Origin of the sequence: Williamsia sp. Leaf354, assembly GCF_001424365.1 — a bacterium.
Taxonomy (GTDB): domain Bacteria; phylum Actinomycetota; class Actinomycetes; order Mycobacteriales; family Mycobacteriaceae; genus Williamsia_A.
On the sequence record NZ_LMPL01000003.1, the window covers coordinates 57672 to 288357 of the forward strand.

The 230686-nt window shown below is 69.7% G+C and carries 208 protein-coding genes, 1 tRNA gene, 1 other RNA gene, 2 pseudogenes and 1 riboswitch (2 of these 213 only partly in view); of the genes and pseudogenes, 80 read left to right on the forward strand and 132 right to left on the reverse strand.

All coding sequences use genetic code 11. The annotated features are described in order from the left end of the window. On the reverse strand, positions 1–546 hold the 5' portion of the coding sequence (zwf, locus tag ASG12_RS11810) for a glucose-6-phosphate dehydrogenase (protein ID WP_055790734.1). 921 nt of this gene lie to the left of the window's left edge; the window shows 546 of its 1467 coding nt (coding positions 1–546); its start codon is at positions 544–546; its stop codon lies off the left edge, out of view. A 99-nt stretch (positions 547–645) separates the two neighbouring features. Further along, positions 646–1227 carry a TetR/AcrR family transcriptional regulator gene (locus tag ASG12_RS11815; protein ID WP_055789717.1) on the reverse strand — a complete coding sequence of 194 codons (582 nt, stop codon included), beginning with the start codon at positions 1225–1227 and terminating at the stop codon, positions 646–648. A 290-nt stretch (positions 1228–1517) separates the two neighbouring features. On the opposite strand from ASG12_RS11815, the gene ASG12_RS11820 reads away from it, so the two are divergent. The 8 genes from ASG12_RS11820 to ASG12_RS22095 all read left to right on the forward strand — a co-directional run bounded on the left by ASG12_RS11820 (position 1518) and on the right by ASG12_RS22095 (position 8628). Then, positions 1518–2189 (forward strand): HAD family hydrolase, encoded by a 672-nt coding sequence (locus ASG12_RS11820; protein WP_055789722.1) that lies wholly within the window; start codon positions 1518–1520, stop codon positions 2187–2189. Positions 2190–2268: 79 nt separating this feature from the next. Continuing rightward, positions 2269–3480, forward strand: coding sequence for a sedoheptulose 7-phosphate cyclase (locus tag ASG12_RS11825; protein ID WP_055789724.1), 1212 nt, complete (start codon positions 2269–2271; stop codon positions 3478–3480). After that, positions 3473–4348 carry an O-methyltransferase gene (locus ASG12_RS11830; protein WP_082501999.1) on the forward strand — a complete coding sequence of 292 codons (876 nt, stop codon included), beginning with the start codon at positions 3473–3475 and terminating at the stop codon, positions 4346–4348. Before ASG12_RS11825 ends, ASG12_RS11830 begins: the two co-directional genes overlap by 8 nt. Beyond that, a complete protein-coding gene (locus ASG12_RS11835; RefSeq protein WP_235456689.1) occupies positions 4345–5667 on the forward strand; it encodes an ATP-grasp enzyme in 1323 nt (440 codons plus the stop codon). Before ASG12_RS11830 ends, ASG12_RS11835 begins: the two co-directional genes overlap by 4 nt. Then, positions 5657–6730, forward strand: a complete 1074-nt coding sequence (locus ASG12_RS11840; RefSeq protein ID WP_235456691.1) for a D-alanine--D-alanine ligase family protein — start codon at positions 5657–5659, stop codon at positions 6728–6730. The genes ASG12_RS11835 and ASG12_RS11840 overlap by 11 nt, the downstream gene beginning before the upstream one ends. Then, positions 6727–7491 carry a TauD/TfdA dioxygenase family protein gene (locus tag ASG12_RS11845; protein WP_055789726.1) on the forward strand — a complete coding sequence of 255 codons (765 nt, stop codon included), beginning with the start codon at positions 6727–6729 and terminating at the stop codon, positions 7489–7491. The genes ASG12_RS11840 and ASG12_RS11845 overlap by 4 nt, the downstream gene beginning before the upstream one ends. Before the next feature lie 271 nt (positions 7492–7762). Beyond that, positions 7763–8437, forward strand: coding sequence for a HemK2/MTQ2 family protein methyltransferase (locus ASG12_RS11850; protein ID WP_055790746.1), 675 nt, complete (start codon positions 7763–7765; stop codon positions 8435–8437). A gap of 20 nt (positions 8438–8457) precedes the next feature. Then, on the forward strand, positions 8458–8628 hold the full coding sequence (locus ASG12_RS22095; protein ID WP_055790749.1) for a CDGSH iron-sulfur domain-containing protein: 171 nt from the start codon (positions 8458–8460) through the stop codon (positions 8626–8628). 37 nt (positions 8629–8665) lie between these two features. On the opposite strand, the gene ASG12_RS11860 is transcribed toward ASG12_RS22095, so the two are convergent. The 26 genes and pseudogenes from ASG12_RS11860 to nadA form a co-directional block, all read right to left on the reverse strand. Further along, positions 8666–9697 carry an iron-containing redox enzyme family protein gene (locus ASG12_RS11860; RefSeq protein WP_235456693.1) on the reverse strand — a complete coding sequence of 344 codons (1032 nt, stop codon included), beginning with the start codon at positions 9695–9697 and terminating at the stop codon, positions 8666–8668. A gap of 71 nt (positions 9698–9768) precedes the next feature. Beyond that, a complete protein-coding gene (locus ASG12_RS11865; protein WP_055789728.1) occupies positions 9769–10215 on the reverse strand; it encodes an ATP-binding protein in 447 nt (148 codons plus the stop codon). Positions 10216–10317: 102 nt separating this feature from the next. Beyond that, a complete protein-coding gene (locus tag ASG12_RS11870) occupies positions 10318–11139 on the reverse strand; it encodes a SigB/SigF/SigG family RNA polymerase sigma factor (RefSeq protein ID WP_055789731.1) in 822 nt (273 codons plus the stop codon). Positions 11140–11421: 282 nt separating this feature from the next. Continuing rightward, on the reverse strand, positions 11422–12288 hold the full coding sequence (locus ASG12_RS11875; RefSeq protein ID WP_055790755.1) for an acyl-CoA thioesterase: 867 nt from the start codon (positions 12286–12288) through the stop codon (positions 11422–11424). 114 nt (positions 12289–12402) lie between these two features. Further along, positions 12403–13821 (reverse strand): pyruvate kinase, encoded by a 1419-nt coding sequence (gene pyk, locus ASG12_RS11880; protein WP_045823030.1) that lies wholly within the window; start codon positions 13819–13821, stop codon positions 12403–12405. Positions 13822–13873: 52 nt separating this feature from the next. Then, a complete protein-coding gene (locus ASG12_RS11885; protein ID WP_055789733.1) occupies positions 13874–15391 on the reverse strand; it encodes a glutamate synthase subunit beta in 1518 nt (505 codons plus the stop codon). Beyond that, entirely contained in the window at positions 15384–19970 is a 4587-nt protein-coding gene (gltB, locus tag ASG12_RS11890) for a glutamate synthase large subunit (RefSeq protein WP_055789736.1), read from the reverse strand. The genes ASG12_RS11885 and gltB overlap by 8 nt, the downstream gene beginning before the upstream one ends. A 303-nt stretch (positions 19971–20273) precedes the next feature. Beyond that, positions 20274–21137: pseudogene (lgt, locus tag ASG12_RS11895) on the reverse strand (prolipoprotein diacylglyceryl transferase); the annotation flags it as partial. Further along, positions 21134–21931 carry a tryptophan synthase subunit alpha gene (gene trpA / locus ASG12_RS11900; protein WP_055789739.1) on the reverse strand — a complete coding sequence of 266 codons (798 nt, stop codon included), beginning with the start codon at positions 21929–21931 and terminating at the stop codon, positions 21134–21136. The pseudogene lgt and the gene trpA, both read right to left, overlap by 4 nt. After that, positions 21928–23307 carry a tryptophan synthase subunit beta gene (gene trpB, locus ASG12_RS11905; protein WP_055789742.1) on the reverse strand — a complete coding sequence of 460 codons (1380 nt, stop codon included), beginning with the start codon at positions 23305–23307 and terminating at the stop codon, positions 21928–21930. Before trpB ends, trpA begins: the two co-directional genes overlap by 4 nt. Positions 23308–23310: 3 nt before the next feature. Then, the gene (trpC, locus tag ASG12_RS11910) at positions 23311–24129 is read right to left on the reverse strand and encodes an indole-3-glycerol phosphate synthase TrpC (protein ID WP_055789744.1); all 819 of its coding nucleotides are present in this window, start codon (positions 24127–24129) and stop codon (positions 23311–23313) included. 129 nt (positions 24130–24258) lie between these two features. Beyond that, a complete protein-coding gene (locus ASG12_RS11915; protein ID WP_055789748.1) occupies positions 24259–25095 on the reverse strand; it encodes a TIGR02234 family membrane protein in 837 nt (278 codons plus the stop codon). Further along, positions 25092–26726, reverse strand: coding sequence for an anthranilate synthase component I (locus tag ASG12_RS11920; RefSeq protein WP_082501930.1), 1635 nt, complete (start codon positions 26724–26726; stop codon positions 25092–25094). The genes ASG12_RS11915 and ASG12_RS11920 overlap by 4 nt, the downstream gene beginning before the upstream one ends. Positions 26727–26729: 3 nt before the next feature. After that, positions 26730–26912, reverse strand: a complete 183-nt coding sequence (locus tag ASG12_RS11925; protein WP_045823037.1) for a tautomerase family protein — start codon at positions 26910–26912, stop codon at positions 26730–26732. Further along, positions 26912–27265 carry a phosphoribosyl-AMP cyclohydrolase gene (gene hisI, locus ASG12_RS11930; protein WP_055789751.1) on the reverse strand — a complete coding sequence of 118 codons (354 nt, stop codon included), beginning with the start codon at positions 27263–27265 and terminating at the stop codon, positions 26912–26914. The genes ASG12_RS11925 and hisI overlap by 1 nt, the downstream gene beginning before the upstream one ends. After that, on the reverse strand, positions 27262–28035 hold the full coding sequence (gene hisF, locus ASG12_RS11935) for an imidazole glycerol phosphate synthase subunit HisF (protein ID WP_055789754.1): 774 nt from the start codon (positions 28033–28035) through the stop codon (positions 27262–27264). The genes hisI and hisF overlap by 4 nt, the downstream gene beginning before the upstream one ends. Next, the gene (locus tag ASG12_RS11940) at positions 28032–28871 is read right to left on the reverse strand and encodes an inositol monophosphatase family protein (RefSeq protein WP_055789758.1); all 840 of its coding nucleotides are present in this window, start codon (positions 28869–28871) and stop codon (positions 28032–28034) included. The genes hisF and ASG12_RS11940 overlap by 4 nt, the downstream gene beginning before the upstream one ends. Continuing rightward, positions 28871–29614 carry a bifunctional 1-(5-phosphoribosyl)-5-((5-phosphoribosylamino)methylideneamino)imidazole-4-carboxamide isomerase/phosphoribosylanthranilate isomerase PriA gene (gene priA / locus ASG12_RS11945; RefSeq protein WP_055789761.1) on the reverse strand — a complete coding sequence of 248 codons (744 nt, stop codon included), beginning with the start codon at positions 29612–29614 and terminating at the stop codon, positions 28871–28873. The genes ASG12_RS11940 and priA overlap by 1 nt, the downstream gene beginning before the upstream one ends. A 43-nt stretch (positions 29615–29657) precedes the next feature. Then, complete coding sequence (locus tag ASG12_RS11950) at positions 29658–29963, reverse strand: hypothetical protein (RefSeq protein ID WP_200932774.1); 306 nt, start codon at positions 29961–29963, stop codon at positions 29658–29660. Beyond that, complete coding sequence (gene hisH, locus ASG12_RS11955) at positions 29960–30595, reverse strand: imidazole glycerol phosphate synthase subunit HisH (protein ID WP_055789763.1); 636 nt, start codon at positions 30593–30595, stop codon at positions 29960–29962. Before hisH ends, ASG12_RS11950 begins: the two co-directional genes overlap by 4 nt. Positions 30596–30609: 14 nt before the next feature. After that, positions 30610–31251 (reverse strand): imidazoleglycerol-phosphate dehydratase HisB, encoded by a 642-nt coding sequence (gene hisB / locus ASG12_RS11960; protein ID WP_055789766.1) that lies wholly within the window; start codon positions 31249–31251, stop codon positions 30610–30612. After that, a complete protein-coding gene (locus ASG12_RS11965) occupies positions 31248–32411 on the reverse strand; it encodes a histidinol-phosphate transaminase (RefSeq protein WP_055789771.1) in 1164 nt (387 codons plus the stop codon). The genes hisB and ASG12_RS11965 overlap by 4 nt, the downstream gene beginning before the upstream one ends. Continuing rightward, the gene (gene hisD, locus ASG12_RS11970) at positions 32408–33766 is read right to left on the reverse strand and encodes a histidinol dehydrogenase (protein ID WP_055789774.1); all 1359 of its coding nucleotides are present in this window, start codon (positions 33764–33766) and stop codon (positions 32408–32410) included. The genes ASG12_RS11965 and hisD overlap by 4 nt, the downstream gene beginning before the upstream one ends. Before the next feature lie 224 nt (positions 33767–33990). Continuing rightward, entirely contained in the window at positions 33991–35043 is a 1053-nt protein-coding gene (locus ASG12_RS11975; RefSeq protein WP_055790760.1) for an NAD(P)-dependent alcohol dehydrogenase, read from the reverse strand. Positions 35044–35184: 141 nt separating this feature from the next. Then, positions 35185–36069 carry a carboxylating nicotinate-nucleotide diphosphorylase gene (nadC, locus tag ASG12_RS11980; RefSeq protein WP_055789777.1) on the reverse strand — a complete coding sequence of 295 codons (885 nt, stop codon included), beginning with the start codon at positions 36067–36069 and terminating at the stop codon, positions 35185–35187. Continuing rightward, a complete protein-coding gene (gene nadA, locus ASG12_RS11985) occupies positions 36066–37079 on the reverse strand; it encodes a quinolinate synthase NadA (RefSeq protein WP_055789780.1) in 1014 nt (337 codons plus the stop codon). The genes nadC and nadA overlap by 4 nt, the downstream gene beginning before the upstream one ends. A 146-nt stretch (positions 37080–37225) precedes the next feature. On the opposite strand from nadA, the gene ASG12_RS11990 reads away from it, so the two are divergent. Next, positions 37226–37921, forward strand: a complete 696-nt coding sequence (locus ASG12_RS11990; RefSeq protein WP_055789783.1) for an NUDIX hydrolase — start codon at positions 37226–37228, stop codon at positions 37919–37921. On the opposite strand, the gene ASG12_RS11995 is transcribed toward ASG12_RS11990, so the two are convergent. The 6 genes from ASG12_RS11995 to ASG12_RS12020 are packed head-to-tail and all read right to left on the reverse strand — an operon-like array spanning position 37877 to position 43161. Continuing rightward, positions 37877–38533 (reverse strand): DUF2567 domain-containing protein, encoded by a 657-nt coding sequence (locus ASG12_RS11995; protein WP_055789786.1) that lies wholly within the window; start codon positions 38531–38533, stop codon positions 37877–37879. The genes ASG12_RS11990 and ASG12_RS11995 overlap by 45 nt on opposite strands. Beyond that, complete coding sequence (gene bsaP, locus ASG12_RS12000; protein ID WP_235456698.1) at positions 38530–38781, reverse strand: biotin synthase auxiliary protein BsaP; 252 nt, start codon at positions 38779–38781, stop codon at positions 38530–38532. The genes ASG12_RS11995 and bsaP overlap by 4 nt, the downstream gene beginning before the upstream one ends. Before the next feature lie 24 nt (positions 38782–38805). After that, entirely contained in the window at positions 38806–39873 is a 1068-nt protein-coding gene (gene bioB, locus ASG12_RS12005; RefSeq protein ID WP_082501932.1) for a biotin synthase BioB, read from the reverse strand. Positions 39874–39924: 51 nt separating this feature from the next. Then, positions 39925–40614, reverse strand: coding sequence for a dethiobiotin synthase (bioD, locus tag ASG12_RS12010; RefSeq protein WP_055789793.1), 690 nt, complete (start codon positions 40612–40614; stop codon positions 39925–39927). Continuing rightward, complete coding sequence (locus ASG12_RS12015) at positions 40611–41801, reverse strand: 8-amino-7-oxononanoate synthase (protein ID WP_055789796.1); 1191 nt, start codon at positions 41799–41801, stop codon at positions 40611–40613. The genes bioD and ASG12_RS12015 overlap by 4 nt, the downstream gene beginning before the upstream one ends. Before the next feature lie 19 nt (positions 41802–41820). Further along, the gene (locus tag ASG12_RS12020) at positions 41821–43161 is read right to left on the reverse strand and encodes an adenosylmethionine--8-amino-7-oxononanoate transaminase (protein WP_055789799.1); all 1341 of its coding nucleotides are present in this window, start codon (positions 43159–43161) and stop codon (positions 41821–41823) included. A 141-nt stretch (positions 43162–43302) separates the two neighbouring features. Here ASG12_RS12020 and ASG12_RS12025 point away from each other — a divergent pair, with 141 nt between their 5' ends. The 4 genes from ASG12_RS12025 (at position 43303) to ASG12_RS12040 (ending at position 51858) form a co-directional block, all read left to right on the forward strand. Then, entirely contained in the window at positions 43303–45543 is a 2241-nt protein-coding gene (locus tag ASG12_RS12025; RefSeq protein WP_082501933.1) for an acyltransferase family protein, read from the forward strand. A 214-nt stretch (positions 45544–45757) separates the two neighbouring features. After that, positions 45758–48079 (forward strand): glycogen debranching protein GlgX, encoded by a 2322-nt coding sequence (gene glgX / locus ASG12_RS12030; RefSeq protein ID WP_055790764.1) that lies wholly within the window; start codon positions 45758–45760, stop codon positions 48077–48079. A gap of 3 nt (positions 48080–48082) precedes the next feature. Further along, entirely contained in the window at positions 48083–50452 is a 2370-nt protein-coding gene (treY, locus tag ASG12_RS12035; protein ID WP_082501935.1) for a malto-oligosyltrehalose synthase, read from the forward strand. An 11-nt stretch (positions 50453–50463) separates the two neighbouring features. Continuing rightward, positions 50464–51858, forward strand: coding sequence for a xylulokinase (locus ASG12_RS12040; protein ID WP_055789807.1), 1395 nt, complete (start codon positions 50464–50466; stop codon positions 51856–51858). 22 nt (positions 51859–51880) lie between these two features. Here the strand turns inward: ASG12_RS12040 and ASG12_RS12045 are convergent, their stop codons facing one another. Continuing rightward, positions 51881–53308, reverse strand: a complete 1428-nt coding sequence (locus ASG12_RS12045; protein ID WP_443089091.1) for a mannitol dehydrogenase family protein — start codon at positions 53306–53308, stop codon at positions 51881–51883. Here ASG12_RS12045 and ASG12_RS22335 point away from each other — a divergent pair. After that, positions 53271–53438, forward strand: a pseudogene (locus ASG12_RS22335) (hypothetical protein); the annotation flags it as partial. The gene ASG12_RS12045 and the pseudogene ASG12_RS22335 overlap by 38 nt on opposite strands. Here the strand turns inward: ASG12_RS22335 and ASG12_RS12050 are convergent. Next, a complete protein-coding gene (locus ASG12_RS12050; RefSeq protein WP_082501936.1) occupies positions 53389–54492 on the reverse strand; it encodes an NAD(P)-dependent alcohol dehydrogenase in 1104 nt (367 codons plus the stop codon). The pseudogene ASG12_RS22335 and the gene ASG12_RS12050 sit on opposite strands and share 50 nt — an antisense overlap. A 124-nt stretch (positions 54493–54616) precedes the next feature. On the opposite strand from ASG12_RS12050, the gene ASG12_RS12055 reads away from it, so the two are divergent. The 7 genes from ASG12_RS12055 to ASG12_RS12085 all read left to right on the forward strand — a co-directional run bounded on the left by ASG12_RS12055 (position 54617) and on the right by ASG12_RS12085 (position 62933). Further along, positions 54617–55636: a sugar-binding transcriptional regulator gene (locus ASG12_RS12055; RefSeq protein WP_055789815.1), complete on the forward strand. Its 1020-nt coding sequence runs from the start codon at positions 54617–54619 to the stop codon at positions 55634–55636. 68 nt (positions 55637–55704) lie between these two features. Continuing rightward, a complete protein-coding gene (locus ASG12_RS12060) occupies positions 55705–57021 on the forward strand; it encodes an ABC transporter substrate-binding protein (protein WP_235456707.1) in 1317 nt (438 codons plus the stop codon). 3 nt (positions 57022–57024) lie between these two features. Then, positions 57025–57978 (forward strand): carbohydrate ABC transporter permease, encoded by a 954-nt coding sequence (locus tag ASG12_RS12065; protein ID WP_045823059.1) that lies wholly within the window; start codon positions 57025–57027, stop codon positions 57976–57978. Beyond that, the gene (locus ASG12_RS12070) at positions 57978–58856 is read left to right on the forward strand and encodes a carbohydrate ABC transporter permease (protein WP_055789821.1); all 879 of its coding nucleotides are present in this window, start codon (positions 57978–57980) and stop codon (positions 58854–58856) included. The genes ASG12_RS12065 and ASG12_RS12070 overlap by 1 nt, the downstream gene beginning before the upstream one ends. A gap of 75 nt (positions 58857–58931) precedes the next feature. After that, a complete protein-coding gene (locus ASG12_RS12075; protein WP_055789824.1) occupies positions 58932–60041 on the forward strand; it encodes an ABC transporter ATP-binding protein in 1110 nt (369 codons plus the stop codon). 38 nt (positions 60042–60079) lie between these two features. Beyond that, entirely contained in the window at positions 60080–61855 is a 1776-nt protein-coding gene (treZ, locus tag ASG12_RS12080; protein ID WP_156378074.1) for a malto-oligosyltrehalose trehalohydrolase, read from the forward strand. 58 nt (positions 61856–61913) lie between these two features. Then, positions 61914–62933 (forward strand): LLM class flavin-dependent oxidoreductase, encoded by a 1020-nt coding sequence (locus ASG12_RS12085; RefSeq protein ID WP_055790772.1) that lies wholly within the window; start codon positions 61914–61916, stop codon positions 62931–62933. Positions 62934–63069: 136 nt separating this feature from the next. On the opposite strand, the gene ilvA is transcribed toward ASG12_RS12085, so the two are convergent. After that, positions 63070–64425: a threonine ammonia-lyase IlvA gene (ilvA, locus tag ASG12_RS12090; protein WP_055789827.1), complete on the reverse strand. Its 1356-nt coding sequence runs from the start codon at positions 64423–64425 to the stop codon at positions 63070–63072. 37 nt (positions 64426–64462) lie between these two features. After that, positions 64463–64906 (reverse strand): nitroreductase family deazaflavin-dependent oxidoreductase, encoded by a 444-nt coding sequence (locus tag ASG12_RS12095; protein ID WP_055789831.1) that lies wholly within the window; start codon positions 64904–64906, stop codon positions 64463–64465. Positions 64907–65134: 228 nt separating this feature from the next. Here ASG12_RS12095 and ASG12_RS12100 point away from each other — a divergent pair, with 228 nt between their 5' ends. Next, positions 65135–65383 carry a hypothetical protein gene (locus ASG12_RS12100; protein ID WP_055789833.1) on the forward strand — a complete coding sequence of 83 codons (249 nt, stop codon included), beginning with the start codon at positions 65135–65137 and terminating at the stop codon, positions 65381–65383. Here ASG12_RS12100 and dnaE read toward each other — a convergent pair. The 4 genes from dnaE to lspA form a co-directional block, all read right to left on the reverse strand. Next, positions 65373–68927, reverse strand: a complete 3555-nt coding sequence (dnaE, locus tag ASG12_RS12105; protein WP_055789837.1) for a DNA polymerase III subunit alpha — start codon at positions 68925–68927, stop codon at positions 65373–65375. The genes ASG12_RS12100 and dnaE overlap by 11 nt on opposite strands. 211 nt (positions 68928–69138) lie before the next feature. Then, positions 69139–69816: a hypothetical protein gene (locus tag ASG12_RS12110; protein WP_055789841.1), complete on the reverse strand. Its 678-nt coding sequence runs from the start codon at positions 69814–69816 to the stop codon at positions 69139–69141. Continuing rightward, on the reverse strand, positions 69806–70732 hold the full coding sequence (locus ASG12_RS12115) for an RluA family pseudouridine synthase (RefSeq protein WP_055789844.1): 927 nt from the start codon (positions 70730–70732) through the stop codon (positions 69806–69808). Before ASG12_RS12115 ends, ASG12_RS12110 begins: the two co-directional genes overlap by 11 nt. Further along, positions 70725–71351, reverse strand: a complete 627-nt coding sequence (gene lspA / locus ASG12_RS12120; RefSeq protein ID WP_235456710.1) for a signal peptidase II — start codon at positions 71349–71351, stop codon at positions 70725–70727. Before lspA ends, ASG12_RS12115 begins: the two co-directional genes overlap by 8 nt. A gap of 42 nt (positions 71352–71393) precedes the next feature. On the opposite strand from lspA, the gene ASG12_RS12125 reads away from it, so the two are divergent. Then, on the forward strand, positions 71394–72371 hold the full coding sequence (locus tag ASG12_RS12125; RefSeq protein ID WP_235456712.1) for a hypothetical protein: 978 nt from the start codon (positions 71394–71396) through the stop codon (positions 72369–72371). Positions 72372–72435: 64 nt separating this feature from the next. Here ASG12_RS12125 and ASG12_RS12130 read toward each other — a convergent pair whose 3' ends face one another. Then, a complete protein-coding gene (locus ASG12_RS12130; RefSeq protein WP_235456721.1) occupies positions 72436–72966 on the reverse strand; it encodes a hypothetical protein in 531 nt (176 codons plus the stop codon). Positions 72967–73229: 263 nt separating this feature from the next. Here ASG12_RS12130 and ASG12_RS12135 point away from each other — a divergent pair, with 263 nt between their 5' ends. Then, the gene (locus ASG12_RS12135; RefSeq protein ID WP_055789850.1) at positions 73230–74198 is read left to right on the forward strand and encodes an asparaginase; all 969 of its coding nucleotides are present in this window, start codon (positions 73230–73232) and stop codon (positions 74196–74198) included. 8 nt (positions 74199–74206) lie between these two features. Here the strand turns inward: ASG12_RS12135 and ASG12_RS12140 are convergent, their stop codons facing one another. The 3 genes from ASG12_RS12140 to ASG12_RS12150 all read right to left on the reverse strand — a co-directional run bounded on the left by ASG12_RS12140 (position 74207) and on the right by ASG12_RS12150 (position 77173). Beyond that, positions 74207–75592 (reverse strand): DNA polymerase IV, encoded by a 1386-nt coding sequence (locus tag ASG12_RS12140; RefSeq protein WP_055790779.1) that lies wholly within the window; start codon positions 75590–75592, stop codon positions 74207–74209. Between the two features lie 742 nt (positions 75593–76334). Further along, on the reverse strand, positions 76335–76709 hold the full coding sequence (locus ASG12_RS12145; protein ID WP_055789853.1) for a hypothetical protein: 375 nt from the start codon (positions 76707–76709) through the stop codon (positions 76335–76337). Then, the gene (locus ASG12_RS12150; protein ID WP_055789856.1) at positions 76706–77173 is read right to left on the reverse strand and encodes a nitroreductase/quinone reductase family protein; all 468 of its coding nucleotides are present in this window, start codon (positions 77171–77173) and stop codon (positions 76706–76708) included. The genes ASG12_RS12145 and ASG12_RS12150 overlap by 4 nt, the downstream gene beginning before the upstream one ends. Before the next feature lie 110 nt (positions 77174–77283). On the opposite strand from ASG12_RS12150, the gene ASG12_RS12155 reads away from it, so the two are divergent. After that, positions 77284–77973, forward strand: coding sequence for a TetR/AcrR family transcriptional regulator (locus ASG12_RS12155; protein WP_055789858.1), 690 nt, complete (start codon positions 77284–77286; stop codon positions 77971–77973). On the opposite strand, the gene ileS is transcribed toward ASG12_RS12155, so the two are convergent. From ileS to ASG12_RS12265, 22 genes are all read right to left on the reverse strand, one after another. Further along, the gene (gene ileS / locus ASG12_RS12160; RefSeq protein ID WP_055789861.1) at positions 77962–81177 is read right to left on the reverse strand and encodes an isoleucine--tRNA ligase; all 3216 of its coding nucleotides are present in this window, start codon (positions 81175–81177) and stop codon (positions 77962–77964) included. The genes ASG12_RS12155 and ileS overlap by 12 nt on opposite strands. Before the next feature lie 275 nt (positions 81178–81452). Further along, positions 81453–82073 carry a hypothetical protein gene (locus tag ASG12_RS21705; protein WP_055789864.1) on the reverse strand — a complete coding sequence of 207 codons (621 nt, stop codon included), beginning with the start codon at positions 82071–82073 and terminating at the stop codon, positions 81453–81455. 81 nt (positions 82074–82154) lie between these two features. After that, a complete protein-coding gene (gene wag31 / locus ASG12_RS12170; protein ID WP_055789869.1) occupies positions 82155–83003 on the reverse strand; it encodes a DivIVA-like cell division protein Wag31 in 849 nt (282 codons plus the stop codon). A 316-nt stretch (positions 83004–83319) separates the two neighbouring features. Continuing rightward, a complete protein-coding gene (locus ASG12_RS12175; protein WP_055789872.1) occupies positions 83320–83607 on the reverse strand; it encodes a YggT family protein in 288 nt (95 codons plus the stop codon). Between the two features lie 56 nt (positions 83608–83663). Next, on the reverse strand, positions 83664–84404 hold the full coding sequence (locus tag ASG12_RS12180; protein ID WP_055789875.1) for a cell division protein SepF: 741 nt from the start codon (positions 84402–84404) through the stop codon (positions 83664–83666). 88 nt (positions 84405–84492) lie between these two features. Then, complete coding sequence (locus ASG12_RS12185) at positions 84493–85257, reverse strand: YggS family pyridoxal phosphate-dependent enzyme (protein WP_055789878.1); 765 nt, start codon at positions 85255–85257, stop codon at positions 84493–84495. Further along, positions 85254–85997: a peptidoglycan editing factor PgeF gene (gene pgeF / locus ASG12_RS12190; protein WP_055789880.1), complete on the reverse strand. Its 744-nt coding sequence runs from the start codon at positions 85995–85997 to the stop codon at positions 85254–85256. The genes ASG12_RS12185 and pgeF overlap by 4 nt, the downstream gene beginning before the upstream one ends. Before the next feature lies 1 nt (position 85998). Beyond that, entirely contained in the window at positions 85999–87162 is a 1164-nt protein-coding gene (ftsZ, locus tag ASG12_RS12195) for a cell division protein FtsZ (RefSeq protein WP_055789883.1), read from the reverse strand. Between the two features lie 234 nt (positions 87163–87396). Next, positions 87397–88209 (reverse strand): cell division protein FtsQ/DivIB, encoded by an 813-nt coding sequence (locus ASG12_RS12200; protein WP_055789886.1) that lies wholly within the window; start codon positions 88207–88209, stop codon positions 87397–87399. After that, complete coding sequence (locus tag ASG12_RS12205) at positions 88206–89729, reverse strand: UDP-N-acetylmuramate--L-alanine ligase (protein WP_235456962.1); 1524 nt, start codon at positions 89727–89729, stop codon at positions 88206–88208. The genes ASG12_RS12200 and ASG12_RS12205 overlap by 4 nt, the downstream gene beginning before the upstream one ends. Before the next feature lie 53 nt (positions 89730–89782). Then, the gene (gene murG / locus ASG12_RS12210) at positions 89783–90916 is read right to left on the reverse strand and encodes an undecaprenyldiphospho-muramoylpentapeptide beta-N-acetylglucosaminyltransferase (protein WP_055789892.1); all 1134 of its coding nucleotides are present in this window, start codon (positions 90914–90916) and stop codon (positions 89783–89785) included. Next, complete coding sequence (gene ftsW / locus ASG12_RS12215) at positions 90913–92577, reverse strand: putative lipid II flippase FtsW (protein ID WP_200932775.1); 1665 nt, start codon at positions 92575–92577, stop codon at positions 90913–90915. The genes murG and ftsW overlap by 4 nt, the downstream gene beginning before the upstream one ends. After that, complete coding sequence (gene murD / locus ASG12_RS12220) at positions 92574–94193, reverse strand: UDP-N-acetylmuramoyl-L-alanine--D-glutamate ligase (protein WP_055790782.1); 1620 nt, start codon at positions 94191–94193, stop codon at positions 92574–92576. The genes ftsW and murD overlap by 4 nt, the downstream gene beginning before the upstream one ends. A gap of 1 nt (position 94194) precedes the next feature. Then, positions 94195–95292: a phospho-N-acetylmuramoyl-pentapeptide-transferase gene (gene mraY / locus ASG12_RS12225; RefSeq protein WP_055789894.1), complete on the reverse strand. Its 1098-nt coding sequence runs from the start codon at positions 95290–95292 to the stop codon at positions 94195–94197. A 52-nt stretch (positions 95293–95344) separates the two neighbouring features. Beyond that, on the reverse strand, positions 95345–95857 hold the full coding sequence (locus ASG12_RS12230; RefSeq protein ID WP_156378075.1) for a glutamate ligase domain-containing protein: 513 nt from the start codon (positions 95855–95857) through the stop codon (positions 95345–95347). Further along, positions 95854–97479: a UDP-N-acetylmuramoyl-L-alanyl-D-glutamate--2,6-diaminopimelate ligase gene (locus tag ASG12_RS12235; protein ID WP_055789897.1), complete on the reverse strand. Its 1626-nt coding sequence runs from the start codon at positions 97477–97479 to the stop codon at positions 95854–95856. The genes ASG12_RS12230 and ASG12_RS12235 overlap by 4 nt, the downstream gene beginning before the upstream one ends. Positions 97480–97616: 137 nt before the next feature. Next, complete coding sequence (locus ASG12_RS12240; protein ID WP_082501939.1) at positions 97617–99551, reverse strand: peptidoglycan D,D-transpeptidase FtsI family protein; 1935 nt, start codon at positions 99549–99551, stop codon at positions 97617–97619. Between the two features lie 138 nt (positions 99552–99689). Continuing rightward, positions 99690–100664, reverse strand: coding sequence for a hypothetical protein (locus tag ASG12_RS12245; protein WP_055789902.1), 975 nt, complete (start codon positions 100662–100664; stop codon positions 99690–99692). Between the two features lie 85 nt (positions 100665–100749). Then, a complete protein-coding gene (gene rsmH / locus ASG12_RS12250) occupies positions 100750–101727 on the reverse strand; it encodes a 16S rRNA (cytosine(1402)-N(4))-methyltransferase RsmH (protein WP_327197949.1) in 978 nt (325 codons plus the stop codon). Between the two features lie 245 nt (positions 101728–101972). After that, complete coding sequence (mraZ, locus tag ASG12_RS12255) at positions 101973–102404, reverse strand: division/cell wall cluster transcriptional repressor MraZ (protein WP_045823082.1); 432 nt, start codon at positions 102402–102404, stop codon at positions 101973–101975. A gap of 392 nt (positions 102405–102796) precedes the next feature. Then, positions 102797–103204 carry a DUF3040 domain-containing protein gene (locus tag ASG12_RS12260; RefSeq protein WP_055789905.1) on the reverse strand — a complete coding sequence of 136 codons (408 nt, stop codon included), beginning with the start codon at positions 103202–103204 and terminating at the stop codon, positions 102797–102799. A 137-nt stretch (positions 103205–103341) separates the two neighbouring features. Continuing rightward, positions 103342–103827 carry an SAV_6107 family HEPN domain-containing protein gene (locus tag ASG12_RS12265; RefSeq protein WP_156378076.1) on the reverse strand — a complete coding sequence of 162 codons (486 nt, stop codon included), beginning with the start codon at positions 103825–103827 and terminating at the stop codon, positions 103342–103344. A 302-nt stretch (positions 103828–104129) separates the two neighbouring features. Here ASG12_RS12265 and ASG12_RS12270 point away from each other — a divergent pair, with 302 nt between their 5' ends. From ASG12_RS12270 to ASG12_RS12290, 5 genes are all read left to right on the forward strand, one after another. Then, positions 104130–104735: a GNAT family N-acetyltransferase gene (locus ASG12_RS12270; RefSeq protein ID WP_055789911.1), complete on the forward strand. Its 606-nt coding sequence runs from the start codon at positions 104130–104132 to the stop codon at positions 104733–104735. After that, positions 104719–106398: a phytoene desaturase family protein gene (locus tag ASG12_RS12275; protein ID WP_082501940.1), complete on the forward strand. Its 1680-nt coding sequence runs from the start codon at positions 104719–104721 to the stop codon at positions 106396–106398. Before ASG12_RS12270 ends, ASG12_RS12275 begins: the two co-directional genes overlap by 17 nt. Next, positions 106395–107255 (forward strand): carotenoid biosynthesis protein, encoded by an 861-nt coding sequence (locus tag ASG12_RS12280; protein ID WP_055790789.1) that lies wholly within the window; start codon positions 106395–106397, stop codon positions 107253–107255. Before ASG12_RS12275 ends, ASG12_RS12280 begins: the two co-directional genes overlap by 4 nt. Then, complete coding sequence (locus ASG12_RS12285; RefSeq protein ID WP_055789914.1) at positions 107252–107998, forward strand: LppM family (lipo)protein; 747 nt, start codon at positions 107252–107254, stop codon at positions 107996–107998. The genes ASG12_RS12280 and ASG12_RS12285 overlap by 4 nt, the downstream gene beginning before the upstream one ends. Before the next feature lie 65 nt (positions 107999–108063). After that, positions 108064–109215, forward strand: a complete 1152-nt coding sequence (locus ASG12_RS12290) for a glycosyltransferase (protein WP_082501941.1) — start codon at positions 108064–108066, stop codon at positions 109213–109215. 15 nt (positions 109216–109230) lie between these two features. On the opposite strand, the gene metF is transcribed toward ASG12_RS12290, so the two are convergent. Next, on the reverse strand, positions 109231–110166 hold the full coding sequence (gene metF / locus ASG12_RS12295; protein ID WP_045823087.1) for a methylenetetrahydrofolate reductase [NAD(P)H]: 936 nt from the start codon (positions 110164–110166) through the stop codon (positions 109231–109233). A 104-nt stretch (positions 110167–110270) separates the two neighbouring features. Between metF and ASG12_RS12300 the strand changes: the two genes are divergently transcribed. The 4 genes from ASG12_RS12300 to ASG12_RS12315 are packed head-to-tail and all read left to right on the forward strand — an operon-like array spanning position 110271 to position 115433. After that, entirely contained in the window at positions 110271–111404 is a 1134-nt protein-coding gene (locus ASG12_RS12300; protein WP_235456722.1) for a polyprenyl synthetase family protein, read from the forward strand. A gap of 14 nt (positions 111405–111418) precedes the next feature. Beyond that, a complete protein-coding gene (gene crtI / locus ASG12_RS12305; RefSeq protein ID WP_235456724.1) occupies positions 111419–112939 on the forward strand; it encodes a phytoene desaturase family protein in 1521 nt (506 codons plus the stop codon). Then, complete coding sequence (locus ASG12_RS12310) at positions 112936–114534, forward strand: alpha-(1->6)-mannopyranosyltransferase A (RefSeq protein WP_443089092.1); 1599 nt, start codon at positions 112936–112938, stop codon at positions 114532–114534. Before crtI ends, ASG12_RS12310 begins: the two co-directional genes overlap by 4 nt. Then, complete coding sequence (locus tag ASG12_RS12315; RefSeq protein ID WP_055789920.1) at positions 114531–115433, forward strand: phytoene/squalene synthase family protein; 903 nt, start codon at positions 114531–114533, stop codon at positions 115431–115433. Before ASG12_RS12310 ends, ASG12_RS12315 begins: the two co-directional genes overlap by 4 nt. 6 nt (positions 115434–115439) lie before the next feature. Here the strand turns inward: ASG12_RS12315 and ASG12_RS12320 are convergent, their stop codons facing one another. Then, on the reverse strand, positions 115440–116321 hold the full coding sequence (locus ASG12_RS12320; protein WP_082501942.1) for a cutinase family protein: 882 nt from the start codon (positions 116319–116321) through the stop codon (positions 115440–115442). Between the two features lie 43 nt (positions 116322–116364). Then, positions 116365–116730 carry an Rv2175c family DNA-binding protein gene (locus ASG12_RS12325; protein WP_055789926.1) on the reverse strand — a complete coding sequence of 122 codons (366 nt, stop codon included), beginning with the start codon at positions 116728–116730 and terminating at the stop codon, positions 116365–116367. A 110-nt stretch (positions 116731–116840) separates the two neighbouring features. On the opposite strand from ASG12_RS12325, the gene ASG12_RS12330 reads away from it, so the two are divergent. Next, entirely contained in the window at positions 116841–118079 is a 1239-nt protein-coding gene (locus ASG12_RS12330; protein ID WP_055789929.1) for a protein kinase domain-containing protein, read from the forward strand. A gap of 99 nt (positions 118080–118178) precedes the next feature. Here the strand turns inward: ASG12_RS12330 and ASG12_RS12335 are convergent, their stop codons facing one another. After that, positions 118179–119579 carry a class II 3-deoxy-7-phosphoheptulonate synthase gene (locus ASG12_RS12335; protein ID WP_055789933.1) on the reverse strand — a complete coding sequence of 467 codons (1401 nt, stop codon included), beginning with the start codon at positions 119577–119579 and terminating at the stop codon, positions 118179–118181. 52 nt (positions 119580–119631) lie between these two features. Further along, on the reverse strand, positions 119632–120114 hold the full coding sequence (locus ASG12_RS12340) for a polyadenylate-specific 3'-exoribonuclease AS (protein ID WP_055789936.1): 483 nt from the start codon (positions 120112–120114) through the stop codon (positions 119632–119634). 33 nt (positions 120115–120147) lie between these two features. On the opposite strand from ASG12_RS12340, the gene ASG12_RS12345 reads away from it, so the two are divergent. Then, entirely contained in the window at positions 120148–121389 is a 1242-nt protein-coding gene (locus ASG12_RS12345) for a glycosyltransferase 87 family protein (protein ID WP_055789939.1), read from the forward strand. On the opposite strand, the gene ASG12_RS12350 is transcribed toward ASG12_RS12345, so the two are convergent. The 11 genes from ASG12_RS12350 to ASG12_RS12400 all read right to left on the reverse strand — a co-directional run bounded on the left by ASG12_RS12350 (position 121311) and on the right by ASG12_RS12400 (position 130545). Beyond that, positions 121311–122033, reverse strand: a complete 723-nt coding sequence (locus ASG12_RS12350) for a lysophospholipid acyltransferase family protein (RefSeq protein ID WP_045823095.1) — start codon at positions 122031–122033, stop codon at positions 121311–121313. The two genes, ASG12_RS12345 and ASG12_RS12350, sit on opposite strands and share 79 nt — an antisense overlap. A 69-nt stretch (positions 122034–122102) precedes the next feature. Further along, a complete protein-coding gene (locus tag ASG12_RS12355; protein WP_055789943.1) occupies positions 122103–123080 on the reverse strand; it encodes an ROK family protein in 978 nt (325 codons plus the stop codon). Continuing rightward, entirely contained in the window at positions 123077–123457 is a 381-nt protein-coding gene (locus tag ASG12_RS12360; protein ID WP_055789946.1) for a hypothetical protein, read from the reverse strand. Before ASG12_RS12360 ends, ASG12_RS12355 begins: the two co-directional genes overlap by 4 nt. Before the next feature lie 101 nt (positions 123458–123558). Beyond that, positions 123559–124704: an ArsA family ATPase gene (locus tag ASG12_RS12365; protein ID WP_055789949.1), complete on the reverse strand. Its 1146-nt coding sequence runs from the start codon at positions 124702–124704 to the stop codon at positions 123559–123561. A gap of 23 nt (positions 124705–124727) precedes the next feature. Further along, positions 124728–125165 (reverse strand): SRPBCC family protein, encoded by a 438-nt coding sequence (locus ASG12_RS12370; protein ID WP_055789952.1) that lies wholly within the window; start codon positions 125163–125165, stop codon positions 124728–124730. A gap of 4 nt (positions 125166–125169) precedes the next feature. Beyond that, the gene (locus tag ASG12_RS12375) at positions 125170–125583 is read right to left on the reverse strand and encodes a hypothetical protein (protein ID WP_055789955.1); all 414 of its coding nucleotides are present in this window, start codon (positions 125581–125583) and stop codon (positions 125170–125172) included. A 111-nt stretch (positions 125584–125694) separates the two neighbouring features. Then, positions 125695–126813 (reverse strand): glycosyltransferase family 4 protein, encoded by a 1119-nt coding sequence (locus ASG12_RS12380; protein ID WP_055790800.1) that lies wholly within the window; start codon positions 126811–126813, stop codon positions 125695–125697. Positions 126814–126827: 14 nt separating this feature from the next. Beyond that, positions 126828–128162 (reverse strand): hypothetical protein, encoded by a 1335-nt coding sequence (locus ASG12_RS12385; RefSeq protein ID WP_055789958.1) that lies wholly within the window; start codon positions 128160–128162, stop codon positions 126828–126830. 2 nt (positions 128163–128164) lie between these two features. Then, entirely contained in the window at positions 128165–129223 is a 1059-nt protein-coding gene (locus ASG12_RS12390; RefSeq protein WP_156378078.1) for a C40 family peptidase, read from the reverse strand. A 175-nt stretch (positions 129224–129398) separates the two neighbouring features. Continuing rightward, positions 129399–129992, reverse strand: coding sequence for a C40 family peptidase (locus ASG12_RS12395; RefSeq protein WP_055789961.1), 594 nt, complete (start codon positions 129990–129992; stop codon positions 129399–129401). Positions 129993–130007: 15 nt separating this feature from the next. Next, positions 130008–130207: riboswitch (cyclic di-AMP (ydaO/yuaA leader) on the reverse strand. Positions 130208–130317: 110 nt separating this feature from the next. Then, positions 130318–130545 carry a hypothetical protein gene (locus ASG12_RS12400; RefSeq protein ID WP_156378079.1) on the reverse strand — a complete coding sequence of 76 codons (228 nt, stop codon included), beginning with the start codon at positions 130543–130545 and terminating at the stop codon, positions 130318–130320. A gap of 284 nt (positions 130546–130829) precedes the next feature. Between ASG12_RS12400 and ASG12_RS12405 the strand changes: the two genes are divergently transcribed. Both ASG12_RS12405 and ASG12_RS12410 read left to right on the forward strand, forming a co-directional pair. Continuing rightward, complete coding sequence (locus tag ASG12_RS12405; RefSeq protein ID WP_082501945.1) at positions 130830–132590, forward strand: DEDD exonuclease domain-containing protein; 1761 nt, start codon at positions 130830–130832, stop codon at positions 132588–132590. A gap of 48 nt (positions 132591–132638) precedes the next feature. Next, positions 132639–132914: an Lrp/AsnC family transcriptional regulator gene (locus ASG12_RS12410; RefSeq protein WP_045823103.1), complete on the forward strand. Its 276-nt coding sequence runs from the start codon at positions 132639–132641 to the stop codon at positions 132912–132914. A gap of 21 nt (positions 132915–132935) precedes the next feature. On the opposite strand, the gene trpD is transcribed toward ASG12_RS12410, so the two are convergent. Both trpD and ASG12_RS12420 read right to left on the reverse strand, forming a co-directional pair. After that, a complete protein-coding gene (trpD, locus tag ASG12_RS12415; protein WP_082501946.1) occupies positions 132936–134045 on the reverse strand; it encodes an anthranilate phosphoribosyltransferase in 1110 nt (369 codons plus the stop codon). 56 nt (positions 134046–134101) lie between these two features. Continuing rightward, complete coding sequence (locus ASG12_RS12420) at positions 134102–134566, reverse strand: hypothetical protein (RefSeq protein ID WP_156378081.1); 465 nt, start codon at positions 134564–134566, stop codon at positions 134102–134104. 81 nt (positions 134567–134647) lie between these two features. Here ASG12_RS12420 and ctaE point away from each other — a divergent pair, with 81 nt between their 5' ends. The 4 genes from ctaE to qcrB all read left to right on the forward strand — a co-directional run bounded on the left by ctaE (position 134648) and on the right by qcrB (position 139107). After that, a complete protein-coding gene (gene ctaE / locus ASG12_RS12425; protein WP_082501947.1) occupies positions 134648–135259 on the forward strand; it encodes an aa3-type cytochrome oxidase subunit III in 612 nt (203 codons plus the stop codon). Between the two features lie 67 nt (positions 135260–135326). Continuing rightward, positions 135327–136256 carry a cytochrome bc1 complex diheme cytochrome c subunit gene (gene qcrC, locus ASG12_RS12430; protein WP_045823106.1) on the forward strand — a complete coding sequence of 310 codons (930 nt, stop codon included), beginning with the start codon at positions 135327–135329 and terminating at the stop codon, positions 136254–136256. Positions 136257–136291: 35 nt separating this feature from the next. Beyond that, positions 136292–137482, forward strand: coding sequence for a cytochrome bc1 complex Rieske iron-sulfur subunit (gene qcrA / locus ASG12_RS12435; protein WP_055790810.1), 1191 nt, complete (start codon positions 136292–136294; stop codon positions 137480–137482). Further along, on the forward strand, positions 137479–139107 hold the full coding sequence (gene qcrB / locus ASG12_RS12440; protein ID WP_045823107.1) for a cytochrome bc1 complex cytochrome b subunit: 1629 nt from the start codon (positions 137479–137481) through the stop codon (positions 139105–139107). Before qcrA ends, qcrB begins: the two co-directional genes overlap by 4 nt. Before the next feature lie 291 nt (positions 139108–139398). On the opposite strand, the gene ASG12_RS12445 is transcribed toward qcrB, so the two are convergent. The 3 genes from ASG12_RS12445 to ctaC are packed head-to-tail and all read right to left on the reverse strand — an operon-like array spanning position 139399 to position 141563. After that, positions 139399–139992, reverse strand: coding sequence for a GNAT family N-acetyltransferase (locus tag ASG12_RS12445; protein WP_235456728.1), 594 nt, complete (start codon positions 139990–139992; stop codon positions 139399–139401). Positions 139993–140007: 15 nt separating this feature from the next. Next, on the reverse strand, positions 140008–140424 hold the full coding sequence (locus tag ASG12_RS12450) for a cytochrome c oxidase subunit 4 (protein ID WP_055789976.1): 417 nt from the start codon (positions 140422–140424) through the stop codon (positions 140008–140010). Further along, a complete protein-coding gene (gene ctaC, locus ASG12_RS12455) occupies positions 140421–141563 on the reverse strand; it encodes an aa3-type cytochrome oxidase subunit II (protein ID WP_408068748.1) in 1143 nt (380 codons plus the stop codon). The genes ASG12_RS12450 and ctaC overlap by 4 nt, the downstream gene beginning before the upstream one ends. A 270-nt stretch (positions 141564–141833) precedes the next feature. Between ctaC and asnB the strand changes: the two genes are divergently transcribed. Next, complete coding sequence (asnB, locus tag ASG12_RS12460; protein WP_055789980.1) at positions 141834–143762, forward strand: asparagine synthase (glutamine-hydrolyzing); 1929 nt, start codon at positions 141834–141836, stop codon at positions 143760–143762. Positions 143763–143839: 77 nt separating this feature from the next. Here the strand turns inward: asnB and ASG12_RS12465 are convergent, their stop codons facing one another. From ASG12_RS12465 to ASG12_RS12475, 3 genes are all read right to left on the reverse strand, one after another. Beyond that, on the reverse strand, positions 143840–144814 hold the full coding sequence (locus tag ASG12_RS12465; RefSeq protein ID WP_200932777.1) for a carbohydrate kinase family protein: 975 nt from the start codon (positions 144812–144814) through the stop codon (positions 143840–143842). A gap of 188 nt (positions 144815–145002) precedes the next feature. After that, positions 145003–145371, reverse strand: coding sequence for a HesB/IscA family protein (locus tag ASG12_RS12470; protein WP_045823110.1), 369 nt, complete (start codon positions 145369–145371; stop codon positions 145003–145005). 140 nt (positions 145372–145511) lie between these two features. After that, positions 145512–146624, reverse strand: a complete 1113-nt coding sequence (locus tag ASG12_RS12475) for a glycerate kinase family protein (protein WP_055789984.1) — start codon at positions 146622–146624, stop codon at positions 145512–145514. Positions 146625–146739: 115 nt separating this feature from the next. Here ASG12_RS12475 and ASG12_RS12480 point away from each other — a divergent pair, with 115 nt between their 5' ends. The 3 genes from ASG12_RS12480 to ASG12_RS12490 are packed head-to-tail and all read left to right on the forward strand — an operon-like array spanning position 146740 to position 149959. Continuing rightward, on the forward strand, positions 146740–147441 hold the full coding sequence (locus tag ASG12_RS12480; RefSeq protein WP_055790818.1) for a DUF3043 domain-containing protein: 702 nt from the start codon (positions 146740–146742) through the stop codon (positions 147439–147441). A 5-nt stretch (positions 147442–147446) separates the two neighbouring features. Further along, positions 147447–149204, forward strand: a complete 1758-nt coding sequence (gene cobT / locus ASG12_RS12485; protein WP_443089093.1) for a nicotinate-nucleotide--dimethylbenzimidazole phosphoribosyltransferase — start codon at positions 147447–147449, stop codon at positions 149202–149204. Continuing rightward, positions 149201–149959: an adenosylcobinamide-GDP ribazoletransferase gene (locus ASG12_RS12490; protein ID WP_055789987.1), complete on the forward strand. Its 759-nt coding sequence runs from the start codon at positions 149201–149203 to the stop codon at positions 149957–149959. Before cobT ends, ASG12_RS12490 begins: the two co-directional genes overlap by 4 nt. A gap of 20 nt (positions 149960–149979) precedes the next feature. Here ASG12_RS12490 and ASG12_RS12495 read toward each other — a convergent pair whose 3' ends face one another. Then, positions 149980–151083, reverse strand: a complete 1104-nt coding sequence (locus ASG12_RS12495; RefSeq protein ID WP_055789989.1) for a branched-chain amino acid aminotransferase — start codon at positions 151081–151083, stop codon at positions 149980–149982. Positions 151084–151148: 65 nt separating this feature from the next. Then, entirely contained in the window at positions 151149–152261 is a 1113-nt protein-coding gene (gene gcvT, locus ASG12_RS12500; protein WP_055789992.1) for a glycine cleavage system aminomethyltransferase GcvT, read from the reverse strand. A gap of 113 nt (positions 152262–152374) precedes the next feature. Here gcvT and ASG12_RS12505 point away from each other — a divergent pair, with 113 nt between their 5' ends. The 6 genes from ASG12_RS12505 to ASG12_RS12530 all read left to right on the forward strand — a co-directional run bounded on the left by ASG12_RS12505 (position 152375) and on the right by ASG12_RS12530 (position 159541). Further along, positions 152375–153904: a leucyl aminopeptidase gene (locus ASG12_RS12505; protein WP_055789995.1), complete on the forward strand. Its 1530-nt coding sequence runs from the start codon at positions 152375–152377 to the stop codon at positions 153902–153904. Positions 153905–154117: 213 nt separating this feature from the next. Beyond that, positions 154118–155971, forward strand: coding sequence for a 2-oxoglutarate dehydrogenase, E2 component, dihydrolipoamide succinyltransferase (gene sucB / locus ASG12_RS12510; RefSeq protein WP_055790825.1), 1854 nt, complete (start codon positions 154118–154120; stop codon positions 155969–155971). Continuing rightward, on the forward strand, positions 155971–156888 hold the full coding sequence (locus ASG12_RS12515; RefSeq protein WP_055789998.1) for a TIGR01777 family oxidoreductase: 918 nt from the start codon (positions 155971–155973) through the stop codon (positions 156886–156888). Before sucB ends, ASG12_RS12515 begins: the two co-directional genes overlap by 1 nt. Continuing rightward, positions 156881–157666, forward strand: a complete 786-nt coding sequence (lipB, locus tag ASG12_RS12520) for a lipoyl(octanoyl) transferase LipB (protein WP_082501948.1) — start codon at positions 156881–156883, stop codon at positions 157664–157666. The genes ASG12_RS12515 and lipB overlap by 8 nt, the downstream gene beginning before the upstream one ends. Beyond that, the gene (gene lipA / locus ASG12_RS12525) at positions 157663–158730 is read left to right on the forward strand and encodes a lipoyl synthase (RefSeq protein ID WP_082080205.1); all 1068 of its coding nucleotides are present in this window, start codon (positions 157663–157665) and stop codon (positions 158728–158730) included. Before lipB ends, lipA begins: the two co-directional genes overlap by 4 nt. A 73-nt stretch (positions 158731–158803) precedes the next feature. Beyond that, entirely contained in the window at positions 158804–159541 is a 738-nt protein-coding gene (locus ASG12_RS12530) for a DUF4191 domain-containing protein (protein ID WP_045823119.1), read from the forward strand. Positions 159542–159568: 27 nt separating this feature from the next. On the opposite strand, the gene ASG12_RS12535 is transcribed toward ASG12_RS12530, so the two are convergent. After that, positions 159569–160030, reverse strand: a complete 462-nt coding sequence (locus ASG12_RS12535) for an RDD family protein (protein ID WP_055790001.1) — start codon at positions 160028–160030, stop codon at positions 159569–159571. A gap of 119 nt (positions 160031–160149) precedes the next feature. Here ASG12_RS12535 and glnA (ASG12_RS12540) point away from each other — a divergent pair, with 119 nt between their 5' ends. The 4 genes from glnA (ASG12_RS12540) (at position 160150) to ASG12_RS21710 (ending at position 163383) form a co-directional block, all read left to right on the forward strand. Then, the gene (gene glnA, locus ASG12_RS12540; RefSeq protein WP_055790003.1) at positions 160150–161583 is read left to right on the forward strand and encodes a type I glutamate--ammonia ligase; all 1434 of its coding nucleotides are present in this window, start codon (positions 160150–160152) and stop codon (positions 161581–161583) included. 119 nt (positions 161584–161702) lie between these two features. Beyond that, entirely contained in the window at positions 161703–162299 is a 597-nt protein-coding gene (locus tag ASG12_RS12545) for a sulfite oxidase-like oxidoreductase (protein ID WP_055790006.1), read from the forward strand. A 12-nt stretch (positions 162300–162311) separates the two neighbouring features. After that, positions 162312–163103 (forward strand): FAD-binding oxidoreductase, encoded by a 792-nt coding sequence (locus ASG12_RS12550; RefSeq protein ID WP_055790010.1) that lies wholly within the window; start codon positions 162312–162314, stop codon positions 163101–163103. Positions 163104–163218: 115 nt separating this feature from the next. Then, complete coding sequence (locus ASG12_RS21710; RefSeq protein WP_156378083.1) at positions 163219–163383, forward strand: hypothetical protein; 165 nt, start codon at positions 163219–163221, stop codon at positions 163381–163383. An 8-nt stretch (positions 163384–163391) separates the two neighbouring features. Here ASG12_RS21710 and ASG12_RS12555 read toward each other — a convergent pair whose 3' ends face one another. The 4 genes from ASG12_RS12555 to ASG12_RS12570 all read right to left on the reverse strand — a co-directional run bounded on the left by ASG12_RS12555 (position 163392) and on the right by ASG12_RS12570 (position 170556). Further along, positions 163392–164366 (reverse strand): endonuclease/exonuclease/phosphatase family protein, encoded by a 975-nt coding sequence (locus tag ASG12_RS12555; RefSeq protein WP_156378084.1) that lies wholly within the window; start codon positions 164364–164366, stop codon positions 163392–163394. A gap of 21 nt (positions 164367–164387) precedes the next feature. Next, on the reverse strand, positions 164388–167435 hold the full coding sequence (locus ASG12_RS12560) for a bifunctional [glutamine synthetase] adenylyltransferase/[glutamine synthetase]-adenylyl-L-tyrosine phosphorylase (RefSeq protein WP_055790017.1): 3048 nt from the start codon (positions 167433–167435) through the stop codon (positions 164388–164390). Between the two features lie 61 nt (positions 167436–167496). After that, positions 167497–168837 carry a type I glutamate--ammonia ligase gene (gene glnA, locus ASG12_RS12565; RefSeq protein WP_045823127.1) on the reverse strand — a complete coding sequence of 447 codons (1341 nt, stop codon included), beginning with the start codon at positions 168835–168837 and terminating at the stop codon, positions 167497–167499. Between the two features lie 84 nt (positions 168838–168921). After that, positions 168922–170556: an alpha/beta hydrolase gene (locus ASG12_RS12570; protein WP_082501949.1), complete on the reverse strand. Its 1635-nt coding sequence runs from the start codon at positions 170554–170556 to the stop codon at positions 168922–168924. Positions 170557–170735: 179 nt separating this feature from the next. Between ASG12_RS12570 and panB the strand changes: the two genes are divergently transcribed. The 3 genes from panB (at position 170736) to ASG12_RS12585 (ending at position 174180) form a co-directional block, all read left to right on the forward strand. Next, positions 170736–171581 carry a 3-methyl-2-oxobutanoate hydroxymethyltransferase gene (gene panB / locus ASG12_RS12575; RefSeq protein WP_055790830.1) on the forward strand — a complete coding sequence of 282 codons (846 nt, stop codon included), beginning with the start codon at positions 170736–170738 and terminating at the stop codon, positions 171579–171581. A gap of 95 nt (positions 171582–171676) precedes the next feature. Beyond that, the gene (gene pip / locus ASG12_RS12580; protein ID WP_055790018.1) at positions 171677–172666 is read left to right on the forward strand and encodes a prolyl aminopeptidase; all 990 of its coding nucleotides are present in this window, start codon (positions 171677–171679) and stop codon (positions 172664–172666) included. Then, complete coding sequence (locus ASG12_RS12585) at positions 172663–174180, forward strand: CYTH and CHAD domain-containing protein (RefSeq protein ID WP_055790020.1); 1518 nt, start codon at positions 172663–172665, stop codon at positions 174178–174180. Before pip ends, ASG12_RS12585 begins: the two co-directional genes overlap by 4 nt. A gap of 41 nt (positions 174181–174221) precedes the next feature. Here ASG12_RS12585 and rnpB read toward each other — a convergent pair. After that, positions 174222–174646: RNase P RNA component class A (rnpB, locus tag ASG12_RS14515), an RNA gene on the reverse strand. Positions 174647–174753: 107 nt separating this feature from the next. Between rnpB and ASG12_RS12590 the strand changes: the two genes are divergently transcribed. The 3 genes from ASG12_RS12590 (at position 174754) to ASG12_RS12600 (ending at position 177686) form a co-directional block, all read left to right on the forward strand. Beyond that, complete coding sequence (locus tag ASG12_RS12590) at positions 174754–175833, forward strand: alpha/beta hydrolase (RefSeq protein ID WP_235456730.1); 1080 nt, start codon at positions 174754–174756, stop codon at positions 175831–175833. A gap of 85 nt (positions 175834–175918) precedes the next feature. Further along, positions 175919–176440, forward strand: a complete 522-nt coding sequence (locus ASG12_RS12595; protein WP_055790836.1) for a DUF1697 domain-containing protein — start codon at positions 175919–175921, stop codon at positions 176438–176440. Between the two features lie 19 nt (positions 176441–176459). Further along, entirely contained in the window at positions 176460–177686 is a 1227-nt protein-coding gene (locus ASG12_RS12600; protein ID WP_327197950.1) for an SLC13 family permease, read from the forward strand. Between the two features lie 21 nt (positions 177687–177707). Here ASG12_RS12600 and ASG12_RS21715 read toward each other — a convergent pair whose 3' ends face one another. The 6 genes from ASG12_RS21715 to cobC form a co-directional block, all read right to left on the reverse strand. Then, a complete protein-coding gene (locus ASG12_RS21715) occupies positions 177708–178010 on the reverse strand; it encodes a hypothetical protein (protein WP_156378085.1) in 303 nt (100 codons plus the stop codon). Then, positions 178007–178141 (reverse strand): hypothetical protein, encoded by a 135-nt coding sequence (locus ASG12_RS22250; RefSeq protein WP_268810447.1) that lies wholly within the window; start codon positions 178139–178141, stop codon positions 178007–178009. The genes ASG12_RS21715 and ASG12_RS22250 overlap by 4 nt, the downstream gene beginning before the upstream one ends. Before the next feature lie 279 nt (positions 178142–178420). Beyond that, on the reverse strand, positions 178421–179527 hold the full coding sequence (locus tag ASG12_RS12605; RefSeq protein ID WP_082501951.1) for a bifunctional RNase H/acid phosphatase: 1107 nt from the start codon (positions 179525–179527) through the stop codon (positions 178421–178423). Positions 179528–179529: 2 nt separating this feature from the next. Beyond that, positions 179530–180267: a zinc ribbon domain-containing protein gene (locus ASG12_RS12610; protein WP_055790023.1), complete on the reverse strand. Its 738-nt coding sequence runs from the start codon at positions 180265–180267 to the stop codon at positions 179530–179532. A gap of 39 nt (positions 180268–180306) precedes the next feature. Continuing rightward, positions 180307–181467 carry a Nif3-like dinuclear metal center hexameric protein gene (locus ASG12_RS12615; RefSeq protein ID WP_055790026.1) on the reverse strand — a complete coding sequence of 387 codons (1161 nt, stop codon included), beginning with the start codon at positions 181465–181467 and terminating at the stop codon, positions 180307–180309. 1 nt (position 181468) lies between these two features. Continuing rightward, complete coding sequence (gene cobC, locus ASG12_RS12620) at positions 181469–182596, reverse strand: Rv2231c family pyridoxal phosphate-dependent protein CobC (RefSeq protein ID WP_235456732.1); 1128 nt, start codon at positions 182594–182596, stop codon at positions 181469–181471. 66 nt (positions 182597–182662) lie between these two features. On the opposite strand from cobC, the gene ASG12_RS12625 reads away from it, so the two are divergent. Both ASG12_RS12625 and ASG12_RS12630 read left to right on the forward strand, forming a co-directional pair. Beyond that, a complete protein-coding gene (locus tag ASG12_RS12625; protein ID WP_055790844.1) occupies positions 182663–183349 on the forward strand; it encodes an HAD hydrolase-like protein in 687 nt (228 codons plus the stop codon). After that, entirely contained in the window at positions 183342–183812 is a 471-nt protein-coding gene (locus tag ASG12_RS12630) for a low molecular weight protein-tyrosine-phosphatase (protein ID WP_055790027.1), read from the forward strand. The genes ASG12_RS12625 and ASG12_RS12630 overlap by 8 nt, the downstream gene beginning before the upstream one ends. A gap of 41 nt (positions 183813–183853) precedes the next feature. Here ASG12_RS12630 and ASG12_RS12635 read toward each other — a convergent pair whose 3' ends face one another. After that, positions 183854–184867 carry a zinc-binding metallopeptidase family protein gene (locus tag ASG12_RS12635; protein WP_055790030.1) on the reverse strand — a complete coding sequence of 338 codons (1014 nt, stop codon included), beginning with the start codon at positions 184865–184867 and terminating at the stop codon, positions 183854–183856. A 202-nt stretch (positions 184868–185069) separates the two neighbouring features. Here ASG12_RS12635 and ASG12_RS12640 point away from each other — a divergent pair, with 202 nt between their 5' ends. Next, positions 185070–186068: an SURF1 family cytochrome oxidase biogenesis protein gene (locus ASG12_RS12640; RefSeq protein WP_055790033.1), complete on the forward strand. Its 999-nt coding sequence runs from the start codon at positions 185070–185072 to the stop codon at positions 186066–186068. Here ASG12_RS12640 and ASG12_RS12645 read toward each other — a convergent pair. Then, complete coding sequence (locus ASG12_RS12645; RefSeq protein ID WP_082502007.1) at positions 186065–187018, reverse strand: cobalamin biosynthesis protein; 954 nt, start codon at positions 187016–187018, stop codon at positions 186065–186067. The two genes, ASG12_RS12640 and ASG12_RS12645, sit on opposite strands and share 4 nt — an antisense overlap. A gap of 57 nt (positions 187019–187075) precedes the next feature. On the opposite strand from ASG12_RS12645, the gene ASG12_RS12650 reads away from it, so the two are divergent. Continuing rightward, entirely contained in the window at positions 187076–188002 is a 927-nt protein-coding gene (locus ASG12_RS12650; protein ID WP_443089094.1) for a spermidine synthase, read from the forward strand. Here ASG12_RS12650 and ASG12_RS12655 read toward each other — a convergent pair. Next, positions 187971–189416: an acyl-CoA synthetase gene (locus ASG12_RS12655; RefSeq protein ID WP_055790036.1), complete on the reverse strand. Its 1446-nt coding sequence runs from the start codon at positions 189414–189416 to the stop codon at positions 187971–187973. The two genes, ASG12_RS12650 and ASG12_RS12655, sit on opposite strands and share 32 nt — an antisense overlap. A 114-nt stretch (positions 189417–189530) precedes the next feature. Between ASG12_RS12655 and ASG12_RS12660 the strand changes: the two genes are divergently transcribed. Continuing rightward, positions 189531–190631: a hypothetical protein gene (locus tag ASG12_RS12660; RefSeq protein ID WP_055790039.1), complete on the forward strand. Its 1101-nt coding sequence runs from the start codon at positions 189531–189533 to the stop codon at positions 190629–190631. Between the two features lie 25 nt (positions 190632–190656). Further along, positions 190657–191391, forward strand: coding sequence for a DUF429 domain-containing protein (locus tag ASG12_RS12665; RefSeq protein WP_055790042.1), 735 nt, complete (start codon positions 190657–190659; stop codon positions 191389–191391). 17 nt (positions 191392–191408) lie between these two features. Here ASG12_RS12665 and ASG12_RS12670 read toward each other — a convergent pair whose 3' ends face one another. After that, a complete protein-coding gene (locus ASG12_RS12670; RefSeq protein WP_082502009.1) occupies positions 191409–192302 on the reverse strand; it encodes a YdcF family protein in 894 nt (297 codons plus the stop codon). A gap of 239 nt (positions 192303–192541) precedes the next feature. Here ASG12_RS12670 and ASG12_RS12675 point away from each other — a divergent pair, with 239 nt between their 5' ends. Continuing rightward, positions 192542–193525 carry a helix-turn-helix transcriptional regulator gene (locus ASG12_RS12675; RefSeq protein ID WP_055790045.1) on the forward strand — a complete coding sequence of 328 codons (984 nt, stop codon included), beginning with the start codon at positions 192542–192544 and terminating at the stop codon, positions 193523–193525. Between the two features lie 3 nt (positions 193526–193528). Here ASG12_RS12675 and ASG12_RS21720 read toward each other — a convergent pair whose 3' ends face one another. The 5 genes from ASG12_RS21720 to ASG12_RS12695 form a co-directional block, all read right to left on the reverse strand. Next, on the reverse strand, positions 193529–193666 hold the full coding sequence (locus ASG12_RS21720) for a hypothetical protein (protein ID WP_156378087.1): 138 nt from the start codon (positions 193664–193666) through the stop codon (positions 193529–193531). 250 nt (positions 193667–193916) lie between these two features. Further along, a tRNA-Val gene (locus tag ASG12_RS12680) sits at positions 193917–193989 on the reverse strand. Positions 193990–194069: 80 nt separating this feature from the next. Then, entirely contained in the window at positions 194070–194606 is a 537-nt protein-coding gene (locus ASG12_RS12685; RefSeq protein WP_082501954.1) for a redoxin domain-containing protein, read from the reverse strand. After that, positions 194603–195025: a DUF3052 domain-containing protein gene (locus ASG12_RS12690; protein ID WP_055790858.1), complete on the reverse strand. Its 423-nt coding sequence runs from the start codon at positions 195023–195025 to the stop codon at positions 194603–194605. Before ASG12_RS12690 ends, ASG12_RS12685 begins: the two co-directional genes overlap by 4 nt. 180 nt (positions 195026–195205) lie before the next feature. Beyond that, positions 195206–195796 carry a hypothetical protein gene (locus ASG12_RS12695; RefSeq protein ID WP_055790048.1) on the reverse strand — a complete coding sequence of 197 codons (591 nt, stop codon included), beginning with the start codon at positions 195794–195796 and terminating at the stop codon, positions 195206–195208. Between the two features lie 272 nt (positions 195797–196068). On the opposite strand from ASG12_RS12695, the gene aceE reads away from it, so the two are divergent. From aceE to ASG12_RS12725, 6 genes are all read left to right on the forward strand, one after another. Beyond that, on the forward strand, positions 196069–198849 hold the full coding sequence (gene aceE / locus ASG12_RS12700; RefSeq protein WP_055790051.1) for a pyruvate dehydrogenase (acetyl-transferring), homodimeric type: 2781 nt from the start codon (positions 196069–196071) through the stop codon (positions 198847–198849). Between the two features lie 25 nt (positions 198850–198874). Further along, on the forward strand, positions 198875–200137 hold the full coding sequence (locus ASG12_RS12705) for a PucR family transcriptional regulator (protein WP_045823147.1): 1263 nt from the start codon (positions 198875–198877) through the stop codon (positions 200135–200137). Between the two features lie 202 nt (positions 200138–200339). Beyond that, positions 200340–201248: an ACP S-malonyltransferase gene (locus ASG12_RS12710; protein ID WP_082501956.1), complete on the forward strand. Its 909-nt coding sequence runs from the start codon at positions 200340–200342 to the stop codon at positions 201246–201248. A 116-nt stretch (positions 201249–201364) separates the two neighbouring features. Next, complete coding sequence (gene acpM, locus ASG12_RS12715) at positions 201365–201670, forward strand: meromycolate extension acyl carrier protein AcpM (RefSeq protein WP_235456734.1); 306 nt, start codon at positions 201365–201367, stop codon at positions 201668–201670. A gap of 5 nt (positions 201671–201675) precedes the next feature. Continuing rightward, a complete protein-coding gene (locus tag ASG12_RS12720) occupies positions 201676–202941 on the forward strand; it encodes a KasA/KasB family beta-ketoacyl-ACP synthase (protein WP_055790056.1) in 1266 nt (421 codons plus the stop codon). Positions 202942–203004: 63 nt separating this feature from the next. Continuing rightward, positions 203005–204456, forward strand: coding sequence for an acyl-CoA carboxylase subunit beta (locus ASG12_RS12725; RefSeq protein WP_045823322.1), 1452 nt, complete (start codon positions 203005–203007; stop codon positions 204454–204456). 83 nt (positions 204457–204539) lie between these two features. On the opposite strand, the gene ASG12_RS12730 is transcribed toward ASG12_RS12725, so the two are convergent. The 3 genes from ASG12_RS12730 to ASG12_RS12740 all read right to left on the reverse strand — a co-directional run bounded on the left by ASG12_RS12730 (position 204540) and on the right by ASG12_RS12740 (position 207178). Next, positions 204540–205058, reverse strand: a complete 519-nt coding sequence (locus ASG12_RS12730; RefSeq protein ID WP_045823151.1) for a DUF3145 domain-containing protein — start codon at positions 205056–205058, stop codon at positions 204540–204542. A 122-nt stretch (positions 205059–205180) separates the two neighbouring features. Next, positions 205181–206026 carry a serine hydrolase domain-containing protein gene (locus tag ASG12_RS12735; RefSeq protein ID WP_055790059.1) on the reverse strand — a complete coding sequence of 282 codons (846 nt, stop codon included), beginning with the start codon at positions 206024–206026 and terminating at the stop codon, positions 205181–205183. 21 nt (positions 206027–206047) lie between these two features. Next, positions 206048–207178 carry an NDMA-dependent alcohol dehydrogenase gene (locus ASG12_RS12740; protein WP_055790861.1) on the reverse strand — a complete coding sequence of 377 codons (1131 nt, stop codon included), beginning with the start codon at positions 207176–207178 and terminating at the stop codon, positions 206048–206050. Between the two features lie 226 nt (positions 207179–207404). Here ASG12_RS12740 and ASG12_RS12745 point away from each other — a divergent pair, with 226 nt between their 5' ends. After that, positions 207405–207584, forward strand: a complete 180-nt coding sequence (locus ASG12_RS12745) for a hypothetical protein (RefSeq protein ID WP_055790062.1) — start codon at positions 207405–207407, stop codon at positions 207582–207584. Positions 207585–207719: 135 nt separating this feature from the next. Beyond that, a complete protein-coding gene (locus ASG12_RS12750; RefSeq protein WP_156378088.1) occupies positions 207720–209027 on the forward strand; it encodes a GGDEF domain-containing protein in 1308 nt (435 codons plus the stop codon). 4 nt (positions 209028–209031) lie between these two features. On the opposite strand, the gene ASG12_RS12755 is transcribed toward ASG12_RS12750, so the two are convergent. Further along, on the reverse strand, positions 209032–209736 hold the full coding sequence (locus ASG12_RS12755; protein ID WP_200932778.1) for a hypothetical protein: 705 nt from the start codon (positions 209734–209736) through the stop codon (positions 209032–209034). Positions 209737–210030: 294 nt separating this feature from the next. Here ASG12_RS12755 and ASG12_RS12760 point away from each other — a divergent pair, with 294 nt between their 5' ends. Continuing rightward, complete coding sequence (locus ASG12_RS12760) at positions 210031–212163, forward strand: Rv1355c family protein (protein WP_055790067.1); 2133 nt, start codon at positions 210031–210033, stop codon at positions 212161–212163. A gap of 30 nt (positions 212164–212193) precedes the next feature. Here ASG12_RS12760 and ASG12_RS12765 read toward each other — a convergent pair whose 3' ends face one another. From ASG12_RS12765 to ASG12_RS21260, 9 genes are all read right to left on the reverse strand, one after another. Beyond that, complete coding sequence (locus tag ASG12_RS12765; protein ID WP_327197951.1) at positions 212194–213696, reverse strand: sugar transferase; 1503 nt, start codon at positions 213694–213696, stop codon at positions 212194–212196. A gap of 192 nt (positions 213697–213888) precedes the next feature. Continuing rightward, positions 213889–214491 (reverse strand): TetR/AcrR family transcriptional regulator, encoded by a 603-nt coding sequence (locus tag ASG12_RS12770; protein ID WP_055790072.1) that lies wholly within the window; start codon positions 214489–214491, stop codon positions 213889–213891. 6 nt (positions 214492–214497) lie between these two features. Next, on the reverse strand, positions 214498–215694 hold the full coding sequence (locus tag ASG12_RS12775) for a lipase family protein (protein ID WP_055790864.1): 1197 nt from the start codon (positions 215692–215694) through the stop codon (positions 214498–214500). Continuing rightward, the gene (locus ASG12_RS12780; protein WP_055790075.1) at positions 215691–217220 is read right to left on the reverse strand and encodes a beta-galactosidase; all 1530 of its coding nucleotides are present in this window, start codon (positions 217218–217220) and stop codon (positions 215691–215693) included. Before ASG12_RS12780 ends, ASG12_RS12775 begins: the two co-directional genes overlap by 4 nt. A gap of 80 nt (positions 217221–217300) precedes the next feature. Then, complete coding sequence (locus ASG12_RS12785; protein WP_055790865.1) at positions 217301–218596, reverse strand: acyltransferase family protein; 1296 nt, start codon at positions 218594–218596, stop codon at positions 217301–217303. 336 nt (positions 218597–218932) lie between these two features. After that, positions 218933–220204, reverse strand: a complete 1272-nt coding sequence (locus ASG12_RS12790) for an alpha/beta hydrolase (RefSeq protein ID WP_055790078.1) — start codon at positions 220202–220204, stop codon at positions 218933–218935. A gap of 14 nt (positions 220205–220218) precedes the next feature. Then, positions 220219–220914 carry a YveK family protein gene (locus ASG12_RS12795; protein WP_055790081.1) on the reverse strand — a complete coding sequence of 232 codons (696 nt, stop codon included), beginning with the start codon at positions 220912–220914 and terminating at the stop codon, positions 220219–220221. After that, on the reverse strand, positions 220911–222236 hold the full coding sequence (locus ASG12_RS12800; RefSeq protein ID WP_156378090.1) for a lipase family protein: 1326 nt from the start codon (positions 222234–222236) through the stop codon (positions 220911–220913). The genes ASG12_RS12795 and ASG12_RS12800 overlap by 4 nt, the downstream gene beginning before the upstream one ends. Positions 222237–222249: 13 nt before the next feature. After that, a complete protein-coding gene (locus ASG12_RS21260; RefSeq protein ID WP_162243426.1) occupies positions 222250–223602 on the reverse strand; it encodes a polysaccharide biosynthesis tyrosine autokinase in 1353 nt (450 codons plus the stop codon). A gap of 255 nt (positions 223603–223857) precedes the next feature. Between ASG12_RS21260 and ASG12_RS21725 the strand changes: the two genes are divergently transcribed. Continuing rightward, positions 223858–225303, forward strand: a complete 1446-nt coding sequence (locus ASG12_RS21725) for a hypothetical protein (RefSeq protein WP_055790090.1) — start codon at positions 223858–223860, stop codon at positions 225301–225303. Positions 225304–225362: 59 nt separating this feature from the next. Continuing rightward, positions 225363–226889, forward strand: coding sequence for a cellulase family glycosylhydrolase (locus tag ASG12_RS21900; RefSeq protein WP_055790093.1), 1527 nt, complete (start codon positions 225363–225365; stop codon positions 226887–226889). 28 nt (positions 226890–226917) lie between these two features. On the opposite strand, the gene ASG12_RS12820 is transcribed toward ASG12_RS21900, so the two are convergent. The 4 genes in view from ASG12_RS12820 to ASG12_RS12835 are tightly spaced (at most 20 nt apart) and all read right to left on the reverse strand, a layout consistent with a single transcriptional unit that may run on beyond the window. Next, positions 226918–228024 carry a glycosyltransferase gene (locus ASG12_RS12820; RefSeq protein ID WP_055790095.1) on the reverse strand — a complete coding sequence of 369 codons (1107 nt, stop codon included), beginning with the start codon at positions 228022–228024 and terminating at the stop codon, positions 226918–226920. Next, positions 228021–229292 carry a lipopolysaccharide biosynthesis protein gene (locus tag ASG12_RS12825; RefSeq protein WP_200932779.1) on the reverse strand — a complete coding sequence of 424 codons (1272 nt, stop codon included), beginning with the start codon at positions 229290–229292 and terminating at the stop codon, positions 228021–228023. The genes ASG12_RS12820 and ASG12_RS12825 overlap by 4 nt, the downstream gene beginning before the upstream one ends. Then, positions 229289–230419, reverse strand: coding sequence for a hypothetical protein (locus tag ASG12_RS12830; protein ID WP_055790097.1), 1131 nt, complete (start codon positions 230417–230419; stop codon positions 229289–229291). The genes ASG12_RS12825 and ASG12_RS12830 overlap by 4 nt, the downstream gene beginning before the upstream one ends. Before the next feature lie 20 nt (positions 230420–230439). Next, positions 230440–230686, reverse strand: the 3' end of a protein-coding gene (locus tag ASG12_RS12835) for an acyltransferase (RefSeq protein WP_045823160.1). 410 nt of this gene lie beyond the right edge of the window; 247 of the gene's 657 nt are visible here — the last part of the coding sequence; its start codon lies beyond the right edge, outside the window; the stop codon is at positions 230440–230442.

Sequence of the window (230686 nt, forward strand, 5' to 3'; positions counted from 1 at the left end):
GATCCGGAAGATCTGGTCCTCGGCGAACCAGCGGTGGATCGACGCGTTGAGTTTCTTCGCGCTCGCCAGGTCGGTTCCGAACGGCTTCTCCATGATGACGCGCGAGCGCTCCACGAGACCGGCCTCGTGGAGCATCTCGAGAACAGCCATCGCCGCCTTCGGTGGGACGCTGAGATAGTGCAGTACCCGCGCCGAGCCGCCGATGGTGTCCGAGGCGCGCTCGACCGCGTCGGCGAGGGCGGCCGGTCCGGCACCCTGCGAGACGTAGGTCAGCGAATCGAGGAACTCGTCGACGGCCTCCGGGGTCAGACTTCGGCTGGAGAACTCGAGACATGCCTTCCTGGCCGCGGCCCGAAAGTCGTCGGTGGTGATGTCGTCCAGAGATGTCCCGACGACCCGGATCGCCGGCGTGAGTCTGGACATCGACAGGTGGAACAGCCCGGGGAGCAGTTTGCGTTTGGCGAGATCGCCCATCGCGCCGAACAACACGACCACGTGGGGATCGACGTCATCGGAGTGCTCGGGACGTTCCGCGGTGTCGATCACACCGTCGATCGTCCCACCCGGGCGCTCACACGGCAGGATGAGCGACTCCGGCACTCGCCACACGATGGATGACAGCGGTCCCGCCGATGGCGTCCGGGCTCACGATGACGAGTTCGAGCGCCCCTGCACCGCCTCGATACCTCCGAGGATGATGTCGACCGAGGTTTCGATGACCTTGTCGTCGGGTACCTGACCGTGCATCAACGCCGGACAGACCACCACACCCGAGAGCAGATGGATCGCCGATTCGGCGACCACGTCGTCTGCGATGCGCGCGAACATCGCGCGCGCGACACCCTCGCCGTCGGCGATCAACCGCGTCCTGATGTCGGCGATCTCCTCGACCGAGGTGCCCCACTGCGCGAGCACGATGAGGATCCGGTCGAGCTTGATGTCGACCACGGCCGACCGGAACGCCCGGAGTTCGTTGATGAGATCGGTACGGATGTCGCCGGTGGGCACCGAATGCGGCATGTCGCCGAGGGCGTCGAGCGCGAGACCCACGAGGTCGATCTTCGACGGCCAGTGCGTGTACAGCGTCGTCTTCGAATACCCCGCGACACGCGCGATGTGGGCGTGGGAGACAGCATCCCACCCCTGCTTGGTCAGGACCTCCAGAGCGGCGCGCGACACGTCACCCCGGGTGCGCGCCACGCGCGCGTCCTCAGATGTGTCGGTCATGTCCTCAGCTCTGTCGGTCGATGGTTCCCCTCCACTGTCTCACCCGCGTGGAGTGTCGCCCTTCCACCGTCGCACGTTTTTCCGATGCAAACCTATTGAACTGACAGACCGTTACTGTACTGTTGGATCAGAAGCAACGGGTATGGCGTGGAAACCTCACGGCGCCAACACCTTTGGTTTTCCCTACTGGACACGACCTTTGCCATCGTCCCACGCGCCGGCCGCCGGGACCGTCTCTTTCGGGTCCATTCCGCCGCCCACTGCTGTCCCACACCCTTCGAAAGGCCGTCATGCCCGCAATCCTGTTCGGTTCCATCAGCACCCTCGCCGACACCTCTGAACTGCAGCGTCAGGCCTTCAACCAGGCTTTCGCCGAGCACGACCTGGACTGGACCTGGACCCGTGACGACTACATCGGGATGCTCGGATCGAACGGCGGGGCCGACCGCATCGCCCAGTACGCCTCGGCACACGGTGACGACGTCGACGCCGCCGCCGTGCACGCGACCAAGTCGCGGATCTTCCAGACGCTGATCGGCGACGCCGATCTGCAGCCCCGCCAGGGAGTCGTCGAGACGGTGCAGGCCGCGAAGTCCGACGGTGTGAAGCTCGGGTTCGTCACGACCACCTCGCGCGAGAACATCACCGCCCTGCTCGACGCCCTCGCCCCGGCCATCAGCGCCGACACCTTCGACGTCATCGTCGACTCCGACAGCGTCGAGACCCCCAAGCCCGACGCCGCGGCCTACCGCTTCGCCCTCGCCGAGCTCGGTGAGCAGGCGGGCCACGCCGTCGCCATCGAGGACAACGAGGGCGGGGTCGCCTCCGCCGGTGCCGCCGACGTGCGCTGCATCGCGTTCCCGAACGAGAACACCGCCGAGGGAGACTTCGGCTCCGCCGTCGAGGTCGTCGAGGTCCTCGACTCCGCCCGCGTGCGCGAGCTCGCCGCCGGCACCGCCTGACCTCCACTCCTCCCGCCCCACCTCTTCCCTGCCGAACCGCCGCCGACCCCTCGCGCGGCACACATCCTGGAGCACCACAGTGAGCAATCTGCAAGCACAGGTCACCTCGACCGACCGCGCCTTCCACGTCGAGGGTTACGAGAAGATCGAATACGACCTGATCTACGTCGACGGCGTGTTCGCCGTCGACAACACCGAGCTGGCCGACAGCTACCGCCCGTACGGTCGGGCGCTGATGGTCATCGACGAGACCGTCCTGTCGCTCTACGGCGACGCCATCCGCACCTATTTCGACCACCACGGGCTCGATCTCACGGTGGTACCGGTGCAGATCCGCGAGACCGCGAAGTCGTTGGAGACCTTCGAGACCATCGTCGGCGAGTTCGACGCCTTCGGTCTCGTCCGCACCGAGCCGGTCCTCGTCGTCGGCGGCGGCCTGACCACTGACGTCGCCGGGTACGCCTGCGCGAGCTACCGGCGCAACACGCCCTACATCCGCATCCCCACCACATTGATCGGCCTCATCGACGCCAGCGTGTCGATCAAGGTCGCGGTCAACTACGGCAAGCACAAGAACCGTCTCGGCGCGTACCACGCGTCGCAGAAGGTGCTGCTCGACTTCTCCTTCCTCGCAACGCTTCCCGAGGATCAGGTCCGCAACGGCATGGCCGAGCTGATCAAGATCTCGGTGGTCGGGAACTCGGAGATCTTCGACATGCTCGACGAGCACGGTCCCGATCTCCTGCGCACCCGTTTCGGTCACCTCGACGGCTCCGCCGAGTTGCGCGCGGTGGGCGATCGACTGACCTACGCCGCGATCGCCACCATGCTCGATCTGGAGGCGCCGAACCTCCACGAGATCGATCTCGATCGTGTGATCGCGTTCGGTCACACCTGGAGCCCGACACTCGAGCTCACTCCCCCGGCGCCGTTCTTCCACGGGCACGCGATCAACATCGACATGGCGCTCTCGACCACCCTGGCCGAGCAGCGCGGACACCTCACGGTGGCCGATCGCGACCGCGTTCTCGGTGTCATGAGCCGACTCGGCCTCGCCCTCGACAGCGAGTTCCTCACCGCCGAGCTCCTCGCCGAGGCCACCGGTTCGATCCTCAAGACCCGCGACGGGTTGCTGCGCGCCGCCATCCCCGACCCCATCGGGAGCTGCCGCTTCCTCAACGACGTGACGACCGACGAGTTGGCCGACGCGCTGCAGATGCACAAGAAGCTGGTCGAGGAGTTCGATCGGGCGGGCGACGGTGTCGACATGTTCACCGGTGCGCATGACTGATACCCACCCCGTGGAGATGTCGACACCGGCTGCGCCGCGGCCGGTCACACCGTCGACGATCCTCGCCGAGGTGGTCCGGGACATGCGCGAGCGGCTCGAGGGGATCGACGGTCTCGACCGATCGATCCTCGCCTCGGCGGCACGCGCCGAGGCGCTCGCCGCCGGACTCGACCCCTATCTGGACTTGTGCACGACCGCGGAATCGGCGGCGCTGGCCGATCTCGCGATGCGCACCGCGCATCGCGACTGGGAGGCGAACCCGTCGTCGATCCCCGAGGTGCGACTCGAGCAGGAGATGCTCTCCGGTCATGTCGAGGGCCAGGCGCTGAAGTTCCTGGTGTTCGCGTGCGCCGCGCGGCGGGTGCTCGAGATCGGCATGTTCACCGGATACTCGGCGCTCGCGATGGCCGAGGAGATCGGCGAGGCCGGCGAGGTGGTGGCGTGTGAGATCGACGCCGACGTCGCGGCGTTCGCGCGCGAATGCTTCGACCGTTCGCCGGTGGGGCAACGGATCACGATCGAGGTGGGACCAGCGGGTGAGACCCTGCGGCGTCTCGACGACCGGTGCCGTGCCGGCGACGTCGCACCGTTCGACTTCGTCTTCATCGACGCCGACAAGCCGGGGTACCTCGGTTACCTCGACATCCTGCTGGAGGGGTCGCTGCTCGCACCCCGGGCCCTGATCGCCGTCGACAACACCCTGCTGCAGGGCGAGCCCTACGCCGCCGGCACCTCCGCGTCGGTGAACGGGGCGGCGATGGCGACGTTCAACGCCGCGCTCACCTACGACGACCGTGTCGAACAGGTGGTGTTGCCCCTGCGCGACGGGCTCACCCTGATCCGGCGGGTGCCGGATCGCGCGCGGTGACGTCGCTGCGTGAGGCCGACGCCGCGCGCACCCTCGCGGTGCTCGCGGCGTTGACGGTGACCCTGCCGATCGACGCGGCCGTCGTGGGCACCGCCTGGGCGGCCGGTCGGCTACGCCCTGCGCGCTCGACCGATCCGGGTCGGTCCGTCGATCGCAAGACCGTCCTGGTGACCGGCGGCAAGATGACCAAGGCCCTGGCGCTCGCACGCGCGTTCCACGCCGCCGGCCATCGTGTGGTGCTCGTCGAGTCGACGAAGTACCGCTGGACCGGACACCGGTTCTCCCGCGCCGTCGACGCCTTCCACTGCACTCCCGAACCGACCGCACCCGGATACGCGCAGGCCCTGCGCGACATCGTCGTCGACGAGGGCGTCGATGTGGTGGTGCCCGTGTCGAGTCCGGCGTCGAGCATCCACGAGGCGGCCGCCCACACTCTCCTCGACGAGCACTGCGAGGTCGTCCACGGCGACGAGAAGACGGTGCACATGCTCGACGACAAAGACGAGTTCTCCGCCCACGCGGCGTCGTTGGGACTGGCGGTCCCGCACTTCGCGCGCATCACCGATCCGGTACAGATCGACGACTTCGACTTCCGTCCGGGCCGCGAGTACATCCTCAAACGGATCGCCTACAACCCCGTGGGCCGGATGGACCTCACGCGGCTGCGACGCGAGACCCCCACGGAGAACGCCACTTTCGCCCGTAGCCTCGGGATCTCGCCCTCCGATCCCTGGATCCTCCAGGAGTTCATCGAGGGCACCGAGTACTGCACGCACGGCACGGTGCGCGACGGACGTCTGCAGGTGTACGCCTGCTGCGAATCGTCGGCCTTCCAGATCAACTACGAGATGGTCGACAAGCCCGACATCCGCCGCTGGGTCGAGACCTTCCTCGCACCGCTGGACCTGACGGGGCAGGCGTCGTTCGATTTCATCGAGGCCTCTGACGGCACCGTCTACGCCATCGAGTGCAATCCGCGGACGCACTCGGCGATCACGATGTTCTACGACCACCCGGACGTGGCGGCGGCGTACCTCACCGACGACCACCCCACCGTGGTCCCGACGGCATCGTCGCGCCCGACGCACTGGATCTATCACGAACTGTGGCGACTGCTGACCGAGCGGGGACGCCGCGCACGGCTGGCGAGCATCCGGCGCAGCACCGACGCCATCTTCGACCGAGACGACCCGCTGCCGTTCCTGATGGTGCATCACCTGCAGATCCCGTCGCTGCTGGTGAAGAACCTGCGTGCCCGACGTGGGTGGAGCCGCATCGATTTCAACATCGGCAAGTTGGTGGAGAACGGTGGCGACTGATCCCGTGACCGACGTGCCGACGCACCCCGAACGCACCCTGGTGCTGCACCTCGTGGGGTCCCCCGTGGACGAGGCGTTCGCCGACCTGTCCCGCCTGTACGCATCGGGGTGCCTGGCGGCCCTGCGCGCCGACACGCGGTACGACAACCGGATCGCCCACGTGGCCCCGGGAGGTCGGTGGTCGTTCCCCGACGACCTGACCCCGGCCGCGATCGCCGCGGCCGAGGAGCGCTCCGCTGCTCGGGCGTTGGAGATGATCGAGTCGTGGGGCGTCGACGTCGTGGTCCCGCAGATGTTCTGTCGACCCGGGATGACCTCGTACCGTTCGGTGTTCGACGTGCTCGGTATCGGGCGACTCGGCAACTCCGGTGAGGTGATGGCCATCGCCGCCGACAAGGCGGCCACCCGCGCGATCGTCGCGGCGGCGGGGGTCGCGGTGCCCGACGGCGAGGTGGTGCGGCGCGGCGACGCACCGACACTGTCGCTGCCGGTGGTGGTCAAGCCCGTCGACGCCGACAACTCCGACGGCGTGACGCTGGTCCGGGACGCCTCGGAGCTGCCCGCGGCCCTCGATACCGCTCTCGCACTGGGGGATTCCGCGCTGGTCGAGTCCTTCGTCGAGCTCGGGCGCGAGGTGCGGTGCGGCATCATCGTCCGCGACGGTGAGCTCGTCTGTCTCCCGCTCGAGGAGTACGCGGTGGATGCGGAGACGAAACCGATCCGCGATCGCGCCGACAAGCTGGCGCGGTCCGACGACGGTGACCTGTTCCTGGTCGCGAAGGACGCCGAGCACGCCTGGATCGTCGACGACGACGACCCGATCGTGGCCGTGGTGCACGAGGCCGCGCGTCGATGCCACCGCGCGTTGGGGTGCCGCCACCACAGCCTGTTCGACTTCCGGATCGACCCGGACGGCACACCGTTCTTCCTCGAAGCGGGGCCCTACTGCTCGTTCGCCCCGGGCAGCGTGATCGCGGTCATGGCCAAGGCCGCGGGTATCGGACTCGACGAGGTGTTCGCCATCGCGCTCGCAGAACTGCGCGCCGAACAGGAGAAACGATGAAGCACACCGCACTGACTCCCCTGGGCGCCGAGGTGACCGGCGTCCGCGTGGGGCCGCTGAATACCGCTGACACCGACGAACTGCGCACCCTGCTCGCCGAGCACGGGGTGATCGTCCTGCCCGACCAGGACGCCGACGACGACGACTTCCTCGCGTTCCTGCGCAGTTTCGGCGAGACGGTGTTCACCGTCGGTGAGACGCCCGTGCCCGGCCGTCCGGAGTTGAACGTGATCAGCAACGTGGGACGGTCGACACCGCCCCGATCGCAGTTCCACGTCGACACGAGCTACGTCCGGAACCCGCCCGCGTACACGGCTCTACGGGCCGTCGACGTGCCCGCCGAGGGCGGCCAGACCCTGTTCAGCAATCAGTATCGGGCGTTCGATTCGTTGCCGGCGATGGTGCGTGAGGATCTGTCGGAGCGGACGGTGACCCACGTGGTGACCGGCCTCGACCTCGACGACGACGCGGAGACCTCGGCGGTGCACCCGCTCTGCGCGACGCACCCGATCTCGGGCCGCACGGCGCTGTATCTCTCGACGCCGCAGCGGTGTGCGGAGGTGAGCGGGCTCAGCGAGGAGGAGGCCGCCGACACGGTGGCGTCGCTCCTCGAGCACAGCACCCGTCCGGACAACGTCCTCGCCCATCGGTGGTCGCCGAACGATGTCGTGATGTGGGACAACCGCTGTGTGATGCACAAGGCGGACCATTCGGGTGTGGTGGGTGACCGCGTCATGCACCGCGGGATGGTGGGCGGGTAGGACACCGCATGGTTGCGGGCGGGTAGGACGCAGCATGGTTGCGGCGGGTCGGACACCGCCGACGATGTTCGGTCCCTGAGGTTTGGTCCGGGGAGTCGCCGGGTACCCGGTTCGCACGGGTGTCGCGGCAACGGCATCGTGGACGTCGACGTCAGAGGTGACAGTGCTCCTCAACCCCCTCCTCCCCTCACACACCACCCACGTGACCGATCCGCTCGCGCCCGCGGGGGCGTCTGTACGCGACGCGGTCGTCGCACCGCCGACGGAGGGGCTGCTCCCCCACGAATTCACGCTCGGAGACTCGGTGTACGCGCCGCAGGACGACTCGTTCCTCCTGATCGAGGTCATGCGGGCCGAGACCGACGCCATCGCGGGTCGACGTGTTCTCGATCTGTGTTGCGGCAGCGGTGTCATCGGCATCGCCGCGGCCTGTCTCGGCGCGCGAGAGGTGGTCGCCTTCGACATCAACCCCGAGGCGGTGCGCAGTACGGCGGTCAACGCCGCCGACGCCGGGGTCGTGGTCGACGCCCGGCGGGGTTCGATCGACGAGGCGCTCGCCGCAGGGCCCTTCGACGTGGTGCTCAGCAATCCGCCGTACGTCCCGGCGCCGGATGGAGCGGCCGGCGTGGTCACCGGCGGCGACATGACGGCGACCGCGTGGGATGCCGGTACCGACGGTCGCTCGGTTCTCGATCCGCTGTGCCGTGCCGTTCCCGGTCTGCTGACGGCGGAGGGGGTGTGCCTGTTCGTGCACTCGGAGACATCCGGTGTGGACAGGACCGTGGCGATGCTCCGCGACGGTGGGATCGACGCCGATACCGTCGCCCGTGGCCACATACCTCTCGGACCTGTGTTGCGGGAGCGAGCCGAATGGTTGAGCCGCCGTGGGCTTCTGCCGCCCGCGGCGCGGTCGGAGATGCTCGCGGTCGTGCGGGGGCGACGGTGACCGAACGTCGGACGGTGCGGATGGTGCCCGGGGGCCCGGTGATGGTGGAGGGCCCGGTACGCATCGAGATGCCCGACGGGGCCGTCGTCGAGTCGGATCGATTCCTGGTCGCGATCTGCGCCTGCAAGCGAAGCAAGACCTTTCCCCTGTGCGACACCAGCCATCGGCGACGGGCACGAACAACGGAGTGACCCCCGTGTTCCACGCGTGCGGTGGCCGAGCCGTGACTCAGCCGAGGTCGATGGCCGCGTCGCCGCGTTGCCACGACTCCATCAGGTGGTCGGCCAGGCGCCCCTCGACGAGGTCGAACGCACGCATGCCGAACAGGACGTCGTCGTGGAGGTCGGGTTCACGGGCGATGAGATCGCCGACCACATCGGTGCGCATCACCTGTTCGTGGACCGCGTCGGCCTCGACGTGCTCGCGGTAGAACGCCGCGCACGCGGCCGGCGCGCCCACGCGGTCCAGTCCGTCGGCCAGTCGACGGGAACCGGGCGACGAGGTGATCTCGGTCGCCGCGAGGTGGCCGACCGCCGCACCGCGCAGGGCGCGGTGCAGCCCGATCATCGACATGAGGTTCACCGTCACCAGGACCTGCGCGGGGGCGCGGTCGAGGTACCCGAGGTAGCTGGAGTCGAGGTCGGCCGCGTCCATCAGATCGGCGAACAGTTGCTGGTGCATGCGATCGCCCCGCCCGCCGCCGTACTCGTCGAACTCGACGGCGACGAACGCGGCCTTGCTGCGTCCGGTGAGCCGCGGGATGGCCCAGGCGTGGGGGTCGGCCTCTTTCAGGTGGTAGAGCGACCGCACTGCGAGGTACTCACGCATCTGTGCCCAGGTGCCCTCGTCGCGCAGGAAGTAGGACGGACCGGTGCCGTCGATGGGTTCGACCGACATCTCCGACATCTCGCGGTCGACGTCGTCGTCGGGGCCGATGGGCGCGATGTCGACGTCGAGCGCACTCCGGAACCGCGCCTCGAGCAGCCGACGGAACCCGAGCAGGCCGGGATCCCATTCCCATTCGGGGTCGACGCCGGCGAAGCCGCGGTAGTGCAGTTCGTAGCAGGTGTAGAGGGCGAGGTGGAGGTCGATGCCGTAGGGGTCGGCCTCGGCGACGGCGGCGAGCGTGACCGGCGACGGTCCGTCAGCGCCCGGTCGGGAGTGATCGAGGAGTTCGACCACTTGCGACGACAGCGCACCGCGTCCTGCCGGCAGGGCCGGACCGGTGGACCGGACCGATTCGTGGATCGCGATGCTCACGCATTCTCCTGATGTCGACGGCGCAGGTGTGTCGGGTACCCCGTGCGCGTCCATCTCAAACATCGAGCACGTCACAGCGGAGGCCGGTCGATGCCCGTCGCTGTCGACCGCGTCTTCGCCAGACGTACCAGCACCTCCCGATCGGGGGCGACTCCTGCCACGTCGATGGTGACCGAATCGGCGACGGTCTGCACGACATGCCATCCGAATCCGTCGGTCGACAGTGTCGACGCCGACCGCAGCACGCCGCGGACCTCGACGGCGACCCCCGCCGGGACGGCCAGGAGCGAGCATCCCACCGTGTCGGTCTCGCGCGAGCGCGTGATGATCTGCGTGGCGATCTCGTCGACCCCGAGGACGACGTCGGAGACATCGGCGATCGAGAAGTCCTCGGTCAGCAGAACGCTCTCCACCACCGACCGGATGACCGCCAGGTTCGGTAGCGACGCGGCGACGGACACCTGCGCCGGGACGTGGTGCTGCTCCGACGCCCGATCGACGTCACCTGCTGCGGCCATCGATCGCCTCCTGACGTCGGTACGTGCGCACCGGTCTCGGGATAGCCCGGGCATGCACACCCCAAACCTCGGTCGCCGATCAGCCCACACCTCGACCGTCTGTCACACCCCATCCAGCGCCGCGTCGTCGAGATCGGCCCGCAGCGTGGCGAGTGTCGTCGAGAGGATCCGCGACACGTGCATCTGCGAGATGCCGACGCGCGCGGCGATCTGCGACTGCGACATCGACCCGAAGAACCGCAGCCCGACGATCTGGCGTTCGCGCACCGTCAACCGTGCGAGCGCGGGCCGCAGCGTGGCGGCGTGTTCGACCGCACCCATCCGTGCGTCGAGATCACCCAGCGTGTCCTGCAGTCGCATCGTGGACGCATCACCGGTGATCTCGGCGTCGAGGGAGCCCGCGTGGTACGCCGAATGGGCGACGAGGCCGTCGACCACCGCATCGAGATCGAGGTCCATCTCGGCGGCGATCTCGCTCGGCCGGGGTGAACGCCCCAGACGCTGCAGCATCGCGTCGGAGACCTTCGCGATCTGCAGGTAGCTCTCCTTGGTACGCCGCGGAACCCGGAGCGACCACGTGGCGTCGCGGAAGTGGCGCCGCACCTCGCCCATCACCGTGGGCACGGCGAACGCCAGGAAATCGGAGCCCCGTGTCGGATCGAATCGGTCGACCGCGTTCACCAACCCCAGGCGAGCTACCTGGACGAGATCATCGAACGCCTCACCCCGCCCGCCGTAACGCCGGGCGATGTTGTCGGCCAGCGGCAGACAACGGGAGATGACATCGATTCTCGCGCAGACGAATTCGGTCGACGATCGGTCGAGTTCCGCCAACGCGGCCAGACGTGCGGCCACGTCGGTGTAGTCGTCGTCGCGTCGCGCCCGCCGTGGTTCGGGGCGGCCGCCACGGAGTGTCGGCGCCATCAGCGTCGGGCATGATGTCGTCGACGGGGAGGAGTTGTCGGGGTGCATCGATCACCTCGTCACACGAGAGAGGACGTGGGCACCACCCGCGTCGAGGTCTACGAAGCGGGACCGGGGGTCACTGGATTCGACGCCACCCGAAGGCCCTGAACTGTGCGGAGGGGCTCACGCCTCAACCGGTCCGCACGTATCCCCGATCGTGTCATGCCCGTGACGAGATGACCACCCCCGGAACGGGGGCACACGTCGACGCCCCCACCGGACGCGACGGCGCCGGCGCGATCAGTCCCGGGCGGGGAAATGCTTGATCAGTGCCTCCTGCACGACCGTGGTCGCCAACGTCCCGTCGAGTGTGAAGAAGCGACCCGACGCGAGACCGCGGGACCCGGCGGCGACCGGCGACTCGGTGGCGTAGAGCATCCACTCGTCGAACCGGAAGTCGCGGTGGAACCACATCGAGTGGTTGACGGTGGCGGCGAACAGTCGGTCGATGCCCCAGGACAGGCCGTGGGTGGTGATGATCGAGTCGAGCACGGTGGTGTCGGAGGCGTAGGCCATGGTCGCGACGTGGAGCAGCGGGTTGTCGGGCAGCGTGCCGTCGGCGCGCATCCACACGCGGTTCTGCTCCAACCGCTCGCCGGTCTCACGGGCCTTCCACGTCGGGTCGTTCGCGAACCGGATGTCGATCGGGTGCAGTGCGTCGACGAACGCGGCGATGCGGTCCTCGTAGCCCTTGAAGTGCTCGCCGAGCGGCGGCAACTCGTCGGGATAGGGCACCTCGGGAGTCGACACTGCGTGCTCGAGGCCGGCCGCGCTGTCCTGGAACGCGACGAGCATCGTGAAGACCTCGGCGTCGCCCTGCATCGCGGTGACCTGCCGGTTGGCGAAGCTCCGGGCGTCGCGGGAGCGGTGCACGTGGTAGTGGATGGGCCGCTCGACATCGCCGCCGCGGATGAAGTGCGCATGCAGCGCATGGACCGGCGGGGAACCCTTCACGATGGTGCGACCGGCGGCGATGACACCCTGGGCGAGGAGTTGGCCGCCGAAGGTGCGCGCGGTCTTCTGTTCGGGGTGCTGCCCCACGAACACGTCGTCGCCGGCGTCGGTCAGATCGAACAGGCCGAGAAGCTTGTCGAGATCACTCTGCATGGTCACTTCCACTGCACGGCCCCCTCGTCGATGCATCCCGCTCGGCGCCGACTCCCGCGCCGGACCGAGTTCCCCCGGGATGTGGTTCAGGTCAGAACGCTGCGGTTCTCACCCTCAGTGATCCTCTTCACCGATGCGGTGCACGTGGATCAGGTTGGTGGACCCGACCGTACCGGGAGGTGCACCCGCCACGATCACCACCTGATCGCCGACGTTGAGGCGGCCGATCCGCAGCAGCGAGGAATCGACCTGGCGGATCATCGCGTCGGTGCTCTCGACGGGGTCGACCAGGAACGTCTCGGTCCCCCAGCTCATCGCCAACTGGCTGCGCACCTCCGGGAGCGGTGTGAACGCCAGCAGCGGCAACCGCGTGTGCAGGCGCGCGAGACGGCGAACGGTGTCGCCGGACTGCGTGAACGCGACGAGGGCCTTGGCGTCGAGGCGTTCACCGATGTCGCGGGCGGCGTAGGAGATGATGCCGCGCTTGGTGCGCGGGACGTGGCTCAGCGGCGGGACCGCGCGGGTGCTGTTCTCGACGGCGTTGACGATCCGGGCCATCGTGCGCACGGTCTCCATCACGTACTTGCCGACCGACGTCTCGCCGGAGAGCATCACCGCGTCGGCGCCGTCGAGGACGGCGTTGGCGACGTCGGACGCCTCGGCCCGCGTGGGCCGGGAGTTCTCGATCATCGACTCGAGCATCTGGGTCGCGACGATGACCGGCTTGGCGTTCTCGCGCGCCATCTGGATGGCCCGCTTCTGCACCAGGGGTACCTCCTCGAGCGGCAGCTCCACACCGAGATCGCCACGGGCGACCATCACGGCGTCGAACGCGAGCACGACGGCCTCGAGGTTGTCGATGGCCTCGGGCTTCTCGAGCTTGGCGATGACGGGCACCCTGCGGCCGACGCGGTCCATCACCTCGTGCACGAGCTCGATGTCGGACGGTGAGCGCACGAACGACAGGGCGATGAGGTCGACACCGAGCGCCAGCGCGAACTCCAGGTCGGCGGTGTCCTTGTCGGACATGGCCGGCACCGAGACGTTCATGCCGGGCAGCGACACGCCCTTGTTGTTGCTGACCGGACCGCCCTCGGTCACGCGGCAGACGACGTCGTTGCCGTCGACGTCGACGACGGTGAGTCCGACCTTGCCGTCGTCGACGAGCAGTCGGTCACCGGGCTGGGCGTCGACCGCGAGTTCCTTGTACGTCGTCGACACGCGGTCGTGGGTTCCCTCGATCTCGTCGACGGTGATCCGGACCTGCTCGCCGGTCGCCCATTCCGTACGGCCCTGCGCGAAACGCCCGAGACGGATCTTCGGTCCCTGGAGGTCGGCGAGGATGCCGACCGCGCGCCCGGTGATGTCGGAGGCCTCGCGGACCCGCTCGTACATCGCCTGGTGGTCGGCGTGGCTGCCGTGGCTGAAATTGAGGCGCGCGACGTCCATGCCGCTCTCGACGAGTTCTCGAACGCGCTCCGCCGAATCGGTCGCAGGGCCCAGGGTGCAGACGATCTTGGTACGGCGATTCACCCGGCCGAGCCTAGTCTCCCCGTCCGGTCAACTCCATCACAGCGCCAACATGTCATCTCGCGGAAAGACTCGCGGCCGACAGTGGGAGCGCACCCGGATGCACCGGGGCCGGCAGATCGGAGGCGCCCATGAGGAATTCGTCGACACCGCGCGCCGCGGCCCGTCCCTCGGCGATCGCCCACACCACCAACGACGCGCCGCGGTGCGCGTCGCCGCAGACGAACACACCCTCGGTCGCGGTCTGCCACCCGCTGCCGCAGGAGAGTGTGCCGCGCGCGGTCGTCGACAACCCGAGGTCGTCGAGCAACGCCATCGGTTCCACCCCCTCGAAGCCGATCGCGAACAACGCGAGATCGCATGCGATCTCGAAGTCGTCGCCGACGGGGACCACCGTGCGCCCTCCTTCCGCGTCGCGCCGGACCTCCACCTCGGCCAGTACGAGGTGGGTGACCTCCCCTGCGGCGTTCCCACGGAACCGCTGCACCGCGACCTGATATCGGCGGTCACCGCCCTCGTGGTGCGACGACGACGTCCGCATGACCAGCGGCCAGGTGGGCCACGGCGAGAGTCCGTCGTCGCGGCTGCGCGGGAGTTCGGGGTTGTAGTCGAGCTGGGTCACCGACGCCGCACCCTGGCGGTGCGCGGTGCCCAGGCAATCGGCGCCGGTGTCACCGCCACCGATGATCACCACGTGCTTGCCGCGCGCGGTGATCGGACTGGGTCCGTCGCCCTCGCACTCGCGGTTGGCGGGCACGAGGTGCTCCATCGCCAGATGGACCCCGTCGAGTTCGCGTCCGGGGACCACGTTGTCGCGTGCCGCGAGCGCCCCCACGGCGAGGACGACGGCGTCGTGTCGGGCGCGCAGGTCGGCGACACCGAGATCGACGCCGACGTCGACGCCGGTCCGGAACTCGGTGCCCTCGGCGCGCATCTGCGCCAACCGTCGGTCGATGTCGGACTTCTGCAACTTGTACTCGGGGATGCCGTACCGGAGCAGACCGCCGAGGCGGTCGTCGCGTTCGTAGACGGTGACGTCGTGCCCGGCGCGGGTCAGCTGCTGGGCGGCGGCGAGGCCGGCGGGGCCCGACCCGACCACGGCCACCGATCGGCCCGAGCGCACCGCGGGCATCTTCGGCTCGACCATGCCCTCCTGCCAGGCCACCTCCGCGATCGTCTTCTCGATGCGTTTGATGGTGACGCTGCCCCCGGTCGTCTCGTCGGAGATCGACAGGACGCACGCCGACTCGCACGGTGCGGGACAGATCTTGCCGGTGAACTCGGGGAAGTTGTTGGTCGCGTGCAGGCGGTCGGCGGCGGCGTCCCAGCGTCGTCGACGGACCAGGTCGTTCCACTCCGGGATGAGGTTGCCCAGAGGGCACCCCGCCCCGCCGGAATGACAGAACGGGATGCCGCAGTCCATGCACCGCCGCGCCTGCTCGGAGACCTCCGCACGCAGCGCGAGCGGGTCGGGGTGCTCGTAGACGTCGGCCCAGTCGTGCACCCTCTCGGACGCCGGCCGCGCGCGGTCCTCGCGCTTGCCGACGGTCAGGAACCCGCGTGCGTCAGCCACGTGCCGCCTCCATGATCGCCGAGTCGACGTCGCGACCCTCGGCCTGAGCCATCCGCGCCGCGTCGAGCACGCGCCGGTAATCGGTCGGCATCACCTTCGTGAACGCCTGCGACCGCCGCGGCCAATCGGCGAGCAGCGACGCACCCACACCCGACCCGGTCAGCGCCGTGTGCCGGGAGATCGTCTCGCGCAGCCAGGCGAGGTCGTCGGGGTCGGGCCGCTGGAGCGCGACCATCGCGCGGTTGACCTTCGCCGGGTCGAGGTCGTACACGAAGGCGATACCGCCCGACATGCCCGCGGCCATGTTGCGTCCGGTGGGTCCGAGGATCACCACCCGTCCCCCGGTCATGTACTCACACGCGTGGTCGCCCACGCCCTCGACCACGGCGGTGGCGCCGGAGTTGCGCACCGAGAAGCGTTCGCCGACACGGCCGCGCAGATAGACCTCTCCCGAGGTGGCCCCGTAGAGCAGGGTGTTGCCGGCGATCACCTGGTCCTCGGCGACGAACGACGCCTCGGGATCGGGCCGCACGATCACCGTCCCACCGCAGATGCCCTTGCCGACATAGTCGTTGGCGTCTCCACGCAGGTCGATCGTGACGCCCGGCGGGAGGAACGCACCGAGTGACTGTCCGGCCGAACCGGTCAGGTTCAGCCGGATGGTGTCGGCGGCGAGCCCCGCGGCACCGTAGCGCCGCGTGACCTCGGCGCCGAGCAGCGTGCCCACGGTCCGGTTCACGTTGCGGACCGGCAGGTCGAGGGTGACCGGGTGCGCGTCCTCGAGGGCCCCTTCGGCGAGCTGGATGAGCGTCTGGTCGAGGGCCTTGTCGAGAGCGTGGTACTGCTCGCCGGTCCGGCGCCGGGCGCCGGGGACGTCGGGCATCGCGAAGATGGGCGACAGGTCGATGCCCCTGCTCTTCCAGTGCGCCACACCGTCGGCGGTGTGCAACACGTCGGCCCGCCCGACGGCCTCGTCGATCGACCGGAAGCCGAGCATCGCGAGGTGTTCGCGGACGTCCTGGGCGATGAAGCGGAAGAAGTTCACGATGTGGTCGGCCTGGCCGGTGAACCGCGCACGCAGCACCGGGTTCTGTGTGGCGACCCCGACCGGGCAGGTGTCGAGGTGGCAGACACGCATCATGATGCACCCGGCCACGATGAGCGGCGCGGTGGAGAAGCCGAACTCCTCGGCTCCGAGGAGCGCTGCCACCATCACGTCGCGGCCGGTCCGCAGGGCGCCGTCGCACTGGACGGTGATGCGGTCGCGTAACCCGTTGAGCATCAACGTCTGCTGCGCGTCGGCCAGTCCGATCTCCCAGGGCGTGCCCGCGTGTTTCAGCGAGGTCAGAGGTGACGCGCCGGTCCCGCCGTCGTGACCGGAGATCAACACGACGTCGGCGTGGGCCTTCGACACCCCCGCCGCGACCGTTCCCACGCCGACGGCCGAGACGAGCTTCACGTGGATGCGCGCATCGGAGTTGGCGTTCTTGAGGTCGTGGATGAGCTGGGCGAGGTCCTCGATCGAGTAGATGTCGTGGTGCGGTGGCGGTGAGATGAGCGCGACACCGGGCGTGGAATGGCGGGTCTTGGCGATCCACGGGTACACCTTGTACGCCGGGAGTTGCCCGCCCTCACCGGGTTTGGCGCCCTGGGCCATCTTGATCTGGATGTCGGTCGCGTTGGTGAGGTAGTCGCTGGTCACCCCGAACCGACCGGAGGCGACCTGTTTGACGGCGCTGCGCCGCGCCGGGTCGTACAGCCGGTCGGTGTCCTCGCCGCCCTCGCCGGAGTTCGACCGTCCGCCGATCCGGTTCATCGCGATGGCCATCGTCTCGTGGGCCTCGGCGGAGATGGACCCGTAGCTCATCGCCCCGGTGTTGAACCGGGTCATGATCGACTCCACCGACTCGACCTCGTCGATCGGTACCGGCGAACGACCGCCCGCGCCGTCGCCGGCCGCGACGAAATCGAACAGGCCACGCAGCGTGCCACCCTCGGCGGAGAGGCGGTTCACCTCGTCGCAGTAGCGCCGGTACACCTCCTGTTTGCCACCGGCGGTCGCGTGCTGCAGCAGGAAGACGGTCTCGGGGGTGAACAGGTGCAGCTCGCCCTCGCGGCGGAACTGGTACTCACCACCGACGTCGAGGCGACGGAAGACCTGCTCGGTGGGGTTGTCGGGGAAGGCGCGACGGTGTCGGATCGCCACCTCCTCGGCGAGTTCGTCCAGCCCGACACCCTCGATCCGCGACACCGTGCGCGTGAAGTACTCGGCCACGAGATCCGACGACAGGCCGACGGCCTCGAAACACTGTGCGCCGGTGTAGGAACTGACGGTGGAGATGCCCATCTTGCTCATCACCTTGAGCACACCCTTGCCCAGGGCCAGCAGGTAGTTGCGCACGGCTCCGGTGGGAGCGACGCCGGTCAGCTCACCCTCGCGAATCAGGTCCTCGATGGACTCGAAGGCCAGGTACGGGTTCACCGCCGCGGCCCCGAATCCGATCAACAGCGCCACGTGGTGGACCTCGCGGGCATCGCCGGTCTCGACCACCAGCGCGACCCGCGTGCGCTCCTTGGTCCGCACCAGATGATGGTGGACCGCCGAGACCGCGAGCAGTGACGGGATCGGGGCATGGTCGCGGTCGGCCTCGCGGTCGCTGATCACCAGGGTGGAGTGCCCGTCGGCGATGGCCGCGGATGCGCGGGTCCGCAGATCGTCGAGGGCGCGGGCGAGTGCCTCACCGCCGCCGCCGATCTCGAAGTGCGCCCGCAGGACACGGGCCGACAGTCCTCGGTGGTTGCCGTCGTCGTCGATGTGCACGATCTTGGCCAGTTCGTCGTTGTCGAGGACCGGCCACGGCAGCACGATCTGTCGACACGACGCCGCCGAGGGACGCAGGAGATTGTGTTCGGGGCCCATGACCCGCGCCATCGACGTGACGATCTCCTCGCGGATCGCATCGAGCGGCGGGTTGGTGACCTGCGCGAAGAGCTCGACGAAGTAGTCGTAGAGCAGCCGCGACCGGCGGGAGAGCACTGCGACCGGGGTGTCGGTGCCCATCGACCCCAGCGGTTCGGTGCCCCCGGCGGCCATGGGCGTCAACAGGATTCGCAGGTCTTCCTCGGTGTACCCGAACGAGACCTGCCTGCGCACCACCGACTCGTGGGTGGGGACGAAGCGAGGTCGGTCGGGAAGGGTGGCGATCTCGAGGAGCCCGGCGTGCAGCCATTCGGCGTAGGGCGCGGCGGTGATGAGATCGGACTTGATCTCCTCGTCGCCCACGATGCGCCCGATGGCGGTGTCGACGAGGAACATCCGACCGGGCTCGAGGCGCCCCTTGGCGACGACGTCGTCGACCGAGACGTCGAGGACACCGGACTCCGACGCGAGCACCACACGCCCACTGCGGGTCTGCCACCACCGGCCGGGGCGCAATCCGTTGCGATCGAGCACCGCACCGACCACGGTGCCGTCGGTGAAGGTGACGCACGCGGGGCCGTCCCATGCCTCCATGAGCGATCCGTGGAACTGGCAGAACGCCCGCCGGTCGGGGTCCATGTCGGCGACGTTCTCCCACGCCTCGGGGACCATCATCATCACGCTGTGGGCGACGCTGCGGCCGCCCAGGTGCAGCAGTTCGAGGACCTCGTCGAGGGACGCGGAATCCGACGCGTCGGGGGTACAGATCGGGAACAGTCGGCGGAGATCGCCGGGGATGAGGTCGCTGTCGAGCATCGCCTCACGGGCGCGCATGCGGTTGCGGTTGCCGCGCACGGTGTTGATCTCGCCGTTGTGCGCCACGAAACGGAACGGGTGCGCGAGCGGCCACGAGGGAAAGGTGTTGGTGGAGAAGCGTGAATGCACGATGGCGATGGCGCTCTCGCATCGCTCGTCGCGCAGGTCGGCGTAGTACAGCGGCAACTGGGTGGTGGTGAGCATGCCCTTGTACACCATCGTGCGACTCGACAACGACGCGAAATACACTCCGCTGCCCTGCGATTCGATCATGTCGTCGGTCTGCTCGGCCCGCTTGCGCAGGGGGTAGACGATGCGGTCGAGATCGATCCCCGCCGGCCGGGGCGTGCCCTCGGCGGTGTCGACCGTCACGAACAGCTGCGCCATGTGCGGCATGCAGCCGCGGGCGGTGGCGCCCAGATCGGCCCCGTCGGCGTCGGTCGGAAGGTCCCGCCAGCCGAGGACGGTGACACCCTCCTCGGCGGCGATCGACGCGATCCTCGCGATCGCCGCGGACCGCGCGGTCACCTCGACGGGCAGGAAACAGACGCCCGCCGCGTAGGTGTGGTCCCCCGACAGGGCGGGATCGGGAAGGTCGAACCCGGTCTGCGTGCGCAGGAGGGCGTCGGGTAGCTGGATCAGGATCCCCGCACCGTCACCGCTGTTCGTCTCGGCGCCCGCCGCACCGCGGTGGTCGAGGTTCTCGAGCGCGAGCAGGGCGTCGGCGACGATGCCGTGCGAGCGTCGGCCGTGGATGTCGCAGACCATCGCCACGCCGCACGAATCGGACTCGGCGTCGGGATCGTAGAGGCCCTGCGCGGGCGGGAATGCGGAGAACAACACCGGTGACAACCTCCACGACAGGCCTGGTGGCCATCAGGGATGGGTCCTCAGGACTGCACCGGCCTGCGGGAGATACGGGCTCGCGGACGACTCACCGACTCGCGAATCCCGATGCTAACACCGCCGTCGCGCCACCGTCGGGTGGATTTCGCCCGGTCAGGACGGCGTGCGCGTACCGCTGGTGTCGTCGCTGTCGGTGCTGTCGGTGCCGGGCTCATCGGGTTCGGGCGCCGCGTCGCTCCCCGTGGTGTCGCCGGTGTCGGTGTCGGCGACCGGGGTCGACTCGGGACCGGCGCCGTCGCGATAGATCTCGGCGGGCGATTCGCGGCCCTTACGGGCGAGGATCACATAGGCGATCGCGCAACAGAAGACGATCGCGGCCGTGAAGACATTGATGCGGATGCCGAAGATGTGGGTGGCCTGGTCCTCACGGAGCAGTTCGATGAAGAACCGACCCGCGCAGTACCCCGCGACGTAGAGCGCGAACAGACGGCCGTGGCCGATCCGGAACCGGCGGTCGATCACGACGAGTGCGATGACGACGAGGACGTTCCAGATCAGTTCGTAGAGGAACGTCGGTTGCACGACATCGACGACGGTGCCGGTGGACGTGCCGTCGATGAGCCCGGGCCCGACGTTGCCGTTGCGGTCGACGCGTTCGTAGATCTCCAGGCCCCACGGCAGCGTGGTGTGCGCGCCGTACAGTTCCTGGTTGAAGTAGTTGCCCAGTCGACCTATGGCCTGCGCCAACAGGATCGGCGGTCCGATCGCGTCACCCATCGCCGGCAGCGAGATGCCCGCGCGACGCGCCCCGATCCAGGCGCCGAGCGCGCCGAACAGGACCGCGCCCCAGATGCCGAGACCGCCGTCCCAGATCTTGAAGGCGTCGATCGGGGTCTTCGGGCCGTCGCCGAAATAGGTCCGCCAGTCGGTGGCCAGGTGGTAGAGGCGGCCTCCGATGAGCCCGAACGGCACCGCCCAGATGGCGATGTCGAGCACCTCACCGTCGCGGCCGCCGCGTGCCTGCCACCGCTTGCTGCCCCACCACACCGCGACGACGATGCCGACGATGATGCACAGCGCGTACGCCCGTAACGGGAAGCCTCCGAGGTACCAGACACCCTGTGAGGGACTCGGGATGTAGGCCAGGACAGCGGGGTCGGTCACCGTGCCACAGTAGCCGAACGCACTCCTGCGGCCAGTTCCTCGACGAGCGTGGACACCGCCTCGACTCCGTCGGCGGCGGCACTGACGAGAGCGGATCCGACGATCACGCCGTCGGCGTAGGCGGCGATCTCGGCGGCTTGCGCGCCGCTGCGCACACCGAGTCCCACACCGATCGGGATGTCGGAGTGTTCACGGATCCGCTTGCAGAGGCCGGGAGCGGCATTGGAGACAGCGTCGCGTGCGCCGGTGACGCCCATGGTCGAGGCCGCGTAGACGAAACCACGGCTGGCATCGACGGTCATCGCCAGGCGTTCCTCCGTCGAGGACGGCGCGACGAGGAAGATCGGGTCGAGGTCGTGCTCACCGGCCGCGGCCAACCAGCCGTCGGCCTCCTCGGGGATGAGGTTCGGGGTGATGAGACCACGGCCGCCTGCCGCGGCGAGGTCACGGGCGAACGCGTCGACCCCGTAGCGCAGCACCGGATTCCAGTAGGACATGACCACCGGGGCTCCCCCGGCGTCGGCCACAGCCTCGGCCGCGGCGAACACATCGCGCACACGGGTGCCCGCGCGCAGCGCCGTGTCGGCGGCGTCCTGGATGGTCGGACCGTCCATCACCGGGTCGGAGTACGGGATGCCGAGTTCGACGATGTCGCACCCCGACCGCACCAGGGCGCGCACGAGTTCCAACGAGGTCGGGACGTCGGGGTAGCCGACGGGCAGATAACCGATGAGCGCACTGCGGTTCTCGGCCGAGCACTGCGCGAAGACCGGGGCCAGGCGCGACGTGCTCACGGGGTGATGCCCGGTGCCGGCGGCAGCGTCTCGGACGTGGTGCCCGCCGTGGCGTCGGCCGCTGTGGTGTCGGCCTTCGAGGGGTCGCCGAGGGTGGTGCCGCTGCCGTCGCTGCCGGCGGGCTTGTCGAGTAGTCCGAACCAGCGCGCGGCGGTGTCGACGTCCTTGTCCCCGCGGCCGGACAGGTTGACCACGATGACGGCGCCCGCACCGAGTTCGGCGCCGAGTTCGATGGCGCCCGCGACGGCGTGGGCGGACTCGATGGCCGGGATGATGCCCTCGGTCTTACTGAGCACCGACAGCGCGTCCATGGCGGCGGTGTCGGTAACGGGGCGGTACTCGGCCCGACCGGTCTCCAACAGGTGGGCGTGCTCGGGACCGACACCGGGGTAGTCGAGACCCGCGGAGATCGAGTGCGACTCGATGGTCTGTCCGTCGTCGTCCTGCAGCAGGTAGGAGTAGGCGCCCTGGAAGGCGCCGGGGGTGCCACCGGCGAAGGTCGCGGCGTGCCGTCCGGACTCGACGCCGTCGCCAGCCGCCTCGAAACCGACCAGGCGCACGTCGGCGTCGGCGATGAACGGGTGGAAGATGCCGATCGCGTTGGATCCGCCGCCGACACACGCCACGACGGCGTCGGGCAGCGCACCGGTCTGTTCGAGGATCTGTGCGCGGGCCTCGAGCCCGACGATGCGCTGCAGATCGCGCACCATCAGCGGGAAAGGATGCGGGCCGGCCGCGGTGCCGAAGCAGTAATACGTGGTGTGCGCGTTGGTGACCCAGTCGCGCATCGCCTCGTTGATCGCGTCCTTGAGGGTCGCAGACCCGTTGTCGACGGCGATGACCGACGCACCGAGCAGCCGCATGCGGGCCACGTTGAGCGCCTGGCGTTCGGTGTCGACGCGACCCATGTAGACGATGCACTCGAGGCCGAGCAGGGCGCACGCGGTCGCCGTGGCGACGCCGTGCTGACCGGCGCCGGTCTCGGCGATGACGCGCGTCTTGCCCATTCTCTGGGCGAGCAGCGCCTGACCGATCACGTTGTTGATCTTGTGCGAACCGGTGTGGTTGAGGTCCTCACGCTTGAGAAAGATGCGGGCGCCACCGGCGGCCGCGCTCAGCCGTGTCGCCTCGAAGAGCGGCGAGGGCCGACCGCTGTAGTCACGCTGCAGCCGGTCGAGTTCGGCGAGGAAGTCGTCGTCGCTGCGGACCTTCTCGTAGGTCGTCGTGACCTCGTCGATCACGGCCATCAGCGCCTCGGGCACGTGCCGACCACCGAAGCTGCCGAAGTACCCGCGCGCGTCGGGGTCGAATTCGGTGCGCTCGGACAAGCCCACGCTGGCGGTGGGGAAAGGACGTGCTGCGTGCTCGGTGGACACCGGTCAGCGCACCGGCTTCGGGCACGACGGGTGCGTTCCGGCGGTGACGAGCTCGCGCACCGCGGCACGGGGGTCACCGCTGGTGACCAGTCCCTCGCCGACGAGCACGGCGTCCGCACCGGCGCCGGCGTAGGCGAGCAGGTCTGCCGTGCCGCGCACACCGGACTCGGCGATGCGGATGATCTCGGTGGGCAGTCCCGGTGCGATGCGCGCGAAGGTGTCGGTGTCGACCTCGAGGGTCTTGAGGTTGCGGGCGTTGACGCCGACGACCGAGGCCCCGGCCTCGAGGGCGCGGTCGGCCTCTTCCTCGGTGTGCACCTCGACGAGCGCGGTCATGCCCAGCGACTCGGTCCGGTCGAGCAGCGAGGCGAGGACGTTCTGTTCGAGCGCGGCGACGATCAGCAGGATGACGTCGGCGCCGTGGGCCCGCGCCTCGTGGATCTGGTACGGCCCGACGATGAAGTCCTTGCGCAACACGGGGATCTGCACCGCAGCGCGGACCGCGTCGAGATCGTCGAGGGAACCGCCGAAGCGACGTCCCTCGGTGAGCACGCTGATGATGCGCGCGCCACCGCTCTCGTAGGCCTGGGCGAGGGCGGCCGGGTCGGCGATGGCCGCGAGGTCACCGCGCGACGGGCTGGCCCGCTTCACCTCGGCGATGACGCCGATGCCGGTCTCACGCAACGCGGCTGCGGCGTCACGCGGGTCGGGGGCGGCGGCCGAGGCGGCTTTCACGGCGGCGAAATCGAGCACCGCCTCGCGGGCGGCGACATCGGCCTTCACCCCGTCGATGATCGAGTCGAGGACAGTCGGCGTACTCACGGGTGCGCGGCCCCCTTCCGGCGGTGACGGACGGAAGTCGGTGGGTGGTCCACGTCATCCGGTGTTCGCACCAGGGTAGCCCGCCAACCGGTGTCGGCCCTCAGGCGGGGTGGGCTCGGGCCGCGGGTGTCACCGGGCCGCCCGGCCGGGGTCGTCGTCGCTGGTGGACGGCCCGCCGCTGCGACCATCTGGTCGGATCCGGGTCGGGTCGGCGCCGTTGTCGAGGGCGTCCCACAGCATCCGTTCGGTGAGGTCGTCGGGCGATCCGTCGGACGCGGCGGGTGCCTGCGTCCCGGGTGTCGCCGCGGGGTCGGCGGTCCGGTCGCGGTCGGCGAACACCTTCTCCTCGAGTTCGGCGCGACGCGCGGCCGGCGAACGGTATTTCGACGACATCGGCGCCGCACCCCGCGCGCCACGCAGCAGGACGACCGCGGCCGCGACGGCGATCACACCACCGATGAACACGACGATCGCCGCCTGGTCGTGGGTCTCGACCGACACCACCTGGTAGCGGCCGGGGACGTCGACAGCCTTGGCGGCATAGGCACCGGGGTTGTTGCCGGTGAGCAGCGAGATCGCGGGCAGCACACCGAGGATGCCGATCAGCGCGACGATGAGCGCCGTGATCCGCAGCGCCCAGCCGCGCAACGACACCGCCGCCGCGATCGCCGCGACGAGCACGATGGCCACCGGCGTGAGCCAGGGACTCCAGTCCGATCCGTGGACGGTGAAACCGCGTTCGGGACCGAGTCCGTCGCTGGTGGTCAGCGACGCCCACGTCAGCCGCGACGCGGCCCACAGCGCCGCGGCCGCGGCGGCCAACAGGATCGACGCGGTGGTCAGCGTCCGGCGTCGGTGCGCACGTTCGGCGGCCGCGACGTCGACGGTGCCGGACCCGGACCGCGCGGCGGAGTCGTCGGTGGGCTGCTGGTCTGGGGTGTGGGGCTGGTCGGGCGTCTCGGTCATGACGTGTGGTCGTGCTCCTCGCTGGTGGTCGTCCGGTCGGGGCCGGTGCCCGGGTCGTCGGTCGCGGCGCCGCCGACGCGACGCATCGTCTGTGCCGCGGCGACCGCCGAGAGCACGGTGCGCGCCTTGTTGCGCGCCTCGTTGAACTCGTAGACGGGGTCACTGTCGGCGACCACACCCCCGCCGGCCTGCACGTACGCGGTGCCGCCCGTCATCACCGCGGTGCGGATGGCGATCGCGGTGTCGGCGTCGCCGGCGAAATCGAGGTACCCCACGATGCCACCGTAGAGACCGCGGCGGGTCTGCTCGTGTTCGTCGATCAGTTCCATCGCCCGCACCTTCGGCGCACCGGTCAGGGTCCCCGCGGGGAAGCACGCCGACACCGCGTCGAGGGCGGTGGCGCCGTCACGCAGGCGCCCGGTCACCGTGGACACCAGATGCATCACGTGGCTGTAGCGCTCGATGTGTCGGTAGTCGTGCACCGTGACCGTCCCCGGCTCACACACCCGACCCAGGTCATTGCGTCCGAGGTCGACGAGCATGAGGTGCTCGGAGTTCTCCTTCTCGTCGGCGAGGAGGTCCTTGGCCAGCAGCACGTCCTCCTCCTCGGTCGCACCGCGCCACCGGGTACCCGCGATCGGATGTGTCGTGGCGACCTGGTCGTGAACGGTCACCAGGGCCTCGGGACTGGATCCGACGACGGTGAACGGATCGCGCCCCCCGTGTTCGGCGCCGATGCCGGGCACCCGCAGGAGGTACATGTACGGACTCGGGTTCGACGCGCGCAGCACCCGGTAGACGTCGATGGGGTCGGCGTCGGTCGTCATCTCGAACCGCATCGACGGCACCACCTGGAACGCCTCACCCGCCTCGATCTCGCCGACGAGCGCGGTGACGACGGTGCCGTACTCCTCCTGCGTGCGTTGGCTGCGGTACTCCGGGTCGGGCGTGGCGAAGGTCGACACGGTCGACGGTGTCGGTGCCGCCAGGTCCGCGGTCATGCGGTCGAGGCGCGCGACGGCGTCGTCGTAGGCGGCGTCGACGCGCTCGTCGGAGCCGTCGAAGTTGATGGCGTTGGCGATGAGGGTGATCGCGCCCTCGTGATGGTCGACGGCCGCGATGTCGGCGGCGAGCAACATCATCATCTCCGGCAGTTGCAGGTCGTCGACGGTGGTGTCGGGCAGCTTCTCGAGTCGACGGACCGCGTCGTAGGCCAGATAGCCGACGAATCCACCGGTGAGCGGCGGCATGTCCGGCAACCGGTCGGTGGCGAGCAACCGCAACGACTCCGCGAGTGCCACCAGCGGGTCGCCGCCGAGCGGCGCGCCGTCGGGGACGGTGCCCCACCAGTGCGCCTGACCGTCGACGACGGTCAGCGCCGCAGGCGAATTGACGCCGATGAACGACCACCGCGACCACGAACGACCGTTCTCGGCCGACTCGAGCAGAAAGGTGCCGGGCCGGTCACCGGCGAGCTTGCGATACGCCGACAACGGCGTCTCGGAATCGGCGAGGACCTTGCGGGTGACGGGGACGACGCGATGGTCACGCGCCAGTTCGACGAACACCTCCCGCGGGGTGGTCCCGTCGGTCGGCTGACGTCGCGAGGTCGAGCGGGTCGAGGTGGGCACGGCCTATTGTCCCAGCGGTTCCCCGCCGACGCCCCAGTGGGACCGGGGGACCTCGGTGATGGTGACCCACACCGAGTCGGGATCCTTGCCGGTGGCCTTGGCGTAGGCCTCGGTGACCGCGGCGATGGTCTCGCGCTTCACGCGGTCACTGGATCCGGGGGTCTGCGAGATCTGGATGAGGGGCATCAGGGGCCTTTCACGTCGAGTGCGCGCGACGGGTCGAAACAACTGTGCGTCCCGGTGTGACAGGCGGGACCGGTCTGGTCGACGATCACCAGCAGGGCGTCACCGTCACAGTCCAGCCGCACCTCGTGCACGGCCTGGACGTGTCCGCTGGTCTCGCCCTTCACCCAGTATTCCCGGCGTGACCGCGACCAGTAGGTGGCCCGGCCCGTGGCCAGGGTCCGCGCCAGCGCCTCGGCGTCCATCCAGGCGAGCATCAGCACCTCACCGGTCGAGCGCTCCTGCACGACCGCGGCGACCAGACCGTCGTCGGTGCGGCGCAGTCGCGCCTCGATCGCGGGGTCGAGGCCGCTCACCGGACGATCACCCCGTCGCGCCGCATCGCGTCCTTCACCTCGCCGATCCGCAACTCGCCGAAGTGGAAGACCGAGGCGGCCAACACCGCGTCGGCGCCCGCACGGACGGCGGGGGTGAAGTGTTCGACACGTCCGGCGCCGCCGCTGGCGATGACCGGGACGGTGACCGCGGCACGGACGGCGCCGATCATCGTCAGGTCGAAACCGTTCTTGGTGCCGTCGGCGTCCATCGAGTTGAGGAGGATCTCCCCCACCCCGAGATCCTGTCCGCGACGGGCCCACTCGACCGCGTCGATGCCAGTACCGCGGCGACCGCCGTGGGTGGTGACCTCCCACCCCGACGGTGTCGCGGCCTCTCCGTCGGGAACGGTGCGGGCGTCGACCGACAGCACGATGCATTGCGACCCGAAGTGGCGACTCATCTCCTCGAGCACCTCGGGGCGCGCGATGGCCGCGGTGTTGACGCCGACCTTGTCCGCGCCCGCTCGCAGCAACGTGTCGACGTCGGCGACGGTGCGCACACCACCGCCGACGGTCAGCGGGATGAACACCTGATCAGCGGTGCGACGGACGACGTCGAGCATCGTCGACCGCCCCGAACTCGACGCGGTGACGTCGAGGAAGGTCAGTTCGTCGGCGCCCGCCGCGTCGTAGGCCGCGGCGAGTTCGACCGGGTCGCCGGCGTCACGCAGGTCGACGAAGTTGACGCCCTTGACCACCCGGCCGGCGTCGACGTCGAGACACGGGATGACCCGCACGGCGACGGTCATGACCGACCCTCCGGCGGGCCGACCTCGGCGATGATCGACGCCAGCTCGGCGTGCACCCCCGGTGCGCCCACCAGCATCGACGGCGACGACACCGTCCACGGCGCCCCGGCGAGATCGGTGACCTCTCCCCCGGCGGCCAGGACGAGAGCGGCACCGGCCGCGTTGTCCCAGGCGTGGTGACCGAAACACACTGCGCCACCGATGTTCCCGGCTGCGCACAGCGCCATGTCGATGCCCGTGCTGCCCAGCAGACGCAGCCGCGACACCCGTCGGGAGAGCTGCCCGAGGATGTCGACGCGCCACTGTCCGGGGTACCGGCCGCGGCTGTCGACGTTGAACGCGCCGAACGCGATCATCGAGTCCTCCAGACGGGTGGGGCGCAGTGGTGGGAGCTCCTCGCCGTTGCAGACCACCGGCCCGTCGACGAACGCGGAGTAGCGGCGGTCGAACAGCGGGAGCCAGGTGAGACCGAGCACCGGCGCACCGTCGTGCAGCAGGGCCACGAGGGTGCCGGCCAGCGGCAGACCGGCCGAGTAGTTGGCGGTGCCGTCGATCGGGTCGACCACCCACACCGTCCCCGAGGTGACGTCGGGTCCGCCGAATTCCTCGCCGTGGACCGCGATGCCGGTGGCGTCGGACAGCCTCGCCGACAGCAGTCGTTCCAGTTCCAGGTCGAGTTCGGTCGCGAAGTCGTTGCCACCCTTGTCGACCGCGCTCGGCGCGCCGAGTCCCTCGACGAACCGTGGCGTGATCTCGTCGAGCAGGTCCGCGGCGATCGACAGCAGCCGCGGCGGGTCGAGATCGGCGGGCAGGGTCCCGACGACGGTCGAGGCCATCACCGCCCGGCCACTGCGGCCAGCGCCTCGGGCAGCGTGAACCGCCCGGCGTAGAGCGCCTTCCCGATGATCGCGCCCTCGACGCCGCGGTCGACGAGCGTCGCGATGGCGGTGAGGTCGGCGACGGCCGACACCCCGCCCGAGGCGACCACCGGCGCCGAGGCGGCGTCGGCGACCTGCCCGAGGAGCTCGAGATTCGGCCCGGTGAGCGTGCCGTCCTTGCTCACGTCGGTGACGACGTAGCGGCTGCAGCCGTCGCGTTCGAGACGCTCGAGGACCTCCCAGAGGTCACCGCCGTCGGAGACCCAGCCGCGTCCGCGCAGCCGCCAGCCACGGTCCTCGTGGACCGCGTCGAGCCCGATGGCGACACGATCGCCGTACTCCCCGACGACCCGCGCGCACCAGTCCGGGTCCTCGAGCGCCGCGGTGCCGATGTTGACGCGGGTACAGCCGGTGGCCAGCGCCGCACGCAGCGAGTCGTCGTCGCGGATGCCGCCGGAGAGTTCGACCTTCACGTCGAGTTCGCCCACGACCGCCGCGAGGAGTTCGCGGTTGTCGCCGCGGCCGAACGCGGCGTCGAGGTCGACCAGATGGATCCACTCGGCGCCGTCGCGCTGCCAGGCCATCGCGGCCTCGCGCGGCGACCCGTAGGACGTCTCCGACCCCGCCGCCCCCTGGACGAGCCGGACGGCCTGGCCGTCGGCGACGTCGACCGCGGGGAGGAGTTCGAGCGTGGACGGCATCTGGTGGGGCCTTTCGTCGGGAGTGACCGCGGGACGCGGGGTCTCAGTGGTCGTCATCGGCGGGCGACGACGGTGGTGTCGGGGTCTGGCGTGGTGCTGTGTGCGGGTCGGACTCGAGGGCGCGGGCGGCCGCATCGACCATCCGGTTGGCCACCACGCCCATCACGGCGATGGCCACCGCGACGGCCAGCAACGCGACGACCAATGCGGCGGGTGCCGACACCCGTGTGACCCCGTAGATGATCGGCACCGAGACGACCAGCACCAGCGTTCCCGCGCCGAGCACCGCGAGCGCCAGGCGCGCGTAGGAGAACGGGCGGGGGGCCGGTCGATCCCGGTCGGTGCTCACAACGACCGGACCCAGTTCTCGAGCAACTGCGCGCCCGCGTCGCCTGATTTCTCGGGATGGAACTGGGTGGCCGACAACGGCCCGTTCTCGACCGCGGCGAGGAAGGGTGCGCCGTGTTCGGCCCACGTGGTGATCGCCGGAGCGAGGCGGGAACCGTCGCTGTCGAGGTCCCACGACTGCGCCGCGTAGGAGTGCACGAAATAGAAGCGGGTGTCGGCGTCGAGCCCGTCGAACAGGACCGATCCGGCACCGGCGGCGACGGTGTTCCACCCCATGTGCGGCAGCACCGGCGCGGGCAGTTGCGTGACGGCGCCGGGCCATTCACCGCAGCCCGCGGCCTGCACGCCGAACTCGACACCCTCGTCGAACAGGATCTGCATGCCGACACAGATGCCGAGCACCGGACGTCCCCCGGCCAACCTCTGATCGATGATCCGGTCGCCACGGGCGGCGGTCAGACCCGCCATGCACGCGGCGAAGGCCCCGACCCCGGGTACGACGAGACCGTCGCACTCGGTGGCCACCTCACGGTCGGCGGTGACGGTGACCTCCGCACCGGTGCGCTCGAGCGCCCGCTGCGCGGACCGGAGGTTGCCCGACCCGTAGTCGAGGATCGTGACGCGGGGACTCATGAGCGCCGCCGCATCTAGAGCGCACCCTTGGTCGACGGCACTCCCGTGGCGCGGGGGTCCGGCTCGGAGGCGGCGCGCAACGCGCGTGCGACCGCCTTGTACTGCGCCTCGGTGATGTGGTGCTGATCGCGTCCGTAGAGCACCCGGACGTGCAGGGCGATGCGCGCGTTCGTGGCCAGCGTCTCGAACACGTGGCGGTTGATGACGGTGTTGTAGGCGACACCGGGGTTACCGCCGATCACCGAGGTCAGCAGGTGCTCGGGTTCTCCGGTGTGCACGAAGTAGGGCCGCCCCGACAGGTCGACGGCGGCGTGGGCCAGCGCCTCGTCCATCGGGATCCACGCGTCGCCGAATCGCCGGATGCCACGCTTGTCGCCGAGCGCGAGATCGATGGCCTGACCGAGCACGATCGCGGTGTCCTCGACGGTGTGGTGCGACTCGATGTCGACGTCGCCGGTCGCGGTGACGGTGAGATCGAAGCTGCCGTGGGCGCCGAACGCCGTGAGCATGTGGTCGTAGAAGGCCACACCGGTCGAGATGTTCGTCTTCCCGGTTCCGTCGAGGTCGATCTCGACGGCCACCGAGGACTCACGGGTGACGCGCTCGACGCGGGCACTCCGTCGTGCGGCGCCGGGATCGATGTCGGTGTCGGTCATCGCAGTACTCCGTCGGTTCGGGAATCGTCGGTTCGGGGATCGGACGCGAGCAGGCCGTCGGCGGCCACCTCGGCGGCAGCGCGCAGGAACGCGTCGTTCTCGGCGGCCAGCCCGATGGTGGCACGCAGGTGTCCGGGGATCCGGAGGTCGCGGATCAACACGCCGCGGTCGAGGAACCGCTGCCACGCGATCGCCGCGTCGGTGAGATGTCCGAACAGGACGAAGTTGGCGTCGGAATCGACGACCGAGTAGCCGAGCGCGGTCAGTTCGGACACCACGCGACCGCGTTCGGCGACGATCGCCGCGACGGTCGCCAACGTGTCGTCGGCGTGACGCAGGGCCGCCCGCGCGGCGGCCTGGGTGACGACCGAGAGGTGATAGGGCAACCGCACCAGCAGGAGCGATTCGACGAGCGCCGGGGAGGCCACGAGGTAGCCGAGGCGGCCGCCGGCGAAGGCGAACGCCTTGCTCATGGTTCGGGTCACCACCAGGCGGTCGCCGAACTCGTCGAGGAGCGCGATCGCGCTCGGACGGTCGGAGAACTCCCCGTAGGCCTCGTCGACGATGACGATGCCGGGCGCCACCGACACGACCGCCCGGATGTCGTCGAGCGACAGCGACTGTCCCGTCGGGTTGTTCGGCGACGTGAGGAACACGACGTCGGGTGCGCGGCGCCCGATCTCGGCCACCGCGGCGGTGACGTCGAGGGTGAAATCGGCCTCGCGCAGCATCTCCACCCAGGTGGTGTCGGTGCCGCCGGTGATGATCGAGTGCATCGAGTACGACGGCACGAAGCCGATCGCGGTGCGGCCAGGACCACCGTAGGCCTGCATCAGCTGCTGCAGGATCTCGTTGGATCCGTTTGCCGCCCACAGGTTCTCGACACCGAGCTCGACACCGGTGCGGCCGGTGAGGTAGCGGGCGAGATCGGCGCGCAGCGCGACGGCGTCGCGGTCGGGGTAACGGTGCAGCACCGACGCCGCCTGCCGCACCGATTCGGCGACGTCGTCGACGAGGGCCTGCGACGGCGGATGCGGGTTCTCGTTCGTGTTCAGCGCGACGGGCACGTCGAGTTGCGGTGCGCCGTAGGCGTGTTGCCCGCGCAACGCCTCTCGCAACGGCAGGTCGGCGAGGGTGAACCGCGCTCCGGGGGCGCTCACACCGGACTCCCCGACGCCGGGACGTCGGCGAAGCGTGCGGTGACCGCGTCGCCGTGGGCGGGGAGGTCCTCGGCCTGGGCGAGCGCGACGACGTGGGGGGCCACCTCGGCGAGTGCGGCACGGTCGTAGTCGACGATGTGGACCCCGCGCAGGAACGTCTGCACCGACAGCCCGGAGCTGTGCCGGGCCGAACCCGAGGTCGGGAGAACGTGATTGGAGCCCGCACAGTAGTCACCGAGGCTCACCGGTGAGTACCGGCCGACGAAGATCGCGCCGGCGTTGCGGACGCGGTCGGCCACCGCGGGGGCGTCGGCGGTCTGGATCTCGAGGTGCTCGGCGGCGTAGGCGTCGACCACCGCGATCCCGTGGTCGATGTCGTCGACGAGCACGATGCCCGACTGCTCGCCCGACAGGGCAGTGCGCACGCGTTCGGTGTGTCGGGTCGTCTCGACCTGCGCGGCCACCTCGGCATCGACGCGGTCGGCGAGGTCGACGCTGTCGGTGACCAGCACCGAGGCGGCGAGGACGTCGTGTTCGGCCTGGCTGATGAGGTCGGCGGCGACGGCGGTGGCATCGGCGTCACCGTCGGCGAGGATCGCGATCTCGGTGGGTCCGGCCTCGGAGTCGATGCCGACGACGCTGCGGCACAGGCGCTTCGCCGCGGTCACGTAGATGTTGCCCGGCCCGGTGATGAGGTCGACGGGCGCCAGTTCGGTCCCGGCGGAGTTCTCGGTGGCCCCGATGTCGGTGCCCCCGTAGGTGAGGAGTGCGACGGCCTGGGCGCCGCCGACGGCCCACACCTCGTCGACCCCGAGCAGCGCGCACGCGGCGAGGATCGTGGGATGCGGCCATCCGCCGTGGGCCGCCTGCGGGGGCGAGGCGACGACGAGTGACGCGACTCCGGCCTCCTGTGCGGGGACCACGTTCATGATGACGCTCGACGGGTAGACGGCGTTGCCGCCGGGGACGTAGAGGCCCACCCGCGCGACCGGGATCCACTTCTCGGTGACCGAGCCGCCGGGGACCACCTCGGTCCGCGTGGTCGACCGACGCTGGTCGGCGTGCACGATCCGCGCGCGTCGGATCGACTCCTCCAGTGCGGTCCGCACGGTCGGGTCGACCGATGCGAGGGCCTGCGCGAGCACCTGTGCGGGCACCCGCACCGACGGCGGCGTCACGCCGTCGAATCGCGCGCCGAAGTCCAGTGCCGCCCGGACACCGTCGTCGCGGACCGCGGCCACCACCGGCGCGACCGTGGAGAGCACCGACTCGATGTCGGTGCCCCCGCGCGGGAGCGCGCGCCGGAGTTCCGCCGCGGTGTGCGCACGGCCACGGAGGTCGGTTCGGGACAACATTGCGCGGGCTCCTGCGGGTCGGGTGCGGGCTGGTCGGGTCTGGCGACGGTCGGGGCTGCGACCGCCGGTGGTCCTGTCAAGGATATGGGGTCCGGCCAGCCGTTTTCGACGCCGGGTACCCGCCGTGAGACGACGACGTCGGCCGCCGGCCACCACCGCGAGGGTGGCGACCGACGGCCGACGGGGGTCGATCTCGGGTCACGCCGTGACCCGGTTCACAACAATCAGGCAGACGCCAGGGTCGCCGTGTCGATCACGAAGCGGTAGCGCACGTCGGAGGAGACGGCGCGGTCGTAGGCCTCGTTGACCTGATCGGCCGAGATGGTCTCGATCTCGGCGGCGATCTCGTGCTCGGCGCAGAAGTCGAGCATCTCCTGGGTCAGCGCGATGCCGCCGACCATGGACCCCGACAGCGAACGCCGGTTGGTGAGCAACGCGAACGCCGCGACCTGCAGCGGGTTCTCCGGCACACCGAGCTCGACCAGCGCGCCGTCGATGGCGAGCAGACCGATGTAGTCGTCGAGCGGGAGGTTCACCGACACCGTGTTCAGGATGAGGTCGAACTGGCCGGCCAGGTCCTTGAACAGCTGCTTGTTGTCCTTGGTGGCGTAGTAGTGGTCGGCACCGAAGCGCTTGCCGTCCTCTTCCTTGCTGGTGGTCTGGCTGAGCACCGTGACCTCGGCGCCGAGCGCGTGGGCGATCTTGACGCCGACGTGTCCGAGACCGCCCATGCCGATGATGGCGACCTTCCGGCCCGGGCCCGCGCCCCACTTCTTCAGCGGTGCGTAGAGCGTGATGCCGGCGCAGAGCAGCGGCGCCGCGACATCGAGCTCGATGCCCTCGGGGATCTTCAGGACGAACTTCTCGGTGACGACGACCGACTGCGAGTACCCGCCGTGGGTGAACTCACCCTCGTAGGTCTTCGAGTTGTAGGTCTGGACGACACCCTTCTCGCAGTACTGCTCGTCGCCGTTCTTGCAGGGCGCACACTCGCCGCAGGAGTCGACGAAGCAGCCGACGCCGACACGGTCGCCGACGTTGTGCAGGGTGACCTCGGAACCGACCTCGGCGACGATGCCCGCGATCTCGTGGCCGGGGACGACCGGGTACTTGGTGCCCTTCCACTCATTGCGCGCGGTGTGGATGTCGGAGTGGCAGATGCCGGCGAACTTGATGTCGATACGGACATCCTTGGGTCCCAGTTCGCGTCGTTCGATGGTCGAGATGGTGAGCGGGTCGGTCGCGCCGGTGGCGACAACAGCGTTCACAGTTGGCACAGAAATCGTGTCCTTTCGGGCCTTGCGGAGCGCGCTGTTCAGCGCGCCGGGACACATGTGCCAACAGAGACGTCGACCCTTTTATGCCCGCATGCGCATAAAAGGATCGACGTGTGCCCGCTCCGTCGGGATTGTCGTGCTCTACAGATCGAGTCCGAGATCGAGCACCGTGACCGAGTGGGTCAGGGCGCCGACGGCCAGGTAGTCGACGCCGGTGCGGGCGTAGTCACCGGCGACGTCGAGCGACAGTCCGCCGGAGCTCTCCAGCTTCGTCTGCGGCGAGCGGGTGTTGCGGCGCTGCACCGCCATCTGCGTCTCCCACAGCGCGAAGTTGTCGAGCAGGATCAGCTGCGCGTCGAGGCCGAGGGCCTCGTCGAGTTGGGTCAGCGAATCCACCTCCACCTCCACGTCGAGGTCGGGTGCGGCGGCGCGTACCGCGGTCAGGGCCGCGGTGAGCGACCCCGCGGCCGCGATGTGGTTGTCCTTGATGAGCGCGGCGTCGCCGAGCCCCATCCGGTGGTTGGCCCCGCCGCCGGCGCGCACCGCGTACTTCTGCAGCGCACGCAGACCCGGCAGCGTCTTGCGGCTGTCCCGAACGACGGTGTCGGTGTCGGCGATCTCGTCGACCCAGCGGGCCGTGGCCGTGGCGATGCCCGAGAGGTGGCACAGCAGGTTCAGCGCGGTCCGCTCGGCGGTGAGCAGACCCGCCGTCGGGGCATCGACCCGCAGGACGACGTCGCCCGGGGCCACACGCGTGCCGTCGGCGACCCGATCGATCACCGCGTAGTCGTCACCGATCACCGCGTCGAACACCGCGAGCGCCACGTCGAGTCCGGCGATGACGCCGGGTTGGCGGCTGGCGATGACCGCCGTCGTCCGCGCACCGGCGGGCACCGTGGCCGCGGTGGTCACGTCCGGCCCGAACCGCAGGTCCTCGTCGAGGGCCGTGCGGATCAGTGCCCGGACCTCGTCCGACGACACCCCGATGGACTCGAAGGCATCCGGGGTGCGGGCGCCGGCCGTCATTCGCCGCCTCCTCCGGGAGTGCCGATGGCGATCATCCGCTCGACGCTGGCGCGCGCGGCGTCGGCCACCGAACGCTCGAGGTGCACCTCGTCGGTGCCGTCGCGCAGGCACCGGAGCAGCGCCTCGGGGGTGATCATCTTCATGTACTTGCAGGACGCCTTCGGGTTGACGGCCTGGAAGTCGATCTGCGGTGCGGCACGCCGCAACTGGTGCAGCATGCCGATCTCGGTGGCGACGAGTACCTCGCGGGCGCCGGAGGCGCGCGCGGTGTCGAGCATCCCGCCGGTCGACAGGATGTGCACCCGGTCCTTCGGCACCGCACCCTCACCGGCGAGGTAGAGAGCCGATGTGGCACAACCGCACTCGGGGTGGACGTAGAGGTCGGCGTCGGGGTGCGCGTTGGCCTGGTCGGTGAGTTCGTCACCGTTGATGCCGGCGTGCACGTGGCACTCGCCCGCCCAGATGTGCATGTTCGTCCGGCCGGTCTCGCGCTTGACGTGCGCGCCGAGGAACTGATCGGGCAGGAACAGGACGGTTTTGTCGGGGTCGATCGACGCGACGACCTCGACGGCATTCGACGACGTGCAGCAGATGTCGGTGAGCGCCTTCACCTCGGCGGTGGTGTTGACGTAGGAGACCACCACCGCGTCGGGGAAGTCGGCCTCCCACTCACGTAGCTCGTCGGCGGTGATCGAGTCGGCCAGCGAGCACCCGGCGCGGGCGTCCGGGATGAGGACCGTCTTCTCCGGGGCGAGGATCTTCGCGGTCTCGGCCATGAAGTGCACGCCGCAGAACACGATCGTGTCCTCTGGCGCGGACGCGGCGATCCGCGACAGGGCCAGCGAGTCGCCGACATGATCGGCCACGTCCTGGATCGCGGGCAGTTGATAGTTGTGCGCGAGCAGGGTGGCTCCGCGCAGGTCTGCGAGGCGACGGACCTCGGCGGCCCACTCCGGACCGGGATCGGCGGTCGCATCGACGACGGGGACGGCGGGTGCAGCAGCGGTCATGACCGCTCTCCTTCTGGACGACGATCTCGAACGCGGGCCGGCGTCGAGTGGTTTTCGACTACAAGTCGAAAACCCGATCCCAATGTAGCACCCACCCCCGTGCGGACGGCGCGAAGCGGGACCGGCATCGACATAGACTGTGCGCCATGGAGGCGTCGGGCATCATCCACGAGGTGCTCAGTGCCGTGTTCGCCGTGCGGACCCCGCTCGAGCAGTGCACACCCCATCTCTCGGTGTTGCTGTGGCAACGCGCACGTGATCCGCAGCAGGGCACGTGGTCGCTGCCCGGCGGCGTGCTGGGCGCCGACGAGGACCTCACGGCGTCGGCGCGTCGTCAGCTGGCCGAGAAGGTCGATCTGCGCGAGGTGGCGCACATCGAGCAACTGTCGGTGTTCTCCGCGCCCGACCGCGTTCCCGGTCCGCGCGTGATCGCCTCGACGTATCTCGGTCTCGTGCGGTCGGATTCCACGGCGAACCTCCCCGACGACACCCGGTGGCACCCGGTCGACGACCTGCCGGAGATGAGTTTCGACCACCGCGCGATCGTGACCCAGGCGCGAAGCCGACTGGCCGCGAAGCTCTCCTACACCAACATCGCATTCGCACTGGCACCGCGCGAGTTCTCGATGTCGACGCTCAGCGACATCTACTGCGCCGCTCTGGGATACCCGGTCGACGCGACGAACCTGCTGCGGATCCTCAGTCGGCGCGGGGTGGTCGGCGCCACCGGCACCACGGGACGCACGGGTCGCTCCGGTGGTCGCCCACCGGCGCTCTACCGCTTCGCCGAGAACGGGTTACGGGTCACCGACGAGTTCGCCACCCTGCGTCCGCCGGCCTGAGACCGGCACCCCGAGGTCGGGCTCGCGGTCGCACAGCAGCAGCACCAGGCAGACCACGAGAGCACCGATGGGTGCGACGACGACCAGCGCCCACGACAGGTCGAGGCCGCCGAACATGTCGAGGCGCGCCGATTCGAGGCGCAGCGACGGCGCGGTCTGGAAGTAGTCGCCGACGGCGGTGTCGCCCGGTCCGGCGTGTCGGGCACCGGCGACGAGGCCACCGAGCCAGATCCCGACGCCGGCACCGGCCATCGACGCGACGGTGGCGAGGACCGCGGCCGCCGGCCCGCGCAGGCGACGATCCCACCAGGCGACCACGCCGCTGACGACACCGACGACGCCGCTCACGCAGGCGAACAGCGCGACGGCATCGAAGCGGTGCACCGTGTCGGCGCCCAGCGACCCGGCTCGGCCGGGACGGACGACGACACCGGTGACGCCCGGGGTGAGGAGACCCCACACGACACCGCCGACGGCCCCGAGCACCACGATCGCGACGGCGACCGGCAGGGCACGCAGGACGAGGCCGCGGGGATCGATGAGTTCGGTGTGCGTGCGCTCGTCCACCGCCACGGGCTGCACGGGTGGGCCGGCCGTCGGATCGACGCTCATGCGAACCCGAGGGCGTGGGAGTCGACGGTGCCGTGTCGGGAGCAGCGGGCGGTCCACCCGTCGGGGACCACCTGCACGACCATGCGACGCCCGCACTGTCCGCAGTAGCGCGGCGGCTCGAGTCCGAGTTGCGCTGCCGCGGGCACCTTCTCGGCGCCCGGGGTGTCGAGACGGATGCCCGTATAGACGGCGTACGACAGCGGCACGGTCAGCGGGGTAGCCGCACCCGGATCCCGGTCAGCGTTCACGACGGCCATCGACTGCGATCGCCGTCAGATGCTGTCGTTGAGCGCCTTGATCGGCATCTGCAGATCGACGAGCAGGTCGAGATCGGCCTCGGCCGGGCGACCCAGGGTGGTCAGGTAGTTACCCACGATGACGGCGTTGATGCCGCCGAGGATGCCCTGCTTGGCGCCGAGGTCACCGAGGGTGATCTCGCGACCGCCGGCGAAGCGCAGGATGGTGCGGGGCAGGGCCAGCCGGAACGCGGCGACCGCACGCAGCGCGTCGGACGCGGGCAGCACGTCGAGATCACCGAACGGCGTACCCGGACGCGGGTTGAGGAAGTTCAGCGGCACCTCGTCGGGCTCGAGGGCCGCGAGATCGGCGGCGAACTCCGCGCGCTGCTCGAGCGACTCCCCCATGCCGAGGATGCCGCCGCAGCAGACCTCCATGCCTGCCTCCCGGACCATGCGCAGGGTTCCCTCACGCTCCTCCCACGTGTGGGTGGTGACGACGTTGGGGAAGTGCGACCGTGCGGTCTCGAGGTTGTGGTTGTAGCGGTGGACGCCCATCGCGGCGAGCTCGTCGACCTGCTCCTGCGTGAGCATGCCGAGGCTGCAGGCGATCTGGATGTCGACCTCGTTGCGGATGGCCTCGATGCCCGCGGCGACCTGGGCCATCAGGCGCTTGTCGGGGCCACGGACGGCCGCGACGATGCAGAACTCCGTGGCACCGGTCTTCGCGGTCTGCTTGGCCGCCTCGACCAGCGACGGGATGTCGATCCACGCGCTGCGCACCGGAGAGGTGAACAGGCCCGACTGCGAGCAGAAGTGGCAGTCCTCGGGGCACCCGCCGGTCTTCAGCGAGATGATCCCCTCGACCTCGACCTCCGGGCCGCACCACTTCATCCGCACGTCGTGGGCGAGCTGCAACAGCTCGGTCAGGCGGTCGTCGCCGAGACGGAGGACCTCGAGCACCTGATCCTGACGCAACGCCTCGCCGGCCTCGAGGACCTGGGCACGCGCCACCTCGAGGATGTCGGCCGCGTCCCCGGGGACCGCGGGAGCGGCACCGGAAGCGGTCTGGGGAACTTCTTGGCGGACAGGAGCCTGGGTCACAAGCCCTCCTCGATCACGTCGTACGGACAGCGGATGTCTGGTCAGTGTGCCCTATCCCGACACGAGTCCTGTGACCCACTCGGTGTCGAACCAGGACGGCGCCTGCGCGCAGAACTCCGGTCGCGTCATCGCGCCGGCACCCGCGGGGACCGCCCCGGCGACCGTCACGCCGGTCAGACGCGGCAGGTCGTCGCGGTTGCAGCGGGTGGCGAGGTCGGGCTCGGCCGGCCACGACCCGATCACGATCCCGGCCGTGGTGAGGCCGCGCCCGCGCAGCGCACCGACGGTGAGTTCGGTGTGGTTGAGCGTGCCCAGCCCGCCGTCGGCGACGACGACGACCGGCGCGTCGACGGCCGTGGCGATGTCGAGCATCGTGAGGTCGGTGGCGAGGCGGACGAGCACGCCACCGGCCCCCTCGACCAGCACGAGGTCGTGGCGGGCCGCCGCGTCGGCCACCGCGGCGGTGATGTCGTCGAGCGCCACCATGGGCATCCCGGCGCGGGTCGCCGCGGTCTCCGGGGCGAGCGGTTCGGGATAGCGCGCGCACTCGACGAGCGTGGTCACCCCGGCCAGTCGCCCGACCTCGGCGAGGTCGCCCGGTTCGTCGGCGCCCATGCCGGTCTGCACGGGTTTGCACACCGCGACCGACAGACCGGCCTCCATCGCGGTGGCGGCCAGGGCCGCGGTCGCGACGGTCTTGCCGACGTCGGTCGACGTACCGGTCACCACGACGACGGTCACCGCTCACCTCGCGAGGGTGTTCCGGTCACCTCGGCGCGGGCGTCGTGGAGCACCTGCGCGACGTGGTCGATCTCGGCGTCGGTGAGGTCGGCGCGCACGGTGAGTCGGATGCGCGAGGTGCCCGGCGGCACCGACGGCGGGCGGAAACACCCGACGAGCACCCCCCGGTCGCGGCAGGCGGCCGCGACGGCCACCGCATCGGCCGGCTCACCGATGACGACCGACACCACCGCGCCGTCGGGAACGGGCGCGCCGCACCGGTCGGCGAGACGTCGGGCCGCGGCGCGTACCCGGTCGGGCAGCGTCGGCTCGGACCGCAGTACCTGCAGTGCGGCGGCCGCGGCACCGACGGCCGCCGGTGCGAGACCGGTGTCGAAGATGAAGCTGCGTGCGCGGTCGACGAGGTGATCGCGCACGGCTTGCGACGCGGCCACCACGCCGCCCTGCGACCCGAGCGACTTCGAGAGCACGGCGGTCACCACGAGATCGGCGGCCCCGGCGAGCCCGAGTTCGTCGACGACTCCCCGACCACCGCGGCCCCGCACGCCGAGCGCGTGCGCCTCGTCGACGACGAGCACCGCACCGTGCGCCCGCGCGGCGTCGTGCAGTTCGGCGACCGGCGCCACGGCCCCGTCGATGCTGTAGACCGAGTCGGTCACGACCATCGCGCGGGCCTCGGTGCGTGCGGCGAGGATCTCGGCGACGGCCCGGTGGTCGCCGCGGTCGGTGACCACGACCCGGGCCCGCGACAGCCGGCATCCGTCGATGAGGGAGGCGTGCGCCCCTCCGTCGCTGACGATGAGATCGCCACGACCCATCAGCGAGGAGATGACACCGACGTTGGCGAGGTATCCCGAGGAGAACACCAGTGCCGATTCGGTGCCGAGGAAGTCGGCGAGATCTGCTTCGAGCGCGGTGTGCGCCGCGGTGGTCCCGACCACGAGCCGCGACGCCGTCGCGCCGGCACCCCAGCGCGTGGTCGCCTCCACCGCGCCGGCGACGACACGGGGATCCGACGACAGTCCGAGATAGTCGTTCGAGGCCAGGTTGAGCGCGGTGTCGTCGGCTCCGCGGGGGGCGAGGACGCGGTGCAGGCCGGCGTTCTCGCGGACCTGCGCAGCCTCGGTGAGCCAGTCCAGCGCCGAGGCGGTCCGGACGGTCGGGTCGGAGATCTCGCCGGCGGTCATCGCCGATCAGCGTCTCACATCACGCGGGGGCCGACGCCGCCTCGTGGGTGTCGACGACCGCGGTGATGCCGGCGACGATCGACGCGAGGTCGGCGTCGTCGCAGATGAACGGCGGCATGGTGTAGACCAGCCGCCCGAACGGTCGCAGCCACGCACCGGCCTCGAGGGTGGCGGTGGTCGCTGCGGCCATGTCGACGGGTTCGTGGAGTTCGACCACACCGATCGCGCCGAGCACCCGGACGTCGGCGACACCCGGGCGGGTCCGCAGCGGTTCGAGCCCCGCGGCCAGGACGTCGTGGATGTGGGCGACCCGCGCGCGCCAGTCGCCGTCGAGAAGAAGCTGCACCGAGGCGACCGACACCGCGCACGCGAGCGGGTTCGCCATGAAGGTCGGCCCGTGCGCCAGGACCCCCATCTCGCCCTCGCTGATCACCGTCGCGACGTCGGCGGTGCACAGCGTGGCCGCCATCGACAGGTAGCCGCCGGTGAGCGCCTTGCCGACGCACATGATGTCGGGCGCGACACCCGCGTGGTCGGCGGCGAACAGTTCGCCGGTGCGACCGAACCCGGTGGCGATCTCGTCGAAGATCAGCAGCAGGCCGTGGTCGTCGCAGATGCGGCGCAGTTCGACGAGGTAGCGCGGATCGTGGAACCGCATCCCACCCGCGCCCTGGACGACGGGCTCGACGATGATCGCCGCGAGCTCGTCATGATGCGTCCGCACGAGACGCTCGACCTCGGCGACGTGGGCCGGGTCGAATCGCGCGGGCGGTGCGGGCGCGAACACCTGGTCGGTGAGGACACCGGTCCACTGCGCGTGCATCCCGCCGTCGGGGTCGCAGACGCTCATCGGTGTGAACGTGTCGCCGTGATACCCGCCGCGCCACGTCAGCAGCCGACGTCGGCCGGTGACGCCCTGGCCGCGCCAGTACTGCAGCGCCATCTTCACCGCTACCTCGACCGAGACCGATCCCGAGTCGCAGAAGAACACCCGCTGCAGGGGCCCGGGGGTGATGTCGACGAGAAGACGGGCCAGTCGCGCCGCGGGTTCGTGGGTGAGGCCACCGAACATCACGTGCGCCATCTTCTCGATCTGGGCGCGTACCGCCGCGTCGAGCACGGGGTGGGCGTAGCCGTGGACGGCGGCCCACCAGGAACTCATCCCGTCGACGACGGAACGGCCGTCGGCGAGATGCAGCCGGGTGCCGCGGGCGGAGTCCACCACGACCGGCGGGAACGTGTTCGCGGTCATCGAGCCGTAGGGGTGCCAGATCAGTTCGCGATCGGTCGCGACGATGGCCTGCGCGGACAGGGGCTCGACGGTGCCGAGGACGACGGCGGGGGGTGGATCGACGGACATCGGTCGAGCGTATCGGGCCGTTGTGCCAGGTCCGACCGGCGTGCCCGGGCGCTGCCGACGTGGAATTCACGCGCGCGAAAGGTACATTGCAACGCGAAGAACAGTTGTGTGGATCGGCGAGAGAGCAGTGGGACTGACGACGTGGTGACCGCCCCGGCACGCTCTGAGGAGCGGACGCAGACCAACGTCGATCCGGCGTCGGCATACCGCACCGACCTCGACGGGCTCCGCGGTATCGCGATCGCGCTGGTCGCCTGCTTCCACATCTGGTTCGGCCGGGTCTCCGGTGGCGTCGACGTGTTCCTCACCCTCTCGGGCTACTTCTTCGTCGGTTCACTGCTCAAGCACGTGATCGTCAGTCAGAGCCCGTCGGTCTCGCTCGCGACGGCGGTCAACCCTCTGCGTCGTCTCACCCGTCTGGCCCGGCGTCTGCTGCCCGCACTCGTCACGGTGCTCCTGGTCGTCACGGTCCTCACCGTCGTCGTCCTGCCGCAGACCCGCTGGGTCGCGACCGGACGTGAGGTGATCGCGAGCGCGCTGTACTACCAGAACTGGTTCCTGGCCTTCAATTCCCAGGACTACACCGCGGCCAGCTCGGCGAACAGTCCGCTGCAGCACCTGTGGTCGATGTCGGTGCAGGGCCAGTTCTTCGTCGTCACCATCCTCACCGCGCTGGCGTTCGCCGGGCTCCTCAAGCTGGTCTCGTCGGTGCTGCCGGCGGTGCGCCGGCCCGCGGTCATCCGGGCGATCGTCGCCCTCGCCATCCTCGCCGTCGCGGCCGTGTCGTTCTACTGGGCGCACATGCGGATGCCGATCAACCAGCCGTTCAACTACTACGACACGATCGCGCGGACCTGGGAACCTCTCGCCGGCGGACTGCTCGCGGTGTGGATGCCCCGCGTGCGCGTGCCGGTCTGGATCCGCAACGCCGTCGCCGTCGCCGCGCTCGGGCTCATCGTCACCTGCGGGTGGTGGATCGTCGGCGTCGAGTCCTACCCCGGACCGCTGGCCCTCGTGCCCGTCCTCGCGACGCTGGCGATCATCTGGTCCGGTGCCACCGCGACCCAACGCGGTGACCGTGTCGCGATGCCCGTCGTCAACCGCGGCCTGGCCTCGCGGTTCCCGGTGTGGCTCGGTTCGATCTCCTACGCGCTGTACCTGTGGCACTGGCCGCTGCTGATCTTCTATCTGGCCTGGCGGCAGAAGAACTCGGCGTCGTTCGTCGAGGGTGTCGCGCTGATCGCCGTGTCGATCGGACTGGCCTGGTCGACGAAGCGGTGGGTCGAGGATCCACTGCGCGCACCGCGCTCGGCGAGCACCTCCGGCACAGGCACCGACCATCGTCTCGCCGACGGTGCGGGCACCGCCGCCTCGCTGCGCGACCCGGTGCTCGGCGGCCGGGCCCGCCATCGTCGCGCGCGTCGTGCGGTCTCCTATGCGGGCGTGCTGACCTCGCTGCTCGTGGTGGGCGTGCTGGTGGCGGGGGTCGGGATCACCGCCTGGGAGGGACACGTCGACGGCATCACCGTCGACACCCGCAACCTCGACCCGGCGATCTATCCCGGTGCGCGGGCGTTCCTCGAGGGCGCACCGGTCCCCCACGTCGACCCCGTCCCGAAGGCCCTCGAGGTCCTCAAGGACCTGCCCGAGACCTCCTACGACGGCTTCATCAGCAACTTCACCGACCCGGAGCTGCGCGTCGGCGTCTACGGCGACCCCACCGCGACGCGCACCATCGCACTCGCCGGCGGCTCGCACGCCGAGTACTGGATCTCCGCGCTCGACCTGCTGGGCAAGCAGTACCACTTCAAGGTCACCACCTATCTCAAGATGGGCTGCCCCCTCTCGACCGATCCGGCACCGGAGGAGAACGGCGTCCCCTATCCCCAGTGCGCCGAATGGGTGCGCGGCACGATGCGGCGGATCATCGCCGACCGACCCGACGCCGTGTTCACCAACTCGACCCGTCCGCGCGACGGCATCGTCGGCGAGTGGGTGCCACCGGACTATCTGGGCATCTTCGATCAGTTCAACCGGGCCGGGATCCCCGTCCTCGGCGTACGCGACAGCGTGTGGCCGCACAACGGCAAGGGCGCGATCGACAGTCCCACCTGCCTCGCCAACGGCGGCAACGCCAAGACGTGCGGCACCTCCCGCTCCACCGCCTACGGGGCGGTCAACCCGACCCAGGCCGTGGTCGCGCAGTTCCCGAACCTGCATCCGATCGACCTGAGCCGGGGTTGGTGTGACGACACCTTCTGCCCCGCGATCATCGGCAACGTGACCGTCTACCACGACTGGCATCACCTCAGCGCCACCTTCGTGCGCAGCCTGGCCCCGGAGCTCCAGCGTCAGCTGCAGGCCGTGTTCCCCTGGGCCTGAGCCTGTTTCGGCAACGCAGCCTGGGCCCGCCGCGGAACCGGAGCCTGTGATGCGTACCGGTCCGAGATGAGCACACCGCCCGTGGCGGCTAGTGTCGGTACATGAACTCGCGAGGGTGGGAATGACCGAAGCTCCCGGCACCACCGACACCGGTGCCACGGCCCCGACCGACACCGCCTCCGCCGGGCCGGTGACCCCGGCCCCCGACCAGCTGATGGTCTGGCCCGGGACGGCCTATCCCCTCGGCGCCACCTACGACGGCGCCGGGACCAACTTCTCGGTGTTCTCCGAGGTCGCGACCGCGGTCGAGTTGTGCCTGATCTCCCCCGAGGGCTCCGAGACGCGTATCCGGCTCGACGAGGTCGACGGCTACGTGTGGCACTGCTACCTGCCGTCGATCTCCCCCGGCCAGCGCTACGGGTTCCGCGTCCACGGCCCCTACGACCCGACGAACGGGCTGCGGTGCGACCCGTCGAAGCTGCTCGTCGATCCGTACGGGAAATCGTTCTTCGGCGAGTTCGACGGCGATCGCTCGCTGTACTCCTACCCGATCGAGCTCCCCGGCGACGAGGACCGCACCGACGACGAGGCCACGGCCGACACCGTCGAGCAACCGGTCACCGAGGTCGGCGACGGCGTCGCGACCGCACCCCAGCAGCAGCAGAGACAGGCCGAGGCGGTGGCGCCGGTCGAACCCGAACCCGAACCGGTCGAGCCCGAGGAGGAATCGGTCCACGACGGCAACGCCATCGACGCCGACTTCGCCGACCCCGAGGTCCCCGGCCTCCCGGCTCTCGACTCCCTCGGCCACACGATGACGTCGGTCGTCATCAACCCGTTCTTCGACTGGCAGCACGATCGCGCGCCCAACCGGCCGTACCACGAGACCGTCATCTACGAGGCGCATGTCAAGGGAATGACCGCGACGCATCCGGAGGTGCCCGAGCAGCTGCGCGGCACCTACGCCGGCCTGGCGCATCCGGCGATCATCGATCACCTCACCGATCTCGGCGTCACCGCGATCGAACTGATGCCGGTGCATCAGTTCCTGCAGGATCAGACGCTCCTCGACCAGGGGTTGCGGAATTACTGGGGCTACAACAGCTTCGGCTTCCTGGCCCCGCACGGCGGGTACGCGGCGAACAAGCGTGCCGGCGGTGAGGTCACCGAGTTCAAGGCGATGGTCCGCGCGTTCCACGAGGCGGGTATCGAGGTCATCCTCGACGTGGTCTACAACCACACCGCCGAGGGCAACCACATGGGCCCCACGATCTGTATGCGCGGCATCGACAACGCCGCGTACTACCGGCTCGTCGACGGCGAGCCCGAGATGTACATGGACTACACCGGGACCGGCAACAGCCTCAACGTGCGCCATCCGCACACGCTGCAGCTGATCATGGACTCGCTGCGGTACTGGGTGCTCGAGATGCACGTCGACGGCTTCCGCTTCGACCTCGCCTCGACGCTCGCCCGCGAGCTCCACGATGTCGACAAGCTCTCGGCCTTCTTCGATCTCGTGCAACAGGATCCGGTGGTCAGCCAGGTCAAGCTGATCGCCGAACCGTGGGACGTCGGCGAGGGCGGCTACCAGGTCGGCAACTTCCCTGGCCTGTGGACGGAGTGGAACGGCAAGTACCGCGACACCGTGCGCGACTACTGGCGTGGAGAGCCGGCGACCCTGGGCGAGTTCGCCTCCCGGCTCACCGGCTCGTCGGACCTGTACGAGGACACCGGACGTCGCCCCGGAGCCAGCATCAACTTCGTCATCGCCCACGACGGTTTCACCCTGCGGGACCTGGTGTCCTACAACGAGAAACACAACGAGGCGAACGGCGAGGACAACCGCGACGGCGAGAGTCACAACCGGTCCTGGAACTGTGGGGTCGAAGGCCCGACCGACGACCCGCAGATCGAGGAGTTGCGTGGACGCCAGCAGCGCAACATCCTCGCGACGCTCGTGCTCAGTCAGGGCACGCCGATGATCGCCCACGGTGACGAGATGGGCCGCACCCAGCAGGGCAACAACAACGTCTACTGCCAGGACTCCGAACTGTCGTGGATGGACTGGTCGCTGGCGGAGAAGAACTCCGACCTGGTCACCTTCACCCGCGCGGCGATCGCGCTGCGCGCCGAACACCCCGTGTTCCGGCGTCGGCGCTTCTTCGCCGGGCGACCCATCCGCTCGGGCGATCAGGCTCGCGACATCGCGTGGCTCACCCCGGCCGGCGCGGAGATGAACGAGGAGGACTGGGACTCGGGCTTCGGCAAGAGCCTCGCGGTCTACCTCAACGGAGAAGGCATCGGCGAGAAGGATGTTCGTGGCCGCCCCGTCGTCGACGACACGTTCCTGTTGTGCTTCAACGCTCATCACGAACCGCTCGACTTCGTCCTCCCGTCGAGCTACTACGGCTCGGAGTGGGTCGGAGTGCTCGACTCTGCGTCGGCCACCGGCACGACCACCGTCGCCGCGTCGCACGGACACACGGTGACCGTGCGCGACCGCTCGCTGCTCGTGCTCCGCAAGGTCGGCTGAGCGGTGGCCGGCACCGCGGCCGCGGGTGGCGCCGAGACCACCTCTGCCCCATCGCGACCCGCGTTCGTCGCGACCTACCGTCTGCAGCTGACCGCCGACCTCACCTTCGCCGACGTAGTCGATCTGCTCCCGCACATCGCCGCGTTGGGTGTCAGTCACCTGTACCTGTCGCCGATAGGCACCGCGATGGCCGGGTCGACGCACGGATACGACTGGGTGCCGCCGCCGGAGGTGTCGCCGGTCCTCGGTGGGCTCGACGGCCTGCGCGCGCTGCGCACCGCCGCACGATCGGCCGGGCTGGGCATCATCGTCGACATCGTGCCCAACCACACCGGTGTCGAGGACCCTCGACAGAACCCGTGGTGGTGGGACGTGCTCACCCACGGTCGTGACTCGGAGTACGCCCCGTATTTCGACATCGACTTGAGCAGCGACAACGGCGTCGACGGCCGCATCGCGTTGCCGGTTCTCGGCAACGCCTCCGACGTCGATGCACTCACCATCGACACCACCTCTGCGACACCGGAACTGGCGTTCTACGAGCACCGGTTCCCGCTGGCACCCGGCACCGACACCACCGATGCGCGCGCCGCCCACCATGCGCAGCACTACCGCCTGGTGCCCTGGGACGCCGGCCTCATCGGGTACCGACGGTTCTTCGCCGTCAACGGCCTGGCCGGGATGCGGCAGGAGGACCCCGCGGTCTACGACGCGACGCACGCCCTGGTGCGTCGGTTGATCGAGGAGGATCTCACCGACGGCCTGCGCGTCGACCATCCCGACGGTCTGACCGACCCGGTGGGCTACCTCGCCCGCCTGCGAGCCGACATCGGCGAGGACCGGCTGCTGCTGATCGAGAAGATCCTCTCCACCGACGAGGATCTCGACCCGTCACTGCCGGTCGACGGGACCACCGGCTACGAGGCACTCCGTGTGCTCGACGGTGTGCTGATCGACAGCTCGGCCGCCGAGGCGTTCACCGATGTGCACCGTTCGGTCACCGGCAACGCCGGCGACCGGGCCTGGATCGACGAGCACGAACACGCCATCAAGCTCGACACCCTCTCGGAGTTGTTCAGCGCCGAGCGCGCGCGTCTGCGGCGCGCGATCGTCGCGACCATCGACGCCGGCGCTCCGCCGGTGGACACGGCCGACCTCGACGCCGCGATCGGCGAGGTGGTGGCGTCACTCGGCGTGTACCGCGCCGACTATCCAACCCTGCGCCAGCGCCTCATCGACACCTTCGCCGAGGTGGAACGCCGCCGTCCCGAGCTGTCGGCCGCGCTCGACACCATCGAGGCCGCGGTGGCCGTCGACGGCGAGGCGTCGGCGCGGCTGGCCCAGGTCTGCGGCGCGACGACGGCGAAGAGTGTCGAGGACTGCCTCTTCTACCGGACCGCGCGCCTGGTCAGCCTGCAGGAGGTGGGGGGTGACCCCGGCCTGTTCGGTACCTCGGTCGCCGATTTCCACGCCTTCTGCGTCGCCCGTGCCCGTGACTGGCCGTCGTCGATGACGACACTGTCGACCCACGACACCAAACGCGGCGAGGATGTCCGTGCGCGCATCGGCCTGCTGACCCACCACCCGGACCGATGGAGGGCGGTGGTCGACCGGATGGTGTCGACGACCCCGCCACCGGAGGCGACCACCGGACTGTTCCTGCTGCAGAACATCATCGGAGTGTGGCCCCTCGACGGCGGGATCGTCTCGACCGCTCTTCGCGAGCGCCTGCACGACTACACGACCAAGGCGATACGCGAGGCCGGGACGATCACCACATGGACAAGGGTCGACTCCGAGGTCGAGGCGCGGGTGCACGCCTGGGTCGACGCCGTGCTCGACGGACCCGTGGGCGCCGACATCGCGACGCTCGTGGCCGATCTGCGGACCGACATCGTCGACGCCTGCGTCGTCCACAAGGCGCTGGGACTGTTCATGCCCGGCTTCGGCGACGTCTACCAGGGCACCGAGTGGTTCGAGGACAGCCTCGTCGACCCCGACAATCGCCGGCCGGTCGACTACACACAGTCCCTCGATCACCCCAAGACCGCGATGGTCACCGTCGCGCTGGCCGTCCGACGCGGGCACCGCGAATCCTTCGGTCCCGGTGGTCGATACGTGCCGCTCTCCGGCAACGGCCCGGCTGCCGACAAGGTCATCGCGTTCGCCCGCGGCCACGCCGACGACCTCGACGTGGTCGTGGTGGCCGCGCCGGTTGCGATCGAACGCCTCGGTGATCCGACCGGGACGACCGTCGAACTCCCCGAGGGCAGGTGGCGTTCGCCCATCACCGGTGCCGCCGCGGTCGGTACCGTCGACGTGGCGACGCTGTGGTCCGCCGGACCCGTCGCCGTTCTCGAACGCGTCGCCTGAGAGGAACCGCCGTGGGGCTCGTCGCCGGAATCGACTCGTCGACTCAATCGTGCAAGGTCGTCGTCCGCGACGCCGACGACGGAACCCTCATCCGGTCCGGGCGTGCCGATCACCCGGCCGGCACCGAGATCGATCCCCGCGAGTGGTTGCGGGCGATGGACGCCGCGATCGGCGCCGCCGGCGGTCTCGACGACGTCGACGCGGTCGCGGTCGGCGCACAACAACACGGCATGATCTGTCTCGACGAGACCGGGAACCCGGTCCGGGATGCGCTGCTGTGGAACGACACCCGCTCGGCGCCCGCCGCGAACGACCTCATCGACGAACTCGGTGGTGCCGCGGCCTGGGCCGAGCGCATCGGCGTGGTCCCGGTCGCGTCGATCACCGCGACCAAACTGCGGTGGCTCGCCGACAACGAGCCCCGGCACGCCGATGCGACCGCCGCGGTCTGCCTGCCCCACGACTGGCTGACGTGGCGACTGCGCGGGAGCACCGACATCGCCGACCTCACCACCGATCGCAGCGACGCCAGCGGCACCGGCTACTTCTCGGCCGTGAGCGGCGACTACGACCACGACCTGCTCTCGATGGCCCTGCGCGGTCGCACACCGATGCTCCCCGCGGTCCTGGGCCCGCACGACTCCCCCGGCGACACCCGCGGCGGGGCCCGCCTCGGCGCAGGCGCAGGCGACAACGCCTCGGCCGCACTGGCGTTGGACGCGCAACCCGGAGATGTCATCGTCTCGCTCGGCACATCGGGTGTCGTGTCGGCGGTGACCGACGTCGGCTCCCACGACGCGGACGGCTACGTGGCGGGATTCGCCGATGCGACCGGACGCCAACTGCCGTTGGTCTGCACTCTCAACGGGGCTCCGGTGCTGGCGTCGATCGCACGGATGCTCGGCGTCGACCTCGACACCTTCGCCGACCTCGCGCTCTCGGCGCAGCCGGGATCGGGTGGGGCGTCTCTCATCCCGTACTTCGAGGGCGAACGCTCGCCGAACCTCCCCGACGCGCGCGCGACCCTGGCCGGCCTCTCGGTCGCCAACTCCACCCCGGCGACCATCGCGCGCGCCGCCGTGGAGGGTCTGCTGTGTTCCCTCGCCGACGGCCTCGGTTTCATCGTCGCCCAGGGCGTCCGCGCCCAGCGCGTCATCCTCGTCGGCGGCGGGGTCCGTTCCCGCGCGGTCCGCGAGATCGCCCCGGCCGTCTTCGGCCTGCCGGTACTGGTACCCGAACCGGGTGAGTACGTCGCCGACGGCGCCGCACGCCAGGCCGCGTGGGCGCTGACCGGCGCCGACGCCCCACCGCGGTGGGCGCTGTCGACAACCGAGCGGTTCGAGGCCGAGCACGCCCCGGCCATCCTCGAGCAGTACCGCGCCGCGCAGGCGCAGACCTACCGGTGACCCACCGCCCGCCGGTGCGTCGCTACGAGTCCCCGAGCAGAGCGACCAGCGTGTCGCGGGCACCGCTCTCGCGCAGGCTCCGCAGCGCCCACGTGTAGGGCTCCATGAAGTCCGCGCGGTCGGCGAGATCGCCGAAGAGGTCGGTGACGCCGACGAAGGCGCGGGGATCGGTCCGACTGGCCTGCGCCAACGGCATCAGCACGTCCTTGCGCTGATCGACGATGTCGATGGGCTCGCCCTGCTCGTCGACCCCCTCGGCGTACCGGGTCCACGCCGCCACGACCGCGGCCGAGCACGCGACCGAGCCGCCGGCGTCGAGACGTTCGCCGATGACCGGCACCAGCCATTGCGGGATGCGGTCGGAGGACTCGGCACACAGCCGCGCGATGGTGTCGCCGATCGCGGGATTGGCGAATCGCTCGAGAAGGGTGTCGATGTAGTCGTCTAGGTCGACTCCCGGGACGGCGGCGAGCGTGGGGCGTCCCTCGTCCTGCATGTAGGTGCGCAGCAGTTTCTCCAGCAGCGGATCCCGAGCCGCCTCGTCGACCAGCCGATGGCCCAGGAGATGGCCGAAGTAGCACAGCGCCTGGTGGCCTGCGTTGAGCAACCGCAGCTTCATCAGTTCGTACGGCGCGACGTCGGCGACCATCTGCACACCGACCGCCTCGAACGCCGGCCGCCCTGCGGAGAACTCGTCCTCGAGAACCCACTGGGTGAACGGCTCGGCCACCACCGGCCACCGGTCGGCGATGCCGGTGCGCGCGGCGACCTCGTCGGCCAGTCCGGGAGGCGTGGCCGGGGTGATGCGGTCGACCATCGAGTTGGGGAACGCGGTGTGCAGGTCCATCCATTCGGCGAGTTCGGGATCGGCGGCGCCGGCGAAGGCGGTGAACACCCGGCGCGCCATGTGACCGTTGCCGGGGATGTTGTCACACGACATCACCGTGAACGACGCGATGCCGCGGGCGCGACGTCGCCGCAACGCCTCGGTGATCAGTCCGAACGTGGTGCGCGGGATCGCGTTCGGGACGAGATCGGCCGCGACGTCGGGTGCCGACAAGTCGAACTCACCGGTCGAGCTCGAGATGTTGTACCCACCCTCGGTGACGGTCAGCGAGACAATGCGTGTGGTCGGCGCCGCCATCGTCTCGATGACCTTCTCCGGGTCGTCCGGGGCGAAGAGGTAGTCCACGATCGACCCGATGACCGAGGTCTCGACGACGCCGTCGGGGTGTTTCAGCGTGAGCGTGTAGAGCCCGTCCTGCGGCGCGAGCGCATCGCGCATCCTCGCGTCGCCCGGGAGCACACCGACCCCGCAGATCGACCACGGCGGCGAGGGTGTCGCGGCGAGCAGACGATCGACGTACATCGCCTGATGGGCCCGGTGAAATCCTCCGACCCCGAAGTGGACGATGCCGCAGGGGTTCTCGTGCCGCGCGTATTGCGGCACCGTGACCGATGCGATCTCTCCGAGGTGCTCGTCATCGAGCGTGGTGACCGGCCCCGCCGATGCACCGTCGATCGTCTGCGTCATGACGCCATCTCCTCGTTCCGTTCCCCGTGTCCTGATGTCTGCTGATCCGATGCCCGCTGCGCTGTTGTCCCGTCTTCCGTCATGGCCCCTTCGCGGGCGAGACGCTGGGGGAAGACCACCGCCTTGATACTGCCCGCGACGCGGTCGGCGTCGAGGGCGTCGGCCACCTCGTCGAGCGCGAAACGCCCGGTGACCATGGCGTCGAGGTCGACCAGCCCCGCGGTCACCAGCGCGGTGGCGGTGGGCCAGGTGTTGGCGTAGCGGAAGACGCCGGTGAGGACGAGTTCGCGGTTCTGCACGATCGACACCGGGATCGTGAGGTCGGAGGCACCCATACCGACGAGGACGACCCGCCCGGCGGGGCGCACCGCGCCGATCCCCGCGATGATGGCCGACGGCGCACCGGAGGCGTCGACGAACGCGTCCACCGGCTCGAGGTCGGCGACCTCGTCCGGACCGACGGTGGTCGTCGCACCGAATCGTGTGGCGGTGTCGAGTCGGGCGGGATCGATGTCGGACACCACGATCCGGGTGGCCCCGTGCGCGCGCGCGACCTGCGCGCAGACCAATCCGATCGGACCCGCCCCGGCGATCAACACCGATCCGCCGACGGTGACGCCGGACTTGCGGATCGACGCGATCCCCACCGAGAGGGGTTCGAACAGTGCGGCGGCCACGTCTGTGACGGAGTCCGGCACCGGGTGGGCGAAGGCCGCACCGATGGTCGCGTACTGGGCGAGCGCACCGTCGATGGGCGGGGTCGCATAGAACTCCATGTGCGGACACAGGTGGTAGTCGCCGCGACGTGACTCCGCCGAATTCGGGTCGGGGCGTTGGGGTTCGATCGACACACGCTCGCCGATCCTCGACTCCGAGATCCCCTGTCCCACAGCGACGATCCGCCCGGACGCCTCATGGCCCAAGACCATCGGGGCCGTCACCACGTGGTCGCCGATACGGCCGTGGCGGTAGTAGTGCGCGTCGGAGCCGCAGACGCCGACCGCGGCGATCTCGACCAGGACGTCGCCGGGCCCCGGGGTCGGGACGGGCCGGGTCTCGGTCTCCACACGCCCGGTCTCGACCAGCACCGAGGCGGTCATCGTGTGGGGAAAATCCGGATTCGCCGGTGAAAGTGTTGTGTGCGTCACATTCCAGATGCTAGCGTACTGAACATATGAACCGCCAGTGAGCATTTGCTCACCCTCAGTGTGAAGGAGGTCACCGATGACCGCACCGCAGGCCCCGCGTCAGTTCCCGCAGTCGGGGAGCGCCGGGACCGAGACGGGCCAGGACGTGCGACTGCTGTTGCGCGCGGCCACGATGTACCACCTCGAGGGCGCCACCCAGGCCGAGATCGCCGCACGACTGGGGGTCTCGCGGCCCACCGCCGGACGCCTCGTGGCACGTGCCCGGGCCCAGGGTCTGGTCACGGTCACCGTCGCCGCGCCCGCCGGCGTGGGCGCATCGATCTATCCCGAGACCGAACGTGCCGTCGAGACGGCATTCGGCCTCGACGAGGTGTTCATCATGGACTCCCCCGCCGACGGGACGGCGTCGGGCGACGCCGCGCTCGGTCGCGCCGGATCGTCGGTGCTGGCCCGTCGCATCAACCCGACCGACACCCTCGGGTTCACGTGGGGTCCCGAACAGCTGGCCGTCGCCGACGGCCTGTCGAACCGGACCGCATCGTGTCGCCGCGTGGTGCAGATGGACGGTTCCATGACGTCGGTCGAGTACCACACCGGTGTCGATCAGGCTCTGTCCCGATTCGCCGAACAGCTCCGCGCACAACCGATGCGACTCATCGCACCGCTCTACGCCGACATCGACACCGTCGCGGCGATGCAGCGTGACTCGATCCTGTCGCAGCCGTTGCGGGCGGCCGAGAACGCCGACGTGATGCTCTTCGGCGTCGGATCGGTGTCGACCTCGACCACGCTGTTCGAGGGTGCGTTCATCGACGCGGCCGTGCTCGACGAACTGACCGATCTCGGCGCCGTCGGCGAGATCGGCGGCCGCTTCTACGACATCGACGGCATCCCCGTCGCGTCGTCGCTCGTGGGACGCACCGTGTCGGTGCCGCTGCCCTGCGTCCACGACTGCGCGACCACCATCCTCGTCTCCGGCGGAGCCCATCGCCAGGAGTCGATCCTCGGAGCACTGCGAGGCGGGTTCGCGACCATCCTGGTCACCGACCTCGACACCGCTCACTGGCTGCTCACAGAACAGAAAGGTCAACGGTGACTGAACAACTCACGACCAGGGGCGCCGGGCGCCGATGGTCCCGACGCCGCATGACGGCGGGTGTCGCCATGGCGGTGACCATAGGTCTCGCGGCCACCGGATGTGCGGGCGCGGGCTCGTTCACCGACGGTGGCGGCGAGTCGGTCACCATCGCCCTGGTCTCCAATTCGCAGATGACCGACGCCATCTCGCTGTCGGGCCAGTTCGAGAAGGACAACCCCGGGGTCAAGCTCAAGTTCGTCACCCTGTCGGAGAACCAGGCCCGCGCCAAGATCACCGCATCGGTGTCCACCGGCGGCGGCGAGTTCGACGTGGTGATGATCAGCAACTACGAGACCAAGCAGTGGGCCGAGAACGGGTGGTTGGTGAACCTCACGCCATATATGGACTCGGTGCCCGACTACGACGCGAACGACTTCATCCCCACCCTCAAGGACGCCCTGTCCTACAAGGGCGGGATGTACTCCGCACCGTTCTACGGCGAGTCCTCGTTCCTCATGTACAACAAGAAGATGTTCGCGCAGGCCGGCGTGAGCCTGCCCGCGAAGCCGACCTGGCCGCAGGTCGCCGAGGTCGCCGCGAAGCTCAACCGCGGCAACGTCTCCGGTATCTGTCTGCGCGGCAAGCCCGGGTGGGGCGAGGTGCTCGCACCGCTCGACACCGTCATCAACGCCTTCGGCGGTCGCTGGTACGACGAGAACTGGAACGCGCAGCTCACCAGCCCGCAGGTCACGGCGGCCGTGAAGTTCTACGTGGACACCGTCCGCAAGTACGGCGAGCCCGGCGCGGCATCATCGGGCTTCCAGGAATGCGGAAACCTGTTGTCCCAGGGCCAGACCGCCATGTGGTACGACGCGACGTCGGCCGTCTCGGTGCTGGAGAGCCCGGACACCTCCACCATCGCCGGCGATGTCGGCTACGCCCAGGCACCCAGTATGGCCAAGGGCAACAACGGCTGGCTCTACACCTGGTCGCTCGGCATCCCGTCGAGCAGCAAGAAAAAGGACGACGCCTGGAAGTTCATCAACTGGATGACGAACAAGAAGTACATCTCCTACGTCGCCGAGAAGCTCGGCGCCAGTCACGTCCCACCCGGCAGCCGACTCTCGACCTACCAGCTGCCTGCCTACAAGGCGGTGTCGACGGCCTACGCCGAGCCGACGCTGTCGGCCATGAAGGCGGCCGACCAGCTCAAGCCTGCGCTGGAGCCCGTGCCCTACACCGGGGTGCAGTTCCTCGCGATCCCGGAGTTCCAGGATCTCGGAACGCGCGTGAGCCAACAGATCTCGGCTGCCATCGCGGGACAGATCAGCGTCACCGACGCCTTGAAACAGTCACAGACCTACGCCGAGACCGTCGGCAAGACCTACCAGAAGGAGAGGTGACCCATGGCCACCGCACTCGTCGAACCGGCTCAGGCACCGCGCGACTCCGCGCCGTTGACCTCCGGTAGAGATCACATCAGTCGCGCCGAGGGGTGGCGACGGAGGGGACCGCTGCTCCCGGCGCTCATCTTCATGGTGATCGTCACCCAGATCCCGTTCGTGGTGACGCTGTACTACTCCACGCAGTCCTGGAACCTGGTCCGCCCCGGTTCACGGGAGTTCAACTGGCTCAACAACTACGTCCAGGTCTTCCGCGACACCCAGTTCTGGACGGTCACCCTCAACACGGTCCTGCTCATCGTCGGGACGGTGATCATCTCGGTCGTGTTCGGGCTGATCTTCGCGCTCCTGCTCGACCGGAAGTTCATCGGCCGCAGCATCGTCCGCACCCTGCTGATCACCCCGTTCCTGGTGACGCCCGTCGCGTCGGCGCTGCTGTTCAAGACGAGCCTGCTCTCCCCCACCAGCGGCCTGTTGAACTACGCGCTGAGCCCGTTCGGCGTGAAGACCGACTGGCTCAGCGAGTACCCCCTCGCGAGCGTGATGGGTGAACTCGTCTGGCAGTGGACGCCGTTCATGATGCTGCTGATCCTGGCCGGCCTGCAGTCGATGCCGAAGGACATCGCCGAGGCCGCGAAGGTCGACGGGGCCACCAGCTTCCGCCTGTTCCGTGAGCTGACGTTGCCGCACCTACGTCGGTTCATCGAGCTCGGCACCGTGCTCGGCGCCATCTATCTCGTCAACACCTTCGACGCCGTCTACATGATGACGTCGGGTGGACCGGGTGTCGCGAGCTCGAACCTGCCGTTCTACATCTACCAGCGCGCGTTCCTGGGCTTCGACATCGGTCAGGCGGCCGCCATGGGCGTCGTCACCGTCGTCGGCACGATGGTCGTCGCGACGCTGGCCCTTCGCCTTCTGTTCAAGAGCTTCAGCGTCACCGAGGAGTCGGTCTGATGGCCACCACCGCACCCACCCGTCCCGCCACCACCGCCGCGACGCCGGCCCCGGTGATCCGCCGCAAGCGCAACCCGAGGGGCGGACTGCTCACCGCGTTCACCTGGATCCTGGCGATCGGGTTCTTCTTCCCCGTGCTGTGGATGGTGCTCACCGCGTTCAAGAAGGAGAGTGACGCGAACACCAATCCGCCGACCTTCTTCTTCACCCCGACGCTCGACCAGTTCCGCAACGTCTTCGACGCCGGAATCGGCACGCCGCTGCTCAATTCGGTGTTCGCCACGGTGGCGTCGACGATCCTGGTGTTGCTGCTCGGCGTTCCCGCGGCGTTCGCGTTGTCGCTGCGGCCGGTCCGCAAGACCTCCGACGCCCTGTTCTTCTTCCTCAGCACCAAGATGCTGCCGATCGTGGCGGCGATCATCCCGCTGTACGTGATCGTCGGCAAGATCGGGATGCTCGACAACATCTGGACGCTGGTCATCCTGTACACGGCGATGAACCTGCCGATCGCGGTGTGGATGATGCGGTCGTTCTTCATGGAGGTCCCCAAGGAGCTGCTGGAGGCCGCGAGCATCGACGGCGCGAGCCTGTGGACCTCTGTCCGCGAGGTCATCCTCCCGCTGATCTCCCCCGGGATCGCCGCCACGGCACTGATCTGCGTCATCTTCTCGTGGAACGAGTTCTTCTTCGCGGTCAACATGACCGCGGTGAACGCGCAGACCATGCCGGTCTTCCTCACCGGGTTCATGTCCGGGCAGGGACTGTTCTGGGCGCAGCTCTCGGCCGCATCGGTGTTGGCCGCGTTGCCGGTCGTAATCTGCGGCTGGATCGCGCAGAACAAGCTCGTCCGCGGTCTGTCCTTCGGCGCGATCAAGTGACCCCTGCCATCAGATGAGCGCTGCCACCACGTAAACCCCCGACCCACACTTCCTTCCGAATCACAGGAGAAACCCATGGCTTCCATCACCTACGACAAGGCGTGCTGCGTCTACCCCGGCGCCGACAAGCTCGCGGTCGACTCGCTCGATCTCGACATCGCCGACGGTGAGTTCGTCGTCCTCGTCGGCCCGTCCGGCTCCGGCAAGTCGACCGCCCTGCGCATGCTCGCCGGCCTCGAGGAGATCGACAGCGGTGCGATCACCATCGGCGGCTCGAACATGGTCGGCGTCGCACCCAAGGATCGCGACATCGCGATGGTCTTCCAGAACTACGCGCTGTACCCCAACAAGACCGTCGGCGAGAACATGGGCTTCGCGCTGAAGATGCGCGGGATCGGCGTCGAGGAACGCAAGCAGAAGGTCGCCGAGGCCGCCAAGCTGCTCGACCTCACCGACTACCTCGACCGCAAGCCGGGCAAGCTCTCCGGCGGCCAGCGTCAGCGCGTCGCCATGGGGCGCGCCATCGTCCGCGACCCGCAGGTGTTCTGCATGGACGAGCCGTTGAGCAACCTCGACGCCAAGCTCCGCGTGCAGACCCGCACCCAGATCGCCGCCCTGCAGCGTCGCCTCGGCACCACCACCGTCTACGTCACCCACGATCAGGTGGAGGCCATGACGATGGGCGACCGCGTCGCGGTGCTCCGCGACGGCAAGCTGCAGCAGTTCAGTTCGCCCACCGAGCTGTACGACCGACCCGTGAACGCGTTCGTGGCCGGGTTCATCGGCTCCCCCGCCATGAACCTGTTCACCGCGCCGCTCACCGACGACGGCGTCTCGATCGGCGGCGCCACCGTGGCCGTCCCCCGCACCGCTCTCGCCGAGATCGGTCGCCAAGGCCTCGACTCGGCCATCGTCGGCGTGCGCCCCGAGGCGTTCACCCTCGGCGACTCCGGCGAGGGCGTACCGGCCACGGTGAGCCTGCTGGAGGAACTGGGCAGCGAGACCTACGTGTACGCGACCGTCGACGATCCCGCCGTGCGCACCGTCGACGGCGGCGAGGTCACCCTCGTCTCGCGCACCGCGGTGCGTGGTCCGGCCAAGATCGGTGAACAGATCCGGCTGCGACAAACCGAACCCACCGTGCACCTGTTCCACCCGACCACCGGCGAGCGCCTCGGCGACTGAACCGCACCCCGGGCACCCGGGGCGGCTACGGTCGAGACGTGGCACAGCAGCAGACGTACGAGGTGTGGGCACCGGACGCGACGAGTGTGTCGGTGGTGATCGACGACGGCGACCCCGTCGCGATGCAGGCCGACGGTTCGTGGTGGCGGACATCAACGGCACCAACGGGTCCCGGCCGGTACGGGTTCGTGATCGACGGTGACAAGGACAACGGCGCCGACCAGGACGGCGGGGCGGGCGGGGACGTGCTCCCCGACCCCCGCTCACCCCGCCTGCCCGACGGCGTCCACGGCCTGTCCGCGCCGTTCACCGTCGACGACGACCTGTGGGCCGACGGGGAGTGGCAGGGTCGCGCCATCGCCGGCGCGGTGATCTACGAGCTGCACATCGGCACCTTCACCCCCGACGGAACCTTCGACTCGGCCGTCGAACGGCTCGACCACCTCGTCGATCTGGGCGTCGGGTTCGTCGAGGTGATGCCCGTCAACGGGTTCAACGGCACGCACAACTGGGGCTACGACGGCGTCGCGTGGTACGCCGTCCACGAGATCTACGGCGGGCCCGCAGGATTCGCACGGTTCGTGGACGCCTGCCACACCCGCGGTCTCGGGGTGGTGCTCGACGTGGTCTACAACCACCTCGGGCCGTCGGGCAACTACCTCCCCCGCTTCGGTCCGTACCTCACCGACGGCGCCAACACATGGGGTCAGTCACTCAACCTCGACCAGGCACAGTCGGACCCGGTACGGGAGTACATCCTCGACAACGCGCTGCGCTGGTTGCGCGTATTCCATGTCGACGCACTGCGATTGGACGCCGTTCACGCCCTGGTGGACCACACCGCCATCCACCTGCTCGAGGAACTCGCCGTCCGCACCGACGCGCTGGCGGCAGAACTCGGGCGTCCGCTGTCGCTGATCGCCGAGAGCGACCTGAACGACCCACGACTGATCACCGACCGCGGCCTCGGCGGCTACGGCCTCGCCGCCCAGTGGGACGACGACGTGCACCACGCGATCCACACCACGGTCTCGGGCGAACGGCAGGGCTACTACGGCGATTTCGGGAGCTACGAATGCCTCGCCACCGTTCTCACCGGGGGTTTCTTCCACGCGGCGACGTACTCCTCGTTCCGCCGGCGTCGCCACGGTCGCCCCATCGACCCCGCGGTGGTGCCATCGACGTCGCTCGTGGTCTACACGTGCAACCACGACCAGATCGGCAACCGCGCCATCGGTGACCGGCCCACCGCCTATCTGACCCCGGGGCAACTCGCCATCAAGGCGGCTCTGGTGCTGACCTCGGCGTTCACCCCCATGCTGTTCATGGGCGAGGAGTGGGGCGCGAGCACGCCGTTCCAGTTCTTCACCTCCCATCCCGAACCCGAGCTGGGGGAGGCCACCGCGACCGGCCGCATCAAGGAGTTCGCCGACCACGGATGGGACGCCGAGGAGATCCCCGATCCACAGGATCCGGCGACGTTCACCCGGTCGAAGCTCGACTGGTCCGAACCCGAGGAGCCGGCGCACCGACGCGTCCTCGAGTTCTACCGGTCGCTCATCGCGCTCCGCGCCGGCTCCCCGGACATCGCCGCGAACTCCCTGACCTCGGTGGAGGTCGAGTTCGACGCCGACGCGGGCTGGTTCGCCATGCACCGGGGAGAGCTGTCGACCGTCGTCGTGCTCTCCCCTGCCGACACCGTCGTGCCGATCGCGCTCGAACCGGTGCTGCTCTGGGACCCCGTCACCACCACCGACACCGGCCTCACCTCGACCGGCCACAACGTCGTCATCGGTCGGCGGATCGACGCGTAGACGGTTCGACGGGCAGACGGGGCGAAATACCGGCATGACCGTGGGTGTTGCACCCACCATGAGCGTTCCCTATTCCGTCCTGGACATCGCACCCGTCGTCGAGGGCACCACCGTCGGTCAGGCCCTCCAGAACGCCGTCGCCCTTGCGGTCGCCGCCGAGGGGTGGGGCTATCGACGGTTCTGGCTCGCCGAGCACCACAACATGCCCGGCATCGCCAGCTCCAGTCCCGCCATCGTGATCGGGCAGGTCGCGCGAGCCACCCGGACGCTCCGTGTCGGATCGGGCGGCATCATGCTGCCCAACCACGCGCCGCTGGTGATCGCCGAGCAGTTCGGCACCCTCGACGCCCTGTTCCCCGGTCGGATCGACCTCGGGATCGGCCGTGCACCGGGCACCGATCAGGTCACCGCCCACGCACTGCGCCGCGCCCCCGGTGCGCTCTCGGCCGACGACTTCCCCCAGGAGCTCGCACAGCTCCGGGCGTTCCTCGCCGGCGCGTTCCCCGAGGAGCACCCGTACTCGGCCATCACCGCCGTCCCCGGTGAGGGCGCGTCGCCGGACATGTGGTTGCTCGGGTCGTCCACGTACAGCGCCCAGCTGGCGGGGCTGCTCGGTCTGCCGTTCGCGTTCGCCCGTCACTTCGCGCCGCGTGAGACCTTCGCGGCGTTGGCCACCTACCGCGACAACTTCCGGCCGAGCGCCGTCCTCGACGCCCCGTACGCGATGGTCACCGCGACCGTCGTCGCGGCGTCCGACGACGAGACCGCCCGTTACCACGCCGGTCCGCAGCGCCTGGCGATGGCACGGTTGCGCAGCGGAACCGCCGGTCGCTACCCGACGGCGGAGCAGGCCGCGGCCACGCCGCTGACCCCGATGCAGGAATCGGCTGTCGCGGAGACGAGTTCGGCCTGGATCGTCGGCGGCCGCGACCACGTGGCGAACGAGCTGCGGAGTCTGGTCGACTCCACCGGAGCCGACGAGATCATGATCAGCTCGACCCTGGCCGACTTCGATGCCCGCCTCGAGTCGCACCGCATCGTCGCCGACATCCTCACTTCACTGGTGCCCGCCGCCTGAGGATCCGGCATGCGGGTGTCACCCACCACAGTCAGCGATGTTTACCGCTCAGCGGGAAACATCGCTGACCAACTCGTCGACTCTCGGTTCCGGTGAAGCAGATCCGAGGCGCACGCCTGAGCCGCAGTCCGATCGCTCAGGTGAGGTAGCGGTAGGCCGGTGACCCGGGTACCAGGCGCTCGGCCGTCAGGCGCGAGTCCGTCATGCGGTCGAGCAGTGACGACAGTCCGTCGGCCGAGTTCAGCTGCACACCGACGAGCGCGGCACCGGTCTCGCGGTTGTTGCGCTTCACGTACTCGAACAGGGTGATGTCGTCGTCGGGACCGAGGACCTCGTCGAGGAAGCCGCGCAAGGCTCCGGGCTCCTGCGGGAAGTCGACGAGGAAATAGTGCTTGAGGCCTCGGTGGACGAGCGAACGCTCGATGATCTCGCCGTAGCGGGAGACGTCGTTGTTGCCGCCGGAGAGCAGCGACACCACCGTCGTCCCGGGTGCGAAGCGCAGACCGTCGAGACCCGCGACCGCCAGCGCCCCGGCCGGCTCGGCGATGATGCCGTCGTCCTGGTAGAGCTCCAGCATCACCGAACACAACGCACCCTCGTCGACGTGGACGATGTGGGCGCTACCCGGGCTCAGGTTCCGGCGGGACGGTGAGATGGTCAGTGCAGCAGGGAGATCGGGGTGATCGGCGACCGTCGGGGACAACGGTGACAGCACACGATGCGCGAGGTCACCGACGCGCTTGACCGCCGCACCGTCCACGAACGGGTCGATCACGTCGAGGGTCACCGGACCGCCGTGTACGAGGGCCGCGGCCAGTGACGCCGCGCCCGTCGGCTCGACACCGACGAGCACGACGTCGGGATCGAGGGCCCGGAGATAGGTCGCCATCCCGGCCAGACATCCGCCGCCGCCGACGGGCGCGAGCACGACATCGGGCACACGGCCGAGTTGCTCGACGATCTCGAGCGCGATGGTGCCCTGTCCGGCGGCGGTGCGGACGTCGTCGAACGCGTGGATCCAGGTGGCGCCGGAGGTCATGACATCGGCCTGCGCCGCCGCGGCGGCCGCGTCGTAGGTGTCGCCGACGGGGATCAACTCGATGAAATCACCGCCGTGCCACAGGATCCGGTCACGCTTCTGCTTCGGGGTGGTGGTGGGTACGTAGATGCGTCCCCGCACCCCCATCGACTTGCAGGCGTAGGCGACGCCCTGCGCATGGTTGCCCGCGCTCGCCGCGACGACACCGGCCGCCAACTCCTCGGCGGTCAACAATCCCATCGTGTTGTACGCGCCGCGGATCTTGTACGACCGCACCGACTGCAGGTCCTCGCGCTTGAGGTACACCTGCGCGCCGGTCGCCGCCGACAGGCGTGCGTTGGCCTGCAACGGCGTGCGGTCGACCACCGCCTTCGCGCGGTCGGCGGCAGCACGGATCGACTCGACGTCCAGGGTCGGTGCGGACGGGGTGACGAGGCGCGGCGGACTGCTCACGCTCTCATCGTCTCACCATCTGCGCCGATCACGGCGATCAGCTCCCGGGTGTGGCCTCGAGGACGAACACCGGGATCTGGCGGTCGGTCTTCTCCTGGTACTCCGCATACGGCGGGTAGGCCTCGACCGCGCGGTCCCACCAGATCTGCTTCTCGCCACCGAACACCTCCCGGGCCACCATGTCCTGGACGAGTTCCCCGTCGCGGAGTTCGACGTGCGGGTTGGCGGCGATGTTGTGGTACCAGACGGGATGCTTGGGTGCGCCGCCGAGGGAGGCGACCGCGGCGTAGGCGCCCTCGTGCTCGACCCGCATGAGCGGGGTCTTGCGGAGCTTCCCGGTCTTGTTGCCGACGGTGGTGAGCAGGATGACGGGCATGCCGTTCATCTCGGTGGCCTCGGTGCCGTTCGAGTTCTCGATCTTCTCGGCCTGTTCGCGGGCCCAGTCGCTGGTACTCGGGGCGTATTCACCTTCGAGCGGCATGGCGGATCTCCTCTTGTCGGTCGTGTCGACGTGCGGTCGAGCACCATCGACTCTAGCGAAACACCGACCGCGGCGAGGGTGTCCGCACAACCGATCCTGAGCTGCGGCGACACGCGGATATCACCCGGTTTCGGTCACCCGAAAACTTTTGCTGGCGATGGCAGTAGACTGGTGTTCGCACACCCCGACAGAAGCCCGTCGTGCTTCGCACCAGGAGGTCAGCCGCCCATGACGACGATCAGCGTGAACACCGCACCCGCTCACTCCGGGCGGACCGCGGCGCCCACCGTCTCGATCGCCGGTGTCGCATGGCCGCGACACAAGGTGGCCGCGGTGCTCACCGCCCTCGTGGTCGCCGTCGTCGTCGGCGTGCTCACCGGCTCCGGCGAGGTCACCGCGTGGGCCGTGACCATCGCCGCCACCGCGGTCTGGTGGACCGGCCGCCTCGGTGCGACCCGCCGCGCGACTACCCGCTGAGGCAGGTCGGCCCGAGAAGCGCCTTCAGGTCGCCCATCAGGGCCGAACTCGGGGTCACCCGGAGGTTGTCGTCGAGTCGCAGGGTGGTCGCCGACTCGCCGCTGATGAGCCGCACGTGGACATCCGATGTCCCCGGATGACGGATCAGGACCTGCTTGAGGGCACTCACCCGGTCCTGCGTACACAGTCGCGTCGACATCGTCAGGGCGAGCGGGCGCGCCTCCCCCACGTGTGAGAGGTCGGGCACCGCCAGATCGTTGGCGCTGATCATCATGTTGTCGTCGTCGCGGATGTTGACCCGGGCCTTGATGAGCACCACCGCATCGGCCACGATGTCCATCCCGTAGGCCTGGAACGCGCGAGGGAAGAAGTACACCTCCACACCACCGACGAGATCCTCGAGGGTGACCACCGCGTACGGCTCGCCCTTCTTGTTGACCCGTCGGGTCACCGCGGAGATGATGCCGCCGATGACGATCTGCGCGCCGTCGGAGACGTTCTTCTCCAGCAGGCTGGTCAGCGAGGTATCGGTCTGCGCCGAGATGACGTGCTCGATACCGCCGAGCGGATGCCCGGACACGTAGAGCCCCAACATCTCCCGTTCGAGCGCGAGCTTGTGCTTGGTGTCCCACTCCTCGTCGGGCACCCGGACGGCGAAGACGTCGTCGATCACCGCACCGGCGTCGTCGGCACCGCCGGCGTCACCGAACAGGTCGAACTGGCCGACGGCCTCGGCCTTCTTCGTGCCCAGCACCGCGTCGACGGCGTCGACATGCACCAGGAACAGTCCCTTGCGGGGGTGGCCCAGCGAGTCGAAAGCACCTGCCTTGATGAGGGATTCGGTGACCTTCTTGCTGCAGGCGGTGACGTCGATCTTGCCGAGGTAGTCCGAGAAGCTGTGGAACTTCCCCTTCTCCTCACGCGCGGCGAGGATCGCGGTGACCACGTTCGTCCCCACGTTGCGCACCGCGACCAGGCCGAAGCGGATGTCCTCACCGACGGCGGCGAAGTAGCGCTGCGACTCGTTGACGTCGGGCGGGAGGACCGTGATGCCCAGCTTGCGGCAGTCGGCCAGGTAGATCGCGGCCTTGTCCTTGTCGTCGCCGACCGAGGTGAGCAGTCCCGCCATGAACTCGGCCGGGAAGTTGGCCTTGAGATACGCCGTCCAGTACGACACCAGCCCATAGGCGGCCGCGTGCGACTTGTTGAACGCGTAGCCGGCGAACGGGAGGATCGTGTCCCACAGCGCCTTGATGGCCGCCTTGGAGAACCCGTTGGCGACCATGCCCGCCTCGAACCCCTCGAACTCCTGGGCCAGCACCGACGCCTTCTTCTTGCCCATCGCGCGACGCAGGATGTCGGCTCGACCCAGTGAGTACCCGGCCACCTTCTGAGCGATCTGCATGATCTGCTCCTGGTAGACGATGAGGCCGTAGGTGTCGCCGAGGATGTCCTTGAGCGGTTCGGCCAGCTCGGGGTGGATCGGCTTGACGTCCTGGCGACCGTTCTTGCGGTCGGCATAGTCGTTGTGGGCGTTCATGCCCATGGGGCCTGGCCGGTAGAGGGCGCCGACGGCGACGATGTCCTCGAAGGTGGTGGGCTGCATGCGTTTGAGCAGTTCACGCATCGGCCCACCGTCGAGCTGGAACACGCCGAGGGTCTGCCCGCGCGCCATCAACTCGTAGGTCGTGGTGTCGTCGAGGGGCAGCGTGTCCATGTCGATCTCGATGCCGCGGTTGGTGGTGATGTTCTCGAGCGCGTCGTTGATGACCGTCAGGTTGCGCAGCCCGAGGAAGTCCATCTTGAGCAGCCCGATGGCCTCACACGACGGGTAGTCCCAGCCGGTGATGATGGCGCCGTCCTGGGCACGTTTCCACACCGGGATCGCCTCGGTGAGCGGCTCCGAGGACATGATCACCGCGCAGGCGTGCACGCCGGCGTTGCGGATCAGTCCCTCGAGACCCAGTGCGGTGTCGTAGATCTTCTTGACGTCGGGGTCGGTCTCGATGAGCGCACGGACCTCCGAGGCCTCGCCGTAGCGATCGTGGTCGGGGTCGGTGATCCCGGCGACCGAGATGTCCTTGGCCATGATGGGCGGCGGCAGCGCCTTGGTGATGCGGTCGGCGATGGCGTAGCCGGGCTGACCGAACTGCACCCGCGCCGAGTCCTTGATCGCGGCCTTGGTCTTGATGGTGCCGAAGGTGATGACCTGGGCGACCTTGTCACTGCCCCAGCGCTCGGTGGCGTAGCGGACCATGTCCCCGCGGCGGCGGTCGTCGAAGTCGATGTCGATGTCGGGCATCGACACACGCTCGGGGTTGAGGAACCGCTCGAAGAGCAGACCGTGCGGGATGGGGTCGATGTTGGTGATGCCCAGCGCCCATGCGACGAGCGATCCGGCGGCGCTGCCGCGGCCGGGGCCGACGCGGATCCCGACCTCGTGGGCGTGCCGGATGAGGTCGCCGACGACGAGGAAGTAGGCCGGGAAGCCCATCTGGATGATGACGTCGAGTTCGTAGTTGGCGCGGTCGGTGTAGTGCTGCGGCACGGGTGCGTCGGGGAAACGCCGGGCCAACCCCGCGGTGACCTCCTTGCGCAGGAACGTCTCCTGGGTGTCACCCTCGGGCACCGGGAAGATGGGCATCCGGTCGCGTGGGGTGAACACCTCGGCGTAACTCTGGACCCGCTCGCCGATCTCGACGGTGTTGTCGCAGGCGCCGGGCACCACGTCGTCCCACTGCTCGCGCATCTCCGCGGCCGACTTCAGGTAGTACCCGTCGCCGTCGAACTTGAAGCGCGTCGGATCCGACAGCGTCTTGCCGGTCTGGATGCACAGCAGCGCCTCGTGGGTCACCGCGTGACCCTTGGTGACGTAGTGGCAGTCGTTGGTGACGATCGGCTTGATGCCGAGCTGCCTGCCGATCTCGAGCAGACCGTCGCGGACGCGTCGCTCGATCTCGAGGCCGTGCTCCATCAACTCGAGGTAGAAGTTCTCCTTGCCGAAGATGTCCTGCCACTTCGCCGCGGCCTCGAGGGCCTCGCGCTGATGGCCCAGCCGCAGCCGGGTCTGGACCTCACCCGACGGGCAGCCGGTGGTGGCGATGATCCCCTCGGCGTGGGCGGCGATGAGTTCGGCGTCCATGCGGGCCCACTTGCCGAGCTGTCCCTCGATCGACGCGAGCGAGCTCAGGGTGAACAGGTTGCGCAGGCCGGTCGCGTTCTCGGCGACCATCGTCATGTGGGTGTAGGCGCCGCTACCGGAGACGTCGTCGCTCTTCTGGTCGCGATCGCCCCACAGGACGCGTTTGGTGTCGAAGCGCGAGGCGGGGGCGATGTAGGCCTCGATGCCGATGATCGGCGTGATGTCGTGATCGGAGGCGACGTTGTAGAACTCGCTGGCGCCGAACATGTTCCCGTGGTCGGTCATGCCGATGGCGGTCATCCCGAGACGCTTGGCCTCGGCGAACATGGGCGCCACCTTCGCGGCCCCGTCGAGCATGGAGTACTCGGTGTGGTTGTGCAGATGGACGAACGAATCCGACACGTGGAATACCTCTCGACGAACGCTGCGGGGTCCCCGCCGATGCACTGCCGCGCGCGGTCCGATGGCCGGCTGCGACGTGTCGTCCAGTTTAGGTGCGGGCACCCACAAGACCGGTGAGCCACACAGTGCGGGCGCCCACCGGTCGTGTGCACACCGCCGACACACCGCGACACGCCGGGCGGGCTGTGACGCGTGGGACTCGAGCCGTCGGTCAGTTCGCGGGAACCGGAGCGGTGTCGGAGAGCGGACCGACACGATCGAACTGTTCGGGGAGCAGCGCCCCGACGGTGAACCGCCCGCCCGCGTCGGCCGGGAGGACCTCGACCGCACGGACCCGCCGGTCGCCCGCGATCGCGCGCAACCGGTCGGCGTCACCGCGCACGACGAGAGCGACCACGCACGCACATCCTGCGGTGAGCCGTGACCGCACGAGCGTGGCGATCTGTCGATCGCGACCCACCGCGTCGGGACCGGCGGTCCGTTCGACGTCGTCGACGGCGAGGTCGCGCGCGGTCTGCAGCGACCCCCGATCCCGGGTGAGGGGTTCGAACGTGGCCGGTGTGGCGACCGCGTCGACCGTCACGTGGAAGGCGACCCGCGACGGTCCCGTACCGGCGACCAGCGACCACGCGGTGTCGTCGTCGAGGGGTGCCCGCGGCGACACCAGCGCCCACCGGGTGCCCGTGGCCCGCTCGGTGCCCGCCGAGGCCTCGGCGATGTACTCGTCCACCGACTGCCCTCCGGTGGGACCGAGCCGGTCGGTGGTGACCGCGGGACGTCGGGGCGGATGGGCTGCACCCAGGGCGTAGAGACCGCCGAAGAAGACCAACACGACGACCGCGCCCACGGCGATCGAGCCGAACGCGCTCCGCAGACCGTCAGGTCGCACGCAGGACGTCCAACGCACCCCGGAGATCATCCGGGTAGGGGCTGGTGAACTCGACCAGTCGCCCGTCGGAGGGGTGGGCGAACGACAACGCCCGGGCGTGCAGCCACTGACGTTCGAGGCCGAGGCGGGCGGCCAACGCCGGATCGGCGCCGTAGGTGATGTCACCGCAGCAGGGGTGGTGCAGCGCCGAGAAGTGCACACGGATCTGGTGGGTGCGACCGGTCTCGAGGTGGACGTCGAGGAGGCTGGCCGCGGCGAACATCTCGAGGGTGTCGTAGTGGGTGACGCTGGGTTTGCCCGCGGTGGTCACGGCGAACTTCCACTCGTTGCCCGGGTGACGGCCGATGGCGGCGTCGATGGTGCCGCTCGACGGATCGAGGTGGCCCTGCACCAGGGCGTGGTAGCGCTTGTCGACCGTGCGCTCCTTGAAGGCCCGCTTGAGCAGGGTGTACGCGCGCTCCGACGTCGCGACCACCATCACCCCGGACGTGCCGACGTCGAGACGGTGCACGATGCCCTGTCGCTCGTGGGCGCCGGAGGTGGAGATGCGATACCCGGCGGCGGCGAGGCCGCCGATCACCGTCGGTCCGGTCCATCCGACCGAGGCGTGCGCGGCGACACCGACCGGCTTGTCGACCACCACGATGTCGTCGTCGGCGAACAGGATGTCCATGTTCTCGATCGGCTGCACCAGGTTCTCGACCGGGCGTGCCGGTTCGGGCAGCAGCACCTCGAGCCAGGCACCCGCGGTGAGTCGATGCGACTTCCCGACGGCGGTGCCGTCGACCTGCACGTCGCCGTTGTCGGCGAGTGCGGCGACCGCGGTGCGCGAGAACCCCATCATCCGCGAGACCCCGGCATCGAGTCGCATCCCGTCGATGCCGTCGGGGACGGGCATCGACCGGCTCTCACGCATCGGGCGCCACCGGTGTGCGCTCGTCGTCGCGGGTGCGGGTCGACGCCCGCGTCCCGTCGAGTTCCACCCCGAAGAGCGTCAGGCCGACCAGCAGGACCGCGCCGCACACCACCGCCGAGTCGGCCACGTTGAACACCGGCCACCAGCCGATGGACACGAAGTCGACCACGTGCCCGCGCAGCGGGCCGGGATCGCGGAACAGACGGTCGACCAGGTTGCCCAGCGCGCCCCCGAGGATCAGCCCGAGGCCCAGCGCCCACAGTGGAGACCGCAGGCGGGAGCTGTATCGGATGATGCCGACGACGACGGCGAGCGCGACGATCGTCAGGATCCAGGTGTAACCGGTGGCCATCGAGAACGCGGCGCCGGAGTTGCGGACCAGGCGCAGCGTGACGGTGTCACCGATGATCGAGATGGGGCGCAGCGGGTCAATGGTCGCGACGACCACGATCTTCGTCACCAGATCGGCGACCAGGATGAACAGCGCGACCGCGGGCAGCAGCGCGATCATCGTCGTCGATCGGGGCGCCGGTCGGTTCGTGACGGCGGGATCGGCGGACCCACCGACTCCGGCGGCGGTGTCGGGTCCGGCGGGTTCATCGGTCGGGTCGTTGCTCACGCCGACCATTGTCCCCTAACCGGAGTCGATAACCTTCAATGCGTGCCCGACGCCCTCATCACCCGCCCCCTTCTCCGTCAAGCGCAGGCGGTGGGGGCGTGCGCGGTGATCGCGGCGGTCGTCGCCGGGTGCGGTTCCGGTGATCCCGGCCCCGACAGTGCGAGCAGTTCCTCGGCGGCCGCGGGGTGTACGACCGAGTCGACCGTCGGCGCCTCCGGTGCGTCGCTCCTGCCGGTGCCGCCGGCGACGGTGGAGGTCCTCGACGCCGGCGCCGCGCCGCGACTGGCACCGGTCGGTGCGCCGAGTACCACCTCGGCCCAGCAGGTCCGCCTGGTCACGACGTCGTCGTCGACGAGCCTCTCGCAGGGACAGGCACCGAGCGACGACGCCCAGACCGTGGACCTGCCGATCACCGCGCAGGTGCTGTGCGGCGACCCGACCGACATCGAACTCACCCTCGGCGCCGCGTCGTCGCCGTCGCCGGACCTGTCGCGGTCGCTCGCCGCGGTGCGCGGATCGCGGGCGGGTCTCGCGGTCGCGGCCGGGTCGGTGCCGATCGCCCTGCGCATCGTGCCCGCCGCCGCGGCCGACGACACCGCCCGCTCGGCGATCGAACAGACCCTGGTGCAGGCGTTGCAGCGGTCGGTGACACTCCCCCGCGACCCGATCGGGGTGGGCGCGCGGTGGCGGTCGGTACGCACGATCACCGGCGCGGCCACGGTGCGGCAGACCATCACCTCGACGCTGCGCGCACGCACCGGATCGACGTTGGCGATCGACGTGACCGTCGACGAGGAACCGGTGAACGCGGTCTTCACCATCCCCGGATCCGATCAGACGCTCACCATCGCCTCGTACTCGATGACCGGGTCGGGGTCGATGACCCTCGACCTGTCGCGCGGACTCCCGGTCAGCGGCGAGCTGACGGTCGACGGTGGCCGGTCACTGGTCGGCTCGGACCCCGCCCGGCCGCTGGTCCAGAAGACCGGCGTCGACATCCGCTGGGAGACGACCCGCTGACACACGACTGCCCCCGAACCGTGGGGTTCGGGGGCAGTCGCTGCGAGCGGTGTTCAGACGGGGCTCAGTTGGCCGCCGGGCACATGGCGCTCTGCACGTTGTTGGCCAGCAGCAGCGGGCACACCGTGGTCTTGGCGAGCTTCCACGTGCCGTTGTCGTAGACGATCGCGGCGTCGACGGTCTGCTCGGGCACGTTGGGCAGCTTCACCTTGACCTTGACCGTCGCCTGGCCGTTGCCGGTCGCGATGACCGGGGCCTGCAGCGAGTAGGTGATGTCGGGGTTGTCCTGACGGGCCTTCACGAGCTTGTCGAACAGCTGCGGGTCGGCGTCGGAGCCCTGGACGAGCTTCGTCTTCTCGCTGGCCGGCACGTTCGGGTCGAGGGCCTTCTCCAGCAGTCCGTTGAGCGTCGAGGCACTCGGCGGCTTCGAGGGATCGTTCACGCCCCCACCGGCGGTGTCACCCGTCGCGGCCGACGAACTCGTGGCGGACGTGGCCTGAGCTTGCGTGCCGTCGTCGGAGTTGTCGCTGCACGCGCCGATCATGAACACGGCTGCGACGGCCAGGCCTGCGGTGGCGATCTTCTGGAGCTTCACGAAATGTCCTCTTCTCGTCTGTCGTCGTCAGGGCTTGTCGAACCCGGGGCCGGCGGCTGGAGAGCCACCGACCTGTCGGGCCGAGGTCGTCGAGCCCGGGGACTCATGTGTACCGATGGGGGCGGTCGCGGACGACCGCGTTCCCCCCGGATCGGACACCACTATGCCAAACCGATGTGTGGGCGAACGACAATCGGGCGAACCGCACACGCCTCCCGGCCCGGATTTGACCACGACGACCGAGGTCAGCAAGCTTTCGTCACATGTCCGCCACACCTGTCATCGCGATACTCGGCACCGGCGGGACCATCGCGTCGCAACACAGTGCGGGCGGTGTCGTGCCCGCGGTCGACGTCCACGATCTGGTGCGGGCCGATCTCGTCGGGTCCCGTGTCGGCGACGTCACGCTGCGTCCGCGGACGGTGCTCTCGCTCGACAGTTCGGCGATGACACCCGACGACCAGTGGACCCTCGTGCGGGCGATCTCCACCGAACTCGCCGACCCCGCGGTCGCCGGTGTCGTCGTGACCCACGGCACCGACACGCTCGAGGAGTCGGCGATGCTCGCCGACCTGGTCCTCGACGACCCCCGCCCCGTGGTGTTCACCGGCGCGCAACGACCCTCCGACGCCGAGGGCGCCGACGGTCCCGCGAATCTCGCCGCGGCCGTCGCGTGCGCCGCCGACCCGGACTCCCGGTCGCGCGGGGTGCTCGTCGCGTTCGGCGGTCAGGTTCTGCCGGCGCGGGGGACGGTCAAGGTCAGCGCATCCGACCTCCGCGCCTTCGACTGCGCCGCCCCCGGGCTCGCGCGTCCGCGGATCGATGTCGGCGGGCACTCCCCCGTGAGCGCACGGGTCGACATCGTCACCGTGCACCCGGGGTTCGTGCCCGACATCATCGCGCACCTGGTCGCTTCCGGGGCGCGCGGGCTCGTGGTCGCCGGCCTCGGGTCGGGCAACGTCGGTCCCGGTGTGCGTGACGCGGTGGCCGACGCGATCAGCCTGGGCGTGGCGACCGTCATCTCGACCCGCGTGCCGTTCGGGGAGGTGGTCGCCACCTACGGAGGTGGCGGTGGCGCGGTCGATCTCGCGGCCGCGGGGGCGGTCGTCTCACCGTGGCTGCGTCCGCCCCAGGCGCGGGTGGCGCTGGCGGCACTGCTCTCGGTCGGCACCGATCACGACGGGATCGCGGCGTTCTTCGCGGCCGGACCGGTCGCCGCGGGTGGCGCCTGACCGCTGAGTCAGGTCCAGTCGAGGCTGGCGAGTGGATCGGCGGCCGTGAGGTCGGCGGTATCGGAGGGGAACGTCGCGGTGCGGCCGGGACCGGTCGCGCGGGTCTCGAACCGCACCGAGACGACGCCGTGGCCACTGCCCTGCACCCAGCCGTGACCGAACTCGGGGTGCGTCACGTCGGTACCGGTCGCCCACGTCACCGCACCGTCGGGACTCACGACACGGCCCGACGCCTTCTGCACGCCCACCTCGGCGACCGGACCGCCCGGTAGCGGCTCGGCGGGGTCCACGCCATCGACGGCGGTGACGATGACCGGCTCCTCGGGGGCGTCGGCGGTGGTCACCGGGCGGTCGGTGGCGTCGCCGCCGAAGAGCAGGAACTGTTCGTCGGTGGTGAGGCCGGAGAACCCCACGCCGACAAGGCGAACGGGTCCGATGTCGACGGGGTCGAGGGCGAGGCGCTGGGCCGCGGCGGCCAGGGTCGCGAGGTCGGTGGTGGCCGGGGCGAAGGTGGTCGATCGGGTGAGCACCGACATGTCGGACTTCTTGAGTTTGAGGACGACCGTGCGTGCCCCGCGACCGTCGTCGAGGAGGCGCCGATGCGCCGATGCGGCCGAGGTCGCGATGGCCTCCCGCAGTCGCGGCATCGACACGACGTCGTCGGCGAAGGTCGATTCAGCGCTGATCTGTTTCGCCGAGGTCCGTTCGGCGACCTGTCGGTCGTCGAACCCTTGCGCCAGTCGGTGCAGCGCCGGACCCACCGTCGACCCGAGCACCGAGGCCACCTCCATCGGCGACAGGTCGGCGAGATCGCCGATGGTGTCGATGCCCAGGCGATGCAGCCGGTCGCCGGCCACCGGTCCGATCCCCCACAGCTTCCGCACCGACAGCGGGCGGAGGAACTCCTGTTCGGATCCGGGTGAGATGACCGTCACGCCATCGGGTTTCGCCATCCCCGAGGCGATCTTGGCGATCTGCTTCCCACTGCCCGCCCCGATTGACGCGGCCAGGCCGAGCTCGTCGGCGATCCGCGACCGGATCTGCTCGGCGAACGTGATCACCTCGCTGCGCGCGGCGCCCACCAATGCCTCGGGTTCACCGAACGCCTCGTCGAACGACAGCATCTCGATGACCGGTATCGCCTCGCGGATCATCGCGAACACCCGGGCGCTGACGACACGGTAGACCGCGCCGCGGGGTGGCACGACCACCGCCGACGACCCGATCAGTCTGCGCGCCTGGTGCATCGGCATCGCCGAGTGTGCTCCGAAGCGCCGAGCCTCGTAACTCGCTCCGGCGACCACCCCTCGGCCGCCGACCCCGCCGACGAGCACCGGGCGGCCGCGCAGGGTGGGACGAGTGAGCTGCTCGACCGAGGCGAAGAAGGCATCCATGTCGATGTGCAGCACCCACCGCGATCCCCGTCGATCCTCGGTACCGGCCACCCATCGAGCCTATCGACTCCGACTCGGTTGCCGACTGTGCGGAAACGGCCGGCGTCACGGTGCCGACTGTGCGGAAACGGCCATCGAGTGTGCTCCACACCCGACGCGACGGACCTCCACAACACCGCACACTCGATCGCCGGCCTCCGCACCGTCGGACTCTCGCAGAGCAGCTCGGCATGCCGCTGACGGTGCGGAAGCCACGCCCCGAGTGTGCGCCGTTCCCAGCGCACCTCACGTGCCGCCGCCAGCACACTCGACGCGCGTTTCCACACAGTCAGCACGGTCCGTCATCCGCCCGCCCCACGGCCGACTGTGCGGAAACGGCCACCCGTCCCGCACGAACCGCACCGTGCCGACTGTGCGGAAACGGCCATCGAGTGTGCTCCACACCCGACGCGACGGACCTCCACAACACCGCACACTCGATCGCCGGCCTCCGCACCGTCGCCTCCGCACCGTCGGCGGCTCTCGACCTTCCCGGAGCAGTTCCCACGCCGCTGACGGTGCGGAAGCCACGCCCCGAGTGTGCGCCGTTCCCAGCGCACCTCACGTTTCGCCGCCAGCACACTCGACGCGCGTTTCCACACAGTCAGCACGGTCCGTCATCCGCCCGCCCCACGGCCGACTGTGCGGAAACGGCCGGCGTCACGGTGCTGACCGTGCACAGTCAGCACGGCCGGTCACCTGCTCAGCGGGTGAGGGCACCGGCACCGATCGCCACCAGGCCGCAGGCGGTGAACAGCGCGTACGGGATCAGGGACGAGCCGCTGTCGCCGAGGTACAGCTGGCGCACCAGGACCGCGCCTGCGTCTGCGGTCAGCAGCACGCCACCGACGATGAACCAGGTCGGCCGCGCGAACCCGACCGCGAGCGACACCGCGGCGACACCGGCGACGACCCCGAGGCCGAGCCGCAGTGACGTCGACGGCTCGATGCGGGTCAACTCCGTGAATCGTTCACTCCACGAGCTCATCCCGGCGAGCGCGGCGATCGACGACAACGCCATCTCGAGGAGTCCGATCGCGACGATCACCCCGACACCGATGCGGACGGCGAGTGTCATCGCGCGCCGCCTCGGGCGGACAGCAGTTCGAAGACGGGAACCGCGGGGGCGACGGCGGCGAGTTCGGCGTCGGTCGAGGTGTGCGAGACCTTCGCCGGCAGGTAGCTCGCGACCTCCCAGCCCCAGCGCTTGAGGTAGGGACGCAGGAGAGCGATCTTCGCGTCGTCGGCGATCTCGGTGGCCCAGAACTCATCTGTGCGGCGACCGTGACCGATGGTGGCGACTCCCGCGACACGCAGGTTGCGCGACCACTGGGTGTTGCCCCGCGGCGAGATCAGGTAGGTGCGCCCGTCGATGACGAGCGGGTTGACCGGTGTGGTCTGCGGGGTGCCCGACTTTCGTCCGACAACGGTCAGGGTGCGCGCACCGGCAAGGCCGATCCCCCGGGCCGACAACCAACGGACGAGGTCGTTGAAGCCGCGCTGCATGCGGCCGCTGGGCTCTGCGTAATGGGTGGTGGTCATGGGAACTCCTCGTCTCGATCGGAACGAGAGCACTGCTCTCGTTTCTCACCATGACACGGCGTCGGCCAGGATGCAAGAGCACTGCTCTCGTTTCTGGCAGGATGGGGTCCATGCAGTCAGACGCGCCGTCGACCCCCCGCGCTGCGGCACGGGCTCAGACCGAACAGGACATCATCCGGGTCGGACGGGAACACCTCGCCGCACACGGCGCCGCGTCGCTGTCGTTGCGGGCGGTCGCCCGCGACCTCGGCATGGTGTCCTCCGCCGTGTACCGCTACGTGCGCAACCGCGACGACCTGCTGACGTTGCTGGTCGTCGACGCCTACGACGAATCCGCCGACCGCGTCGAGGCCGCCCTCGCCGCGACACCCGCCGACGCCGGGACGCGGGAGCGCATCCGGGTGGCCGCGCATGCACTGCGGACATGGGCCGTCGCCGAACCGTCGCGGTACGCGCTCATCTACGGCAGCCCGGTCCCCGGGTACACCGCCCCGGGCGAGCAGACCACGGGCCCGGGCACCCGCTTCGTCGCGCTGCTGCTTCGAGAACTGCACGACACCGCGGTCGACGCACCGACACCGATCTCCGCCGGACTGGCCGCCGAATTCGACGCCATCAACACCGAATTCGGCCTCGAACTGGATCACACGACGCTGGCCGTCGGCACCTGCCTGTGGTCGGTGGTTCTCGGCGCGATCAGCCTCGAGGTGTTCGGCCAGTACGGCGCCGACACCTTCGCGCGGCCGGAGGATCTCTTCGACCTCCAGCTCACCACCGTGGTGACCCGGCTACTGCCCTGACCGGCTGATCGACGCGACGACGCCGTCGCCCAACTCGACCGACGGACCGCGCACCTCCTCGGGTGCGACGACCTCGAGAGCGGTGGCGAGCACCTCGCCCGCGATCAGGTCGCGGTGACGCTGCGCCCATGCATTGCGTTCGGCAGGCACCCCGAGTTCCACGCTGATGCGGTCGGACACGTCGAGCCCCATGGTCCGCCGCGCCTCCTGCAGTTCGCGCACACGGTCTTTCGCCCAGCCCTCGGCCTCGAGGTCCTCGGTCACCGCGGTGTCGAGCACCACCAGTCCCCCACCGGACGGCAGTTCGGCGGTCGAACTCGGCTCCACCGCAACGAGTTTGCGGGTGAACTCGCCACCAGTCAGCTCGATGCCGTCGGCGACGACCTTCTCCGACACAATCCCGTCGGCATCGCTGACGGTGGCCAGCGACCAGTTCCCCGACTTGATCGCCTTGATCGCCTTCTGGACGTCCTTGCCCAATCGAGGTCCGGCGACGCGCGCGTTGACGACCACCTCGACCCGACCGTAGGCGTCGGCGTCGTCGGCGAGGTGCACCGCCTTGACGTTCATCTCGTCGGCGATCAGCGCGGTGTAGTCGGCCAGACGCGCCGCCGATGGGCCGGCAACGGTCAACGCGGGCAACGGGAGTCGGACCCGCAGGTTGTTCGCCTTGCGCAGACTCGACGCCGTCGAACACACACCCTGCACCTCGTCCATGGCGGCGACGAGCTCGGCGTCGGCGGGGAGTTCGTCGGCGCGCGGCCAGTCCGCGAGGTGCACCGAACGCTCGCCGGTGAGCCCGCGCCACATGGCCTCGGTCATCAACGGCAGCAGCGGAGCGGCGAGTCGGCACGCCACCTCCAACACCGTGTAGAGCGTGTCGAAGGCATCCGATTCGGTGTCCTGCCCGGCCCAGAACCGTTGGCGTGAACGCCGGACGTACCAGTTGGTCAACGCCTCGCAGAGCTCGCGGAACGCGTCGCACGCACCGGACACGTCGTACGTCTCCAAGGCGGTCGTCATCGCCTCCTGCGTCGCGGCCAGCTTCGCCAGGATGTAGCGGTCGAGCACATTGGTCGAATCGGTCCGCCACGTCGCGGGCCGATCGGCGTAGAGCGCGAGGAAGCTGTAGGCGTTCCACAGCGGCAGCATCGCCTGACGGACACCCTCGCGGATGCCACGCTCGGTGACGATGAGGTTGCCGCCCCGCAGGATCGGCGACGCCATCAGGAACCACCGCATGGCGTCGGAGCCGTCGCGGTCGAACACCTCGTTGACGTCGGGGTAGTTGCGCTTGGACTTGCTCATCTTCTGGCCGTCGTCGCCCAGCACGATGCCGTGTGCGGCGACCGTACGGAACGCCGGACGGTCGAACAACGCGGTCGCGAGCACGTGCAGGTTGTAGAACCACCCCTTGGTCTGGCCGTTGTACTCGACGATGAAGTCACCAGGATTGTGCGGCTCGAGACCCGACTCCGCATTCCCGTCGAACCAGCCACGGTTCTCGAACGGATAGTGCACCTGGGCGTACGGCATCGAGCCCGACTCGAACCAGCAGTCGAGCACCTCGGGCACCCGACGCATGGTCGAGCGCCCGGTCGGGTCGTCCGGGTTCGGTCGGGTCAGCTCGTCGATGTACGGCCGGTGCAGATTCGTCGGACGCACTCCGAAGTCACGCTCGAGGTCGTCGAGCGACCCGTACACGTCGACACGCGGATATGCCTCGTCGTCGGAGATCCACACGGGGATCGGCGCACCCCAGTAGCGGTTTCGACTGATGTTCCAGTCCTTGGCACCCTCGAGCCACTTGCCGAACTGTCCGTCCCGCAGGTGCGCAGGCGACCAGGTGATCTGCTGGTTCAACTCGAGCATGCGCGGCTTGAACTCGTTGACCGCGACGAACCACGACGGAACAGCCATGTAGATCAACGGCTTTCCCGACCGCCACGAGTGGGGGTAGGAGTGCTCGATGGTCTCGTGGCGCAGGATCCGTCCGGTGCCCTTGAGGTCTTTGATGATGACCGGGTTGGCGTCGAAGACCATCAGGCCTTCGTACGGCGGCACCAGCGAGGTGAACTTGCCACCGGGATCGAGCGGCTGCACGACCTCGATGCCGTTCGCCGTCGCGAGCTCCATGTCCTCCTCACCGAAAGCCGGGGCGAGGTGGACGATCCCGGTACCGCTGTCGGTGGTGACGTAGTCACCGAGCAGCGTGCGGTGCGAGTTCGGGTGACCGGCGAAGAAGTCGAACGGGGGCGTGTAGGTGGCGTCGGCGAGGTCGCGGCCGATGTAAGTGGCCAGCACCTCGGGGTCCTCACCGAGTTCGCGCGCGTAGACGCCGACCCGCGCCGACGCGAGCAGGTACTGCTCGCCGTCGGACCCCCGCACATGCGAGTACTCGACGTCCGGGTTGACCGCGATCGCCAGGTTGGACGGGAGCGTCCACGGCGTCGTGGTCCAGATCAGCGCGTTGACGCCCACCAATTCGTCGGGGACACCTCCGGTCAGCGGCATGGACACCGTCACCGCCGGGTCCTGGCGCATCTTGTAGGCGTCGTCGAGCTTGCTCTCCTGGTTGCTCAGCGGGGTCTGCTCGTACCAGCTGTAGGGCAGCACCCGGTAGCCCTGGTAGACGAGACCCTTGTCGTGGAGGGTCTTGAAGGCCCACATCACCGACTCCATGAAGTCGATGTCGAGGGTCTTGTAGTCGTTGTCGAAGTCGACCCAGCGGGCCTGACGGGTGACGTAGTCGCGCCACTCACCGGTGTAACGCAGCACCGACTCCCGGCAGTAGTCGTTGAACTTCTCCACACCCATGGTCTCGATCTCGGACTTGTCGGTGATGCCCAGCTGGCGTTCGGCCTCCAGTTCGGCGGGCAGACCGTGGGTGTCCCAGCCGAACCGACGGTCGACCTTCTTGCCGCGCATGGTCTGGAAACGCGGGATGAGGTCCTTCACGTAGCCGGTGAGCAGGTGGCCGTAGTGCGGGAGCCCGTTGGCGAACGGCGGACCGTCGTAGAAGACGAACTCGTCGGCGTCGGATCGCTGTTGCACCGATGCGACGAAGGTGTCGTCGGCGGCCCAGTAGTCGAGAACGCGGGTCTCGAGGTCGGGGAAGGACGGCACGGCCGAACCGGTGCCCGCGACGTCGACGATCGGGTACACGCGACGCTGCTGGGGGGTCGATGCGGGATCGGTGCTCACTGCGGTTCTCCTCGTGCCGGTGGGCGTCGCGCTGCGACGCTGGGCACGGGGACGACGAGTGTCTCGCCGCGGTACCACCCCGCTTGCACCGGTGGATCTCCGGTGCCGCTCACCGACCTCATCGGTTCTGTCGATCCGATGGGCCTGCGGCTGTGTCGGGCCGCTCCCGTCCGGTTCTACTGCGACGCCGCCCGCAGGTGGTGTCGGTTCTTCCGGATGCTCCCCGGTGATGGCCGGATCAGTGCGGGTCCAGTGTAGACGGTGTCCGACGCCGGTCAGTCCGCCGCGTGGCGGTGATGGCGGGGCACCGCCGGGTCGGCGTCGGTCTCGGGATCGACCACCGCCGCGGCCTCCGGATCGTCACCGGAGTGTCGGGTGTGCCGTCGCGGCGCCGACGGGGTGAGCCACGGCATCGTCGACGGCGGGTCGGTGTCACGCCGGACGTGCGCATGGGTGTCGACGGGTTCGTCGTCGGGGCTCTCGTGCCGGCCGTGGTGGGCGGCCGCGTAGGCGGCGGCCACCTGAGCGTCGGCCGACGGCGCGTGGCGCACGGCCTCGACGGGAGGGGCCGGCAGATCGGGGCGATCGGCGGAGAGGTCCGGTACCGGCTCCTCGACGACACGGGGCATCTCGGTGGTGATCATCGTGTCCGGATCGTCGTCGGCGAGAGCGGCCGACCGGTCGTCCAGGGCGGCCGCAGGGGCGCGACGGGAGGGCAGTCGAGGTGTGAACCGGGCGAGGACCGGACCGAGCCCGAGGATGTCGGCCACCAGGAGCAGCGCACCGAGGACACACACGACGATGCAGGCGATCGCCAACCAGAGGGTGCCGGTGACGAGTGCCACCACCAGGAGCCCGAAGCCCACCAGCGTGGCGACCAGCGCCGAGACGAGCACCGCGTTGACCTTTCCGCCGACTACCGGGGGCGAACCGACATCAGTCGATCCCGGCCCGCCACGGTTCTACCGACGGGGCCTTCAGTTCGAGGGCTTGGAGAATCCACCCGAGTTGGTGAATCCGCCGTTGCCCGGGTCGGAGGAGAACGCGTCCCCACCGGAGCGTGCGTTGTCGACCGGGGCCGCGCTGCCACGCTGCTGCAGCTCCTCGAGCTGCGACTCGAGGTAGGTCTTCAGGCGGGTGCGGTACTCGCGCTCGAAGGTCTTGAGCTGCTCGATGCGACCCTCGAGGACCGAACGCTGCTGGTTGATGGTGCCCATGATCTCGGTGTGCTTGCGCTCGGCGTCGGCCTGCAGTGCGTCGGCCTTCTCCTGCGCCTGACGCGTGGTGGTCTCGGCGCGGGTCTGCGAGTCGGCGAGGATGGCCTCCGAACGCTGGCGAGCGTCGGTGAGCATGGCCTCCGACTTCGACCGGGCGTCGCCGATCATCGCGTCGGCACGACCCCGGGCGTCGGAGAGCAACGCCTCGGACTCGGTGGTCGCGTTCGCGGTGAGGCGATCGGCGGTGTCCTGGGCGAGGCTGAGCACCTTCGCCGCACGGACGTGGTGGTCCTCGCCGACAGGGGCGGCGGGAGCTGCGGGGGCCGCGGGCTCGGAGTACGCGGGGGCCGGGGCGGCACTGAACGCCTGGGTCGGCGCGGGCGCCTCCTCCTCGCGCGGTGCCGGGGTGGAGCTCGAACGAGCCTGCGACAGATCGCCTTCGAGGTCCTCGACGCGCTGCTTGAGTTCGGTGTTCTCCTCGAGCAGTCGAGCGAGCTCGGCCTCGACGAAGTCGAGGAACTGGTCGACCTCGTCCTCGTTGTAGCCGCGCTTACCGATCGGCGGTTTGCTGAACGCGACGTTGTGCACATCAGCCGGTGTGAGCCGCATGTCGGTCCCCTTTAACAATTGTGTGGCGAGTAATGGCCAGGTCTCGATGCGATCTCTCGCGGGACCTCGGTGACGATGCGTTGTGGAGGTCCACAGCCTCGTCATTGTAACTGGCGTCCCATCCTGTCACATGAGAACCGTTCGTCGCACTTTGTCGAGCTAGTTCCCCGACTTCAGCGGATCATCTCCGCCGAGAATGTCGGATCGTCGCGCGAACCGGTTCTCGGTGTGCCCCTCCAGGATGACGGACTCCGGTCACAATATCCGGCGTCTCGCACTGTGCGATCACCCCGGTGCGATCAGGACGGATTCGGGCTCAGACGCCCGGCGACACCAGGGCCATGGCGATCAGCACGACGATCATGGTGATCATCAGCGACAGGTCGAGCCGCACCGGCCCCAGCGGGATCGGCGGAAGCACGCGACGCAACGCCTTGATCGGCGGATCGGTGGTGGTGAAGACGCCCTCGATGACGACGACGGACATCCCCGTCGGCCGCCATTCGCGCGCGAACGTCCGCACCAGCTCGATCACCAGGCGGCCCAGGAGCAGCAGCCAGAAGATGAAGAGCAGGTAGTAGATGACCTCTCGGGCTATCGTCACGCGTCAACTCTGCCTGATTCGGTCACGGGATGAGAAAAGCGCTGCTCGCGGCGGTGTCAGCTGTGGTTGTAGAAACCGGTCTCGGCCAGCTTGCGACGATCCTCGGGTGAGACGTCGACGTCGGCGGGCGAGAGCAGGAACACCTTGGTGGCCACTTTGTCGAACGTGCCACGCAGGGCGAAGGCCAGCCCGGCGGCGAAGTCGACGAGACGCTTGGCGTCGTCGTTGCTCATCTCGACGAGATCCATGATCACGGGGCTGCCGTCGCGGAAGCGCTCGCCGATCGTCCGGGCCTCGCTGTAGTCACGCGGGCGCAGCGTGGTGATCTTCGCCAACGGGTTCCCCTCCTCGAAGACGCGATCCATCGTGTCGATGGCCAGTGCGCCACGGGTCGCGACCCGGCCGGCCGGCGCCCGCGAGACGCCGCCACGGGCACCGAGGGGCTCCAGGCGTCCCGATCGACCGAGACGCTCCATCGGCACGCCACGATCGGCCGAGAGTGACGTGTGGGCCTGGGCCGCGCGCACCGGGCCGGCGTAGGCGTAGTCGGGCACGTGGTCGTAGGTCTGATCGAACTGTGCGGCACCCTCGTACTGCGCCATCTCGTCCTCGTACTCCCGCATGCCGTGGTCGACGCCGGCGAACCCGCGCTGCGGCGCGCGTCCGTAGTACTCGTCGCGGTATTCGCGCTCGTAGGGATCGCGTCGGGTCGCGCCGGGCTCGTCGAGGTAGTCGTCCTCGTAGTCGCCGGGCGGGACCATGCCGAAGTACGCCTTGAACCGCTGCATCGTGGTCATGTTGCTGCCTTCCTCACCGTCGGCGCGCCGTACGAGAGCGATTGTGAAAAGTGGTGTCGCTGGTTCTCATGTGGCTCATGTGGTTTAGCTACGGCGAGCGTATCGGCCGGGCGCCCATGATCGCGGTACCGACACGCACGCAGGTGGAACCGTGGCGGACCGCTTCGTCGAGGTCGCCGGACATCCCGGCCGAGAACTCGACGGCGTCGGGATGGCGGTCGAGGAAACCCACCCGGATCGACGCGGCCCGCTCCATCCACACCTCGGGGGTCTCCGTCTGCGGCGCGATCACCATCAGGCCCCGGAGACGCAGGTGCTCGAGCCCGGCGACGTGATCGGCCAACGCCTCGAGGTCACCGACGACGACACCGCCGCGGTCCGGGTCGGAGTCGAGGTTGAGCTGCAACAACACCTCGAGAGGGGTGTGCCGGTCACCCTCGTCGAGTGCCGCGGCCACGGCGGTGTCGAGCGCGTCGGCCAGTCGGTCGGAATCCACCGAATGGACACGGTCGGCCCAGCGGCCGACGGTCTTGGCCTTCTTGCGCTGGATCTGCCCGATCATGTGGAACGCCAGGGACTCGGCGGTGTCGGCGCGCAGTTCGGCGGCCTTGCGGCCGGCCTCGGGTTCACGCGATTCGCCGAAGGCACGCACACCGAGTCCGATCAGGGCGCGGACGTCGGCGGCGGGAAAGAACTTGGTGACGACGAGCAGGTCGACGTCGTCGACATCGCGCCCGGCCGCAGTGCACGCCTGCGCCAGACGTGCGCGTGCGGCGTCGAGGTTGTCGGAGAGTTCGGCGACCCGCTCGGGGGTGGCGACCTCGGGCGCGGCGGCGTCCTCGGCGTCGTTCACGGTGTGACGCCGGACGTGTCGGTCCAGATCACCGAGGCCAGGCGCCCGGTCGGGGCACCGCGACGGTGACTGAACAGCGTGCGGTCGGAGATCGTGCACCGCGGATCGATCGCCACGCCGGAGACACCCGCCTCCAGCAGTTGGCGTCGGATACCCGCACGGAGGTCGAGGCCCGGGGTGCCCTTCGTGGTTCGCGATGCACTGCCGGGCAGATGCTTCTCCACGTCACGCTGCATGGCGGCCGGTACCTCGTACTGCTCACCGCTCGCCGCGGGACCGAGGAACGCCCCGATGCGGGAGAGCTCGGCCCCCTGATCGGTCATCGCCTCGAGAACCCTGCGGATGATCCCCACCCGTGCACCGACGCGGCCGGCGTGCACGGCGGCGATCACGCCAGCGGCGTCGTCGCTCAACAGCACGGGCACACAGTCGGCCGTCACGACCACCAGCGCGAGGTCGGTCGCGGTGGTGACCAATGCATCGGTCGCCGGGACCGGACCGTCGACGGGTCCGTCGACCACGGTCACGGTCGGGCTGTGGATCTGTTCCATCCACACCATGCGCGCGGGCGCCACACCGATCCGCTCGGCCAGACGCAGTCGATTGGCGCGCACGGCGGCGGGATCGTCCCCGACGTGATCACCGAGGTTGAACTCGTCGTACGGCGCGAGCGACACACCACCGCGTCGGGTGGTGGTCACCCGACGGACCCGGCCGGCCCGACCCGGGGCCGTCGTCACGTCAGCGCTTCATGAAGGGCGGGACGTCCACATCGTCGTCGTCGTCGAGGGTGACGGCGTTGCGACGTGGGGCCGGCGCGTCGGCGAACGGGTCGCCCGCGGAGCGTTCGGCGAAGGCCGAGTCGGCAGCGGGTGCCGCCGCCGACGAGGAGGAGACGCTGCCCGCGGTGGCCGAACCGACGGCTCCGCGACCGGCGGAGGTGCGGATCCGCGACGGTGCACCGGCGTCGAATCCGGCCGCGATCACCGTGACCCGGACCTCGTCGCCGAGGTTGTCGTCGATAACCGTGCCGAAGATGATGTTCGCGTCCTCGTGCGCGGCCTCCTGGACGAGGGTCGCGGCGTTGTGGATCTCGAACAGGCCGAGGTCACTACCACCGGCGATCGACATCAGCACGCCACGGGCGCCCTCCATCGAGGCCTCGAGCAGCGGCGAGTTGATCGCGGCCTCGGCGGCCTTCTTCGCGCGGTCCTCACCGCGCGACGACCCGATGCCCATCAGCGCGCTGCCGGCGTCCTTCATGACGCCCTTGACGTCGGCGAAGTCGACGTTGATCAGGCCCGGCGTGGTGATGAGGTCGGTGATGCCCTGCACACCGTTGAGCAGGACCTCGTCGGCGCTGCGGAACGCGTCCATGAGCGACACGGCGGCGTCGCCGAGCTGCAGCAGACGGTCGTTGGGGATCACGATCAGGGTGTCGCAGGACTCGCGCAGCGACGAGATGCCCTCGTCGGCCTGGCCGCCGCGGCGCTTGCCCTCGAACGAGAACGGGCGTGTCACGACACCGACGGTCAGCGCCCCGAGCTTGCGGGCGATGCTCGCGACGACGGGGGCGCCTCCGGTGCCGGTGCCACCGCCCTCGCCGGCGGTGACGAACACCATGTCGGCGCCCTTGAGCAGTTCCTCGATCTCGTCCTTGGCGTCCTCGGCGGCGCGACGACCCACCTCGGGGTCTGCGCCGGCACCGAGGCCGCGGGTGGAGTCACGGCCGACGTCGAGTTTCACGTCGGCGTCGCTCATCAACAGCGCCTGGGCGTCGGTGTTGATCGCGATGAACTCGACACCCTTGAGGCCCTGCTCGATCATGCGATTGACGGCGTTCACGCCACCGCCGCCAATGCCGACGACCTTGATGACGGCCAGGTAGTTGTGCGGTGGCGTCATGTCACTCGCCTTCTGTGCGTGGATTGCTCCGCCCCCGTGTGGGGGCGGATGTCTGCCGCAGACCGTCACCGACGACGCCGGCGAACCGGATCGCGAAACCCTCAACCTCAACCACAGGCTTAGAGTTATGTCAAGTAGCGGACTGCTGGGTCAAACGGTAGGCACCGAACCCATCTCCGGCCAGCAAGCGCTCGGCGTGTCGCGGCCGCAATCCGTCCGGGCACCACGCCGGGGTCAGCGGAACGTCGGGTACTCGGGTGACGAGACGTTGAACTGGGTGCCGTCGCGCGGCAGCAGGTACATCAGGGTGCGCGCCTTGTCGGCGGTGCGGTCGGCGTCGCCCCACACCACGGTCCGGCGATCACGCAGGGTCATGCGGACGTCGGCGGGCGAGGACGCCCCGATCTCGATGACCTGCCGACGCAGCACGTCCGGTAGCTCCGAGACCACCTTCAGGGCGGCGAGGGTGGCGCGGTCCGACGACGACGGGTCGGCGATCGTCATCCGCGGCACCGGCGGCAACTGCTTCTGCGAGGCGAAATCGACGCCGCCGACGTCGAGCAGGTGTGAGGCGCCGTCGCGGATGACGAACGCCACGGCGACGCGTTCGACCACGTCGATGTCGATACCCGACGGGTAGCTGCGGGTGACACGGACGGACTTGATGCGCGGGATGGCGGCGATGCGCTGGGCGGCGGGTCGCGTGTCGACCTGCAGCAGCGGCGTGCCGAGCGCGATCCGCGACGCGGCGACGATGCTCGCCGGGTCCACGGCCGATTCGCCGCTGACCGAGATCGACCGCACCGACATGAGCGGCGTCGTGTAGGCGACCACGCCGGCGGCGATCACGAGAACGATGGCGGCGATGGTTCCCAGGAGCTTGCGGGCGCCGCGCACGGGGCGTCGGCCGCGGCGGGGACGAGGTCGTCGCTCCCGCTCGTCGGGGTCGCCGTCATGGAGGTCGCCGTCTCCGTACTCGTCGAGGTCGGCGTCGTCCACATAGGCGTCGTCGGAGTCGGGCTCGTAGATGCTGGTGGTGCGGCTCATGGTGTCTCTCCTCGCCTGCGCAGCGCTTCGACGATCTCGGGGCCCTGCATGGTGATGTCGCCGGCCCCGAGGGTCAACACCACGTCACCCGGCGCAGCCAGGTCGGCGACGAGGTCGGCGACCTGCGACAGATCGGGCGCGAACACGACGGGGACGGTGACGAGATGGGCGATGGTGCGCCCGCTGATGCCGTCGAGCGGTTGTTCGCGCGCTCCGTAGACATCGAGGACCACCACCTGGTCGGCGAGGTCGAGCGCCTCGGCGAACTCCGCCGCGAACGTGGCTGTGCGCGAGTACAGATGGGGCTGGAACACCGCGACGACGCGGCCGGTCCCGGCGGCGGCGACCAACTCGCGGGCGGCGGTCAACACCACCCGCACCTCGGTCGGGTGGTGGGCGTAGTCGTCGTACACCGCGACGTCACCCACGCGACCGCGCAGCTGGAACCGTCGGTGGACCCCGGTGAAGCTCTCCACCCCGGCGATCACGCCGTCGGTGGGCGCGCCCGCCGACACCGCGGCCGCGATCGCGCCGAGGGCGTTGAGCGCCATGTGGACGCCCGGGACTCCGAGGGTCACCAGGTGTTCGGAGTCCTCCCCCGGGCCCGCCGTGCCGGAGGCGCGCGAGCCGCCCGTGCCGGAGGCGCGCGAGCCGCCCGTGCCGGAGGCGCGCGAGCCGCCCGTGCCGGAGGCGAGCATTCCTCGCAGGGTGATGGCGGCCTGTCCCCCGACACCGTGCACGTTCCAGGAGCGCAGGACCGCCGCGTGGTCCACCTCCGGTACACGATCGGCGAAAGTGCCTGCTCCGTAACCGATCACCCGCACCCCGCGATCGATCAGGCGACGTGCACACCGGGCAGCGAGGTCGACCGATCCCGGGTCGTCGAGGCAGACCACCACGACCCCACCGGGTTCGGTCTTGTCGAGGAACTCGTCGAACACGGCGACGTAGGCCTCGGTGGTCCCGAAGTGGTCGAGGTGGTCGGACTCGACGTTGGTGATGACCACCACGTCGGGTCGGTACTGCAGCAACGAGCCGTCGCTCTCGTCGGCCTCGGCCACGAAGACCGCGCCGGTGCCGTGGTGGGCGTTGGTCCCGGATTCGTTGAGCTCGCCGCCGACGGCGAACGACGGGTCGAGCCCGCAGTGCTGCAACGCCACGACCACCATCGACGTCGTCGAGGTCTTGCCGTGGGTGCCCGCGATCAGAGCGGTGCGGTAGCCCTCCATGAGGGTCGCGAGCACCGCGGGGCGCAGCGTCACGGGGATACCCCGTCGATGTGCCTCCACCAGTTCGGGATTCGTCTTCGGGATCGCCGCGTGGGTGGTGACGACGACCGTCGGACCGCCGTCGAGCTGGTCGAGCGCCGACGCGTCGTGGCCGATACGGACCATCGCCCCGCGGGTGCGCAGAGCCTGCACGCCGCGGCCGTCCTTCGCGTCGGATCCCGACACCTGCGCGCCCCGGGCGAGCAGGATCCGGGCGAGCCCTGACATGCCGGCGCCGCCGATGCCCACCATGTGGACACGGGCGAGTTTGGCGGGCAACGCCGGCACGGTCGGCGTCGGGGGCGTCACGACGACCCCCGCCGCGCCCGGGCGGCGTCGAGTCCTGCCTGTGCGACGGCCGCGGCCGCGTCGCGATGCCCGACCTGACGGGCACCCTGCGACATCACGGCCAGCCGGTCGGGGTCGCCGAGGAGACCGGGGACGGTGTCGGCGACCCACTGCGCGGTCAGGTCCGCGTCGTCGAGCAACACGCCGCCGCCGGCCTCGACGACGGGCAGTGCGTTGAGACGTTGTTCGCCGTTGCCGTGGGGCAGCGGCACGTAGACGGCGGGCAGGCCGGTGGCGGAGATCTCCGCGACCGTCATCGCGCCGGACCTGCAGATCACGAGATCGGCTGCGGCGTAGGCGAGGTCCATGCGTTTGAGGTAGCCGACCGAGACGTACGGGGGCGCGCCGGGCGGCGACGACGGTGCCACGGTGTTCTTCGGGCCGTGGGCGTGCAGCACGCCGATGCCCGCTCGCCCGAGTGCGTCGGCGGAGTCGGCGACCGCCTCGTTGATGGTGCGCGCACCCTGCGATCCACCGAAGGCGAGCAGTGTCGGCGCGTCGGGGTCGAGTCCGAAGTAGTGACGGGCCTGGGCGCGGGTCGCGGCGCGGTCGAGGCCTGCCAGCGATCCCCGGACGGGGATGCCGACCACCTCGGCGTCGAGACCGGAGCCGTCGACGGCGGCGAGGACCCGGTCGGCGAAACGCGCGCCGACCTTGTTGGCGATGCCGGCGCTGGCGTTCGCCTCGTGGATCACCACCGGGATACGCGAGCGACGCAGGACGTGACCCCGTGCGGCGAGGTACGCAGGCAGCGCGACGTACCCGCCGAAGCCGATGACCACGTCGGCATCGACGGCGGCGAGGATGCGCCGGGTGGCGCGCACCGACGACCGCAGCCGCAGCGGGACCGAGAACAGATCGCGATTGACCTTGCGCGGCAACGGGACCGGCGGGATCATCTCGAGGGTGTAGCCGCGCTCGGGGACGAGGGTGCGTTCCAGTCCGCGCGGCGTGCCCAGCGCCGTGATGCGGGCGTCGGGTTCGATCGCCCGGATCGCGTCGGCCACGGCCAGCGCCGGCTCGATGTGGCCGGCGGTGCCGCCGCCGGCAACCACGACCGAGATCGGCCCGTCGCGGTCGGTGCGGGTCACCGGCGATACCTCGGGCTCATCGTGTCGTCGTGCCGTGATGCGCGGGCCGTCGGCATCGCCTCGGGGTAGGTGCGATACCGCACACGAGGTGCCGAACGGCCCTGTCCCCCGGTGTCATACCGGCGCGGACGGACGTCACCGACGTACTCGGTGCGTGCGTACTCGCTGCGCACGTACGGCGAGCGTTCCGGGACGCGACGGCCCGACCGTGCGCCCCGACGGCCCGAGGGCTCGGGATCGGGTGCCGTCGCACCGAAACCGAAGTAGGCGGCCGGTCCACGGCGAGCGCGGCGGTCGGTGGTGCGCGGATCGGTTGCGGCGGTGCGGACCCGCGGAGGCGCGGTGCGGGACGGCAGACCCGACGGGTCGGCCAGCCGGTCGCGGCGCGCACGCCAGGCCTGGACGCGCGGAGGTGCGTACGACTCGGGTTGCGGCAGACGCAGGAACCGACCGATGCGTCCGTCGCCGGTCGCGGCGAGTGCCGCGACGGCTTCCGGTTCATGGCGGGCGGCGTTGGCCAGCAGACCGAGCATGACCAACACGGTGAACGTCGACGTTCCTCCGGCCGACAGCAGGGGGAGCTGGATGCCGGTGACGGGGAGCAGGCCGATGACGTAGCCGATGTTGATGAGCGCCTGGGCGCTGATGAGCACGGTGATGGTCGCGGTCATCATCCGCAGGAAGGGGTCGACGGCCCGCAGCGCGATGCGCAGTCCGACGAACGCCAGCAGGACGAACAGTCCGATGACCAGCAACCCGCCCAGCAGGCCCAGTTCCTCACCGATGATCGCGAAGATGAAGTCGTTGTGGGCGTTGGGCAGATAGTTCCACTTCGCGCGGCTCTGCCCGAGACCCTGACCGAACAGGCCGCCATTGGCCAACGCATAGCGGGCCTGCCGAGCCTGGTACCCCGCGCCCTGCGGGTCGTCGATGTTGCCCAGGAAGCTCTGGACGCGCTCGGAGCGGTAGCCCTCGACCATCGCGAGCGCGATCGCCATGGCCGCACCGGACACCACGAAGATCGCGAACACCTTCAGGTGCAGGCCGGCGAACCACAGCAGGGTGCCGACGATGATGGCGATCGTGATCGTCGTGGAGAGGTTGGGTTCGAGGATGATCAGGGTGCAGATGAGGATCGCGACCGGCACGAGCGGGACCAGGAGCTCCTTGAGCGATGCGTGGTCACGCAGTCGCGCCGAGAGCAGGTGGGCTCCCCACACACAGAGGGCCAGTTTCACGAGTTCGGAGGGCTGGATCGAGAGGCCGCCGACGACGAACCATCGTTGCGCGCCCTGACTCTCGGTGCCGACGCCCGGGATGAGCACCAGCGCGAGCAGCAGTGTGGTCACGAAGATCGACGGCACCGCGAGGCGGCGCATGAACCGCACCGGGATGCGCAACGCGACGTAGAACAGGACGGTGCCGAGGATCGCGAACACGACCTGGGTGGTGAACAGGCCATACGCCGACCCACTCTTGGAGTACCCCTCGACCGACGACGCCGAGAGGACCATCACGAGGCCGAACACGGTGAGGATCACCGTGAGCGTCACGATCAGATGGAACGACGCGAGCGGTCGGCGCAGCACGGCGTCGATGACGCCCCGCGGGCCGTCCCACCAGGCTCCGGCACGGCGCACGCCGTCGGATGCCGCGGTCATCGGCGTGCCGACGCGTCTGTCGGGCCCACCGGATCGGCACCGATGGTCACCGCGGCCCGCGCGAAGGAGTCGCCCCGCACCCCGTAGCCGGCGAACATGTCGAGAGAGGCCGCGGCCGGGGCGAGCAGCACGGCATCGGGCCGGCCACCTGCCGCGCGGTCGGACTCGATCATCGACCATGCCGCGACGAGGGCCGCGTCCATGACGCGGTCGGCCGCGGGCGCCTCATCGGTGCGCCGTGCATCGGCCTGGTGGGCCGAGCGAGCGGCGGCGCGGGCGCCCTCGACGCCGTCGGACGGGGCGGTCGCGACGCCGTCGACGTCGGGTGGCGCGAGCGGCGTGGCTGTCACCCGGCCATCGTCCCCTGTGAACAGTGTGACTGTTGGGATTGCAGGGGCGTGTCGCGCAATCGCCGACGCCACCAGTTCACGGTCGGTACCGATCGCCACCACCCCGGCCAGCCGATCGGCCGTCGCAGCGAACAGATCGTCGACCGCAGCACCCTTCAGCAGGCCCCCGGCCACCAGGACCACTCGCTCGTGGGCATCGATCGACGCCTGCGCCGCATGGGGGTTCGTCGCCTTCGAGTCGTCGACGAACGCCACCCCGTCGAGGGTGGCGACGGTCTCACCACGATGGCGGCCCGGGACGAAACCGGCGAGCCCGGCCGTCACGGCGCCGATGTCGACCCCCACGGCCAGGCACAGGGCCGCGGCCGCGGCCGCGTCGACGACCCCCGACAGACCGGCCGGCCGGATGTCGGCGACGGGCAGGATGGATCGCGGCGACTCCCCCGGCGCGGTGAACGCGCGATCGGTCAGGACACCGGCCACGACACCGATGTCACCGCCGATCGGAGAGTCGATGCGCACACCGATCGTGCGTGCTCCCTGGGTCGTCGCCGACAGCGCGCCCGCCACGGGGTCGTCGGCGCCGATGACCGCCACCGGTCCGCGCAGTGCGCCGACCTTGGCCGCGACGTAGGCGTCCATCGAGCCGTGCCAGTCGAGGTGGTCCTCGGCGATGTTGAGCACGACACCGGCGTCGGGGACCACCGACGGCGCCCAGTGCAGCTGGAACGACGACATCTCGACGGCCAGGATCTCGACGCGGGGGGTCCGGGTGAGGGCGTCGAGCACCGGCAACCCGATGTTGCCGCAGGCGGCCACCGTGTGCGGCGACGCCTCGACGATGGCCTCGACCATCGAGGTGGTGGTGGTCTTGCCGTTGGTCCCGGTGATCACCACCCACGTCCGTCGTGGGCCGAGCAGTCCCGACACGTCCACGCGCCAGGCGAGTTCGACCTCACCCCAGATCGGGATCCGCGCGGCGCGGGCGGCGAGCACCAGCGGCGAGTCGGGCCGGAACCCCGGCGACACGACCAGAAGGTCGGCCTGCAGGTCGGCGACCGCGGCGTCGACGCTCACCACCGCGACACCGGCGTCGGCGAGAGCCGCACCTGCCGCGGGTCGGCCGTCGGCGACGGTCACCACCGCGCCGCGCGCGGCGAGGAATCGGGCGGCCGACGCCCCCGCGGTCCCGGCTCCGGCGACGACGACCCGCAGACCGGGGAGATCGGGCAGCGTCGCGGGAGCAGCGGCGCCTCCTCGGCTCACCTCACCCACCGTTGGACGTCAGGAACTCGCTGTAGAAGAGCGACAGGCCCAGCGCGCAGGCGATCGCGGTCAGCAGCCAGAACCGGATGATGACCGTGGTCTCCGCCCAGCCGCCGAGCTCGAAGTGATGGTGGAAGGGCGCCATGCGGAACACCCGTCGCCCCGTGGTGCGGAAGAACGCGATCTGCATGACCACCGAGACGATCTCGGCGACGAACAGCGCACCCACGACGACCATGAGCAGCTCGGTGCGGGTGGTGATGGACAGGCCCGCGAGCATCCCGCCCAGCGCCAGGGACCCCGTGTCACCCATGAAGATCTTCGCCGGCGCGGCGTTCCACCACAGGAAGCCCAGGCACGCGCCACCACCGGCCACCGCGATCAACGCGAGGTCGAGGGGGTCGCGCACGTTGTAGCAGCCCGCGCTGACGTCGGCGCCTGCCTTCGGTCCACCCGAGCAGGCGTTGCGGTACTGCCAGAAGGTGACCAGCACATAGGAACCGAGCACCATCGCCATCGAACCGGCGGCCAGGCCGTCGAGACCGTCGGTGAAGTTGACCGCGTTCGACCAGGCGGCGACGACGAGCCAGCAGAAGATGACGAAGGCGACCGAGCCGAGGGTGACAGCGTTGATGTCGCGGACGTAGGACAGCTTCACGCTCGCCGGGGCGTCACCGTTGCCGTTGCGGAACTGCAGGGCCAGCACGCCGAACAGCAGGGCCGCGACGAGCTGCCCGACCGATTTCGCCGTCTTGTTGAGGCCGAGGTTGCGTTGCTTGCGGATCTTGATGAAGTCGTCGAGGAACCCGACGCCGCCGAGGACGGTCGCGAGCGAGAGCACCAGGATCCCCGAGGCGCTCGGACCCTGACCGCCGTTGATGAGACCGGTCAGGTGCGACGCCCAGTAGCCGGCCCAGAGGGCGGCGATGATGGCGACGCCACCCATCGACGGGGTGCCGCGCTTCGTCTGGTGGCTCTGCGGACCCTCGACACGGATCTCCTGCCCGAATCCCTGGCGGGAGAACACCCGGATGAGCACCGGGGTCAGCAGGATCGACACCGCGAGCGCGACAGCGCCGGCTATCAGGATCTGCGTCACCTTCTCGTCTCCGTCCGGGGTCGTCTCGAGGGCAGTGTCTCGGGTGGGCGGATCAGCGCTCGGTCCCGTTCGGGGACTCCACGAGTGTGGCCACACACCGTTGGCCATCCAACAGGTTGCGCGTGACCGCCGACAAATCGGATCCGTCGCCCGCGACGAGCACCACGTCGCCGTCGCCGATCTCGGCCAGCAGCATCTCCACGGCGGCGTCGGCGTCGGCGACCATCCGTGCCTCGTCGCCCCACGACCCCTCCATCACCGCGCCCTGGTGCAACGCGCGCACGATACGGGTCTCACCGACCGCGATCACGATGTCGACGGCGAGTCGCACGGCCAGTCGACCCACCCGATCGTGGGCGACGGCGCGATCGTTGTCGGGCTCGGTGCCGCCGAACTCGCCGAGCACGGCCCAGCTCCGACCGCCACCCTCGTCGCGGCCTCCCTCGCGGGCGGTCTGCACGAGTGTCCGCAGCGCGTCGCGTACGCGGTTCGTCGCCTCGTCGGTGTCCGACGTCGTCGTATCGGCGGCTCCGGCGCGGTCGATCACGCGGATGTGGGGGGTCATGTCGTCTCCTGACGGTCGGCGAGTGCCCGCCGCAGCACGTCTCGATCGTCGAAGGGGGTCTTCACGCCGGCGATCTCCTGGCCACTCTCGTGGCCCTTGCCCGCGACCAGCACCGTGTCGCCCGCCCGTGCCCACGCGACGGCGTGGGCGATGGCGGCCGCGCGGTCGCCGATCTCGACGATCGGTTCCGATCCGGTCGGGCGCTCGCCACGCTCCACCTGTTCGGCGCCGGCCCGCACCTCGGCGCGGATGGCGGCGGGGTCCTCGTCGCGGGGGTTGTCGTCGGTCACGATCACCAGATGGGCGCCCCGCGCGGCGGCCTCCCCCATCAGCGGGCGTTTGCCGGTGTCCCGGTTGCCGCCGGCACCGACCACGACCGCCAGACGACCGTTGGTCTGTCCGCGCAGGGTCGCGATGACCGCCTCGACGGCGGCCGGCTTGTGGGCGTAGTCGACGACGGCGAGGAAATCCTGACCCTCGTCGACCAGCTCGACACGACCCGGGACCGCGACCCCCGCGATGCCCGCGACGGCGTCGGTGATCGACACCCCGGCGGCGTCGGCGATGGCCAGGGCGATCAGGGCGTTGGCGACGTTGTACCGACCGGGAAGCGGCACCCGCAGCGTGTGCGGTGCGCCCTGCGGATCGCGGACGGTGACGACCTGCGACCCGTCGTCGCGCAGTCGGGACGGTCCGGCGTACCAGTCGGCCGAGCTGTGGCGCGTCGACACCGTCACCACGCCGTGCCCGACGATCTCGGCCATCCGGGCACCCCACCCGTCATCGACGCAGACGACGGAGCGGAGGGCGTGCTCGGGTGAATCCGGCCGGAACAGACGAGCTTTCGCCTCGAAGTAGTCGACCATCGTGGGGTGGAAGTCGAGGTGGTCCTGCGAGAGATTCGTGAAACCGCCGATCGCGAAGGAGCTCCCACGAACCCGACCGAGCTCCAACGCGTGGCTCGACACCTCCATCACCACGGTGTCGACACCCTGTTCACCCATGGCGGCGAGCATCCCCTGCAGCGCGGGCGCCTCGGGGGTGGTCAGCGAACTGTCCTGTCGCACACCGGCGACCCGGGTCTCGACGGTGCCGATGAGTCCCACGGTCTGGCCCGCGGCCATCAACGCGGCCTCGGTCAGGTAACTCGAGGTGGTCTTGCCGGAGGTCCCGGTGATGCCGATCAGGCGCAGTCGCAGCGACGGGTTCCCGTAGACGCGGGCGCTGAGGTCGCCGAGGACGCTGCGCGGATCAGGGTGCACGAGCACCACGAACGACGGTGACGGTGTGTCCGCGGCGGCCATGGCCTCGGTGACGAGTGCGGCGCCGGCGGCGTCGGTGAGCACGGCGGCGGCCCCGGCGGAGACCGCCTGGGCGGCGAACTGGGCACCGTGGGCTCGAGCGCCGGGCAGTGCGGCGAACAGATCGCCCGGCCGGGTGTCCTGCGCACGCAGGGTCACACCGGTGACGCCGACGTTCGGCGACGCCGATCCGACGAGGCCGATACGGGCTCCCGAGGCGGTTGCCAGCGTGTCGACCCCGCACGGTTCCACATGACTCGGTCGGGTCGGGTCGCCGGAGGTGCGTGTCGGCGGGGGCTGGCGCGTCCCCGATTCGGCCATCGCGCACCCCTCTCGTCTGCGTCGTTCGCGGTGGGCGGCACCGCGCGAGCCCTGATGGCCGGTCGAGCGACCGCCCGGCAGATCACCCTACGCGGCGTCGACTGGGGCCCGGGCCGTCAGCGACGGCGCGCCGGAGGTCAGGCGGCCTGCAGGATCATCTTCGGCGTCGGGCTCGTCGAGAGCGGGACGCGATCGCGTTGGAGCATCCACGCGGCGATGCTCTCGAACAGCGGTGCCGCCGACTGGCCGCCCGATCCATCGGTGCTGCGGGTCGGACGGTCGAGCATGATGCCGACGACGAAGCGCGGGTTGTCGGCGGGGGTGATGCCCGCGAAGGTGATGTTGTAGTTCGAGTTGGAGTAGCACCCGCAGTTGGGATCGACCTGCTGTGCCGTACCCGTCTTCGCGCTCACCTGGTACCCGGGTACCGCCCCCTTCGATCCGGTGCCCTGCTGTTCGCCGGTGGGGTCCGACTGCACGATGGCGCGGAACATGTTGCGGACGGTGGTCGCCGTCTGCGGGCTGACCACCCGCACCCCCGCGGGAGCGTCGGCGGCGTCGTCGCCGGTCGACCGGATGATCCGCGGGGCGACGCGCACACCGTCGTTGGCGATCGTCTGGTACATGCTCGTCATCTGCAGCAGCGTCATCGAGAGGCCCTGTCCGATGGGGAGGTTGGCGAACGTGCCACCCGACCACTGACTGCGGGCGGGCACGTCCCCGGCGCTCTCACCGGGCAGACCCACCTGCGTCCGCTGGCCGAGACCGAAGCGCTGCAACATGTTCGCGAACCGATCCTGGCCGACCTGCTTGGCCAGCATCAGGGTCCCGACGTTCGATGACTTCCCGAAGATGCCGGTGGTCGTGTACGGGGCGACACCGTGTACCCAGGCATCGCGGACGGTCACACCGGCGAGATCGATGCTGCCCGGCACCTGGTGCACCTGCGTCGGATCGGTCAGTCCGTATTCGATGGCCGCCGAGGCGGTCACGAGCTTGTTCACCGAGCCCGGTTCGAACGGCGACGTCACCGGCAGGTCGCCCAGCTGGGCGCTGCCCTGTTCGGCGAGCGGCTTGGCGGGGTTGAAGGTGTTGTCGTTCGCCATCGCGACGACCTCGCCGGTCTTGGCGTCGAGCACCACCGCCGAGGCGTTGCGGGCGCCGGAGAGCTCCTTGGCCTTCTGCACCTGGTTCTGCACGAACCACTGCACGTCGGAGTCGATGGTCAGCTCGACGGTCTTGCCGTTCTCGGCCGGGTGCACGTTGCGGGTGCTGCCGGGGATCACCGCACCATCGGAGCCGCGATCATAGGTCTGCGAACCGTCGGTGCCAGCGAGCGCCGAGTCCATCGAGGACTCCAGGCCGATCAGCCCGTTGCCGTCGAAGTCGACGTCGCCCACGATGTTCGCCGCCAGCGGGCCTCCCGGGTATAGGCGGATGTCCTGCCGTTCGGCGCCGACCTCGGGGAACTCGTCGGTGATCTTGCCCGCCACCTCGGGGCTGACCGATCGCGCGAGATAGACGAAGGGTTCGGAGCTGGCCAGCTGCTGCTGCAGCGACTCCTGGGACACCGCGCCACCGAGGAGATCGTGGACACCGGAGGCGATCTGGCGGATACGGGTCGCCGAGTCCGGCACCGACGGGTCCTTGGCGTGGGCGGCGTCGATCGCCGCCCGCTCGCGCACCGGCTGGAATGTGAGCGCTCGCGCCTCGTCGGTGTAGGCGATCGGCTTGCCGTTGCGGTCGACGATGGCGCCCCGCTTCGCGGGCAACGTCTCGACCACGGCTCGCTGATCGGCGGCCTGGGCCGAGAGCGACGACGACTCGACGGTCTGGAGCATCAGCAGCTTTCCGGCGACCAGCGCGACGGCGAGACCCATCACCAGCGCACCGAGACGGGTGCGGGTGATGAACTGCCGCGCCCCGTCACCGCGTGCGGTGACGCCGGCGTCGTCGCGGATGCCCGCCGAATACGCTCGGCGGGGCCGTGCCCGCGAGTCGGCACGGTTGGCGGTCCCGGACGCGGACTTGCGCGCGGCGGCCGGCGGTCGCCGACGCTTGTCGGCGCTCATCGGAGACCGCGATCACTCGACGCGATCGCACCGGTGGACCGCGCGTCGGCAACGCACGTACGAGAAGCTGACATGACCCAATTCTCCACTGTGTGAACGATTTCGGCCCGCATCACGGTCGGCGTGGCGCGGTCGCGATCAGCGCGGGATCTGCGAATCGGCCGAACCGGGCGCGGTCTGGACAGAGCCGGACGGGGCGGCGGGCGTTCGTGGCGCACTCGTCGGAGCGGTCGAATTCGCAGACGGGGCAGCCGATCCCGCGGGCGCCGCACCCGGGGTGGGATTCGGCGCCGTGGCGTTCGGAGCCGCCGCGCTCCCGGAGGCACCCGGCAGCACATTCGAGGCCAACGGCTCGTCGGCCGCGGCGGCGCCCGGCACCCCAGCCGAGGCGGGCAGCGCGGCGGTGTTGCCACCGGTGGACGAACCCGGTTGCGGGGTCACGGCGGTGGGCCGACCGGCGTTCATCGACGGCGCCGCGGTCCCGGTGGCGGGCGCGATCTCGCCCTCGACGCGCGTGCGACCGTCGGGTGCGACGACGAGACGTGGCACGTTGCTCGCCGGGATCATCCCCAATGCGGTTGCCTTGTCGGACAGTTCGGGCGCCGAGTCACCGGACTCGAAGGACTTCTTCAGGGCGTCCCGGCGGTCGATCAGTGTCTGGTTCTCCTGGCGTTTGGCCGAGAGTTCGTAGGACGTCTGCGCCGCCGTCGTCGACAGCCACAACGTGAGACCGAGACCGACGGCGAGGATCGCGACGACCAGCACGGCGAACGGCATCCGCCGCAACAGATCTGCGGGTGAGGCCACGATGCGGGCGAGGACACCGCCGGTCGGCCGTTCGCGGCGGTCGACGAGGGTGGTCGTCGACCGCTGGGTCGCCCGACGACGGCGCCGATCGATGGCACGCTGCGCGGCCGGAGACCGGTTCTCCCGCGGGCGGTCGGCCACCCCGGTGCGGTCACGACGCCGTCTCGTCCCCGATGCCGACCCGCCCGCCTCGTCGAGATCAGGATCCCAGTCGGTGTCCGTCGCATCGGAGTCCGGCGAACCGCTGTGGGTCGCATCGGTGTCGGTCGCCCCGGCGACGAACGCGCCTCGGTCTGCCACGGTCATCGCCGTACCTCCATCGTCACGACATCCGTCGCCGTCTCGTTCATCTCGTGCGTCATGCGTGCGCCACCGGCAGGGTGGGGCGCGGTCATCGCGGGGCCAGCCGTTCGATCGCGCGGAGTCGAACCGGCGCCGATCGCGGGTTCGACGCGATCTCGGCATCGTCGGCGCGCTCGGCCCCGCGGGTGACCAACCGGTACTCGGGAGCGGTCCCGGGGAGATCGAACGGCAGCCCGGGCGGTGTCTTCGAGGTGACCCGATGTGCGAACTCCCGCTTGACGATGCGGTCCTCGAGCGACTGGTAGCTCATCACCACCAGGCGTCCACCGACGGCGAGGTGATCCACGGCCGCGGGCATCGCCTGCTGCAGCGATTCCATCTCGCGGTTGACCTCGATCCGCAACGCCTGGAAGGTGCGTTTGGCGGGATGGCCACCGGTCCGACGGGTCGCCGCGGGAATCGCCCGATAGATCAGCTCCACCAGTCGGGCGCTGGTGTCGAAGGGCTGGTGCTCCCGCTCACGGAGAACGGCCGAGGCGATCTTGCCCGCGAACCGTTCCTCGCCGTATTCCGACAGCACACGGGCGATCTCGCCGTGCGAGTAGGTGTTGAGGATGTCCGCGGCGGTCAGCGTGTCGTTGTCGTTCATCCGCATGTCCAGCGGGGCGTCGACGGAATACGCGAACCCGCGATCGTGCTGGTCGAGTTGCATCGACGAGACGCCGAGGTCGAACAGGGCCGCGTCGTATCGCGTTCGACCGCCGTCGGCGAGGACGTCGGCGATCTCGTCGTAGCGCCGCCGGACGATGGTGACGCGATCGGCGAAGGGCGCCAACCGCTCCGACGCCGACGACACGGCGTTGCCGTCGCGATCGATGGCGATGATCGCGACGCCGGGGAATCGGTTCGCGACGAGTTCGCTGTGGCCGCCGGCTCCCAGGGTCGCATCGACGAACGTGGCGCCGGTGCCGTCGGGAGCGGTGTGCGTGAGGGCGGGAGCGATGAGGTCGATCATCCGTTCCGCCATCACCGGGATGTGACCGTGTTCGCCCGACTTGTGCTCCACCGGAGGCCTTTCGGAGTGGCTGCGCTGTGCGGTGCGGGTCGATCGGACCGGTCGCCGGCAGCACGACACGGCGTCGTGCTGTCGGCGCGGCCGGGAGGTCGTTGCGGTGAGTACGGGTCCCTGCCCGATGACGGACCTGGCGCTGGGGAAGTGCGCCAGGGACATCTCGGGCAGAGGCCTGAACTCGCCGAGGCGAACCGGGCCGTGCGGTCCCGCCGAGGTCCTCCGGCGGCGGGACCCGGTGATCACAGGATGTTCTCCAGGGACGGGTTGTCGGCCCGCGAGAAGCTCTCCTCGTGCTGGGACTCGTACTGCTCCCAGGCCTGGGCATCCCAGATCTCGACGTAGTCGTAGTTGCCGATCACCGCGCATTCCTTGGTGAGGCCTGCGTAGGTCCGGTGCTTGGACGACAGGGTGATCCGTCCCTGTGCGTCCGGCACCATCTCCTCGGTGCTGGAGTTGAGATGACGTTGGTACATCCGCGCCTTCTCATCCACCTTGGACGCCGCAGCGGCTCGTTTCGCCCGCTCCACGAAGTCCTCGGGCAGGTAGATCGCGAGGCTGTGGTCCTGACCGCGAGTGACCATCATCCCTCCTGCCAACTGCTCTCGAAACTTCGCGGGAAGCGTGAGCCGCCCTTTGTCGTCCAACTTGTGCAGGTGTGTGCCGAGGAACATGTTCTCCCCACACCTCCTGCCGGGCGGAGTCGCGAGTCCGGCACTCTCTCCTCCGTGCACCACAGTACCCCACTTCCCCCCACTTTCCACCCCCAGATGACCGACATGTTCGTGCTCGATCACGAAACAGCAGGTCAAGGGTAAGAAAAGTGGTGGGGCGACTGGAAGTCGACCGATCACCGCCGACCGAGACGACCTGGGGTTTCGTCACCGAGGATCGTCCGCACCGGACGCCGAAGGCCTGTGGGCGAGCGCGGTGGAGGAAAGTGGGGATCGGTGGGCACGAAGGCCCGGGCGGCGATCACCCCGAGAACGACGAAACCGCGCACCGGGAATCGGTGCGCGGTCTCGTGTGTGAGGTCAGTGCGGGGCCGTCGAGGCCCTGCGGAGGATCATTCCTGTTCGAACCGTCGGTTGAAGCGCTCTTCCATCCGCTCACTGAACGAGCGTGACCCGTTGCCCCGCGGACGACGTCCCGACGAGGACTCCGAGGTGGCTCCCGACGCCGGCGGCGCGGACGAGCCGATGCCCCACAGCGCGATGAGCCCGGCGGCGAACATGACGAGGAATCCGACGAGGCTGAGAATCGGGAAACCGCCGACAGTGACGTCGACGACCAGCCCACCGATCAGCAGCAGCAACCCGACGACGAACAGGACCGCGGCCTGAAGCCGTTTACGCGTCGTCGACCCGCCGCGTACCCGTCGACGCCGGACATTCGACGCGAACTTGGGATCTTCGGCGTACAGCGCGTTCTCGATCTGTTCGAGCATTCGCTGCTCGTGCTCCGAGAGTGGCACCGCCCCTCCTTACAGCACTTCGGTCCGGTGACCGGACGGTGTCCAACGCATACCCGCGGCAGGTGTGTCGGGGTCGGTGGGCTCGTGTGGCGAGCCCTGTTGTCGATGATACGAGGTGATCGAGAAACCGACCACCATTACCCGGCTGAGAGTTCGGTCAGAGTCGCCGGCCGGTGGCCCGCGGTCGCCCGTGTGCCGTGCTCGAAGGCGACGACCTGCGCCTGTACCTCGTCCATGAAGTCGACCAGACGGGTCCGGGTGGCCTGCACGGTCCCCGGGTCGACGTCGCGGACGACGCCCAGTTCGATGTCGGCTCGCAGACGCGAGAGCCCCGCGAAGTAGGTGGCCCAGGTGGTGAGCTCCGGCAGTGCCCGCGGAAGGCGCGCCCAGGCGCTCACCGGGCCTCGACGCGGACGGGTAGTGGATTTCTCCCCGACCACCAGCGCTGCACCGGCTGCACGCAGGGCGGCGAGGTAGAGCGCTCGGAGCTGCTCTGTCGGTTCCGGGGAATCGGCAGCGTGCGCCGCCATGGCCTCGGCGCGACCGAGCAGCTCGCGGGCACGCAGCGCCAGTCGTGGATCGACCGTGGCGGTGCGTCGAGTCGTCGTACGCGTTCCGGTCATCGTCACACCCCTCTCTGGTCTGTTCGTGTACCTGTGGAGGTTCAACCCCATCGGACGGATCAGTCATACCGCCGACCACCGACAACGTGAGCAATGGAACAACCGCTGCCCACCGGAACCCGGACGGGCCGGACGACGATCGGACCGGCCCGGCCGCAGACGCTTCCCTCGTCCACCGCCGGACCGGCCGTCGGTCGTCGGGTCACGATGAGACTCGTCGCGGAGGTTGAGTACTCGAACACCCGTTCGACCTATTCAATATAGCTACCCCCCGACAAGGTCTCAAGAGGAGGCGGAGAACGGTGTCTGTTCGCCTGGTCGGCCTCGCCCCCGACGACGCCGGGGACTGGTTGAACCCTGCTCTCGACGTCTACGTCGAGGCCATGGGATACCCCCGGGGGACCCAGACACACCGCTCCCCGCTGTGGCGCGATCACATGCGACGACCCGGCTGGACCGCGGTCGGGGCCTACCGCTCCCCCGACGACGCGACGGGAGGCCCGGCGGGCGGGTCACTGGTCGGCATCGCCTACGGCTACACCGGCGCGGGCGACCAGTGGTGGCATCAACAGCTCTGCGCAGGACTGCGGCACGGCGGGTACACACGTGAGCAGATCGACGAGATCACCCGCGACTACTTCGAACTCACCGAACTCCACGTGCACCCCCGCCTGCAGGGTCACCGCATCGGCGAGGCACTGCTCGAGCGACTCCTCGCGGACCGGAGCGAGAGCAGCGTCCTGCTCTCCACACCGGAGGTACCCGCCGACGACAACCGCGCGTGGCGTCTGTACCGGCGGGTCGGTTTCGCCGATCTGCTCCGCCATTTCAGCTTCGCGGGCGATCCGCGACCTTTCGCCGTCCTCGGACGCCGACTACCGATGGGCCCCCATGACGACCAGCAGTGACGCCCGCATCCACGACGCGATCGTGGTGGGTGCCGGTCACAACGGACTCGTCGCGGCGACGTATATCGCGCAGTCGGGCCTCGACGTGGCCGTCGTCGAACGCGACACCATCCCCGGTGGCGCCGTGTCCACGGTGGCCCGGTTCCCCGGCTACCGGGTCGACCGCGGATCCTCGGCCCACATCATGATCCGGCACACCTCGATCATCGACGACCTGTCGCTCGGATCGCACGGCCTGCGCTACATCGACTGTGACCCATGGGCGTTCGCACCCGCCGACGGCGACTCACCGGCGATCGTCTTCCGGACCGACCTCGACGCGACCTGCACCTCCATCGAGGCCGCGTGCGGTGCGCGCGAGGCCGACGCGTACCGACGGTTCGTCGCCGTGTGGGGACCGCGGTCGGCGGCGGTCATGCGGATGTTCGCCCACCGCCCCACCGTCGGCGGGTTCGCGCGCTCGTTCTGGGGCATGCCCACCCGCGACGGCGTCACCGGCCGGGCCGCCGGGGCGAATCTCGCCCAGGAGTTCCTCCGCTCCGGAGATGCCCTGCTGGACAGCTGGTTCGACTCCGAGCGCCTCAAGGCCGCACTCGCGTGGTTCGGCGCGCAGTCGGGACCGCCGATGAGTGAGCCGGGTACCGCGCCGATGGTCGGCATCGCGGCGCTGATGCACACCCTGCCGCCCGGGCGCGCGGTCGGTGGCAGCGGCGCGCTCACCGAGGCGCTCGTCTCGGCCCTGCGGTCGCACGGCGGCGAACTGGTCCTCGACGCACCGGTCGAATCGCTCGCGTGGACCGGAGACCACTGGCGGGTGACGTCGGCGGGCGGTGCGGTGCGCCGCGCGCGGTCGGTCGTCGCGGCGTGCCACATCCTCACCACCCTCGACGCGCTGGCCGCCGGCGGTGTCGCCCCCGAGCAGGTGCGCCGGTGGCAGAGCCGGATCGAGGTCGGCCCGGGCATCGGCAGTGCCGTGCGGATCGGTGCCACGGCACTCCCCGACTACCCCGGGCTGCCGTCGGATCTCCCCGCCCACGGCGTCCACTCGGGTCTCGGACTGCTCGTCTCCGACCGGGCTCACCTGGCCGCGGCCTACGGCGACGCCCGCGCGGGGCAGCTCCCCCGCCGCCCGGCGTTGGTGGCCATGAGCTACTCGGCCATCGATCCGGGACTGGCACCGCCGCAACGACACTCGATCACCCTGTGGTCGCAGTGGCACCCACGTCACCTGGCCGAGAACCGTTCGTGGACCGACCTCGCACACCGGGCCGGTGACGACATCATCGCCGAGATGGATCGACAGGCCCCCGGCTTCTCGTCCACAGTCGAACACGTGCACGTACAGACCCCGGACCGCATCGAGGACGAGCTGGGCCTCGTCGGCGGCAACGTGATGCACGTCGAGATGTCGATGGACCAGATGTTCGCCTTCCGGCCCCATCCCGACCTCGGCGGCCATCGTGTGCCCGGGGTTCCGGGTCTCTACCTGGCCGGCGCCTCGACCCATCCGGGTGGTGGCGTCAGCGGTATCAGCGGAGCACTCGCCGCCGATCTCGTGCTCTCCGATCGCGCCGGCCTCGCCGACAACGTTCGCGAGGCACTGGGTTCGGCGTGGACGGCGGTGCGCCGCAGGGCACCGGTGGTCGGCAGGTCACGGACATGATCGACCCGCCCGCCGCGCGCGACACCACCGGGACCGCCCGTGTGGTGTCACTCGCCGCGGTCGCCGCCTGGGTGCTCGCCCAGATCGTCTACTCGCTCGTCGAGGGATCGGCGCGCGACACCGCGACCATGGTGGTGCTGTGCGCGGGGTCGATCGCGATGGTCGTCGACGTCGTCGCCCGCCGGGGCCCGGGTCGCGCCGTCGCGATCATCGCCGCGGTGTCGGCCATCGTGTTCGCCGCCGAGGTCGTCGGCACCCGGACCGGGTTCCCCTTCGGCGCCTACGGATACGCCACCGACCGCATCGGGCCGGCCGTCGCCGATGTCCCGATCCTCATCACCGCCGCGTGGTTCATGGGTGCGTACGCGGTCTGGCGGGTGGCAGCCTTCGTCGTGCCGACCGCGCGGGCGGGCCGCATCGCGATCGGGGTCGTCGGTCTGGTGAGCTGGGATCTCTATCTCGATCCGCAGATGGTCGCGGCGGGTCTGTGGAGCTGGGACTCCGAGGACGCGGGGCTGCCGGGGATGGAGGCCATACCGCTCACCAACTTCGCCGGCTGGGCTGCGGTCGGACTCGTCGTCATGCTGGTGTTCGAACTCCTCGACCCTCCCGACGTCGAACGGGCCGCGGCACCGGTCGTGCCGCTCGTGTGGTTGTGGTGGACCTGGGCGGGCTCCGCGTTCGCGCAGATCTTCCTTCTCGAGAACGGCGCGCTGCGCTCGGGTGTCGCCTACGGCATCGTCGGCATGGGCGTGGTGGCGGTGCCCGCGATCGTCGCCGTCGCGACGCGACGCCGCCCGACCCCGCACACCGCGACACGCGCCGACGCACCGCACCCGGCGGGTCGTCGTCGGTGACCCACTCGACCTGGCACGATGTCGTGGTGCCCGTCTCCCCGGTCCTGCCGCCCCACCGTCTCGCCCCGCGGTCCCGCACCCGTCGACCCGCCGTGCGCATCGCGGCCGCGGCGCTGCTCGTGCTCCTCGGTGCGCTGTCGCTGACGTCCTGCATGGAACGCTCGCCGTACGTCGGGGATCGTCTGTGGGGCGAACTCGTGGTCGCCGCGAAGGCCTCCGGCGACAGCAAGGGACCACAGATCGAGATCCCGCAGTCGATGGCGGGCAGCGTCGTTGCCGACGCGTACTCCGAGAACGGCATGGTGGGCACCCGTGTCACCTACAGCGCGCTACCGGTCGGGCAGTTCAACGAACTCGGCGACCTGCTGCTCGAGGCATACCCCAACAGTCCGGTGAGCATGGACCTGAGCACCAAACGCAACGGCGACGTGGTGCGGTTCCGTGGCTCCACCGACCTGAGCAGCCTGACCGCCGGGCAGGACCTGGTCTCGTTGACCGTGCAGTTCGCCGGGCCGATCAGCGCCACCAACGGCAAGCAGTCGTCCGACGACACGGTGACCTGGACTCCCGACGCGGGCAAGGTGACCGATCTGAGTGCCGAGGCGAACTACTCCGATCCCGGCACCGCGGCGTTCGGCGACTGGACGTGGCTCCTGGCCGGCATCACGCTCGCGGTCGTGCTCATCATCGGTGGCGTCGCCTACACCACGCGCGACGCCTCACCCCGCGTCGGTCGAAGCTGACCTGACCTGACGGTGCAACGCAGGACGGGAGTCGGATGAGGATCGTCCGACGGCACCGGCCACCGATGACCGCCGTCGACGTCGTCCCCCTCGTCCTGGCCGGTTCGGGTCTGGCGATGGCTGCGGTCAACGCCCGACACGTCCATGCGCTGAGTGCACCGCGGCATCCGGTGGCCGCGCCGGTGGTGGTGCTCGTCCCCGCGCGGGACGAGGCCGAGGTGATCGCCGACATCGTCGCCGACCTGCGTGCCCAGCGAGGTGTGGACGATCTCCGGGTGCGTGTCTACGACGACGAGTCCACCGACGGGACCGCCGAGGTCGCCCGCCGTGCGATCGACGGCGACGATCGTCTCGTCGTGGTCGACGGGGCACGCACTCCGAAACCCCCGGGCTGGACGGGGAAGGCGTGGGGGTTGCACCGGTTGACCGCCGACCTCGCCGACGACCCGCCGGACACCCGGCTGTGTCTCGTCGACGCCGATGTGCGGCTGGGGCCCGACGCCATCGCCGCGGCGGTCGCGGTGTTCGACTCCCTCGCCGACGCGCCGGGACCCCCGCCCGGCCTGCTGTCGGTGTGGCCCGCACAGATCGTCGGATCGGCGCTCGAACGCGTGGTGCAGCCGTTGCTGTTCTGGTCGTGGTTCTCGATGCTGCCGCAGTCGGTCACCGAGCGGCAGCTGCGGACCTCGACCGCGGTGGCCAACGGTCAGTTCCTGACCACACGACTCGGGGCCTACCGCGATGTCGGAGGGCACCGTTCGGTGGCCGCCGAGCCCGCCGACGACATCGCGTTGGCTCGGGCGTTCCGTCGCGCCGGGATGCGTACCGTCAATCGCAGCGGCGGTCACCTGGTGCGGTGTCGGATGTATCGCTCCGGCGATGACCTGCGGGCGGGGTACCGACGCTGGACCGCAACGGAATTCGGTGGCGCGCGCGGATCCTGGGCGGTCGTCGTCGCGCTGCTGCTGGGCTACGTGGCCCCGGCCGCGCGGGCCGTGCTCGGCCCACGGCGCGGGCCTGCGGTGCTCGCCCTCGTCATGGGTGCGGCGGGACGAGTCGTCTCCCGCCGGGTCGAGACCGATGCCCTCGCACCGTCGGACGTCCTCGACGCCGCGGCCCACCCGGTGTCGATGGCGGTCGCCGCCGCACTCATCGCCGATTCGGCCGTGCACACCCTCACCGGCCGACTCGAGTGGAAGGGCCGGTCGATCAGCTGACCGGTACGCCGCCCGTCAGGGAACGAGGACGTTCATGCCGAGGCGGTCGAGCACCTCGGTGGTGGCGCGCGCGAAGTTCAGGCTGCAGAAGTGCAGGCACGGTGCACCCTCGGCGATGAGTCGTTCCGACATCTCCGTCGCGAGGTCGATGCCGACCGCGCGGATCGCCTCACGGTTGGCCTCCTCGTCGTTGCCGGCGGCCGCGGTGAGCCGGGCATCGACGTCGGCGGGCAGCTTCGACCCCGACAGCTCGAGCATGCGGCGCACCGACGCCAGCGACGTGATCGGCATGATGCCGGGGATGATCGGCTTGGCGCCCTGCTCGGGGTCGGCGGCGACCACCCGATCGCGCAGACGGAAGTAGTCCTCGACGTCGAAGAACATCTGCGTGATGGAGTACTCCGCACCGGCGCGCAGCTTGCCGAGCAGGAAGCGGGTGTCCTCGTCGAGCGTCGGCGACCGGTGGTGGCCCTCGGGGAACGAGGCGACACCGACCTGGAAGTCACCGAGCTCGCCGACCAGGCGGACGAGTTCCTCGGCGTAGGCGACGCCCTCGGGGTGCTTGACCCATTCGCCCATCGGGTTGCCGGGCGGGTCGCCGCGGAGCGCGAGGACGTTGGTGATGCCCTGATCGGCGTACGAGCCGACCATCGCGCGGAGCTCGTCGAGGCTGTGGTTGACCGCGGTGAGGTGGGCGACGGTGGTCAAGGTGGTCTCGCGGGCGAGTTCCCCGGCGATCCGCACGGTCCGGTCGCGGGTACCGCCACCGGCGCCGTAGGTGAGCGACACGAACGCGGGGCGCAGACGCTCGAAGATGCGGACGGCGCGCCAGAGGCGTTCCTCGGCGGGCGCGTCCTTCGGCGGGAAGAACTCGACCGAGAACGGCACCGGGCCGCTGTGCGGCTCGGACAACCGTGAGACGACGGTGGGCGAGGCGATCGGTGAGGTCACGTGGCGATCATACGGTGGGCGTCCCCGCCTGCGACGTGGCCGGATCGTCGGGTCGGTAATGTCGAGGTCATGGTGTGCACCGGTGAGACCCGCGGGGGAGATCGGTGACCGGTGCGCCGGGCGCCGAACTCGCCGTCACCCCGACCGACGGCGACCGGGTGCCGGTGTCGTTGCGTGACGTACCGGCCGCGGCCGAGGCCCGGCTGCGTCGGGTCTTCGCCACTCGCCGCGAGCAGACGGCGGCCATCGCGCCCGAGGTCGCCGACCTGACCGACCTGATCACGACGTTCACCCTGAGCGGGGGCAAGCGGGTCCGCCCGGTGTTCGCGTGGTCGGGATACCGGTGTGCCGGCGGCGTTCTCGACACGTCCGACGCCGTCGCCGCGCTCGATCTGTGCGCGGCACTCGAACTGATCCAGGCGTGCGCGCTGATCCACGACGACGTGATCGACCTGTCGGACACCCGGCGCGGCAACCCGACCGTGCACCGGTCGGTCACCGCGACCCATCGCCACCGGTCGTGGTCCGGCGACGCCGACCACTTCGGCATGTCGACGGCGATCCTGCTGGGTGACCTGGCCTTGAGCTGGGCCGACGACCTCGTCATCGCGGCAGATCTCGGTCCCGGCATCCGCACGCGGATCGGTCCGGTGTGGTCGGCGATGCGCACCGAGGTCCTCGCCGGACAGATCCTCGACGTCGTCGGTGAGGCGGGTGACGACGAATCGGTCGACGCCGCGTTCCGCGTGATGCGTTTCAAGACCGCCGGGTACACCGTGGCCCGACCGTTGCAGCTCGGTGCCGTCGCCGCCGACGCCCCTGACGACCTGGTCGCGACGTTGGGACAGGTGGGCGACGGCCTGGGTATCGCCTTCCAGCTCCGCGACGACCTGCTGGGCGTGTTCGGCGACCCCGAGCGGACGGGCAAGCCGTCCGGCGACGACCTCGTCGCGGGCAAACGCACCGCGCTGCTCGCCCTGGCCCTGCAGAACGCCGACGCCGACGCCCCGCGCGTCGCGGCCGAACTCCGCGGCCTCGTCGGGCGTCCGCTCGACGAGCGCGAACTCGACCGGGCGCGCGCCATCCTGCACGACGTCGGCGCCGTGCGTGCCGTCGAGGACCACATCACACGCCTCGTCGACGAATCGGTCGACATCCTCTCCTCGGCTCCTGTCGAGGCAACGGCGCGTGAGGAATTGGTGGCGTACGCCACCGCTATCGCCGGGAGGCGCATGTGACCGGAGACCGTAGGGTGACCGGGCCCGTCGAGCACGTCGTCGTGGTGGGGGCGGGCCTGTCCGGGCTGTCGGCCGCGCTGTATCTGCGCGGTCAGGGCGTGCGCGTCACCGTGGTGGAGGCCCAACACACACCGGGCGGACGGGTGCGCACCGAGAAGCTCGGCGATTCGCTGTTCGACACCGGCGCATCGGTGTTGACGATGCCGTCGCTCATCGAGGCACCGCTGGCCGCCGTCGGTGTCTCGGCCGCGAGTGCGCGGGCCATGCTCGACCTGATCCCGCTCGACCCCAGCTATCACCTGCGCTACGCCGACGGCACTGACTTCGCCGTCCCGCGCGACACCGACGAGCTCGCCACCGCGATCGGCAAGACGTTCGGTCCCGAGCAGGAGTCGGGATACCTCCGCCTGCGCAGCTGGCTGCAGCGGCTCTACGACGTCGAGTTCGACGACTTCATGGACCAGAACACCGACGGCCTCCTCGATTACGTGACCACACGCCGGATGCGCACCGGCGTCAAGGATCTCGTCACCATCGGCGCCGTGCGGCGACTCACCCCCGCGATCAACCGGTTCGTCACCGACAGCCGACTGCAGCGGGCGTTCACCTTCCAGGCGCTCTACGCGGGCGTCCCACCGTCGCAGGCCCCGGCCATCTACGCCGTCATCTCCCACATGGACATCGGTATGGGAGTCTCCTATCCGCGAGGCGGCATGGGGCGTGTCGGTGCGGTGATGGCGCATGCACTCACCGAGGCCGGCGGCAGCGTCGTGTACGACACCCCGGTGCAGTCGGTCCGTGTCGACCGCACCGCACCGGGTGGACCGCGTGCGGTGGCCGTCGTGACCGACAACGGTGAGATCGACTGTGACGCGGTGGTGATGACGACCGACACCCCCGTCACCGACCGACTGCTGGCCCACGCCGGGGCTCCGACACGGCGACGTCGTATCCGGCACTCCCCCAGCGCCGTGGTCGCGCACCTGCGGGTACCCGCCGACCTCACCGCGGTCTGGCCCGGCGGTCACCACACCATCGACTTCGGCGACGCGTGGACGGAGACCTTCCGCGAACTCACCGCGCGCTCGGGTCGTCTGATGACCGACCCGTCGCTGCTGATGAACCGGCCCGCGATCAGCGATCCCGGCAACTTCGTCGTCGACGGCATGGAGTCGGTGACCGTGTTGGCGCCGTGCCCGAACCTCGACAGCGCCGACCTGCCGTGGGCCGCGCTGGCCGGACCCTATGTGGCCGAGACCCTCTCGGTCCTGGAGAGCCGCGGCTACCGCGGCATCGCCGAGCACGCGGAGATCATGCGCATCGACGACCCGGGCGTGTGGGCACGGGCGGGGATGTCGGCGGGCACACCGTTCGCGGCGGCGCACACCCTGTCGCAGACGGGACCGCTGCGCACCCGCAACCTGTGGCCCGGCGCGGTGAACGTGGTGCTGGCGGGCAGCTCGACCGTCCCCGGCGTCGGCATCCCGCCGGTGCTGGTGTCGGGTCGCCTCGCCGCCGAGCGCATCACCGGGTGAGCCCGGTGTCCGCCGACGCGGTGACCGCCGCGACGCCGCCCCCCGCCGGCCTGCGGCGACCAATCGTCGCGTCCCTGCGGCTCGGTCTCGTGGGGTCGATCCTCGTCACGCTGGGCAGCTACGGGGTCGGCGACATCCCCCGCGCGAACACGTGGCTGCAGGATGTGTCGATGGCGTGGGTCACCTACGGGCACGGGAAATCGGTTGCCGGTCTGCTGTTCTGGGCCGGCGTGGCGCTCATGGTGTGGGCCTGGATCCGACTGGGGCGGGCATTCCTGGCGCACCGGTCCGACGCCCACGTACCCGACACCGACGGCGCCCCCACCGACGACGGGGCGGTCGACGAGCAGGTGCCGGGGTTGCGCTGGTGGGCCGCGGCCTGGGCCCTGCCGTTGATGCTGGCGGTCCCGGTGTACAGCCGCGACGTGTACGCCTACCTGGCCCAGGCCGCGCTGCTACGGGACGGATTGAACCCCTACACCGACGGACCGGCCACCTCCCCTGGACCCCTGCTCGACTCGATGGCGCAGGTGTGGGCGACCACCACCGCGCCGTACGGCCCGTTCTTCGTCGAGATCGCCCGCGGGGTCACCGAGATCACCGGCGACAACCCGGTCGCCGGGGTGTTCGCGATGCGTCTGGTGATGCTGCCCGGGTGGCTGCTCGCGATCTGGGCGGTGCCCGCGCTCGCACGCCGCCTCGGACGCGATCCGCGTATCGCACTGTGGCTCGCGGTGTTCAACCCCATGCTCGTCATCCATCTCGTCGGCGGACCGCATGTCGAGATGCTGATGGCGGGGCTCCTGGTCGCCGGGGTCGCGCTGGTCGTCGCGCGACGGCACGTCGTCGGGTTGCTGGTGGTGGCCGTCGCGGTGTCGATCAAGATCACCGCGGGCATCGCCGTCCCGTTCGTGCTCTGGATCTGGTTGGCGCACATCCGTTCGCAGCGCGCTGTGCGCCCGCGCGACGTCGTCGCGATCGTGGCGTCGATCGTCGCGATCACCGGGGCGGTGTTCGCCGTCGCGACCGTGGTCGTCGGGCACGGTCTCGGGTGGTTGACGGGCCTGGGTTACGCCGACCGGATCGTCAACTGGCTCACCATCCCCACTGCCGTCGCCCACCTCGTGACGCTGGTGGCGGCACCGTTCACCGCGCTGCCCCTGCCCCCGGTGCTCTCCGTCGCGCGCACCGTCGGCGCCGTCGCACTCGCGGTGATCCTGGTCGCGACGTGGTGGCGGTTCCGCCACGACGAGCGGACGGCGGTCGTGGGGATCGCGGTCGCGATGGTCGCGGTGCTCGCACTCGAACCGTCCACGCTGCCCTGGTATTACAGCTGGGCGCTGGTCTTCGCCGGCGCAGCACTGCTCGGCCGACGGTCGCTCGCCGCGATCGTCGCGGCATGCACCCTCCTGCTGATCGTGTTCCAGCCCGACGACTCGATCCTGCTCTACGAGCCGGTCGACCTCCTGGTCGCGGCGGCGATCGCCGGATTCGCGGGCTGGTCGCTGGTGCGGAAGGATTCATCGCGATCACGGATTCTCGTACGACCGCACCGCCGGACCGGGCAGAGGTCACCATCGACAGGAGTGTCATGACCGTCGCCGAGCGCACCGAGCGCGGTTACCTTCGCGGACTCGAGGCAACCGCGACACACGGTCGGACCTACTACCTCGGCACGCGGTTGCTCCCGGCAGACCGCCGCCGAGGCGTCTACGCGCTCTACGGCTTCGCCCGCATGGTCGACGACATCGTCGACGTACCCGGCCACCCCGACCCGGTCGGCGGTGTCGACGCGATCGACGCGCAGCTGTCCCGCGCTCTGCGACCCGATCCGACCGACGACCTCTCCGACGTCGACGAGGTGGTCCTGGCCTTGGCCGACACCATCGCCCGTTTCGACATCCCCGAGTCGTACTTCACCGCATTCCTGGCCTCGATGCGGATGGATCTCCCGCAGAGCGCACTGTTCCGGTCGCGGTATCGCACCTTCGCCGAGATCGGTGAGTACATGTGGGGGTCGGCCGCGGTCATCGGTCTGCAGATGCTGCCCATCATCGGCACACTCGACCCCGACGCGGCCCGCGAACCCGCCATCGCGCTCGGCGAGGCGTTCCAGCTCACCAACTTCATCCGTGACATCGGCGAGGACCTCGACCGGGACCGGATCTACCTCCCCACCGACGAACTCGCGTCGTTCGGGGTCGACGAGGCGATGCTGTTCGAGGCCCGCAGGACCGGTGTCACACCACCGGAGGTGCGCCGCGCGTTGGCACACTGCATCGCGGTGACGCGCGCCCGCTACCGCGACGCCGAGCCGGGCATCGCGCTGATCGATCCCCGCAGCCGACCGGGTATCCGCGCAGCGTTCGAGCTCTATCGGGACATCCTCGATCGCATCGAGGCCGTCGACCATCAGATCCTCGACCACCGTGTGGTGGTACCGAACCGTCGTCGGGCGCGCCGCGCCCTGGGGGCGCTGATCACGCGACGCTGACGCAGGTCAGCGGGTCGACGCGCTGCGCAGGTAGTCGCGCAGTACGGCGACCGCCTCCTGCATCTCGGTCCGCGGCGATGCGGGGCGTCCCGCCGCCGGCACGTACCGCAGTCCGTCGCGCAGATAGTTCACGTGCTGTTGCCCCAGGAGATCGGCTCCGGGACCGAAGCCGCACACCGGGTCACCGCCGTGGCACAGCGACCACCGGGCGATGCGCGCAAGCCGGTAGTAGGAGTCGGCGCCGATGTTGTCGACACCCGAGACCGCGGCGGTGGCGTCGGTGCGCCAGATTCCCGTGCCCGTCGAACCGGCACCGTGGACACCGTCTCCTCCGGGGATCTGCAGGGGGTCACCGAACAGCATGACCGCACCGACCACGCCGCGCGGCGCCAACCTCCGGGCGACCGTGCGCACCACTGCGGCGCCCTGGGAGTAGCCGAGCAGGACCGCCGTCGGACGGCAGCCGGGGCCGCCTGCGGCCGCCGCCCTGTCGTATCGGTCGATGAGAGCCGAGACCCCCGAGGCGATCGACACGCCGAAAGACCGGTTGCGCGTGCCGTTCTCGATCGACACCGCCTGGTAGCCGGGACCGGTGGTCACCACGGGCACCCCGGCGATGTCCGCGGGCGCCCCGGAGTAGGTCGCCGCCAGCAGGGTGTGGAACAGCGGACCCTCGTAGCCGTCGGAGACGACCCGCCCGTAGCGCTGGGGCGCCAGGACCGGGTCACCGCTGCCCCGCGCGGGCATCACGACCGCGGCCGGACAGGCCGACGGCGTCGCAGGTGGACTCTGTGCGCTCACCGTGGGCGGAACCCCGACCATCCCGGTCACCACCATGAGCGCCGAACCACCGAGCGCCAGCACCGCCCGCCGAACCGCTGAGATCATGGTCGTGATGATGCCCCAGCCGCGGCGTCGCGTGCGATACGGGTCAGAACCCGAGTGCCTGGGCCCGCCGGATCATCTCGCGGGCGGAATGCCCGTGCAGCGCGCGGGCCGGGTACTCGCCCAGATCGTCGTGGACGGTGAACAGCCACCGCATGACCCCGTCGCGGTCGAAACCACCGTCGTAGAGCACGGCGATGAGTCCGGTGAGGTGCTTGGCGATGCCGTCGTCGTCGAAGAACACCTCGGGGATCATCGGCTGGCCCTCGACGTTGACCGCCAGCAACTCGTGCTCGGCGACCATCGTGCGGATCTTTCCCGCCGAGAGCCCGAGGCGCCCGGCCGCACCGGAGATGTCGAGCAGGGGCTCGCCGTCGGGCAGGTCGACAACGGTCATCGGAAGGGAGGCCACGCGGGAGACCCTACCGAAACGTGACGTCGGCACCACCACGCCTGCACGGGTGACACACCTGCGGCTCGCTAGGCTGATCGGATGGACACCGCAGAGATGGGCGTGCGCACGTGAGTGCCGTTCGCGACGTCCTGCTGGGCGCGCGGCTCGAACGCCGCTACCGGATCGATGCGCTCATCGCGCGCGGTGGCATGTCGAGCGTCTACCTCGGGATGGATCTGCGCCTCGACCGGCCGGTCGCGGTGAAGGTGATGGATCCCCGGTACAGCGCCGATCCACAGTTCCTGTCGCGGTTCGAGTTCGAGGCACGCTCGGTGGCCCGTCTCAAGGATCCCGGTCTGGTGCCGGTCTACGACCAGGGCGTCGACGGCGAATACGCCTTCCTCGTGATGGAACTCGTCGAGGGCGGGACACTGCGGGAGTTGCTCACCGAGCGCGGGCCCATGCCCCCGCACGCGGTCGCGGCCGTGGCGGTGCCGGTGCTCGGCGGACTGGGCGCGGCGCACGCGCACGGTCTCGTCCACCGCGACGTCAAACCCGAGAACGTGTTGATCTCCGACAGCGGGGACGTGAAGGTCGTCGACTTCGGCCTGGTGCGCGCGATCGCCGCGGCGGGCATCACCTCCGACAGCGTGATCCTCGGTACGGCGGCCTATCTGTCGCCCGAGCAGGTGGAGTCGGCCGATTCCGACGCCCGCAGCGACATCTACTCGATGGGCATCCTCGTCTACGAGATGCTGACCGGGACAACACCGTTCACCGGCGACACCTCGCTCGCGCTGGCGTACGCGAGGTTGCACCGCGACGTCGGACCGCCGAGCCGGGTCATCGCCGGGGTGCCGCGGGAGTTCGACGATCTCGTGCTGACGGCGACCGCCCGCGATCCCGCGGCACGTTTCGCCGACGGCGACGACATGCTCGACGCCCTCGAGTCGATCATCGACGACCTGCGCCTGCCGCCGTTCACCGTTCCCGCCCCGACACGGTCGGCCGAGCGCGAGACCGTGGTCGCCTATCGCAACGGCCGCGACCCGGTGGCCCCGCCGGCCCCCCGAGGACCCGTGCCGCGCACCGACACCCGGATGATGGACTCGGGCCCGGTCGGTCCGCCGCCGACCTCGCGCACACGCTTCGACGACCGGGATGATCCGCGCGACGACCCTCGGTTCGACGGTCCACGGTTCGACGACGAGGACCGCGCACGTCCCCGCCTGGCCGCGCACGCCGCGGAGTTCGCCGAGGCCCGCCTGCGGGCACGCCGTCGGGCACGGCTTCTCACCGTGGTGATCGCGATCCTCGCGATCGCCATGGCCGTCGGCGGCTGGTGGCTCGGAACGCAGTTCGCCTGAGCGCGCCTCGCGTACACAGATCGCACCGCTGAGGCCCGGCGAGTGGATAGTCCACGCGCCGAACGTCATCGGTGTGAGTTGTGGACGGACGGATCGGCCTCAGCCGCGCAGCATCTCCGCGACGAGGAACGCCAGCTCCAGTGACTGCTGGGTGTTGAGTCGCGGGTCGCAGGCGGTCTCGTAGCGGCCGGCCAGGTCGAGGTCGGAGATGTCCTGTGCGCCACCGAGACATTCGGTGACGTCCTCGCCGGTGAGCTCGATGTGCACGCCACCGGGGTGTGAGCCCAGGGCTCGATGGACCTCGAAGAACCCCTGGACCTCGTCGACGATCCGGTCGAAGTGCCGTGTCTTGAACCCGGTCGACGCCTCGTGGGTGTTGCCGTGCATCGGATCGCACTGCCAGATCACCTTGTGGCCGGTCGCCTCGACGGCCGCGACGATCGGCGGCAGCACGTCGCGCACGGTGCCGTTGCCCATCCGCGCCACCAGCGTCAGACGACCGTCGACGCGGTGCGGGTCGAGGCGCTCGACGTATTCGACGGCCTGCTCGGGCGTCGTCGTCGGGCCGATCTTCACACCGATCGGGTTGGCGATCAGCTCCGCCAGCGCGATGTGCGCCCCGTCGAGCTGGCGGGTCCGCTCACCGATCCACAGGAAGTGGGCGGACAGATCGAACAGCACCGGGTCGCCCTCGGGGTCGGCGGGGTTCTCGGCCAGACGCAGCAGGCCGCGCTCGTAGTCGAGCACCAGTGCCTCGTGGGAGGCGAAGATGTTGGCCGACTCCAGATTCGAGTCGCGCACCTCGCAGGCGTCCATGAAGCGCAGGGCCCGATCGATCTCGGAGGCCAGCGCCTCGTAGCGGGCACCGGCGGGCGAGGTCCGCACGAACTCGCGGTTCCAGTCGTGGACGCGATGCAGATCGGCGAGGCCCGCACCGGTGAGGGCGCGCACCAGGTTCATGGCGGCGCTCGCGTTGGCGTATGCGCGTACCAGGCGTGACGGATCGTGGGCGCGAACCGCCTCGTCGGCGACGAACCCGTTGACCATGTCGCCGCGGTACGACGGCAGACCGAGGGCATCGGTGTTCGACGACCGGGGCTTCGCGTACTGCCCGGCGATGCGGGCGACCTTCACCACCGGCATGCTCGCGCCGTAGGTGAGCACCACGGCCATCTGCAACAGGGTGCGGATGTTGCCCTTGATGTGCGGTTCGGTGTTGTCGACGAAGGTCTCGGCGCAGTCGCCGCCCTGCAGCAGGAACGCCTCACCGCGCGCGACCTGGGCCAGCTGGCCCGAGAGGCGGTGCACCTCCTCGGGCATACAGATCGGCGGCACGCTCTCGAGCACGGTGCGCATCGCTCGGGCCTTGTCCTCGGGCCAGCTCGGCTGCTGGAGCGCGGGCCGTTCGAGGGCCGCCGCGAAGCGATCGGCCAGAGCACCGGGAAGCGGGGGCAGCTCGGGCAGTTCGTCGAGGGGTACGTCTACGGTCCAGTTCACCACCGGGCCAGCTTAGTGCCCGCACTCGGCGGCCCCTCCCGCGGTCGTGCGCAGGTCAGGCGGTGAGCTCGCTCATGGCCTTCCATCGGGCCAGATTGTGTCTCGCGTCGACGAGGGCGTCGTGGGCGTCGGCGGGCGACGGCGGCAGCGGCGGACGCCCGAGCGCCTCCCAGTGCTGGCGGAGCTCGCGGGTGAAACGCGGGATCGGCCGGGGCAGCGCCGTCATCGATCCCCAGAGCTGACACAGCACGACGTGGTCGTAGGCCCCGATCCACGCCCACAGTTCGATGTCGCCACCTGAGGCGGTCAAGAAGTTCAACAGATCGTCACGTATCTGTCGCCTGCTACGCCACACCTTCGACGACGGCGACGGCAAGTGTGGCAACACATGAGCCCTGACCCAGTCCCCGGCGCGCTCGGGATCGAACTCCGAGGAGACCGCGTAGAACTCCCGACCGTCCTCGGCGACGACACCGATCGAGACGAGCTCGATGGTTCGTCCGTCTTCGATGAACTCGGAGTCGTAGAAGAAGCGCATTCGGAAAAGCCTAGGCGTATCGCGGCGCGCGCGGTGACGGCCGTGGTCGTCGTGGCGTTCGCCGCGACCGCACTCCTCCGGGTGGTCGGTATGCCGCTGACCCATTCGTTCGGCGACTTCGCGCGCATCGACATCGACGTGTACCGGCTCGGGGCACAGCTGTGGCGTAACGGTGGATCGTTGTACGCCGCGGGGTCGATGCCGTTCACCACCGACGGGATCTGGCTGCCGTTCACCTATCCCCCGTTCGCGGCCCTGTCGTTCCTGCCGTTCACCGTGGTGCCCCTGGTGGTCGCGGGCGCGGCGATCGCGCTCGCGACCGTCGCGGCGACGGTGGTCGTGTCCCGCATCGTCGTCACCCGACTCGAGATCGGACCCGCCACCCGCCGCGGGACGATCGCCCTCGCGGTCGCTACCGCTGCGCTGTGGACCAACCCCTACTGGATGACACTCGGCTTCGGACAGGTCAACGTCGTGCTGATGATGCTCGTCGCCGTCGATCTGCTGGTGCTGCCGACCGATTCCCGGTGGCGTGGAACGTTGATCGGCGTGGCGGCGGCGATCAAGCTGACGCCGCTCGCGTTCGTGCTGTTCCTGATCGTGCGACGCGAGTGGCGGGCGACGTCCCGCGCGATCGGCACGTTCATCGGCCTGGCCCTGCTGGGACTGGTGTGGGCGCCGGTGGATTCGGTGCGTTACTGGGGCCACACCGTCTTCCACACCGATCGCATCGGCGACCTGTCCGGCGGTATCAATCAGAGTGTCAACGGATTCTGGATCCGGGTGCTCGGTTGGTCCGGACCGGCCGAGCAGGTGGTGTGGGCTCTGTCGGTGGTCGCGTTGACCGCGCTCGCCGTCATGGCACTGCGACACTGCGACCGCCTCGGCGGTGAGGTACTCGCGGTGTCGGTGGTCGCCGTGTGGGCGGTGATGGTCTCACCCACGTCGTGGGCGCATCACTGGGTGTGGGCGGTCCCGGCGATCATCGCGTTGGCCGTGGTGGCGACGCGTACCGACGACCGACTGGTGCGGCGTTCGTACGCTGCGCTGGCCGGCGTCGGCGCGGTGGTGATGGCGGCAGGACCGTTCCAGTTCCTGCCCGTCCACTCCTCGCGCTGGTCGGCGGTCGAGGCGGTCGCGGGCAACGCGTACTGCCTGTGGGGACTCGTGGTCCTCGTGACGATCGTCGTCGTGGGTCAGGCGGCGGGTTCCGACCGCTCCCCCGGGATCGCCGGCGCGGCACCCTCAGGGGCGTTCTTCAGACTGGCGGCATAGATGTCGACGTACTTCTGACCGCTCAGGCGCATCAGCTCGTACATGATCTCGTCGGTGACCGCACGCTCGATGAAGCGGTTGCCGTTCATGCCCTCGTAGCGCGAGAAGTCCAGTGGCTTACCGATCTTCACCGTGATCTGCGCCCGCCGGGGGATGGTGGTGCCGGGCGGGTTCAGCTTGTCGGTGTTGATCATCGCGACCGGGATCACCGGTACGCCGGTCTCCATGGCGATGCGAGCGAGACCGGTCTTGCCCTTGAACAACCGTCCGTCGGGTGAGCGCGTGCCCTCGGGGTACATGCCCATCAACTCACCGGACTCGAGCTTGCGGCGCGCGGAGATCAGCGCGTTCTCCGCGGCGTCGGCGCCGCTGCGATCGATCGGGATCTGGCCGACCGCGGTGAAGAACCACCGCTGGAAGCCGCCCTTGAGGCCGGTGCCGGTGAAGTACTCGCTCTTGGCGAGGAAGTAGATACGCCGCGGGACGGCCATCGGGAGGTAGAAGCTGTCGACGACGGCGAGATGATTGCTGGCGAGGATCGCCGGGCCGCGCGACGGGAGGTTCTCGAGACCCTCGACGCGGGGTCGACCGACCAGCTTGAGGACCGGCCCCAACAGGACGTACTTGAACAGCCAGTACCACATACCCCAGCAACTCCGATCGACCCGACGTGCCCCGAATCCGCAACCACTCGCGACTGCGGACGACTCTACTCACCCGTGCAGTACGGGGACACCGTCGGCAAGATCGGATCTGGCGACAGCGGCGGCACCGATCATCCCGGCGGCCTCGCCGAGTTGGGTGCTGCGGATGCGGGCCAGTCGTCGGTGACCGCTACCGGTCACCATGGCGCCGTAGTGTTCGCGCGCCTCGTCGAGGAAGAGACCACCGGCCGCACCGACACCGCCGGCCAGCACGATGAGATCGGGATCGAAGATGTCGGCGATCATCGCCATGCCCTGACCGAGCCATCGGGCGAAGTCGGCGAACGCCGCCACCGCCACCGGGTCGCCGTCATGCGCGGCGGCAGCCACCCGTCGCCCCGTCAGCGAACCGGGGTCCTCGGCGATCTCGCGCGCCAGGGCACTCGTGGGCACCCTTCCGTCGGCGACGATCTCGACGACGTTGTCGACGAGAGCCGTTCCGCTGCAATATCTCTCCCAGCATCCGCGTTTGCCGCACGAGCAAGGACGGCCGTCGACGACGACCTGCAGGTGGCCGAGCTCGGGCGCCACACCGTGGCTCCCACGATAGATCTCCCCATCGAGGAGGAACCCGACCCCGATACCGGTACCGATGGCGAGAACGATGGTGTTGTGGCCACCCGCGGCGGCACCGAAGCGGCGTTCGGCGATGGCGGCGGCGTTCGCGTCGTGTTCGCAGGACACGGGAAGCCCTGTGCGGCGAGACATCTCGGCCGCGACGGCGGTCTCGCGCCAGGGCAGGTGCGGCGCGAAGCGGACCACCGAGCGGTCCGGGGTGAGGAAGCCGGCGATCGCGAGGCCCACCGCCACCACCTCGGACCGCGACCGCAGCCGGTCGACCATGTGGTCGAGACACTTCTCCAGCGCCCACGCGGTGGCGGGTGTCTGGGCGCGTGCGGTGTCGACGATCTGACCGCGTTCGTCGACCACCGCGGCGCGGATGCTGGTGCCGCCGATGTCGATCCCGATGGTCAGATCGCCGGTCACAACTGCGGCTCCCCGGTCTCGACCTCGACGGTGATCGGCACGAACCCGGTCGTGTGGGCCGGTCGGGTCGAGGCGGTGCGTTGTGCGCGTTCACCGACGGCCTCGGTGAGGCCCGCCGAGATCGCCTCCAGCACGGCGATGGCCGCGGCGATGAGGCGGTTCACGATGTCACCGATCTCGGCGATCATCTGGTCGACGGCCTGTCGGATGGCCGGACCGAGGTCGGCCGACGCCCGCTCCCCGTGAGCGACGGGTCCTCCGTCACGATCGCTGATGGCGGTGGTCGCGAACTGTTCGATCCGATCGAGCATCGCGAGGACGAGTGCACGCATCGGATCCGCGTCGGGAGGTCTCTCCCCGCGGGCCGATTCGTCCATTCCATCTCCCTGGCGTACTCGCCGACACGTGTCGGCAGGACACGCGTCATCTCATCGGTCATCGTCCTCGCCGGTCCCACTGGCCCCGACGACGGCGGATGTCAGTCGACACCCTGCCCGGTCCGGGGCCACACCGCAGGATCGGGCTGGAACCGGATGTTCAGCATGCCATCCTCCCATCGGGCGTCGGTCACCGTGCACCGGCGCAGGACCGACGGCAGCGACACGCGGTGGCGGACGCCGCTCAGCGTGACCAGCAGGTCGTCGCCGCTGCGGCCGAGGGCGAGCGATCGCGGATCGGGCAACGGTTGCCGCCACGAGAGCCGATAGGTCGCGGTCACCCCGGTACCGGTGAGGTGTTCGACCTCGGCCGCGCGACTGCCCACCGCGAGACCCGGCGCGTCGGAGACCACGACACCCAGTTTGCGCAGGGCGGCAACGGTGCGTGGCGGCGTCGGGAGTGCCGCGACGCCGGCGACGTGAACACCGTCGCGCGGCGGCGTGGTGTCGATGTCGGCCGTCGATTCGGCGGAGGCGACACCGGGGTTGCGGACGACCTCTGTGGTGACGATGCCCATGAGGTCGAGCACGGCGACGTGACGGTGCGCCATCTCGGTGCCGTGGATTCCGGTCGGGACGACCACGTGCGCGTGTACGCAGGTCGGGTCGACGAGGAGGTCGACGATGTCGAGACAGTCGGCCACCAGTGCATCGATCACGGCCGCGCCACCGGTGAGTCGGGGATTCTCGGCCGCGCCGGCCAGTCGTCGGTGGCGGGGCCAGAGACGCTCCACGTAATCGGCGACCATCGCCGGGATTCCGAGGAAACCCAGCGCGTCCATCTCGCCGGAGCAGTCGAGCACGATCCGCGACCACCGACCGGAGACGGCCTCGTCGCGGATGCGTCGCCAGGCCAGGAGTTCGGCGACACCGGGCAGCCCTGTCAACTCCTCGGGGTCGATGTCGCCGAGGCCCTCGGTGACGGCGCCGCCGGCGAGGGAGACCGGGGCCCGCAGACCCGACCAGGCCTCACCCAACAGTGCGAGGGTGTCGATCTCGAGCAGTGCCGCGCCCTGTGAGATCGGAACGGCAACGCCCGGAGTCGAATACACGCCGAACACACGGGACGCCTGACGAAACCGGTCGAGGGTGATCAGGAGAGCGCGTCCGTCGGAGCCTCCCCGCACCGGCCCGACTGCGGCCGCCGCGGCGATGGTCGACACACCCGCTCCCCCCGGTCCCAGCACGAGGTGGACCGGCGCCAGATCGATCAGCCCTCGACTCGCTTCTTGAGTTCCTTCAGCGCGACATCGGTGATCGCCTTCTCCGCGCGCCGCTTGAGAGCCCCGATGATCGGTATCGCGAGGTCGACCATCAGCTCGTAGGTCACCTTCGTCGAGCCCGAGGTCTGCTGGACGAGGGAGTACCGACCCTGTTGGGCGGTCTGGAGTTCGCTGCTGATCAGATCCCACTCGACCGCGTCGCCGGCGGGCGCCCAGGTGTAGGACAACTCGTAGGTGTCGCGCAGGACCCCCGCGTCGAGGCGGAAGCGCACCTGCTTGGCGCGCTGACCGTCGCCGGGGTCGGTGATGGTGACCTCGTCGGCCGCCGACACCCATTCGGGGTAACGCGCGAAGTCGGCGATGACCGCCATGATCGCCTCGGCGTCGGCGTTGATGACTATCGATTGTTCGGTGCGGTCGGCCATCGACTCACCCTCTCCCCACGGCCGGTTCCCCGGCCGCTCGTCCGGCTTCGAGGCGGTCTTTCACCTCGGTGGACATCGCGCGTCCGGCGACGCGTCGACGATGGTTGGCCGACGCCAGCCATGCAGCGCGGCGGCGCGCGGAACGCTCGGCGACACCGTCGTCGGTCTCGGCGGGTTCGGCGTGCATGAAGTAGTGCAGGACGAAACCGTCGAGCACCTCCTCGAGCCAGACCTCCATGGTGCCGTTCGCACCGCCGGAGATCGACCACCGCATCCCCTGTTCCACACGGTCCTCGACCACCGTGAGGTGCAGGTCGGGCCACCATCGACGCCAGCGGGACCGGTCGGCGATGACGTGAGGGGCGTCGTGTGGCGACGCGGCGACGAACGTCTCGTCGGCCACCTGGATGCTGCTCACCGCACTAGCTTCACACATCGACCTCGGCGCACACACCGCAGAGTGCATCATCGGCGCGGCCGTCCGCGACCGGTCTGCGCGACCTCGTGCATCGGTTCGCGGTCCATCGTCCTACAGCAGCTGCATCAGTCGCGCGGCCATGGAATCCCACTGCCATTCGGACACAACGACATCGCGTCCCGCCGCGCCCATCGAGGCGGCGTGCGGCCGATCGGAGAGGATCGCGCAGATCGCCAACCCGACGGCTGCGACGTCGCGGCCGTCCACCACGGTGCCGGTCACGCCCTCGCGCACGGTCTCGGGTGCACCGCCGGAATCGCCGGCGACGACCGGCACACCGCACGCCGAGGCCTCGAGGAACACGATGCCGAGCCCCTCCACGTCGAGTCCGCCCCCGCGGGTCCGTGTCGGCATGGCGAAGACGTCGGCGGCCGCGTGGTAGGCCGGTACGTCCTCCGACGCCACCGATCCGGTGAACACCACGTGCTCGGCGACTCCCGCCTCGCGGGCCCTGCGTTCGAGCGTCTCGCGATACGGCCCGCCGCCGACGATGAGCAGCCGGGTGCCGGCAACGTTGCGCCGGATGTCGGCGAGCGCGTCGATCAGGACGTCCTGCCCCTTGCGCGGGACCAGTCGTGACAGACACAGCACCACCGGCGCGTCACCGAGATCGTGACGGTCCCGGATGCGTTCGCGCGCAGCGCGATCGGGCACGAAACGCCGACTGTCGACCCCGGGGGGCAGGTGTTCGAGCGCGGCGTCGGCGCCGAAGGCGGCGGCGAAACGATTGCGGGTGTAGCGACTGACGTAGGTCACCACGTCGGCGTGGGAGCCGATGTGGCCGAGCACCTGGCGGGCCACGGGGAGCATCGACCACCCCACTTCGTGGCCGTGTGTGCTGGCCACGATCCGCCGTGCGCCACCGGCGCGGAGATGGGGCGCGAGCACCGCCAACGGTGCCGCCGCGCCGAACCAGACCGTGTGGATGTCGTGTTCAGCGATGAGGGCGCGGGCCCGTCGCGCGACCGCGGGGGTCGGGAGCATGAGGCTGGTGCGGTGGCGGACCACGGTGAACGGTTGTGCCGCATCGAACGCCTCGCAGTCCCGCCAGCGCGGCGCGTAGACGACGATGTCGCGCGCGGGCATCCGCTCCACCAGGTTCAGCAGATACGACTGGATTCCGCCGGCACGCGGCGGGAAGTCGTTGGTGACCAGCAGGGTTCGGTTCATCGATCGCTCGCGCGTCACCGTCGGGCGGCGTCGCGCAGCCACTGCTGCCAGCCGGAGATGACCGCGGCGCCGGGACCGCCGAGAGCGGCGGTCATGGCCTGCGCCTGTTGGGCGGGGGTGCTGGGCCCGCCCGCGAGAGACAGATAGAGCTTCTTCAAATCGGCGGCGCCGTGGGTCTGCGCCACGTAGGCCGCGAACGACCATGCGGTCTGATACGCGACCGGCGCCCCGGCCCCGGACACCGTGAACGCGTCGTCGGCGGGCAGGCCCGTCGGCACCGATCCGGCCGCGACCTCGGCCATCAGGTCTGGCGCGGCGTCGCTGATCGACCGAAAGGTGCCCGCACGTCCGACGTACTCCGCGACCCCCTCGGTCACCCAGGTCGCGGCGGTGGGTTTGGTCGAGGTGCGGGCGGCGACGTGGGTCAGTTCGTGTCGCAGCACCACGTCGAGTGCGGGGCCGGGCAGACCCGTGATCGCGCCGGGGGTGAACACCACCTGCTGGCCCACCGTGTATCCGCCCACGGCGTCGTCGGAGGCCGAGACGGTCGCGGCCGCAGCAGCGCTCGCATCGGCCGGCGCACTGCGCGACAGGGCGGAGAAGGCCGTGGTGGAGTCGGTCGCGACGACGACGGTGCGACGCGGCCAGTCGGGCCCCCAGAACGCCGAGACCGCGGCGACCGCTCCCGGCATCGCCGACTGCAGGCGGGCCCCCAACGCCCGGCTGCCCGGGAAGTCGAGCACCACGGACTGCTTGCCGCCGGTCGCGACGCGACGTGCGGCCACGCCCGGGAAGTCGAAGAACTGCGGCGGAGGGGCGGCGGAGGTCCCCAGCAGCGGTCCCGCCTGGCCGACGATCTTCCAGTCGTCGCCGTAACGCGCGAACACGAGCGGGTCGGTGACGGTGACCGGCGGTTCGTCGACACCGGACAGGGCGTACCGCAGCACGGTGGGGACGACCCAGGAGTCGGAGCTTCCCGCGTCGTCGAGTCGGGACTGGACCGCCTCGGGGAGGAGTTGTTCACCCAGACCGCCGGAGCTGGACGGGTCGATGCGGTAGTCGAGCGTGGAGAGACCCACGTCGTGGATGGCGGTGCCCTCGGCCACGAGGGTCTGGCGGAACGCCGGGGCGGCGGTCACGTCGACCAGTGCCCCGATCGCGGTCGCGTCGCCGGCTCTCTGCGCCGCGCTCAGCTTCGCCAGAGTCGCCCGCACACCGTCGGTGCGCTGTTGTTCGAAGACGTTCTGTGTCTGCGACGTCGGTGCGGCGCTGTCGGCACCCCCGTCACCGCAGGCGGCCAGGACCAGCAGTGCCACCGCGATCGGCACCGCACCCCATCGGCGCGTCACCGTCAGTAGCGCCGGGCGGAGTTGTACGGGCCGGCCTGGTCGATCGGTACGACCTTCACCGGGACACCGAAGGTCGAGGCATGCACCACGTACCCGTCACCGACGTACATGCCGACGTGGGTGGCATCCGGATAGTAGATGATCAGGTCGCCGGGCCGCAGATCACCACGGGCGACCGGCTTTCCCCCCGAGAGCTGGGATTCGCTCGAGCGCGGCAAGGTCTCCCCGGCCTGCTTGAACGCCCACACCATCAGTCCCGAGCAGTCGAACTGGGTCGGACCGGTGGCGCCCCACACGTACGGGTCGCCGATGCGGGTGAGTGCGGCCTGCACCGCGACGACGGCTGCGGCGGTGCCCTTGGGGATCAGCGACGGATCGAAGTCGATGTTCGGTCCGCGCAGAGCGGCGAGTTGCTTGCCGGTGAGCGACTCGTAAATGGCCTTGACCTGGGCGATCTGCAACTGCAGGTCGCTCTGTTTGGCCTGCAGGTCGCCGCGGGTCTTGTCGACGGCGGCGAGTGCCTTGGCGGCGGAGTCGCGAGCGCTGACGGCCTCGGCGCGCGCCGCGGTCGCCGACGCGCTCGCCTTCTTGTAGGCCCGCAGGTCGGCCGACGTCTGCCGCGACACCATCTCGAGGCCGGACATCTGGTCGAGCAGAGACTGCGGGGAATCGGAGACGAGTACGGCGTAGAGACGGTTGACGCGCGCTCCGCGGTAGCTGGCACGCACGAGCGCGTCGACGCGGTTCTGGAGTTCGTCGAGTCGGGACGAGAGTCCGTCGAGGGTGGCGGTGGCCTTCGCGGCACGGGCATCGGCGGCGGCGACATCGCGACGTCGCTGGCCGAGCTGCTCCTCGGCGCGGTGCATCGCCTCGGCCGACTGCTCGGCCTCGCGTCCGAGGGAGGTGTAGCGGGTCAGCAGTTGATCGGGCGAGCGGGGTGCGGGCTCGGCGCCCGCCGGTGTCGCGAGGGTGACGGCGAGGACCAGGGCGACCGCGAGCACGAGGATCATCTGGACCACCGAGATCGCACGCGCCATCACGTTGTCACTCACCACACGCATTCGTCGACTCACCACTTCCACCACACCGGTTCCCGGTTTCACGTCACCCGAGGGGCAGTCCGCACAACCGGGAGGAGATCAGCGCCCCCCGCCGTCCGCCGGGAAGGATACGGGTCGCCGAACCCCCGCGAGGGGTGTTCGGTGACAGCCGGATCGCCCGACGACCGGATGTCGCTCAGTAGCGACGAGCGGCGTAGAAATCCATCGACTTCAGGCTGGCCTTCTGCACAGGAACACCTTCGGTGCTCGAGTGCACGATGGTGCCGTTGCCGATGTAGAGACCGGCGTGCGAGCCGCCGTTGAAGATGACCACGTCGCCGGGGCGCAGGTCGCTCTCCGCCACGGGGCGCCCGCCGCCGAGCTGTCCGTAGCTGTCACGCGGGATGGTCTTGCCGGCCTGCTTGAACGACCAGTAGACGAGACCGGAGCAGTCGAAGGCCCGGGGGCCCGCGGCGCCGTAGACGTACGGCGAGCCGATGCGCGTGAGTGCGGCCGATGCGGCGCGCTGACCGAGAGCGCCGTTGCGTCCGAAGAGATCGGGCGACGACTCGGGGCCGTTCGGCTTCGGCTTGGCCTTGAACTGCGGTGGGATCTGGTTCTCGGTGATGCCGGGGATCTCGAACGTCCCGATGCCGGGGACGGTCACCGGGGCGGCCAACGCGGGTCCTGCCCCCATCGCCACGGTGCCCAGGGTGATCGAGCCTGCGATCACTGCTCCTCGCGCCGTCTTGAGACCGGTGCTGGGCTGTTCCAAACGATGTTTCGCCACGAAGCGAGTTCTCCTCATATCTTCCTCGACCGCCTACCGGGTTAGCTGTCGGATTCGGGCCGGAAGACTGGCCCTACCCCCGTGACGACGCGCGGACGTGCGAGATCTGATCCCGACCGGCCACTCGAACACACGGAGGATTCACCCCGATCGGACTGCGTCCGAAGTGATGGTTCCCCGATTCGCCCCAGAGGGCGATTGAGCGGTGACCTCGCGATCCGCGACTTGGCGTCGCGGGACACCCCGCAAGGTCTCGGAAAGGTTACGAAACCGTACGTCGATCTGTCCACCGGAACACGAGTTCGGCGCGTTGCCGCGTGAAAGGTCAGCCGGCGCGCAGTTCTCGCACGTCAGCGAGGTGCTGCGAGTCCTGACCACGCGTTTCGGTGACGATCGGTTCGCGTCGTGCCGACGGGCCGACGAGCCCCAGTCCGATGAAGACCTCGACGGCGTCGCGGACCGCGTCGACGTCGAGCGCAGCCGGCTGCGGCACCGAGCGCAGACCATCGGTGCTGTTCACCGCAGTGGGCAGTCCGACGAACACGGTCATCATGCAGCCGTCGCAGGACCGGGGACGGCCGGGGCACGTGGCGCAGTCGATGTGCATTGTGATCTCCATCTCATTTGTGCCGGGAGGGCGTTCAGGCGGAATGCAACGGCGTCGAGCTGTCCGATCCGCGGTCTTTCACCGGTGTCAGCCGGTATGACGGGGACGCTAGACACCCCCTCCGACAACACGACCTCCCTCAGGGGTCGGGCGTCGTTGTCGGGGTATCGAACTAACGTTCGCCTCATGCGTCACCCTCATCACATGGGCCCCGCCGAATCGACGACGTCGTGACCGCCTCCGACGTCGACGACCGCGGTGTGCAGCTGGCCTTCGACGAGATCGGCGAGCTCGGCAACGACACCCCGCTACGGGAGACGACCTTCGTGGTGGTGGACCTCGAGACGACCGGCGGCAGCGCGAGCGCCGACCGCATCACCGAGATCGGCGCGGTCAAGGTGCGCGGCGGGGAGATCCTCGGCGAGTTCGCCACGCTGATCGATCCGGGGTGCGCCATCCCCCGGCACATCGTCGCCCTCACCGGCATCACCGAGGCGATGGTCTATCGGGCCCCGCAGATCGAGGAGGTGTTGCCCGCATTCCTCGAGTTCGCCGACGGGTGCGTTCTCGTGGCGCACAACGCCCGCTTCGACACCGGCTTCCTCCGCGCCGCCGCGGCGGCCCAGGGCCGTCCGTGGCGGTTCCGTCGCGTGCTGTGCACCGTCACCCTCGCCCGACGGGTGTTGCCGCGCGACGAGGCGCCGACGGTGAAGCTCTCCGCCCTCGCCCGCCTGTTCGCCGTCGGCACCACCCCGACGCACCGCGCCCTCGACGACGCGCGCGCCACCGTCGAGGTGATGCACGCCCTGTTCGAACGGGTGGGCAACCTCGGCGTGCACACCTATCGCGAACTCGTCGAGTTCCTGCCGGGGCTCACCACCGCCCAGCGCGCGAAACGCACCATCACCGACGGTCTCCCGGCACGGCCCGGGGTCTACCTCTTCCGCGGACCCTCCGGTGAGGTCCTCTACGTCGGCACCGCCACCGACCTGCGCCGCCGCACGCGGCAGTACTTCACGGGCTCGGAGACACGGCCGCGGATGCACGAGATGATCTCGCTCGCCACCCGGGTCGACCACGTCGAGTGCGCTCACCGCCTCGAGGCCGGGGTCCGGGAGCTGCGACTGCTGGCCGCGCACGCACCCGCCTACAACCGCCGTTCCAAGACGCCGCACGCAGGCTGGTGGGTGGTGCTGACCGACGAGGCCTTCCCCCGCTTCACGGTGAGCCGCCGCCCCGGCGAGGTGTCGGTGGGTCCGGTGCGGGTGCGCTCCGACGCCGCCGCCCTGGCCGACCTCGTGGCCGACGTGTGCGGGTTACGGACGTGCACACGGCGGATCGGGGCGTCGGGTCGGCACTCCTGCGGGCTGACCGATGCCGGCCGACGACCGGTCGGCGGGTGTCGCGGCGCCGGTGCCGAACCGGTGAGCGCCGAGGACTACGCCCCGATTGCGGCCCGCGCCCGGGCGGTCCTCCTCGGCGACGACGACTCGCCGCTCGAGTCGGTGCTGGACCGCCTCGAGGTCCTCGCCGCCGCCGAGATGTTCGAGACCGCGGCCCGCCTGCGCGACCAGCTGTCGACGACTCTGTCGTCGCTCGAGCGCTGCCAGCGACTGGCGTCGCTGTGCGCGATCGCCGAGCTGGTCGCCGCGCGGTCCGACGGCGCGGGCGGTTGGGAACTCGCGGTGATCCGCCACGGCCGACTCGCCGCGGCGGGTGTCGCCGTGCGCGGGGCCCCACCGGTCGCGATCGCCGAGGCGTTGGCGGCGTCGGCCGAGACGGTGGTACCCGGCCCCGGACCGCTGCGCGGCGCGGCATCCGAGGAGGCGGCGCTGGTGCACGCGTGGCTCGTGACGCCGGGTACCCGGATCGTCTGCAGTACCGATGGTTTCGTGATGCCGGTGCGGTCGACGGCGCGGTGGTCGCAGTGGCGTGATCGTGCGGGCGTCGCGCGGTCCCGATCGCGGGAACTGCTCTCGCTGGCGGGCTGATCGTGCTGTCGCGGCCGTTCGGGGTCCTCCGCGCCATAGACTCGGACGATGATCACGGCCATCGTCCTCATCTCCGCCGACGTCCACGCCATCGACGAGACCGCGCAGGCCGTGGCCGACGTCGAGGGCGTTCGCGAGGTCTACTCCTGCGCAGGCGACGTCGACCTCATCGCGACGGTCGCGGTCCGCGACCACGAGCAGATCGCTGCGGTCGTCACCGGCACCATCAACAAGCTGCCCGGGGTACGCCACACCGCGACCCACATCGCCTTCAAGACGTTCTCCAGCTCCGACGTCGACGCCGGGTTCTCGATCGGCGAGTGACCGTCGGCGGCGGGCGGCGAGCTAGCTGAACGCCGCCCACCGCGTCAGCAGATCGGCCGCCGCCCCGCTGTCGATCGCCCCGGCCGCCCGCGTCATCGCGGACTCGATGCGGCCGTAGAGGTCGCCCTCGCCGAGTGCGACGGTGTCGGACCGCTCCTCGGCGGCGAGATCGTGGGCGACGATCGCCCCCGCGGCGTTGAGCAGCACCGCGTCACGAACCGGGCCGGGGGCGCCTGCGACCAGATCGCGGGCCACCCCGGCGTTGTGTTCGGCATCGCCACCGCGCAGGTCGGCCGGATCGCAGCGCGCCACGCCGATGCGGGTCGGGTCGAACGTCGACACCTGCACCGAGCCGCGCGAGGCCGCCCACACCGTCGAGGTCGTCGTCGTGGTCAGTTCGTCGAGACCGTCGTCGCCCCGCACCACCAGGACCGAGTTCCCCCGCCGCGCGAAGGCCTCGGCGACCACCGGCGCCAGATCGGCGAACGCACACCCCACGAGCCCGCTCGAGGGCTGCGCGGGGTTGGTGAGCGGACCCAACACGTTGAACACCGTCGGGATGCCGATCTCCTTGCGCGGGGCCGAGGCGAACCGCAGCGCCGGGTGGAACACCGGGGCGAAACAGAAGCCGATCCCCAGCGTCGCGACGCTGTGGGCGACGTCGGCCGCCCGCAGGGTGATGTCGACACCGAGGCTCTCCAACACATCGGCCCCACCGCTGCGCGACGACGCGGAACGGTTGCCGTGCTTGACCACCGAGACCCCTGTCGCGGCCACCACGATCGACGCCATCGTCGAGATGTTGACCGTGTTCGACCGGTCACCACCGGTGCCGACGATGTCGACCGCGGGGGAGTCCACCGCGACCCGCACCGAGTGCGCGAGCATCTCCGCGGCGAGCGCGTTGAGTTCCTCGGCCACCGGACCCTTGATCTTCAGAGCCACACCGAAGGCGGCGATCTGGGCGGCGGTCGCGTTGTCGGACATGATCTCGTTCATCGCCCAGCGCGCCCACTCGGCCGACAGGTCGACGCCGTCGGCGAGTGCACCCAGAACCGACGGCCAGGTCGCGGCGACGGTCTCCACGACACCGGGCTGAGCGGCCGTACTGCGGTCACCACGGGGATTCATGACGGTGAGCGTATTCGCCTCCCCGTGGGCCCCGCGCGCACCGGTTGGGCGACCGGTCAGGACTCCGGGCGCTGCAACACCTGCCAACCGAGCACGGTCCCGTCGTGGCGGGCGCCGAGGCCGGCCATCCGAGAACGCTCCTGCGAACAGTGCAACGCGTCGACGAGCTGCGTACGCGCCAACGCGACACGCTCCATGCCGGGCCCCGCCTCCGGGCCGGCGATGCCGTCGGCGTCGACGACCTCGTAACCGTCCTGCGCCGCGGTCTGCGCCACGGCGTCGATCTGTTCGGACGGCACCAGCAGGAGATGTCTCAGCACCGCCTGGTCGGGTTCGCGCCACGCCGAGTCCGCGAGCACCGACGAGGCCGCCGCGGTGTCGTCGAAACACTCGGCGACGACGACGAGATCGGGATCACCCGGGACCGGCTCCGACGACGCCGCCGAACCACCCCGCAGGCGTCCGAACAGGCGTTGCAGACCCCCGGTCGCAACCGGGTGTCCGTTCAGGTCACGGGCCATGAGCAGCACTCCTCGATCATTTGCGACATTTTCTCCCACCCAGCTGGTGTTCGGTTACTACGAACCGTCATACTTCAATCTGTGACTAGCGCTGCAGGTACCTCGGGCACAGCCATCACCTCGAGGGTGCACTCTCTGAACCGTCCCAACATGGTCAGCGTGGGCACCATCGTCTGGCTGTCCAGTGAGCTCATGTTCTTCGCGGGATTGTTCGCGATGTATTTCGTCGCCCGAGCGAATTCGGGTGGCAACTGGCCCCCGGAACCGACGGAGCTGAACCTCTTCCTGGCCATCCCTGTCACGGCGGTCCTCATCCTCTCGTCGGTGACCTGCCAGATGGGCGTGTTCGCCGCCGAGCGCGGTGACGTCTTCGGTCTCCGCCGCTGGTACATCCTCACCTTCATCATGGGCGCGTTCTTCGTCGCCGGTCAGGGCTACGAGTACTACCACCTGGTGCACGAGGGCACGACGCTGTCGTCGAGCGCCTACGGGTCGGTCTTCTACATGGCCACCGGTTTCCACGGTCTGCACGTCATCGGCGGTCTGGTCGCGTTCATCTTCCTGCTGATCCGTACCAAGCTCAGCAAGTTCACCCCGGCGCAGGCCACCGCGGCGATCGTCGTGTCGTACTACTGGCACTTCGTCGACATCGTGTGGATCGGCCTCTTCGCGACCATCTACTTCATCCGGTGATCCGACGCCGAGACATCTCGGCCGACGATCGCACGCTCGCAGCCCGCAACCACCAGAGAGAGCAGAGATGAGTTCTTCTCCCCCGCCCACCACGGCCGACGACTCGGTCGACGGGGTCGGCGCCGGCAACCCCGGCACCCAGCGCACCGATGCCCGGCGCGCCAAGTCGCGTCGCAAGCTCCGTCGTCGTGCGACCGGCGCCCTGCTCCTCCTCGCGGGCCTGATGGTGGCCGGTGGACTCGCCACGGCGATCACCCCGACCCCGCAGGTCGCCACCGCCGATGCGCAGACCAACGCCGCGCTGATCCAGGACGGCAAGAAGCTCTACGAGACCTCGTGCATCACCTGCCACGGTCGCAACCTCGACGGCGTCCAGGACCGCGGGCCCTCGCTCGTCGGTGTCGGTGACGCGTCGGTCTACTTCCAGGTGTCCTCGGGCCGCATGCCCGCGGTGCGCGGTGAGGCCCAGGCCGCCCGCAAGCCGGCCAAGTTCACCGAGGCCCAGGTCGACCAGCTCGGCGCCTACGTCCAGTCGGTCGGCGGCGGTCCGTCGGTCGTCTACGAGCACAACGCCGACGGCACCGTGAAGGTCGAGAACGGCTACCCGGTCAAGGCCATGGGCGAACTGCGCGGCAACGACATCGGGCGCGGCAGCGAGCTGTTCCGCCTGAACTGCGCCTCGTGCCACAACTTCACCGGTCGCGGCGGAGCCCTGTCCTCGGGTAAGTACGCGCCCACGCTCGACCCGGCGAACGAGCAGCAGATCTACACCGCGATGCTGACCGGCCCGCAGAACATGCCGAAGTTCTCCGATCGTCAGCTCACGGAGGACGAGAAGAAGGACATCATCGGCTACGTGAAGTACGCCAGCGAGACCAACCCGCAGGGTGGCTACGCGCTCGGCGGTTTCGGACCGGTGTCGGAGGGAATGGCGATGTGGGTCGTCGGCGTCATCGCCGTCGTCGCATCGGCGATGTGGATTGGATCGCGTTCATGAGCGACGAGCAGAAGCCGAGGGATCCGGACGAGGAGATGACCCCGCAGAACGCGGAGGGCACCGATCATCCGCCGACCTTCACCCGCGACGAGCTCGAGAAGATGAGCAACGACGACCTGGTGAAGCTCGGTACCAACCTCGACGGCGTGGAGATCATCCATCGCCGTGAGCGGTTCCCCGTTCCCGGCACCAAGGCCGAGAAGCGCGCCGAGCGTTCGGTGGCGATCTGGTTCGCGCTGTCGGGCATCCTCGCCGTCGCGTGCTTCGTGATCTTCCTGTTCAACCACTGGCACTTCGTGCTGCCGGGTGGCAAGAACTACTTCCTGTACACGCTCAACACACCGTTGCTGGGCATCACCTTCGGTGGCTCGATCCTCGCGATCGGCATCGGCCTGGTGCAGTACACGAAGAAGTTCATCCCCGAGGAGATCTCGGTCCAGGACCGCCACGACGGCGGGTCCAACGACGTCGACCGCGCGACCACCGTCGCGCTGCTGTCGAACGCCGGCAGCACATCCACCATCGGTCGGCGCAAGCTGATCATCGGCTCGGCCGCGTTCGGTGTCGGTGCGTTCGCACTGACCGGCGTCGTCGCGCTTCTCGGCGGCATCGTCAAGAACCCGTGGGCCAAGGGCAAGGACTCCGATCTCTGGCACACCGGTTGGTCGCCGATCTACAACGATCCGAAGTCGCCGAACGAGACCGTGTTCCTGCGCCGCGACACCGGCGACCCGAACCAGGTCGTCCTCGTGCGCCCGGAGGATCTCGACGCCGGCGCCATGGAGACCGTCTTCCCGTGGCGCGTGTCCGACGGTTTCGGTGAGACCGAAGAGTCACGTGAGAAGTTGCACAAGGGCCTGAGACTGGTCCGCAACCCGGTCATGTTGATCCGCCTGCGCCCCACCGACACCGCCAAGGTGATCAAGCGCAAGGAGCAGGAGAGCTTCAACTACGGCGACTATTTCGCCTACACAAAGGTGTGTTCGCACCTGGGATGCCCCACGTCGCTGTACGAGCAGCAGACCAACCGCATCCTCTGCCCGTGCCACCAGAGCCAGTTCAACGCACTGGAGTACGGCAAGCCGATCTTCGGACCCGCTGCGCGGGCACTGGCGCAGCTCCCGATAACGGTGAACAATCAGGGATACATGGTTGCAGCAGGTGACTACATCGAGCCCGTCGGACCCGCCTTTTGGGAGCGGGGCCAGGGGAAGGACAAGCCATGAGCGTCATAGCTGACCGCGCGGCCACACAGGCCAACGAGGTCGACTCCCGTTACCACCTCGCCGCCGGCGTCCGGCGACAGATCAACAAGGTCTTCCCGACGCACTGGTCGTTCCTCCTCGGAGAGATCGCCCTGTACAGCTTCGTCATCCTGCTGATCTCGGGTGTCTACCTGACCCTGTTCTTCGACCCGTCGATGGCGGAGGTGACCTACAACGGGTCCTACCAGCCGCTCAACGGCGTCGAGATGAGCAAGGCCTACGCCACCGCGCTCGACATCTCGTTCGACGTGCGCGGCGGTCTGTTCGTCCGTCAGATCCACCACTGGGCGGCACTGCTGTTCGCCGCGGCGATCATCGTGCACATGGCCCGCATCTTCTTCACCGGTGCGTTCCGTCGCCCGCGTGAGGCGAACTGGGTCATCGGCTGCTTCCTGCTGATCCTGGCCATGTTCGAGGGCTTCTTCGGTTACTCGCTCCCCGACGACCTGCTCTCGGGCACCGGCGTCCGCGCCGCGATGTCGGGGATCGTGATGGGTATCCCGGTGGTCGGCACGTGGGTCCACTGGGCCCTGTTCGGTGGCGACTTCCCCGGCGAGATCATCATCCCGAGGCTCTACATCCTCCACGTGCTGCTGTTCCCGGGCATCATCCTGGCGCTGATCGGCGCTCACCTGGCGCTCGTCTGGTACCAGAAGCACACCCAGTTCCCCGGCCCCGGCCGCACCGAGAAGAACGTGGTCGGTGTCCGCATCCTCCCCGTCTTCGCGGTCAAGTCCGGCGCGTTCTTCGCCGTCACCTTCGGCATCCTCGCGATCATGGCGGGCGTCTTCCAGATCAACCCGATCTGGGTGCTGGGTCCGTACAACCCGGCGCACGTCTCGGCCGGTTCGCAGCCCGACATCTACATGATGTGGACCGACGGCATGGCGCGTCTGATGCCGGCGTGGGAGATCTACTTCGGCAACACCTACACGATCCCGGCCATCTTCTGGGTGGTGGCGATCATCGGTGTGGTGTTCACCGTGATGTTCGCCTACCCGTGGATCGAGAAGCGCCTCACCGGCGACGACGCTCACCACAACCTGCTGCAGCGTCCGCGTGACGTCCCGGTCCGCACCGCGATCGGGTCGATGGCCCTGGCGTTCTACGTGGTGCTGACGCTGTCGTGCATGAACGACATCATCGCGCTGAAGTTCCACATCTCGCTCAACGCGACCACGTGGATGGGTCGTATCGGCCTGATCGTCGTGCCGCCGCTCGCGTACTTCATCGCATACCGCTGGGCCCTGGCACTGCAGCGCAGTGACCGCGCGGTCCTCGAGCACGGCATCGAGACCGGCATCATCAAGCGGATGCCGCAGGGCGAGTACATCGAGGTGCACCAGCCCCTCGGCCCGGTCGACAGCCACGGACACCCGATCCCGCTCCCCTACGAGGGTGCGGCGCTGCCCAAGCGGATGAACAAGCTCGGGTCCGCCGGCGCACCCGGTACGGGTTCGCTGATGGTGGCCGACCCGATCGAGGAGCAGAAGCGCAACGCAGAGATCGAGCACGAAGCCCATCGGCAGGAGCACGAGGCACTCGCCAAGCTCCAGTCGCGCGGCGGGAACATGCTCGAGAAGTAGGGGTCCACTCCCCCACTCCGCACGCCGCGACGGCCGGTGAATCCCTGAGGGGTTCACCGGCCGTTGTCGTTTCCCACCCGCCGACCGTGCACTTGTTCGCATCGATCGGGCAGGTAGATGCATCGAGCGGGCAGCTGTTCACGTCGAGCGGGCACATCCCCGCGTCTCAGTGCATTCGACGGCGACGTCCGCCCGGTGGACGCCGTTTCCTGCCCGATGGACGTCGTTACCTGCCCGATCGACGCATATAACTGCCCGATCGACGTCGCTATCTGCCCGATCGACGGATGGTCACCAGGGGTCGCCGCGGCGGCGGTCGGCCACCAGGACGGCGCCGAGGTCGATCGTGCCCGTCCGGATCGGCGCTCCGAAGACGAGGACACAGTCCTGGTCGTCCGGCGTGTCCACGACACCCTCGGCCACGACGGCGCGCAGAGGCCCCTCCCAGGGCACCCAGCCGCGCGACCGATAGAGCCGCATGCCCGCCTCACTGGCCGCGAGAGCGCCGATGTCGTACGCGGCGTCCACGATGTCCTCCACGGCCGCCATGAGGGCTGCACCGAGTCCCTGGCGCTGCGCTGCGGACGACACCGCCACCGCCTCGACGTAGCCGACTCGCCAGACCCGGTCCCCCACGGCGAGCTGTCGTTGCACCACCGCGGCGTGTCCGAGGACGTCACCGGACGCTCCCTGCGCGATCACGTGCATCCCACCCAGTGCGTGATCCCAATCGTCATCGTCGAAGTCGCCGGCGAAAGCGTCGGTCATCAGCGCGCGGATCGCGGCGAGATCGGACGCGGAGAGGTCGGCGGTGTGGGCACGACGAAGGGCAGGTGTCGCGGCACCTGCCCTGTCGATGTTGCGTTCGTGCGGCTCAGCCGGCACGAGTGATGATCGTGATCAGTGCTTCTCGGCGCCGACGTGGTACTCGAAGACCAGTCCGCCGACAGCCATGACGATCGCGACGACCGCGGTGGCGGCGAGCCAGAAGTTCACCGTGGCCATGGCGACGGCCAGTAGGGCCGCACCGAGGGCGATCGCGATGGGCCACCAGCTGCCGGGGCTGAAGAAGCCCAGTTCGCCGGTGCCGTCCTCGATCTCGGCCTCCTCGTAGTCCTCGGGCCGGATGTCGACACGACGGGCCACGAAGCGGAAGTAGGTGCCGATGATGAGCGTCAGGCCGCCGGTCATCACCATGCCGGTGATGCCGACCCACTCGACGTTCTTGCTCGACAAGCCGGTGCAGACTCCGTAGAGGATCGCCGCGCCGAAGAAGAAGATCGTCAGGATCTCGAAGAGACGAGCCTCGATTTTCACTGCTGAGCTCCTACCGTGCAGCCGGGGATCGATGTGTTGTTCGCATCGCCGTTCGTCTGCGGCGTCGTCGTCCCGTCAGTGCTGCGACGGGTGTCGAACGGATGCGTGGTGATCGAGACCGGGGTCTCGCAGATGTTCTGCAGCGCCTGGGCGTTGGTCGCCGTCGGGTTGGCCGCGCGGTAGGAGATGTAGGTGTCGAACTTCTCCTTGCTGACCGCACGCACCTCGAAGTTCATCATCGAGTGGTACGTGCCGCACATCTCCGCACACCGGCCGACGAACGCACCGGGACGGTCGATGGAGCTGACCTGCCAGCGGTTGTCGGTGTGGTTCTGCTTCGGGAACGGCATGACGTCGCGCTTGAACAGGAACTCGGGCACCCAGAAGGAGTGGATGACGTCGGCGGAGGCCTGCTCGAACTCGATGCGCTCGCCCACCGGGAGCACCAGAACCGGGATCTCGTCGGACGTACCGACGGTCTCGATGCGGTCGAACTTCAGGTAGTTGCGGATGTCGTCGTCGCGACCGTTCGCGGGCAGCGGGACCTCTTCGCCCTCTTTGTTCTCGCGGGGCAGCTGCTCCTCGTAGGGGCTGCCGTTGCGCAGGAAGCCCTCGTACTTCTGCCCGTTGCCCATCTCGACCGTGCGGTACCCGAACTTCCAGTTCCACTGGAAGGCGGTGATGTCCACGACGACCTTGGGATCGGACTTCTTCGCCTCGACGCTGTTCTGCACGATGATCGTGAAGTAGAAGAGCACGGCGATGATCACGAACGGGATCGCGGTGTAGGTGAGCTCCAGCGGCACGTTGTAGGCCGTCTGGCGCGGGAACTCCTCGTCGGCGCTGAGCTTGCCGGTGCCCTTGCGGCGGTGGAACGAGATCGTCCAGAAGGTGAGCGCCCAGACGATGATGCCCATCACGAGGGCGGCGATCACCGACCACGTCCACAGGTGCCGCATGTCCTCGGCCTCCGGCGTGACGCCTTCGGGCCACCCGAAACGCATCGCCTCCGAGGCGCTGCACCCCGACATCAGCAGTGCGCCGACTCCCAGGAGGAGCAACGCGTAGACCCTCTTCACCCTGCGACGACCTGTACCGGTCGCCGTCAGCCGTGGCCGTCCACCGTGTGTCACTGTCACGCCTTCCCGCATGTCGAACACCCACTCGCGCAGATGCGCTGCGCCGGTCCGCTGTGGGCGTTCTCGGCGTGGTGCATCCAGTACTACGCAGCGTAGACCAAGTGTCGCCGACTTTCGTGATCGGGGTTTGGTGGGCATGGCCACCCCTGCCGAGTGCGGCATACTCGACGGCGTCCGAGCGGTCGCCGAGCACCCGTCCCCGACCCCTCGCGGGGTCGGATCCCCGGGTCCGACGGCACCGATTCCCGACCTCGATCGGAGTGTTCTCACGTGTGTGGCCTGGTGGGCTTGCTGACCAGCGACGGCTCCGGCCGGCGCCTACGCGAAGGGTTCCCCACGGCGCTGCACTGCATGCGACACCGAGGTCCCGACGAGCCCGGCGGGACGTGGAGCGACGACGATCTCGTCCTCGGGTTCAACCGGCTCGCGTTCATCGACATCGAGCACTCGCACCAGCCGTTGCGGTGGGGACCGCCGGAGTCGCCCGACCGGTACGCGCTGACCTACAACGGCGAGGTCTACAACTACCTCGAACTGCGGGCGCAGCTCGCCGCCGACGAGGGCGCGGTCTTCCACACCGAGGGTGACGGCGAGGCCGTGGTCGCGGCGTTCCACTACTGGGGCCCCGGCGCGGTCGCCCGGTTGCGGGGGATGTTCGCGTTCGCGATCTGGGACACCGAGACCCGGACCCTCTTCCTGGCCCGCGACCCGTTCGGCATCAAGCCGCTGTTCATGGCGACCGGCCCGGGCGGCACCGCCTTCGGCAGCGAGAAGAAGAGCATCCTCGCGCTGCTGGACTCCGTCGGCGGCGACCGCGACCTCGACCCCCGCGCGATCGAGCACTACACGGTCCTGCAGTACGTCCCCGAGCCCGAGACGCTGCACCGCGACATCACGCGGCTCGAATCCGGATGTCACGCGACGCTGACGCCGGGCTCGGCGCCGCGGATCCAGCGCTACTTCACCCCACAGTTCGACATCCGCCCGTTCACCTCGGGCGGCGAGCAGCGTCGCTACGACGAGATCGCCGAGGTGCTCTCAGACTCGGTCGCCAAGCACATGCGCGCCGACGTCACCGTCGGCTCCTTCCTCTCCGGCGGCATCGATTCGACCGCCATCGCCGCGCTGGCCATCCGCCACAACCCGGACCTGATCACCTTCACCACCGGATTCGAACGCGAGGGTTACTCCGAGGTCGACGTGGCCGCGGAGTCGGCCGCGGCGATCGGCGCCCGGCACATCGTGAAGGTGGTGGGTCCGGCCGAGTTCGCGTCGGCGATCCCCGAGATCGTCTGGTACCTCGACGATCCCGTCGCCGACCCGGCGTTGGTGCCGTTGTACTTCGTCGCCCAGGAGGCCCGCAAACACGTCAAGGTGGTGTTGTCCGGCGAGGGGGCCGACGAGCTGTTCGGCGGCTACACCATCTACCGGGAACCGTTGTCGCTCAAGCCGTTCGATCGTCTCCCCGGCGGACTGCGTTCCGCGGCGGGACGGCTGTCGGCGCGCATCCCCGAGGGCACCCGCGGCAAGAGCCTGCTCCATCGCGGGTCGATGACCCTCGAGGAGCGCTACTACGGCAACGCCCGATCGTTCGACGACGCCCGACTGCGCGCGGTGCTGCGGGGATACCGCCCCGAATGGACCCACACCGACGTCACCGCCGATCTCTACGCGACGACCCGCGGCTGGGATCCGGTGGCGCGCATGCAGCACATCGACCTGTTCACCTGGTTGCGGGGCGACATCCTCGTCAAGGCCGACAAGATGACGATGGCGAACTCGCTGGAGCTGCGGGTGCCGTTCCTCGACCCGGAGGTCTTCGAGGTCGCACAGCGACTGCCCACCGACCAGAAACTGGCCCACGGCACCACGAAATACGCGCTACGGCGCGCACTCGAGCAGATCGTCCCCGGCCACGTCCTGCATCGCAAGAAGCTGGGTTTCCCCGTGCCGCTGCGGCATTGGCTCGCCGGCACCGAGTTGCACGACTGGGCGCGCGAGACCATCGCGCACTCGCAGACCGATGAGATCTTCGACAAGGCCGCGGTGCTGGCCATGCTCGACGAGCACCGCGCGGGCACCGTCGACAACAGCCGGCGGCTGTGGACGGTCCTGGTCTTCATGGTGTGGCACGGCATCTTCGTCGAGGGCTCCATCACCCCGACCATCGCCGACCGCGAGTACCCGGTCACCCTGTAGCCCCACAACGACAGACGCCGCCCGGCCTGGGAACGATCCCCCGCCCGGGCGGCGTGTCTGTCGTGTGAGGTGACGCGTCAGGCGACGACGGCACCGATCTCGGTGGCCGCGTCCTCGCCATAGGCGTCGGCGATGCGCTTCAGCGCCGAGTCGCGGTCCCAGGTCCAGTCCTGCGGGGCGACGGTCTCCAGCACCAGGACGGCCACGAGCGACCCCAACTGCGCCGACCGCTCGAAGCTGAGCCCGGCGGCGTTGCCGACGAGGAAGCCGGCACGGAAGCCGTCGCCGACTCCGGTGGGGTCGACCTTCTTCGTCTCGGGGACCACCGCGATGTGGGTGCGGGTGCCGTCGCGCTCGATGATCTCGGCGCCGTCCTTGCCGAGGGTGGTGATGCGGGTCTGCACCTGCTCGGCGACCTGCTCGGAGGTCAGATCGGCCTTCTTCTGCAGCAGGCCCCACTCGTACTCGTTGGTGAACAGATAGGTGGCGCCGGCGATGAGCTTCCGGATCTGCTCGCCGTCGAGCAACGCGAGCTGCTGCGACGGGTCCGCGGCGAACGGGATCTCCAGATCGCGGCACGCCTGGCTGTGGCGGACCATGGCCTCGGGATCGTCGGCGCCGATCAGGACCAGTTCGGGCTTGCCGACCTCGTCGGACAGGTCCGACAGCGAGATCTGCCGGGCCTCGGCCATCGCACCGACGTAGAAGCTGGCCAGCTGGGCCATGTCGTCGTCGGTGGTGCACATGAACCGCGCGGTGTGGGCGTTGCGCGACACCCGGACACCGCTGCAGTCGACACCCTTGCTCTCGAGCCACGACCGGTAGTCGTCGAAGTCACTGCCGACCGCGCCCACGAGCAGCGGTGACGCACCGAGGACGCCCATGCCGTAGGAGATGTTGCCGGCCACGCCGCCACGGCGGATGACCAGTTCCTCCACCAGGAAGCTCAGTGAGATGTGATGCAGGTGCTCTTCGAGGAGTTGCTCGGAGAACTTTCCCTTGAACCGCATCAGGTGATCGGTCGCGATCGACCCGCAAATGGCGATGGCCACGGCAGTCAAACCCTTTCGTCTGCGTTTATCGGCACACCCCCGAGCACGCACGACGCCCCCGGGGTTCGTGGCCGAACCCGGGCCCAACGCTACAGCGCCCGTCACACATACCTGTGGCCCGCACCGAAGTCGGTACGGGCCACAGGGGCGAACACGTCGTGGTGGCGGTGATCACACCGCCGTCGGCGTCAGTTGAACGAGTCGCCGCAGGCGCAGCTGCCGGTCGCGTTCGGGTTGTCGATGGTGAAGCCCTGCTTCTCGATGGTGTCGACGAAGTCGATGGACGCGCCCTGCACGTAGGGCGAGCTCATGCGATCGACGGCCAGCTTCACGCCGCCGAAATCCGAGATCTCGTCACCGTCGAGGCTGCGGTCGTCGAAGAAGAGCTGGTAGCGCAGGCCGGCACATCCGCCCGGCTGGACGGCGATGCGCAGGGACAGGTCGTCGCGACCCTCCTGGTCGAGCAATGCCTTGGCCTTGCTCGCGGCGGCGTCGGTCAGCCGGACGCCACCGGTGGTGGTCGTGGTGTCGGCGGTGGCCTGGTTGTCGACAGTCATAGCGGTCTCCTCGGTGTGCAGACAGTGTACGAGCGAGCGATGTTCTCGATTCGACGCAGATGACGGGCGGTTGGCCGCCCCACGCCGATGTCGCACGGGTGTCGTCGTACTCCTCGGCATCAACGGTACCCCTACGACTGCTATTCCGGCGGTCCGCCGGGGCCGGGGCGGGGCGTCGTCCAACCGCGCGCGATGTCTGTCACGAGTCGTTCGAGCAACGGCCCCGCCTCACCCATCGCGTGCTCGGTCGAATCGGCGATGTCGACGATCGCGTGCGCCTCGGCGATCCCGGCCTCGGTGATCGCCGTGCGCGCCAGCGTGACCTGCCCGGCCACCACGATCACCGGCACCGCATGCGCTGCCGCGGCGGATGCGGCGGCGGCCACGACCTTGCCGCGCAACGTCTGGCTGTCGAACCGGCCCTCGCCGGTGATGAGGACATCGGCGGCCGTGACCAGCGACTCGAAGCCGATGGCCTCGGCGATCACGGTCGCGCCCGACACCCGACGGCCCCCGAGAGCGAGCAGCGCCGCCCCCAGTCCCCCGGCCGCCCCCGCGCCCGGCTCGTCGGACACCGCGCGCCCGGCCACCGCGGTCAGTCGCTCGTCCACCTGCCTCATCCGGGCCTCGAGACGCGCGACGGTGTCGGTGTCGGCACCCTTCTGCGGTCCGAAGACCTGTGCCGCGCCCGATTCCCCGAGAAGCGGGTTCTCCACGTCCGACGCGACGATCAGGTCGACCGGCGTGACGAGGTCGGCGGCGGCCGCGAGGTCGGTGGCGGTCGCTCCCGCCGCGGCGGCGAGCGCCTCGAGCATCCCCACGCCGCCATCGGTGGTGGAGCTGCCACCCAGGCCGACGACGACGGTGGTCGCGCCCCGGGCCAGGGCGGCGACGACGAGTTCGCCGACCCCGTGGGTGGTGGCCGCCCACGCGGTGTCGGGGGTGGGGTGCCCGACCTGGTGTAGTCCGCAGGCCTGCGCGCACTCGATGTAGGCCGCGACCCGCCCGTCGTCGTCGTGGAGCAGCCACCGGGCATCGACCGGATCGCCGAGGGGACCGCGCACGGTGGTGGTGATCACCTCACCGAACCTGGTGGCGAGCACGTCGACGAAACCGGGACCGCCGTCGGACAGCGGCGCGCGGACCACGTCGTCTCCGGGCCGGCCGACCGTCCAACCGGCGGCGATCGCGTCGGCGGCGGCCACCGCCGTGAGGGTGTCGCCGAACGAATCCGGAGAGATCAGGGCCCGCATGGCCGAAGTATAGGAACGCGGGCCGCACCCGGCAGTCCGAGCGGACACCGCCGTCGCGGGCATGCAGTTCTCACCGGATGGGGGCGCCGGCGCCGCGATCAAATATCCTGACGGGGTGAAGCTGCCCTGGAGCAAGGAAGACGCCGGCAACGGCGACGGACGCGAGACCGACGGCGCCGGAAGTGGGGCCGACGGCAACGGGGCGGACCGTTCGACCACCGCGACCAAGTCCGCCACCGCGCCCAAGCGGACCGAGGGCAAGGGCCGACCGACGCCCACCCGTCGCGAAGCCGAGGGTCGACGCCGCGGGCCGGTCGCCCCGGCACCGCTGACGCGGGCCGAGGCACGCGCCCGCAAGAAGACGGTCGGCGGACCGAAGCTGAGCCGCGCCGAGAAGAAGGCCCAGTCCGACACCCGACGCACCGCTCGCGCCGAGCAGCGTCAGCGGATGATGGACGGCGACGAGAAGTACCTCATGCCGCGCGACAAGGGCCCCGTCCGCAAGTACGCGCGCGACGTCGTCGACTCACGCCGCAACTTCGCGGGACTGTTCATGCCGTTCGCGATCCTGCTCATCGTGGTCATGTTCCTGCCCGCGATCGCGGTGTACGCGACGCTGATCATGCTGATCTTCGCCCTGTTCCTCGCCGTCGACGGCGTGATCCTCGGCCGCATCGTCAACAACCGTGTGCGCGAACGGTTCCCGGACACCCCCGACGGCGGTTTCAAGCTCGGGTGGTACTCGTTCAGCCGCTCGATGCAGATGCGGTTCATGCGTGCACCCCGTCCCCAGGTCAAGCCCGGCGACGCGGTCTGACGTCGGTGCGCACGTTGGTTCTGGGCGGTATCCGCTCGGGTAAGTCGGCGTACGCCGAACAGATCATCTCCGCGGGCGGCGACGCCGTCCGCTACCTCGCCACCGCCGCGACCCCCGCCACCGGCGACCCGGACTGGGCACAGCGCATCGACGCCCACCGGGTTCGACGTCCGTCGTCGTGGACGACCGTCGAGACCGCCGACGTCGCCGACGCCCTGCGGTCGGACCCGGCGACGCCCACCCTCGTCGACGACCTCGGCAGCTGGGTCACCACCTACCTCGACGAGATCGGCGGATGGGACGACCCGTCCGTCGACCTGTCGGCCCGCACCGCCGACCTGTGTTCGGCGCTCGCCGCGTCGACCGGCGACGTCGTGCTGGTCAGTCCCGAGGTCGGGTTGTCACTCGTGGCACCGACACCGGCCGGACGCCGCTTCCAGGACGAACTGGGCGCGGTCAACGCCGCTGTCGCCGCCGTGTGCGATCGCGTGGTGCTGCTCGTCGCCGGGCGGGTCGTAGAACTCGACGATCCCGAGACCGTGTCGGTGGTCGCCGAGGCACCGTCGCGTGCCATCGATCCGGAGCCGGCGTCGGTGGCTGCTGCGCCGACCCCGGAGCCGGCGACACCCGTTGCGGTGGCGTCGTCAGACGCCACAGACGTCGCGCCGAGCACGGTGGGTGATCACCACGACGCCGCCGACGAGTTCGACATCGTGCCGTCACCGGATCACACCATCGGCGACGAGGCCCGCGGTCGACACATGATCCTGACCAAGCCCGCGGGTTCGCTGGGTCGGCTCGAGGAGATCTCCATCTGGGCGTCGGCGTGTCAGGGTGTCTGCCCGCCTGCGCCCTTCGCCCACCCGACGGTCGTGGTGTTCGCCGGCGACCACGGTGTCGCGCACGCGGGTGTGTCGGCGTACCCGCCCGAGGTGACCGGCCAGATGGTCGCCAACATCCTCTCCGGTGGCGCCGCGGTGAACGTGCTGGCGCGGCAGGCCGGGGTGGCCGTCCGCGTGGAGGACATCGGTGTCGATGCCGACACCGACGAGTCGGTACGCCGGTTCAAGGTGCGGCGCGGCTGCGGCGACCTCCGCACCACCGACACCCTCACCGCCGCGGAGACCAACGCCGCCCTCGCCAACGGTCGCGCGATCGCCGACGAGCTCATCGATTCCGGCGCCGACCTGCTCATCGCCGGTGATCTCGGCATCGGCAACACCACACCGGCCGCGGTGCTCGTGGGCACCATCACCGACACCGAACCCGTGGTGGTGGTCGGGCGCGGGACCGGCATCGACGACGCCGGCTGGATCCGCAAGACCGCGGCGATCCGCGACGGCATGCGGCGGGCCCGCGCGGTGTCGCGCTCCCCCATCGCACTGCTCGCGGCGGTGGCCGGCGCCGATCTCACGGCCATGGCGGGGTTCCTCGCCCAGGCCGCCCAACGCCGCACACCGGTCGTCCTCGACGGCCTCGTGGTCACCGCGGCCGCGCTCGTCGCCGAGGATCTCGCGCCCGGTGCGGCGCAGTGGTGGATCGCCGGTCATCGCTCGGCCGAGCCGGCGCATTCGATTGCGCTGCAACACCTCGCGCTCGAGCCGGTGCTCGAGTTCTCCATGCGACTCGGCGAGGGCAGCGGCGCGCTGACCGCCGTGCCGATCGTGCAGGCCGCGGTGGCCACGCTCGCCTCGATGGCCACGTTCGGCGACTCCGGGGTGAGCGAGCGATCCGCCGAGGCGGCGTCGACCGGGCGACGGTGACCACCGCCGGCCCGCTGCGCTCGGTGTGGCTGGCGGTGTCGTGGCTGACCGTGCTCCCGGTGCCGCAGCCGCGCACCGAGATCGACCGTGCGGCCGGGGCCGGTGCCATCGCGGCGAGCCCGCTCGTCGGTGTCGGGCTCGGAGGCGTGGCCGCGGGTGTCGCGGCACTGCTGTCGCCGACGGCGTTGCCCCCGATCGTGGCCGGGGCGCTCGTGGTCGCCGTGCTGGGGCTGCTCACGCGCGGAATGCACATCGACGGATTGGCCGACACCGTCGACGGCCTCGGGTGTTACGGCCCGCCGGAACGTGCCCGTGAGGTCATGCGCAGCGGCGGCGTCGGGCCGTTCGGTGCGGCCGCCCTCGTCGTGGTGCTGCTGGTGCAGGCCGGCGCCCTCGGCGCGCTGGTCGACGGCCACCACTGGTACGCGATCGCCGCTGCCGTCGCCGTGGGTCGACTGACCGTCCCCATCGCGTGTCGCCGCGGACTACCCGCCGCGACAGGAGGTTTCGGCGAACTCGTGGCCGACAGTCAGCGGTGGTCGATCGGCGTGTGGACGCTGCTCGCCGTGGCGTGTGCCGTGGCGGTCGACGTCGACAGTTGGTGGCGCGGGGTCGTCACGGTGGTCGTGATCGGCGTCGGCGCGTGGTTGCTGTCGGCGCACTGCGCCCGCAGGCTGGGCGGCGTCAGCGGCGACGTGCTCGGCGCGGGTGTCGAGATCGGCACCGCCGTCGCCTTTGTCGCCGTGCTGCTCTGAGGGCAGCACGGCGAGAGGGGTCAGCCTCGGTGGAGCTCGGTCATCCAGCCGTGGGTGTCGGCGAACGTGCCGCGCTGGATACCGGTGAGGGTGTCGCGCAGCGCGGTGGTGACCTCGCCGGGTCCGCCGTCGCCGATGCGGTAGTCGTCGGTGTCGCTCTTCACGCGCCCGACCGGGGTGATGACCGCGGCGGTCCCGCAGGCGAAGACCTCGGTGATGTCACCCGACGCCACACCCTTGCGCAGTTCCTCGCTGCTGACCTTGCGCTCCTCGACCGAGATGCCCGCGTCGACCGACAGCGACAGCAGCGAGTCACGGGTGACACCGGGGAGCAGCGATCCCGACAGCTCGGGGGTCACCAGACGTGCATCGGCGCCCGATCCGAAGACGAAGAACAGGTTCATCCCGCCCATCTCCTCGATGAAACGGCGCTCGATGGCGTCGAGCCACACCACCTGCTCACATCCGTGCTCGGCGGCCTGCGCCTGTGCGAGCAGCGATGCGGCGTAGTTACCGCCCGTCTTGGCGTCACCGATACCGCCCGGTGCGGCGCGCACATATTCCGACGACAGCCACACGCTGACGGGCTTCACGCCCTGGGCGAAGTAGGCGCCGGCCGGTGAGGCGATCACCACGTAGCGGTAGGTCTTCGACGGGCGGACGCCGAGCGCGGCCTCGGTGGCGAACATGAACGGCCGGATGTACAGCGAATCCTCGCCGCCGGGCGCCGGGACCCAGGCGTTGTCGGCGTCGAGCAGGGCCCGCAGCGAGGCGAGGAAGTCCTCTTCGGGCAGCTCGGGCATGGCCAGCCGCCGCGCCGAGGAGTTGAGCCGCCGCGCGTTGGCGTCGGGCCGGAACGAGGCGATCGACCCGTCGGGCTGCCGGTAGGCCTTGAGACCCTCGAAGATCTCCTGCGCGTAGTGCAGGACCATCGCCGACGGATCGAGGGCGATGGGGCCGTAGGGCAGCACCTGCGCCGAATGCCAGCCGCGGTCGGCGTCGAAATCGACGCTCACCATGTTGTCGGTGAAGTAGTTGCCGAAGCCGGGCGCCGCCAGGATCTCGGCACGGCGTGCCTCCGACACCGGATGCGGGTGCTCGGTTCGGGTGAACTCCATGGTCATCGGGCAATCCTAGCGCGTGGCACCTGTGCGTCGGCGTCGTCACCCGCGACCATGCGCGTGACGACTCAGCTGGTGCTGGTCTCCACGAACGGCGGTGCCACGACCTCGCATTCGAGGTCGCGACCGCGCACGTCGACGACCACGCGGTCACCGTCGGCGACACCGGGAGCGGTGTCGATCAGCGCGAGCGCGATGCCCTGCTTCAACGTCGGCGAGAAGGTGCCCGAGGTGCACAGCCCGATCGCCGTCCCGGCGGCGTCGCGCACCACGCAGTCCGCACGCGGCACGCCGCGGCCGATCGCCTTGAGACCTCGCAGGCGTCGCGAGGGTCCCGCTTCCTTCTCGGCGAGAAGTGCGTCACGGCCGAAGAACTCGTCCTTCTTCCACCCGACGGCCCAGCCACACCGCGCCTGCAGCGGACTGATCTCGAGCGACAGTTCGTGTCCGTGCAGCGGGTAACCCATCTCGGTGCGCAGGGTGTCGCGCGCGCCCAGACCCGCGGGCAGCCCGCCCGCCTCGGTCACCGCGGCGAGCACCACCTCGAACACCTCGGCGGTGTCGTCCCACGCCGGCAGGAGCTCGAACCCGCGCTCGCCGGTGTAACCGGTCCGGCACACCCGGATCGTGCGCGGACGTCCGCCGATCGCGAGTTCGGCGTCGACGTAGGACATGTACCCCATCTCGGTGGGCAGTCCGATCGCGGTCAGGACCTCCGTCGAGCGCGGACCCTGCACGGCGAGCACGCCGTACTCACGGTGGCGGTCGCGGACGGAGATGTCGGCGGGCGCGGCGGCGGCCAGCGCGGCCACGACAGCGGCGGTGTTCGCGGCGTTGGGGACGAGGAACACCTCGTCGTCGGAGACCCAGTAGGCGATGAGGTCGTCGATCACACCGCCGGACTCGTCGGTACACAGGGTGTACTGCGCCCGCCCCGGCTCGATCTTCCTCAGATCGTTGGTGAGACAACGGTTCACGAACTCCGCGGCACCCGGACCGGTCACCGACGCCTTGCCGAGGTGGCTCACGTCGAACACGCCGACGACCTCGCGCACCGCGGCGTGCTCGGCCACGGTGCCGGAATACGACACCGGCATCAGCCATCCGCCGAACTCGGCGAACGCGGCGCCGATCCGCTCGTGGACGGCGTGGATCGGTCCGTGCAGGGGTGCGTCACTCATGGCAGACAACCTATCTGCCCCCACCCACGGCCGTCACCGCCGCAGCCGCGCACGCCCACTAGGCTCGATGCCGAACACCGCGAACGAGAGATGCCGACGAAAGAGATGCCCGTATGAGCAGCGCACCGGACCGACAGCTCGGACCCGATCTGTCCATCGCGACCTCGATCGGCGACGCCGCCGACGTGCTCGTCATCGGGCTCGTGAGCGGCGCCGACGGAGACTCTCCCCCAGAGCCCGTGATCGGTGACGGCCTCCTCGACGACGCCCGGCTCGCCGAGATCTCGGCATCGCTGACCGCGGTCGGCGCCTCGGCCGGGGCCGGCGAGGTCAGCCGCATCGTGGCGCCCGCGTCGATCGGTGCGGCCAGCATCCTCGCCGTCGGCATGGGTGCCCGATCCGCACTCGACGACCCCGACACCGTGCGCCGGGCCGCGGGTGTCGCCGCACGCAGCCTCACCGGCGTCGAGCGGGCGCTGACCACCCTGTCGACGGTCGACCTCGGAGCCGCGGCCGAGGGGTTCTTCCTCGGCGCCTACCGATTCGAGGAGTTCCGCTCGGACAAGACCCGCTCGAGCAAGGCCCCGCTCGCCTCGGTGTCGTTGCTGGCCGGCACCGGTGACGCCCCGCGCCGTGACCCCGCAGCCGAACTCGACCGAGCGCGGTCGATCGCCACCGCCGTCGCCGTGGCCCGCGACTTCGTCAACACCCCGCCGAGCCACCTCTACCCCGAGGAGTTCGCCGACCGCGCCCGCACGCTCGGCGAATCGGCCGGACTCGAGGTCGAGATCCTCGACGACACCGCTCTGATCGAGCAGGGCTACGGCGGCATCGTCGGTGTGGGCAAGGGCAGTTCGCGCCTCCCGCGCCTCGTGCGCCTGGCCTACCGCAGCGGTGCGAGCGACGCGAAGAAGGTCGCGCTCGTGGGCAAGGGCGTCACCTTCGACACCGGCGGCATCTCCATCAAGCCCGCCGCGGGCATGGAGAACATGACCTCCGACATGGGCGGCGCCGCAGCCGTGGTGGCCACGGTCGTGCTCGCCGCGCAGCTGGGCGTCGGCGTCGACGTGACCGCGACGGTCCCGATGGCCGAGAACATGCCGTCGTCGACCGCGCAGCGTCCCGGCGACGTCCTCACCCAGTACGGCGGGATCACCGTGGAGGTCATCAACACCGACGCCGAGGGACGGTTGATCCTCGCCGACGCGATCGTCCGCGCCTGCGCCGACGACCCCGACTACCTCATCGACACCGCCACGCTCACCGGCGCGCAGATGGTCGCGCTGGGCACCCGCACCCCGGGCGTCATGGGCACCGACGACTTCCGCGACCGCGTCGCCGGGATCTCGCGCCGCATCGGCGAGAACGGCTGGGCCATGCCCTTCCCCGAGGAGCTGTCGGCGGACCTCAAGTCCCGCGTGGCCGATCTGGCGAACGTCACCAACCACCGCTGGGGCGGGATGCTCTCGGCCGGGATCTTCCTGCGGGAGTTCGTCGCCGACGGTGTCGAGTGGGCGCACATCGACGTCGCCGGTCCCGCCTTCAACACCGGCGGACCGTGGGGCTACACGCCCAAGGGCGGTACCGGTGTCCCGGTGCGCACGATGATCAGCGTGATCGAGGACATCGCCGCACTCGGCTGAGCCCGCCCGACACGCCCGATGCCGCCGCTCCGAGGTGCCCACTCGGCGGCGACAAGCCGGTGGTCCACACCGCCCCCGCGGACGCCGACCCTACGGGTAGGGTTTCGACACGGAGGCGTTCACGCCTCCACCGACCTGCTGCCTGTGCGCCACACCCGCTGCGAACAGGTTCGCGACCGAACCACCGGAACACGAGTCGAGGAGTCGACAATCATGGCCTTCTCCGTCCAGATGCCCGCCCTGGGTGAAAGCGTCACCGAGGGAACAGTCACCCGGTGGCTCAAGCAGGAGGGCGACGAGGTCACCGAGGACGAGCCGTTGCTCGAGGTCTCGACCGACAAGGTCGACACCGAGATCCCCGCTCCCACTTCCGGTGTGCTGACGAAGATCCTGGCCCAGGAGGACGACGTCGTCGAGGTCGGCGGCGCACTCGCCGAGATCGGTGACGCCGACGAGGCGAGCGGTTCGTCCGACGGCTCCGACGACTCCGATTCCGACGACTCGTCCGACGAGGCCGGCGGAACCGCACCCACCGACGCCGAGGGCGACTCCCCCGCCGACGAGCCCGAGCCGTCGGCCGAGGCCGACGAACCGGCGAAGAAGCCGACCGCGGGCGCGAAGTCCGGCGGCAGCTCCGAGGGCACCGACGTCACCATGCCCGAGCTCGGCGAGTCGGTCACCGAGGGCACCGTCACCAACTGGCTGAAGTCGGTCGGCGACGAGGTCGCCGAGGACGAGCCTCTCCTCGAGGTCTCCACCGACAAGGTCGACACCGAGATCCCGTCGCCGGTCGCGGGCACTCTGCTCGAGATCGTCGCGAACGAGGACGATGTCGTCGAGGTCGGTGGCCGTCTCGCCGTGATCGGGTCGGCGGACGCGGCATCGTCGGGTTCCGACGAGCCCGAACCCGAACCCGAGAAGGAGCCGGAGCCGGAACCCGAGCCCGAGAAGAAGCCCGGGGCGGAGAAGAAGCCCGAGACGACGAGCACGAAGACCGAGGAGTCGAAGCGCGAGCCCGCGACGCCGCCGTCGACGTCGGAGACCGGCGAGAAGCCCGAACCCGACGCGAAGGCAGCGGACTCCTCGTCCGAGGGCACCTCGTCGACCCCGTACGTGACCCCGCTGGTGCGCAAACTGGCCGGCGAGAACAACGTCGACCTCGACTCGATCAAGGGCACCGGTGTCGGTGGCCGCATCCGCAAGCAGGATGTGCTGGCCGCGGCCGAGGCCGCCAAGGCTCCCGCCCAGGAAGAGAAGGCCGCTCCCGCGGCCTCGGCCCCGGCGGCTCCGGCGGCTCCGGCTCAGAAGTCGGCACCCAAGGGTGTGCGTCCCGAGCTGGCCGAGCTGCGCGGGACCACCCAGAAGGTCAACCGCATCCGTCTCATCACGGCGAAGAAGACCCGCGAGTCGCTGCAGACCAGCGCGCAGCTCACGCAGGTCTTCGAGGTCGACCTGACCCGCGTCGTCGCCCTGCGCGCGGCGGCGAAGGCGTCGTTCAAGGCCTCGGAGGGCGTCAACCTGACCTACCTCCCCATCATCGCCAAGGCGACGGTGGAGGCACTCAAGGCGCACCCGAACGTCAACGCCAGCATCGACGAGGACGCCAAGGAGATCACCTACCACGGGTCGGTGAACCTCGGTATCGCCGTCGACACCGAGCAGGGCCTGCTCTCGCCGGTGATCCACAACGCCGACGACCTGTCGATCGCCGGGCTCGCCCGCGCGATCGCCGATATCGCGTCGCGGGCACGGGAGAACAAGCTCAAGCCCGACGAGTTGGCCGGTGGCACGTTCACCATCACCAACATCGGCAGCCAGGGCGCGCTGTTCGACACCCCGATCCTGGTCCCGCCGCAGGCGGCGATGCTCGGTACGGGTGCCATCGTCAAGCGGCCCACCGTGATCACCGCCGAGGACGGTTCGGAGTCGATCGCCGTGCGATCGATGTCGTTCCTGCCGTTGACCTATGACCACCGGCTGATCGACGGCGCCGACGCCGGTCGCTTCCTCACCACGGTCAAGCATCGTCTGGAAGAAGCGGCGTTCGGGGCGGACCTGGGAGTCTGATGCGGGTGGCGATCGCCGGTTCGTCCGGCCTGATCGGTACCGCACTCACCGCGTCGCTCCGTTCCGACGGGCACGAGGTGCGGCGCCTGGTGCGTCACGAGCCGCGGACATCCGACGAGATCGGTTGGGCGCCGGAGTCGTTCGGGTTGACCCCGGATGCGCTCGACGGTGTCGACGCCGTGGTCAACCTCTGCGGCGTGGGCATCGGCAACCGGCCGTGGTCGGGCGAGTTCAAGCAGAAGCTCCGCGACAGCCGCATGGTGCCCACGCAGGTGCTCGCCGACGCGATCCTCGCGACCGGGGTCCCGGTGTTCGTCAGCTCCAGCGCCACCGGCATCTACGGCTTCGGGTCGGACGGCGCCGGCGAGGACCTCGCGAGCGGCGGCGGCGCCTTCCCCGAGATGACCGAGGACAGCCCGGCGGGCAGCGGTTTCCTCGCCGAGCTCGCCAAGGACTGGGAGCGCACCGCGGCACTGGCCACGAACGCTCGTGTCGTCGCCATCCGCACCGCACCGGTGCTCTCGCCGTCCGGTGGTCTGCTGGGCAAGTTGCGTCCGCTGTTCAAGCTCGGGCTCGGCGGCAAGCTCGGTGCGGGCCACCAGTACATGTCGTGGATCACCCTCGTCGACCACGTCCGCGCGGTCCGGTTCGTCCTCGACAACGACCTGTCGGGACCGGTCAACCTCACCGCACCGCAACCGGTCACGAACACCGAGTTCACCGCCGCCTTCGGTCGTTCGGTGCACCGGCCGGCGGTCCTGCCGGTGCCGGCCCCGCTGCTGCGCCTCGCCGGCGGTGAACTCGCCCGCGAGATGCTGCTCGGTGGCCAGCGCGCAGTCCCGAAGGTGCTCAGCGACAACGGCTTCACGTTCGTCCACCCCACCATCGACGACGGGATGGAGTACGCCAATGCCTGACCGGCCGCTCGGCGGTCGGGCGGCGGTGAGCGCCCGTCGCGTCGACACCCCGATCGAGGTCCGGTCGTCGGGACTCGTCGAGTACGCCGACGCCTTCGCCGAGCAGCACCGCCTCGCGGCCGATCGCGCGGACGGCGTCCTCGACCACGATGTGCTGGTGTTGCTCGAGCACCCGCCGGTCTACACCGCGGGCAAGCGGACGGCGCCGGAGGACAGGCCGTCGGACGGTACGCCGGTCGTCGACGTCGACCGCGGCGGCAAGATCACCTGGCACGGACCCGGACAGCTGGTGGGGTACCCCATCGTCGCTCTCGCCGAGCCGCTCGACGTGGTCGACTACGTACGCCGTATCGAGGAGGCCATGATCGCGGTCTGCGCATCGCTCGGTGTGACCGCCGGACGCGTCGAGGGACGATCCGGCGCATGGGTCGCGGCCGATCCGACGACGGGGCGTCCCGAACGCAAGGTCGGCGCGATCGGCATCCGTGTGGCCCGTGGGGTCGCACTGCACGGTTTCGCGTTGAACTGCGAACCCGATCTGTCGGCCTTCGGGACCATTGTCCCGTGCGGGATCCCCGACGCCGGGGTGACCTCGCTCGCCGCGGAACTCGGTCATCCGGTACCGGTCGACTCGGTCCGCGAGGCCGTCGCCGACGCGGTCGCCGCAGCGCTCGACGGCACGCTCACGGTGGGTGCCGCCGACGCCGAGCGCGCCGCGGCGGCGGGCACCGCGCCCGAGGTGCCGCTGGTCGGGCACGGCGTAGCATCGACACGGTGACTGTTCACCAGGACCATTCCCCGAACACCGCCCCGGCCACCACCGATGCGGCCGCCACGGCCCCGGCGGGCCGTAAGCTCCTGCGTCTCGAGGTGCGCAACGCGCAGACCCCGATCGAACGCAAGCCCGAGTGGATCCGCACCCGCGCGACGATGGGCCCGGAGTTCACCGAGCTCAAGAAGCTCGTCAAGCGTGAGGGCCTGCACACCGTGTGCGAGGAAGCCGGTTGCCCCAACATCTACGAGTGCTGGGAAGACCGTGAGGCCACATTCCTCATCGGCGGCGAACAGTGCACCCGTCGGTGCGACTTCTGCCAGATCGACACCGGCAAGCCCGATGACCTCGACCGCGACGAACCGCGCCGCGTGGCGGAGAGCGTGCAGGCCATGGGTCTGCGGTACTCGACGATCACCGGTGTCGCCCGCGACGACCTGCCCGACGGCGGGGCGTGGCTCTACGCCGAGACCGTCCGCGAGATCAAGCGCCTCAACCCGTCGACCGGTGTCGAGCTGCTGATCCCCGACTTCAACAACGAGCCCGATCAGCTGGCCGAGGTGTTCGGATCACGGCCGGAGGTGTTGGCGCACAACGTCGAGACGGTGCCGCGGATCTTCAAGCGCATCCGCCCCGCCTTCCGGTACCAGCGCAGCCTCGACGTGATCACCGCTGCGCGCGACGCGGGCCTGGTCACCAAGTCGAACCTGATCCTCGGTATGGGAGAGACACCGGACGAGGTGCGCGAGGGTCTCGCCGACCTGCACGACGCCGGCTGCGACATCATCACGATCACCCAGTACCTGCGTCCCTCGCCGCGTCACCACCCGGTCGATCGGTGGGTCAAGCCCGAGGAGTTCGTCGAGCACTCCGACTTCGCCACCGAACTCGGGTTCGCCGGAGTGATGGCCGGTCCGTTGGTGCGGTCGTCGTACCGCGCGGGACGCCTCTACGCGCAGGCGATGCGGCGCCACGGCCGCGAACTGCCCGAGTCGATGGCCCACCTGGCCGACGAGTCGGGCGCCTCGCAGGAGGCCACCTCGGTGCTCTCCCGCCTCGCCGCCCGCTGACCCGGGTGCCGTCGGCGGCCGATCCTCACCGCCCGCGGCGATCGGCGTTCGTGCCGCCAGTATCCTGAACCCCATGGCTAAGGCACAGGCGACCAAAGAGGCGAAGGCGGCTGCGAAGGCCGCCCGCAAGAAGGCGTCGCGCGACCGGCGCAAGCAGCTCTGGCAGGCCTTCCAGATGCAGCGCAAGGACGACAAGCTGCTGCTGCCGCTCATGATCGGCAGCCTCGTCGCGAGCGTCGCGGTGTTCACCGTCGTCGGTCTGCTCGTCGGTGCGCTCTTCTTCCTCATCCCGCTCGGCGTGGTGCTGGGTCTGCTGATCGCGTTCATCATCTTCGGACGTCGCGTGCAGAAGAGCGTGTTCGCCAAGGCCGAGGGACAGGCCGGTGCCGCGGGGTGGGCGTTGGACAACCTGCGCGGTCAGTGGCGTGTGAAGCAGGCCGTCACCGGCACCTCGCACCTCGACGCCGTGCACCGCGTCATCGGTCGACCCGGCGTGATCCTCGTCGGCGAGGGCGCGCCGTCGCGCGTGAAAGGCCTGTTGGCGCAGGAGAAGAAGAAGATCGCCCGTGTCGTCGGCGACACCCCGATCTACGACGTCATCGTCGGCAACGACGACGGCCAGGTGCCCCTCAAGCGCCTCGAGCGGCATCTGAACAAGCTCCCGAAGAACATCAACGGCAAGCGCATGGACGCACTCGAGTCACGTCTCGCGGCCCTGGGCGGCCGTCAGGGTGGTCCCGGTATCCCCAAGGGCCCGATGCCGGCCGGCGCGAAGATGCGCAACGTCCAGCGCTCGATGCGTCGTCGCTGACCCACGTCGCCTCCATGAGGCGCGGGGTCAGCGGGCGCGGACGAGAGCAGTGCCGGTCGCACGATCGTGCATGCCGCGACCGATCGCGTCGTTCACGAGCGGCGGCACGATGAACACGATCAGGAGCTGACGGGCGACGGCGCGCACGATGCCGACCGATCCCCCGCCGTCGACGCGGGCGACCCGCATCCCGACGATGAACTGCCCCGGGGTGAACGAGAACAGGGTGACGGTCACGACGCCGACGACGAACCAGACGGCGAGCACCACGGTCGACAGGGACGGCGACAGGAACCCCACGAACAGCAGCGAGACGCCGTAACACATCACCCAGTCGACGAAGAGCCCGAGCACGCGCTGCCACGACGACACGAGCGAACCGGGACCGGATTCCGGCAGCCCCAGGGTCTCGCCGCGATATGCCCCGACGTCGGTGTTGTCCAGGCCTGCCTGCGGACCCGACAGCCACGAACCAGTTGTACGACCCATGAATGCATCATAGGCCGCCGATCAGCGCAGACGCGGCGGCTAGTGTATGGGGTGCGCAACACCCCGTAACCGACCGTCTGTGACCACAGCGGTCGACAGCATGAAGGAGTCACCGACAGGTGTACAACACACAGGAAGAACTTCTCGAAGGCATCAAGAGCGAGGGCGTCGAGTACGTCGACATCCGCTTCTGTGACCTCCCGGGAGTGATGCAGCACTTCTCGATCCCGGCCTCGGCCTTCGACGAGAGCGTGTTCGAAGACGGTCTCGCGTTCGACGGTTCGTCGGTTCGCGGCTTCCAGTCCATCGACGAGTCGGACATGATGCTCCTGCCCGACCCGGCGACCGCGCGGATCGATCCGTTCCGCAAGGCCAAGACGATGAACCTCAGCTTCTTCGTCCACGACCCGTTCACGCGCGAGGCCTACAGCCGCGACCCGCGCAACGTCGCCCGCAAGGCGCAGGACTACCTCGCGAGCACCGGCATCGCCGACACCTGCTTCTTCGGCGCCGAGGCCGAGTTCTACATCTTCGACTCCGTGTCGTTCAGCTCCGACATCAACTCGACCCACTACGAGGTCGAGTCGTCGTCGGGTTGGTGGAACGCCGGATCACCCGTCGATCCCGACGGCACCCCGAACCTGGGCTACAAGGTCCGTCCCAAGGGCGGATACTTCCCCGTCGCGCCCTATGACCACTACGTCGACCTGCGTGACGAGATCTCGACCAACCTGACCAACTCGGGGTTCACCCTCGAGCGCGGCCACCACGAGGTCGGCACCGGCGGGCAGACCGAGATCAACTACAAGTTCAACACCCTGCTGCACGCCGCCGACGACGTGATGCTGTTCAAGTACATCTGCAAGAACACCGCGTGGGCCAACGGCAAGTCGGTCACCTTCATGCCCAAGCCCCTCTTCGGCGACAACGGCTCGGGCATGCACGCCCACCAGTCGCTGTGGAAGGACGGCAAGCCGCTGTTCCACGACGAGGCCGGCTACGCGGGCCTGTCGGACCTGGCGCGTCACTACATCGGCGGCATCCTGCACCACGCGCCGTCGCTGCTGGCGTTCACCAACCCCACGGTGAACTCCTACAAGCGCCTGGTCCCCGGCTACGAGGCCCCCATCAACCTGGTCTACAGCCAGCGCAACCGCAGCGCCTGCGTCCGTATCCCGATCACGGGCAACAACCCCAAGGCCAAGCGCCTCGAGTTCCGCTGCCCCGACAGCTCGGGCAACCCGTACCTCGCGTTCGCGGCCATGATGATGGCCGGCCTCGACGGCATCAAGAACAAGATCGAGCCGCACGAGCCGGTCGACAAGGACCTCTACGAGCTCCCGCCGGAGGAGGCCAAGGGCATCCCGCAGGCCCCGACGTCGCTCGCCGCGGTCATCGACCGCCTCGAGGAGGATCACGACTACCTCACCGCCGGTGGCGTGTTCACCGAGGATCTGATCGAGACCTGGATCAACCTCAAGCGTGAGAACGAGATCATGCCCGTCCAGATCCGTCCCCACCCGTACGAGTTCTCCCTGTACTACGACTGCTGAGTTGCCTCCGGCAACGGACTGCTGAGTCACGAGCAGTCGCTTGACCCCTCCACCCGTCCTGTCCACGTGCAGGGCGGGTGGAGTCGTCTGTGGGGCCGATGTGCGTCGATAATGTCCCCATGGCCGTCATCAATCCGCGCTTCCGTCGCAAGGAGCGTCCCGGACCGCAGTTGCCGCCCGGTCAGTACCTCACCACCGATTTCCCGGTGATGTCGCTGGCCGCGACGCCGGTGGTGCGGACCGAACGCTGGGCGTTGACGGTGACCGGACCGGACGGCGCGGGCCACCGGTGGACGTGGTCGGAGTTCACGGCCCTGCCGCAGCAGGAGATCACCGTCGACATCCACTGCGTCACACGCTGGTCCAAACTCGGCACCACCTGGAAGGGGGTGTCGATCGACACCGTGCTCGACGCCGCCGGCCTGCGTGAGGCGGGCACGCACGTGATGGCGAGCTGCTACGGCGGCTACACCACCAACATGCCGCTCGCCGACCTCGTCGACGGCAAGGCGATGATCGCCCACACCTTCGACGGGAAGCCGCTGGCCCCCGAACACGGCGGGCCGGCTCGACTCGTGGTGCCACACCTGTACTTCTGGAAGAGCGCGAAGTGGATCCACGAGCTGCACCTGATGGCGGCCGACGAACCAGGTTTCTGGGAGGCCAACGGCTACAACATGTACGGCGACCCCTGGCGTGAGCAGCGCTATGCGTGAGGGACCGGTGCGATGACCACGTGGCAGGTCGCGACCGTCGTCGCGGCGGTACGCGAGACCGACACCGCCCGGTCGATCTGGCTGCACATCCCCGGGTTCCCCGGCGCTCGCGCCGGACAGCACATCGACATCAAACTCACCGCTCCGGACGGCTATTCGACGTCGCGGTCGTATTCGCTGTCCGATATCCGAGAAGGTGACACCGTGGCGGTCGGGGTCGAGGAACTCGACGACGGCGAGGTGTCGCCGTTCCTCGTCCATGACCTCGAGATCGGTGAGCAGGTCGAGATCGCCGGCCCCATCGGCATGCAGTTCGTCTGGCCCCCGCTCGACACCGGCGCGGGCGCCGACAAGGACAACGGCGCGGGCGCCGACAGTGACACCGGCAGAGGCGCCGACACCGACCCCACGCGGCCCGTACAGCTCGTGGCGGGCGGTTCGGGCATCACCCCGCTGATGGCGATGATCCGGCTGCGCGAGACCAGTCGCCCGGAGGCGACGATGCGGCTGCTGTACTCCGCGCGCTCCCCCGAGCAGGTGTTCTTCCGCGACGAGTTCGCCGCCCTCGCCGCCGCCGATCGACTCCGCGTCGACTGGTTCTTCACCCGCACCGCCGGTTCCGGCCCCCGACCGGCCGGCCGGATCACCCGGGAGGAGTTCGCGGCGGCGATCCTGCCCGTCGCATCCCGTCCGCTGCTCTACCTGTGCGGCTCGACCGAGTACGTCGACACCCTCGGCGAGTGGTTGCTCGACGCCGGCTACCCGATCGACGACATCCGCATCGAACGGTTCCTCGCCGCCTGACGCCGACGACCTCGCACCGACCCGACCCGCGAACCGGGGCCGTGTCAGTAGGGTCGTCGCAGAGGGGTCGCGTCGGCGACCCACCCGCGTGACGACAGGGAAAAGGTGAGCGATCGTGAGCTTTGAGCAGGCAGCAGAACGTGCCGACACCGCGGCGGGGATCGCCGCGATCGCGAAGTCCCACCTCGACGACGATCGCGGGCACGCATTGCTCGCGGAGTCGGTCGAGACACTGGCCCAGGCGGTCGCCGCCCTGGCGCGCGCCCAGACCACGGACTGACGCGGCGGTCAGTTCACCGCCAGCCGCACCACCAACGCCCGGTGATCCGACCCCGACACCGAGACGGTGCGCAGTGACCGCGCGGTGAAACCGTGCGACACAACGTGATCGATGGCGATCACCGGAGGGAACCAACGGTCGGCCGGGTAGGTCATCGCCCAGCGCGCCCCGGCCTGGTCGGTCGCGTCGTGGAATCCGTTGTCGGCCAGCGCCCGGAACTGCTGGTGATCCCAGGTGGAGTTCAGATCGCCGCTGACGATGACGTGGTCTCCGCGGGTGGCGTGGACGGTCTCACGCAGGGTGCGCATCTCCCGCACCCATCGATCGGGTTCATAGGGGTACGGCGGGATCGGGTGCACCGCGAACACGGTCGTCGCCGGCGCGCCGGGCAGATCCACGACCGCCCGCAGGTTGTTCAGGGCATAGCCGTCGAGGGCGACGGTGTCGCGCAACGGGTATCGGCTCGCGATGGCCGTGCCCACCCCGCCGGTTCCGGGCACCGCGTAGAGGTAGGGCAGCGTCGTTCGCAGATCGGTGGCCTGCAGTCGCGTGAGCGCCTGCGGTGTCAGTTCCTCGATGGTGAGCAGGTCGGCACGTTCGCGCGTCACGATGTCGACGACCTGGTCCACGTCGCCGGCTCCGAGCTTGATGTTCGACTGCACCACGACGACCTCGCGACCCGCGGGCGCGGTCGAGGCGACGAGCAGCGGCAACTGCGTGGTGAGCCCGGCGATCCCGAGGATCGCGGTGAGTGCCACCGAGATCCATCGGCGCGTCAACCCCAGCAGGAGAACGGCGGGGACCGCCGCGAGCACCAGCCACGGGACCGCCGACGCGAGGGCCGTCGAGACACGACCCCGTCCCGGATACCAGTGCAGCCACAGTGCCATCACCACGGTCGCGGCCAGCGCCCAGCCGACGAGCACCGCGACGACGGTCGCGGTGCGAGCCAGCGGACCCCGTTCGCGCGTGGAGGTTCTCACCACGGGCACACCGACGCCGGATCAGGCACCGAAGACCTTGAGGACGACGGCCTTCGCACGGCGGGTGACGCGCAGGTAGTTGTCGAGGAACTCCGAGGCCTGGTCCTCCGGCCATCCCGCGGCGAACGCGACGGCGCGCAGCTGCTGTCCCGGCCCGGGCAGTTGGTCGATCGCCTTGCCGCGCACCAACACCAGGGCGTTACGGGCCTTGGTCGCGGTCAACCACGCCTCCTTGAGCAGCCCGACATCGGTCTCGGAGAGGATCTCGGCCGATCCGATCGCGTCGAGGCACTGCAGGGTCGAGGTGTTGTGCAGTGACGACAGTCGGTGACCGTGACGGAGCTGAAGCAGCTGCACGGACCACTCCACGTCGGCGAGGCCGCCGCGGCCGAGTTTGGTGTGCGTCGCCGGATCGGCCCCGCGCGGCAGCCGCTCGGCGTCGACACGCGCCTTGATCCGACGGATCTCACGCACCGCGTCCGCCGAGACACCGCCGTCGGGATACCGGATGCGGTCGGCCATGTGCAGGAAGGCGACGCCGAGGTCCTCGTCGCCGGCGACCTGATGGGCGCGCAGCAGCGCCTGGATCTCCCAGGGCTGCGCCCACTGCGTGTAGTAGGCGCGGTACGCCGCCAACGTCCGGACCACGGGACCGTTGCGTCCCTCCGGCCGCAGACCGGTGTCGATCTCGAGCGGCGGGTCGGCGCTGGGGGTGTTGAGCAGGGTGCGCACACGGTCGGCGATGGTGTTGGCCCACCGCATCGCCGCGGCCTCGTCCACCTCGTCGTCCCCGACCCCCTCGGGCCGGATCGGGTCGCACACGAACAACACGTCGGCGTCGGAGCCGTAGCCGAGTTCCTGACCGCCGAGACGCCCCATCCCGATGACCGCCATGCGCGCCGGCGCGGACGTGCCACGGGCGGCGGCCGATTCGGCGATGACCACCTTGAGGGCCGCGTTGAGGACCGCGGCCCACACACCCGACAGGGCCGCGCAGACCGCCGGGGTGTCGAGCATGCCCAGGATGTCGGCCGACGCCACCCGGACGAGCTCGGCCCGTCGATGCGACCGGGCGACGGCGATGGCGCGCTTCGCGTCGGGCTGGCGGACCGCCGAGGCGATCAGGCCGTTGGCGACATCGGCGATCGGCACCTCGCACAGCTTCGGCCCCGACGCGGAGTCGGTGTAGAGCCGGATCACCTCGGGTGACCGCATGAGGAGCTCGGAGACGTAGGCCGATGCCCCCAGGACGTGCATCAGCCGCTCGGCGACCAGACCGTCGTCACGCAGCAACCGCAGGAACCAGTCCTGGTCGGCGAGGCTCTCGCAGAGCCGGCGGTAGTTCAGTAGGCCGGCGTCGGGATCGGGTGTGTTGCTGAGCCATTCGAGCAGGGTCGGGAGCAGCAGCTCCTGGATCTGTCCGCGGCGACCGGCCGACGACAGCAGTGCGCGCAGATGACTGAGCGCGTGGTCGGGTTTGGCGTAGCCGAGTGCGGCCAGGCGCTTGGTCGCCGCGGCGTCCGAGAGTCGCAGTTCGTCGGCGTCGATGCGGGTGACGGCGTCGAGCAGGGGGCGGTAGAACAGCTTCTCGTGCAGACGTCGCACCCGCATCGACTGCCTGCGGATCTCCGCTCGTAACGACGCCGCCGCGTCGAGGTCGCCCTCGGGCCGGATGTGGGCGGCACGGGCGAGGAACCGCATCGCCTCGCGGTCGTCGAACTCGGGCAACAGGTGGGTGCGCTTGAGCTTCTGCAGCTGTAGGCGGTGTTCGAGCAGTCTCAGGAACTCGTACGACGCCGTCAGGTTGGCGCCGTCGTCACGGCCGACGTATCCCCCGGCGGTGAGCGCGGTGAGTGCCTCGACGGTCGACAGGACACGCAACGAGTCGTCGACGCGACCGTGGACCAGTTGCAGGAGCTGGACGGCGAACTCGACGTCGCGCAGGCTGCCGCTGCCCAGTTTCAGTTCCCGGGAACGCAGGTCGGCGGGCACCATCTTCTCGACCCGGCGGCGCATCGCCTGGACCTCCGGTACGAAGTCCTCGCGTTCGGAGGCCTCCCACACCATCGGTGACACCGCGTCGAGGTACTCCGCGCCGAGGGCCATGTCACCGGTCATGGGCCGTGCCTTGAGCAGCGCCTGGAACTCCCAGGTCTTGGCCCACCGCTGGTAGTAGGCGACGTGGCTGGCCAGCGTGCGGGTCAGCGCGCCCGCCTTGCCCTCGGGTCGCAGGGCCGCGTCGACCTCGAAGAACGCGAGCGTTCCGATCCGCATGACCTCGCCGGCGATGCGTGCCGACATGCCGTCGGCGGGATCGCTCACGAAGATGACGTCGACGTCGCTGACGTAGTTCAGTTCGCGCGCACCGCATTTGCCCATCGCGATGATCGCCAGACGCACCGGCAGCGGCGCGTCGCCGCACACCTCGCGGACCGCGACGGCGAGCGCGGCGGTCAGAGCGGCATCGGCCATGTCGGCGAGGTATCGGCCCACCTGTGGGAACCACAGCACCGGCTCGTCCTCGACGGCGGGCGCGAGATCGCGGGCGGCCAACTGCAGCAGGATGTTCCGGTAGGCGGTCCGCAGGGCGACGACTGCGGCCGGTCCGGAGACGCCTGCCCGGTACACGCGGTCGCCGCGTTCGAGGGACCCGGGTTCGGGCACCGCATCGACTGCGCCGAGCATGGTGGCCAGCACCTCGTCGAAACCGGGCAACCCGTCCTCGGTGGTGCCGTCGGGGTCGAGGAGATGCCACGTGTCGGGCTCGGCGACGAGGTGATCGCCGAGCGCCTCCGAAGCTCCGAGCACCGCGAACAGCCGCCCGCGGAAGGTGCGGCGCGTACGGATACGGTCGTCGACCTCGGCCCATGCGTCACCGACCGCGGCACGCAGCCGGATGAGCGCGCGCAGCGCGAGGTCGGGGTCGGGGGCACGCGACAGCGCCCAGAGCACATCGAGCTGCGCAGGTGTGGTCCACCCGAGCGCCGCGAGATCACCGGGAGCGGAATCGTCGATCAGTCCGAGACGCGCCGGCCCGGGCACCGCGGCTCGGGAGGAGAGGGAACTCACGGAGACGACCGTAGTCGCCGCCCCCTCTGCCCCGTGCGCGCGAGGCTCCCCCGTGTCGGTCCTACAGCGCCAGGTAGCTCTTCAACTCGAACGGCGTGACCTGGCTGCGGTAGTTGTTCCACTCGGTCCACTTGTTGCGGAGGAAGTAGTCGAAGACGTGCTCGCCGAGCGCCTCGGCCAGCAGCTCGGACGACTCCATCGCCTTCAACGCGTCGCCGAGACTTCCCGGGAGCTCCTTGTAGCCCATGGTGCGACGCTCCGCCGACGTCAACGCCCACACGTCGTCCTCGGCCTCGTCGGGCAGTTCGTACTGCTCGGCGATGCCCTTGAGGCCGGCGGCCAGCAGCACCGCGAACGTGAGGTACGGGTTGCACGCCGAGTCGGGGCTGCGGACCTCGATACGTCGCGACGACGCCTTGTTCGGGGTGTAGAGCGGAAGACGGATCAGCGCCGAGCGGTTGGCGCCGCCCCAGCTCGCCGCGGTCGGGGCCTCGCCGCCGTGGATGAGTCGCTTGTAGCTGTTGACCCACTGGTTGGTGACCGCGCTCAGCTCGGAGGCGTGGTGCAGGATGCCCGCGATGAAGTGCTTGCCCGTCTGCGACAACTGCATCGGGTCGTCGGGGTTGTGGAACGCGTTGGTGTCGCCCTCGAACAGGCTCATGTGGGTGTGCATCGCCGAGCCGGGATGCTCGCTGAACGGCTTGGGCATGAACGTCGCCCACACGCCCTCACCGATCGCGACCTCTTTGACGAGGTAGCGGAACGTCATGACGTTGTCGGCCATCGACAGCGCGTCGGCGTACCGCAGGTCGATCTCCTGCTGACCGGGCGCGCCCTCGTGGTGGGAGAACTCGACCGAGATCCCCATCGACTCCAGCGCGTCGATGGCGTGGCGACGGAAGTTCGGCGCACTGCCGTGCACGACCTGGTCGAAGTAGCCGCCCGTGTCCGACGGGGTGGGCGGCGACCCGTCGGTCGGGGCGTCCTTCATGAGGAAGAACTCGATCTCGGGGTGGACGTAGCAGGTGAATCCCTGGTCGGCCGCCTTGTTGAGCTGTCGCCGGAGCACGTGGCGCGAATCGGCCCACGACGGCGTGCCGTCGGGCATCGCGATGTCGCAGAACATGCGGGCCGAGTGGTGCTTGCCACCGCTCGTCGTCCACGGCAGGACCTGGAACGTCGACGGGTCGGGCTTGGCGATGGTGTCGGCCTCCGACACCCGCGAGAAGCCCTCGATCGACGAGCCGTCGAAGCCGATCCCCTCGGCGAAGGCGCCTTCGAGTTCGGCCGGCGCGATGGCCACCGACTTCAGATATCCCAGCACGTCGGTGAACCACAGACGGACGAATCGGATGTCCCGTTCTTCGAGGGTACGAAGGACGAATTCCTTTTGGCGGTCCATGGATCAGAGGCTAGAAGCGCGCTGTTAAATCTGTGTTACGGACACGGATCGAGCCCGCCCAACTGGGGCTGCGGTGACCCCGTCTCAGCATGTGGCACCCACCGGCGGCAGCGTGAGATCGACGAGGTACTTCGTCAACGGGTCGTCGAGGCAGGCGTTGCCCTCGAACGACGCCGTGTGCTGGGTTCCCCGGAACGTCATCAGGCGGGCGCCGAGCTGTCCGGCCAGCGAGACCCCGGCCGCGTACGGCGTGGCGGGGTCGTCGGTGGTCGACACCACCACCGTCGTCGGCAGACCGGTCGCGGCGATCCGGTGCGGCTGCGAGGTGGGCGGCACCGGCCAGAACGCGCACTCGTCGGCCGAGCCACGCCCGGTCCCCCGACCGTCGTCGCGGAACGGTGCCGCGCGACGTAGATCGGTGTCGAGCCGGTCGAGCGTGGCGCGGTCGGTGATGGGTGGACCGTCGACGCAGCGGATGGCGGTGAAGGCGTCGGCGCTGTTGTCGTAGCGACCCGAACGGTCGCGACCCTCGTACAGATCGGCCAGCCGCAACAGGGTGTCGCCGCGCCCACCGGCGAGTTCGGCGAGCCCGTCGCGCAGATACCGCCAGAGGTTCTTGCTGTAGAGCGCCTGCCCGGTGCCGGTGAGCGCGTCGCCGTAGGTGAGGCCACGCGGGTCGGTCGTCGGCGCCGGCCGACCGATGAGGGGGCGGGTCAGTTCCTGGTAGCGAGCGGTGGCCCGGGCCGGATCGGTACCCAGCGCGCAGCCGCGGCGGGTCACGCAGTCGGCGGCGAAGCCGTCGAACGCACGCTGGAATCCCGCGGTCTGCGCGACGACGTCGGCGACCGGGTCGGCCGACGGGTCGACGGCGCCGTCGTTGACCATCGCCCGCACTCGGGTCGGGAACCGCTCGGCGTAATCGGCGCCGATGAGGGTGCCGTAGGAGTAGCCGAGATAGTTGAGCTGCTCGTAGCCGAGCGCTCCGCGCAGGACGTCCATGTCGGCGATCACGTCCGCGGTGCCGACGTGGCCGAGGAAATCACCACCCATCTCCCGTGCGCATGCCGAACCGACTGCGGCGTTGCGCTGCTCGACCGCGGCGATGCCCGCGGGGCTGGTGTCGACCCAGTCCCGGGCACGCACCGCATCGCGCTCGGCGTCGGTGCGGCACCGGATCTGCGGCGTCGACCGTCCGACACCGCGGGGGTCGAAACCGACGATGTCAAGGGTGCGACTGACGTCGCGGTCCGCGAAATCGGTTGCCACCGAGGCCATGAAGTCGACACCCGATCCGCCCGGCCCACCGGGGTTGGTGAGCAGGATCCCCGTGGCGCGATCGGCGGCCTTGAGCCGGAACACCGCGAGCGACGCCGTCGCGCCGGTCGGATCGTCGTAGTCGACCGGGACGGTCAGTCGCCCGCACTGACTGCGCTGCGCCGGGTATCCGCCGTCCGGGGCGAACTCCGCACACGACCCCCACGCGATGCGCTGGCCGTAGAACCGGCCGAGAGGACCCGCGACCGGCGCCGCCGACGGGTCCGGGGCCACCGAGGTGTCCGAACCGTTCGCGGTCGAACCCACCACCGGTGCGCCGAGATCGAATCGCTGGGTGGCGGTGCTCGCGCAACCGGCGAGCAGCAGCACCGCGGCGAGAACCGACCAGCGCAGGCCTCGACGGTGCCGGCGGGACGGTTCGACTGTCGACGTCGGGTGCGGCATCGACCCATCGTGGCACGGCACCCGACGGCTCGACCTCGGTGAGCGACACACGCCAGCGGTGTGAGGCATGGCACACCGCGTAGACCTGGGACGTCGCGGTGTACGGGTGCCACACTGGTGGCGTCCCATCCACCCGGGTACTCGCGCATCGCGAGACTCGAGGCACGAAAGAGACGATGATGTCTGACAGCTCTGTCTACGGCGCCCCCTCCAGCGCGCCGACCTCTCCCCGCCGCGCGACCCGCGTCCACCACCTGGCCCAGATGAAGGCCGAGGGTGAGAAGTGGTCGATGCTCACCGCGTACGACTACTCCAGCGCCCGCATCTTCGATGCCGCGCAGATCCCGGTGCTGCTGGTCGGCGACTCCGCGGCCAACGTGGTCTACGGCTACGACACCACCATCCCGGTCTCGATCGACGAACTCCTACCGCTGGTCCGCGGCGTCGTGCGCGGCGCCCCGCACGCTCTGGTCGTCGCCGACCTGCCGTTCGGCAGCTACGAGGGCGGCTCGGCGCAGGCACTCACCTCGGCCATCCGCTTCTTCAAGGAGGGCGGGGCACACGCGGTGAAGCTCGAGGGCGGCGAGCGCGTCGCCGATCAGATCGCGACCCTGAGCGCCGCGGGCATCCCGGTGATGGCCCACATCGGCTTCACGCCGCAGAGCGTGAACGGACTGGGCGGCTTCCGCGTCCAGGGCCGCGGCGACGCCGGCGACCAGCTCATCGCCGACGCGATCGCCGTCGCCGAGGCCGGGGCGTTCGCAGTCGTGATGGAGATGGTCCCGGCCGACCTGGCCGGCCAGATCACCCGCAAGCTCACCATCCCCACCGTCGGTATCGGCGCCGGCAACGAGACCGACGCCCAGGTCCTCGTGTGGCAGGACATGGCCGGCTTCACCCACGGCAAGACCGCCAAGTTCGTGAAGCGCTACGCCGACATCGGCACCGACCTGCGGGTCGCGGCCGAGCAGTACGCCGACGAGGTGCGCCGCGGACAGTTCCCCGGTCCGGAGCACAGCTACTGATCGGCACCGCGCGCCGAACCTGACGCGCCCGATCGCGATCCGATCGTCACCGAGGGACGTGTCACCGCATCGGGCACACCCGGCATGATGGACCGATGCGCGACTTGTACCCGGCGATCGAGCCGTACCAGCAGGAGATGCTCGACGTCGGTGACGGACAACGGATCCACGTCGAGTGCAGCGGCGATCCCGAGGGCAAGCCGGTGGTGTTCGTCCACGGCGGGCCCGGCGGGGGCACGTCGCCCGATCAGCGTCGGTTCTTCGATCCGACGGCCTACCGGATCATCCTGTTCGACCAACGCGGGTGCGGGCAGTCGACCCCGCACATCGCCGACGGCGCCGATCTCTCGGTCAACACCACCGCGCACCTGATCGCCGACATGGAGCGCATCCGCACCCATCTCGGGGTCGAGCGGTGGCAGGTCTTCGGCGGGTCGTGGGGTTCCACACTGGGTCTCGCCTACGCCCAGGCCCACCCGGAGCGGGTCACCGAGTTGGTGCTGCGCGGGATCTTCCTGCTGCGCCGCAGCGAGATCGACTGGTACTACAACGGCGGTGCGGCACATCTCTTCCCGGATCTGTGGGAGGGCTACCTGGCGCCGATCCCCGAATCCGACCGCGACGGCGACCTCGTGGCGGCCTACCGACGGCTCCTCGCCTCCGACGACCCCGACGTGCGATCCGCCGCCGCCACGGCGTGGACGAACTGGGAACAGCGCACCAGTCATCTGCTGCCGACGCCCGACGGCGACGACGTCGACACCCGTTTCGATCTCGCTTTCGCCTCGATCGAGAACCACTACTTCACCCACGGGGGCTTCCTCGACGACGGTCAGCTCCTCCGCGACATCGACCGCATGGCACACATTCCCGGTGTGATCGTCCAGGGCCGATACGATGTGGTCTGTCCGATGCGCAGTGCGTGGGATCTGCACCGCGCGTGGCCGTCTGCCGATCTGCGCATCGTCGACGACGCCGGCCACGCCTCTTTCGAGGCCGGGATCAAGCACCATCTCGTCGAAGCGACCGACCGCTTCGCACGCACGCCCCACACGACCGAGGAGAGGGACGCCCGCACATCATGACCGCGCACGAGCAGATCGAGATCGAGCTGAAGTTCGACGTCGCGGCCGGGCGACCGATCCCCGACCTGACCGCGCTGCCGGGTGTCGCCTCCACGTCGGGGCCGATCGAGGAGAACCTCGACGCCACCTACTTCGACACCGAGAACCTCGATCTCGCCGACAACCGGATCACGCTGCGCCGCCGGACCGGCGGCCACGACGAGGGCTGGCATCTGAAGCGGCCGGCGGGCGCCGGAGGGCGACGCGAACGGCAGGTCCCGCTCGATCCCGACGACGCCGACCCGGCGACCGGCATCGCGCACGCCACCGTCCCCGGTGAGCTACTCGAACCGGTCCGCGTACACGTGCGCGGTCGGACGCTGTCGCCGGTGGCGGTGATCGGCACCCGACGTCAGATCACCGAGGCCCGAGGCGACGACGGCCGTCTGCTGGCCGTGATGTGCGCGGACCTGGTGACCGCACGGTCGCTGCTGCCCGGCGGCACCGGGCAGACGTGGTCGGAGTGGGAGTTCGAACTCGTCGGCGAGGGCGGGGGCGACACCGACCTGCTCGGGCCCGCCGAGGAGCTGCTGCGTGAGGCCGGCGCCACCACCGCCTCGAGCGCGTCGAAACTCGCCCGCACCATCGGCGCGATGCCCGGCCACCGATCGACGAAGCCGCTGCCGAAGAACCCGACCGCACTCGAACTCGTGATCACCGAACTGTCCCGTCACCGCGACCAGCTCGTGGAGTGGGATCCGGCCGTACGTGCCGACGTCGACGACGCGGTCCACCAGATGCGGGTGGCGACACGCAGACTCCGCAGCGTGCTGCGCGCGTTCGACACGGTCCTCGGCGGCTCTGCACGCGACACCATCGGCGACGAGCTCAAGGAACTGGCGTCGGTGCTCGGGGTCGCGCGCGACGCCGAGGTGACCGCGCAGCGCTACGCCGAACTCCTCGCCGACGAGAACGCCTCGGACGCACTGCGCGCGGCGCTCGTCGACGAACAGAACCGCCGGTACCGCCGAGGGCTGCGTGTCGCGGTGACGGGGATGAACTCCGCCCGCTACTTCGCCCTGCTCGACGCCATCGACGAATACCTCGTCGATCCCGTCGCCGGTCCCGACGCCGAGCGGCCCGCGAAGAAGGCCCTGCGTGACGCCGTCGATGCGAGCCGCCGTTCGGTGCGCAAGGCGCAACGCAGGCTCGCGAAGCACGACCGGGACACCGAGGAGTGGATCGAGCAGATGCACACGGTCCGGAAGAAGGCGAAGCGGCTGCGCTACATCGCCGAGGCGGGCGCGACGCTCGGCATCTCCCGACACAAGCAGGTGGGCGCGACGGCGAAGAAGATCCAGTCGCTGCTGGGTGACGCCAACGACGCAACGCTGAGTCGCGAACTGCTGGCCGAGGTCGCAACGGGTCTCAGCTCGCCGACCGATGCCTTCGTCCTGGGCCGTCTCGATGCCCGGGAAGAGGAACGCCACGCCGAGGCGCTGCGCCGCTACGACGCCATCGCCGACGACCTGTAGCGCGGCCGGCCCCGGTGGGGCGCAGCGTCGACGAGGGGGTGCGAACGAGTCGACCTGTAAGCCGGATCCTGTCCCGACCGCGAGGGTCGTGGGCGATCATCCATCTGGACACACCGTCGCCGGGTGCCTCGAGCGGTCCACCCGCAGGCTCGGGCGAGCAGCCCTCGAACGCCTGCGCAGCCGCACCTCGCGGTGCGACCTTCGACCTTGCTCCGGGTGGGGTTTACCGAGCCGCCGTGGTCACCCACGGCGCTGGTGCGCTCTTACCGCACCGTTTCACCCTCACCGACTCCCGCACCCGAGGGCGCGGTGTCGGCGGTCTGTTCTCTGTGGCACTTTCCCGCGGGTCACCCCGGGTTGTCGTTAGCAACCACCCTGCTCTGTGGAGTCCGGACTTTCCTCGATCGCGGGCATGTCACCCTCGCGGGCGACCGTTCCCGCAGACCGCGATCGCCCGGTCGGCTCGTTCGCCGGTTTATGATAGCCGCCGTTCGGCCCATGCCTGATCGTCGTCGCGCCCACGGCGGCATCAGGATCGAACCGACGACGCGCATCAACCTGGGGGGTTGGACCTTGAACACACTGGACACGGCGACATCCGGCACGGCATCGGCATCGACATCGACGAGAGCTCTGGCGGTTCTCCTCGCCCTGGTCGCGGTCGTCACCACAGCCGCTCTCTCGCCGTCGGTCGCGCAGGCGGCGCCTTCCACGCCCACACCCGGTGTCACCACCACACAGCCGACCACGGGCGCCCCGGCCGCGCGGGTCGTGTCGGTGGTGATGACCGCGCCCCAGAAGGCCCGGCTGCGCGTCTTCTCGCCGTCGATGCGGAAGACCATCTCGGTCGACGTGCTTCTCCCCCGCGACCGGAGTCGACCGCGACCGTCGCTGTACCTGCTCGACGGCATCGACGCCGGCGTCCTCACCGGATACCGCCAGAGCGGCTGGACCGATCAGACCGACATCGTGCGCTTCATGGCCGACAAATCGGTGAACGTCGTCCTGCCGATCGGAGGGACCGCGAGCTACTACACCGACTGGGATCGGACCGATCCCGTTCTCGGCCTGAACAAGTGGGACACGTTCCTCGCGTCGGAGCTTCCCCCGGTCATCGACCGGACGTTCTCGGGCAACGGCGTGAACGCGATCGGAGGTGTCTCGATGGGAGCCACGGGCGCGATGATGCTCGCCGTCCGTCACCCGGGTCTCTACCGTGGCGTGGCCGCGTTCAGCGGATGCCTCGATCTCCTCGATCCCACCGCCGCGGCGGCCACGCGGGGCAGCATCCTGACCCGCGGCGGCAACCCCGACAACATGTGGGGCCCGCCCGGTGACGCGCAGTGGCGGGCACACGATCCCGCGTCCCAGGTCGGCGTGCTGAAGGGGACCTCGCTTTATCTCGCCGTCGGGAACGGTCTCCCCGATTTCTCGCTGGGCCTCGCCGGACTGGCATCGCCCGTCGGTGGGGTGTTGGAGAGCGGCGCGTTGACGTGCACCAACTTGTTCGCGAGCGCCGCCCGCCGGGCCGGGGTGGCGACCACGATCAACTATCGATCCGGCTTGCATTCGTGGGGCTACTGGAATCAGGACCTGCACCGCTCGTGGCCGACGGTGGCCCGCGCCCTCGGTGTTCCCGTCGGCCGACGGTAGCGTCCGCCGCCACGACGGTCGCGGGGACGACGGCGCTGGGACGACGGCGCTGGGACGACCGGGGTCGGGGCGCTACCCTGACGCGGTGGCCCGCTACGTCGCTCTGCTCCGAGGCATCAACGTCGGTGGCGTGCGGGTCGGAATGTCCGATCTGCGAGACGAATTCGGGTGTCTCGGGTTCACCGGTGTGCGCACGGTGCTCGCCACCGGCAACGTCGTGTTCGACGCCGAACCCGACCGCGATCCGTCACAGGTGCGTGCGCTGATCGAGCCGGCACTCGGCGCACGGTTCGGCTACGAGGCGTTCGTGTTCGTCCACACCGCCGACCGGGTCGCCGCGGTCACCGCTGCGTATCCGTTCGACGAGCGTGACGGCGTCCACGCCTATGTCGTGTTCGTCGATGGCACTGCGGTCCTCGACGAACTGCTCGGTGTGGACATCGACGGCGACGTCGAGTCGGTGGCCCGCGGTGACGGTGTCGTCTACTGGTCGGTGCCGCGGGAGCAGACGCTGACGAGCGCCTTCGGCAAGGTGCTCGGCAAGCCGAGATACAAGGCGACGACCACCAATCGCAACCTCCGCACCCTGCGCAAGATCCTCGCCTGAGGCCCCGGGGACGACAGACATGATGGCAGCGGGCGCGGTGGCGCTCATGGTGGTGGCGCTCGCGTTCGCGGTGTGGCGTCCGCGGGGGCTCCCCGAGGCGACGGTCGCGGTCCCCGCGGCCGCGATCGCGATCGCCGTCGGCGCGGTGACATTGGGTGAGGCGTTCGACGAGATCCACCGTCTGACGTCCACCGTCGCCACACTCGCTGCGCTGCTGGCACTCTCGCACGGGTGCGAGGTTCTGGGCGTGTTCGAGTGGGTGTCGCGGCAGATCGGCCGCGCCGGCGCCGGCAACGGGCGACGGTTGTTCGCGTTGGGCTTCGTCGGGGCCGCGGTCACGACTGCGGCCCTGAACCTCGACGCCACCGTGGTGCTGCTGACGCCGGTGCTCATCGCCGTGACGCGGGGACTCGGTGTCGGCCCTCGCCCCCTGTCGGTGGCGACGATCAGCCTGGCCAACGCGGCGTCGTCGCTGATGCCGGTCTCGAATCTCACCAACCTGCTGGCGTTCTCGGCGACGGGCCTGAGCTTCGGGCGTTTCACCGTCCTCATGGCGCTCCCCTGGCTCGCGACGCTGGTGGTGCAGTACGCGGTGCACCGTTGGTGGTTCCGTCGCGAGATCGCCGAGATGCCTGAGAGCGATCCGCAGGAACCCGGACCGGCGCCGGTCACCGCGCTCTGCGTCCTCGCGGCGACTCTGCTCGGTTTCGTCCTGTCGTCTCAGGTCGGCGTGGAGCCGGTGTGGTTCGCGACCGCCGGAGCTGTGGTGCTGACCGTGATCGCGATGGCGCGCAGGAAGTCCGGGGTGACCGACGTCGTCCGCGCCATCAACCCGCTGTTCCTCGTGTTCGTGTTCGCACTGGGGGTCCTGGTGGCGGCGATCGCCGACGGCGCGATCGGTCGGTGGTTGGCGGGAATCGTGCCGAACGGGTCGGGGCTGCTCCCACTGCTGGGCATCGCCGCGATCGGCGCGGTGGTTGCGAACGTCATCAACAACATCCCGGCGACGCTGTTGCTCCTCGCCGCGATGTCCGGCGCCCCGACCGTCGCGCTGCTCGCGATGCTCCTCGGGGTCAACATCGGTTCCAACTTCACCTACGTCGGCTCATTGGCGAACCTGCTGTGGCGGCGCATCGTCAGTCGCGACGGCGTGGCCGTCTCCGCCGCGGGGTTCTCTGCCCTCGGCCTCGTCGCCGGTGTCCCGTCGATCGTCGCTGCGGTCACCGCGCTGTGGTTGGTCGCCTGAGTCGGTCGGGGCCCTCGGTGGTCATCTCGTCGTCCACTGATGGGGTTCGCATCCGACGGCACGGTTGTGGCGTCCGCATGCGGGGGCCGTGTGTGGCGAGTCGGTGAGGCCTCCGTCGGCCCAATCGGCTTCGGCGTGGTGCATTTCGGTATGCGCGAACGGAGTCGTGCAGCCATCTTTGCTACAGCTGCGGTAATGGCCGAACGCCATCAGCCGCTGCGCTTGTGAGGCGAGGCGCCGGCCGCGGCCGAAGAACAAGGGCTCGTTGGTGACATCGTCGAACACGGCGAGATGGGGCTGGGCGTCGGCAGCGAGCTTGATCACGTCATTGGGTCTGAAAAACCGCTGACCGTGCCGAAAAGCGACATCGAGCGTGCTTCGAACACACTCAGGTCACCTCCGAACAGAGCACGCTCGATCGCGCTTTTCGGCACGGTCAGCGCATCGTCGCGCACCTAGCCGACAGTTGCGCTGAGACTGCGATCGATGGTCCCGGTGAGCGGCCTCCTGCAGGACCTCGGGGGCGGCATCGCCGTGATCGCCATGCCCGGTCGCGGGCTAAGTTCGGTGAATAGTGTTGAACGTGAGTGTATTTCGGGTGGGCGCTTGCGTTCTACTGCCGCTGACGGTGCGGAAGCCGGACGCCGGGTGTGCGTTGTTTCCTCGTCGGCGAGCGCCGCGCTGTCAGCACACTCGACGACCGTTTCCGCACAGTCAGCCCCGCTGCAGGCGGGTCAGGCGAGGTGGTTGGTGTCATTGACGAGGCGGACGGAACTGCCTCCGTCGGAGTAGAACTCAGCCGTCGAGAGGGACGCCAGGTCCAGGTGGAGCTTGAAGAGGATCGACGGACCGACGTCGAGGGCATGGCGCAGAACGGTTTTGATCGGGGTGACGTGACTGACCACCACGACGTTGCCCGGACCGTGCTGCGCCACCACCTGCTCGGTCGCGACCCGGACGCGCTCGGTGACCACCTCGAAGCTCTCACCACCGGGCGGGGCCACGGTGACGTCGGACATCCACGCGCGGTGCAACTCAGGGTCACGCTGCATCGCCTCGAGGAACGTCAGGCCCTCCCACTCGCCGAAATCGGTCTCGGTGAAGCCCTCCACCTCGTGCACCGGCAGGCCGACGCGACGGGCGATGGCGTCGGCGGTGGCCCGCGCACGCGACAACGGGCTGGACACGATGGCCTTGATCCCGCCGCGCGAGGCGATCCGGTGCGCCACCCGATCAGCCTGCCGCACACCGAGAGCGGTGAGTTCGGGATTGCCGCGACCGCTGTAGCGCCGGTCCACCGACAGCGCCGTCTGTCCGTGACGCACCAGCAACAACCGGGTGGGCTCCCCCATCGCCCCGGTCCAGCCGGGACCGGTCTTCGCCGCCGCACTCTTCTCGACGGGCGCGGCCGGCTCGGGTGCCGTCGCGATCTGACCGTCGGCCTGCGTGTCCATCGCCTCATTGGCGAGGCGGTCGGCGTGCGAGTTCTCCGCACGCGGGATCCAGGCGAAGTCGACGCTCGAGAACTCCGCGACGAGATCCCGCGCCTGCGCGGCGAGCGGGATCATGTCCGGGTGCTTGACCTTCCAGCGCCCCGACATCTGTTCGACGACGAGCTTGGAGTCCATCCGGACCCGCACCTCGTCGGCGCCGATGTCGCGCGCGGCATCAAACCCGGCGATGAGACCGCGGTATTCGGCGACGTTGTTCGTGGCGCGGCCGATGTACTCCTTGCGCTCGGCGAGCACGGCCACGTGATCGGCGTCCCACACGACGGCCCCGTATCCGGCGACGCCGGGGTTGCCACGCGAACCGCCGTCGGCCTCGACGATCACGCGCACGGTCAGACCCCGGATTCGTGGGTGCGCACGATGATCGCGCCGCACTCGTCGCACCGCAGCACCTCGTCGGCCGGCGCCTGGCCGTAGCGGCTGAGGGTTCCGCGGTCGATCTCCATGCGACACGCCCCGCACCGCGCCTGCCGGAGCAGGCCTGCACCGATCCGCCCCTGTGACACCTGCTTGTCGTAGACGGCGAGCAGGGCGTCGTCGATCTGTCCGCGCAGTTCGTCCCGGCGGGTGCGCGCGGCGTCGGCGGTCACGTCGATCTCCGACATCGCCGTCGCCGCGGCCGACTCGGCCCGCGCGATCTCCTCCTCGGTGTGGGTCACCAGTGCCCCGCAGCGCAGTTCCTCTGCGGCGGTGGCCTCCTGACGTTCCATCACCTCGAGCAGCTCGTCCTCGGCGACACCGCGGCGACGGTGCAGTCCGGCGATCTCGTGCTCGATCTCGGTGAGCGCCTTGCCGGTGAGGGTGCCGCCGTTGAGCAGGGCCGAGTCCTTCGACAGGCGTGTGGCGAGGACGGCGATGTCGTTGTCGAGTCGCCGTACCTCGCGGGCGAGGTCCTCGGCGGCGATCTGAGCGGCGATGGTCTGGTCGCGGTACTCGCGCAGCGCCTCGGTCAGCTCGGCGACCCGCGCGGCCTCCGGCGAATGGGACCGCCGATGGGTGGCCCTCGAGACCCCGGCATCGACCTCGGCCAGGTCGAGGAGAGCTCTCTGATCGGCCGGATCTGCCTTCATGTCGCGAGGGTGTCCTGTTCTGTAGGGGTTCTCGCGACACTACCGGTCGGCGTCGGTCCTCTTCGTGACACCGCTGGTCCGGGGTCCGCTGTGCAGCGTGAACGGGTCGGTCGGCCGGTCGAAGACCGTGATCACCACCCCTGCGTCGTGGTCGTGGAGCACACCGGCGACCTGCGCGCACCAGGGGAACTCGGTCGCCCAGTGCCCGGCGTCGACGAGCGCCGGGCTCCCGGCCCGCAGGTGTTCGTCGGCGGGGTGGTGTCGCAGATCCGCGGTCACGTACACGTCGGCGCCGGCACCCGCCGCGGCATCGATCAGCGAGTCTCCGGCTCCACCGCACACCGCGACCGTCGAGATCATCGCGTCGGGATCGCCCGCCGTCCGCACGCCCCACGGCGCGGTCGTCAGCGAGTTCGCCACATGATCGGTGAACGTGCGCAACGACATCGGCTCGGCAAGGGTCCCCACCCGCCCCAACCCGATGTCGGACGGGGTGGAGGCGAGTTCGACGAGGTCGAAGGCGGGTTCCTCGTAGGGGTGCGCCGCGCGCAGGGCCGCGAGCACCGCGTCGCGCCGGCTGCGGGGTGCCACCATCTGCATCCGGTCCTCGGCGACGGAGGTGATCTCGCCGACGGCACCGATCGCCGGTGTCGCCGCGTCTCCCGGCAGGAACTCCCCTGTGCCGGCGACGGTGAAGCGGCAGCGGCTGTACTCGCCGATGGCCCCGGCACCCGCGGCGAACATCGCTTCGGCGACGGCGTCGGTCGCGGCGTGCGGGACCATCACCACCCACGAGTCCAGCGGCGGGCTCGGCAGCGGCGACAGCGGTCGGGTGTCGGTGACGCCGAGCGCGTCGGCGAGGGCGTCGGACACCCCGGGTCGGGCGATGTCGGCGTTGGTGTGCGCGGTGTAGAGCCCGCAGCCCGAACGGATGAGGCGGTGGATCAACCTGCCCTTCGGGGTGTGGGCGCCGACGGTGTCGACACCGCGCAGCAGGAGCGGGTGGTGCGCCACGATGAGTTCGACGCCGGTCGCGACGGCCTCGTCGACGACCGCGTCGGTCACGTCGACGCAGATCAGCACCGCGGTGACGGTGTCGCCGGGATCGCCGCAGACGAGACCGACACTGTCCCAGGACTCGGCGTGTCGGGGTGGATAGGTCGCGTCGAGCAGTTCGATCAGATCGCGCAGGGCGGCCACGTCAGTTCCCGTCGTCGATGTCGGTGCCAGAGTTGTCGAGATGCTGGTCGGCGTCGCTGCCGCGCCAGGCGGCGATCAGCCCGGCGACGACGTCGGGTTCGCGGACGGCGAGCCGGAGGTGGTCGGGGCCGAGGCCGGCGAAGTTCGCGCAACTGCGCACCGCGTGACCCGCCCGCGCCAGGTGGTTCTTGCGTGCGGTGCCATCGATGGTCCGCACCAGCACGAACGACGCCGCGGGCACACCGCACACGTCGATGCCGGCGTCGGTCAGGGCCGTACACATCGCCTCGCGGTCGGCACGCACGATGCGGGCCTGCTCGCGCGCGTGGGCCCTCCCCCGGTCCGACAACGCGGCGCGCAGGGCGGTCAGCTGCAGTGTGCCCACCGGCCAGTGCGGGCGTCCCGCGGTCAGACCTCTGATCACATCGGCTGTGGCGCAGAGGTATCCGGCACGCAACCCCGCCAGGGCGAAGGTCTTGGTGATGCTGCGGATCACGATGACGTCCGGGTGGGCGATCCCGACGAGGGATTCCGGTTCGTCGATCTCCACCCCGCCGCGCACCGCGAGCGTCACGTCGGCGAACGCCTCGTCGACCACGACGACCCGTCCCGGACGCCGCAGGGACTCGATCGCCGAGCGGGTGTGCAGCACCGAGGTCGGGTTGGTGGGGTTGCCCACGACCACCATGTCGGCGTCGTCGGGCACGTCGGCGGCGGCCACGTCCCACGGCTCCGCGCACACGACACGGGTCACGTGCACACCGGCCGAGGTCAGCACCCGTTCGGGCTCGGTGAAGGTGGGGGCGATGACGACGGCGTTGCGAGGACGCAGCCGGGCGAGCAGCGCGAATCCCTCGGCGGCACCGGCGAGCGGCAGGACCTCGCGGCGATCGCGATGATGGGCCCGCGCGATCGCGTCGACCGCGGCGTCGTGATCGTCGCGCAGCGGGTAGCCGGCCAGGTCAGGGAGCCGCGCGGCGAGTGCGTCGAGCATCCATCCGGGCGTCCGGCCACGGACGTTGACGGCGAAATCGACCATGCCCGGGGCGACGTCGTCGTCGCCGTGGCGGTCGAGTGCGGTGAGGTCGACGGTCGCGGCGGTCCGGTGGTGCATCGCCGACGGGATCACAGCTCACGACTCTACTTCGCGGCCCCTGCGTGGCCCGGGCGGCGCACGTCGGGTGAGAATGGTGGCGTGCCGGTCTCCACCGATCCCGCCGCGGCGACGACGACCCTGTTGTTCGACCTCGACGGCACCATCACCGATTCCTTCGACGGCATCGCCAACAGCTTTCGACACGCGCTGGCGACCATCGGCCATCCCGAGCCCGACCCGACGCTCGTCGAGGGCATCGCCGGGCCGCCCATGCTCGACACGCTGCACACCCTCGGTCTCGACGACGACCGTGCGGCCGCCGCGATGGACGCCTACCGGGCGCGCTACACCGACATCGGTTGGCTGGAGAACTCGGTGTTCCCCGAGATGGACGCGATGCTCGGCGACCTGGCTGCGGCCGGACGACGGATGGCCGTGGCCACCTCGAAGAACCAGACGACGGCGACGCGCATCCTCGAGCACTTCGGTCTCGCCGGGCATTTCACGGTGATCGCCGGCGCCAGCGACGACGGGACCCGCCGCACGAAGGGCGACGTGGTGGCACACGCCCTGTCCGGGCTCGGGGTCGCGCCGACCGCGTCGGCCGATGGCGGGACACCCGACGTGGTGATCATCGGTGACCGCTCCCACGACATCCACGGCGCCGGCGCGTTCGGGATCCCCGCGGTCCTCGTCGGCTGGGGCTATGCGCTCGACGGCGAGGGCGCCGACGCACGATGGCAGGTGTCGACGGTGAGTGAGCTGCGCGAGGTGCTCGGTGTCTGACCGCCTGCACATCACGTTCGTCTGCACCGGCAACATCTGCCGGTCCCCGATGGCCCAGAGCATCGTGACCCACGCCGTCGCCGACGCCGGTCTGGCGGATCGGGTGCTGATCGACAGCTGCGGCACCGGCTCGTGGCACGTCGGTGAACCGGCCGACGACCGGGCGCGGGCCGAGCTGCGCCTGGGAGGCTACTGCGACGAGCACTCCGCGGCGGTCCTCGGCTCCGAACACGTCGGCGCCGACCTGCTGGTGGCACTCGACCGCAGCCATCTGCAGGCGTTGTCGCGCAAGCGGCTCGGCGACCGGGCCCGCCTGCTGCGCAGTTTCGACCCCACCGCAACCGAACCCGACGTGGCCGACCCGTACTACGGCGACCAGGCCGATTTCACCCGTGTCCGTGAACAGATCGAGGCCGCCGTACCGGGGCTGCTCGACTGGATCCGCGAGCAGTTGGCCCGGTAGGGCGGTCGATCACTCCGGCGGGTCCGACACGACCCGCGGGATCAGATGGTGACGGGCTCGATCAGCGAGTGCGCGAACCGCATCTTCTCGAGCACCTTGGCCGGAAGCACGAACGGGTAGAGGTCCTGGTGACCCATCGAGCGGTTGATCTGGTTCAGCGACCACGACAGCGGCAGCCACCACTCGATGATGCGGTCGAAACCGACGTCGCCGGTGAGCGAGCTGGCCAGCGTCGCACCGGCCGGGGCCATCGCGAAAGCCGCTGCGGTGTCGAGGGTGTCGCGGATGTGCAGGTAGTGGGCGAAGGTCTCGGCCCAGTCCTCGGCCGGGTGCATGGTGGCGTACGACGAGACGTAGTCGGACTTCCAGTCCGAGGGCGGGCCGTCGTTGTAGTGGCGGTCGAGCGCGGCCTGGTAGTCGTCGTCGGGGTTGCCGAACAGCTCCTCGAACCGCTGGCGGTGCTCGCCGTCGCCGACGAGCGCCATCTGGTAGTAGTGGCCGATCTCATGACGGAAGTGACCGATCAGCGTGCGGTAGGGCTCGTCCATCGAGACGCGGAGCTGTTCGCGGTGCACGTCGTCGCCCTCGGCGAGGTCGAGGGTGATGACCCCGTTCGCGTGGCCGGTGATGACGTTCTCGTGCGCGCTGGACAACAGGTCGAACGCGAGACCGGTGCTCGTGTCGTCGTCGCGGCCGACGATGGGCAGGTTCAGTTCGGTCAGCTCGAGCACGACCCGGCGCTTGGCCGCCTCGGCGTCACCGAACTCGGTCAGTGCCTCGGTGTCGCCGTCGCCAGGGCGAGTGCGGGTGAGCCGGCAGGACTCGCAGAGACCGTCGTGGTCGGCGCCCTTCGTCACGAGCCAGTTGCACTTGGCGACGACGTTGTTCGCGCACCGGATCATGGTCGACCCGTCGATCTCGGTCTGACCGTTGTCGTCGAGGGTGACGATGGTGCGCGAGGGGAGGTGGAAGCCGAGCGCGCTGGCGCACTTGAGGCAGAGGGTGTTCTCGAAGGAGAGCTGCTGGCCGCAGTTGCGGCAGGCGAAATCGCGCATGGTGGGGGTGGGTCCGTTCGGTGAGGCACCTGCGCCCTGAGGGCGCCGAGGTGAGGTTCGCCGGACCGCGAGGCGCGCTCACGGCGGCGGCTTCGCGTGAGGGCCTGTCGGGCTCCGGCGGTCTCAGCGTAGTCGACACATGCAGATCGGCTCACCGATCTCGGCGCCTGTCGACCCGTGCGGGAGGTTGTACCGTCGAGGTATGCGAGTGCTCCGCGCCTTCCTGCGTCCCGGTTGGGTGGTTCTCGCGCTCGTCGTCGTCGCGTTCGCGGTGGCCTGCTTCTGGGTGCTGGCGCCGTGGCAGCTCGGCAAGAACGGTCGCACCGAACACCAGAACGATCTGATCAAGAGCGCGGTGTCGAAGGCGGCGGTCCCCATCGACACCGTCTACCCCGGCTCGGGTCCGGTGCCGACCGACACCGAGTGGCGCGAAGTGTCGGTGACGGGTGACTACCTGCCCGAGGCGCAGGCGGTCGTCCGGCTGCGATCGGTCGACGACAGTCCCGCGTTCGAGGTGCTCACACCGTTCCGCACCTCCGACGGCCGGATCTTCGTGGTCAACCGCGGCTACGTGCGCCCGCAGCAGGGCACCGCACTGCCGCCGGTGACCGCGGCACCGACCGGCACGACCAGCATCGACGCCCGGATCCGACAACCCGAGGGCACCAGCCCGGGCAAGGGGCCGCGCACCGAGTCCGGGGTGCTGCAGGTCTATACGATCGACCCGGCCGTGCTCGGCCGGACCGTCGGGTTGACCACGATGCCCGCCTATCTGCAGCTGTCGTCGGGGCAGCCCGGCAGCCTCGCCGAGATCCCCATCCCCCAGCTCGACTCCGGCCCGTACCTCTCCTATGGCCTGCAGTGGATCGCGTTCGGCGTGATGGCCCCGCTGGGCCTGTTGTATTTCGTGCGATCGGAGATCCGGCATCGACGCGCGGCCAACGCCGCCCGCGCCGAGACCGCCGAGCGCATCCGCACCGGAGCCGCCCCGCCCGACGCCCTCGAGTCCGCGGCCCTGGCCGAATCGGCGCTGTCGGAGCGCGCGGCCCGGGCTCGGCAGCGGCGCAAGGAACTCACCTCGGCGTCGTCGACGGGGATGGGACAGACCCGGGTGCGCGGCACCATCGGCGCCGGCCCCGACCAGGCCGTCGCGGGCGAGGACCGGGTGCGCGGCAAGCTCGCCGACCGGTACGGCGACTAGTTCCCACGCCTGCTGGGCCGCACACCGAGGATGCTCGCCGCGGCCGCGAGGACCGCACTCACCAGCTGTACCCGCCGCGAGAGCGTGATCGCCCGGCGCAGGTCGGCCACGTCGGGTGCCGGACCGTCGCCCAGGCGCGGTCGCTCCTCCACACGGTGGCGATACACCGTGGTGCCGCCGAGTCCGATGCCCAGCGCGCCGGCGAACGACGACTCGACGACACCGGCGTTCGGGCTCGGATGCGCGCGCGCGTCGCGGCGCCACGCCGCCGCGGCGTCGGCAGGCCGGCCACCGATCGCGATCACGATCACCCCGGCCAGACGCGCGGGCACCAGATTGGCGACATCGTCGAGACGCGCTGCCGCCCAGCCGAACCGCTCGTAGCGCGGCGTACGGTGGCCGACCATCGCGTCGAGGGTGTTGATCATGCGGTACGCGATCAAGCCGCGCACCCCACCGACAGCCCCCCACACCAGTGGCGCGACGGTGGCGTCGGAAGTGTTCTCGGCCACCGATTCCACGGTCGCGCGGATCATCCCGGCGCGATCGAGGCTCTCGGGATCACGGCCGCAGAGGCTCGGGATGAGCGCCCGGGCCGCCTGGTCGTCGTCGGCGTCGAGGGCGTCGGCGACCGCCGTCGCGACCCGGGTGAGTCCGGTTCCGCCCAGTACCGTCCACGTCGCGGCCGCCGTGGCCGCCGCCGCGCCCGGGCCGCGGACACGTCGCAGGGGTTCGGCGATCGCCAGGACCGACACCAGGCAACCACCGACGAACACGACTCCGGCCCAGCGGTTGTCGCGGTACAGGACCCGCTCGAGGCGCCCCGCGAGGGTGCCCATCCCGGCCACCGGATGCCCACGCCGCGGATCGGCGAAAACCAGGTCGGCGCCGAGGCCGGCCACCAGCCCGAGTGCGCGTGCGGCGCGGCGGCCGGGCGTGGGGTTGATCACCGGGACCACCCTGCCACGCGGTGTCTGCCCACGACGCCCGGCCGTAGGGTCGTGGGCGTGGCCGGACGCCGAAGACCTCGCAGACCACCCGCCCGGACCGAGGCGGGCACCTCGGGCGTCGACGACGCGTCGCCGACGCCCGAGGGTGTCTTCGACATCGACTCCGGAACCGCGAGGATCACCGCCGACGACGACGGGACCGGCTGGTTGATCGAGGTCAACGGCGTACAGAGTTCGCACATCGTCACCGACGACCCGCTGCGCCTGGAGTTCGAGTACATGCGGTGGATCGCGGCGGTGATCGACGACCGTCACCACCCCGACGACCCGCTGCGGGTGCTGCATCTCGGGGCCGGCGCCTGCACGCTGGCGCGCCGACTCGCCGCGGCGTATCCGCGGTCGCGACATGTGGCCGTCGACGTGGACGCGGCGCTGGCGACGCTGGTGCGCGAGCGCTTCGACCTCCCCCGGGCGCCGGTGCTGCGGTTGCGCGTCGGTGATGCTCGCGAGGTGACGACCGCCCTGCTCACCGACAGCCGCGACATCGTGATCCGAGACGTGTTCGCGGGCGCGACGACCCCGGAGAATCTCACCACCGCCGAGTTCGCCGACGAGGTGCACCGCGTGCTGCGCCCGGGAGGGCTCTACCTCGCCAACTGCGCCGACACGCGCGATCTCGCCGGCGCCCGCGCCGAGATCGCCACCATCGGTGCACGATTCGCGCACGTCGCGCTCGTCGCCGATCCGGCGATGCTCAAGGGCAGGCGCTACGGGAACATCATCATCGCCGCGAGCGACGACGAGATCGAGGTCTCGGCCGCGGTGGTCAAGACGCTGCTCGCCGGGGCGGTCCCGGCGTCGATGCGCGATGACACCGACACCCGCCGATTCGCCGCGGGCGCAACCGTTCTGCGAGATCCGAGCCGGGATGACACGGAACCGGACGGTGACGTCAGTCCGACGTCTCCAGCAACGCCTTCTTGACGACCTTGCCCATGGCGTTGCGCGGCAGTTCGTCGACGAAGCGCACCTCGCGGGGTCGCTTGTGCACCGACAACGCCGTCGCGACGTGTTCGATCAGCCCCTCGGCGGCAGCGGTGTCGGTCGGCGCATCGGGCCGGACGACGACGTAGGCGACGATCCGCTGGCCGAGGTCGTCGTCGGCCGGGCCGACCACCGCGACCTCGGCCACCGTCGGGTGCTCGAGCAGTGATGTCTCCACCTCGCCCGCCCCGACCCGGTACCCACCGGACTTGATGAGATCGGTGGACAACCGCCCCACGATGCGGTGCATCCCGCCGGGTTCGATCACTGCGGCGTCGCCGGTCGCGAACCACCCGTCGGGCAGCCACGACGCAGCCGTCGCCTCCGGTCGGTTCAGGTATCCCGCCCCGAGCATCGGGCCCTGCACGAGCAGCTCACCGACCGCGTCCCCGTCGTGGGGCAGCTCATCACCGGACTCGTCGCGCAGGCGGGTCCGCACGCCTGCCACCGGGGATCCGACCCACCCCGCCCGGCGGGGACCGTCGGCGCGGGCGCTGAGGGTGATGAGCGTCTCGGTCATGCCGTAGCGCTCCACCGGCTCGTGTCCGGTGAGCTCGGCCACCGCGTCGAACACCGTCGGCGGCAGTGGTGCGCTGCCCGAGATCAGCAGCCGGGCGCCGGAGAGCGAGCGTGCGTGCTCGGGTTCGGCGACGATCCTCGACCACACGGTCGGGACGCCGAAGTACATCGTTCCCGGGTGCTCGCCCTGCGCCGCGGCGGCATACGCCTCGGGTCGGGGTCGGACGGTGTGGTGGAGTCGGCTGCCCACCCGGAGGGGGCCGAGGAGTCCGAGGATCAGACCGTGGACGTGGAACAGCGGCAGACCGTGCACGAGGGTGTCGTCGGCGGTCCACGCCCAGGCGTCGGTGAGGGCGTCGATGCCGGCCGCCAGTGACCCGTGGGTGCTCACGACGCCCTTGGGTGCCCCGGTGGTGCCGGAGGTGTACATGATCATCGCCACGGTGTCCGCGGGCGGCTGGGGATGTCGGTGCCACGACCGGGCGTAGAGCCGCACCGGGAGGTGGGGGCGGTCGCACGGATCGGTGGGTGACGCGCCCAGCCAGGCCTGCGCGCCGGAGTCGTCGAGGACGTGACGTCGTTCGGCGTCGCCGCTGTCGGGTGCGACCGGCACCACGGTGACGCCGGCGAGCAGCGCGGCGACCACGGCGACGACGGTCTGCATCGACGGCACCGCCTCCACCGCGACGCGGCTCAGTCCGCCGAGTCGCTCGGACGCCGACGTCGCCGCCCCGACGATGTCGGCGTGGGAGAACGATTCGTCGCCGACGGTCACGAAGGCGGGGACGTCCGGCCGATCGGCCACGAAACCCGGTGTCAGGAGAGGGAACAGCACCCCGCCACTGTCGCACACACCGGGTTGTCGGCACCCGCACCTAGTCTCGGGCCCACGAGCAACCATCGCGTCCCACCGCCGCCGGTGGGGTCGCATGATTCCCCAGGAGCCGCCATGTCGTCGCCCACCACCGATGTCGACTTCGACGACGTGATCGACCGCGCCTGGGCGGGGTTCACCACGGCGCTGACCGAGCGGTTGAGCGGTCCCCGTGACGATCAGGCGATCGACCTCAGTCGCGAGCACGTCGCGCGCGGCTCGGCGAGCGACCTGCGGTTCCGTCGTCTGCCCACCGGGATGGTGTGCGCGATCGTGGCCGTCCCGGCCGGACGGCGGGCGGCGATCGCGGTCCCGCCGGGATGGTCCGACGCCGACGGTGGCCACCTGGTCCGGATCGTCGACCACGAAACGATCTCCACGCTCGTCGGCGAGGCCGTCGACCTGGCCCGCTCGCTGCTGGCGCTGCCGCACCCGAGTTTCCTGCGCGACGACGCGTCGGTGCGTGCGCGGGCGCAGTCCATGGCCGATCACCCCTCGGCCGGGTTGTCCCGTGTGGTCGGTCGCGTGGTGCGTGACCGCTTGGCCGGTGTCGTCGGTATCGACGTGCACGACGCGGTCGAGCTGACCTACCCCGATGCCACCGCCCATCTGCAGGTGTGGGGGCCGCAGCGCAGCGCGATGCTGTGGACCACCATCCGTGGTGCGGTCGACCCCGACGCCGTCGACCACGCCCGCGCGGTGGTCGCCGCGTGGCCGGGTTTCGATCTCGTCGTCGACGGCTCGGTGGTCGACGTGGAGTTCGCCGTCGACCTCGGCGCCGACCCGCGCACCGCGATCGGTGAGGCCATCGATCGGTGGCACGCCTTCATGACCGACGAACTGCCCGCCCTCACAGCCGCGCTCACCGCACCGTCGCCCCCTGACGAGGTCGCCATGCCGGCGGCACTGCGCGTGGCGGTCGACCGGGGTCGTGCCGGGTCGCTCCCGGACGCCGCCGGTGTTGCGTACCTGTGCGGCACAGACCGCGGCGCCGCAGTCGACTCGATGGAGGTCTGCCGGACGCAGTCCCTGCAGTGGCTCCACCGCGCCGACACCGCCACCGCCTCGGGCGACACCGAGGGGGCCGACGAGGCCCTGCGCTCCTCCGCGAGTTGGGACGCGCTGTACTCCGTCTTCGCCGCCGCGGTACGGATCATGGTGGGCGACGCCGCCTGAGCGCGCCGATCGCTACGGTGGGTCGATGCGAACGGTCGGGGTCGACCTCGCCGCCGAGCCCGGGAAGACGGCGTGCGCGGTCGTCGAGTGGGAGGCGGGAAGCGCCCGGGTGACCGCGCTACGCCTCGGGGCCGACGACGCCGATCTCGTCGCCGCGGCCGACGGGGCCGACCGTGTCGGTATCGACGCCCCGTTCGGTTGGCCCGATGCCTTCGTGGAGTTCGTGGTGGCCCATCACCAAGGCGCTGCGCCCACCACCGGGCCGCTCAACACGCGTGCGGCCCGTGGTCCGCTGGTCCGACGCCACACCGATGAGGTGGTGCGCGGGGAGACCGGCCTGATCCCGCTGAGCGTGTCGGCCGATCTCATCGCCCATGTGGCCCTGCGGTGTTCGAGCGTGCTGACCGCACTCGGGGTGTCCGACCGTGTGCACGGAGCGGCCGCCGAGGTGTACCCCGCGGCCGCACTGCGCACGTGGGGCCTGCGTTCACGTGGCTACAAGGGCACCGCGAACACCGGTGTCCGCGCCATCCTGCTCGCCGACCTCGCGACCGCGGCGCCGTGGCTCGATCTCGGCGAGTTCGCGGCCCTCTGTCACGCGAGCGACGACGCCGTCGACGCGGTCCTCGCCGCGCTGCTGGCCCGTGCGGTGGCGCTCGACGCCACTGCGCTCCCCGCGCCGGAGATGGCCGAGGTCGCCGCCCGTGAGGGGTGGATCCACCTGCCGCGGATCGCACTGTCCGAGCTCGTCGCCGGCTGACGTCGGCGACACTCGTGTCAGCGGGTGGCGGGCAACCCGAACGTGCGGGTGGCGTCGACGTAGATCGACAGCTGTGCGTCGCGCAACGGCGGTAGCACCGCGTCGAGCCAGCCGTCGATCTGCGACGAGACGCCGATGACCGGTAGACCCGCGATGACGAAGTCGGTGACCGCTCGGCGGACGTGGTTGGCGCTGCTGACCACGATGGCGTTGACCACTCCGCGCGGCTTGACCAGCGCGGCGGTGAATAGCGCGTTCTGCACCGTCGAACCCGCGCGCGACTCGGTGAGGATCCGTGAGGCCGGAATCCCGCGCGCCACCAACCAGTTCCGCATCGCGGCGGCCTCGGTGACGCCGTTGTGCGGTGCGCCGCCGGTCACCACGATGGGCGAGAGGGGCGCGATGATCGCCTGGCGCCACACCGCGCCCATGCGCTGTTCGAGTTCGGGCCGCATCGCACCGTTGTCGAGCAATCCGTATCCGAGGGCCACGATCGCCGTCTGGGGACCGACCACGCTGGGGAACGGATTGGGCAGGGTCGCGATACCGGCGCCGATCGCGCCGAACACGCGGTTGACCCCCGCCGCCGTGGCCGGCGACACCGCGTTCAGCCGCCCCTGGGCTCCGGCCTTGAGTGGGAAGTCGTACACGTAGTCGGCCCAGATCGCCTGCAACGCAAGCGCCTGGGCGTCGTTGGGTGCGATCCGCAGCAGTGCCGCGATGTCGCCGAGGCCGCCAGGGACGTCGCGATGGGCGAACTTGTCCTGGGCGGAGTTGTACAGCGAGGTCGGCGGCGCGGCCGAGGCCACCGCCGGCACGAACAACGCCTGACCGGCCCCGAGGCCCGCTGCGCACACCATCGCGACACCGAGCGTCGCGGCGAGGTTCTGCAGACGCGTCCACACACGCATGCCGTCGTCCTTTCGTTCCCCCGGCCATCGGAATGAGACCCACGACAGACCGCGGGTGCACGAGAGTGGGATACCGGTGAGGCTACTGGGGCTGAAGTGGCCGATGAGCACGAACGTGCCACGAAACGATCACGTGTGGGCATCGACGCGGCGTGGCGTGGCGCACTCGCGACAGCGACCGACGACGCATCGGCCATCGAGGACCGAAAGTGTCCGCAATGCCTGGGACACTTGTCGGCATGGTCATCGAGTCCTCCGCGAGGCTTCTCCGCCTCCTCTCGCTGCTGCAGATGCGTCAGGACTGGTCGGGTGCCGACCTCGCCGACCGGCTCGACGTGACGACGCGAACGGTCCGTCGTGACGTCGACCGGCTCCGCGAACTCGGTTACCCTGTCGACGCCACGGTGGGCGTGGGCGGCGGTTACCGCCTGGGCGCGGGAGCGCAGATGCCGCCGCTCCTGCTCGACGACGCCGAGGTGCTCGCCGTGGCCGTCGGATTACAGTCGGGGGCAACCGCTTCGGTGACCGGTCTCGACGATGCCGCCGCGCGGGCGGTGGCGAAACTGCGACAGGTCATGCCGTCACGTCTACGTCACCGGCTCGACGCGCTCCAGGTGGACACCGTCGCGTCGAGCCCTCCGCGGTCATCGGTCGACGCGACCGTGCTGTCAGATCTTGCCGCCGTGTGCCACCGCGCCGAGCGTCTGCGGTTCGATTACGCCGACCGCTCGGGCACTCGTTCGCGGCGCGAGGTGGAGCCGTATCGGCTGGTGCGCAACGGTTCTCGCTGGTATCTGTTCGCCTGGGACCTCGGGCGCGCCGACTGGCGGTCGTTTCGCGCCGATCGGGTGAGTCCGGTGATACCCACCGGTCCACGGTTCACGCCGCGCCCTCTCCCCGAGGGCGGAGCGGCGGCACATGTGGCGGCGAGCCTCGGCGCGATCGCGCGGGCTGCGGTCGCACGGGTGCGGGTACACGCCCCGGCGAGCGAGATCGCCCCGATGGTCTACGACGAGTGGGGGACGATCGAGGCGGGTGACGAGACCTCGTGTGAGATACGACTGTTCGGCTGGTCGATCGAATCGATAGCCTGGTGGCTCCACCGATTCGAGGCGGGCTTCACCGTGATCGAGCCGCCCGGACTACGCGACGAATGTCGCGCTCTGGCGTTGCGGCACCGCGACATCAGCCGACGCTATCTCGATGCGGTTGAGACGGAGTGAGTCTCAGCGCCGGTCGGACGAATCGTGCTGAGCCTTGGTCGAATCGGAATCCGAGAACACCGGCATGTGCGCCGGCGCGTCACCGGTCGTCGCCGGGGCCTCCGAGACCGAGGTGTGCGAGAAGAGTTCGTTGTAGTCCATTGGTGTCCTCACGGGCGTGCCCTCGTCGTGTCGACGTACGAGCGTGATCCGACGGGGCGTACAGGCGGCGATCGAAGGATTTCCATCGCCGACGCAATCGGTCCGCCGAGATCGGCGCGAACCGTGTTCTGTCACTCACGCTACACCCGCACCGCCGGACGGGGACCGATTGAGCACGATGCACCGGTCCGGCGCGTTGAGGGCGACGGACTCCGCGCGTCGTGGCGGGAGGGGAATGCAGCCATCCGGGTGCGCGCAGAGGGATTCGAACCCCCGACCGCTGGTGTGTAAGACCAGAGCTCTAACCACTGAGCTATGCGCGCTCGTGACGCCGACACAGGCGACGACGCAGACGAATCTAGCGTGCGCCGCGGGGTGAGCCGAAATCGGCGGACGGGGCCGGTCAGGGCCGTAGAGCGTCGAGAACGCGGGTCCACAGGGCGTCGTCGCGCGCCTCGCCGGGACCGACCATGTCGGAGAACGCGATCACACCGTCGAGACCGACGACGAAGGTGCCGCGGTTGGCGTACCCGGCGTGGGCGTTGAACACCCCGTAATCGCGCGCGGTCGCGCCGTGGGGCCAGAAATCGGACAGGATCGGGAAGAGGAATCCCTGCGCCGACGACCAGACCTTGTGGGTGGGCGGCGGACCGACCGACACCGCGACCACGGTGCTGCGGTCGTTGTCGAACTCGGGCAACCGATCGCGCAGGGCGCCGAGTTCACCCTCGCAGGTGCCGGTGAACGCCAGCGGGAAGAACACCACGACGACCTTTTTCACACCCGCGTGGGCGCGCAACGACACCTTCTGGTTGTTCTGGTCGCGGAGCTCGAAATCCGGTGCGACAGCGCCGGGTTGCAGTGGGCCCACCGGGAGTCCCGCATCGTCGACGATGCGCGACACGGGGTCGAGAAAGGGCGTGGCGGGCGGGCTGGTCATGGACGCTTCGGGGTGCGCGCCTTGGGCTGCACGAGCCGCGAACCCGACCAGTCGCCGAGGTTCATCGCGGAGGTCTGCGTGAGTCCGGCGGTGGGCGCCGCCTCGGCGATCTCGGCCGGGTCGACATAGCCGTCGGTGCCGGTCTTGGGCGAGAACACCCACACGTAACCGTCGTCGGCGAGGGGTCCGATCGCGTCCATCAGGGCGTCGACGAGGTCGCCGTCGCCCTCCCGCCACCAGAGCACGACGACGTCGATGACGTCGTCGGAATCCTCGTCGAGCATCTCCGCCCCGACGACATCCTCGATGTCGGCGCGTAGTTCGTCGTCGGTGTCGTCATCCCACCCGAGCTCCTGCACCACCATCCCGGCGGTGAACCCGAGCTTCTCGGCGCGACTTCCGTGCGCGGCGGCAACCAACGCGAATGACCTCCTGTGGCGTGTCATGACCGTGTGTTCCACGCGGTCGCTTCGACCCGACAACGGTGTACCGGATCGACTTCTTCTAGAGAACAGTCTGCATGGCGAAGTTGCAAGCCGAGTCACAGTTCGCGCGGCGAGTCCTGTCGAGGTCGGGCATCGCCGGTGTCGGTGCGGGGATCAGCCGCCGGGTGTCTTGGTCGACGGCTGCGCGCCGACGGGCCCTCCACCGGAGACGGGCCCACACGCCGACAACGCCGTGTCGCGGGCGCGCTCCCACGCCGTGGAGGAGGCGTTGAGCGCGTCGCGCTGCTTGCCCGCCACCACACGGGCCAGGTCGGAGCTGCGGGCGGCGAACCCGCCGGCGGTGGCGCGGACCTGATCGGAGGTGGACCCGGTGACCGCGCCGGTCACCGCGGACCCCGCCCGGTTGAGCGCGTCGACGGCGGCACCGTCGGTCCGTGCGAGGTCATCGAACGACTGCGTGGAGTTCAACCGCGCGACGAAGGCGTTGTAGGCGCGCGAGGCGGAGGCGGCCGCCGACGTCACGGCGGCACAGGTCGCGTAGTCGGCGGCGGTCTGGGCGTCGGCGCTCGCGCGCGCCGCGGCCGAGGACCGGGTGGCGAGATAGTCCGACACCTGCACCGGGTCGACGCGACCGGACCCGTCGACCGTCGTCGCGCACGCCGAGAGCGCGACGATCAGCACACCCGTGGCGGCGGCGCCGACGCTGTGGGCGCGGACCCACCCGCACCCCCGGAGTCGATTCACACAGGAGATAGTGCCCCAGCGCTCGCCGCGCTCACAACACCGCCGTCCATCGCGGCTCACCTGGGCGATCGATGTCCGTATCGGCGAGGTACGCCACACCTTCGCCAATCCTGGGTCACATACGGCACGATTGGTGACGTACCTCCCACTCGGGCGCACCCATGCCCGCACCGAGGCCACACCGGCTCCGATACACACACCATCCGCGCCGGACCACCGCACGCCCCGGCCGTCACTCCCCTGCGCCGGACGACTTGAGGAGACACCCACCTGTGACCGAGAAAAGCACCCAGGACGCACCGAAGACGACCGGCAGCGATCGGGTGCGTGTCATCCGCGAGGGCGTCGCCTCGTATCTTCCCGACATCGATCCGCAGGAAACCGACGAGTGGCTCGCCTCGTTCGACGGCCTGCTCGACCACGCGGGCCCAGGTCGCGCGCGCTATCTGATGCTGCGGCTGCTCGAGCGCGCCAGCGAACGCCGCGTGTCGATCCCTGCGCTGACCTCGACCGATTACGTCAACACCATCCCCACCGAGAGCGAACCGTGGTTCCCCGGTGACGAGGAGGTCGAGCGTCGGTTCCGCGCCTTCATCCGCTGGAACGCCGCGATCATGGTGCACCGCGCACAGCGACCGGGGGTCGGTGTCGGCGGGCACATCTCGACCTACGCGTCGTCGGCCGCGCTGTACGAGGTCGGTTTCAACCACTTCTTCCGCGGTCAGGACCACTCCGGCGGCGGCGACCAGATCTTCATCCAGGGCCACGCCTCGCCCGGCATCTACGCCCGCGCCTACCTCGAGGGGCGCATCGACGAGCACCGCATGGACGGCTTCCGTCAGGAGCACAGCCACGCGGGCGAGGGCGGCGGCCTGCCGTCGTACCCGCACCCGCGACTGATGCCCGACTTCTGGCAGTTCCCGACCGTCTCGATGGGCCTGGGCCCGATGAATGCCATCTACCAGGCACGCTTCAACCACTACCTGCACGACCGCGGCATCAAGGACACGTCCGATCAGCACGTCTGGGCGTTCCTGGGCGACGGCGAGATGGACGAGCCGGAGTCGCGCGGTCTCGCGCACGTCGCGGCCACCGAGGGCCTCGACAACCTCACGTTCGTCGTCAACTGCAACCTGCAGCGGCTCGACGGGCCGGTGCGCGGCAACGGCAAGATCATCCAGGAGCTCGAGTCGTTCTTCCGCGGCGCCGGCTGGAACGTCATCAAGGTCGTGTGGGGGCGCGAGTGGGACGCCCTGCTGCACGCCGATCGCGACGGCGCCCTGGTGAACCTCATGAACACGACCCCCGACGGCGACTTCCAGGGGTTCAAGGCCAACGACGGCGCGTTCGTCCGCGAGCACTTCTTCGGGCGCGACCCGCGCACCAAGGAGTTGGTCAAGGACATCAGCGACGCCGACATCTGGAAGCTCAAGCGCGGTGGCCACGACTACCGCAAGGTGCACGCCGCCTATGCCTCGGCCATGGCCCACAAGGGGCAGCCGACGGTGATCCTGGCGCACACGATCAAGGGCTACACACTCGGAAAGCACTTCGAGGGCCGCAACGCGACGCACCAGATGAAGAAGCTGACCCTCGACGATCTCAAGGACTTCCGCGACAGCTGCCGCATCCCCATCACCGATGAACAGCTCGAGAAGGACCCGTACCTGCCGCCGTACTACCACCCCGGTACCGACGCCCCCGAGATCCAGTACATGCTCGACCGCCGCAAGACGCTCGGCGGATTCCTGCCGGTCCGGCGCACGAAGAGCAAGACCCTCACGCCCGCGACCGACGGCGTCATCAAGGCCATGGCGAAGGGCTCGGGCAAGCAGCAGGTCGCCTCGACCATGGCGCTGGTCCGCATCTTCAAGGAGCTGATGCGCGACAAGGAGGTCGGCAAGCGCGTCGTGCCGATCATCCCCGACGAGGCCCGCACCTTCGGCATGGACTCGTGGTTCCCGTCGCTCAAGATCTACAACCGCAACGGTCAGCTCTACACCTCGGTCGACGCCGACCTCATGCTCGCCTACAAGGAGAGCGAGGTCGGGCAGATCCTGCACGAGGGCATCAACGAGGCCGGTTCGACGGCGTCGTTCACCGCGGTCGGGACCTCGTATGCGACCCACGACGAGCCGATGATCCCGCTCTACATCTTCTATTCGATGTTCGGCTTCCAGCGGACCGGCGACGGCCTGTGGGCCGCGGCGGACCAGATGGCGCGTGGTTTCGTGATCGGCGCGACCGCGGGCCGGACCACCCTCACCGGCGAGGGGCTGCAGCACGCCGACGGACACTCGCTGGTGCTGGCGTCGACGAATCCCGCTGTGGTGGCCTACGACCCGGCCTACGCCTACGAGATGGCGCACATCATCGTCGACGGCCTGGGGCGGATGTTCGGCGACGACCCGGAGAACATCTACTACTACATCACCGTCTACAACGAGCCGATCTCCCAGCCGCCGCAGCCCGAGGACCTCGACGTCACCGGCGTGCTCAAGGGCATCTACAAGTGCCACGCCGCGCCCGAGAAGAAGCAGTACCCGGCCAACATCCTCGTCTCCGGCGTGACGATGACCGACGCGGTGCGCGCGCAGGAACTGCTCGCGCAGGACTGGGACGTGGCCGCCGACATCTGGTCGGTCACCTCGTGGGGTGAACTGACCCGTGACGGTGTCGCCTACGAGAAGGCGTCGCTGCGCGAGCCGGACGGTGATCACGAACAGCCGTTCGTCACCTCGGCACTGTCGTCGGCGCAGGGACCGTTCGTCGCGGTGACGGACTTCATGCGCGGGCTGCCCGAGCTGATCCGCGCATGGGTGCCCGGTACCTACCTGACCCTGGGCACCGACGGGTTCGGTTTCTCCGACACCCGTCCGGCGGCGAGGCGCTTCTTCAACGTCGACGCCGAGTCGATCGCGGTGGGCGTGCTGGCGGGGTTGGCCCGCGACGGCCACCTCGACACCTCGGTCGTGGCGGAGGCGGCGCAGCGCTATGACATCACCGATGTCCTCGCCGCACCCGAGCAGACCAGTGATCCCGGCGTGGCGTGACCAGATGGCGCACTAGTGTGAACCGGTGACCGAGACCCCCCACGCCCCCGAACAGAGTCCGGGTGACCTGTTCAGCGAGCGGGGGGCTCGGGTACCGGCGCCGGCCGACGTGCACGACGCGTTGCCCGACACCCTGCTCAAGCGGGTCAAGCAGTACAGCGGCCGTCTGGCGACGGAAGCCGTCCACTCGATGCAGGACCAGTTGCCGTACTTCGCCGAGTTCGAGGCGGGGCAACGCGCGAGTGTGCAGCTGGTGGTGCAGACCGCGGTCGTCAACTTCGTGGAGTGGCTGCAGGATCCCGACGGCAACCTCAAGTTCACCGTGCAGGCCTTCCAGGTGGTCCCGCAGGACCTCACCCGCCGCATCAGCCTGCTGCAGTCGGTGGAGATGGTGCGCGTCGCGATGGAGTTCTTCGAGAAGTGGCTGCCACTGCTCGCCCGCAACGACGCACAGCTGCGTGCGCTGACCGAGTCGGTGCTGCGCTACGGCCGTGAGATCGGGTTCGCGGCGGCCGCCATCTACGCGTCGGCCGCCGAGTCCCGAGGCGCGTGGGACTCGCGGGTGGAGGCATTGGTCGTCGACGCCGTCGTCCGTGGCGACACCGGTCCGACCCTGCTGTCCCGAGCGGCCGCGCTGAACTGGGATTCCGACGCCACCGCCACGGTGGTGGTCGGCTACCCGCCGCCGGAACAGAACGTGTCGGTGCCGCTCGCGATCCACAACAGCGCGCGACGGCACGACCGGTCGGCGTTGTCGGTGGTGCAGGGCACGTTGCTGGTGGCGATCGTCAGTGGCGAGATGGACTCGTCGGACCCCTTCGTCACGACCCTGCTGACGCACTTCGCCGATGCGCCGGTCGTGATCGGTCACACCACGCCGTCACTCGGCGCCGCCCACAGCAGTGCGGTGGAGGCGTTGGCCGGCATGGAGGCCGTCGCGGGATGGCCCGGGGCCCCGCGGCCGGTGCACAGCTGGGAACTGCTGCCCGAGCGCGCGCTGCTCGGCGACCGGGCCGCGGTGCGCACCCTCAACGACTTCCTGGTGACGCCCTTGGCCAAGGGCGGCGACACACTGACCAACACCCTGGATGCGTATCTCGATTCGGGCGGATCGGTCGAATCGTGCGCGCGCGAACTGTTCGTTCATCCGAATACTGTCAGATATCGACTAAAACGGATCGCCGAGGTGACCGGTCGGGACCCGACCAATCCGCGCGATGCGTACGTGTTGCGAGTCGCATCGACGGTCGGGCGGCTGGCCCAAGTGCACCAGGGAACGCTCTCATGAGCCCCATGAGTAACGTGCGTCACAATTTTGTGTGGAATTTCCCACCATCGACGAGATGACCCTGTTGCGGATCACGAATCTCGAACCGGTGACGAAGTGGATACGTCCGCACAGTCGTTTGTAGGAACCGCACAAAACCCGGCGACAAGGTTCGGTGCCCTCCACACCAGCATCGAGGGCTCGGAGGGTGTTCTCTGATCAGGTGCTCTCATTGCTTGCGCCCGGACAGGGCTCCCAGACTCCCGGAATGCTCGAGCCGTGGCTCGCGCTCCCCGGTGCGGCCGATCAGGTCGCCACGTGGTCCAAGCTGACCGGGCTGCCCCTCGAGCGGCTCGGCACGACCGCGACGGCCGAGGAGATCACCGACACCGCCGTCACCCAGCCGCTCGTCGTCGTCTCGGCGCTGCTGGCCTTCGACGAGCTCGGCAAGCGTCATCGGATCCCGTCCGACGTGGTCGTCGCCGGCCACTCCGTCGGCGAGTTGGCCGCCGCTGCGATCACCGGCGTGATCACCCGCGACGAGGCGGTCTCGCTCGCGGCGATCCGCGGCGCGGAGATGGCGAAGGCCTGCGCCGAGGTCCCCACCACCATGGCCGCGGTGCTCGGCGGCGACGAGGAGCAGGTACTCGCCCGCCTCGCCGAACTGGACCTGGTGCCCGCCAACCGCAACGCGGTCGGGCAGATCGTGGCCGCCGGCACCGTCGAGGCGATCGACACGCTGATCGCCGACCCGCCGGAGAAGGCGCGAACCCGTAAGCTGTCCGTGGCCGGGGCCTTCCACACGCACTACATGGCGTCGGCCCAGGATGCGGTCGCGGCAGCAGCTGCGGCCATCACCCCACAGGATCCCACCGCTGTGCTCCTGTCCAACTTCGACGGCAAGCCCGTCACCTCCGGCGTCGAGGCGCTCGCGCGGCTCGTCTCGCAGGTGACCAACCCGGTTCGATGGGATCTCTGCTCGGCGACGATGCGTGAGCTCGGCGTCGACTCGCTCGTCGAACTGCCGCCCGCCGGGGCACTCACCGGCATCGCCAAGCGCGAACTGAAGGGGACGCCCACGCGCGCCCTGAAGACGCCGGACGATCTCGAGGGCATCACAGGACTTGGATAGTTGCTCCCGCACACGCGGGAGTACCCGGAAAGGCGTCGCAGGCGCCCGTCCAGACGGTGGCCAGGCCACCGTTCCGGAACATGTCAGGACGAACACGACAAGAAGGGAGCCACCCCGTGGCGACTCAGGAAGAACTCATTGCCGGCATCGCGGAGATCATCGAAGAGGTCACCGGTATTGAGCCCTCCGAGGTCACGCTCGACAAGTCCTTCGTCGACGACCTCGACATCGACTCGCTGTCGATGGTCGAGATCGCGGTGCAGACCGAGGACAAGTACGGAGTGAAGATCCCCGATGAGGATCTGGCCGGTCTGCGCACCGTCGGTGACGCGGTGGGCTACATCCAGAAGCTCGAGGCCGAGAACCCCGAGGCCGCTGCCGCCATCGCAGCGCAGGTGGAAGCCAACAAGAAGGCTGAGTGACGTAATTGACCTCCACTCTTCGTGAATTCTCCACGGCAGCCGGGAACTTCCCCAGCGTCGTCGTGACCTCCATGGTCGCGACGACGTCGGTCGGTGAAGATCTCGACTCCACGTGGAAGGGTCTTCTGGCCGGCGAGACCGGTATCAAGACCCTCACAGACGACTTCCTCACCAAGTACGAACTCCCGGTTCGTATCGGCGGGAAGTTGGTCAAGGACCCGACCGAAGAGGTGTCCCGCGTCGAAGCCCGTCGCATGAGCTATGTCGAGCGCATGGCCCACGTGATGAGCAAGCGCCTGTGGGAGCAGGCCGGCGAGCCCGATGTCGACAAGGACCGCCTCGCGGTCGTTCTCGGCACCGGCCTCGGCGGCGGCGATGCGCTCATCGCCGCACACGACGCGATGACGCTGACCGGCAACTACCGCAAGGTGTCGCCGTTGGCCGTCCCGATGACCATGCCGAACGGACCCGCAGCGGTCATCGGCCTGAACGTCGGGGCCCGTGCGGGCGTCATCACCCCGGTCTCGGCGTGTTCGTCGGGCTCCGAGGCGATCGCCCACGCATGGCGGCACATCGTCCTCGGTGACGCCGACATGGTCGTCACCGGCGGTGTCGAGGGGTTCATCGACGCCGTGCCGATCGCCAGCTTCGCGATGATGCGGGCGATGAGCACGCGCAACGACGACCCCGCCGCGGCGTCGCGACCGTTCGACAAGGACCGCGACGGTTTCGTCTTCGGCGAGGCCGCAGCGCTCATGATCATCGAACGCGAGGACCACGCCCGGGCCCGTGGTGCGCACATCCATGCGCGCCTGCTGGGTCAGGGCATCACGTCCGACGGGTATCACCTCGTCGCACCCCATCCCGAGGGACTGGGTGCGGCACGCGCGATGGCACGTGCGCTGGAGACCGCAGGTCTGCAGCGCACCGACATCACGCATGTCAACGCCCACGCGACGTCGACGTCGATCGGCGACACCGCCGAGGCGCTGGCGATCAACTCGGCAATCGGCGAGCACGCTGCGGTGTACGCACCGAAGTCCGCGCTCGGGCACTCCATCGGCGCGGTGGGTGCATTGGAATCGGTCCTGACGGTCAAGGCCATCGAGGACGGGGTCATCCCGCCCACGCTGAACCTCGACAACATGGACGCGGAGTGCAATCTCGACGTCGTCGCCGGTGAGCCGCGGTACGGGCACATCGACTACGCCATCAACAACTCGTTCGGATTCGGTGGGCACAACGTGGCGCTCGCCTTTGGGCGTTACTGAACACCCGTCACAGACACACAGTTGCGTGTGGTGAGTGACTCGCCGGAACTGTTAGGAGAATCGATGACAACCATGGCTCCGATCACCTCGCACGAGGACTCGGCAGATCCTCGTGATCCGCTGCTGCGACTGACGAACTTCTTCGACGAGGGTTCGATGTCCCTGCTGCACTCCCGCGACAAGTCGGGCGTGCAGGCGGCCGTCGGTCGCGTCAACGGCGTGCGCACCATCTCGTACTGCACCGACGGCACCGTCATGGGCGGCGCCATGGGTGTGGTCGGGTGTGCGCACATCGTCAACGCCATCGACACCGCGATCGCCGAACAGGCCCCCATCGTGGGGATCTGGCACTCGGGAGGCGCACGCCTCGCCGAGGGTGTCGAGGCGTTGCACGCCGTCGGCAAGGTGTTCGAGGCCATGGTGCGTGCCTCCGGGTACGTCCCGCAGATCTCCGTGGTCGTCGGCTTCGCCGCGGGTGGTGCGGCGTACGGCCCCGCGCTCACCGACATCGTGATCATGGCGCCGGCAGGCCGGGTGTTCGTCACCGGACCCGACGTCGTCCGCAGTGTCACCGGTGAGCAGGTCGACATGGAGTCGCTCGGCGGACCGCTGACGCACGGCAAGAAGTCGGGCGTCAGCCACATCACCGCCGACTCCGAGCCCGACGCCCTCTGGCGCGCCCGTCGCCTGGTGGCGACGTTCAGCCAGCAGGGTCACTTCAGCAGGCAGCGTGCCGAGGCCGGCGACACCGACCTCAAAGCGCTTCTGCCGGAGTCGAACCGACGGGCGTACGACGTGCACCCGGTCGTCGCGGGCCTGCTCGACACCGACCTCGCCGCAGACGGCGAGACCGAGATCTCCAGCTTCGAGGAGATCCAGGCGAAGTTCGCGCCGAACATCGTCGTCGGTTTCGGTCGACTGTCGGGACGCAGCGTCGGCGTCGTCGCCAACAACCCGTTGCGCATGGGTGGGTGCCTCAACTCGCTCAGCGCCGAGAAGGCGGCCCGGTTCGTGCGTCTGTGCGACGCCTTCGGGATCCCGCTGATCGTCCTCACCGACGTCCCGGGGTACCTGCCCGGTGTCGGCCAGGAGTGGGACGGCGTCGTGCGTCGTGGCGCCAAGCTGCTGCACGCGTTCGCCGAGTGCACCGTTCCCCGCGTCACGCTGGTCACCCGCAAGATCTACGGCGGGGCCTACATCGCGATGAACTCCCGCGCGCTGGGGGCAACCGCGGTGTTCGCCTGGCCCGGGTCCGAGGTCGCGGTGATGGGCGCCAAGGCGGCCGTCGGCATCTTGCACAAGAAGGCACTGGCGGCTGCGGCCGACGACGAGCGTGAGGCCCTGCACGATCGCCTCGCGGTGGAGCACGAGGCCATCGCCGGCGGCGTGGGTCGCGCGCAGTCGATCGGTGTCGTCGACGAGATCATCGATCCGGCGAAGACCCGCAGCATGATCGCCGAGGCCCTGGCCTCGGCACCGGCACGGCGAGGACGTCACAAGAACATCCCGTTGTGATCCGATCCTGAACACGAGAAAGGCCCTGGACCTCGGAGGTCCAGGGCCTTTCTCGTCGTATGAGTCGCGTCGTGAGGGTTCGCTCAGCCGACGCGCTGGTGCAACCAGGTGACCTCAGCGCCGGCGCCACCCATGCGGAACTCCTCCAGGGCCGAGTCCCAGGCGGTGCCGAGCGCGGCATCGAGGCGTCCGGCGAGTCCGATGCCGTCGGCCTGGGCGTCGAGCATGGCGCGCAGCTGCATCTCGCCGATCATCACGTCGCCGTTGGCGCTCATCGACCCACGCCACAGACCGAGTCCGGGGACGTGGCAGAAACGTTCGCCGTCGACGCCGTCACTGGCGTTCTCGGTGACCTCGAAACGCAGGGGCGACCACTCACGCAGCGCGTTGGCCAGCCGCGCGCCGGTACCGACCGGACCGGTCCAGTCGACGGTCGCCCGTTGCAGACCCGGCGCCGCCTCCTGCGCGGACCACTTCAGGTTCGCGCGGGCATCGAGGGTCGACGACAGAGCCCACTCCACATGCGGGCACAACGCGGTCGGCGACGAGTGGATGTAGACCACGCCCGTCGTCCGGTCCGCGAACTGTTCGAGAGTGCGCACTGTTCCAACCTCCGGGATGTCGACGAGGAGCGTCTTCCCCAACGACCTTGCGACATCCGGCGATAGCACACTGTGCACCGCAAGTGTGCCTCATGTGACCCGTGTTGCGCCAGTGCACAGTGTTATCGATCGTGAATTGCTGCGACCACGTCGTCGTTGAACTCCGACCACAGGGGCTTGGCCCAGGCCCCGAAGTCGCGATCGGTGAGCACCACGCAGGCGGCGTCGATCGTCGGATCGACCCACAGGAACGTGCCGGACTGCCCGAAGTGACCGAACGTCGCGGGCGAGTTCGACGCCCCCGTCCAGTGCGGCGACTTCTCGGCCCGGATCTCCATCCCGAACCCCCAGTCGTTGGGCCGATGCCTCCCGTACCCGGGCACGAAGCCGTCGAGGCCCGGGAACTGCACCGACGTCGCCTCGGCAACCGTCGACGCCGCGAGCAGTCGGGGTGCCAGGAGTTCGGCGGCGAACACGGCGAGGTCGTCGACCGACGACTCCGCACCGTGACCGGCCGGCCCGGTCAGCGCCGTCGACCCCAGCCCGAGCGGCACGCAGACCGCCTCGTGGAGATAGTCGGCGAACCCGATGCCGGTCGCGGTGGCGACCTCGTCGGCGAGGACCGCGAAGCCCGCGTTGGAGTAGATCCGCTTCTCCCCCACGCCGGCCTCGATCGCCACGGTGTCGCCGTCGGCGGCGTCGAAGGCCAGACCGGCCGCGTGCGCGAGGAGGTGGGCGACCGTCGACCCGGGTGGGCCGGCCGGCCGGTCGAGGGTGACGGCCTCCTCCTCGACGGCGACGAGCACCGCGTAGGCGCTGAGCAGTTTGGTCACCGACGCGAGCCGGTACACCCGTCCGGCGTCACCGTGGCGGGCGACGACCTCACCACCGACCACCACCGCGGCCGACACCGAGTCCACCGGCCATCCGTCGAGCTGATCGAGTACGGGCTGATCGAGTTCGGGCACCCGGTCATCGTGTCAGACGGTTCAGTGATCCTCATCGGTGAAGCGGATGACGCCGCGGATGTTCTTGCCGTCGAGCATGTCCTGGTAGCCCTCGTTGATCTGCTCGAGGCGGTACTGCCGGGTCACCATGTCGTCGAGGTTCAGCTTGCCGGACTTGTACAGCGACAGCAGCATCGGGATGTCGAGCTTGGGGCTCGAACCGCCGAAGATGGTGCCCTGCAGGTTCTTCTGCAGCAGGGTGAGCATGGCGAGGTTGAGCGTCACGTCGGTCTCCATCATGGAGCCCATGCCGGTGAGGACGCAGGTGCCTGCCTTGGCGGTGATGCCCATCCACAGGTCGACATCGGAGCCGTGCACCTCACCGACGGTGACGATGACCTTCTTGGCCATGCCGCCCTCGGTGACCTCGGCGATGGTCATCGCCGCCTCCTCCACGCTCGCGGAGGCGTGGGTGGCGCCGAACTTCATGGCCTGCTCGCGTTTCCACTCGACGGGGTCGATCGCGAACACGTTGCGTGCACCGGCGAGCACCGCGCCCTGCAGGGCCGAGATGCCGACGCCACCGCACCCGACGATCGCCACGTCCTCGCCCACCTGCACCTTGGCGCTGTGGGTCGCCGACCCGAATCCGGTGGGCACACCACAGCCGACGAGGCAGGCGACCTCGAAGGGGATCGACGGATCGATCTTCACCACCGAGGTCTCGTGCACCACCATGTACGGCGAGAAGGTACCGAGCAGAGTCATCGGGTAGACGTTCTCCCCCGCTGCGGTGTGCACGCGGAAGGTGTTGTCGGACACGGCCTCGCCCTGCAGGAGCATCGCGCCGAAGTCGCAGAGGTTGCTCAGCCCGGAGCGACAGGACGGACATTTGCCGCACGAGGGGATGAACGACAGCACCACGTGGTCGCCGACCACGAAGTCGGTGACGCCGTCGCCGACCGCCTCGATGACACCGGCACCCTCGTGTCCACCGAGCACAGGGAATCCGGCCATGGGGATGCCGCCGGTCACCAGGTGATGATCGGAGTGGCACATCCCGGCCGCCTCCATGCGGATGCGCACCTCGCTCGCGCGGGGCTCGCCGATCTCGATCTCCTCGATCGCCCACTTCTCGTTGAAGTTCCTGAGCAGTGCACCTTTGGTCTTCACGAACAACCTCCACATCGTCGTCGGGTGATGACCCGACGTGTCCTAGCGGTGACACTAGTCACTCAGAGGCAGAAATGGAACGTGTTCTACTTCCGCGTCTGCGCGTCGTCGCGCAGGGCCGGCACGGGCGTCGGTGACACCCGTCGGTGACACCCATCGGGGGACGCCCGTCGTGGCACGCCGGTAGTGTCGCGAGCGATCTCGTCGCGGGCCGAGTCTGGAGTGGATGATGGCGCCCCTGATCGAGCGATTCCCCTCGCACTGCCCGCTCGGCCACCGTCTGGGCAGCCGCCGGATGCTGGTCGGCTGGGACAACCGGAGCGACCCACCACAACGGATCTGGATCTGCGGTCGCTGCGACATCGTCATGCACAGTGCGGATTACCCGTGGCCGTCGGCCGACTGACTTGTGGGCTGTCACAGCATCGATGACGCCGATATGGAAAGCCTCGGCAACGACCCGTGACACGGTCCCACCACCCCGGATGTCCGGCGTGCAGACCTGTGACGAAACGGCGATGAACAGGGCATAGTTGTCGTCGTGCACACGGACCCGGAGACGCCGAGCGGCCCTGCGGCGAGCCCCGATCCGCTGCCTCCCGCGGCCACCACGCGCCCGCCGGCGGGACTGCCGCGGGAACCGGACAGGCGGGCCGACGCCGCGGTCGACGAGTCGCGCCGCCGCCGGATGCACTCCATCTCCGAACTCGACACCGATCCGCGCACCGGGGTCGTCGTCGGTCGGGGGCGCGGCTCGGCCACCGCGAGGATGATGCGCAGGTTCGACGCACGCTCGGCCGCGGTGCTCCTCAGCACGAGCGGATCACTACCCCTTCCGGTCCTCGGATTCCTGCAGCCTGCGTTCATCCGTGACGGCGGTCTGCCGTGGCTCGTGACCGTCTGGATGTTCACGCTGCTGGTCTTCAGCACCACGCTGGTGGTGGGGCGCCTGGGCGACCGACTGTTCGCCGTCTTCGGCTTCATCGGGATGGTCGGGATCGCGGTGGCCGCCTACGTGGTCACCGAGCCCGCCGCGTCGGGGGTCATCATCACCCTGCTCGCGGCCATACCGGCGATCGCGGCGATGTCGTCGTCGCGCCGCGTGGTCGTGTCGTTCTCGATGTTCGCCGTCGCGCTCGCGATCGGGCTGGCGTTCATCGACGTCACCTCCGTCGTCGGCGTCATCGTGCGGTGCGGCGCCGGCGTGGCCAACGTGATGGTCCCGGTGTTCATCGTCGCCGCGTTGCGCAACTCCCTCGAGGTGACGATGGAGCGGTACGCCGTCCTCGGCGACACCGACCCGTTGACGGGTCTGCTCAACCGGCGCGGATTCCTCGCCCGCAGCGGCGACCTGCTGGCGACCGTCGCGACGGCAGGTGATCAGATCGGGTTCCTGCTCATCGACGTCGACCATTTCAAGGCGATCAACGACCGCCTCGGACACGCCGTCGGCGACACCGTCCTCGTCGACACCGTCGCCGCGATCACGTCCGCGGCCCCGCGGAGCAGTCTCATCGGACGGTTCGGCGGCGAGGAGTTCGTCGTCTTGTGCGGCACCACCGGTCAGGCCGCGCTGTCGGCCACGGCCGAGCGGATCCGCGAGGCGGTGGCCGCGGGATCGACGGTCACCGTGAGCATCGGCGCCGTGGCGGCGCCGCTGTCGAGCACGCGATCGGGTCGTCCGAACATCTCGCATGTGATCGACCACCTCACCCATCTCGCCGACCGGTGGGTCTACGTGGCCAAGAGCGCGGGACGAGACCGCGTGGTGTGCCTGTCGTCGTCACCGATCCACTTCGTGGAGGGCAACGCCGTCGGCGCCGTGGCTCCGGCCCGCCGGATGGCGTGAGGGATCAGGCCGCGTGACCGCTGCGGTCCATCGAGTCGATCCTCTCGGCGGTGCCGAGCAGGGCGTCGGGACCGAGCAGTCCGACGGTGTCGTGGCGCATCTGGGCGTACACGGTCGGGTCGGCCTGGCCGGCGAGTGTCGCGGCGTCCCACCACATCAGACTCGTCCGGTAACGGTCGTCGGGATACGGCGACGCCGGGACGGTCTTGTCGACGCGGCCACCCGAGGACGACCATCGACGCAGCACGTGTTCGGCGGCGGTGGCCATGATGTACCGCACGCCCGTGGCGGAGACGATGGGCAGGGCCACGCGCGCCAACAGCGACGACACCGCCGACGGGTCGTCGGCCAGCGGGTTGACCCAGGCGGTCTTCACCTCGACCACGCCGGCGTCGAGGCGTCGCTCGATCGCATCGATCAGCGCGTCACGACCGTCGCACCCCGACCACTCCTGCAGCGCGTGGGTCTGGTCGACCGAGACGTAGGCGCCCTGCACCCGAAGCCCACCGAGCAGTACGTCGCGGTCATCGGTCACCGCGAAGAACACGCTCGTGGAGGTCCCGTCGACGACGGCGTCGTAGTCGAGGGCCGCGGAGACCCGATGAGCCCGGTAGACCGCTCGGGCGCCGTCGAGACAGCGGATCCAGAGCTCCGGCGCGGCGTCGGGGGTGGCCATGGTGAGTCGGCACCCGCTCGACGGATCGGTCATCGTCGTCACACCGGCTCCGGGGAGCCGGTCGGCAAGACGGGATGAGGACGGCACAACTGTTGCGACGGACATCGCGCACCTTTCTGCAACGGGAGAACTCCGGGATCGGGACACGGAGACGACGTCGGCAGAAAGACCATTCTTCAATGTCGAATAATGCACAGAATTCAACGGAATACATACGCCATATGCGTTGGTGAATGTCCCCCGACAACCCCGTACGACAGTCGATGATGATTCTCGACATCGCCCCCGGGAAACCATTAAACACGCTTTCGGAAAAGAGGGATCGACATGTCCGATCATTCATCGACGATTTCTTCACGCCCGACGTCGGACCAGGCCACGGTCGAGATCCTCGACCCCCGCGACGATCGCGACCGTCTCCGCATCGCCACCCTCCGAGACGATTACGCCGTACGGGTGACCGACACGCTGGCGGCGCAACGGACCTCGCTGGGCGAGGTGGTCCCCGCCCCTGACAACCACGACCTGCACGACACACGGTGGGTCTTCTATCCGTGGCGGTCGACTCTCGTACACCTGTTGGGACCCAGCGGCTTCCGGCGCCTGCGGCTCGATCGGAACCAGAACAAGATCACCCTTGCCGAGGACGCCATGCTGCGCACGCGCCGGATCGGCGTGGTCGGCCTGAGCGTCGGGCACTGCATCGCCCACACCATCGCCGTCGAGGGACTCGCCGGCACGCTACGGCTCGCCGATTTCGACGAGATCGACCTGTCCAATCTCAACCGTGTCCCGGCGACGGTCTTCGACATCGGCGTCAACAAGGCGGTCGTGGCGGCACGACGCATCGCCGAGATCGACCCCTATCTGACGGTCGAGATCATGCCGGTCGGCATCGACGAGACCACCGCTGCGGCCTTTCTCGACGGACTCCATCTGGTCGCCGAGGAATGCGATTCCTTCGACGCCAAGGTGCTGATCCGTGACCGGGCACGCGCCGCCGGGATACCCGTGATCATGGAGACCAGCGACGGCGGTGTGCTCGATGTGGAGCGCTACGACCTGTCGCCGGATCGCCCGCTGTTCCACGGACTGCTCGGCGACATCGACGCGGCGGGCCTGGCCGGACTGACCGCGGGTGAGAAGGTGCCGCTGGCGCTGGCCCTGCTCGACCCCACGCGCGTCACCTCGCGCATGGCCGCCTCGGCCCTCGAGGTCGGGGCGACACTGGCGACGTGGCCGCAACTCGGTGGCGACGTCGCACTCGGTGGCGCATCGTGTGCGGCCGCGGTGCGGCGTTTCGGGTTGGGCCTTCCCCTGCCGTCCGGTCGAGTGCGCATCGACATCGAGGCGGCGCTCGATGGCGTGCACGACCCCCTCGACGACCTGCCGACCACACCACCCCCGACAACGACACCCCCGATCCCCGACGTCGCCGCGACCTTCGGGTCACTGCCCGACGCCGAGGCCGTCGCGTACGCGGCGTCACGCGCGCCGTCGGCCCACAACAGCCAGCCCTGGTCGATCGCGATCGACGCCGAGGGGATCGACGCGCGCATCCGGGAGACCGGGCCGCCAGGCACCACAGATCTCGAGCGCCGGATGAGTGCGGTGGCCCTCGGTGCGCTCGCCCACAACATGGAGGTCGCGGCGTCGGCGCGAGGACGGTTGGGACGCACGACGATCCGCGAGGACGGGATGCGTGTCCGCCACGAGATGGGCGCCGGCACCGACCACCGGGCGTGCGACATCGACCTCGTGCTGCGGCGCGCCACATCTCGACTCCCCGGTGACGGCTCGCCCCTGGGGCCGACGGAGGTCGAGGCGCTCACCGCAGCGGGTGCCCATGTGCACGTGCTGACCGACCGGACACGCCTCGAGACCTGCGCCGCACTGCTGGGCGACAGCGCCCGCATCCGGCACCTCACGCCGGCACTCCATGCCGAGACGATCGGGGCGCGGCGGCGTCCGGGGTCAAGAGATCCCGACACCGGCGTCGACATCGAGTCCCTCGGTGTGCCGGTCGCCGCGCGCGGGATGCTCGACCTCGTCTCCCGCCCCGACGTCATGGCCCACCTCGAGGCCTGGGGCGCCGGATCGGCGCTCGGCGGGCCCACCACGGGTGTGGCACGTTCGTCGTCGGCTCTTCTCGCGATCAGCGTCGAGGACTGGGACCGGGCGAGTTTCGTACGCGGCGGGATGGCGACCGAGGCGGTGTGGCTGCGGGCCACGGCTCTGGGGCTCGCGGTGTCACCACTGGTCCCCCCGTCGCTCTACGCCGCCGACGACGAGGAGCGACACCGGATCTCACCCTCGCACGCCACCGCGCTCGCGGTGATCGACCGGGGTCTGCGGCACGGGTTCGGCCTCGCCGAGGACGCGCCGGTGGCGGTGATCCTGCGGGTGTTCCGCAATCCGACGCCCGTGCCGGTCAGCCGACGGAGGCCACCGCTGGCGTGACGCCCGAGGCGGGAGAGCGAACGTGACGGATCAGTACGCGCCGTCGCGGGAGACGACGGCCTTCGCGGTGCGCCACAGGATGAGGATGTCCTGCATGATCGACCAGTTCTCCACGTAGGAGAGGTCGAGACGCACCGACTCCTCCCACGAGAGGTCCGAGCGGCCCGAGACCTGCCACAGGCCGGTGATGCCGGGACGCACCAACATCCGGCGTGTCACCACGTGGTCGTAGGTCTCGACCTCCTCCCGCAGCGGCGGACGCGGACCGACGAGGCTCATGGAGCCACCCATCACGTTGAACAACTGGGGCAGTTCGTCGAGGCTGTACTTGCGGAGGAACTTGCCGACGCGGGTGACGCGGGGGTCGTCGGCCATCTTGAACAGGACCCCGTTGCCCTGACTCTGGCCGGCCAGCATCTGCCGTTGCGCGTCGGCGCCGACGACCATGGACCGGAACTTCCACATCGGGAACGGCTCGTTGCCCAGTCCGACACGTTCGCCGCGATAGAAGACGGGGCCCGGCGAGCTCACCTTGATGGCGATCGCGCAGGCGAGCATCACCGGCGAGAGCAGGATCAGCAGGACCGCGGTGGCGCTGCGGTCGAAGGCCGACTTGAGGAAACGGTTCGCGCCCTCGTAGGCGGGCTTGTCGATGTGCAGCAGCGGGAGTCCCGCGACGGGCCGCACCATCATGCGCGGGCCGGCGACATCGGTCACACCGGGCGACACCAGCATCTCGACGTCCATGTCGTCGAGGTCCCACGACAGTTCCCGCATCGCGGAGTGCCCGAGGACCTCGGCGGAGGTGACGGCGACGGTGGTGGCACCCGACAGCGCGACGGCGCTGCGGGCGTCGGAGAAGTCGCCGAACACCGGGATCAGTCGTCCGCACGACTCGATGATCTCGGGATCGGTCGGCTTCTCGACCGGCACGCACAGTCCGACCACCTCGAACCCCAGCTCGGGGCTCGCCTCGAGTCGGTCGATCAGCGGCCGGGCCGAGCGGACTCCACCCATGATGAGCACCCGTTCGAGGTACTTACGGGATCGGCGCATGCTGACGAGGTAGCGCCGCATGCTCCAGCGGCTCAGCAACAGCAGTGCGGTGCCGAGCGGGAACGCGATGGCGAGGAAGCCGCGCGCGACACTCAGGGCCATCAGCTGATCGACGATCGCGAACACGCCGAAGGTGGTCACCGAGGAGGTGAGCACCCGGCTGTACTCGTTGGGGCCGCTCCCCAGCACGCGACGGTCCGAACTCTGCGTGATGCGCAGCATCCCGAACCACCACACGACGATGGCACCCGCGACGAAGATGGCGGGCCAGCTGAAGCGGCCGAGGGTGTGGGTGAGGTGGTACCCGAACCGCACGATGAGCGCCGTGGCGACGGCGATGGTGATGACGACGAGATCGACGATGCGGGCGCGCGCGGCGTACTTGTACATCCAGTGCTGAGAACGGGGCTGGACGAAGCGGGCGTCGGTCGCGGGAACAGTGGAGCGTGCGTGCGGGCGGAACGGCAACGAGGTCACGACACTCCCTTCATGACGACCACAGTCGAACCGGTCTGCGGACGAACTGGTTTCTCAGCCTAACTGGTTTCCCCGCGCGGTGAGCGTGCTTGTACGAGGTCTTGACGGCTACATCTGATTCTGCGTGACCGGCGTTACGTACAGGCGTCCATCAGGGGCGCCGCCAGATGAACTGGCGGTCGATCGGTGTGGTCAGGTCGGTTGCTCGGCGGCGGCTCGCGCCATCGCGACGAGCAGATCGCGCACCTGCGGGGTGGGCACGTCACGCAGCCGTGGCGAGGAGTTGATCAGACCGAAGACCGCATGTGCCCTGGTCCGCGCCTCGTCGCGCGGTACCGCGAGGTGCTCGACGAGGACATCGGCCCAGATGTCGACGTACTCGCGTTGCAGACGCCGCACGAGGTGCCGGGCGTCGGTGTCGAGCGAGGACAGATCACGGAACTGGACCTCGATGAGATCGGGTTCGGACACCGCGAAATCGACGTGGCGGTCGATGAGGGCTCCGAGGACCTCCGCCGCCCCGGGCGCGGCGCGGGCGGCGCGACCGCCGGCGAGCAGCCGACGCGACACGTCGATCAGCAACTGTGCGAGCAGGTCGTGTTTGCCCTCGAAGTGCCGGTACATCGCCGGCCCGCTGATACCGACCTCGGCCCCGATGTCCTCCAGTCGGACGGCCGCGTACCCGCGGCGCGCCATGAGATGCGCTGCAGCACGCAGGATCTCGGCTCGGCGCGCTGCCTTGGCGACATCACGTGCGGTGGGCTCGGATCGGCCGCTCCCGACTACCGCCGACACGACGCCTCAGCAGTCCTGCTCGGAGGTCGCGCCGGCGAACCGCGACTGCAACCACGGCAGAGCGTTGTCGAGGTTGATGTCGCCGTGCCCCTTACCCGCCTGTTCGCTGATGGTGAGGCGGTCGCCGAGCGCGCACGCCTTCGCGACCGCGGCCTGGGTCCAGGCCTTGTCGATGTAGGTGTCGGCGTCGCCGTAGAGCACGTACATCGGTGCGCTCACGGCCTTGCGTGGCAACGCGTACGACCTCAGGAGGTCGGTGAGGCGCGCAGCCGCCTCGTCGGTGCGGGGTGCGAGGTCGAACGGCCCTAGCGCGTCGGCCGCGGCGTCGCGTCGGCTGACCAGTGGGCCCGCGCACGCCGAGAGCACGTCCCAGTTCGTGACCGCGCTGCCGCTGCGGTAGTCGTCGCGGACGATGTCGGGGTGGGAACGGGCGGCCGCCTCGACGACCCACTGCAGGGCCGGGGCCTGGTCGCGGGTCAGGGTGCCGGCGCGGGCCTTCGCGACGAGCCCCACGACATCGGCGGCGGGTACACCGGCGACGACACCGACGAGGTCGAGTTCGGGTGCGTAGGTGCGGGCGTCCTCGTCGGCGGCCCAGATCGCACCACCGCCCTGCGAGGAACCGAACCCACCCCACCGCGGGGAGATGTCGTCGAACACCGAGCGCAGGGCGCGCACCGAGTCGATGACGTTGCGGCCTGCCGTACCCGAGTCCAGGTAGGGGTGGACCCCGGCCGCGCCCAGTCCCTGGTAGTCGGCGATCGCGACGGCGTACTTCGCGCCGAGGAGTCCCTGCGCGAGGCCGATCAGCCCGTGCAGGTCGCTCGACAACGACGGACCGCATTCGGTGTTGATGCCGAGCGTCCCGTGCGCGACCGCCACGACGGGCCACCCGCCCGCCGGCGCCTCACCGCCGGGCTTGAAGACGGTGCCGCTCACGCGTGTGCGCTTGCCGGAGGAGTCGGTGGACACGTACTGGACCACCGAGCCCTTCACCTTCCCGAGCTTCATCAGCAGCGGGAGGTCGTCCATCGGCGTGGCCGAGAGCACCGAACCGGGGGCGTCACCGCCCCGGGCGGGATTGTCGGTGCCGTCGGGGTTCGACAACCCGACGACGAGCACGACCACCACGGCCACGACGAGCACCAGGATGATCGCGATGCTCCATGTGACCGGTCGGGTGAGCCCTGCGGGCCTCCTCACACCGGGTCCACGGTCACCGAGCCACGACCCGGCCTGCGCAGGGTCGCGAACTGGCACCGGACCACGGTGGTGTCGCCATCGCGGAACTCATCGGTCATCGGTAGTCCGAACTGCGGTCGCCATGCGTCCAGCATCTCACCCGACAGCGGGTGCGCGCCGGTCCGAGGTGACCAGAAGTACTCGGTGGGCACCAGATCGTCGACCGGTTGCCGCCCGTCGACCATCGGGCCCGTCGGTGTCGATCCCGCTCGATCCATCGCGGCCACCACGGCGGTCGGCGAGGCGAAGCACCGGTCCATCCAGCAGGTGACCGCTCCCCCGGTGAACTCCTGCCGGATCTGCTGCGTCCCGCGCGGTGACGCCTGGCGGTACCACGGGGTGACCGGGCCGCCGATGGGGAACTGGGCACGCGAGGACGCCCCCAGCACGCGCTGGTACACGACGTCGTCGTTGAGGCTGCCGGCGATGAGGCTCTTCAACGAGGTGTAGAGCGGCTTGGCCGAGAAGTCGACCCGCATGATGCCGAAGGTGTCCTCGCGATCGGAGGAGTCGTCTTTGCGGTCGCGCAGTTCCTGGACCAGGATCGGGCCCGCGAACGACAGCTGGGACCACTCACGGATCGACTCGGTGATGATCGCCGCCTGGGTCGCGGCGTCGGAGATCGGTGTGCCCGAGGTCGGGAACCCCACCTCGGTGGCCCAGATCTTCTTCTCGCCGTCACCGTGCGCCTGCATGACCGAGTACATCCCGGCCACCATCCGCATCGCCCCGTCCGGATCGAGGGGGTCGGTGGAGTACGAGGTGGGATAGGAGTACGGGTGCACCGACAGCGCGTCCATGTACCGCCCCGCCCCGGCGGCGTACATCTTCTCGACGAACGTGCGGCCGTTCATCGTCGTGGAGGTGTCGACGGCGGTGGCGACAGAGCCGCCGAGGACCGTGATGCGTGAGTCGGCCGCCTTGATCTGCCGATAGGCCGCCTTGAGCATCGACGTGTAGAACACCGGATCGGGTCCGGGACGGAAGAAGTACCCGCCGTTGGGTTCGTTCCAGATCTCGAGCGTGGACACGCGACCCGAGTAGCGCTCGGCGACGTCGCCGGCGAAGCGACCGAAGGCGGCGGCCGAGGCCGGGCGGCGGGTGAACTGCGAGGATCCGCCGATCTGCCAGCGGGGCGTGTAGTCGATGACGCCGACGATCTCGATCCCGTGGGCTCTCGCGGCGTCGACGACCCGGTCGACCGGCGCCCAGTTGAAGACACCCTCGACGGGTTCGACGAACGGCCAGGCGATGTCCAGACGCAGACTGCGGACCCCCAGGTCGTTCATCGCCGACATCGACCGTTCGAGAACCGTGTCGTCCTCGACGATCAGCATGCTGCCGCCGTTCACGCCGATGGGCACCAGCTCCGGTGCGGCGGCCACGGGGGTCGGACGGGTCGACTCTGTCGAGGTGGCGGTGTCACCGGCGGGATCGGTCCCGCAGGCGGTGGTGAGCACCATCAACGCGACGAGGACAGCGACCATCGCCGACGGAGCGCCCCGGCCGTGAAGTCGTCTAAATGGACGTTGATGGTCGTTAATAAGTTGACTCTAGCGAAACCTCGCTACTTGATACGCAACTTGCGGGCGTATTTCAGCCCGGGCTCCTCCACGAAGCGGTAGGTCACAGCGGCACACGCGACCGAGAGAACGCCGACGATGGCCAGGTTGCCGAGCATTCCGCCCACGCTGTCGCCCGCGAGCAGGCCCCATCGTCCCAGCGCGATCAGCAGCGGGAAGTGCCAGAGGTAGATGCCCAGCGAGATCTTGCCCAGGTACTCGAACGGCGCGAAGTCGAGGATGTCGGCCATCCGGGAGCGACGACCCTCGGCGAGCGGCAACACGATGATGAGGATGAACAGCCCCGCGGCCAGACCGGTCGCGGTCACCTGGAAGTTCGACTTGAGGGCGAGCAGCGCCAGCATCGCGACCGTCGACACGACGAGCCCCACGATCGACCACCGCCGCAGCCGCGTGCCGAGTCGCGATCCCTCGGGACCGACCTCGACGGCGACGAACAGCACCGCCGCGGCCATACCGAACGCGAACGCGTCACTGCCGCCGAGGAAGCTGCGCAGCACGACCGCCGACCAGTTGGCCCCGAAGTTCTGCTCGGCGATGTCGGTGATGCCGGCGCGGTGCGCGAGGTGGTAGGCGAACACCTTGCCCGCGACACCGATGACGACGAACAGGATCGGTGGGATCAGACCGATGACCACCGGGTTCCACTTCATCCGGCGACGCAGTGCGAACATCAGCGCGCCCACGATCGGCAGCGCGAAGTAGAACGCGTACTCCAGCGTCAGCGACCAGGACGGGTTCACGCCGGTCTGGATGAGGCTCGGGAAGTACGTCTGTACGAGGAACAGGTTGGCGACGAACGTCCACGGATCGGTGATCATCCCGGTGCCGGCTTGCGAGCCGATGACCAGCGACTTCTCCGCGTTGGTGAGGTACGCGGCCTGCAGGGCGAAGTTCGCGATCAGGAAGATCACGATGTAGACGGGGAAGATCCGCAGGAGGCGGTGGATGACGAACTGCCGCACGTCGGGCTGCTTCGGGGCGCCGAGGAACAGGGCTCGGACGAAGGGCAGGAAGAGCAGGAAACCCGAGAGTCCGAAGAAGAAGATCAGCGCCTGCCCCAGGATCCCGATCTTGCTGTCGACAGTTGTGTCGGGTGAGTAGTGCGCGGCCACGTGGACGACGAGGACGGCGATGCAGGCGATTCCACGTGGTCCGTCGAGCCCCTTGATACGGCCGCGACGACGCGGCGCCACCGTTGCCGTGACCGGTGTCCCGGAGATCGCGGAGGCCGGCACGACCGGGATGTGTCCGGTCCGGTGCGGGGTGTCGGCGGTCATGAGGTCGACCCCGCCACACGCCATACAGCGGCGGGTCGGGCGGTCGTCGACGAACTGGCGGCCCCGGTCTCGAGCTGCGCTGAGGTGTTCACCGTCACCGTCCGTTTCGTGGTCTGCGGCCTCCGACGCACAGGTGCGGCAGAGGCGAGCTGGCGTCACGGAACGGCACAGCGTGCCGATGGATCACCGCAACGAGGTCACGAGAGTGATGGTAGAAGCCGTTGCACGGTTTCGCAGGCCCCCCGGCCACCCCCTGTGGGAGTCGACGTACCCGACCCCACGCGCTCACCCTAACCGCCGTGGTAAGGCGTCACCACTCGGACGAACCGCCCGGCCTCAGGTCAGACGCCCGCAATCGTTCACGACGGCCCGGTTGTTGAACCGGTTCTGCAGCCAGCTCGTCGCGATCGAGATGTCGATGTCGGCGTGGCCACGGTCGGGTTGCAGCACCGACTGGATGGTGTCGCCGAGGCGGCACGCACGGGCGACGGCGTCGGTGGTCCACTGCGGTGTCACCAGCTGATCGCGCCCGCCGTAGAGCACCAGGATCGGTGCCGCTGCCCGGCGGACCGGCAGACTGCGGCGCGCCAGGAGCGCGGTGAGCGCGTCGGTGGCCTCGGTCGACGACGGTGTGAGGTCGTCGGGACTGATCTCCTTGATGACCGCTGCGCGGCGCTCGGTGAACGCAGGGCTGCACTGCGACAACAGATCCCAGTTCGATTCCACGACACCCCGACGGTACGAGTCCAGGTCGAGGTCCGGGTTCTCGTGCTTGAGCACCAACAGCATCCACTGCATGAGGCCGCGCTGGTCCTCGGTGAGCCTGCGCTGTGCCGCGGCCTGCGCCAGCGGCGCGATGTCGAGCGGCGGCGACGCGGCGGCGGTGCCGAGGAGGTCGAGGTCGGGGGCATAGGAACCGGCGAGCTCGTTGGCCGCGAACACGGCCTGCCCACCCTGCGAGGTGCCCAGAGCCGCCCATCGGTTGGACACCGACGGCGACAGGCGGCGCGCGGCGCGGACCGAGTCGATGACGTTCATGCCCTCGGTCGCGGCGTCGAGATAGGGGTGTGTCGGTTCGGTCACACCGGGTGCACCGAGGCCCTGGTAGTCGGACACGGTGACCGCGAAGCCCTCGCTCACCAGACCACTGGCGATGATCGAGATCCCCAGCAGCGTCGGATCGAGGGTCGGTCCGCACTCACCGAGCACACCGGTGGTGCCGTGGCCGAGCGCGATGACCGGCCAGCCACCGGTGGGGGGCGTGCCCGAAGGGATGAAGATCGCACTCGAGACCTCGGTGCGACTGTCGTCGATGCCCGAGGTCGAGCGGTAGACCACGCGGGCGGCGATCGACGACGCCGCGCTCACACGTCGGTCGAGCAGCGGCATCTCGTTGGCGCTGACGATGGAGCCGACCCCGGTGTCGCGGGTGTCGACGGCCAGCGGCGCGCCGATGGTCGACTGGGCGGGATCGGAGTCGGCACTGTCGGAGTCCGAACCACAGGCCACGGTCGTGGCGAGCACAGCTGCGACACAACCGATCACCGCGAGCGAACGGACTCGCCCGACCACCGGTCCGCGCGATCGGTCGGTGTCGCGCTTCGTCACAGGTCTCCGCTTCGTCATGTTTTCCTCAGTCCTCGGACATCGCGCAGTGTGTGCAGGGCATCGCGGCCGTCCCCGACGCGGTTGCCGATCATGTTCGCCCCGATGAGCGCGATCGCCGCGACGCCGAACCCGATGGCGCCACCGAGCCCGATCGCCTGCGTCAGGCTGGTCTCGGTGGCCGCGCCCGCCGGGGTGGCGGCGTCGACCACGAACAGCTCCGACTGCACCGACTCCGTGCCCTCGGGTTCGAGTTCGCTCACCACCTGTCGCATCTGATCGGCCATCGACGAGGCGAGCGTGGTGGCCGCCTGGGCGGTGTCACCGGTGGTGACGATGCGGAACACCGCACTGTTGGGCACCGGGAACACGGTGATGCGCGAGGCGAGGTCCGCGGTGGTCACGCCGTCGCCGAGCACCTTCGCCCGGTCGGCGACGAGCACCCGCATCAGAACCTGTTGTGACAGCGCGAGGTTGCGCATGGTCTCGATCTCCGCGCGACCGGACAGATCGCTGGCGTACGCAGCGACGACCGACGGCGGTCCGGGCGCCTTCGCGACCATCACGGCCTGGCTCGTGTACTCCGGCTTCTCCATGCTCTGCGCGAACCACCCGACGGCCATGCCGCCGATGACGGCGACGAGAACGGTGATCCACGACCGGCGCAGGATCCGGCCGTAGTCGCTCATGGTCGACGTGGAGGGCGACTTCACGGGCGATCCCCGCAGTTCGTCACGTTGCCGCCGCCGAGTCGCAGGGTGTTGACGAAGTCCACGGCCTGATCGGCCTTGAGATCCTCCTGGGTCTCCCCCGCGCGACGGACCACGAACAGTCGCTGACCGTCCTGGCAGGCCTTCGTGATGGCGGCCTCGGTCGGACCGACGTCGGCGACCTGGTCGTCGGTGCCGTAGATGATCAGCGCGGGCTGCTTGTTCGCGCCCACCGGTACCGCACGCGCGGCGATACGCGACTTCAGGAACGTCGCGGCCGCTATCGAGTTCGGTTTGAGGTCGTCGGGGCCCAGCGAGGTGATCGCCCGCCCGATGTCCTCCACCGATGTGCGCGCGGTGGGCAGACACTGCAGGAGGGTCGGCCAGATGCTGCGCGCGTACGGCGACCGGTAGTCGTCGAGGTTCATCGACGGGTTCGAGTCCGCGATCGACTGCAGGGTGTAGATGTACACCGAGTACTGCGCCGGGTTGAGGGTTCCGCTGACCGCGCGGTCGACGAGTCCGGTCATGTCGGCCCAGGGGGCGATCGACGCGGAGCCGAGCAGGTCGAGACCCTGGCCGTAGGCCACCGACCGGTCACCCGCGGCCCACGACGCCAGCCCACCGAGGGCTCCGCCGTAGGAGATCCACTTCGTGCTGACCACGGTGGGGTTGAGGGCGTGTGCGGCGCGCACGGCGTCGATGAGGTTGTTGCCGTAGGTCGTGGCGTCGAGGAACGGTACGACCGGACCGGACTGACCGATGCCCTGGTAGTCCGACATGACCACGACGTATCCGGACACCGCGATGTTGGCCATCACCTCGGCGTTGCCGAGCATCGACCCGAACAGCGACGGCGCGCACTGCGGCTGGATTCCGGAGTTCGGTCGGCCGTAGGCGACGACCGGCCAGCCGCCGTCGGGCGGCGGACCGTTGGGCACGACAACGACCCCCGACACCTCGGTGGGCGAGTTGTCGAGCCCGGAGGTCGAGCGGTAGACGATCCGCCGGATCGACACCCCGACCGAGGACAGGTCGGGGTCGACGGGGGTGGGCGGGTCCTGCAGCGCGACAACGCCGCCGGGGCTGCGCGAGTCGCGCGGCTGCGTGAGCGTCACGGTCGGGTACTGCGACACCAGCGCCGGTCCCGACACCGAGGGGTTGATGGGTACCGAGGTGTTGTCCGGCGGCGACACCGAGCAGGCCGCGGTCACCGCGACCGCCAGCATCGTGGTGGCGCCGAGCAGGATTGACCGAGCCGTCCGACGATCCGGACGGCGTCGCACCGGTGCGGCGTCCGTCGACCGCCGAAGCGGTCGTGTCATGCCCGTGACCCGCTCATCCACGCTCCGAGTCGGCGGCGGCCTTCTCCGACGCACCCGACACCGCGGCGTGGGTCACGGCCACACCGACCACCTGGACACCGAGCGCCACCAGCGACTCGACCGACGACTTCAGGCCGGGGCGGGTGGTCCGGTTGAGCCGCGCGAGCACCACGGTCGCATCGGAGAGTGCGGCGCACACCGCCGCCGACGTCGAGGCGTCGGTGGCCGGCGTGTCGAGCACGACGAAGTCGAAGCGGCGACGGGCCTGGGCGAGGACCTCGTCGAAGCCCTCCGAGGAGATGAGCTCGCCGGCCGTCGGCGGTCGCTTGCCCGCGGGCAGCACGGCGAGGTTCTCGCGCAGACGAACCACGTTCGACACCAGGTCGCCCTCGCCCACCACGGCCGACGACAGACCCTTGTCGGAGGTGATGGAGATGGCGCGGGCGATGCCGTTGCCCGCGAGGTCGGCGTCGATGAGCAGGACGTCGTGGCCGGAATCGGCGAGCACGCCGGCGAGTCCGAGCGCGACGGTCGTGCGGCCGACACCCGCGCCGGGTCCGGTGACGGTGATGACGCGCGGCGAGGTGCCCGCGGCCGACGCGGAGGCACCGATGAAGCGGATGTTCGTGCGCAGGGTGCGGAAGGGCTCCATGCCCTCCCCGCTGCCGGTGACGGCGGCCTCGACGTAGAGGTCGCTCGTCGGGATCTCGGCGAGGAGGTGGTGCCCGCTGCTGGTGGCGACCGAGGCGCTGTCACGCACCCGGCGGTCGAGCAGTGCGAGACCGACCGCGACGAGGATGCCCACGACGAGACCGGCCGCGACACCCATGATCAGCAGGATCCAGACCGAGAACCCGACCGGGGTCGACGGCAGGTCGGCGTCGTCGAGGACGATGGCCGTCGCCGCGGCACCGCCGCCGCGACGCGACGTCTCGAGTTCCTGGACCACGACGGCGGTCTGCTGGGCGACGGCGTTGGCGTAGGACTGCGCACGACGCGGTGAGGAGTCGGTGACGGTGACGGCCATGATGACCGTCTTGTCGATGGCCGCAGCGGTGGTGTGGGCGCGCAGGGTGTCGGCGCTGACCGCCCCACCGAGCGCGGCCGACGCACGACGCGCCACCTGATCGCTCGTGGCGATGGCGGCGTAGGAGTTGACGCGTTCCTGCGCGAAGAGGTTGTTCTGGTAGGACTCGCCCACCGACGACCCGCCCTCGGCCGTCGCGAACAGTCGCGACGTCGCGGCGTACCCGGAGTCCTGGAAGAAGACGCTGTAGGCGTATCCGCCTGCTGCGCCGATCACGGCGAACACCACGATCACCCACCAGAACTTCACGAATATCCGTACATACTCGCGAATAGCCACGCGATGGACTCCCTTCAGGCCGGAGAAGCATCCGGCCAGAAAACTGATGAACGATTCGTCTTCGACGCGAACATGATCTGTCTCCGACGGGTCACGAGCGAACGCGACCACCGACCCGAACGATACGACAATGTGCGATGGAGACCTCGCCTGCCATGCCCGGACAACCCTAACCCGACGTCCACCGACGCGCCGGGGATGCCCGAACGACCATACCGACTTGCACTCCCACATCGAGATGCAAAGATTGCCCACGTGAAGGTCGTCTATCGCGTCATCGTGGTCGCAGTTGCTCTGCTCGCCGCATTCGGCGCGATTTACCTCGGCGGGTCGGCGCTGAAGGCGACCCTGGCCGGTCTGGCGATGATCGTCGGTGTGTACGTGGGGTTGCGCCACCCCATCTGGCTGCTGTGGCTTCTCGCGTTCGTCGCCGGGATGTTCCCCGCCGGATACCTGCCGGGTGTGCACGTGCCCATGGTGTTCAGCTTCGCGATGGGTTCCCTGCTCGCCACGATCATCCATCCGTGGGAGGTCACGGGGTTCAGCACACTCGAACGCTGGGTGCTGGCCCTGGTGGGGGTGTCGTTCGTGTCGCTGGTGGCGAGCGGGTTCAACCTCATCGCCATCATGGAGTACGTCAAGTGGACCACAGCGACGCTGTTGATCATCGTGCTGCTGCGTCTCCCCCGCGACCAACTGCGCAGATTCGGTCAGGTCTACGTGGTCTCGGCGACCGCCGCGTCCCTGCTCGCCATCGGCATCGTGTTCGGCGACTCCGGAGGACGCGTGCTCAAGGCGCTGTCGATCCTGGGTTACGGCGTGAAGGACAACAACTTCTTCGTCTACACCGAGAGCGGCGCGGTGGCCCGACTGGCGGGGACGTTCCTCGAACCGAACTCCGCGGGCATCGCCATCCTCGTGGCCGCACTGATCTGCGCCGTCGTGTTCGACGGGTGGCGACGGGTCGCCTGTGGCGCGATCCTGCTGCTCGCCCTGGCGCTCACGCTGAGCCGCGCGTCGTTGTTCGCCGTGGTCGTCGGCGTGGTCCTCATGCTGGTGTTCGCGAGCCTGAGCACCCGTCAGCGCATGGGGATCGTCGGTGTCTTCTTCCTCGGGTTCTGCGTCGCGATCGCGGTGCCCAAGATCCGCAACCGCATCTTCAGTTCGTTCGGGTCGCAGGACGCCGGATCGAACGCACGTCTCGACGCCCTCAAGGATTTCCCCGGCTACATGGGTGGGAAATGGGTGTTCGGGCGTGGATGGGGGCTCATCGAATTCAAGGACCCGTCGAAATCGATCGCGACCAACTTCGTGGCCAATGCGCCCCTTTTGGCGACATATCGCGGCGGCGTGATCGTGGCGACGGTATTCGTTCTGACATTCCTGTATGCGAGTTATCTCGCATATCAGTGTCTGCGGACGACCCATTGGAATCTGGCATTCTATGGCGGCGGTTTCATCGGATTCTTCTTCCTCACCATGCAATTGGACATCGGCACGGTCACCATTCCGGCGACGGTCGCGGCCCTGTCATTGTTGGTGACATTCTTGAAATACAGCCATGAATTGGCCATGGACCTCGACGACGTCGGACGAGGCAGACCCGGCCCCGTCCCGGAACCGTTGCCGAGACCCGCTCCGCGGACACCCGTCGTCGACATCGTGACCCCGCGCGTGCCCGCCCACGCCCGGGCACAGTGAGGCGCCGGGCACCCGCACACTCCACTCCAGCGCGCGGGCCCCGGCACCCCGGATCCCGGGTGGTGCTGCTCGTGTCGCTGGTCCTCGTCTGCCTGACCGCGGCCGCCTGCGGCAGCGATCCGACCGCCGTCCCCGGGGTGCTCATCGCGCCGAGCGACCGCGTCTCGTCGAGCCCGATCGCCGTCGACGAATCCAGGACGACCCAGGGCATAGCCCTGTCGACCGCTCCCTACTTCGATCCCGCCGAGCAGACCCGCGGCAGCTATGACCTGGCCGCACGCACGGGACTGAACTCGATAAGACTGCCCATCCAATGGGGTCTGATCCAGCCCGACAACGAGAGCACCTTCGATTGGACGGTCACCGACCGGATCGTGGACGACGCCGTGCGGGCGAAGGTGAAGATCCTCGCGACCCTGTCCTCGACCCCCGCGTGGGCGGCCGCTCCCGGGGGCGACGGGCCCTACGTCCGACCGCGTGACCCCGGCCAGTTCGCCGCGTTCGCGGGCACGGTGGCCCGTCGCTACAAGGGCAAGATCGCCGACTACGAGATCTGGAACGAACCCAACGCGAGCATGTTCTACGGGCCGCAGCCGGATCCGGTCACCTACACCGCCCTGTTGACGGCGTCCTATCGGGCCATCAAAACGGTGGATCGCTCTCTCGTCGTCGTGGCCGGTGGCCTCGGCCCGGTGATCGATTCCGCATCGACGATCAACCCTGTCAAATTCTTGGGCGCGATGTACGCCGCGGGCGCCGCCGGCAACTTCGACGCGTTGTCGTTCCATCCCTACAAATACGACCTCAGCCTCGCCGACGGATGGCGCCTGCCGAACTCCCCCGGCCGACAACTGTCGGGACTCCGACAATTGATGATCGCTAATGGCGATGAGAGAAAAAAGATCTGGGCGACCGAATTCGGCATCCCCACCGTTGATGTCTCCGAGGCCGAACAGGCCCGGCGGATCCCCGAGTTCATCCAGAAGTGGATCGAGCTGCCCTACGTCGGCCCGGTGTTCTACTACACCGACCGCGACCGGGCGACCGGCGACGGCGACACCGAGAACAACTTCGGTCTCGAGCGCTCCGACGGGACCCCCAAGCCCGTCGTCGCGACGCTCTCGGCGTACGCGCGCAACGGTATACCCGACGCCACCGTCGATCGTCGGATCCGTGCGGTCGACGCCGAACCCGGGTGGGGTCGCATCCTCAGCCCCGTCGTCCCGGTCACCTCGACCGGCATCCTGGGGCGCTACTACGAGAACGTGACCGTCTTCTCCACGCCGATGGGTCTCATCTCCTCCCCCGCGGAGATCGCGGCGCGGATGGCGGCCTACGACACCTATCCCGTCGCCTTCTTCGTCGACGGCTACCAGGACACCGCGGCGGCACTGCGGATCTTCAGCTCGCCGTCGACCGGGACGCACGTCATCGGCAACGGGATCGTCTCGGCGTGGAATCCCCGCTACGGCCTCGCCACCACCGACGAGATACCGCTGCCCGGCGCGGGTGTTCGCGTGCAGTTCCAGAACGGATCGATCACCTGGACCCCGACCCGCGGAGGGGTGGGGATGCTCGACCGCTGAGGGGTGGGGATGCTCGACCGCTGAGCGGTCAGGGGCAGATGAGATCCTGCACGGTCCGCTGGGGGACCCCGTCGGCCCATCGTTGCGCGTTGCGGTCGTGCAGTGTGCGCGACTGCGTCTCGGCGTGGGCCGCGTCGAGCAGGTACCTGCGCGCCTGGTCGACGAACTGCGCCTCGTCGTCGAACGGGTCCAGGTCGAACACCGGACCGAGCGACCCGATGGCCGCCGAGGTGCCGATCACCGGCAGCCCGCGGCTGGCGGCGTCGAGGATCTTCACCCGCACCCCGCCGCCGGTCGCGACCGGCGCGATCAGCGCCCGGCAGGTGGACAGGAACGACTGCAGGTCGTCGACGAATCCGAGGTCGAAGACCCCGTCGGGGTAGGTCACCTCCGGCGCGTTGGCCGCCTTCGCGCCGACGATGTACAGCTCGGCGCCCTCGATCCCCTCGGCGATCCGGGGCCACAGCCGCAGCGCGATCTCGAAGGCCTCCTGGTTCGGCGGCCAGTCGCGGGTGCCCATGAAGACCAGCCGTGGCCCGGCGTCGGCGAGTGCGAGTCGCGTGGCCGGCGGCATCGTCAGGTCGATCCACCGCGCCCCTGCGGCGCCCTCGTCCCGGTACATCTGCGCCTCGTCGGCGTCGTAGGTGCCGACGGCGTCGGCCGCGCGGGCCACGCGGACCTCGTCGCGCAAGATGAACGGGCTCTGGAGACGTCCGATGATGCCGCGGGTCGCCTTCCACACCTGCGACTCGGTGTTGACGGTGTTGATGACGAAGCGCACACCGGGCTCGCGGGCCCGCAGATAGCTCTCGGCCATGTAGCTGTGTTCGGCCACCCACACATCCGACCGACCGTGGTGGGCGGCGATGGTGGCCCGCAGCTCGGGGTGGTCGTAGCGCTCGTGCACGATGCTGCGACGGTGCACCAGGCTGCGCGGCACCAGACGCATCGACGGTGCGGGCTTGGTGACGCGGGTCAACCCCGGCACCGACGGCGCGTCGCCGGCGGTGGACAGACAGATGGTCTCCACGTCGGCGAACGTCTTCGTGATCTCGATCATCAAGCGCGACAACGCGATGTCGCCGCCGTGCTCGACGACCGGATCCTTGGACAGCAGGTAGGTGACGCGCGTCATCGCCTCGTGGGGCCCTTCTCGTCGTCTGGATGTGACACAGCGCCGTCTGTGCCGCCGCCCGCGATCTCGTCCGGCGTCACGATGGGGTCGGCGACGGGCCTGCGGAGCGCGATGGTGAACACCGTCAACAGGATGATGTCGGCGATCACGGTCGCGATCGCCGCGCCCACCGCTCCGGCCCACACCAGACCGGCCACCATGGCCAGCTTGATCACGACCACGATGGCGTAGGCGCTGCTGCGCACGATGTCGCGTCGCTGCATCGACAGGATCACGGTGTCGACGAAGATCACGACGCGCAGGCACACGAACAGCGACATGATCATCATCGCGGCGGCGATCTCGGTCGCCACCGGCAGGAACAGTGCCACGAAACCGGCCACGAACAAGACCGATCCGGCCGCGGCGGCCAGGATCACGGTGTGTCGCATCGGCGGACCCGAGCTCACACGACCGTCACCGTCGCGCAGTTTCTCGTGATACGTGCTACCGAGCGCCGCACCCACCTGCGCCAGCGCCCACGCACACACCACGGCGATCGAGTAGTAGCCGACGGTGGTGCTGTCGGTGAGGAACCCGAGCAGCAGGACGTCGCCCTGCAGGTAGAGCGCCACGGCCAGGTTCTCCCCGAACAGCACCGCGGCGATCTTCGGCGGGCCGGGGAACTGCGGGCGATCGCCGCGGATCGTCCAGACCGCCAGCACCGCCACCACGAGATACGGGATGACGAACAGGACGCTGGCGATGGTCAGGGACGGATCGGGGGCGAGATAGAGGTACGCGCCGCCGAGGACCACGGCCGACACCTGACGGATGGTGTCCCAGCGTTGGACCACATCGGGATGACCGTCACGCAGACGGCGACTCTTCAACGCGCTGAAGATCATCTCGCCACCGCTGGCGACCAGACCGAACCAGACGATGTAGGAGAACGGCGTCAGCAACAGCCCGGGAATGATCATCGCCAACGCGATGAGGACGCGCAGCGACCGCTCGCGGACGAACCGGTCCTCGCTCTCCCGGATCGCACGGACAGCGAACGGGTTGTCCAGGGGCGCCGAGAGGATCGCGCCGGCGGCGTACGCCATCGCATACTGGCCGTAGGCGCCGACACCCACCTGGCCGATGAGCGAGGCGGTCCACAGCAGTCCGGTCCCGCGACCGCCGTAGGTCCACAGGGCCGCGATCAGGGCCTTGGTGATGTGCTGGCGACCGGACAGGACCGGCACCCCGGCGTCGGGTGCACCGGTGTCGGGTGCCGAACTCATCGGGACCAGACGTCGACGAACCGGTTGACCACGTTGCGCGGGCTGCGGTCGGCGCGCACCACGGTCAACTCGTCGACGAGACGGCGCAGCCGCGCGTCGTCGTCGACGAGGGACTGTGCGGCCGCGCTCAACGCCGGGATGGGGTCGGCATCGTCGTCGGGACCGCCGACGACCACCGCGCCACCGTCATCGGCCATCTCCGCCAGCGCACCGTGGGCGGTGCTGACCAGCGGGGTCAGGTAGGCGATGGCATGGGCGGCGACCGACGAGGCCGGGAACACCGGACCGTAGAGGGTGCGCTGCCCGTACGGCACGAGCAGCGTCCGCACCGAACCGAAGAAGTCGTCGAGATCGGAACCGTCCAGACCACCGAGGATCTCGACGCCCTCGACCGGCGGCAACGCCTCGGTGCCCCGCCCGGCGACACGCAGGGCGATGGACGGGTCCAGGGCGGCCCGGATACGCGAGATGTGCTCGAATCCCTTGCCGCGGTACACCAGTCCGAACATCCCGACCGCGCGCGGCCGCTCGTGGGCCGGGGCGATCTCCGGCCGGTCGAGCACGAGCAGGGGCACGTGGTGCACCGTCGCCCGCGGGAAGGCCGTCCGCAGTGAGTCGGCTCCGGCGTGGGTGAGCGCGAACATCGATCGGTCACCGATCACGCAACGCTCCACGGCCCGGGTGACCGGCCGTCCCGGGTAGTGCAGGGCATGGCTCGCCACACGCGACTTCGACAGCAGGCGCGTCCGTCCGGGCAGCCACACGACACCGGGTGGGTCGTGCACGGTCGCGGTGCTCACCACCGACGGGACCCTGCGCTCGACGAACGCGGTGGGCCAGAACGACTCGACCGACCCGCCCGACAGCTCGGCGTGCAGGGCGACCGGACCCGGGACGTCCACCGCCTCGAGGATCGCGCGATGTCGGCGGCGCAGCGTGGCGACGGTGTCGGTGCCGGGACCGGGATGGCGGAACTCGATCACGTCGTCGATCTGGCGCCGAAGCTCCTCGACGAAGACGTCGCTGTAATGCCCGACACCACCCGCGGTCGATTCCGGGGCGACGTAGACGACTCGGGACGGCCGACGGCGTGCGGACGCCGTCGGCTCCTGTGTGGGGTCGACCATGTTCGTGCGGCCGCGGCCCGTCAGAAGAACAGCGGTCGGTAGTACGGCGTGTACTGCAGGGCGTCGGGGTCCCGCATCGACTTCACCTTGGCGGGTACACCGGCGACCATCTCGAGGTCGTTGACCGGTCGCGTCACACAGGCGCAGGCACCGACGACCGCGCCGCGGCCGATGTGGGCGCCGCCGAGCACGGTGGCACGCGTCGCGACCCAGGCGTAGTCGCCCACCTGCAACGGCGCGAACACCGGCGGGAAGTCCTTGTGGTTG

Coding starts and splice junctions, on each gene's coding strand:
- ASG12_RS12135 (WP_055789850.1), top strand. CDS start 73,230: ATGTCCGCCACACCTGTCATCGCGATACTCGGCACCGGCGGGACCATC.
- ASG12_RS12675 (WP_055790045.1), top strand. CDS start 192,542: ATGGTCATCGAGTCCTCCGCGAGGCTTCTCCGCCTCCTCTCGCTGCTG.
- ftsW (WP_200932775.1), bottom strand. CDS start 92,577: ATGACCGCGGCATCCGACGGCGTGCGCCGTGCCGGAGCCTGGTGGGAC.
- ASG12_RS12400 (WP_156378079.1), bottom strand. CDS start 130,545: ATGATGACCGTGTTCGTCGGACTGCCCACTGCGGTGAACAGCACCGAT.
- ASG12_RS12095 (WP_055789831.1), bottom strand. CDS start 64,906: ATGCCGCTCGAAGGTGAATACGCCCCGAGTACCAGCGACTGGGCCCGC.
- ASG12_RS12830 (WP_055790097.1), bottom strand. CDS start 230,419: ATGGTCGACCCCACACAGGAGCCGACGGCGTCCGCACGCCGTCGGCCG.
- ASG12_RS12495 (WP_055789989.1), bottom strand. CDS start 151,083: ATGACCATGGAGTTCACCCGAACCGAGCACCCGCATCCGGTGTCGGAG.
- ASG12_RS12660 (WP_055790039.1), top strand. CDS start 189,531: ATGTCGTCGCCCACCACCGATGTCGACTTCGACGACGTGATCGACCGC.
- ASG12_RS11940 (WP_055789758.1), bottom strand. CDS start 28,871: ATGGCCTCGACCGTCGTCGGGACCCTGCCCGCCGATCTCGACCCGCCG.
- ASG12_RS12550 (WP_055790010.1), top strand. CDS start 162,312: ATGACCACGTGGCAGGTCGCGACCGTCGTCGCGGCGGTACGCGAGACC.
- ASG12_RS12235 (WP_055789897.1), bottom strand. CDS start 97,479: ATGGCCGAATCGGGGACGCGCCAGCCCCCGCCGACACGCACCTCCGGC.
- ASG12_RS11830 (WP_082501999.1), top strand. CDS start 3,473: ATGACTGATACCCACCCCGTGGAGATGTCGACACCGGCTGCGCCGCGG.
- ASG12_RS11925 (WP_045823037.1), bottom strand. CDS start 26,912: ATGCCCCTCATCCAGATCTCGCAGACCCCCGGATCCAGTGACCGCGTG.
- ASG12_RS12505 (WP_055789995.1), top strand. CDS start 152,375: ATGAGCAGCGCACCGGACCGACAGCTCGGACCCGATCTGTCCATCGCG.
- ASG12_RS12245 (WP_055789902.1), bottom strand. CDS start 100,664: ATGACCGTGGCAGACCGAGGCGCGTTCGTCGCCGGGGCGACCGACACC.
- ASG12_RS12200 (WP_055789886.1), bottom strand. CDS start 88,209: ATGAGCCGCACCACCAGCATCTACGAGCCCGACTCCGACGACGCCTAT.
- panB (WP_055790830.1), top strand. CDS start 170,736: ATGTCTGACAGCTCTGTCTACGGCGCCCCCTCCAGCGCGCCGACCTCT.
- ASG12_RS12015 (WP_055789796.1), bottom strand. CDS start 41,801: ATGACCGCCGGCGAGATCTCCGACCCGACCGTCCGGACCGCCTCGGCG.
- mraZ (WP_045823082.1), bottom strand. CDS start 102,404: ATGTTCCTCGGCACACACCTGCACAAGTTGGACGACAAAGGGCGGCTC.
- ASG12_RS12055 (WP_055789815.1), top strand. CDS start 54,617: ATGACCGCACCGCAGGCCCCGCGTCAGTTCCCGCAGTCGGGGAGCGCC.
- ASG12_RS12390 (WP_156378078.1), bottom strand. CDS start 129,223: ATGCGTGTGGTGAGTGACAACGTGATGGCGCGTGCGATCTCGGTGGTC.
- hisF (WP_055789754.1), bottom strand. CDS start 28,035: ATGACCGTCGCCGTGCGGGTCATCCCGTGTCTCGACGTCGACGCCGGC.
- ASG12_RS12020 (WP_055789799.1), bottom strand. CDS start 43,161: ATGTCCGTCGATCCACCCCCCGCCGTCGTCCTCGGCACCGTCGAGCCC.
- hisB (WP_055789766.1), bottom strand. CDS start 31,251: ATGACCGACACCGACATCGATCCCGGCGCCGCACGACGGAGTGCCCGC.
- ASG12_RS12350 (WP_045823095.1), bottom strand. CDS start 122,033: ATGTGGTACTGGCTGTTCAAGTACGTCCTGTTGGGGCCGGTCCTCAAG.
- pip (WP_055790018.1), top strand. CDS start 171,677: ATGCGCGACTTGTACCCGGCGATCGAGCCGTACCAGCAGGAGATGCTC.
- ASG12_RS12150 (WP_055789856.1), bottom strand. CDS start 77,173: ATGACCACCACCCATTACGCAGAGCCCAGCGGCCGCATGCAGCGCGGC.
- lipB (WP_082501948.1), top strand. CDS start 156,881: ATGCCTGACCGGCCGCTCGGCGGTCGGGCGGCGGTGAGCGCCCGTCGC.
- glgX (WP_055790764.1), top strand. CDS start 45,758: ATGGTCTGGCCCGGGACGGCCTATCCCCTCGGCGCCACCTACGACGGC.
- nadA (WP_055789780.1), bottom strand. CDS start 37,079: ATGACCGCTGCTGCACCCGCCGTCCCCGTCGTCGATGCGACCGCCGAT.
- ASG12_RS12820 (WP_055790095.1), bottom strand. CDS start 228,024: ATGACGCGCGTCACCTACCTGCTGTCCAAGGATCCGGTCGTCGAGCAC.
- ASG12_RS12530 (WP_045823119.1), top strand. CDS start 158,804: ATGGCTAAGGCACAGGCGACCAAAGAGGCGAAGGCGGCTGCGAAGGCC.
- ASG12_RS12275 (WP_082501940.1), top strand. CDS start 104,719: ATGACGACCAGCAGTGACGCCCGCATCCACGACGCGATCGTGGTGGGT.
- ASG12_RS12140 (WP_055790779.1), bottom strand. CDS start 75,592: ATGGATGCCTTCTTCGCCTCGGTCGAGCAGCTCACTCGTCCCACCCTG.
- ASG12_RS12785 (WP_055790865.1), bottom strand. CDS start 218,596: ATGACCGCCGACACCCCGCACCGGACCGGACACATCCCGGTCGTGCCG.
- ASG12_RS12570 (WP_082501949.1), bottom strand. CDS start 170,556: ATGCCGCACCCGACGTCGACAGTCGAACCGTCCCGCCGGCACCGTCGA.
- ASG12_RS12640 (WP_055790033.1), top strand. CDS start 185,070: ATGCGAGTGCTCCGCGCCTTCCTGCGTCCCGGTTGGGTGGTTCTCGCG.
- ASG12_RS12585 (WP_055790020.1), top strand. CDS start 172,663: ATGACCGCGCACGAGCAGATCGAGATCGAGCTGAAGTTCGACGTCGCG.
- ASG12_RS11865 (WP_055789728.1), bottom strand. CDS start 10,215: ATGGCCGCAGCAGGTGACGTCGATCGGGCGTCGGAGCAGCACCACGTC.
- gcvT (WP_055789992.1), bottom strand. CDS start 152,261: ATGAGTGACGCACCCCTGCACGGACCGATCCACGCCGTCCACGAGCGG.
- sucB (WP_055790825.1), top strand. CDS start 154,118: ATGGCCTTCTCCGTCCAGATGCCCGCCCTGGGTGAAAGCGTCACCGAG.
- ASG12_RS12370 (WP_055789952.1), bottom strand. CDS start 125,165: ATGGCCGACCGCACCGAACAATCGATAGTCATCAACGCCGACGCCGAG.
- ASG12_RS12340 (WP_055789936.1), bottom strand. CDS start 120,114: ATGCGCTTCTTCTACGACTCCGAGTTCATCGAAGACGGACGAACCATC.
- ASG12_RS12115 (WP_055789844.1), bottom strand. CDS start 70,732: ATGCGTGAGAGCCGGTCGATGCCCGTCCCCGACGGCATCGACGGGATG.
- ASG12_RS12745 (WP_055790062.1), top strand. CDS start 207,405: ATGATGGCGCCCCTGATCGAGCGATTCCCCTCGCACTGCCCGCTCGGC.
- ASG12_RS11845 (WP_055789726.1), top strand. CDS start 6,727: ATGAAGCACACCGCACTGACTCCCCTGGGCGCCGAGGTGACCGGCGTC.
- ASG12_RS12100 (WP_055789833.1), top strand. CDS start 65,135: ATGACGACGATCAGCGTGAACACCGCACCCGCTCACTCCGGGCGGACC.
- ASG12_RS12665 (WP_055790042.1), top strand. CDS start 190,657: ATGCGAACGGTCGGGGTCGACCTCGCCGCCGAGCCCGGGAAGACGGCG.
- ASG12_RS11875 (WP_055790755.1), bottom strand. CDS start 12,288: ATGCAGAGTGATCTCGACAAGCTTCTCGGCCTGTTCGATCTGACCGAC.
- ASG12_RS12670 (WP_082502009.1), bottom strand. CDS start 192,302: ATGCGTGTGTGGACGCGTCTGCAGAACCTCGCCGCGACGCTCGGTGTC.
- qcrA (WP_055790810.1), top strand. CDS start 136,292: ATGACCCCGCAGAACGCGGAGGGCACCGATCATCCGCCGACCTTCACC.
- ASG12_RS12475 (WP_055789984.1), bottom strand. CDS start 146,624: ATGCGGGCCCTGATCTCTCCGGATTCGTTCGGCGACACCCTCACGGCG.
- ASG12_RS12060 (WP_235456707.1), top strand. CDS start 55,705: ATGGCGGTGACCATAGGTCTCGCGGCCACCGGATGTGCGGGCGCGGGC.
- ASG12_RS12230 (WP_156378075.1), bottom strand. CDS start 95,857: ATGACCCCCCACATCCGCGTGATCGACCGCGCCGGAGCCGCCGATACG.
- ASG12_RS12180 (WP_055789875.1), bottom strand. CDS start 84,404: ATGACCACGATGCAGCGGTTCAAGGCGTACTTCGGCATGGTCCCGCCC.
- ASG12_RS12280 (WP_055790789.1), top strand. CDS start 106,395: ATGATCGACCCGCCCGCCGCGCGCGACACCACCGGGACCGCCCGTGTG.
- qcrC (WP_045823106.1), top strand. CDS start 135,327: ATGAGTTCTTCTCCCCCGCCCACCACGGCCGACGACTCGGTCGACGGG.
- ASG12_RS12240 (WP_082501939.1), bottom strand. CDS start 99,551: ATGAGCGCCGACAAGCGTCGGCGACCGCCGGCCGCCGCGCGCAAGTCC.
- ASG12_RS12050 (WP_082501936.1), bottom strand. CDS start 54,492: ATGACCGCCTCGGTGCTGGTCGAGACCGGGCGTGTGGAGACCGAGACC.
- ASG12_RS12410 (WP_045823103.1), top strand. CDS start 132,639: ATGATCACGGCCATCGTCCTCATCTCCGCCGACGTCCACGCCATCGAC.
- ASG12_RS12725 (WP_045823322.1), top strand. CDS start 203,005: ATGACAACCATGGCTCCGATCACCTCGCACGAGGACTCGGCAGATCCT.
- ASG12_RS12420 (WP_156378081.1), bottom strand. CDS start 134,566: ATGGCCCGTGACCTGAACGGACACCCGGTTGCGACCGGGGGTCTGCAA.
- glnA (WP_045823127.1), bottom strand. CDS start 168,837: ATGGACCGCCAAAAGGAATTCGTCCTTCGTACCCTCGAAGAACGGGAC.
- ASG12_RS12145 (WP_055789853.1), bottom strand. CDS start 76,709: ATGACACTCGCCGTCCGCATCGGTGTCGGGGTGATCGTCGCGATCGGA.
- hisH (WP_055789763.1), bottom strand. CDS start 30,595: ATGAGTCCCCGCGTCACGATCCTCGACTACGGGTCGGGCAACCTCCGG.
- qcrB (WP_045823107.1), top strand. CDS start 137,479: ATGAGCGTCATAGCTGACCGCGCGGCCACACAGGCCAACGAGGTCGAC.
- ASG12_RS12515 (WP_055789998.1), top strand. CDS start 155,971: ATGCGGGTGGCGATCGCCGGTTCGTCCGGCCTGATCGGTACCGCACTC.
- priA (WP_055789761.1), bottom strand. CDS start 29,614: ATGCCGTCCACGCTCGAACTCCTCCCCGCGGTCGACGTCGCCGACGGC.
- ASG12_RS12535 (WP_055790001.1), bottom strand. CDS start 160,030: ATGGGTCGTACAACTGGTTCGTGGCTGTCGGGTCCGCAGGCAGGCCTG.
- ASG12_RS12360 (WP_055789946.1), bottom strand. CDS start 123,457: ATGGACGAATCGGCCCGCGGGGAGAGACCTCCCGACGCGGATCCGATG.
- ASG12_RS11870 (WP_055789731.1), bottom strand. CDS start 11,139: ATGGCGCCGACACTCCGTGGCGGCCGCCCCGAACCACGGCGGGCGCGA.
- ASG12_RS12800 (WP_156378090.1), bottom strand. CDS start 222,236: ATGACACGACCGCTTCGGCGGTCGACGGACGCCGCACCGGTGCGACGC.
- nadC (WP_055789777.1), bottom strand. CDS start 36,069: ATGACGGCCGGCGCCCGCACCCCGGATGCCTTCGAGTCCATCGGGGTG.
- ASG12_RS11915 (WP_055789748.1), bottom strand. CDS start 25,095: ATGACCGAGACGCCCGACCAGCCCCACACCCCAGACCAGCAGCCCACC.
- ASG12_RS12635 (WP_055790030.1), bottom strand. CDS start 184,867: ATGCGCGATTTCGCCTGCCGCAACTGCGGCCAGCAGCTCTCCTTCGAG.
- ASG12_RS12600 (WP_327197950.1), top strand. CDS start 176,460: ATGATGGCAGCGGGCGCGGTGGCGCTCATGGTGGTGGCGCTCGCGTTC.
- ASG12_RS12065 (WP_045823059.1), top strand. CDS start 57,025: ATGGCCACCGCACTCGTCGAACCGGCTCAGGCACCGCGCGACTCCGCG.
- ASG12_RS11815 (WP_055789717.1), bottom strand. CDS start 1,227: ATGACCGACACATCTGAGGACGCGCGCGTGGCGCGCACCCGGGGTGAC.
- trpD (WP_082501946.1), bottom strand. CDS start 134,045: ATGAATCCCCGTGGTGACCGCAGTACGGCCGCTCAGCCCGGTGTCGTG.
- ASG12_RS12380 (WP_055790800.1), bottom strand. CDS start 126,813: ATGAACCGAACCCTGCTGGTCACCAACGACTTCCCGCCGCGTGCCGGC.
- ASG12_RS12545 (WP_055790006.1), top strand. CDS start 161,703: ATGGCCGTCATCAATCCGCGCTTCCGTCGCAAGGAGCGTCCCGGACCG.
- ASG12_RS12085 (WP_055790772.1), top strand. CDS start 61,914: ATGAGCGTTCCCTATTCCGTCCTGGACATCGCACCCGTCGTCGAGGGC.
- ftsZ (WP_055789883.1), bottom strand. CDS start 87,162: ATGACGCCACCGCACAACTACCTGGCCGTCATCAAGGTCGTCGGCATT.
- ASG12_RS21720 (WP_156378087.1), bottom strand. CDS start 193,666: ATGGACTACAACGAACTCTTCTCGCACACCTCGGTCTCGGAGGCCCCG.
- ASG12_RS12610 (WP_055790023.1), bottom strand. CDS start 180,267: ATGAAGGCAGATCCGGCCGATCAGAGAGCTCTCCTCGACCTGGCCGAG.
- ASG12_RS11995 (WP_055789786.1), bottom strand. CDS start 38,533: ATGAGCGTCGATCCGACGGCCGGCCCACCCGTGCAGCCCGTGGCGGTG.
- ASG12_RS12760 (WP_055790067.1), top strand. CDS start 210,031: ATGTCCGATCATTCATCGACGATTTCTTCACGCCCGACGTCGGACCAG.
- ASG12_RS11820 (WP_055789722.1), top strand. CDS start 1,518: ATGCCCGCAATCCTGTTCGGTTCCATCAGCACCCTCGCCGACACCTCT.
- ASG12_RS12155 (WP_055789858.1), top strand. CDS start 77,284: ATGCAGTCAGACGCGCCGTCGACCCCCCGCGCTGCGGCACGGGCTCAG.
- ASG12_RS12315 (WP_055789920.1), top strand. CDS start 114,531: ATGACCGTCGCCGAGCGCACCGAGCGCGGTTACCTTCGCGGACTCGAG.
- ASG12_RS12780 (WP_055790075.1), bottom strand. CDS start 217,220: ATGGTCGCTGTCCTCGTCGCGTTGATGGTGCTCACCACCGCCTGCGGG.
- wag31 (WP_055789869.1), bottom strand. CDS start 83,003: ATGCGGCTCACACCGGCTGATGTGCACAACGTCGCGTTCAGCAAACCG.
- ASG12_RS11990 (WP_055789783.1), top strand. CDS start 37,226: ATGGAGGCGTCGGGCATCATCCACGAGGTGCTCAGTGCCGTGTTCGCC.
- ASG12_RS12290 (WP_082501941.1), top strand. CDS start 108,064: ATGACCGCCGTCGACGTCGTCCCCCTCGTCCTGGCCGGTTCGGGTCTG.
- ASG12_RS12755 (WP_200932778.1), bottom strand. CDS start 209,736: ATGACCGATCCGTCGAGCGGGTGCCGACTCACCATGGCCACCCCCGAC.
- hisD (WP_055789774.1), bottom strand. CDS start 33,766: ATGTTGTCCCGAACCGACCTCCGTGGCCGTGCGCACACCGCGGCGGAA.
- ASG12_RS12825 (WP_200932779.1), bottom strand. CDS start 229,292: ATGAGTTCGGCACCCGACACCGGTGCACCCGACGCCGGGGTGCCGGTC.
- ASG12_RS12685 (WP_082501954.1), bottom strand. CDS start 194,606: ATGACCAGCCCGCCCGCCACGCCCTTTCTCGACCCCGTGTCGCGCATC.
- ASG12_RS12205 (WP_235456962.1), bottom strand. CDS start 89,729: ATGGTGGGCATCGGCGGCGCCGGCATGTCAGGGCTCGCCCGGATCCTG.
- ASG12_RS12070 (WP_055789821.1), top strand. CDS start 57,978: ATGGCCACCACCGCACCCACCCGTCCCGCCACCACCGCCGCGACGCCG.
- ASG12_RS12470 (WP_045823110.1), bottom strand. CDS start 145,371: ATGACTGTCGACAACCAGGCCACCGCCGACACCACGACCACCACCGGT.
- ASG12_RS12265 (WP_156378076.1), bottom strand. CDS start 103,827: ATGACCGGAACGCGTACGACGACTCGACGCACCGCCACGGTCGATCCA.
- ASG12_RS12075 (WP_055789824.1), top strand. CDS start 58,932: ATGGCTTCCATCACCTACGACAAGGCGTGCTGCGTCTACCCCGGCGCC.
- ASG12_RS22095 (WP_055790749.1), top strand. CDS start 8,458: ATGGTGCCCGGGGGCCCGGTGATGGTGGAGGGCCCGGTACGCATCGAG.
- ASG12_RS12320 (WP_082501942.1), bottom strand. CDS start 116,321: ATGATCTCAGCGGTTCGGCGGGCGGTGCTGGCGCTCGGTGGTTCGGCG.